The sequence below is a fragment of the Pseudomonas sp. B14(2017) genome, from assembly GCF_002113255.1.
Taxonomy (GTDB): domain Bacteria; phylum Pseudomonadota; class Gammaproteobacteria; order Pseudomonadales; family Pseudomonadaceae; genus Aquipseudomonas; species Aquipseudomonas putida_Z.
Genome location: NZ_NEJY01000007.1, coordinates 1 through 230,686, shown reverse-complemented (window position 1 = coordinate 230,686; position 230,686 = coordinate 1). Strand labels below are relative to the sequence as shown.

Here is a 230,686-nt window from a genome sequence, read left to right as displayed (position 1 = left end):
AGCATCCCGACCAACATGCCCATGGTTTTTTTCTTGGTACCTGCGATCTTTTGCTCACGGATGGTATGCAGCCGATCCACAGGGCCGCTCAACTCAGCATGCGCGACTATGACTTTCAGCAGCTGTTCGTATTGTTGCAAACGCAACAGACAGCGTCCGAGCTTGCGCTGCACCACAGGTTGAAGTTCAGGTACATCATCCGCGGGCATGGTAGTGACTTCATCCATGATCAACGACTCACCTAAAAGTGGCAGGGCTGGAGCAATTCACGGCAATGCGCTTGCCCTGCAAGGAGGGCCTGCAATGCGTATATCGGGCGCTTTTCAAGCGTCAGTATAGGTTGAGGATTTTTACCCGCATCGGTCGACAGCTACCCCTGGCACTCAGGACCATTCAATGGCGACGAGCCTGTTCTGCAGGTGTCGTAACGGCCTGGATCAATACTCGTGTTGAAGCTATACCCAAAGGGTTCACAGTAACGATGGACCATCCGCCCTGTTATCGACCGGGGGAACTTCGCGGTGTCAAATCAGCTGGTCATACGCAACATGACCCGTCCCGAACTGGACGAGCTCGTCGATTGGGCTGCCCGTGAGGGTTGGAATCCCGGCGTTCACGATGCCGAGCTGTTCTGGGCCACGGACCCTGCCGCCTTCATTGCAGCGTCCCGGGGCGGCGAATTGATTGGTGGCGGTGCAATCACTTCCTACAACGGCGAATTCGGTTTCATGGGTTTTTTCATCGTCCGGCCTGAGTATCGCGGTCAAGGCCTGGGCAATACCCTCTGGCACGCACGCCGCGAGCGACTCCTCGCCCGCCTGTGCCCAGGCGCGAGCATTGGCATGGATGGCGTGTTCGCAATGCAGGACTACTACGCCAAGGGTGGGTTCGTCTTCTCCCATCGCAACATGCGTTTTCGTGCCAAGGCCACCGAACGCCCGGCACCTTCGCAGGTAGACAACCAGGACATCGTCCCGTTGGCCACCTTCCCGTTCGATGAGGTGGTCGATTACGACCGCACCTGCTTCCCTGCCGCGCGCGCAGCCTTCCTGAGCGGGTGGATAGCCCAGGCCGATGCACTTGCCGTGGGTTGCCGCCGCGAGGGCAGGCTTAGCGGCTATGGCGTGGCAAGGCGCTGCCGGGAAGGCTACAAGATCGGCCCCTTGTTCGCCGATGACGCCCTGGCAGCCAATGCCCTCTACGCGCGCCTGGCAGAATTTGCGCAAGGTTGCCCGCTGTTTCTGGATGCCCCCGAGAATAACCCCGCCGCCATGGCGCTTGTGCGCCAACAGGGCATGATCGAGGTTTTCGGCTGCGCACGCATGTACCTCGGCCCACCTCCGGCGATCGCACACGAACGTGTGTTCGCCGTCACGACCTTCGAGCTGGGCTGATGTCCGCTCGCAACCTGATCGGTTATGGCGGCAACCCACCCCACCCGCGATGGCCCGGTGGGGCGCGCGTTGCGGTCCAGTTCGTACTCAACATCGAAGAGGGTGCGGAGTCATGCATGCTCAATGGTGACGCACAGTCGGAGGCCTGGCTTCATGAGCTACCGGGCCGCCCGCCGCGTGTGGGGGAACCGGACCTGAGCGTCGAGGGCATGTACGAATACGGATCGCGCGCAGGTGTATGGCGCATTCTGGAGCTGTTCGGCGCCAGGGGCCTGCCGCTGACCGCCTTTGCCGTTGGCCGAGCACTGGAACTGACCCCGGCGATTGGCCATGCGCTATGCGCCGCCGGGCATGAGATTGCCGGGCATGGCTACCGTTGGCTGGATTATCGCGACATGCCTGAAGACCAGGAGCGGCGCCATATCCGCCTCACCATCGACGTGATCGAGCAGATCTGCGGTAAACGCCCCGTAGGTTGGTATACAGGAAGGGTCAGCCAGAACACCCGCCGCCTGTTGCGTGAGGAAGGTGGGTTTCTCTATAGCTCGGATGCCTACAACGATGATCTGCCCTATTGGCTCCCAGGCTCACCCGCCCACCTGGTGATCCCGTACACACTGGTCAACAACGACGCCCGCTATCTGCTGCCCAATGGCTTCGCCTGCGGTGAAGACTTCTTCCGGCTGCTAAAGGATGCTTTCGACCTGTTGTGGCAGGAGGGCGCGCACCACCCGAAGATGATGAGCGTGGGCCTGCATGGGCGGATCAGTGGCCATCCTGGTCGTGCGATGGCGCTGGCGCGCTTTCTCGATTACGTGCAAGGCCACGACGGGGTGTGGGTCTGCCGGCGCGAAGAGATTGCCAGGCACTGGATAGCCCAGTTCCCCGCCTGAGCGGTCAGTTGTTCGCAACAAACACGGGATCAGCTAACGGCCTGCCCTGCCGGACGCGCCGAGCACAGCCTTGCGCTGGCATTTCACCAGGACCTTGCGGCCTGTTTCGACAAAGGGCGTGACGATCAGGCTATAGACCGTCAGGTAACGCTGGTGGTCTTGCTCGCCGGTGCCGAAGCGGATGCTTTCAGGCGTTGATGTGGTGACATAGAGCGTGCCGAACATCCAGTCCCAGAGGGACAGGTTGGTGCCGAAGTTACGGTTGAAATGGCGCGGGGCGTCACTGTGATGGATCTGGTGCTGGGCCGGGCTGTTCAACACATGTTCCAGCTGCGGGCCGAACGACAGCCAGACATGGCTATGCCGCAGGTTGGCCGCCAGGCTGTTGAAGATGAACACCAGGTAGGTCACGCCGAACAGGGTGTAGCGGCTGACTTCACCGCCGCAAAGGTACCAGAAGCATCCGGCGTAGAAGCCGATGCAAATGCCGGTGCTCAGTTTCTCGACGATCTTTTCCACGAAATGCACCCGGCTCGCCGTCGCCGGCACCAGCACGGGCGCCGAATGATGGACCTTGTGAAAGGCCCAGAGCCAGCGGGAGTGAAAGGCCCGGTGCGCCCAGTAATGGATGAAGTCCTTGAGCAGGAACACCCCCAACCCGTAGAGCAGGGACAGTGCGAGGTTCTCGCCCAGGCGCGGGCGCGCGCCCCAGAGGTTGCTGAAAAAGGCCAGGTAATCGCCGGAGCGCAGGATGTAGGGGTCGACCAGATGGACGACGGGCAGCACCAGCGCAACCTTGAGGATGGCCCGCACGAAGTAGTAGCGGTAGTCCAGCAGCGCCGAGGGATGCAGATGTACCCGGGCGCCACCGATGAATTGCCAGAACGACTGGGCGTCGCTCAGGCCGCGCCGCTTCCTGAAGCGGAACAGACCATAGGCTGCGCCATAGGAGATGCAAAGGAACAAGGCCCCGAAACGGCCGTTCAAATTGAAAATGCCGAGAAACTGGTCGGTAACGGGCGTGATCACCCAATCGGTCAGGTGCTCATAGGCAAGCGACAGGGCATCCACGAAACGTCAGCCTCGGCAAAAGGGACGCAATTGTAAATCAGATTGATTTACTCGAGTGGCTTTCTGCATGAAGTGCTGCTTCAAGCACCGGGTAATCGCTTGCCCCCACCCGCAAAAACACAACACACCGATTGACAACTGCAGGAGGAAGGACAACTATCCGGCCGCCTTTATGCGAAGCTTTATCATTATCAATACGCTTCTCATCATTGCGCCCGCATAGTCCATCGAAAGGAGCCAATGGATGTCCGCCTGTTTTTCTCCCCCCGCCTTCAGCATTCGCCAAGCCGCACTGGTAGCAAGCCTTTCGGGCTCGCTGCTGGCCAGTGCCAATGCCTGGGCCGTGCCTGTCAGCTACAGCATCCCGGCCGGGCTGCTGGGGGCCGCAATCAATCAGTTCGCCACGGCAAGCGGGGTGACTGTCAGCGTCAGCAACGAAGAAATCGCTGGCCTGCGCAGTGAGGGACTGCAGGGCAGTTACGAGCTGGAGCAAGGCCTTGCGCAACTGCTGCAAGGCAGTGACCTGCAGGTGCTGCAAGCGGGAGACAAGCACTACATGTTGGCCCGCCCGAGCCAGGATGGCACGATGGAACTCGCTGCAACGACGGTCTCCAGCGTGGGGCTGGGTGCCACCACCGAAGGCACCGGCAGCTACACCACAGGTTCGGCCAATACGGCAACCGGGCTGCGCCTCTCGGCACGCGAGACACCGCAGTCGATCAGCGTGGTGACCCGCCAGCAGATCGAAGACCAGAACCTGAACGATGTTGCCCAGGTACTGGAACAAACCCCAGGCGTGGTCGTCGACAGCATGGGGCCGGCCGGCAGCGACGCCAATCATATCTACGTACGTGGTTTCGAGGTCGGCACCATCCAGGTCGACGGGCTCAACCGGCCTGACAGCTTTGGCTTTCGCGATGACCTTGCCGACATGGTGTCGTATGACCGGATCGAGGTGGTACGCGGGGCCACGGGGCTGATGTCCGGCACCGGTGACCCCGGTGCGACCGTCAACCTGATCCGCAAGAAGCCGACCTTTGAAACGCAACGCAAGCTGACCCTGAAAGCAGGCTCGTGGGACACCTACCGCACCGAGCTGGACGTGTCTGGCAAGCTGTCGGAAAGCGGCAATGTACGCGGGCGCCTCGTGGCCTCGAACACCGACAGCCAGAGCTACGTCGACCGCCAGTCCCTGGAACGGCAGGTGGGCTATGGGGTGCTGGAATGGGACATCACCGACAGCACGATGCTGACCGTGGGGGCGGAATATCAGGAAATGGACAACGACGGCGCCGGTAACCACGGCTTCCCGATGTTCAACTCCGATGGCAGCCACTTCAGCCCTTCCCGCTCGTTCAACTCGGCCTCGGACTGGAGCTACCACAAGCGTCGCACCAAGACCCTGTTCACCACCCTGGATCACGACCTGGCCAACGGCTGGCACCTGAAATTCAATGCTGAGCACAGTCGCCGAAGCTATGACGACGTATTTGCCACCGCCGCCAGCGGCACCGTCAAACCTGATGGCAGCGGCATCCAGACCTGGACTGGCCGTTGGGCAGGCGAACCTCGGCAGACCTCGTTCGACCTGTCGGCTACGGGCCCGTTCGAAGTGCTGTCGCGCGAGCACCAGGCGTACGTCGGGCTCAGCCACTACCGGGCCTACTACCGCAACGACGGCTACGATCTGTGGACGTATCAGGATATCGACAACATCCATGACTGGGATGGCTCGTTGCCAATACCCGACGCCATCTACAACAAGACGACGGAGGATGCGCTGGATGAAACCCAGGACGGCCTGGTGGCTTCGGTGCGCTGGAGCCTGGCCGATGACCTGTCGCTGATTACCGGCGCTCGGGTGATCGACTGGCGACGTGACGAAACCCACGAGACACTGGCGAGCGGTGAAACCGATCGCACCTCGCGCAGCGAAACCGGGGTCGTCACCCCTTACATCGGGCTGGTTTACGACATCGACAACAACTGGTCGGCCTATGCCAGCTACACCACCATCTTCAACCCGCAAGACAAACAGACTGCATCGGGCAGCTACATCGACCCGTTGGAGGGCGTGAACTACGAGCTGGGCCTGAAGAGCGAGTTCTGGGACAAGCGCCTGACTGCTGCACTCAGCGTGTTCGAAGTGCACCAGGACAACCTGGCCGTGAAGGACGGTGCCAACAAGGCGCCAGACGGCAACCAGGCCTACCGGGCCGAGTCCGGCACCAAGACCCGCGGTTTCGAAATGGAAATGGCGGGCGAGATCCTGCCTGACTGGCAAGTATCGGCCAGCTACACCTATGCCGTGAGCAAGAACTCGGATGGCGAGCGCCTGCTCACCGAGGTGCCCCGCGACACCCTCAAACTGTTCACCAGCTACCGCCTGCAGTCACTGCCGCAACTGAAAGTGGGCGGCGGTGTGCGCTGGCAAGGATCGGAGTACGAGAAAAACGCAGGCCCCAACAAGGAGACCTTCACCCAGGGTGCCTACAGCGTGGTCAACCTGATGGCGCAATATGCCTTCACGCCGCAAACCAGCGTCTCGCTGAACCTCGACAACCTGTTTGACAAGACCTACTACACGGCGATCGGCTCGCGTGGCTGGTACGGCAGCCCACGTAGCGCCACGGCCACGTTGGTGTACGCGTTCTGAACCAGGCGGCGTTCGCTGCCGATGCCCGGCAGCGGCGCCGAACAAGTATCCATATTTGGCGCAGCCAGTAACACATGCGCACAATATGTGTGTACAAATTTCCCATCTCCAGGCTCGCACCAGAGGTGACGGCGACCAATAAAGAGGATACAAAAGCCCGAGAACCGCCAACTCCAACTGCTCGCTGGGTTGGTACGAATCTTGTTTGTATACAAAACCAAAAATAAAAGTACACAATAGTTACGGAGTCCCGATGGCGTCAATTTCACGTTCCGGTGTCAGCCAGCTTGATGTTCTCCCTGCCGAAACGGCTGGGCCCACTCAGTTGGAGTTGAGCCCGCGCCTTTACAGTGCCGACCTTGCACCGACCCGCGCGGCAAATCGCACCTGGGGCCGCTACAGCCTGTTTGCACTGTGGACCAACGATGTGCACAACATCGCCAACTACTCCTTCGCCATCGGCCTCTTCGCCCTGGGCATGAGCGGCGCACAGATCCTCGCAGCCTTCGCGCTCGGCGCACTGGTGATCTATGGCCTCATGAACCTGTCCGGCTACATGGGGCAGAAGACCGGCCTGCCCTACCCCGTCATGTGCCGGATCAGCTTCGGCATCCATGGTGCGCAGATCCCGGCACTGATCCGCGCGGTAATCGCCATCGCCTGGTTCGGCATCCAGACCTACCTCGCTTCGGTAGTGCTGCGCGTGCTGCTTACCGCCATCGCTCCCGACCTCAAGCCCTACGACCAGAACTCGATCCTCGGCCTGTCGACCCTGGGCTGGATCACCTTCCTCGGCATCTGGTGCGTGCAGGTGGCGATCTTCGCCTATGGCATGGAGATGGTGCGCCGTTACGAATCCTTCGCCGGGCCGATCATCCTGGTCGCCTTCGCAGGCCTGGCGGGCTGGATGTACTGGCGCAGCGGCCTGTCGATTTCCTGGTCCAGCGGCAACGCGCCGACCGGCTCCACGATGTGGCTGAAGGTGCTGGGTGCCGCCGCGCTGTGGGTCTCGCTGTACGGCACCATGATCCTCAACTTCTGCGACTTTACCCGCAACTGCCCGGACCGGCGTACCATCAGCGTGGGCAACTTCTGGGGCCTGCCGGTGAACATGCTCGGTTTCGCACTGATCGCCGTGGTGCTCGCCGGTGCGCAGTTCAGCATCGACGGCAAGCTGGTGCAGGGCCCGACCGAGATCGTTGCAGCCATCCCGAACACCGCCGGCCTGGTGCTGGCCTGCCTGGCCTTCCTGATCGTCACCGTGGCGGTGAACATCATGGCCAACTTCGTCGCCCCGGCCTACGTACTCACCAACCTGGCCCCGAACCTGCTGAACTTCCGCCGCGCCGGCTTGCTCAGCGCCGCCATCGCCGTACTGATCCTGCCCTGGCACCTGTACAACAGCCCGTCCGTGATCGTGTATTTCCTTGGCGGCCTGGGCGCCCTGCTCGGCCCACTGTACGGAATCATCGTCACCGACTATTACCTGGTTCGCCGCAGCCGGGTGAACCTGCCGGAGCTGTATAGCGAAAGCAGCGAGGCCGCCTATCACTATCGCGGCGGGGTCAACCTGCGCGCCGTAGCGGCCTTCATCCCGGCGTCGCTGATCGCCATCGTGCTGGCGCTGGTGCCGGCGTTCGAAACGCTGTCGCAGTTCTCCTGGTTCTTCGGCGCGGGCCTGGGCGGGCTGATCCACTATGCCCTCGCCAACCGCAGCGCCAGATACCTTGAGGTTTCCGGCGAAAGCATCGCAGTGGATAGCACGCACCACTGACCGGGGCTGCCAGCGCGGCCCCCTGTAGGAGCGGCCTTGTGTCGCGAAAGGGCTGCGCAGCAGCCCCAGCAATATGTGCCTCTGCGCTGAACCCCTGGGGCTGCTGCGCAGCCCTTTCGCGACACAAGGCCGCTCCCACAAGGGTCCCACCAGCCATCTGAGATGCCCGCTCGCTCGGCAGAACCATCCGACCTGTTTCCAGACGCATGCCCTGCTCTCTTGGTAAACTAGCCGCCTGCCCTGGCAATCACCGATCTCCTGCCGCCGACTTTTGCTACGTCGCGCCCTCGGTTTGCTACAAACACCCTCGAAATTGCTGAATTTGGTACAAGACACGTTGAACGATATGACCACAAACCCAGGCTCTAACCCAGCAACCACGCGCCCTGAGCCTTCCCGTCGCTTCAGCGTTGCACCCATGATGGACTGGACAGACCGCCACTGCCGCTTCTTCCTGCGCCTGCTTTCCAAAAACACCCTGCTGTACACCGAAATGGTCACCACCGGTGCCCTGCTGCACAACGACGCCCACCGTTTCCTGCGCCACGACGTCTCCGAGCACCCGCTGGCCCTGCAACTGGGCGGCAGCGTGCCGGCCGACCTGGCCGCCTGTGCCCGCCTGGCCGAGGAGGCTGGCTACGACGAGGTCAACCTCAACGTTGGCTGCCCGAGTGACCGGGTGCAGAACAACATGATCGGCGCCTGCCTGATGGCCCACCCGGCGCTGGTGGCCGACTGCGTGAAAGCCATGCGTGACGCGGTGTCGACCCCGGTGACGGTCAAGCACCGCATCGGCATCAATGGCCGCGACAGCTACGCCGAGCTGTGCGACTTCGTCGGCCAGGTGCGCGAGGCAGGTTGCCGGAGCTTTACCGTGCATGCGCGCATCGCGATCCTGGAAGGTTTGTCGCCGAAGGAGAACCGTGAGATTCCGCCGCTGCGCTATGACGTGGCGGCGCAGTTGAAGGCGGACTTCCCCGACCTGGAGATCGTGCTCAACGGCGGGATCAAGACCCTGGACGAGTGCCAGACACACCTTGAAACCTTCGATGGGGTGATGCTGGGGCGCGAGGCGTACCACAACCCTTACCTGTTGGCCGAGGTGGACCAGCAGCTATTCGGCAGCGAGGCGGCGGTGGTCAGCCGCAGCGAGGCACTGGCGCAGTTGCGGCCATATATCGTCGCGCACATGGAAAGTGGTGGCGCGATGCACCACGTTACCCGGCATATCCTGGGGCTGGCCCAAGGGTTCAAGGGGGCGCGGCGCTTCCGCCAGCTGCTGTCGGCGGATATTCACAAGGCGGCGGAGCCGCTGGCGGTGTTCGACCAGGCGGTGGAGTTGTTGCAGGGGCGGTAACCTGACAAGCGCCGCAGTATCTGTGGGAGCGGGCGTGCCCGCGAACACCGGCGCAGCCGGTGCCAGCCACCGCGTTGGATTCTTCGCGGGCTCGCCCGCTCCCACAGAAGCCGCGTCGCGCTTACGAACCTAGTCCTCTTCATGACAGCGCAACCCAAGGGCTGAGTGATCGCCGTTTTTGTGCATACGGAACCTCGGGGCCGCTTGCGACTCGAATCCTCACCTTTCGCACCGCGCTTCGCGAGCCCTTGAGTGGCCGTCGGGGCTCGGGTAATGTCGAGTCATTGCACAGGACAGAGCACGCCCATGACCTCCAAGCTGGAACAACTCAAGCAGTTCACCACCGTGGTCGCCGACACCGGGGACCTGGACGCCATCACCCGCCTGAAACCGGTCGATGCCACCACCAACCCGTCGCTGCTGCTCAAGGCTGCGGCCATCCCGGGTTACGCCGATCTGCTCAAGCAGGTAAAGGCCGATGCAAAGGGTAATGTCGACCTGGCCTGCGACAAGTTCGCGGTGGCCGTGGGCTCGGGCATCCTCAAGGTCATCCCGGGGCGTATCTCCACCGAGGTCGATGCCCGCCTGTCGTTCGATGAACCCGCGCTGCTGGCCAAGGCGCGCAAGCTGATCGAGCTGTACGAAGCCGCTGGCATTGGCCGCGACCGCGTGCTGATCAAGCTGGCCTCCACCTGGGAAGGCATCCGCGCCGCCGAAAAGCTGGAGAAGGAAGGCATCCAGACCAACCTCACCCTGCTGTTCTCCTTCGCCCAGGCCCAGGCCTGCGCCGATGCCGGGGTGTTCCTGATTTCGCCGTTCGTGGGCCGTATCTACGACTGGTACAAGAAGAGCACCGGCAAGGAATACGTGGGCGCCGAAGACCCGGGCGTGCAGTCGGTCACTCGCATCTACAACTACTACAAGGCCAACGGCTACAACACGGTGGTCATGGGTGCCAGCTTCCGCAATATCGGCCAGATCGAGCAGCTGGCCGGCTGCGACCGCCTGACCATCAGCCCAGAGCTGCTGCAGCAGCTCAGCGATGACCAGGGCAGCCTGCCGCAAGTGCTGAAGCCGGGCAATGCCGGCGAGCCCAAGCAACAGCTGAACGAAAGCCAGTTCCGCTGGGCCATGAACGAAGATGCCATGGGTACCGAGAAACTGGCCGAGGGCATTCGCCAGTTCGCGCGGGACCAGGAGAAGCTGGAGAAGTTGATGGCTGAAAAGGCCTGATACATTTCGGGATTGCCTGACGGGCGGGAAGTGTTCAGCATTTTCCGCCCGTTTTTCGTCTGGCCCCCATCAAGTGCCGGGCTTTAGCAGTTTGTTGAATTCAATGGCCCTATCGCCGGCAAGCCAGCTCCCACAGTTACTGCACAGCCTTCGAGATCAGCGCTGTACCTGTGGGAGCTGGCTTGCCGGCGATAGGGCCGGTTAGCCCTCAGAGCTGTCGATGACCTCCTCTACCCCTTTGCCCCTCGTACTCGCCGGCCCGGTACTGCGCCGTCTGGAACCTCAGCGCCTGGCCATCTGGCTGGTCGCCACGCAACCGCTGCAACCCGAACTCATCTTCCCGGCAGGCGAGGCCCAGGTCGATTGCCAGGTGGTCGCGGTGGGCCAGCACGCCTTCATCCACCTGCTGGACATCCACTTCGCCCAGCCGCTGCCCTGCAACCAGCTGCTCGACTATGACCTGCTCATCAACGGCCAGGGCATCGCCGGCTGGGCGCCGCACCTGCTCTACCCCGGCGCCCGGCGCCCAAGCCTGGTGCTGCGCGATCGGCTCGACCACCTGCTGCACGGTTCCTGCCGCAAGCCGCATTTTCCGGCCGCCGATGGCCTGCTCTGCGCCGACCGCCTGCTGCAGGCCTGCGAAAGCCCCGCGGACCGCCCCGCCGTGCTGCTGATGACCGGCGACCAGGTCTATGCCGACGACGTCGCCGGCCCGATGCTGCGCGCCATCCACAGCCTGATTGCGCGCCTGGGCCTGTTCGACGAGCAACTGGAGGGCGCGGTGGTGCCCGACAGCCAGGCGCTGTACCAGCACCCGGCCTGCTATTACCACCGCGCCGACCTGCTGCCGGCCCAGGAACGCAACGAAACCCTGCGCGAACGCTTTTTCGGCGGCAAGCGCAAGCCGATCTTCTCCTCCAGCAACGCCGACAATCATCTGGTGACCTTCGCCGAGGTTATGGCCATGTACCTGCTGGTGTGGTCACCGGTGCCCTGGCAGCTGGTGAACCTGGACATGCCCAACGGGCTCACCGCCCCGCGCCAGGCCCGTTACCGGCAGGAGCTGCCGCTGATCCAGGCGTTTGCCGACAACCTCGGCCAGGTAGCGCGAGTGATGGCCCACCTGCCGTGCCTGATGATCTTCGACGACCACGACATCACCGACGACTGGAACCTCTCGGCGCTGTGGGAAGAAACCGCCTACGGCCACCCCTTCTCGCGGCGGATCATCGGCAATGCCCTGCTCGGCTACCTGCTGTGCCAGGCCTGGGGTAACGACCCGCAGAGTTGCAAGCCCCTGGTCGGGCAATGCCAGGCGTTGAACAGCCAGACCCAGGATGAGCTGATCGGCGCACTGCTGCGCTTCCAGGGCTGGCAGTTCAACCTGCCCACCAACCCACCCTTGCTGGTGCTGGACACCCGCACCCGCCGCTGGCGCAGCGAAAGCAGCCTGGCCAAGCCGTCCGGCCTGCTCGACTGGGAGGCGCTGAGCGAGTTGCAGCAAGCATTGCTGGACCACCCATCGGCGATCATCGTGTCACCTGCGCCAATTTTTGGCGTGAAGCTGATCGAGACGGTGCAAAAGCTGTTCAGCTGGCTGGGCTACCCGCTGCTGGTGGATGCCGAGAACTGGATGGCCCATCGCGGTGCAGCGCAGGTCATCCTCAACATCTTCCGCCACTCGCGCACGCCGGGGCACTACGTGGTGCTGTCCGGCGATGTGCATTACTCGTTCGTCTATGAAGTGCTGATACGCCACCGCCAGCGCAGCCCGCACTTGTGGCAGGTGACCAGCAGCGGGATCAAGAACGAATTCCCGCGGCGCCTGCTGGATGTGCTCGACCGGCTCAACCGCTGGCTGTATGCGCCGCGCTCGCCGCTCAACTGGTTTACCAAGCGGCGGGAAATGGAGGTGGTGCCGCGTACGCCCAGCCATAGCAAGGCTGGCGAGCGGTTGTGGAATGGCGCGGGGTTGGGGCAGGTGTTCTTCGATGAACAGGGGCGGCCGGCGCGGGTGTATCAGCTGGATGCGGGTGGGGGTGAGGCTACCGAGTTTGCGCGGCGGGGGTGATCAGGCAGGTAATGCTTGTGCTGGCCTTCCCGGCCTTTTCGCGGGCATGCCCGCTCCCACAGGATCACCACAGGTTTCGAATGCAGCGCAGTACCTGTAGGAGCGGGCGCGCCCGCGAAGAGGCCGGTACAGGCTGAAGATCAGGTCCGCTCCAGCGCATTTACCAGGTCATGGAAGGCTTCGCGGTTGGAGTCGTTCAGGCCCATGAGGATCTTGTGCGCCTCCAGCACCTTGGAGCGCACCACGTCTTCGTTCTGGTCCTGAGACGGCAGGTCGGTCAGGCATTCCGGGCACGGGATCGGCCGATCGACGATGTTGAACACCTGATCGAAGCCCATCGACTGCAACAACCGGGAAATGTCCGGGTTGGTGGTGACCACGGTCGGCAACAGGCCCACCTTCTGGCGCGACAGGATCGACAGCTTGGCCAGCAGGCCCAGGGTAGTGCTGTCGATGCTCTCGGTTTCGGTCAGGTCGATGACAATCGCCGAGAAGTTCAACGCGGTGAAAATCTTCTCGATCGTCGCATCCAGCGCCGAACACAGGGTCAGGCGCACTTCACCGACGAATTTCAGGACGAAGGTACCGCTCTGCTCGGCGAACTGGATTCTACCGGTACTCATTGAAGGTTCCTGCTCAACACCAATAGGGCGATATCATCCGGCATCTCCCCAAGCGTAGCCAATCCAAATCGTTGACGCAGCCCATCCAGGCTGCCACCTGCTGCCCTGACGATTTCCGGCAGGGCGGTTTCTTTATCTTTGAGCGTGTCACCCGGCAAAAGGTCCAGAATGCCATCGGACATCAGGCTGAGGCTGAACTGCGGCGGTAGCTCCACCACCAGGTCCTGGTAGGTGGCCTCGTCGAACAGCCCCACCGGCAGGCCGCGGCCTTCCAGGTAGCGGGTATGCTCGGGAGTGTGCAGCACCGGCAGCGGCAGATGGCCGCCAACGGCGTAGGTCAGCAGGCCGGTGTCTTCATCGATCACCCCGCCAACCATGGTCACGTGCTTGCCCAGCTTGCAGTTGATCAGCCCGCGGTTGATGTGGCTGAGCACCTGCGAGGGTTTGAACTCGCGCATCTTGCTGCCGCGCTTGAATTCGAACAACAGCCGCGTGGTCATGAACTTCAGCAGCACGGTGACGAACGCTGACGACGCGCCATGCCCGGAGACGTCGGCGAGATAGAAAGCGATGCGCCGTTCGTCCACCCGGAAGTAATCGGCAAAATCACCCGACAGGTATAGCGACGGGATGATCTGGTGCTCGAAGGCGAACTCGCCGGCCACCCAAGGGCTTTCCGGCAGCATGTTCATCTGCACCTGGCGACCGGCGGTCTGGTCCTCCTGCAGCAGGTGCAGGCTGGCCTCCAGTTCGCGGTTGGCGGCTTCGAGCTTGTCGCGGTAGCGCTGGTTTTCCAGCACCAGGCGCGAGCGGTCGAGGGCGCGGCGCACCGAATGCTCGAGCACGGCCAGGTCTTCCAGCGGCTTGATCAGGTAGTCGGCAGCGCCCAGGCGCAACGCTTCCACCGCATCGCTCATGACGCCGGCACCGGACACCACGATCACCGGCAACTGCGGGGCGCGCTCGCTGACCTGGCGGATCAGTTCGAGGCCGCCCATCTGCGGCATGCGCAGATCGCAGATCACGAGGTCGGGCTGGTGTTCTTCGAAGACCTGAAGCCCCTGCTGGCCATTGCCGGCCTGGAGGACGCTGAAGCCACTGTCTTCAAGATAGGCGGCGAGGCTTGCACGGACCACGTCGTCGTCATCGATGATCAGCAGCGTTGCACTGGTTTTCTGCATGTGGGCGAACGGCGCCGATTTAGGTTGGTGCAGCGGTGTCGGCAAGGCAGACGGCCAGCTACGGGAATTCTTTGTGGTCACACTCTACTTTGAGTTGTAGGACAAGATCACCTGCCCGGCAACTGTCCGGCAACTGTGAGAGCTACCTTGTAAGGCGCAGACGGTACTCCCATCCGGCAGGCGTTTCAAGCATGCAAGGGTCGACCCCGCCGCACTTTACAGGGCAAATCACCGGGAGTTATAAGAAAGTCGACCAGCGCAACCCGATGGGAAGGATGCAGCATGCCCCACACGCCCTCCAGCCATGGCGAGAAACGCGATTTCATCCGCATGCGCATCGACACCGAGGTCAGCCTGCTGCACGAAGGCCAGGTGATCGCGGCAGTGTGCCTGGACCTGTCCAGCGGCGGCATGCAGGTGCAGGCACCGCAGCGCTTCCACGTGGGAGACCATATCGAGGTACGGATCGAGTCCGACCACCCGGCGCTGAAGGGGCTGCACGCCAGCACCGAAGTGGTGTGGATTGCCGACCAGCCGGGCGGGCAGCAGAAGTTCGGGTTGCGGATTCTGGCGATGCATTGATGGGCCTGCTGGGCCCCCCTGCAGGAGCGGCCTTGTGTCGCCATGGGCTGCGCAGCACCCCCGGATTCAGCTTCGCCGCATGAATTGCCGGGGCCGCTTTGCGGCCCTATCGCGACACAAGGCCGCTCCTACACGGGGACTGCGCAGGACCAAGCACGCGCAGGATCAGAAGTCGTCTTCGACCTCGCCATCCTTGACCTTGAACTCGCGGTTCTGCAGGTAGGCATTGCGAATGAAGATGTACTTGTCACCCTGGATCAGCTTCTCTGCCGACAGCAGGTCGGCGCGGGTGTCGATGATGTCCAGGGCGAAGATCGAATTGCGCGTCGGCACATGGTCGATGTAGCGGTAGGGCTTGGTGTAGGTATCCGGGTACTTGGCCACGCCGTCACGCACGGTGCTCGGGCCCAGCAGCGGGATGACCACGTACGGGCCGCTCGGCACGCCCCAGTAGCCTAGGGTCTGGCCGAAGTCCTCGTCGTTGCGCTGCAGGCCCATCTTGGTACCCACGTCGAAGAAGCCGCCCAGGCCGAAGGTGGTGTTGACGATCAGCCGCGCCGTGTCCACGCCCGCAGCATGGGGCTTGAACTGCAGCAGGTCGTTGGCCAGGTTGGTCACGTCACCCAGGTTGCGGAAGATGTTGTGGATGCCATCTTCGAGGAACTGCGGGGTGACCGCCTGGTAGCCCTTGGCCAATGGCTTGAGGGCATAGGTGTCGAGGGTATCGTTGAAACGGAAGATCGGGCGGTTGACCGCTTCCCAGGGATCTTCCTCGGTGGCGGCCTGGGTGGCTGCCACGGGCGCCAGCAGCAAGCTGGCGCAGACACAGGCCTGGGTGACTCGTTCGATCACACTGGCACCGATCCTACGCATAGGTGTTTCTCCATCGAATTTCTCGGCCGCAAGCGCAAACGGGTGCGCTGCTGTACGGCGGCAGTATAGAGGCTTGCGGGCTGATAAACAGCTTTACACATCTCTGCTCAATATTTTGTGAACAACTGTTGCGCGGTGCCCGCTGTCACAGGGCGGTAACAATCGCCGAATAGCCTGCGGACTATTTGAGGGAAGTTGCCATGGACGCTGCACCCGCCTTCACCGCTGTGCTGTTCGGCTTGCGCGGCTGCCTGGTGCAAGCCGCCAATGGCGCCCCCTCGCCCGCCCCCGGCGCCCTGGCCACCCTCGCCAGCCTGCGTCAGCGCCAGGTGCCGTGCATCTGGCTGGACGACCTCGACGCCACCCAGAGCAAGCGCCTGGCGCACGTACTGCCCGCCTGGCTGCCGGGGCATTCGGTGAACGGCGCGCGCTGGCCGGCGCCGAATGCCTGCTGGCAGGCCCTGATGACGCTGGACAGCCAACGCCTGGACGGCTGCGTGCTGGTCAGCGGCGACCCACGCCTGCTGCAATCTGGCCTGAACGCGGGGTTGTGGACCGTAGGGCTGGCAGCCTGCAGCCCGTTCTGCGACCGCAGCTCGCGGCAATGGCAAGCCATGACTGCGCAGGAACAGGACCTGGCCCGTGGCAAGGCGACGCTGGAACTGTTCAGCCTGGGCGTGCACTCGGTGATCGACCACCTGGAAGCGCTGGACACCTGCCTGCAGGACATCGCCCAGCGCCGGCGCAAGGGCGAAAAACCCTGATACAGCACCTTTGACGCGGATCATGCAAAGCAACGGCAGGTGGATTACGCTGAAGACAGGCCAGAACCTTTGCCGCTTCGCTGAGGTCCATGGCTTGCCAAGCCATTGATGGAGAACTGCCAATGCCTGCCCGCGAATTGCAAGAGCGCCTGAACAGCTTGCGCGAGCAACTGGACCGCAACGTGCCGCTTTCGGACGAGGAACTGGCCGCGCTGCACGAAGAAGCGCGCCAGATCGAGGCGCAACTGAAGCTTGAGGAAGCCACGCCAGACCATAACCTGGTGGACGGCGTGAACCTGGCGATCGAACGCTTCGAGGCCGACCACCCCGACCTCACCGCCACCCTGCGCAGCATTGCCAACTCGCTGCACAGCATGGGGATCTAGAAATACTGGGGCCGCTTTGCGGCCCTATCGCGACACAAGGCCGCTCCTACAGGTACAGCGCAAGATTTGAGGCTTGCGCTGTACCTGTAGGAGCGGCCTTGTGTCGCGATAGGGGCGCGAAGCGCCCCCGGTGTACTTGCGAACCTTACTGCCGAACCAGGCGCTTGTTGTCCGGGCTGATCGCCCCAGTGCTGCGGTAAGGGTTGATATCCAGCCCACCCCGGCGCACATAGCGCGCATACACCGTCAAATGCTCCGGCTGCAGCAGGTTCTTCAAGTCCAGGTAGATCCGCTCCACACACTGCTCGTGGAAGTCGGCATGCTGGCGGAAGCTGATCAGGTAGGTCAGCAGGCTGGCATGGTCCAGCGCCCTGCCCTTGTACTCGACCACCACGCTGCCCCAGTCCGGCTGGCCAGTGACCGGGCAGTTGGACTTCAGCAGGTGGCTGTGCAGGGTTTCTTCCACCTGCCGCTCCGGGTTGCAGTGCAGCAGATCTGGCTGTGGCTGTTCGTAGTTGCTGATGGCAACGTCCAGCGCATCGATGCACTGCCCCGGCAACGCCACCACGCCTTGGGCCTCGACCTCGCCCAGGGTGCGCACCTTCACGCCGACCGGCTTGCCGGCGGCCGCGGACAGGTCTTTCTCCAGGCACGCCTGCAGTTCGCCAAGCGAGGCGAACACCGTCTGGTTCAATGAGTTCAGGTACAGCTTGAACGACTTGGACTCGATGATGTTCGGCGAATCGGCGGGGATGGCGAACTCGCCGATCGCCACCACCGGCTTGCCCGACGGCAGCAGCCAGCTCAGCTCGAAGCAGTTCCAGTAGTCCACACCCTGCCACGGCAAGGTCTGGGCGGTAACGCCCAGTTCGGCCCACTTGGCGGTACGCGGAATCGGGAACAGCAGCTCCGGAGAATAGGTGGCAATGTATTCGCTGGACTTGCCCAGCGGGGAATGTTCGGCAGCGGGATGCATGGAAACTGACCTGAAGGTTCGAAATTGCTTCTAGTCTACCGGTTTTGCACCCCGCCTTGGAGCGCAAGTCAGCGGGATTACATCTTCGTCAGTTTGGGGCGAGCGGGTGAATCGTCACGTATCATCTCAGCATCACCCGGTCCCTGTAGGAGCGGGCTTGCCCGCGAACACCGGCGAAGCCGGTGCCATATAGCGCGTTGCATGCTTCGCGGGCACGCCCGCTCCCACAGGTTCCCACGCTGCCATCTGGAGTCCTGCCGCTTAATGAAACTGCTGATCGTCGAAGACCAGGCCCGTACCGGCCAGTACCTGAGCCAGGGCCTGAACGAGGCTGGCTTCGCCACCGAACTGGCCACCGACGGCGAGACCGGCCAGTTCCTCGCCCTGACCGGCGACCACGACCTGCTGATTCTCGACGTGATGCTGCCCGGCCGTGACGGCTGGCAGATCCTCCAGGCCGTGCGCCAGGCCGGCCTGGACACCCCGGTGCTGTTTCTCACAGCCCGCGATGCCGTGGAGGACCGGGTGCACGGCCTGGAGCTGGGCGCCGATGATTACCTGGTCAAGCCGTTCGCCTTCTCCGAACTGCTGGCGCGGGTGCGCAGCCTGCTGCGCCGGGGCACCAGCCCCAGCCAGGACACCACCCTGGGCCTGGCCGACCTGCGCCTGGACCTGATCCGCCGCCGCGCCGAGCGCGCCGGCCAGCGCATCGACCTGACCGCCAAGGAGTTCGCCCTGCTTGAACTGCTGCTGCGCCGCCAGGGCGAGGTGCTGCCCAAATCGCTGATCGCCTCGCAGGTGTGGGACATGAATTTCGACAGCGACACCAATGTGATCGAAGTGGCGATCCGCCGCCTGCGCCTGAAGATCGACGACCCACACCCCAACAAGCTGATCCATACCGTGCGCGGCATGGGCTATGTACTCGAAGAGCGCGCGGAGTGATGCGTCGGGTCTCCCTCGGCAGCCGCCTGGCCCTGCTGTTCGCCGCCTGCACCGCCGCTGTCTCGCTCGGTGCCGGCCTGATATTCAGCCGGGCCAGCGAGCAGCACTTCGTCGAACTGGACCAGCAACTGCTGGACTCGCGCCTGTCGCTGTTCCGCACCCAGCTGGCCGGCATCACCACGCCGGCCGAGCTGCAGGCGCGCCTGCCCGCCTTGCGCGATGAACTGGGCCACCAGGCCGACCTGGCCCTGCGCATCAACGGCAGCGACGGCGCCACCTGGTTCGAAAGCCGCACAGGCCTGCCGCGGACGCCACTGCCCGACGGGCTGGCAACCCTGCATGCGCAAGGCACCGACTACCGCAGCCTGGCCGTGCACCTGGCGCAAGGCGCCCCGCAGTCGCCACAACTGACCCTGTACCTCGACATCACCCATCACCAGCACTTCCTGCTGGGCATGCAACGGCTGATCTGGCTGACGGTGGGCCTGTCGGCGCTGGCCACGGCACTGCTCGGTGCCTGGGCTGCACGCCGCGGGCTGCGACCGTTGCGGCAGATGGGCCAGGTGGCTGCCAGCGTATCGGCGCGCTCGCTCACCACACGCCTGCCGGTCGCACAGATGCCCGAAGAGCTGGCCGAGCTGGCGACGGCCATGAACGCCATGCTGCAGCGCCTGGACGACGCCTTCCAGCGCCTGTCGGCATTCTCCGCCGACATCGCCCACGAGCTGCGCACGCCGCTGTCCAACCTCCTGACCCACACCCAGGTCACCCTCACCCGCCCGCGCAGCCTCGAAGAGTACCGCGAAGCCCTGCACGGCAACCTCGAGGAGCTGCAATGGATGGCGCAGATGATCAACGACATGCTGTTCCTGGCCAAGGCCGACCATGGCCTGCTGGTGCCGGGGCAAGCACCGCTGGTGCTGCATGAGGAGGTGGATGCGCTGCTGGAGTACTACGCGCCGCTGGCAGAGGACAGCGGCGTGCAGATGCTGCGCGAGGGTGAGGCGCTGCTGCAAGGCGACCGGCATATGCTGCGCCGGGCACTGTCCAACTTGCTGGACAATGCCTTACGCTTCACCCCGTCGGGTGGGCAGATAAAGGTGACATTGGGGCCAGGGCCGAGGATTGGCGTGGCCAATACCGGGGCGGCTATCGAGCCGGCAGTGTTACCACGGTTGTTCGACCGCTTCTACCGGGTGGACCCGGCGCGGCGGGAAGGCAGTAGCGAGCATGCCGGGTTGGGGTTGGCGATTACCCGGTCGATCGTGCAGGCCCATGGTGGGCGCATTCAGGCGGAGTGTGCGGACGGTTGGACACGATTCGTGATCGATTTCACTGAAGGCCGGTGACATCAGGGCTGCTTTTGCAGCCCATCGCCGGCAAGCCAGCTCCCACAGGTACAGCGCATGCCTTGGGCTTGATGCAATCCTGTGGGACCGACCGTCTTGTACTGCCTGCACTGGCCTCATCGCTGGCAAGCCAGGCTCCTACAGGGACTGCGCAGGGCTTGAGGCCGATGCGGTCGGGGTGGGAGCTGGCTTGCCGGCGATGAGGCCCTCAACAGTTACTCAAACTGCCAGGCCAATCGCCGGCTGCACCTGCGATGCCCGATAAGCCGGATAAATGGTCGCCAGGAAGCTCATCACCAACCCGGCAGTGCAGATGATCGCCACATCGCCCCACTGCAACTGCGACGGCAAGCTGCTGACGAAGTACACATCCGAAGTAAAGATGTGCTGCCCGCTCACCCGCTCCAGCCAACCGACGATCTGGCTGACGTTGAACGCCGCAATCACCCCAAGCACGCCACCGATCAGCGTCCCGACAATGCCGATCAGGCTGCCCTGGACCATGAACGTGCCCATGATCTGCGCCGGCGTGGCGCCCAGGGTGCGCAGGATGGCGATGTCCGGGCCCTTGTCGTTCACCACCATCACCAGGGTGGCGATGATGTTGAACGCTGCCACCGCGATGATCATCAGCAACAGCAGGCCGATCATGGTCTTTTCCATCTTCATGGCACTGAACAGGCTGCCCTGGGTATGCGACCAGTCATCGGCCCGGTAGGCATCGCCCAGCCCGGCAGCGATGGCCTTGGACACCTGCGGTGCGGCATACAGGTCGTGCAGTTTCAGGCGCACGCCCTGCACCTGGCCCGGCGCCCAGCGCTGCATGGCGCCGGCATCGTCCACGTGGATGTAAGCCTGCGAGCCGTCCAGCTCGGCGCCGACCTTGAAGATGCCGACCACGGTCAGGCGCTGCATGCGCGGGGTGATGCCGCCCGGTTCCTTGCTGATTTCCGGCACGATAAGGGTCAGTTTGTCGCCGGTATTCAGGCGGAAGCGCCGCGCAGTCAGCTCACCGATGACCACGCCGAACTCACCCGGCTGCAGGTCCTGCAGGCGGCCCTGGACGATATGCTGGCCGACGATCGAGACCTTGCCCTCTTCGGCCGGGTCGATACCGCCTACCTGGATCGGCTGCATCGCGCCCTTGTACGACAGCATGCCTTCCATTTCGGTAATCGGCGCCGCCGCCATCACCGCCGGGTCGCGCATGGCCGCGTCGGCCACCTTGTGCCAGTCGTCCAGCGGCTGCACGCCGAGGATGGCGGCATGCGGCACCAGGCCGAGGATGCGCGAACTCATTTCGCGCTGGAAGCCGTTCATCACCGACAGCACCACGATCATCGCCAGCACGCCCAGCGACAGGCCGATCATCGAGGTCATCGAGATGAACGAGATGAAGTGGTTGCGGCGCTTGGCTCGGGTGTAGCGCGCGCCGATGAAGATGGGCAAGGGTCTGAACATGTACGAAATCACCCAATGAAAACAGGAAAACGGGGCAGCACCGGCCACCCCGTACAGTCGATCAGATCGCCACCAGGTGGCCGTCGTCGAGCTTCAATACACGGTCCATCTGGCGCGCCAGGTTGAGGTCGTGGGTGACCACCAGGAACGCCGTGCGCGACGCGCTGGACAGTTCCTGCATCAACTCCTGGATGCCCTGGGCGGTGTGGTGGTCGAGGTTGCCGGTCGGCTCGTCGAGCATTACCAGGCCGGGGCGGTTGACCAGTGCCCGGGCGATCGCCACCCGCTGGCGCTCACCACCGGACAGCTCGGCCGGCTTGTGGTTGAAGCGGTGGGCCAGGCCCACGCGCTTGAGCAGCGCCTCGGCACGCTCACGGGCCTCGGGGATGGGCGTGCGGCCGATCAGCAATGGCATGCACACGTTCTCGATGGCAGTGAATTCCGGCAGCAGGTGGTGGAACTGGTAGACAAAGCCCAGCTCGCGGTTGCGCAGCAGGCCACGGGCACGCTCGCCCAGCGCAGACAACTCCTCGCCGGCCAGCCAGACGCTGCCCTGGGTCGGCCGGTCGAGGCCGCCCAGCAGGTTGAGCAAGGTACTCTTGCCCGAGCCGGAGCTACCCACGATGGCTACCCGCTCACCGGCGTGCAGCTCGAGGTTGAGCCCGGACAGCACCTGCACCGATTCCGGGCCCTCGTCGTAGGACTTGCCCAGGTTGCGGCAACTCAGAACGGCTTTATCACTCATGCGCGACTCACTCATAACGTAGCGCCTCTGCAGGCTGGGTGCGGGCCGCACGCCAGGCCGGGTACAGGGTGGCGAAGAAACTCAGGACCAGTGCCGCACCACAGACCATGTACACGTCCTGGGCCTGGATCTGCGACGGCAGGTAATCGATGAAATACACGTCGGCGTTGAGGAACTTGTGCCCGATCAGTTTCTCGATGCCGGCGATCACCGCGCTCACGTTCAGCGCGGCGACGATCCCGACCACGGCGCCGATCAGGGTACCGATCACCCCGATCACCGTGCCCTGGACCATGAAGATGAGCATGATCTGCCCGGGCGTGGCGCCCAGGGTACGCAGGATGGCGATGTCGCCACGCTTGTCGTTGACCACCATCACCAGGGTGGAAATGATGTTGAACGCCGCCACCGCCACGATCAGCAGCAACAGCAGGCCGATCATGGCCTTTTCCATGCGGATCGCCTGGTACAGGTTGCCGTGGGTACGGGTCCAGTCACGGCTGTAGAACTCCTGGTCACCCAGGCGCTGGGCGATGTCCCAGGCCACCCGTGGCGCCTGGAACAGGTCATCGAACTTCAGGCGCAGGCCCTGGACCTGGTCGGGCTTCCAGCGGTGCAGGCGGGACAGGTCGCTGATGTTGGTCAGGCCCAGGTAGCCGTCGATCTCGCCCGCGCCCACGTGGAAGGTGCCGACCACGGTGAAGCGCTTCATGCGCGGGAACATGCCGGCCGGGGTCACGCTGACCTCAGGGGCGACGAAGGTGAGCTTGTCGCCGATGCCTACGCCCAGCTTGGCCGCGGCCTTGTCGCCGATCATGATGCCCCACTCGCCCGGCGCCAGCTGGTCGAGGCGGCCTTGCAGGACGAACTTGTCGATGATCGACACTTCGCGCTCGCGGGCCGGGTCGATGCCGTTGAGCAGCACCTTCTGCACCTTGCCTTCATGGGTCAGCAGGCCCTGCATCTGGGTGAAGGGCGCAACCGCCACCACCTGCGGATTCTGCTTTACTTGTTGGGCAAGGGCCGGCCAGTCGGCAATGGGCTGGCCGCTCTCCAGCGTGGCATGCGGGATCATGCCCAACACGCGGGTGCGCATCTCGTGGTCGAAACCGTTCATCACCGAGAGCACCACGATCATCACCACCACGCCCAGGGCGAGGCCGATCATCGAGGTCAGGGAAATGAACGAGACGAAGTGATTGCGACGTTTGGCACGGGTATAACGCGTGCCGATGAATGCGAAAAGAGGTCTGAACATGTCGGGGCTTGTTCGGATGAAAGGGAACGTCCTTGTGGCGAGGCGCCTACGGCGGCTTTACACTCGGACCACCGCCGCTACCTTGGGTTCGCCATGACGACATTAGACGAAGAAGATCGCCGCGAATACTACCGCATCGAAGATCGGATCGCACTTCAAATAAGCCCCCTCAGCGCGGCCGAAGCCCTTGACCCAGATGTGTTGCAAGATGATTCGCCACTATTCAACCTGCTCAGCGAACTGCACCTGTCCGACTTCGAGTCGCAGCACCTGCTGCGCCAGCTGAGCGAAAAGGACCGCACCCTCGCCGCCTTCCTGCGCGCGCAGAACAAACGCCTCGACCTGCTTAGCGCGGTGGTTGCCCAGACCCTGATCGGCGAAGTTGGCCAGCCCCAGCCGGTGGTCATTTCCGAGGGCGGCATCGAATTCGCGCAAGCCACAGCGGTGGCCCCCGGCACCCGAGTGAAGGTGAAGATGGTGCTGATGCCGCGCGCCCATGGCCTGCTGCTGCGCGGCAAGATCACCCATTGCGACCCGCGCCCGGAGGGCGGCTTCGAGGTCGGCACCGAATTCACCGACATGACCGACGCCCAACGGCAACTGCTGGCTCGCTACATCCTGCAGCGCCAGCAACAACAACGGCGCCAGCAGCTGGAACAGAACGACCCCGCCTCCTGAGCCCATTTTTCTCTGATTTGAAGGAACGAACGTGACCCTGATCTACGGCCACCGCGGCGCCAAGGGCGAAGCGCCCGAGAACACCCTGAAGAGCTTCCAGCAATGCCTCGCCCATGGCGTGACCCGCTGCGAGCTGGACCTGCACCTGTCGGCCGACAACGAGCTGATGGTGATCCATGACCCCACCCTCAAGCGCACCACCGGCAAACGCGGCAAGGTGGTCGAGCACCCGGCCGCCGAGCTGGTCAAGATCGATGCCCGCAAAGGCGGCCCGGGCCACGTCCAGCCCTGCCCGATCCCGAAACTGGAAGAACTGTTCGAGAAATGCCCGTTCGAGCACTGGCAGCTGGAGGTGAAAAGCGCCTCGCGCACCCGTGCCGCCACCACCGTGCTGGCAATCCGCGAACTGGCCCAGCAGTACGGCCTGCTGGACAAGGTGACCATCACCTCCAGCTCACGCGAAGTGCTGGGTGCCGCCCTGGAGCTGGTGCCGGACGTCAAGCGCGGGCTGGTGGCCGAATACGCCTGGCTCGACCCGCTGAAGGTGGCACAGAACTATGGCTGCGAGCTGCTGGCATTGAACTGGACACTGTGCACCCCCGAGCGCCTGATCAAAGCCCAGGGCCAGGGTTTGCACGTGTCGGTGTGGACGGTCAACGAACCGGCACTGATGCGCCGGCTCGCTGATTTTGGCGTGGACAGCCTGATTACAGACTTTCCCGGTTTGGCCAAGACCACCCTCGGGCAGGGTTGAAATCGGTCTCTCCGACCGGCTCAGGCCACCGGTCGGAGCCGCTCAAAAAAGCCGGTTCAGGCCGTCGTAGGCAGCTACCCGATAGGCTTCGGCCATGGTCGGGTAGTTGAACGTGGTGTTGACGAAGTACTTCAGGTTGTTCTGCTCACCCGGCTGGTTCATGATCGCCTGGCCGATGTGGACGATCTCCGAAGCCTGGTAGCCGAAGCAGTGCACGCCAAGGATTTCCAGGGTTTCGCGGTGGAACAGGATCTTCAGCATGCCCTGCGGCTCACCGGCGATCTGCGCGCGCGCCATGCCCTTGAAGAAGGCCTTGCCCACCTCGTACGGCACCTTGGCCTGGGTCAGTTCCTGTTCGTTGCGGCCGATCGAGCTGATCTCCGGAATGGTGTAGATGCCGGTCGGCACGTCGTTGACGAAGCGCCAGCTGCCATTATCCACGATGCTGCCAGCGGCAGAGCGGCCCTGGTCATGAGCGGCACTTGCCAGGCTTGGCCAGCCAATCACGTCGCCGGCACCGTAGATGTTCGGCACGCTGGTGCGGTAGGCCTCGTCGACCTCGATCTGGCCGCGGCTGTTGACCTTGATACCGATGTTTTCCAGGCCCAGCTTGTCGGTGTTGCCGGTACGGCCGTTGCACCACAGCAAGGCGTCGGCCTTGATCTTCTTGCCCGACTTCAGGTGCAGGATCACCCCGTTGTCCAGGCCTTCGACGCGCTCATACTCTTCGTTGTGGCGCACGGTGATGTTGTTGTTGCTGAAGTGGTAGCTCAGCGCCTGGGAAATTTCCGAGTCGAGGAAGCTCAGCAACTGGCCACGGTTGTCCACCAGCTCTACCAATACACCCAGGCCGCTGAAGATCGAGGCGTATTCGCAACCGATCACACCGGCACCGTACACGATCAGCTTGCGTGGGGTGTGGCTGAGGCTGAGGATGGTGTCGCTGTCGTAGACGCGCGGGTGGTGGAAGTCGATGTCGGCCGGGCGGTACGGGCGCGAGCCGGTGGCGATGATGATGTGCTTGGCGTTGAGCTTTTCCACCACGCCGTTCGGGCAGACCACTTCGACGGTCTGCTCGTCGGCGAAGCTGCCGGTGCCGAAGAACACGTCCACGCGGTTACGCGCGTAGTAGCCGGTGCGCGACGCTACCTGCTTGGCGATGACCTTCTCGGCGCTTTTCAGCACGTCCGGGAACGAGAACCAGCGCGGCTCACCGATGGCACGGAACATCGGGTTGGTGTTGAACTGCATGATCTGCCGCACCGAGTGACGCAGTGCCTTGGACGGGATGGTGCCCAGGTGGGTGCAGTTGCCCCCGACCTGGCGACGGCTATCGACCATCGCCACCTTGCGCCCTGCTTTGGCGGCGTTCATTGCCGCACCTTCTCCGGCCGGGCCGGAACCCAGCACCACTACGTCGTAGTTGTAGACAGCCATGCGTACTCCTTCAGAACTGGCCCGCAAGCCACGGTCGCTCGCGGGGCGCGATCATGCCGCCGGGGCGTCATGAGAAAATTCGGGTGCAGTCTAATCAAGCGTGAACGCCGCGCACATTAACCCTTGGTCGCGTCGTAGGCCAATTTTGCCCGCACTACATGTGTGAACCATTCCCTGGCGGCGATCATCCCTGCTTGTGCTTTCATTCGCCTTTCACTGCCCGTTCGAATGCGGGCGTAGCTCGGGAGACGAAGCCACCCTCGGCCCGAGTCACCAATACCGCGGCCAGGTCATGCGCCACGGCAAAATCCCAGCCACGTTCCGGGCCCAGGATCAACAGCAGCGTCGAATAGCCGTCGGCCCGCAGCGCCGAGGCATCGAGCACGGTGACCGCGGCCAGGTCGTGCTGCACCGGGCGCCCGAGGCGGGCATCGAAGGTGTGCGAATAGCGCCGGCCATTCTCCTCGAAATAGTGCCGATAGTCACCCGAGGTTGATACTGAAAGGCCATTGACCGGGATGATCTGGCGGGCTATCTGGCGATCTTCGCGGGGCAGCTCCAGGGCGATGCGCCAGGGGCTGCCATCGGGCTTGCGGCCGGCGGCCTTGAGCTCGCCGGTGGCTTCGGCGACAAAGCTGGCCACGCCCATGGCCTGCAGGCGCGCGGCGATCAGGTCGACGGCATGGCCGGCGGCGATGCTGTTGAAGTCGAGTTGCACCGGGGCGTCCTTGCACAGGGCCTGGCCGTCGATGTGCAAGTGCCGGTAGCCCACACGCTGGCGCACCTGGGCCAGGGCCAGCGGGTCGGGCACCTGCTCGTGACGGGCCTGGGGGCCGAAGCCCCACAGGTCGAGCAAGGGTTCGACGGTAAGGTCGAAGGCGCCGCTGCTCTGCTCGGCCAGGTGCTGACCAAGGCTGACCAGTTCGAGCATGTCGGGCGGCAGGACCTGGCACTGGTTGGCGGGCAACCGGTTGAAACGGCTGACGGTGGAGTCGCCGCGGTAGGTCGAGTAGTGCTGGTCGATGTCGTGCAGGATGGTTTCGACTGCCGCCTGCACCTGGACCGGGGCCGGGCCGCCGGGTTCGCGCACGTACTGGATGCTGTAGCTGCTGCCCATGGTCGGGCCGCCCAGGCGCTCCAGGGTGGAGCCCTGGTTGCAGGCGGTGAGCAGCATCAGCAAGAAACAAAGAAATGCGCGCAATATCGAGATCTCGAATGCCTGTACTGGCCCTTTCGCGGGCACGCCCGCTCCCACAGGAACCCCACTGCCCTCCAGCCCTGTGATATCCCTGTGGGAGCGGGCGTGCCCGCGAAAGGGCCAGTACAGGCACAGTAAATGCCCGATCAGTTAATCAGGCGAAAAAAAACGGGAACCCGAAGGTTCCCGTTTTTTCATTGCCTTACAAGCGTATCAGTGCGGAAACGCTGGCGGGTTCACACCGGCCATCTCTTCCATCACACGAACCACCTGGCAGCTGTAACCGAATTCGTTGTCGTACCAGACGTACAGAACAACGCGGTTGTCATTGCAGATGGTCGCTTCGGCGTCAACCACACCGGCGTGGCGCGAACCGACGAAGTCGGTCGAAACCACTTCCTGCGAGCTGACGTAATCGATCTGCTTGTGCAGTTCCGAGTGCATGGCGGTCTGGCGCAGGTACTCGTTGATCTCGTCGCGGCTGGTGGCCTTCTCGAGGTTCAGGTTGAGGATGGCCATCGAAACGTTCGGCGTCGGTACGCGAATGGCGTTGCCGGTCAGCTTGCCCTTCAGCACTGGCAGTGCCTTGGCGGCAGCAGTGGCGGCGCCGGTTTCGGTGATGACCATGTTCAGCGGCGCGGCACGGCCACGGCGGCTGCCCTTGTGGAAGTTGTCGATCAGGTTCTGGTCGTTGGTGAACGAGTGAACGGTTTCGACGTGGCCGTTGACGATGCCGTACTGGTCGTTGATGGCCTTGAGCACCGGCACGATGGCGTTGGTGGTGCAGGAAGCGGCCGAGATGATCTTGTCATCGGCAGCGATGTCACCGTGGTTGATGCCGTGCACGATGTTCTTCAGCGCGCCCTTGCCAGGTGCGGTGAGGATCACGCGGGCAGCGCCCGGGCAGGCCAGGTGCTGGCCCAGGCCGTCGGCATCACGCCATACGCCGGTGTTGTCGACGATCAGCGCGTTTTCGATGCCGTACTGGGTGTAGTCGACTTCGCTCGGGCTCTTGGCGTAGATAACCTGGATCAGGTTGCCGTTGGCGGTGATGGTGTTGTTGGCTTCGTCGATGGTGATGGTGCCATCGAACGGGCCGTGCACCGAGTCACGGCGCAGCAGGCTGGCACGCTTGACCAGGTCGTTCTCGGCGCCCTTGCGCACGACGATGGCGCGCAGGCGCAGGCCGTCGCCGCCACCGGTCTTCTCGATCAGGATGCGCGCCAGCAGGCGGCCGATGCGGCCGAAGCCGTACAGGACAACGTCGGTGCCCTTGCGCGCCGAAGCGTTCTGCTGGCCAACCACCTCGGCCAGTTCTTCACGGACGAACTGCTCGGCAGTGCGGCCATTGCCTTCCTGCTTGAACTTGTTGGCCAGCTTGCCCAGGTCGACCGAAGCGGCGCCCAGTTTCAGCTCGCTCATGGCCTTGAGCAGGGGGAATGTCTCGTGGACGGACAGTTCGGTTTCGTCGGCTTGACGATGACGCGCAAAGCGGTGCGCCTTGAGGATCGAGATAACCGAACGGTTGATCAGGCTACGGCCATAAATCGAGCTCACCACGTTGTTGTTGCGGTAGAGCTGACCGATAAGCGGGATCATCGCTTCAGCCAGGGCTTCACGATCGATCCACTCACCAAGACACTGGTCGGGCTTCTGAGTCACGGGAACCTTCCACATGTAGGGACAGAAAAAAGGGGCTACATTATGACGCCCCAACGCGTTACGGGCAATGAGCGCCTGTCGCGGCCACGCAAGCCAGCGTTCACGCCCTTTCGAACCTGACAGCCGGCACCGTCACCGGTACAATTGATCTCTTTGCCGCAACGCTTGGAGTGCAATCTCCCGTGTCAGTTCTGCGCCTACCGCAAATGTCGGCCACGGCCGGCAAACAAACCTGGGGCAATCTACCCGGTGCCACCCTCAGCCTGGCCATCGCCGAGGCCGCCAGCAGCGCGGGCCGCTTCACTTTGCTGCTGACTGCCGACAGCCAGGCTGCCGATCGTCTGGAACAGGAACTTCGCTTCTTTGCCCCGGACCTGCCGGTGCTGCCGTTCCCCGATTGGGAAACCCTGCCCTACGACCTGTTCTCGCCGCACCAGGACATCATTTCCCAGCGCATCGCCAGCCTCTACCGCCTGCCGGAGCTGAGCCACGGCATCCTCGTGGTGCCGATCACCACCGCCCTGCACCGCCTGGCGCCGACCCGTTTCCTGCTGGGCAGCAGCCTGGTGCTGGACGTGGGCCAGACCATCGACGTGGAGCAGATGCGCCTGCGCCTGGAGGCCAGTGGCTATCGCTGCGTCGACACCGTCTACGAGCATGGCGAGTTCGCCGTGCGCGGCGCGTTGATCGACCTGTTCCCGATGGGCAGCAAGCTGCCCTACCGCATCGACCTGTTCGATGACGAGATCGAGACGCTGCGCACCTTCGACCCCGAGACCCAGCGCTCGATCGACAAGGTGGATTCGGTGCGCCTGCTGCCGGCGCGCGAGTTCCCGATGCAGAAAGAGGAAGTGACCCGCTTCAAGGCGCGCTTCCGCGAACGCTTCGATGTCGATTTCCGCCGCAGCGCGATCTTCCAGGACCTGGCCAGCGGCATCATCCCCGCCGGCATCGAGTACTACCTGCCGCTGTTCTTCGAAGAAACCTCGACCCTGTTCGACTACCTGCCGGCCGACACCCAGGTGTTCTCGCTGCCCGGCGTGGAACAGGCCGCCGAACATTTCTGGAACGACGTGCGCGGGCGTTATGAAGACCGCCGTGGCGACCTGAGCCGGCCGCTGCTGCCACCGGCCGAACTGTTCCTGCCGGTGGAAGACTGCTTCGCCCGGCTCAAGCAATGGCCACGGGTAGTGGTCAGCACCGAAGACCTCGACCCGGGCGTGGGCCGCGAGCGCTTCCCGGCGCGCGCCCTGCCCAACCTGGCAATCGAGGCCAAGGCCAACCAGCCCCTGGCCGAACTGGCCAATTTCCTCGACCAGTTCCCTGGCCGGGTGTTGTTCACCGCCGAATCGGCAGGGCGGCGCGAAGTGCTGTTGGAGCTGCTCGAGCGGCTGAAACTGCGCCCGCATACCGTCGACGGCTGGGCCGACTTCATCACCGGCAGCGAACGCCTGGCAATCACCATCGCCCCGCTGGACGAAGGCCTGCTGCTGGACGACCCAGCCATCGCCCTGGTCGCCGAAAGCCCGCTGTTCGGCCAACGGGTCATGCAGCGCCGGCGCCGCGACAAGCGTGGCGAAACCGCCAACGACGCGGTGATCAAGAACCTGACCGAGCTGCGCGAAGGCGCGCCGGTGGTGCACATCGACCATGGCGTGGGCCGCTACCTGGGCCTGGCCACCCTGGAAATCGACGGCCAGGCCGCCGAATTCCTCACCCTGGAATACGCCGAGGGCGCCAAGCTGTACGTGCCGGTGGCCAACCTGCACCTGATCGCCCGCTACACCGGCAGCGACGATGCCCTGGCACCGCTGCACCGGCTCGGCTCGGAGGCCTGGCAGAAGGCCAAGCGCAAGGCCGCCGAACAGGTGCGCGACGTGGCCGCCGAACTGCTCGACATCTATGCCCGCCGCGCCGCGCGCAAGGGCTATGCATTTGCCGACCCGTCCGCCGACTACGCCACCTTCAGCGCCGGCTTCCCGTTCGAGGAAACCCCGGACCAGCAGGCTGCCATCGAAGCGGTGCGCGCCGACATGCTGGCGCCCAAGCCGATGGACCGCCTGGTATGCGGCGACGTCGGCTTCGGCAAGACCGAAGTGGCCATGCGCGCGGCATTCATTGCCGTGCACAGCGGCCGCCAGGTGGCCGTGCTGGTGCCCACCACCCTGCTCGCCCAGCAGCACTACAACAGCTTCCGCGACCGCTTTGCCGACTGGCCGGTGACCGTGGAGGTGATGAGCCGCTTCAAGTCGGCCAAGGAAGTGGCCAACGCCGCCGCCGATCTGGCCGAAGGCAAGATCGACATCCTCATCGGCACCCACAAGCTGCTGCAGGACGATGTACGCTTCAAGGACCTGGGCCTGGCCATCATCGACGAAGAGCACCGCTTTGGCGTGCGCCAGAAGGAACAGCTCAAGGCCCTGCGCAGCGAGGTGGACATCCTCACCCTCACCGCCACGCCGATCCCGCGTACGCTGAACATGGCGGTGGCGGGCATGCGCGACCTGTCGATCATCGCCACGCCACCGGCGCGCCGCCTGTCGGTACGCACCTTCGTCATGGAGCAGAACAAGAGCACGGTCAAGGAGGCGCTGCTGCGCGAGCTGCTGCGCGGTGGCCAGGTGTACTACCTGCACAACGATGTGAAAACCATCGAGAAATGCGCCGCCGACCTTGCCGAACTGGTGCCAGAGGCGCGCATCGGCATCGGCCACGGGCAGATGCGCGAGCGCGAGCTGGAACAGGTGATGAGCGACTTCTACCACAAGCGCTTCAACGTGCTGGTGGCCTCGACCATCATCGAAACCGGTATCGACGTGCCCAGCGCCAACACCATCGTCATCGAGCGTGCCGACAAATTCGGCCTGGCCCAGCTGCACCAGCTGCGCGGCCGTGTTGGCCGCAGCCACCACCAGGCCTACGCCTACCTGCTGACGCCAACCCGGCAGAAGGTCAGCGCCGACGCCGAAAAACGCCTGGAGGCGATCGCCAACACCCAGGACCTCGGCGCCGGCTTCGTGCTGGCCACCAACGACCTGGAGATTCGCGGCGCTGGCGAGCTGCTGGGCGAAGGCCAGAGCGGGCAGATCCAGGCGGTGGGCTTTACCCTGTACATGGAAATGCTCGAGCGCGCGGTCAAGGCGATCCGCAAGGGCACCCAGCCCAACCTTGAGCAGCCGCTGGGCGGCGGCCCGGAAATCAACCTGCGCCTGCCGGCACTGATCCCCGAGGACTACCTGCCCGACGTGCATGCGCGGCTGATCCTGTACAAGCGCATTGCCTCGGCTGCCGACGAAGAAGGCCTCAAGGACCTGCAGGTGGAAATGATCGACCGCTTCGGCCTGCTGCCCGAGCCGACCAAGAACCTGATGCGCCTGACCTCGCTCAAGCTGCACGCGGAAAAGCTCGGCATCAAGAAAGTCGACGCCGGCCCCAACGGCGGCAAGATCGAGTTCGAGGCCGAGACCCCGGTCGACCCGCTGACCCTGATCAAGCTGATCCAGGGCCAGCCCAAACGCTACAAGTTCGAAGGCGCCACCCAGTTCCGCTTCCTGGTACCCATGGAACGCCCCGACGAACGCTTCAATAACCTGGAGGCGCTGTTCGAGCGCCTGACCCCACAGCCTGCCTAAGGAAGACCCATGCGTGCCATCCGTTGCCTGACCCTGCTGCTGGCGCTGTTCGCCCCAGCCGCCTTCGCCGAAGGCCTGTATCAGGTAGAAATGATCCTGGTGCGGCAGAACAGCGTGCCCGCCTTCACCAGCCCGTTCGCCCCCGAAGACTGGAGCGCCGGCGCTCCACGCCTGGAAAAGGACGCCGAGCGCCGCCTGGCGCTGGAAGATGAAGCCACCCGCCTGGAAGCTACCGCCGACTACACCGTGCTGCTGCACAAGGCCTGGCAGCAGCAAGTGGGCAGCGAACCCAGCCGCATCGCCCTGGGCGAAGGCACCGAGCAGTTCGGCCACTTCCCCATCGAAGGCAACCTGAGCATCGCCGAGGGCCGTTTCATTGCGGTCGAGGCCAACTTCTGGGTCAACCAGCTGGACGGCAACGGCAGCGTGCTGCAAAGCGAGCAGTTCAAGCAGAGCAACAGCAACGTCAAGGGCAGCCAGCTGACCTTCCTCGACGGTGGGCACCTGGCGGTGCTGCTGAAGGTGACACCACCAGGTACGCCTAAAATGCCGGTGATGGACCCGGAGATGATGGAGCAGTGATGTGAGCGACGGTGATGCGCAGCAACTGCTGAGAGCCTATCCGGACTGGGTCGACTTCTTCGAGGCCGGTGCACTGGCACGAGGCCGCAATTATGCGGCGCAAGAGCGGACGCGCATCCTGTCGAAGCATGGCCCGAAGGTCGAGGCAACCTGCAAGGGCTCGGCAGGCCAGACTTACCAGCAGAACATCCAGCTGGTGGTCAACCACGGTGACTTGCGCGTGTTCGGACGCTGCACCTGCCCGGTCGCGCTCAACTGCAAGCACTGCGTCGCGGCGCTGCTGCAACTGCAGGACGGTAACGATGGCCTTGACGCCGCGGCCCCGCCGGAGCAAGCCGCGCTGTCGCTGCCACCGGACCTCAACTTGTGGGTCCAGGCACTCGAGTCACCGTCGCAACCCGCAGCCCCCCACGAGCCCGCGCGCAAAGGCCCGGCAATCTATTACCGTATCCACATGGATCATGAGCACTGTCGGCTCGAACCGATCAAAGGCACCCGGCAAACAGACGGCAGCCTGAAGATCGGTCGCATCACCTCGATGCCCGAGATGATCTACTACACACCCCGTTACGTCACCGAGGACGATGCGCGGCTGTTGCGCCTGATCGATGCCCGCAGCAAGACGATGACACCCATGGTGCAACTGGAAGGCAAACAGGGCGCGGAGCTTTACGGCTACGCCCTGGCCACTGGTCGCCTTCTGTTCGAAGACGATGCTGCGCCACTGTCCCCCGGGCCGGAGCTGCATGCCGAGTTCCGCTGGGTCAGGCTGGACAATGGCAGCTACCGAGGCGCCTGGTACCACGATGGTCACCAGCAGCTACAGGTGCTGCCCATCGAGCCCATGCACTATGTCGACAGGCATTCGCACCAGACCGGCAAGCTGCGCCATGACCTCGACCCTTTCATTGCCAGCCAGCTCGCGCGCGCGCCTATTGTTCCCGAGCACCTGGTCGTCCCCTTGAGTCATCGATTGAACGCCTTGAACCGCCAGGTTCCCACCCCCACAGCCGTGAGCACCAAGCAAATCGACGACCTCGCACCAAGAGGCAGACTGACCCTGGGCAGTCTCGAATTCAGCGCCTACATGCCCAAGACCGGTCGCATGCAACGGCAGATGCAACACCGTGCAGCGCTGGCATTCGACTACGACGGCCTGCGCGCCACCGGCAGCGACGACAAGCCGCTGACCCGCCTGGTCGACGACACCAGCCAGCGCATCCGTCGCCAGCCCCAGGCCGAGCAGGCGCTGCGCAAGGCCCTGCGCGACCTCGGCTTCAAGGCGGCCACCCGACAGAGCAAGGCGCTACCCGACAGCGCCGGCGAAATGTACCAATTGCCCGACGACGAAGCCTGGCTGCGCTTTGCCCGCGAAGGCCTGCCGCGCCTGCGCGAGGCCGGCTGGGAAATCGACATCCATCGCGACTTCGCCTTCAACCTGCAGGAGGTGGACGACTGGTACGCCACCATCGACGAAGCGCCCGGCCATGAATGGTTCGACCTGGAGCTGGGCATCGTGGTCGATGGCCAGCGCCACAGCCTGCTGCCGATCGTGCTGCAACTGCTGCGCAGCAACCCGGAACTGCTGCGCCCCAGCGAACTGGCCCGGCGCAGTGACGACGAGCACCTGCTGATCGACCTCAACCGTGGCCGCCTCGATGCCCCGGCCCTGCGCGTTGCCTTGCCCTATGGCCGCATCAAGGCAGTGATGGGCACCCTGGGCGAACTGTACCTGCACGAAGACGCCGCAGGCCCGTCCCTGCGCCTGGACCGTGCCGATGCCTCACGCCTGAACGACATCGACGGCCTGCCCCTGCATTGGGAGGGTGGCGAGCATGTGCGCGACCTGGGCCGTCGCCTGCGCGATGCCCGTGACTTGCAGGTAGAACCGCCGACCGGGCTGCAGGCCAGCCTGCGCCCTTACCAGCAACAAGGCCTGAACTGGCTGCAGGCGCTGCGCGAGATGGGTACCGGCGGCATCCTCGGCGACGACATGGGGCTGGGCAAGACCCTGCAGGCCCTGGCACACCTGCTACTGGAAAAACAGTCCGGGCGCCTGAGCGCACCGGCGCTGGCGGTGATGCCGACCAGCCTGGTGCCCAACTGGCTGGACGAAGCCCAGCGCTTCGCACCCGGGCTGCGCGTGCTGGCCCTGCAAGGCCCGGGGCGCAGCAAGCATTTCGCCAAACTGCACGAATACGACCTGGTCCTGACCACCTATGCCCTGGTGCCGCGCGACCTCGAGCACCTGCGCGCCCAGGCCTGGCATGTGCTGGTGCTGGACGAGGCGCAGAACATCAAGAGCAGCACCAGCAAGGCCGCCCTCGCGGTTTGCGAGCTGCGGGCCAATCAGCGCGTCTGCCTGACCGGCACGCCAATGGAAAACAACCTGGGCGAGCTGTGGTCGATTTTCCACTTCCTCATGCCTGGCTGGCTGGGTGACCTGAAGCGCTTCAACCAGGACTACCGCACACCGATCGAGCGCCACGGCGACAGCGAGCGCATGGCCCACCTGGCCAGCCGCATCCGCCCGTTCCTGCTGCGCCGCACCAAGGAGCAGGTGGCCACCGAGCTGCCGGCCAAGACCGAGATGGTGCACTGGGTCGAGCTTAGCGATGCCCAGCGCGACACCTACGAAGCCGTGCGGGTGGCCATGGACAAGAAAGTCCGCGATGAGATCGCCCGCAATGGCGCCGCGCGCAGCCAGATCATCATCCTCGACGCCCTGCTCAAGCTACGCCAGGTATGCTGCGACCTGCGCCTGGTCAAAGGGGTGGAAAGCAAAGGCAACCAGGCCGACAAGGGCAAACTGGGCGCGCTGCTGGAAATGCTCGAAGAGCTGCTGAGCGAAGGGCGCCGGGTGCTGCTGTTCTCACAGTTCACCTCGATGCTGGCGTTGATCGAGCAGGAGCTGGAGAAGCGCAAGATCCGCTACAGCCTGCTGACCGGCGACACCCGCGACCGACGCACGCCGGTGCAGCAGTTCCAGCAGGGTGATAGCGAAGTGTTCCTGATCAGCCTCAAGGCGGGTGGCGTGGGCTTGAACCTGACGGCCGCGGACACGGTGATCCACTTCGACCCCTGGTGGAACCCGGCCAGCGAAAACCAGGCCACCGACCGCGCCTACCGCATCGGCCAGGACAAGCCGGTGTTCGTGTTCAAGCTGATCACCCGGGGGACAGTGGAAGAAAAGATCCAGCTGTTGCAGCAGGAGAAGGCGGCGCTGGCGGCGAGCCTGCTGGATGGCGGGCAGGGCGGGCAATGGCGGCTGGGGGATGAAGAGATCGAAGCGCTGTTTGCGCCGCTGCCCGGGAAGCGCGGGCGGTAGCCCAGAATCCCCCACTGCCTGTACCGGCCTCTTCGCGGGCACGCCCGCTCCCACAGGGATATCAGTGCCCTCAAGGGCGGTGCTGTACCTGTGGGAGCGGGTTCACCCGCGAAGAGGCCGGCACAGCTACAACACCAATTTCGAAACCGGCGCCGCACCTGTGGGAGCGGGTTCACCCGCGAAGAGGCCGGCACAGGTACAACACTAATTTCGAAACCAGCACAGCACCTGTGGGAGCGGGCATGCCCGCGAAGGGGCCGACGCGGTCAATCGACCAGCTGCGCCTCCCGCAACGCCCCCAACGCCTCCAGCCACCGCGGCTGCTGGCGATAATCCGTCCGCGCAAACCCTTGCCCACGCATCCGCGCAATCCGTGGCGAGGGCTTGACCTTCATCCGCTGCGCCGCACTCAACGCCAGCTCCGCCGCCGCCCGGTCATTGCACACCAGGCCCATGTCGCAGCCAGCACTCAACGCCGCCTCGATCCGACTGGCCGCGTCCCCGACCACATGCGCACCCGCCATCGACAGGTCATCACTGAAGATCACCCCGTCAAAGCCCAGCTCGCCACGCAGGATGTCCTGCAACCAGCGCCGCGAGAAGCCAGCCGGCTGGTTGTCGACCTGCGGATAGATGACATGCGCCGGCATCACTGCCGCCAATTGCCCGCTCAGGCGGGTGAACGGCACCAGGTCGGCCTGGCGCAGCTGTTCGAGGCTGCGCTCATCGGTGGGAATGGCCACATGCGAGTCCGCTTCGGCCCAGCCATGCCCCGGGAAGTGCTTGCCACAGGCCGCCATGCCCGCCGCATTCATGCCACGGATGAACGCCCCGGCCAGTTGCGTGGCACGCAGCGGGTCACCCTCGAAGGCGCGGCTGCCCACCACGGCGCTGCGCTGGTGGTCCAGGTCGAGTACCGGGGCAAAGCTGAGGTCCAGGCCAACCGCCAGCACCTCGGTCGCCATCAACCAACCGCACTGCTCGGCCAGGTACTCGGCGTTGTCATTGTCCGCTATCGCCCGCATGGCCGGCAGGCGCACAAAGCCCTGGCGCAGGCGCTGCACCCTGCCGCCCTCCTGGTCCACCGCCAGGATCAGGTCGGGGCGGATGGCGCGGATCGACGCGCACAGTTCACGCACCTGGCGCGGGCTGTCGATGTTGCGGGCAAAGATGATCAGGCCGGCCACTTCAGGCTGGCGCAGCAGGTGACGGTCTTCGGCGGTCAGCCATTTACCGGCGATATCCACCATCAGGGAGCCTTGCAGGCTGACAGTCATGGGTAATCCTTCATTGAAGACTGAGAGAAGCCCACTGGGGGCAGGCGGCCTGCTCGATGCGTACCGGGCAATGGGCCGGCACCTGCTCGAACAGGCTTAGCAAATCGGTGTTGCGCAGGCGTATGCAACCATGGGACAGCGCTACGCCCATGGGTTCCGTATCCGGGGTGCCGTGCAAGTAGATATAACGGCGGAAGGTGTCGACCGCACCCAGGCGGTTGACACCCGGCTCGCAGCCACTGAGCCAGAGAATGCGGGTAAGGATCCAGTCCCGGCCGGGGCATTGCGCATGCAAGGCCGGCGACCACACCTCGCCGGTCCAGCGCCGCCCGGCCAATACCGCATTCAGCGGCAAGCCCGCACCAATCTTCGCTCGCACCTGGTGCAGGCCACACGGCGTGCAACCCGAGCCGTTGCGCTCGCCGGCGCCGTTGCGCGCCGTGGAAACCGGCACGCGCAGGCGCAGCTGGCCATCGGCAAAGCCATAAAGGCACTGGTCAGCGAGGGAAATGTGCAGGAAGTCGAGGTCGGGCATGGGCGCTAGCTTAGCCGAAGCGCCCTGCCCCGCCCAGCCTTCAGGCCTTGGCGGTGGAGGCGCCTGCGCTGGTCTTGGTGCGCGGGCGCAGCTGCGCGGTGGCCATGGCGTCGTCGGTAACACCGCTATCGGCACGCATGCCCGCAGCCAGGAACGGCACCATCAGGCGCATTACCTGCTCGATCGAGGTGTTGATGCCGAAATCGGTCTCGGCAATCGCCCGCAGGGCCTTGATGCCAGACATACTGAAGGCGGCGGCGCCAAGCATGAAGTGCACGCGCCAGAACAGCTCCAGCGGCGGGATGCGCGGTGCGGCCTCGTTGACCAGCAGCATGTAGCGGCGGAACACCTTGCCGTACATGTCTTCCAGGTAACGCCGCAGGTGGCCCTGGCTCTGGCTGAAGGCCAGGCCCAGCAGGCGCATGAAGATCGACAGGTCGTTGTTGCTGCGCGGCTGCACGGCCAAAGCCTGCTCGACCAGCATTTCCAGCAGCTCTTCGAGGCTCGGCTTGTGCTCCGGCTTGGCCTGGCGCCGCTCCAGCTCACGTTCGAGGCTGGCGCAGAACGGCCCGAGGAAGCGCGAGAACACTGCCTGGATCAGGGCCTTCTTGGAGCCGAAGTGATAGTTGACCGCCGCCAGGTTGACCCCGGCCTTGCTGGTAATCAGCCGCAACGAGGTTTCTGCGAACCCCCTTTCCGCGAACAGCTGCTCGGCAGCATCGAGAATGCGTTCAACGGTTTCCGATTGGGCCATGACTACTCCGACTACTCCGCCAGACAAACAGGTGTTTGAAACATACGTTTCAGCCCTGCTTCTGTCAAGGCTCGGTGACCGGCCGGTCGCCATTTAAAAGCGCCAGACGGGCGGCTGCAAGCGCCATTGCTGCTGTTTATTGCAGGTTTTGGCTTGCAGCGCATCCAGTACTGTATATAATCCCAGTCACTGTACAAAAAGACAGAGCGCTCACCATGTTGAAACTGACGCCACGCCAAGCCGAAATTCTCGCGTTCATCAAGCGTTGCCTGGAAGACAACGGCTTCCCGCCGACGCGCGCCGAGATCGCTCAGGAGCTGGGCTTCAAGTCGCCCAACGCCGCCGAGGAGCACCTCAAGGCCCTTGCCCGCAAAGGCGCGATCGAGATGACCCCGGGCGCCTCCCGTGGTATTCGCATCCCTGGTCTGGAAGCCAAGGCCGAAGAAAGCGGCCTGCCAATCATCGGCCGGGTTGCCGCCGGTGCGCCGATCCTTGCCGAACAGCACATCGAGCAATCCTGCAACATCAACCCCGACTTCTTCCACCCCCAGGCCGACTATTTGCTGCGCGTACACGGCATGAGCATGAAGGATGTCGGCATCTTCGATGGCGACCTGCTGGCGGTACACACCTGCCGCGAAGCCCGCAACGGCCAGATCGTCGTGGCCCGCATCGGCGACGAAGTCACCGTCAAGCGCTTCAAGCGCGAGGGCAGCAAGGTCTGGCTGCTTGCCGAAAACCCCGAATTCGCCCCCATCGAAGTCGACCTGAAAGAACAGGAGCTGGTGATCGAGGGCTTGAGCGTCGGCGTCATTCGCCGCTGATCCAGGAGGCGTCATGCAGCAGTTCATTCACGCACCCGAGCAAGTCCAGTTGCCATTGTTCGAAGCATTCCTCGCCCAGCCCGTACTGCCTGGCCTGAAAACCAGCGAAGTGGCGCGCAAGAGCAGCCAGCCCGAGCTGTTCAGCGAACTGTCGCTGCGCGGAGCCCCCGGGCACTGCCAAAGCCTGCTGGCACCCGTGCTGCGCGAACTGAGCGAAGAGGACGAGACCCGCTGGCTGACCCTGATCGCCCCGCCGTCAAGCCTGACCCAGGCCTGGCTGCGCGATGCCGGGCTCAACCGTGAACGCATCCTGCTGCTGCAACCTCGCGGCAATCAGAGCCCGCTTCAACTGGCCTGCGAAGCCTTGCGCCTGGGCCGCAGCCACACCGTGGTCAGCTGGCTGGGCAACGTCAACGCCACTGCACGCCAGCAATTGCTGCGCGCTGCCGGTGCCGGAAACGCACAAAGCCTGAACATCCGCCTCGGCTGATGTTCAGGCTTTGCCTGTCATTGCATGAAACCTGATGCCCTGCTGCACCTCAGTGCAGCACACGCGTCCCTTCATCACGTTCAAGCTCGCCATCCATCAGGCGACCGGCCATCTGCACGCCCACGCTGAGCATGGCCTTGGCCACTTCCACATGCTGACCCTGCAGGAACGCCTTGGCGTCTTCCGAGAAATCCAGGGTTACCAGAGAGCCCTCATCCTCGGCGCGACGCAGTTCGATGCGGCCATCAGGCAACTCGACAATTTCCAGAAACGACGTAGACATAAATGGCAGTTCTCCGCGAAAGGCCAGTATTGTACCAGCCGTAGCAGCTATCAGCACTCACTCAACGCGTCGCGGAAACGTCTCACCAGGCCCTTGAGGTTGCTGCGCCAGCTTTCCAGTTCGGCACGCGACAGCGCCGGATGCTCGGGCTCATCGAGATTGACCGCCTGGATCAATGGCTGGGTAACGTCGGTTTTTGGCGCTTTTTTCGCGACCGGTGGTCGGAACAAATCGGCATAAGCACTGAGCATATGCGCCAGCCAGGTTTCGCGCTGGCGGGCCAGCTCCAGCAGTTCGGCCACTTCCGGGATTGCGATGCCGTTCAGGGCATCGTCGGCCAGTGCCTGCTCGACCGTTGCAACAACTGGCAGGCGGTAGAAGCCACCAATTTCATGACACAGGCCCAGCAGTGCGCCGTAGAGATGGAACAGCGCCGACTCGCGCTCGGCCTGGACCAGGCCCTGGGCATTCATGGCCTGGCTTTGTTCGGCCTTGGCCATGGACTCCAGGGCCAGGCCGGCAAAGAACAGTTTCTGATTGGTGCGGGTGTAGAGTTCCTGGGCCATTTCAGTGCCCTCCCTAAGGCTGCAAGGCGGATAGCTGCATCATAAATGATTGGGGCCGCTTTGCGCCCCTTCGCGGGCTTGCCCACTCCCACAGGAACTCCATCAAGCCCAAGGCCTGCGCTGTACCTGTAGGAGCGGGCAAGCCCGCGAAGGGGCTCGAAGCGGCCCCAATTACAGCACTGACAGATCAGCGCTTGTCTTCAACCTTCCACGCATTGCCGTCGTAGAACGCCTTCCAGCCGGTCGGCTTGCCATCAACCTCGGACTGCACGTACTGCTCCTTGGTCTTGCGGCTGTAGCGGATCACCGCCGGGCGGCCTTCCGGGTCTTTCTGCGGCGCATCGCACAGGAAGTGGTACTTCGGATCGATCTCATGCTTGTGCGGCACGATCTCCAGCACCAGCGGTGCGCGGGTTTCGCGGTTCTTGGGGAACTGGCTGGCGGCCAGGAACAGCCCCGAAGCGCCATCACGCAGCACGTAGGTATCGTCGACCTTCTCGCACTTGAGTTCTGGCATGTCCACCTTGTCCATCTTCGGTGGCGCCGCCTCGCCGCTCTTGAGCAGCTTGCGGGTGTTCTTGCACGCCGGGTTGGTGCAACCGAAGAACTTGCCGAAGCGGCCAGTCTTCAACTGCATCTCGCTGCCGCACTTGTCGCACTCCAGGCTCGGCCCTTCGTAACCCTTGATGCGGTAGTTGCCTTCCTCGATCTCGTAGCCAGCGCAATCCGGGTTGTTACCGCAGATGTGCAGCTTGTGCTTCTCGTCCAGCAGGTAGGCATCCATCGCCGTGGCGCAGATCGGGCAACGGTGCTTGCCCAGCAACACGCGGGATTCCGATTCGCCCTCGTCGTCGGCGGCAATCTCGTCGCCCGGCACCAGGTTGACGGTGGCCTTGCAACGCTCTTTCGGCGGCAGGCTGTAGCCCGAGCAACCGAGGAACACGCCGGTGGAGGCAGTGCGGATCATCATCGGCCGGCCACATTCCTTGCACGGAATGTTGGTCATGGTCGGTTGGTTGGCGCGCATGCCGTCTTCGCTGGACTCGGCGGTCTGCAGTTTCTTGCTGAAGTCGCCGTAGAACTCGTCGAGCACGTTCTTCCAGTCACGCTCGCCCTGGGCCACGTCATCGAGGTTCTCTTCCATGTCGGCGGTAAAGCCGTAGTCCATCAGGTTGGAGAAGCTCTCGGACAGGCGCTCGGTGACGATGTCGCCCATCTTCTCGGAATAGAAGCGGCGGTTGTGCAGGGTCACATAGCCACGGTCCTGAATGGTCGAGATGATCGCCGCATAGGTCGACGGGCGGCCGATGCCGCGCTTTTCCATTTCCTTGACCAGGCTGGCTTCGGTGAAGCGCGCCGGTGGCTTGGTGAAGTGCTGGCTCGGGTCGATCTGGATCAGCTTCAGCGCTTCGCCCTGGACCATTTCCGGCAACACGTCGTCTTCGCCAGGCTTGCTCTGCTGCGGCAGCACACGGGTGTAACCGTCAAACTTGAGGATACGGCCCTTGGCACGCAGCTCGAAGTCGCCCGCAGCCACGGTGACGCTGGTGGACAGGTACTGCGCTGGCGGCATCTGGCAGGCCAGGAACTGGCGCCAGATCAGCTCGTACAGGCGCTCGGCGTCGCGCTCCATGCCAGTGAGCTTGCTCGGGTGGGTATTCACGTCGGAAGGACGAATCGCTTCGTGCGCCTCCTGGGCGCCTTCCTTGCTGCCGTACACCAGCGGTGCCTCGGGCAGGTACTGCTTGCCGAACTCGCGCTCGATGTAGCTGCGCGCCATGTCCAGGGCGTCGGCCGACAGGTTGGTGGAGTCGGTACGCATGTAGGTGATGTAGCCGGCTTCGTACAAGCGCTGGGCCATCATCATGGTTTTCTTCACACCGAAGCCCAGGCGGTTGCTGGCGGCCTGCTGCAAGGTGGAAGTAATGAACGGTGCCGACGGCTTGCTGCTGGTCGGGCGGTCTTCGCGCTTGACCACGCTGTAGCTGGAAGCCTTGAGCTTCTCCAGCGCGGCCATGGCCTGGGCTTCGTTCAGCGGCTTGAAGGCCTCACCCTTCTCGCGTGCCACTTCGAAACGCACCTTGGCGTTCTTGGCGGTGCCGAGGTCGGCGTGGATTTCCCAGTACTCTTCCGGGATGAACGCGCGGATTTCGCGCTCGCGCTCCACCACCAGCTTCACCGCCACCGACTGTACACGACCGGCGGACAGGCCACGGGCGATCTTGGCCCACAGCAGCGGCGAAACCATGTAGCCGACCACGCGGTCGAGGAAACGCCGCGCCTGCTGCGCGTTGACCCGGTCGATATCCAGCTCGCCCGGCTGCGAGAAGGCTTCCTGGATGGCCTTCTTGGTGATTTCGTTGAACACCACGCGCTTGTAGCGGGTGTCGTCGCCGCCGATGGCCTCGCGCAGGTGCCAGGCAATGGCTTCCCCTTCGCGGTCCAAGTCGGTTGCGAGATAGATGGTGTCGGCGTCCTTCGCCAGGCGGCGCAGCTCTTCGATCACCTTTTCCTTGCCAGGCAGGATCTCGTACTTGGCCTTCCAGCCGTGGTCGGGGTCCACGCCCATGCGTGCCACCAGCTGGCGGCGGGCCTTTTCCTTCGGCGACAGGGCCGGAGCCTCACCCGCGGCCTTGCCACGCTTGGCGGCTGGCTCTTTGCTGGCGCTGGCCGAACCGCTGGTGGGGAGGTCTCGGATATGGCCGATACTCGACTTCACCACGTACTGGTTGCCCAGGTACTTGTTGATGGTCTTGGCCTTGGCCGGGGATTCCACAATGACCAGCGATTTGCCCATGGATCGGAGTATTCCTGAATCTGAAGATGAAAAACGCGTCAGGTGCCAGACGCGGCACCGCTATATATAGTGGCAAAAGTGTGAGGTCAAGTTCGGACTATCACTCGTGCGACTTGCCCAGCAACCCAGGCAGCCCCTCTTCGGCCTTGACCAAAGCAAAACGTGGCACCTGCTCGCCGTCAACCTCGACGGACTCCTGGAACATCGAAAGTGGCCGTACCCAGAAGCTGTAATCACCATACAGGCATTGGTAGAACACCATCCACTCTTCGCTCTCGGAGTGCCGCGCAACACTGAAGACACGGTACTCAGGCCCTTTGTAATGCCGGTATACGCCTGGTTGTATCTGCATGTTGCCCACCCTCTTGAATAAAACCTGTAAAAAACAAAACCGGGGCACAAGGCCCCGGTCGCTGTCCCGCTACGCGATCAGACGCGTTCGAAGACAGTGGTGATACCTTGGCCGAGGCCGACACACATGGTCGCCACCCCCAGGGTACCGCCATTCTGCTTCATGACATTGAGCAGGGTGCCGGAAATCCGCGCCCCGGAGCAACCGAACGGGTGGCCCAAGGCAATGGCGCCGCCGTGCAGGTTAACCTTCTCATCCATCTTGTCGAGTACTTTCAAGTCTTTCAGCACTGGCAGGGCCTGTGCAGCGAAGGCTTCGTTGAGCTCGATGAAGTCGATGTCGGCCATGGTCAGGCCAGCACGCTTGAGGGCTTTCTGGGTCGACGGCACCGGGCCATAGCCCATGATCGCCGGGTCGACGCCAGCCACCGCCATGGAGCGGATGACCGCCAATGGCTGGATACCCAGGTCCATGGCGCGCTGGCCGGACATGACGATCATGCACGACGCACCGTCGGTGATCTGCGACGAGGTACCGGCAGTGACGGTACCGCCTTTCGGGTTGAACGCCGGCTTCAGCGACGCCAGGCCTTCGAGGGTGGTTTCCGGGCGAATGGTTTCGTCGAAATCGAACACCTTCAGGAAGCCGTTCTCGTCATAGCCCTGCATCGGGATGATTTCGTCCTTGAACTTGCCTTCGACCGTGGCCTTGTGCGCCAGCTGGTGCGAACGCAGGCCGAACAGGTCCTGCTGCTCACGGGTGATGCCGTGCATCTTGCCGAGCATTTCCGCGGTCAGGCCCATCATCCCGGAAGCCTTGGCGGCATGCAAGGACAGGTGCGGGTTGGGGTCGACGCCATGCATCATGCTGACGTGGCCCATGTGCTCCACGCCACCGACCACGAATACATCACCGTTGCCGGTCATGATCGCCTGGGCGGCGGTGTGCAGCGCGCTCATCGACGAGCCGCACAGGCGGCTGACGGTCTGCGCCGCGGAGGTGTGCGGGATCGGGGTCATCAGCGAGGCCATGCGGGCGATGTTCCAGCCCTGCTCGAGGGTCTGGTTGACGCAGCCCCAGATCACGTCCTCGACTTCTTTCGGGTCGACCTTGTCGTTGCGTTCCAGCAGCTTGCTGATCAGGTGCGCCGACATGTCTTCGGCGCGGGTATTGCGGTGCATGCCACCCTTGGAGCGGCCCATCGGCGTGCGACCGAAGTCGACAATCACCACGTCTCTTGGATTCAGGCTCATATCAAATCTCTCGCTCTAGCTCGTTGACCGCTCAGTTGAAGAAGCGCTGGCCGTTCTTGGCCATTTCACGCAGCTTGGCGGTCGGGTGGTACAGCGGCCCCAGGTCGGCGTACTGATCGGCCAGGGCAACGAATTCGGCCACACCGATCGAGTCGATGTAGCGCAGCGCACCACCGCGGAAGGGAGGGAAACCAATGCCGTAGACCAGGCCCATGTCGGCTTCAGCGGCGGTTTCGACGATGCCGTCTTCCAGGCAGCGCACGGTCTCCAGGCACAGCGGGATCATCATCCAGTTGATGATGTCTTCGTCGGTGACTTCACGCTGCTCGAAGACGATCGGCTTGAGCACGTCGAGCACGCTGGCGTCGGCGACCTTCTTCGGCTTGCCACGCTTGTCGGTTTCGTAGGCGTAGAAGCCCTTGCCGTTCTTCTGGCCCAGGCGGTTGGCCTCGTACAGTGCGTCAACGGCCGAGCGGCGCTCGTCCTTCATGCGGTCCGGGAAGCCTTCGGCCATCACGTCGCGGCCGTGGTGGCCGGTGTCGATGCCGACCACGTCCATCAGGTACGCCGGGCCCATCGGCCAGCCGAACTTTTCCATGACCTTGTCGATTCGCACGAAGTCGACACCGGCGCTTACCAGCTTGGCGAAGCCGCCGAAGTACGGGAACAGCACGCGGTTGACCAGGAAGCCCGGGCAGTCGTTGACCACGATCGGGTTCTTGCCCATTTTCTTGGCGTAGGCCACGGTGGTGGCGACCGCCACTTCACTGGACTTCTCGCCACGGATGACTTCCACCAGCGGCATCATGTGCACCGGGTTGAAGAAGTGCATGCCGACGAAGTTTTCCGGGCGCTTGAGCGCCTTGGCCAGCAGGTTGATGGAAATGGTCGAGGTGTTGGAAGCGAGGATCGCATCGTCCTTCACCTGGGTTTCCACTTCAGCCAGCACGGCCTGCTTGACTTTCGGGTTCTCGACCACGGCCTCGACGACGATGTCGACATTGGCGAAATCGCCATAGGACAGGGTCGGGCGAATGGCGTTGAGTGCCTCGGCCATCTTGGCCGGGGTCAGGCGGCCCTTCTCGACGCGGTTGCCGAGCAGCTTGGAGGCCTCGTTCAGGCCCAGCTGGATGGCTTCCTCGCGGATATCCTTCATCAGGATCGGGGTGCCCTTGACCGCCGACTGGTAGGCGATGCCGCCACCCATGATGCCAGCGCCGAGCACGGCGGCCTGCTTCACGTCGTGGGCGATTTCGTCATGCGCCTTGGCCTTGCGCTTGAGTTCCTGGTCGTTGAGGAACAGGCCGATCAGGCTCTCGGCAACCGAGGTCTTGGCCAGCTTGGCGAAGCCTGCGGCTTCGACTTCCAGGGCCTTGTCACGGCCGAAGTTGGCAGCCTTCTGGATGGTCTTGATGGCTTCGACCGGGGCTGGGTAGTTCGGGCCGGCCTGGCCGGCGACGAAGCCCTTGGCAGTCTCGAAGGCCATCATCTGTTCGATGGCGTTGAGCTTGAGCTTTTCCAGCTTGGGCTGGCGCTTGGCCTTGTAGTCCAGCTCGCCACTGATGGCGCGCTTGACCAGATCAAGGGCACCGGCCATCAGCAGTTCAGGCGCGACCACGGCGTCGACGGCACCCACTTTCAGGGCGTCTTCGGCACGGTTTTCCTTGCCGGCGGCGATCCACTCGATGGCGTTGTCCGAACCGATCAGGCGCGGCAGGCGCACGGTGCCGCCGAAGCCCGGGTAGATACCCAGCTTGACTTCCGGCAGGCCGATCTTGGCGCTGGTGGACATGACCCGGTAGTCGGCGGCCAGGCACATTTCCAGGCCGCCGCCCAGGGCGATGCCGTTGATGGCGGCGACGGTCGGCACTTCGAGGTCTTCGAAGGCGTTGAAGATGCGGTTGGCTTCCAGGTTGCCGGCGACCAGTTCGGCCTCGGGCAGCTTGAAGTTGTCGACGAACTCGGTGATGTCGGCGCCGACGATGAACACGTCCTTGCCACTGCTGACGATCACGCCCTTGACCGAGGCGTCGGCCTGGATGGCATCGACGGCCTGGCGCAGTTCGTTCAGGGTCAGGCGGTTGAACTTGTTGACGGACTCACCCTTGAGGTCGAACTTGAGCTCGACGATGCCACTTTCAAGAGCCTTAACCGTGATGGCTTTACCTTCGTAAATCATCAACTGATCTCCACGATATGGAAGCTGAACAGTACACGCCGATCGCTGCAGCAAAAGCAGGCCTAGCTGCCCTGCCCCAGGCACACCCGTCAGCGCGCTAGTCGGAAGTATGGCTTGGCGTCATGACATACAAACGCTCAATTCATACGCCCGTTTGATTTGGGTGTGCACACATTCTCCGAAAAGATCGGCGTTGTCAAATGCTCGCGAGCAAGGTGAAAACACGACTTTCCAGTCATTTTGTAGCGTCTTGGTACAAAACATGATGACAGTGATTGCTGACCATTCATGTCGGCGATTGACCATGAGCCGCAGGAGAATGCTGCAGCTTTTGCCTTGCGCGGTGACCTCGAACGGCTACACTGGCACTTGCTTGAATGCATACCCGGCCTGCCTGGCCTTTTCTGCGCAGCAGAACGCAAAGCGGCGACTTGGCACCCCACCCCTTCAGGGGATCGGCCAAGCCGCCGCTTTGTCGTTCATAGCTATTGAAACCTCCGCATTCCCTGTGGGAGCGGGCGTGCCCGCGAAGAATTCAACGCGGTGGCTGGCACCGGCTGCGCCGGTGTTCGCGGGCATGCCCGCTCCCACAATGACCGTGCCAGACAGGTATCAGGCGAGTGCTTCGAGGACGTGGGCAATATCCTGCAACACAGCCGTATCGCCCCGCTCGGTCCAGTACAGCGCGATCATCCGGGCATCGGCCTCGACCTTGTAGACACTCGCCGGCAAGCGCGCCAGGGCCTCCATGAAGCGTGGGTCATCGCAGGGTTCACGCCACTGGTTCCACCACACCCCCGGGGTGATCTGCCAGAAGCTGAAGCTGTCCTCATGCCCGCGGCGACGTGCCCGGTGGTATTGCGGGCACGGGCTTGGCGGCTCCTTTTCCAGCCAGTGCGGCCACTGCTGCGGCGCCAGCTGCATGGCCAGACCCATGCGCCGAGCCTCCAGGCGCAGCTTCATCTGCTCGCTCTGCTTGCGCGAGGTGCGCAACCAGGAAAGCGGGCTGAGAATCAGCGCAAGGATTGACACCACCAGCAATACCGTCATATCTGTAGTTCCCATAAAGCGTTGCAAATGAGCTGGTTAGCCATTTTTCACGGAAGACCCGCCCGAAAGCGACCATACTTCTTCTATCGCGATTGTCAGGAGTTCCGCTCATGTCCTACGAACATCTTCTGGTCGCCGTCGACCTGACCGAAGAATGCGACCCGGTGATCAAACGTGCCATGGCGCTGGCTGCACCTTCGAATGCCAAGGTTTCGCTGGTACACATCGTCGAGCCGATGGCCATGGCGTTCGGCGGTGACGTGCCGATGGACCTGTCGCAGTTGCAACAGCAGCAGTTCGACCAGGCCAAGGAACGCATGGACCGCCTGTTCAACAAATACCCGGACATCCACCGCGGCGACTCGCACCTGACCTATGGCCAGCCGCGCCAGGAAATCCACCAGTTGGCCAAGGACCAGAAGTGCGACCTGATCGTGGTCGGCAGCCATGGCCGTCACGGCCTGGCGTTGCTGCTGGGGTCCACGGCCAATGACGTGCTGCATGGTGCGCCGTGCGATGTACTGGCGGTGCGGTTGCAGAAGAAGGAATGATTCAACCTGTGCCGGCCATTTCGCGGGCTTGCCCGCTCCCACAGGTACTGCACCGCGTTCAACAGCGGTGCGGTCCTTGTGGGAGCGGGTTCACCCGCGAAGGGGCTGGGCCAGGCTAACGCCGATCAGCCTTCCAGTTCGGCCCAGCGCTCCACCAGCACATCCAGCTCACCCTGCAGCTTCTCGATCTTGGCCAGCACTGCCGAGGTTTCCGCAATCGGCCGCTGATAGAAGCCCGCCGCATTCACTTCTTCCTGGGCCTCGGCCATGCGCTGCTCCAGTTCGTCGATCTGCCCTGGCAGCATTTCCAGCTCACGTTGCAGCTTGTAGCTGAGCTTCTTCTTCGAACCATCGGCCACCTCTGCAACAGGCGCAGGCGCCGGTTTGGCCTCGACCTTCTCCACCACCGCGCTGTTGAGCTCGGACTTGCCGCCCTTGCTCTCGGTCACGCCCAGCAGCTTCGGCGAGCCACCCTGGCGAATCCAGTCCTCGTAACCACCGACGTATTCGCGCACCTTGCCCTCGCCTTCGAACACCAGGGTGCTGGTGACGACGTTGTCGAGGAAGGCCCGGTCGTGGCTGACCATCAGCACGGTGCCCTTGTAGTTGGACAGCACCTCCTCGAGCAACTCGAGGGTTTCCACGTCCAGGTCGTTGGTCGGTTCGTCAAGCACCAGCAGGTTGGCCGGCTTGCTGAACAGCTTGGCCAGCAACAGCCGTGCACGCTCGCCACCCGAAAGCGCCTTGACCGGCGTACGGGCACGCTGAGGGCTGAACAGGAAATCGCCCAGGTAGCTCAGCACATGGCGGTTCTGGCCGTCGATCTCGATGAAGTCGCGGCCTTCGGCCAGGTTGTCGATAACGGTCTTTTCCAGGTCGAGCTGGTGGCGCATCTGATCGAAATAGGCCACTTCCAGCTTGGTGCCGCGCTCGACCTTGCCGGTGGTCGGCTCCAGGTCGCCGAGCATCAGCTTGAGCAGGGTGGTCTTGCCGGTACCGTTGGCGCCCAGCAGGCCGATGCGGTCCTCACGCTGCAGGACCATGGAGAAGTCCTTGACCAGCACAGGCCCGTCGGGGTGATGGAAGCTGACGTTTTCCAGCACCATCACCTGCTTGCCGGACTTTTCCGCCGCCTCGATCTGGATATTGGCCTTGCCCTGGCGCTCGCGGCGTTCGCTGCGCTCCACGCGCAGGGCCTTCAGCGCACGTACGCGGCCTTCGTTGCGGGTGCGGCGAGCCTTGATGCCCTGGCGGATCCACACTTCTTCCTGAGCCAGGCGCTTGTCGAACAATGCGTTGGCGGTTTCCTCGGCGGCCAGCGCGGCCTCCTTGTGCACCAGGAAGCTGGCATAGTCGCCGTTCCAGTCGATCAGGCCGCCGCGGTCCAGTTCGAGGATGCGGGTGGCCAGGTTCTGCAAGAAGGAACGGTCGTGGGTGATGAACAGCACCGCGCCGTTGAAGCCGCGCAGGGCCTCTTCGAGCCAGGCGATGGCACCGATGTCCAGGTGGTTGGTCGGTTCGTCGAGCAGCAGCAGGTCGGGCTCCGACACCAGCGCCTGGGCCAGCAGCACGCGGCGGCGCCAGCCACCGGACAGTTCGGCCAGGGTCTTGTCGGCCGGCAGCTGCAGGCGGCTGAGGGTGCTTTCCACCACCTGCTGCAGGCGCCAGCCGTCACGGGCTTCCAGCTCGTGCTGGACGTGCATGAGTTTTTCCAGGTCTTCATCGCCCTGGATGTTCAGGCTCAGGTGGTGGAACTGCGCCAGCAACTCGCCCACGCCATCCAGGCCTGCGGCCACCACATCGAACACCGTGCGCTCGTCGGCCACCGGCAGTTCCTGCGGCAGCTCGCCGATCTTCAGGGCCGGGGCACGCCAGATTTCGCCGTCGTCGCCCTTCTGCTCGCCCTTGACCAGGCGCAGCATGCTCGACTTGCCGGTGCCGTTGCGGCCGATGATGCACACCCGCTCGCCACGAGCGATCTGCCAGGACACTTTGTCCAGCAGCGGCATGGCGCCGAATGCGAGGGACACATCGCTGAATTTGAGCAGGGTCATGTTGGTCTCCATAAATCGGGCGCGCATTCTACCTGACTTGGCCCTCGACGGCATCCGCCTGGCCAACCGGCGAGGCCTTTGCGACATCTGGTCGAACTTAATATCCCGATACAAGCACAGTGCTTTCACCCGCCGCCGGCAAACAGCTAAGCTAAGGCAATAGCTTCCAACAGTGCTGGCTCCGCCGTCACTTCCCCATGGTTCAACTGCCCGGACGTATCATGCGCAGCCGCCTGTTACATATTGCATCCTGCCTGCTGCTCACCGCCGCCACCTGCGCGGCGCAGGCCGCCGACCTTACCCTGCAACGCCAATACTATGACGAGGCCAAGCGCGCGCTGGCCAAAGGCGACAAAGGCCCGTACCTGCGCTATGCCCAGGCCCTCAGCGACTACCCGCTGACGCCCTACCTGGCCTACGACGAACTCACCGCCCGCCTGAAAACCGCCAGCAACCAGGAAATCGAAGGCTTCCTCGCCAAGCATGGCGACCTGCCCCAGGCCAACTGGATGAAACTGCGCTGGTTGCGCTGGCTGGCCGAACGCGGCGAATGGAACACCTTCGCCAAGTACTACGACCCCAAGCTCAACTTCACCGAACTGGACTGCCTCAACGGCCAGTACCAGCTCAGCCACGGCCTGCGCGCCGAAGGTTTTGCCACGGCCGACAAACTGTGGAACGTCGGCAAGTCGCAGCCGGCCACCTGCGACACGCTGTTCGGCATGTGGGCGGCCGAGGGCCAGCTGACCGAGGCCAAGCGCTGGCAACGCACCAAGCTGGCGGCCCAGGCGCGCAACTACGGCCTGGCCAACAACCTGGTCAAGACCCTGACCACCCTCGCCCCGCAGGGGCGCCTGCTGGTCGATGTGGCGCAGAAACCCGAGCTGCTCAACCAGCCGTCGCGCTTCACCCCAGTCAACGAAGCCATGTCCGACGTGGTCAGCCTCGGCCTGCGCCGCCTGGCCCGGCAGGACCCGGAGCGGGCCATGGCACTGCTCGACGACTACGCCCAGCGCATGCACTTTTCCCGTGACGAGAAGGTGGCCATCGCCCGTGAGATCGGCCTGACCCTGGCGCGCCGCTACGACCCGCGCGCACTCGACCTGATGACCCGCTACGACCCCGAACTGCGTGACAACACCGTCAGCGAATGGCGCCTGCGCCTGCTGCTGCGCCTGGGCCGTTGGGAAGACGCCTACGAACTGACCCGCCGCCTGCCCCAGGACCTGGCCAGCAGCAGCCGCTGGAAGTACTGGCAGGCGCGCAGTTTGGAGCTGGCGCAGCCGAACAACCCACAGATCCCACTGCTGTACAAGACCGTGGCGCGTGAGCGTGACTTCTACGGCTTCCTCGCCGCCGACCGGGCACAGACTCCTTACCAGCTGAACAACAAGCCGCTGGTGCTCAGCCCGCAGCTGGTCAACAAGGTACGCAACACTCCGGGTATCCGCCGTGCCCTGGAGTTCCACGCCCGCGGCCAGATCGTCGAAGGCCGCCGCGAGTGGTACCACGTCAGCCGCCACTTCACCCGCGACGAAATGGTCGCCCAGGCGCGCCTGGGCTACGACCTGCGCTGGTACTTCCCGGCCATTCGCACCATCAGCCAGGCGCAGTACTGGGACGACCTGGACATTCGCTTCCCGATGGCCCACCGCGACACCCTGGTGCGCGAGGCCAAGGTCCGCGGCCTGCATTCAAGCTGGGTATTCGCCATTACCCGCCAGGAAAGCGCGTTCATGGAGGATGCCCGCTCCCCGGTGGGTGCCAGCGGCCTGATGCAGTTGATGCCGGCCACGGCCAAGGAAACCGCGCGCAAGTTCAGCATCCCGCTGGCATCACCGGCGCAGGTGCTCAACCCGGACAAGAACATCCAGCTGGGTGCGGCCTACCTGAGCCAGGTACACAGCCAGTTCAACGGCAACCGGGTACTTGCTTCGGCAGCCTACAACGCCGGGCCCGGGCGCGTGCGGCAGTGGCTCAAAGGCGCCAAGCATCTGAGCTTCGATGTGTGGGTGGAGTCGATCCCGTTCGACGAAACGCGCCAGTATGTGCAGAACGTGCTGTCGTATTCGGTGATCTACGGGCAGAAGCTGAACTCGCCGCAGCCGCTGGTGGATTGGCATGAGCGGTATTTCGATGACATGTGATTGCTACTGAGCCTGTGCCGGCCCTTTCGCGGGCTTGCCCGCTCCCACAGGTTCTTCACAAGCCTTGAAAGCTGTGGTGATCCTGTGGGAGCGGGCAAGCCCGCGAAGAGGCCGGAACAGGCAACACAGCTACTCCAGGACTTCGACCTTCATCCCTGCCTCCAACCACCCACTGCCGTCCACCGCCAGGTTCTGCCCGAACAGCACATCCCCCTCCTTCTCACGGAAGGTCCTGAGCGTGGCCATCGGCTCGCGGTCCTCGCTGCGCTCGCCGGTAGCCGGGTCGATGGTGGTAAAGATGCAGCGCACACTGGGCTTGAGCACGCGAAACTCCAGGCTGCCGATACGAATCCGCTTCCAGCCATCTTCGGCAAACGGTTCAGCCCCCTGCACCACCAGGTTGGGCCGAAAGCGCAGCATCTCCATGGGCCGTCCGATACGCCGGTCGAGTTCGTCCAGCGAACCCTGGCCGATCAGCAATAACGGGAAACCGTCCGGGAACGCCGCCCGGTCACTGTTGAAGCCATAACCATTGGGCAGGTAACGCGCGCGCTGCTCCGGGCAATGCACCAGGCGCACGGCCTTGCCCAGCAGCTGGCTCAGCCAGGCCGCCGCCGCATCGCCCGCATCCGGCACGCGCAGGGTATCGCGCCAGATGGTCACGCCGCGCAGGGCGTCATCGGCAGGCGGCACAGGCACCCGCAACGGTGCCTGCCCAGGTGCTTCCAGCAGCAATTGGCCGCTGTCATCATCACTAGCCTTGATCTGGCCTAGCTGAGGCCAGGCGCGCTGGGTAAGGAAGCGTCCGTTTTCTTCCTCCACCACCATCCAGCGCCGGTCACCCTGCAACCCCAGCAATCCCACCGGTGAAGCCTGCAGGCGTTGCGCCTGCCCCGACTTCACCGGGTACCGATACAGCTCACTGAGAAACATCCCTGCCGCCTCGCGTCATGCCAAAACGCCAAGCTTATACCCGGCAGGGGCCGGGATCACGCGGTAGCGGCATCCAGCAACAGGCGTTGCTTGACCACGTCGACCAGGCGATCGGGCTGGAACTTGGACAGGAAGTTGTCGCAGCCCACCTTCTTCACCATGGATTCGTTGAAACTACCCGACAGCGAGGTGTGCAACACCACGTACAGCTGGCGCAAACGGGCATCACCACGGATCTCGGTGGTCAACCGGTAGCCGTCCATTTCCGGCATCTCGGCGTCGGTGAACACCATCAGCAGCTTCTCGCACACGTCCTCACCAGCGTCAGCCCAGCCCTTGAGCATGCGCAGCGCCTTCAGGCCATCACTGGCCACGTGCAGCTTCACGCCCAGCTGGGACAAGGTGTCGCGCAATTGCGCCAGGGCCACGCTGGAGTCGTCCACCAGCAGCACTTCGCGGCCACGGGCCCGGGCCAGCACCGGGTCGGCGAGCTTGTCGCCGGAAACCCGGGCGTTGTACGGCACGATCTCGGCCAGCACCTTCTCCACGTCGATCACTTCCACCAGCTTGTCATCGACCTTGGTGATGGCGGTCAGGTAATGCTGGCGGCCGGCACTGGATGGCGGCGGCATGATCGCTTCCCAGTTCATGTTGACGATGCGGTCGACACCGCCTACCAGGAAGGCCTGTACCGAGCGGTTGTATTCGGTGACGATGATGGTGCTGTCCGGCCCCGGTTGCAGCGGGCGCATGCCGATCGCCTGGGACAGGTCGATCACCGGCAGGGTCTGGCCGCGCAGGTTGACCACACCGCAGACGAAAGCGTGGCGCTGGGGCATCAGGGTCAGCTTGGGCAGTTGCAGCACTTCCTGCACCTTGAACACGTTGATCGCGAACAGCTGGCGGCCGGCCAGGCGAAACATCAGGATTTCCAGGCGGTTCTCACCCACCAGTTGCGTGCGTTGGTCTACCGTGTCGAGAATGCCAGCCATTGGAAAGCCCCCAGGCTTGAGTCGGAAAAAGTGAAATCATCCACCCTGTATCGGCGGCTTCACGCACACCTTGACCCTTGCGGGAAAATGCCGTGAAGGCAATTGATATCACTTTACCATCATGCTTTACTGCGGGAAGCGCGGGTGATTCAGCGGGACGGTAAAAGTTCCCCACCTGAGGCCCTTATCAGGGAAACCCTTAGCCACAATCGGGTGCAACCTGATGTTCGCGATATCCTTTAGCCATTAATGTGACGCCATTCTCATTGCATGAATGGAGTCAGGCTTTTGCTAGCTATCGTTTTGGCGTGCCCGTCCCCTGCGCCTGCCCCACGCGCGGGGGCATCATGATGGACAGCGCCTTGTCGTTCGATAACGCCCTGCAGGGGTTCCTGCTGGATGCCCAGGTACTGCTGACCCAGGCCCAGGAATGCCTGCAGCATCTGGAGCTGATCGACAACGACCCGGATGCCTGCCATTGCCTGGACAACGCCCTCGACAACCTTGCTCGACAGGCCACACACCTGGGCCTGCGCGAAGTCGCCCATTACACCACCGCCCTGCAGCAGTTGCTGGCACCGGCCTGCCAGGTCGGTCGCCTGCAGCGCGAAGCCCTGCCCGCGGTAGGGGCCTGCCTGACCCTGCTGGCCTGGCAGCTGGAGCTGGTCGACCCTTGCACCGGGCGGCTCAACCTGGACATCGGCGAGCAGTTGGTACTGCTGGGTGAACTGGCCAAGGCCGTGCAGCAAACGTTTGCACAACCCTGCACCTCCTGCGACGAGCAAGGCAGCGTGTGCATCCACCCGCATACCGAGACGGCAGGCAGCACGCACTCCGGCCGCTCATCTGCCACATATTGAACTGGCTTGAAATGCAGCCGGGCACGTTTATTCAGGCCCACCCAGGCCGAACTTGGAAAGTTCTCGAAGTTTTCCAGGTTGCCGGGGGCCAAGTTGAATCAACAGCGCGCAAGTTCAATGGCAAGTGCCTGTTGTGCGATCAAGCCAAGTGGCACTTTGCTACCCTCCAGCGCCCGCCCCGCAGGCGTTTCATAGCGTTACCCGATCGCGACCAATGCACTGCGAAGTGGTAATATGCGGCCCCACAAACGCTTGCGACCTGCAGCAAGGTCGCAAGATCACGCGTTCGAAAGAAAATATAAAGTACTGCTCCAAAGCCTCTGACATGGATTGTGCAAGGCCTCCATCAGCAATACTTCAGTGGCTTCCCTACCTATGTTTCCACGCTTGAAGACTTCTTTGCGGTGCTGCTCCCGCACTACCCTGCTGCGCTGGGCGACGGTCGGGCTGTGCGTGGCCTCGCTGGTCGCCACCCTGTCGCTGTACCTGACCGACCAGGCGATCCCGGCCAGCCTGCTGCTGCTGCAGCTGGCCGCCACGCTGGGCGCTGCCGTGCACCTGGCCCTGGGCGCCAGGTCGATCAACCTGCGCCCGGCGGAACTGGCCGAGCGCATGCTCAAGGTCCAGGAAGACGAGCGCCAGCACCTGAGCCGGGAATTGCACGATGACATCGGCCAGCTGCTCACCGCCGCCAAGCTGCAGCTGCAGTGGCTGCAGAAGCGCATGCCCGATGACCTGCAAGGCCACTGCGACGCCCTGCGCAGCACGCTGGATGACACCCTGGGCAACGTGCGCGATGTCTCCGCCCTTCTCAACCCGCGGCAGCTGGCCAGCCTGGGCCTGGAGGCCAGCCTGCGCGCACACTTGGTGCGCACCCTGGGCAACAGCGGCGTGCACTGGAGCCTGGCGTGCAACCAGCGCCTGGGCGGCATCGACGAGGCCGTGGCCATGGCGGTGTTCCGCATTACCCAGGAAGCCGTGACCAACATGCTGCGCCACGCCCAGGCACGCAACCTGGTCGTCCGCCTGCAGCGCACCCCCGAGGGGTTGGCGTTATCGATCCACGACGATGGCCGCGGCTTCGTGCCAGCCAGGCAACCGGCCGAAGCAGGCCAGCGGGGCTTGGCCGGCATGCAGGAGCGGGTAACCGCGTTGCAGGGCAGCCTGGACATCACCAGCCAGCTCGGCCTGGGCACGCGCATCGAGGCAATGTTCCCATGGCCACCGCGCACCCAGGAACGCGCCAGGAGTACTGCAACCCATGACCTGTAGACTGCTGCTGGTAGACGACCACTCGCTGATCCGCGCCGGGGTGCGCGCACTGGTCTGCGACATCCCCGGCTATGACGTGATCGGTGAAGCCGACGACGGCAGCCAGTTGCTCGAACAGGTGCGCACGCTGGCGCCGGACATCGTCTTGCTGGACATCTCCATGCGCTCGACCAGCGGCCTGGACGCCCTCACCCAACTGCGCGCCAGCGGCAACACCTGCAAGGTGCTGATCCTGTCGATGCACACCGACCCGGACCTGATCATGCGGGCCCTGGAAAGCGGCGCCCACGGCTACCTGCTCAAGGACACAAGCGCCACCGAACTGGAACAGGCCCTGGCCGCGGTGCGCAACGGCGAGCACTACCTCAGCCCAGCCATCGCCCATACGGTCATCAACCAGGCGCTGCAGCACGCCAGGCAGGGCAAGCAACCCGCGGGCGAGCGGCATAACCTCACGGCGCGACAGCTGGAAATCCTGCGCCTGATCGTGCGTGGCAAGTCCACACGGGAAATCGCCACCGGCCTGGGCCTGTCGATCAAGACCGTGGAAACCCACCGCTCGCAAATCATGAAACGCCTGCAGATTCATGACGTGGCCGGCCTGGTGCTGTTCGCCGTGCGCGAGAAAATCATCAGCCTGGACGACTGAGCAACGGCGACCCCTCCGGCAGATGCAGGCGCAGTGCAGCGGGCCTGGCCTGGAAGCGCAACTTGTCGGCCTGCACCGGCTCGCCATCGAGGTTGATGTCCAGGCCCTGCGAGCACTTGATCTCGACCCAGGGCAACCTGGCCCTGACTAACAACCCGTTGCCAGCCAACAGCTCACGCAGCGCCCCGACCATCTCCTGTGGTGCCGGCAGGATGGCGATATCGAGCAAGCCGTCGTCCACCAGGGCCTCGGGGCACAGCACTTGCCCCCCCCCGGCCTGGCGGCCATTGCCGATCCCCAGCGCCAGCAGGTCACCCTGCCAGTCGAAGCCCGGCCCTTGCAGCTCCACCGAGGCTGCCTGCAGTTCGCTGAAGCGCGACAAGCCGGTGAACAGGTAGGCGGCCGCGCCCAGCACTTTCTTCAGGTCTTCGGAGGTGTTGGCCGTGACCTGGCTGCCAAAACCGCCCGTGGCCATGTTGAGGAACAACTGATCGCCGGCCTGGCCCAGGTCTATTGGCCGTGCGGGTATGTTCAGCAGTGCCAGGGCGGTGGCAGGCTCCAGGGGTATGCCGGCGGCCTTGGCAAAATCGTTGGCCGTGCCCAGCGGCAACAACGCCAGGGTGGCCTCGGTACCTGCCTGCCCCATGGCCTCGGCGACATCACGCAGCGTGCCATCGCCGCCTCCGGCGACGATATGGCCGTAGCCGGCGGCCAGCGCCTCGGTGACCAGGCGCTGCGCGTCGCCGGCCTCCCAGGTGACCCGCACATCCAGTACCCAGCCGCTGTCGCGCAGGCCATGCACGGCGCTGCGCACGTCTTCGTTCATGGCCTGCTTGCCGTGCAGGATCAGCATTGCCTTGCGCCCTTGCATGTGCGCGCCTCCGTGAAGTGATCAACCCAGATCTCGACCCTTTGCAATTGCGGATCGTTGCATGCGCCCGAAAAAATAGCAGGCCAACGCGATCGTTTGTGGGGCATCAACCGACAAGCGTCGGCCGGTCTTTTCCCACACGCCTGGCAATGCACGGCTATGCTCAGCAGATACACTTTATTGCCACGGACGCGCCCCCGGCAGTGGTTCTACCACTGCTGCCCACGGGCGCGTCTTGCTATCCGCGGCCTTTAGCGAGGATACCGGGTCATGCGCATTCTCTGGACACTGCCGTACCTGCCCTGGCCAACCACCAGCGGCAGCAAGACCCGGCAATACCACCTGATACGCGCACTGGCACAGCGGGGCCACCGGATTACCCTGCTGGTGCAATCGAAGATCCCGCTCGGCGATGCCGCCCGCGAAGCCCTGGAACCGCTGCTCGAGCGCCTGATCGTGCTGCCCCGTCGGCCCCTGCACAGCCCACTCAACCTGCTGGCCTCACCGATCATCGCCTACCCCATGCGGGCAATCATCAATGGCCTGGCCCCTTGCCTGCGGCACCGCTTCGAGCAATTGCTGGACGAGCCCTGGGACGTGATCCAGATCGAACACAGCTACAGTTTCCAGCCCTTCGAAAAGGCCCTGCAGGCACGCGGGCTGCCGTACATGCTCAGCGAGCACACCCTGGAGTCGGTGATGGGTGGCGCCAGCCACGATCGCCTGCCGCTATGGCTGCGCCCGCTCAACGCCTTCGATCGCTGGCGCTATCGACGCTGGGAACAGCGGGTATTGCGCCAACCCACCGAACTGGTGGCAGTCAGCGCCCACGATGCCGAATTGATCGCGCAGATCAGCGGGCGCCCGGTGAACGTGGTGGTCAATGGCGTGGACTGTGATTTCTACCAGCACGTGCAACCCGCGCTGCACAGCCAGCGCCTGCTGTTCGTTGGCAACTTCGAGTATGGCGCCAACCTGGAGGCCATCGAATGGGCGCTGGAAGACATCATGCCGCAGGTCTGGATGAGCAACCCGGCGGTGCGCCTGGCGATTGCCGGGCATGCCATGCCGGCCAGCTGGAAACTGCACTGGAACGACCCGCGCATCGAATGGTTCGGCTACCGCCCCGACCTGCGTGAACTGCAACGGCGTTCGGCATTGTTCTTCGCACCGCTGCGCTATGCCGGTGGCTCCAAGGTGAAAATCCTCGAAGCGATGGCCGCTGGCTTGCCGGTGATCACCACCGGCAAAGGTGTTTCAGGCCTGGCCGCGAACAATGGTGAGCACTACCTGGGCAGTGAGGATGGCGACCAGCTGGCCCTGCTGATCACCCAGTTGCTCAACCAGCCCTGGCGCATGAGCCAGTTGAGCGACGCCGGGCGCCAGTTCGCCCGCCAGCGCCACGACTGGAGCGTGGCCGCCCAGCAACTGGAGAACGTGCACATGCGCCTGGCACTGGCGGCACCGGCCGAGGCCACGCCGCTGGCCAGTGCCTGACGGGGCCGCTCAGCCAAGTAGTTCGCTGAAGGGGATGAACGGCACGCTGTCACCCTGCTTCGGCGTACTGCCTTCGCGCACCTCCACCAACCCTTCGGCCCAGGCCGCACTGCGCAACACGCCAGAGCTCTGGTTCTTGTAGATGCGCACCTGGCCCTGTTCGATGCGGGCGCGCAGGTACTCGCGGCGCGTGCCGGCCTTGGGCCAGTCAAAGCCGGCCGGCATGTCGAAGCGCAACGGCGTGACATCGGCCACGCCCTGACGCCGCAACAGGTAGGGCCGGGTCAGCAGGCCGAAGGTGACCAGGGTCGAGGCCGGGTTACCCGGCAGGCCGATTACCGGCACGCCCTGGAAGTGGCCGAAGGTCAGCGGCTTGCCCGGTTTGATCGCCAGCTTCCACAAGGCCAGCTCGCCAGCTTCGCGCAGGGCGGCGCCGAGGTAGTCGGCCTCCCCCACCGAGACACCGCCGGTGGACAGGATCAGGTCGACATCGCCCAGCTCGGCCAGGCAGCTGCGGGTGCGCGCCAGGTCGTCCGGCAGAATGCCCGCATCGACCACGTCGCAGCCCAGCCTCTGCAGCCAGCTGACCAGCAGCCGGCGATTACTGTTGTAGATCTGCCCCGGCCCCAGCGGCAGGCCGGGTTCGACCAGTTCGTCACCGGTGGACAACACCGCCACCCGCACCTTGCGCACCACGTCCAGCCGGCCATGGCCCAGGGTCGCGGCCAGGCCCAGCTCGATCGGCCCCAGCCGGGTGCCGGCGCTCATCACCTGTTCGCCCTTGCGGGTTTCCTGGCCCTGGGGACGAATGTTCTGCCCGGTCTTCAGCGCTTCGAGAAAGCGTACCCGGCCATCCTCCGCCACTTCGGTGTTTTCCTGCATCTCGACGCAGTCGGCACCTTCGGGCAGCGGTGCCCCGGTGAAGATGCGCGCGCAGGTGCCCGGTTGCAGCGGCTGCGGCGCATGGCCGGCGAAAATCCGCTGGCTGACCGGCAGTGGTTCGCCCTGCCAGTCGGCCATGCGCAGGGCGTAACCGTCCATGGCACTGTTCGGCCAAGGCGGCAGGTCGAGCGAGGCCACCAGGTCGGTGGCCAGCACACGGCCCTCGGCCTCGGCCAGCGGCAGGTTCTCGGTGTCGCGGATCGGTGCCGCTTCGGCCAAAGCCAGCAGCTGCTCCAGGGCCTGTTCTACCGGCATCAGCGGCCGGGCCTGGCGGACCTCAGCCACGGCTGTCGCAGGCCGCTGCCTGCTTCAGGTGCGGCACGAAGTTGCACGGGCGATGGCGGGCATCCAGCTGCTCGGCGAGGATACCGTCCCAACCGGTGCGCACCGCGTTGGTCGAACCCGGCAGGCAGCACACCAGGGTACCGTTGGCCAGCCCGGCCAGGGCGCGCGACTGCACGGTGGAAGTGCCGATGTCAGCCACGGAAATCTGCCGGAACAGCTCACCAAAGCCTTCTACCTGCTTGTCCAGCAGGCAGGCCACGGCCTCGGGCGTGCTGTCGCGGCCGGTGAAGCCGGTGCCGCCGGTGATCAGCACTACCTGCACGCTGTCATCGGCAATCCAGGTGGCGACCTGGGCGCGAATCTTGTACAAGTCATCTTTCAGCAGCACGCGCTCGGCCAGGCGATGGCCAGCCGCGCTCAGCCGGTCGACGAACAGCTGGCCGGAGGTATCGGTGTCGAAAGTACGGGTGTCGCTGACCGTGAGCACGGCGATGTTCAGCGGCACGAAGGGGGTATCTGCCTTGGCTTTCATGGGGGTCCGTCACAAGAAGATGGGATGGCCGCAGTTATAACACAGCACGCGCCCATCACAGCGTGACGCCCGTGGCCCTTGCCCTCGATCAATGCCCCGGGTTTGCCGCTATGCTGCACTGTAGACGGAACTTGCGTGGACGCCCTGCGTCTTAATGTCATCTAGCACCATCGCACTGGAGAAACACGATGATTCAACGGACCCTACCCGCCTTCCTGCTCGCCTTGGGCCTGGGCGCCCTCGCTGGCTGCGCATCGCCAACCGTCATTACCCTGAACGACGGTCGCGAAATCCAGGCCACCGACACACCGAAGTTCGATGAAGACTCCGGTTTCTACGAATTCGAGCAGCTGGACGGCAAGCGCACACGCCTGAACAAGGACCAGATCCGCACCGTCAAAGAGCTCTGATCGCAGCCTGTTTTTTGCAAAGGCCCTTTTAACAACAAGGGCTTGCGTGCAAAAAAAGTATGCAGTAGGATTTCCTTCATCGGAGTGTAGCGCAGCCAGGTAGCGCGTCTCGTTCGGGACGAGAAGGCCGCAGGTTCGAATCCTGTCTCTCCGACCAAATCCTCGTCAAAAAGCCCGCCTAGTGCGGGCTTTTTGTTGTGCCTTGAAAAGTGCCCTGCCCCAGCGCGCGCCCCCCTTGTGGGAGCGGCCTTGTGTCGCGAAAGGGCTGCAAGGCAGCCCCCAGCAACTTGTGCAGCCTGGCTGAAATCCTGGGGCCGCGTTGCGACCCTTTCGCGACACAAGGCCGCTCCCACATGTGTCAGTGCGACACCTCAGCCTCCACCGGCACATACAGCAACTGCAGGCGCTCACTGCTCCAGGCCCGGGTCTGGTTGGTCAGCGCCAGGTTGTTGTTCAGCTTCTGTCCATAGCTTGGCACGATTTCCTTGAGCCTGGCCTGCCAGGCTGGCGACTGGATACGGTCCTTGAAGGTCTTTTCCAGCACGGTCAGCATGATCGGCGCCGCGGTCGAGGCACCCGGCGATGCCCCCAGCAATGCAGCGATGCTGCCGTCCTGGGCCGCCACCACTTCAGTACCGAACTGCAGCACACCGCCCAGTACCGGGTCCTTCTTGATCACCTGCACCCGCTGGCCGGCCTGCAGCAGCTTCCAGTCTTCGTTCTTGGCGTTGGGGAAGTACTCGCGCAGCGCGTTCATGCGGTCATCGAAACTGAGCATCAACTGCCCCATCAGGTAGGTGCTGAGGTCGATGTTGTCGATACCGGCTTTGACCATCGGCAGCACGTTGTGGCTGTTCAGCGAGGCGAACATGTCCAGCAGCGAGCCGTGCTTGAGGTACTTGGTGGAGAAGGTGGCGAACGGGCCGAACAGCAGCACCTGCTTGCCATCGATCATCCGCGTGTCCAGGTGCGGTACCGACATCGGCGGCGCGCCGACCGAGGCCTTGCCGTACAGCTTGGCCTGGTGGCGGGCGACCAGGTCGGGGTTGTCGGTCATCAGGAACTGGCCACCGACCGGGAAGCCGGCATAGCCTTCGGCTTCAGCGATGCCCGACTTCTGCAGCAGCTTCAGCGCGCCACCACCAGCACCGATGAACACGAAGCGGGCGTTGACGGCCTTTTCCTCGCCGCCGTTGGCAAGGTCAGCCACCCGCACATGCCAGGTGCCGTCGTCGTTGCGCACGATGTCGCGCACTTCATGACGCAGGTTCAACGACACATTGGGGTTGCGGGTCATCGCCGCGAACAACTGGCGGGTGATTTCGCCAAAGTTCACGTCGGTGCCGATGGCCATGCGCGTGGCGGCGATTTTCTGCTCCGGGTCACGGCCTTCCATCACCAGCGGTGCCCACTTGCGGATCTGCTCGTGGTCTTCGGAGATTTCCATGCCGCGGAACAGCGAGCTGTGCTGCAGGGCGTCGACGCGCTTGTGCAGGAAGGCGACGTTGTCGTCACCCCAGACAAAGCTCATGTGCGGCACGTTGTTGATGAACGACTTCGGGTTGCTGAGCACGCCCTGCTCGACCTGGTAGGCCCAGAACTGCTTGGACACCTCGAACTGCTCGTTGACCCCAACGGCCTTGCTGATGTCGATGCTGCCGTCTTTGCCGACGCTGGTGTAGTTCAGCTCGCAGAACGCGGAGTGACCGGTACCGGCGTTGTTCCAGGCGTTGGAGCTTTCTTCGGCCACCTGGTCCAGGCGTTCGTAGACGTCGACCTTCCAGGAAGGCTCCAGCTCGGTGAGGTAGGTGCCCAGGCTGGCACTCATGATGCCACCGCCAATCAGCAGCACATCGACGGTCTTTTCCGGCTCCGCGGGTTTGGAGCAGCCGATGACGCCCAGGCAGAGGAACGTCAGCAGGAATTTCTTCATTGATGTTATCCAGTTGTTGTGTACACGCGCGCCGCCTTGAGCAGGGAACGTGCCAACTGGGTCTGGAGCAGTGAATACAGGGGGCGGGCGATGGGGTAGATGGCGACAATCCGCCAATGGGGAACAGCTTGCCCTTGTCAGATGGCGGGTTTCCCCCTAGGGGTCGCTACGCGCCCCCTTGAAAGATCAGGCGCTCAGGCGGGAGGTGACTTCACCCAGCTGCCCCGACAACCCATGCAGGCGCTGCCCCGCCTGTTCGGTATGCTGCACCGCCTGCTGGTTGGCCGTGGCGATGCGGGTGATTTCGATCAGGTTGCACGAGATGTCCTCGGCCACGCTGGTCTGCTCTTCGGCCGCCGTGGCGATCTGCCGGTTCATGTCGCGGATCGCTTCCACTGCCAGAGTGATGCGCTGAAGCATCTGCCCGGCCTGCTGCACCTGCTCGGCACCCTCCTCGCTGCGCTGCTGGCCGCTTTCGATGGCCTTGACCGCCTCCACCGCCCCAGACTGCACCGCTTCGATGATCTGGTGGATCTCGGCGATCGACGCCGCCGTGCGCTGGGCCAGGCTGCGCACTTCATCGGCGACGACCGCAAAACCTCGCCCGGCCTCGCCGGCACGGGCCGCTTCGATGGCCGCGTTGAGCGCCAGCAGGTTGGTCTGCTCGGCAATGCCACGGATCACTTCGAGCACTTTGCCAATGCGCGTGCTGTCATGCTCCAGGTCGCGAATCACCGCCGCCGTGCCGGCAATTTCGCGGTTGACCGCGCCGATGATGTCGATGGTCTGCTGCATCACCTGCTCGCCCGCCTGGGCACTGTGGTCGGCGTCGTCCGCCGCGCGGGCGGCCTCGGCGGCGTGGCGCGCGACTTCCTGGGCGGTGGCGGACATTTCGTGCATGGCCGTGGCCACCTGGTCGGTGCGCTGGAACTGGTCGTGGGTACCACGGGCCATGTCGCCGGCGATGCTGCGCAGCTGGCCGCTGGCACCTTCCAGCTCCTGGGCGTTGTCCTGCAGCCGGCCGACCGTGTCGGCGAGGAAATCGCGCAGGGTGTTGGCAGCCCGCGCCAGGCGCCCCAGTTCGTCCTCGCGGCGGCTGTCTACCCGGGCGGCAAAGCGGCCCTGGCTAAGCTGCGCGACATATTCGATCAACTGGCGGATCGGTTCGACCAGGCTGCGGTTGACCAACCACAGGCTGAGCAGCCCCACCAGCACGGCCGAAGCCAGCATCACCAGCAAGCCCAGCCATACCGTGCGCTCGGCGCCGGCACTCAGGCTGGCGGCGTGCTGACGGGCTTCGGCACGCAGTTGCTCGACCAGTTCGCTCATCTGCTCGCTGACGGCGCGGTCCACGCCCTTGACCGCCTGGTCGCCGGCCACCGGGTCGCCGCCCGCCGCCAGGAATGCCTGGCGCCCCTGAGCATAGGCCTGGCCCAGCTGCCGGTGGCTGTCACGCAGTTGCTGCAGCGGCGCCTTGAGCCTCGCGTCGCTGCTGTCGATCAATTGCCCGAGCAGTTGCTGCACCTGCTGCTCGCGAGCCTGGAACTGCTGCCAGTACTTGTCCATGTCAGCCGGCTGGCGCCCGCGCAACAGCACATTCTTCCATTCCTGCACCTGGATCTTGAACTGCAGGTTGGCTTCGTCGATCAACTGCGAGGCCCGCAGCGGCCCGTCGACCAGCTCGGCGTAGCCGCGCACGCTGGACGAGAGGAACTGGAAGCACACCAGGGCGATCAGCAACATCGCCACCAGACTGCCGCCGAGCAGGGAGAGGATTTGCACTCTGAGGGATTTACGCAACATCTTGGATCTCGGAAAGCAGGAGGAAGACCGGGGGCCGCGCGAGTTGGCAATGGGGTGCAACGCAGCCCGGTTACTGGCAGGCCAAAAAAAGGCTGCCATCAAGCAATGGCAGCCAGGTCGAGCACTTACGCAACAGTTGAGCTAGATACTCTCAGGCAAATACTACAGAAATGTTACAACGCCACTACAAGCTACCCCGTGGTGAACTGCAAGGCCGCCAGCCGGGCATACAGCGGGCTCTCTTCGATCAGCTGGCGATGCGTCCCCACCGCCACCAGCCTGCCCTTGTCGATGACCGCGATACGGTCGGCATGCTGGACAGTAGCCAGGCGATGGGCGATCACCAGGGTGGTGCGCCCGGCCATCAGGCTGGGCAGCGCCTGCTGGATCAGGAATTCGCTTTGCGCGTCGAGTGCGCTGGTGGCTTCGTCCAGCAACAGGATCGGCGCATCGACCAGCAACGCACGGGCGATGGCCAGGCGCTGCCGCTGCCCGCCGGACAGGCCGATGCCGCCCTCGCCCAGCAGTGTCTGGTAGCCCTGCGGCAATTGCCGGATGAATGCGTCGGCATGGGCACCCCGGGCGGCTGCCTCGACCTCGGCCAGGGTCGCCTCGGGCCGGCCATAGCGGATGTTGGCCTCGACCGTGCCGCGAAACAGCGAGGGGTTCTGTGCCACCAGGGCGAACTGCTGGCGCAGGTGATCGGGGTCGAGTTCGGTGATCGCCCGGCCATCAAGCAGGATGCGCCCCTGCTGGGGGTCGTAGAAGCGCAGCAACAAATCGAACAAGGTCGACTTGCCCGCCCCCGACGGGCCCACCAGCGCCACGGTCTGCCCCGGCTCGATGGCCAGGCTCAGGCCATCGACAGCCGCCACCGAGGGCCGTGACGGGTAGGCGAACACCAACTGCTGCAGCTCGATACGCCCACTGGCCCGCTGCTGTGGCAGCTCCTGCGCCACGGCGGGCGGCAGGATTGCACTGCGCGCCGCCAGCAGTTCGGCAATGCGCTCGGCGGCGCCCGCCGCCCGCTGCAACTCGCCGATCACCTCGCTGAGGGTGCCGAAGGCGCTACCGACGATCAGGCTGTAGAACACGAAGGCGGCCAGTTCGCCCGCGGAAATGCGCCCGGCGATCACGTCCATGCCGCCAACCCACAACATCACCCCCACCGCTCCCAGAACCAGCACGATCACCAGGGTGATAAGCCAGGCACGCTGGGCAATCCGCTGCCGGGCCACGGCAAACGCCGCTTCCACCGTGCCGGCGAACAGCTGGCGGTCATGCGCCTGGTGGTTGTAGGCCTGCACGGTCTTGATCTGCCCGAGGGTCTCGGCCACATAGCTGCCCACATCCGCCACCCGGTCCTGGCTCTGCCGCGACAGGCTGCGTACCCGGCGGCCGAACAGCAGGATCGGCGCCAGCACCAGCGGCAGGGCCACCACCACGATACTGGTGAGCTTGGGGTTGGTGATGAACAGCAACACCACGCCACCGATGACCATCAGCGCGTTGCGCAGGAACATCGACAGCGAAGAGCCGATTACCGATTGCAGCAAGGTGGTGTCGGCGGTCAGCCGCGACTGGATCTCGGAGCTGCGGTTGTCTTCGAAAAACCCGGGATGCAGGCCGATCAGGTGGTCGAACACGGCCCGACGGATATCGGCCACGCAGCGCTCGCCGATCCACGACACCAGGTAGAAGCGGCTGAAGGTACCCACCGCCAGGGCCACCACCAGCAGCAGGAACAGGCCGATGGTCTGGTTGAGCTGATGTGCGGAGCGGGTCATGAAGCCCTGGTCCACCAGCAGGCGGATGCCCTGCCCCATGGACAGGGTGATGGCGGCGGTGACTACCAGGGCCAGCAAGGCCAGCAGCACCTGGCGACGGTACGGACGGACAAACTGCCAACCCAGGCGCAAGGCGCGGCGTTGACGCGGGGAAACCGATTCGGGCATGGCGCTGACCACATTGGCGGGGAAACCGCAGCCTACCACTCATCCACGCCTGTGGAACCCTTGCAGGGTTGCTATAGCCTATCGGTCTAACCAGGCTATGGAGCTTTACTGCCGTTTCTGTTCGACTGTGCCTGCCGTGACCCTGCAGGTACTGTCACAGGCCAGTCACGGCACAGGGTTAACCTGCGCTTGAACCTGATGAGGAGACAATACATGAGCTTGCAGCATGGCAGCGACAACCAGAAGCCCCGAACTACCCCTCAGCCGCAGGTGTGCGGTTCGATCATCGATGCCCAGGGGCGCGAAGTACCGATCACCGAGCAGATGATCCAGAAGGCCTGCAAGGCCCTGGAAGAAAGCCGGGTAGAGCGCGTACGCAAAGGTTGATCGGCGAATTCTTGCAACCCGGCGCTTGCGCCGGGTTTTTATTTGCCTTGGATAATCCTGACAGATCAGCTCAACCTTCTTCGCGGGCTTGCCCGCTCCCACAGGTCCCCCATTGACCTCAGGGCCTGTGTGGTCCCTGTAGGAGCGGGCAAGCCCGCGAAGAGGCCGGCACAGCTTTCAAATGGCTATCAGACCAACACCCCACCCAAGGCACTGACCAGCTGCGCCAACTGCGGCGACTCCCCGCGCAAGCGCACCGCCAGCCCCTCGATCTCGCGCCGTGGCGGGTACTGCTTGCGCAACTGGTCGAACGCTGCACGCTGCTGCTGCGGGTCGTCGCTGAGGCTGCGGCGGAAATCGGCATCGTCGCGGCGTGGGTCGTACACCGCGCGGCACAGGGTGGCCAAGGCCCAGGCCGGGTCGGTGCTGGCATCCAGCTCGATCTGCGCCAGCGGCGGCCGGGGCAGCAGGTCGGCCAGTTGCACCTGTTCATCCACACCGAGGAAGCGGCACAGCGCCTGGTAGATCTGCGCCGTACCACGCTGGCGGCCGTCGAGGCTGTAGCCGGCAATGTGCGGCGAAGCCAATGTGCACAGGTCGGCCAGTTGCAGGTCGACCTGCGGCTCCCCCTCCCACACATCCAGCACCGCATGCAGGTCTTCGCGGTCAAGCAGCAGTTCGCGCAGGGCGGCGTTGTCCACTACAGGGCCACGGCTGGCGTTGACCAGCCAGGCACCGGGGCGCAACTGCGCCAGCTGCGCCTGGCCCAGCAGGTGCCAGGTCGGGTGCTCGCCGCCACGCTGCAAGGGGGTGTGCAGGCTGATCACATCGCACTGTTGCAGGATGGTCTCGAGGCTGACGTAGTCACCGCCCTCGGCGGCCTGGCGCAGCGGGTCGCATACCAGTACCTTCCAGCCCAGGCCGTGCAGCACCCGCACCAGGCGGCCACCCACCTCACCCGCGCCCACCACGCCATACACGCGCTCGGGCAGTGCCACGCCATCCAGTTCCGCCAGGGTCAGCAGGCTGCCCAGCACGTAATCGACCACGCCGCGGGCATTGCAGCCCGGCGCGCTGCTCCAGTGGATGCCGGCTTCGGCAAAGTAGTTCAGGTCGAGGTGGTCGGTGCCGATGGTGCAGGTGCCGACAAAGCGCACGCGGCTGCCTTCGAGCAACTGGCGGTCGACCTTGGTCACCGAGCGCACCAGCAGGATGTCGGCGTCCTTTACGCTGGCGGCATCGAGGCTTCGGCCCGGGTAACGACGGATTTCGCCGAAACCCTGGAAGAAGGCATCGAGCAGCGGGATGTTCTCGTCGGCAACTATCAGCATGGCGCTCTCCTGTCTGGGGAACGCAGTGTAGGCGCAACGCCGGGCGTGTTCCAGAGCGGCTCAGTCGGCTTTCTTGCGGATCCAGTACAGGAAGGTACCGGCGTCTTCCTGCTGCTGCAGCAGTTCGTGGCCGAGGAAGTTGCAGAACTTGGGGATGTCGCGGCGGGTCGAGGGGTCGGTGGCGATGACCTTGAGCAGGCCGCCAGCGGCCAGGTTGCGCACGTGCTGGTGCAGCATCATCACCGGTTCCGGGCAGTTCAGGCCGGTGGCGTCGAGGATGGCGTCGGGGGTGAAATCGGTCATGGGGGACTCCGCAAATGATCGCTATTGTCGCGCATAGTACCGCGTGGACCAAGGGGCCGCTGTGCGGCCCAATCGCCGGCAAGCCAGCTCCCACAGGATTGCAGCAAGCCTGAAACAATTGCACTCCCTGCAGGAGCTAGTTTGCCTGAGGCAAGTGCAGTCCCTGTGGGAGCTGGCTTGCCTGAGGCAGGTGCAGTCCCTGTGGGAGCTGGCTTGCCGGCGATTGGGCTGCAAAGCAGCCCCCGAAATCAACGCGGTTTCAGATCGAGCCGGCGCAGATGGCAGGTCACTTCCTCGCGGTCGTGATACAGCTGCTTGCAAGCAATCGACACCTTGATCTTGCGCGCCTTGAAGGTCGCCTCCATGCGGTCGAGCAGCCGGCGTACTTCGGCATAGCGCTGTTTCATCGGCAGCTTCAGGTTGACCACAGCTTCACGGCACAACCCCTCGCCCAGCCAGGTCTCGATCAGCGAGGTAGTACGCGCCGGTTTCTCGACGATATCGCACACCATCCAGTCCACCGGCTGCTTCGGTTGCCAGGTGAAACCATCGGCCATCAGGTGCTGAACCAACCCGGTGTCCATCAGGCTTTCGGCCATCGGCCCGTTGTCGATGGCGGTCACCAGCATGCCCCGGCGCACCAGCTGGTAGGTCCAGCCACCCGGCGAGGCCCCCAGGTCGACACCGGTCATGTCATCGCCCAAGCGCTGCTCCCACTGCTCGCGCGGGATGAACTGGTGCCAGGCCTCTTCCAGCTTGAGCGTCGAGCGGCTGGGTGCCTCGCGGGGGAATTTCAGGCGCGGGATGCCCATGGGCCACAGCGCACTGTTGTTGGCCGGGGCAACACCGGCAAATACCCGGCGGCCGCTGATGAAGGTGAGCAGCAGGCGTGGGCGGCTGGGGTCGTCGACCAGGCGGCCGGCCTTTTCCAAAGCCTTGCGCAGCGGCACCTCGAACTTGCGGCAGAAGGTGGACAGTTCCTTGCCTTCGTTGCTGTCCAGCACCTCCAGCCACAGGCTACCGAATACCGGGAACCCGGCCAGGTGCGCCAGCAGCACACTGATGCGGTCGCTTTCCGGCAGTTCGACATAACCGCCACGGGCCCACTGCCGCGGGAAAATCAGCTGGTTGAAGCGCAGTTCCCCCATCAACCGCTCGGCACCGCCCTCCTCGCTACAGACAAACTCGGCACTGGCACTTTGCGGCTTGCCTTTGGCATAGCCGGCAACACCCAGGCGGGCGGCATGTTCGCTGATTTCGGCGCACACCTCACCCTCGAAACCGGGCCGGCAATGCATGAACAGGGTATTCATCTCTCACTCCACTTCGGCTGGCGCGCCACAGGCGCCGGCAGGGCGGCGATGATAAAGGAAGATCGGAACCTGCGACACGCCCCGCCGGTCCAGAAAAGGGTCAGGTGGCGCAAAGCGGTCTAACCTGACCTTTCAGCCAGGTCCGTGCCGTGCGGATCGATACAGAGCGGTGCCACCGGCAGATCTTGCCAGGCACCGGCGCAGAAGGAGTTGGCAATGCCCTCGCTCGATAGCCTGAATACCCTCAAATCCCTACAGGTCGGCGACAAGACCTACCACTACTTCAGCCTCACCGAAGCCGCCCGCCAACTGGGCGACCTGCAGCGCCTGCCCATGTCGCTGAAGGTGCTGCTGGAAAACCTGCTGCGCTGGGAAGACGGCAAGACCGTCACCGGCGACGACCTGCGCGCCCTCGCCCAATGGCTGGGCGAGCGACGCTCCGACCGCGAGATCCAGTACCGCCCGGCGCGGGTGCTGATGCAGGACTTTACCGGTGTGCCGGCCGTGGTCGACCTGGCCGCCATGCGCGCAGCCATGGCCAAGGCCGGCGGCGACCCGCAGCGGATCAACCCGCTGTCACCCGTGGACCTGGTGATCGACCATTCGGTGATGGTCGACCGCTACGGCACGCCGCAGGCCTTCAGCGAGAACGTCGACATCGAAATGCAGCGCAACGGCGAGCGTTACGCCTTCCTGCGCTGGGGCCAGAGCGCCTTCGACAACTTCCGCGTGGTACCGCCGGGCACCGGCATCTGCCACCAGGTCAACCTCGAATACCTCGGCCGCACCGTCTGGACCCGTGAGGCCGATGGCCGCACCTACGCCTTCCCCGACACCCTGGTCGGTACCGATTCGCACACCACCATGATCAATGGCCTGGGCGTGCTCGGCTGGGGCGTGGGCGGCATCGAAGCGGAGGCAGCCATGCTCGGCCAGCCGGTGTCGATGCTGATCCCCGAAGTGATCGGCTTCAAGCTGACCGGCAAACTGCGCGAAGGCATCACCGCCACCGACCTGGTGCTGACTGTGACGCAGATGCTGCGCAAGAAGGGCGTGGTGGGCAAGTTCGTCGAGTTTTATGGTGATGGCCTGGCCGAGCTGCCCTTGGCCGACCGGGCGACCATCGCCAACATGGCCCCGGAATACGGCGCCACCTGCGGCTTCTTCCCGGTCGACCAGGTGACCCTGGACTATCTGCGCCTGTCCGGCCGCCCCGAAGCGACCGTGCAACTGGTCGAGCAATACTGCAAAGCCCAAGGCCTGTGGCGGCAGCCCGGCCAGGAGCCACTGTTCAGCGACAGCCTGGCGCTGGACATGCACGAGGTCGAGGCCAGCCTGGCAGGGCCCAAGCGGCCGCAGGACCGGGTAGCCCTGGGCCAGGTCAGCCAGGCCTTCGACCACTTCATCGAACTGCAACCCAAGCCGCTGGCCAAAGAGGTCAGCCGCCTGGAAAGCGAAGGTGGCGGCGGCGTGGCGGTAGGCAACGCCGACCAGGCGGGGGAGATCGACTACAGCCATCAAGGCCAGACGCACACACTGCGCGATGGCGCCGTGGTGATTGCCGCGATCACCTCGTGTACCAACACCTCCAACCCCAGCGTGATGATGGCCGCCGGGCTGGTGGCGAAAAAGGCCCTGGAAAAAGGCCTGCAACGCAAACCCTGGGTCAAGAGCTCGCTGGCGCCGGGTTCCAAGGTGGTCACCGACTACTTCAAGGCCGCCGGGCTCACCACCTATCTGGACCAATTGGGGTTCGACCTGGTCGGCTATGGCTGCACCACCTGCATCGGCAACTCCGGCCCGCTGGATGAAGCGATCGAAAAAGCCATCGGCAGCGCCGACCTCACGGTGGCTTCGGTGTTGTCGGGCAACCGCAACTTCGAAGGCCGCGTGCACCCGCTGGTCAAGACCAACTGGCTGGCCTCGCCGCCGCTGGTGGTGGCCTATGCCCTGGCCGGCAGCGTGCGCCTGGACCTGACCCGCGACCCGTTGGGCACCGGCAAGGATGGCCAGCCGGTGTACCTGCGCGATATCTGGCCCAGCCAACAGGAAATCGCCGCTGCCGTGGCCAAGGTCGACACGGCGATGTTCCACAAGGAATATGCCGAGGTGTTCGCCGGCGATGCACAGTGGCAGGCCATCGAGGTACCGCAGGCGGCCACCTACGTGTGGCAGGCCGACTCCACCTATATCCAGCACCCGCCGTTCTTCGACGACATCGGCGGACCACCCCCGCAGATCACCGACATCCAGGGTGCGCGAATTCTGGCGCTGCTGGGTGACTCGGTGACCACCGACCACATTTCCCCGGCCGGCAACATCAAGGCCGACAGCCCGGCCGGGCGCTACCTGCGTGAGCAGGGCGTGGAGCCCCGCGACTTCAACTCCTACGGCTCGCGGCGTGGCAACCATGAAGTGATGATGCGCGGCACCTTCGCCAACATCCGCATCCGCAACGAAATGCTGGCGGGCGAAGAAGGTGGCAACACCCTGCACGTGCCCAGTGGCGAGAAGCTGTCGATCTACGACGCGGCCATGCGCTACCAGCAGGAAGGCACTCCGCTGGTGGTGATCGCCGGCCAGGAATACGGCACCGGCTCGAGCCGCGACTGGGCGGCCAAGGGCACCAACCTGCTGGGGGTCAAGGCGGTACTGGCGGAAAGCTTCGAGCGCATTCACCGCTCCAACCTGGTAGGCATGGGCGTACTGCCTCTGCAATTCAAGGCCGGGCACAACCGCAAGCAACTGGGGCTGACCGGCAAGGAGAAGATCGATGTGCTTGGCTTGAACGGCGCACAGATCCGCCCGGGCATGAGCCTGCCCTTGCGCATCACCCGCGAGGACGGGCAGCAGGAGCAGATCGAGGTGCTGTGCCGGATCGATACCGTGAATGAGGTGGAGTACTTCAAGGCGGGGGGGATATTACATTATGTGTTGCGCCAGCTGATTGCGGGCTGAGGCGGGTATGCTTGGGGCTGCTGTGCAGCCCATCGCCGGCAAGCCAGCTCCCACAGGTAAGTACAGCCCTCAGCCTTGATGCTATCCCTGTGGGAGCTGGCTTGCCGGCGATGGGCCGCGCAGCGGCCCCAATATTGTTCAACGAGAAGGACCACTCGTGCCTCGCTTCCACCTGATCGCACTTTTACTCCTGGCACTCGGCTACACCCTCGCCCTGAGCCAGGGCAACCTCGGCATCACCACCCTGCCCACCTTTCTCGCCCTGCTTGCCAGCGCCTTGCTCGCTCGCCGCCCCCAGCGCTGGCAACAAGCCCTCGGCCACACGTTGTTCATCCTCCTGGCCATCGCCCTGGCATTGCACTGGCTGCCCGGCTTCAACGCAGCCAAGGTGATCGACGGCGTCATCCTCAGCCCCGGCGCCCTGCCCTTCACGATGTACCTGAACCTGGACAAACCGCTGATCGGCGCCTGGCTGCTGCTGGCCTGCCCTTGGCTGTTCCTGTGGCGCAGCCAGGGCCTGGCGACCAGCCTGCTGTACGCCCTGCCCCTCACCCTGCTCGCCTGCCTGGGCGGCGCCTGGGCACTGGGCATGCTGGCCTGGGCCCCGAAATGGCCCGACCAGGCCTGGCTGTGGCTGCTGAACAACCTGCTGCTGGTAAGCCTGACCGAAGAACTGTTGTTCCGCGGTTACATCCAGGCCGGCCTGCAACGGCTGCTGCGCCACCAAGGGTTGGCATTGTTCGCCGCCGCCTTGCTGTTCGGCCTGGCCCACCTGGGGGCCGGCTGGCAATGGGTGTACCTGGCCACCCTTGCCGGTGTCGGCTACGGCCTGGCGTACCGCTGGGGCGGCGTGGCGGCGGCGGTGCTCTGCCATTTCGGCCTGAACCTGGTGCACTTCACTCTGTTCAGCTATCCGATGCTGGCTCTTGGCTAGCTAATCGGTCATCATTCGACTTATACGTCATGAAACAGCAGTAAAAACGCAATAATGGCGCCAACTTGCTTGAACGTGCTCGCTGGCTAACCCAGTTCAGCTGATGGCTTATTGCCACAGATCAAGCACATTAATTATTCATTCAATAAAACCAGCGGCTTGCCGATACCTGTCGAAAGCCCTGCGGACTATCAACCCATGCGTAACAACCAGCCGATTACCCAGAGAGAACGGACTTTCCCTGCCCAGCAGCGGTTGATCTCCACCACCAATGCCAAAGGGGTGATCACTTACTGCAACGATGCCTTCATCGAGATCAGTGGTTTCACCCGCGAAGAGCTGACCGGTGCGCCGCACAACCTGGTGCGCCACCCCGACGTGCCGCCAGCGGTGTTTGCCCACATGTGGCAAACCCTCAAGCAGGGCCAGCCGTGGATGGGTATCGTCAAGAACCGCTGCAAGTCCGGCGACCACTACTGGGTCAACGCCTATGTCACGCCGATCTTCGACAACAACCAGGTGGTCGGCTTCGAGTCGGTACGGGTCAAGCCTACCGCCGAGCAGGTCCGCCGCGCCGAGGCGCTGTACCAGCGCATCAACCAGGGCAAGCCGCCGGTACCACGCCGGGACAAGTGGCTGCCGGTGCTGCAGGACTGGTTGCCGTTCATCCTGATCAGCCAGGTGGGCTTCCTGATCGGCAACTGGCTGGGCCATTCCTGGGGCTTCGCCCTGGCTGCCGGGCTTTCCGTACCGCTGGGCCTGCTGGGCCTGAGCTGGCAGCAGCGCGGCCTCAAGCGCCTGCTGCGCCTGGCCGAACAGACCACTTCCGACCCGCTGATCGCGCAGATGTACACCGACAGCCGTGGCGTGCAGGCGCGCCTGGAAATGGCCATGCTCAGCCAGGACGCGCGCATGAAAACCTGCCTGACCCGCCTGCAGGACAGCGCCGAACACCTCAGCGAACAGGCGCGCCAGTCCGACGAGCTGGCGCACAAGAGTTCTTCGGGCCTGGAGCGCCAGCGGGTGGAGACCGAGCAGGTTGCCGCTGCGGTCAACCAGATGGCCGCCACCACCCAGGAAGTGGCCAACCACGTGCAGCGCACCGCCGATGCCACCCAGGAAGCCAACCGCCTGACCAGCCAGGGCCGGCAGATTGCCGGTGAAACCCGCGAGGCCATCGAGCGCCTGTCGGCGGCGGTGGGCGAGACCGGCCAGACGGTGACGCAACTGGCCAAGGACAGCGACGAGATTGGTGGCGTGGTCGATGTGATCAAGGGCATCGCCGACCAGACCAACCTGCTGGCGCTGAACGCGGCCATTGAAGCGGCACGTGCCGGTGAAATGGGCCGAGGCTTTGCCGTGGTGGCCGACGAAGTACGCCAGCTGGCCCAGCGCACCGCCGAATCCACCGGGCAGATCCACGGCCTGATCGCCAAGCTGCAGCAAACCGCCAGCAATGCCGTGCTGACCATGGAAACCGGCCATCGCCAGGCGCAGGAAGGCGTCGACCGTGTGATGCAGGCCGACGAGGCGCTGGTGGGCATCAGTGAAGCGGTGGCCAACATTACCGACATGGCCACCCAGATAGCTGCGGCGACCGAGGAGCAGACTGCCGTGGCTGACGAGATCAGCCGCAACATCAGCACCATCGCCGACCTGGCCGACCAGACTGCCGAACAGGCCCAGCACTCGGCGCTGCTCAGCGAAGAGCTGACCAGCACGGCGGGTACCCAGTACTCGCTGGTGGAGCGGTTCAACCGCTAGGGCCCTGTAGGAGCGGCCTTGTGTCGCGATGGGCCGCGAAGCGGCCCCAGGAGTTCAGCGGTGATGCAAAGAATGCCGGGGCCGCTTCGCGGCCCATCGCGACACAAGGCCGCTCCTACAACGACCCCGTCCAGACTACCAATCCAGCTGCAAGCAGCTCTCGAAGTAGCGCTCTTCCCCGCTCAGCGGGTCTGCAAAGCGCAGGCTCTGCGCCAGCAACTTCAGCGGCCGCTGGTAGTCATCCTCTTCGTTGACCAACTGCGGATAGAACGGGTCATTGCAGATCCCTGCCCCCAATGCCGCCATGTGCACACGCAACTGATGGGTCTTGCCAGTCACCGGCGACAGCCCGTAACGCCACAGCTCGCCATTCTTCTCCAGCACTTCGGCCAGGGTTTCGCTGTTGGCCTCCCCCGCTACCTCATGCATGCGGAAAAACGGCTCGCCATGAACCAGGCGGCTTTTGTGCACCAGCGGAAAGTCGTGCTGCGGCATGGCCGCGGCAATGGCCTGGTAGCGCTTGTCGATACGTCGTTCGGGGAACAGCCGTTGGTAGGCACTGCGGCTCTGCGGGTTGGCGGAAAACAGCACAAGCCCGGCGGTATGCCGGTCGATACGGTGCAACGGCACCAGGTGCGGGTTGCCCAGGCGGCGGATCAGGCGGCGCAGCAAGGTCTGTTCGACGTATTCGCCAGTCGGCGTCACTGGCAGGAAATGCGGCTTGTCGGCTACCACCAAGTGCTCATCCACATGCAGTACAGTCTCCTGCACCGGGATCGGGCGCTCGTTCGGCACCTCACGGAAGTAGTGCAAACGCATACCGCGCTTGTAAGGCAGTTCGGCAGAAACCGCCCGCCCCTCGGCATCCAGCACCCGGCCACGGGCAAAGCGGTCGAGCCACTGGGCGCGGTCGATGGCCTTGAAATGGTCACACAGGCAGTCGAGCACCGTCGCCCAGTTACCGGGGGGCAGGCACACCGTGCTGGCTTGCTGGCGGGCGGGGTCGAAAGGCGTGGTCATGGCAGGGCTCGAAACGTTCACGGCCGCGCATTATCCCCCAAGCCCGCGCCCTCAACCAGCCTGGGCAATGGCCTCGCAGCGCTCCTTCAGCCAGCGCAACACCTGCACCGGCTCCCAGCGCCCAGGGTCGTAGAGGGCATACAGCAACCCCTGGTACCCAACCACGTCCAGCCCACGGTGGTAGCCGGCACGCTGGAACAGGGCCTCGATCTCGGCGAAGCAGGTATTGAAGTGGACCTTGCCGAACGGCGTACGGTCGTCGGTCACCAGGCCTTCGAGGCGCAGTTCCAGAACAGCGTCGGCCACCCGCTCGACGGGCATGCGGTTGACGCTGTACTTGAGTTGCTCGACATTGAGCATGGCTTCACCTCGATACTGTATTTATATACAGCATACGAATATCCCCTTGGCGCCGTCAATGCGCTTCATTGCAGCCCCGGCAGATAGCCGGTGCCTTTGCGGATGGTCAGCACCTGGCGCCGGGGGGCGCTACGCGACACGGCCAGGTGCACCCAGTCATCGAATTCGAGGATCAACTGGTCAAAGGGGATGGCGCTTTCGCTGATCCGGCGCACCACCTCGCGCGGGCTCACTTCAATCACCGTGAAGTCAGCTGCCAGCCCCTGCAGATGCTTGCTCGTCAGCGCCCCGCCAATGCGCTGGTTGACTGCGGGGCTGCGATAGCCGCTGCTGACGATGACTGGTGCACCGAACAGCGCGCGCACCTGCTCCAGTGCATTGCACAGCAACTGCAGGTTGGCACGCGCTTCGGCTGGAGGATTGTTGTCGAGCCCTTCCCTGGCGGCGAGCTGCGAAATGGTCATTTCATCGAGGGTGAAATGGGGGGAAATACGCATGGCTGGGTTCCTGATGACCGGTGAAGGATGCCGGCCTCAACGTGCCGGCAGCGGATCATCACAACGCACCACACCGCATGGAGCAGGGATAGACCTCCCCTGGCGCGATTACTGCGCGAGAAACGCCACCACCTGTTCGGCATCGAACGGCCAGTGCAGCTCGGCGCCATTGTCACAGCGGCGCAGCACCGGAATGATCAGGCCATAGCGTTCGAACAGGGCTTCGTTCTCAGCAATGTCGACCAGCTCCACCAGTAGGCCATGGTCGACGAAGGGCATCAGCACGGCCTCGGCCACTTCACACAGGTGGCAGCCGAGGGTGCCGAACAGTTGGCATTCAGGCAGCATGGGGGCAAGTCCGGTTTGGCAGGGAGAAACCTATTCTAGGTCCGTCCTGCCGTCCGTGCACCTGACCTGGCTCAATCCTGGCTGGTGGCGCCGATACGGTGCAGCGACAGGTCCGCGCCCTGGAACTCCTGCTCATGGCTCAAGCGCAGCCCGTGCAGCGCGCGGATTGCGCCGTACACGGCAAAACCGCCGGCCAATGCCACCACCACGCCCATCAGGCTGCCCAGCAACTGGCTGACCAGGCTGACACCGCCCATGCCACCCAGCACCTCCTGGCCGAAGATGCCGCAGGCCATGCCACCCCAGACACCGCACAGGCCATGCAATGGCCACACACCCAGCACATCGTCGATCTTCCAGCGGTTCTGCGCCGCGGTGAAGGTCCAGACGAACAGCGCGCCCGCCACCAGGCCGGTGGCCAGCGCACCAATCGGGTGCATCAGGTCGGAACCGGCACAAACCGCTACCAGCCCGGCCAGCGGCCCGTTATGCAGGAAGCCCGGGTCGTTACGCCCGGCCAGCAAGGCCGACAGGGTGCCACCGACCATGGCCATCAGCGAGTTGATCGCCACCAGGCCGCTGACACCCTGCAAGGTCTGGGCACTCATGACGTTGAAGCCGAACCAGCCGATGATCAGGATCCACGACCCCAATGCCAGGAAAGGAATGCTCGACGGCGCAAACGCCACCAGCCGGCCATCGCGGTAGCGCCCGCGGCGCGCGCCCAGCAGCAGCACCGCCGCCAGCGCCAGCCAACCACCCATGGCATGCACCACCACCGAGCCGGCAAAGTCATGGAACGGCGCGCCGAAGCGTGCCTGCAACCAGGCCTGAACGCCCAGGTTGCCGTTCCACACCACACCCTCGAAGAACGGGTAGATGAACGCCACGATCAACGCCGTGGCACACAGTTGCGGCACGAAGCGCGCCCGCTCGGCGATGCCCCCGGAGATGATCGCAGGGATCGCCGCGGCAAAGGTCAGCAGGAAGAAGCACTTGACCAGCGCATAGCCATGGTCGGCCGCCAGCGCCGCCGCTGGCTGGAAGAAGTTGACGCCGTAGGCGATCCAGTAGCCGATGAAGAAGTACACCAATGCCGAGATAGCGAAGTCGCTGAGAATTTTCGACAAGGCGTTGACCTGGTTCTTGTGGCGCACCGTGCCCACTTCGAGAAACGCGAAGCCGGCGTGCATGGCCAGCACCAGAATGGCGCCCATGAGAATGAACAGGGTGTTGGAACCATGGACCAGGGAGTCCATCGCGCTGTGCATGTTTTCCATGAAATAGGCAGACCTGCTGAAAAAGGCACCAGGACAGTTCAAGAACCTGCATCCCTGCACCGAATCGGTGCCAGCCCCCTGCCCTGTTTCGGTGATACGGGCGGAGCCTGCGTGGTTTTTTCTTGGGTTTGTCGTGGATTGGGTTAAGGTTTATCGGTATCCGCTGCGCTGGCGCCCCTAATCGGCGCAATATCTGCCTGGAGCGCCCCGCAACGTGGCAAAGCCTTAGCAAGGCCCATACCAGCGCCGGCACTTGAACCTTCCGCGCGTGCTATCACTCGAACTACCAACATTCATCGACAGGGAGACACCCATGGCCAGCAAATCGGCAAAGACTGCACAAGAGATATTGATGGCTGACTTCCAGGCACTGGTCCGCGACACCGAGAAGCTGCTGGCCGACACCGCCAACCTGGCCGGCGACCAGGCTGACGAATTGCGTGAACAGATCCACGAACGCCTGGCCCAGGCCCGCGAAAGCCTGCAGCTGACCCAGGACTCGGTGCGCGAGCGCGGCCAGGCAGCACTGGGCAGTGCCGAACAGTACGTGCAGGAAAAACCATGGCAGGCGATCGGCATTGCCGCTGGCGTCGGCCTGTTGATCGGCCTGCTGGCCAACCGGCGCTAAGGGGTTCCCATGGAGAACGACGCCAACGGCGCCAGCGCCTCGGGCAGGCGCCTGGGCGCTGCTGCCCTGGGGCTGCTGCACAGCCATATCGAACTGTTTGGCATCGAGTTGCAGGAGCAGAAGGGCCGCACCTTGAGCCTGCTGCTGTTCGCCGGCCTGGCCCTGGTATTCGCCCTGCTGCTGCTGACGGCGCTGTCCGGGCTGTTGCTGGTGTTGCTGTGGGACAGCTATCGCCTGGCCGGCATCATCGGTCTGTGCGTGTTCTACGGCATCGCCGCGCTGTATTGCGGCCTGCGCCTGAAGGCAGCGGTGTTCGACCAGTCGTCGCCCTTCGGCGCCACCCTCGAGGAACTTGCCAAGGACCGGGAGCGCCTGTTGCCATGAGCCTGCCAGAACTGCCAAACACCCGAAACCCGCGCGAACTGCGCAAGGCGCTGCTGCGCCTGCGCATGGAAATGCACCGCCAGGAAATCCGCCACGAGTCCGCGCAGTTGCTTGAGCCACTGCGCCGTGTGCGCGGCATGGGCAGCTCGCTGCACGACGGGCTGGGCATCAAGCATGCGCCGCTGTGGGGGATTGGCGCCGTGGTGGCGCTGGGTTTCCTCACCGGCAAGGGCGTGCGCAGCGGCAACCTGGCGCGGCTGTTGCGCCTGGGCACCAGCCTGCTGCCGCTGCTGCGCCTGTACCTGCAAGGCAGCCGCCGCCCCTGAGCGTTTTCCGTCGACTGCACCGGCCCTATCGCCGGCAAGCCGGCTCCCACCTCGACCGCATCGGCCTCAAGCCATGTGCAATCCCTGTGGGAGCCGGCTTGCCGGCGATAAGGCATTACAGGCTTACCCCTTGCGCTGCCCTTCCGGACACCGGAAGCTATACCCCTCGATCCACAGGAGACCGCGCCTTGGACTGGCACACCCTGCTCACCCGCGAACGCCTGGGCAAAGCCCTGTACAGCGCCGATGAACTCGGGCGCAGCCCCTTCCACAAGGACCACGACCGCATCATCTTCTCCGGTGCCTTCCGCCGCCTCGGGCGCAAGACCCAGGTGCACCCGGTTTCCAGCAACGACCATATCCACACACGCTTGACCCACTCGCTGGAAGTCAGCTGCGTCGGCCGCTCGCTGGGCATGCGCGTCGGCGAAACCCTGCGCGACAGCCTGCCGGACTGGTGCGCCCCCAGCGACCTGGGGATGATCGTGCAGTCGGCCTGCCTGGCCCATGACATCGGCAACCCACCGTTCGGCCACTCCGGCGAAGACGCCATCCGCCACTGGTTCCAGCAGGCCGCGGGGCGTGGCTGGCTGGACGACATGAGCGACGACGAGCGCGCCGACTTCCTCAACTTCGAAGGCAACGCCCAAGGCTTTCGCGTACTCACCCAGCTGGAGTACCACCAGTTCGACGGCGGTACCCGGCTGACCTATGCCACCCTCGGCACTTACCTGAAGTACCCGTGGAGCGCACGCCACGCCGACGCCCTGGGCTACAAGAAGCACAAGTTCGGCAGTTACCAGAGCGAACTGCCGCTGCTCGAACAGATCGCCCGCAAGCTCGGCCTGCCGCAACTGGAACACCAGCGCTGGGCGCGCCACCCGCTGGTATACCTGATGGAGGCTGCGGATGACATCTGCTACGCGCTGATCGACCTGGAAGACGGCCTGGAAATGGAGTTGCTGCAGTACGCCGAAGTCGAAGCGCTGCTGCTCGACCTGGTCGGCGATGACCTGCCGGAAACCTACCGCCAGCTCGGCCCAGGCGACTCCCGGCGGCGCAAGCTGGCGATCCTGCGTGGCAAGGCCATCGAGCACCTGACCAACGCTGCCGCCCGCGCCTTCGTCGAACAGCAGCAAGCCTTGCTGGCCGGCCAGCTGGCGGGCGACCTGGTCGAACACATGCACGGCCCGGCCAAGCGCTGCGTGCTGCAGGCCAAGGACATGGCACGCAACAAGATCTTCCAGGACAAGCGCAAGACCCTGCATGAGATCGGCGCCTACACCACGCTGGAGATTCTGCTGAACACCTTCTGCGGCGCCGCCCTCGAACAGCACGGCGGACGTACGCCGTCGTTCAAGAGCCGCCGGGTACTGGACCTTATCGGCAACAATGCCCCCGACCCACACGGCTCGCTGCACAGCGCCTTCCTGCGCATGATCGACTTCATCGCCGGGATGACCGACAGCTATGCCAGCGAAATGGCCCGGGAAATGACCGGGCGCTCCAGCCCGACCTGAGCCCTGCCGGTGCAGCCCGGGCATTGCCCGAAGCTGCACCGTGTATTGTGGGAAACTTCCTACATATACTGGCGACAAGTTAAACAGCACGAATAAAAATAAATGAAAAGTTACCAATCACGCTTTGACATCGAGTTAAACGCGCCTGTCTCGTAGCCCGTTTTGTTTTATCTTGTAAGCCATTTCCCATATAGGGCTAATAGCCCTTCCTCGCATGCCTGACGACTTCCAACTGCGATAAGGTGCCGCCTGTCACCCTCAATAGCCCGCTGGGAAGTTGAACATGCATTCCATATTTATCGTCGACGACCATCCCGTCATCCGCCTGGCCGTTCGTATGTTGCTGGAAAACCAGAATTACAAGGTTGTCGGCGAGTCGGACAACGGCGTTGACGCCATGCAGATGATTCGCGAAACCGCGCCCGACCTGGTCATCCTCGACATCAGCATCCCCAAGCTGGATGGGCTGGAGGTGCTTGCCCGGTTCCAGGCCATGGCCCTGCCCATGAAGGTGCTGGTACTGACCGCGCAGTCTCCCGCATTGTTTGCCGTACGCTGCATGCACTCGGGTGCTGCAGGCTACGTGTGCAAGCAGGAAGACCTGAGCGAACTGCTCAGTGCAATCAAGGCCGTGCTGGCCGGTTACAACTACTTCCCCAGCCAGGCAATCAAGCATAACCAGGCGACAGATGCCGACTTGCAACTTTTCCGCCAGGTAAATGACCGCGAACTGATGGTACTGCAACTATTCGCCCAAGGCCGCAGCAACAAGGAAATTGCCAAGGGCATGTTCCTCAGCAGCAAGACCGTCAGTACCTACAAGAAGCGCCTCATGCACAAACTTCAGGTCAATACGCTGGTCGACCTGATTGAAATGGCCAAACGCAACGCGCTGGTCTGAGGGTAGTCATGGCGCACCTTATCGTTCGCCTGCTGCTCACCCTGCTCCTGTTCAGCGGCGCGGCACAGGCTACCCATCACGAAGCTTCGTCCTATACCTTGCTGGCACGCTCATCGGCCAGGCCGGCACTGCCTGCCCTCACCAGCGAACAACGGCAATGGCTCGAAGGCCGTCAGGAACTGGTGCTGGGTACCTCGGCACCAGACTACCCGCCGTTCGACATCACCAGTGGGGGCCGCGACTACCAGGGCCTTACCGCCGAGTACGCGAGCCTGATCGGCAAGGCCCTGCAGTTGCCCGTGCGAGTGCTGCGCTTTACCAGCCGGCAAGCGGCGGTGGAGGCGCTCCGGCAGGGCGACATCGACCTGCTTGGCAGCTCCAATGGCTACGAAGCGGCCAGCGATGGCCTGGCCCTGTCGCACCCCTATGCCATCGACCAACCGGTGCTGGTAACGCGCGAGGACGAAAGCCGGGCGCTGGACATGGGCCTGGCCGGCATGCGCCTGGGCATGCTCTACCACTACCTGCCCCGGCAGGAGGTGAAAAGCGCCTACCCCAAGGCCGAGCTGCTGGCCTTCGGCTCGTCCAGCCAGGCCCTGAGTGCCGTGGCGTTCGGCCAGGCCGACGTGTTCATCGGCGATACCATTTCCACCCACTACCAGCTCAATCGCGGCCACCTGCCGCGCCTGCGCATGGCCAGTTTCGGCAAGCACGAAGCCATCGGCTTCGGTTTTGCCCTGCGCCACGAGGACAGGGTGCTGATGGAGATGGTGAACGCCACCCTGGACAGACAGACCTCGGCCATACGCGCCAGTATCTTCAAGCGCTGGAGCGCCGGTAGCGACCTGCTGCTGACCGACCGCAAGCTGCAACTGACCGACACCGAAGAACAATGGCTGAAGGACCACCCGGTGATGCGCGTGGCAATCGATGACACCGCTGCACCGGTCTCCTACTTCGATGGTTCGGGGCATTTTCGCGGCATCACCGCCGACCTGCTCGAGCTCCTTCGCCTGCGCACCGGTTTGCGTTTCGAAGTGCAGCGCGCCAGCGGCCTTGCCGACATGATTGCCCGCCTCAAGGATGGCCGCGCCGATGTCATCGCCGCACTGGCCACCGGCGGGGTGAACGAAGACGACCTGCAAATCAGCCAGCCCTACCTGGAAAGCGCCTATGTGCTGGTCAGCCGCAAGGACAAGCAACCCTTCACCTCGCTGGAACAGCTGCAGGGTCATCGCATCGCCATTACCCGCTACAGTGCCATGGACGCCATGCTGTCGCGGCACTATCCGCAAATCGGCTGGGTCGAGACCGAAAGTTCGTTCTATTCCATGGCGTTGCTCAACAGCGGTGCCGTCGATGCGGTGATCACCACCCTGATCGACGCCAACCACGCGCTGGCCGGCAACCCCGAACTGGTCATCAGGGCCACCGTCGGCAGCGAACCCGCCAACTTCGCCATGGCCACCAGTGCCCCGTCACAGGCGCTGGTGTCGATCCTCGACAAGGCGCTGCTGAGCATCTCGCCGGAAGAACTGGGGGTCATCAACAACCGCTGGCGCGGCTTCAGCCTGCACGAGGATGGCAACGACCAGGGCTACCGCCGGCTGGCGATACAGGTGGTACTGGGTACCGCCGTGCTGTTGCTGCTGGCCTTGCTATGGAACGCCCGCCTACGCCTGCAGATTCGCCAGCGGCAACGCGCCGAACGGGCGCTGAACGACCAGTTGGCGTTCATGCGCGCCCTGCTCAACGGCACGCCCCACCCCATGTACGTGCGTGACCGCGAGGGCCGCCTGCAAAGCTGCAACTACAGCTATCTGGAAGCCGTGCAAGCCCGCTCCGAAGAGGTCATCGGCAAGAACCTGGAGGGGAGCCTGTTCGCCGATTTCGAGCAGACCCGGCAGATCCATGCCGACTACCTGAAGGTGATGGCCGAAGGCTCGCCACTGATCATGGACCGGCCACTACGGATCCAGGGCCGGGAGATGACCATCTACCACTGGATCCTGCCGTACCGCGACTCACTGGGTGAGGTGCAAGGCATCATCGGTGGCTGGATCGACATCAGCGAGCGCCGCCATCTGGTCATGGAGCTGCGCCAGGCCAAGCAGCAGGCCGACGATGCGAACCGCGCCAAAAGCACGTTCCTGGCCACCATCAGCCACGAAATCCGCACCCCGATGAATGCGGTCATCGGCATGCTCGAACTGGCAGTCAAGCGTGCCGACCAAGGCCGGGTAGACCGTTGCGCGCTGGAGCTGGCCCACCACTCGGCCAAGGACCTGCTGGGCCTGATCGGCGATATCCTCGACATCGTGCGCATCGAGTCGGGGCACTTGTCCCTCGCCCCGGAGGCCGTCGACCTGGCGGCCCTGGTCGAATCGGTGGGGCGCATTTTCGAAGGCCAGGCGCGGCAGAAAGGCCTGGCCCTGGAGGTGATGATCGCACCGGCCGCACGCTGCCATGCCCTGCTCGACCCCCTGCGTTTCAAGCAGGTCCTGTCCAACCTGGTGAGCAACGCCATCAAGTTCACCGAGCATGGCCAGGTGCGCATCTGCGTCGGCCTGGTGGACGACGGCAGCACTACCCCCGCCGTGCTGGAGCTGGAAGTGCGCGACAGTGGCATCGGTATCCATGCCGACGACCTGCAACGCCTGTTCAACCCGTTCATCCAGGCCAACCCGCATAGCCAGAGCGCCCGCGCGGGTACCGGGCTGGGCCTGGCCATCTGTCGCAACCTGTGCGAAATGATGGGCGGCAGCCTGACCATCAAGAGCCTGGAGGATGTCGGCACCCAGGTGCGCCTGAAAATGCCGCTGCAGCGGGTTGACGCTGCGGCGCAGCCGGCCCCGCTGATAGAGAACCTAGACGTGCCCGACCCACGGCTGAACGTGCTGGTGATCGACGACCACCCGGCCAACCTGCAACTGATGGCACAGCAGCTTGGCTACCTGGGGCTGGAGCACACCAGCGCCCACGACGGTCGCGAAGGCCTGGCCACCTGGCGGGCGGGCGACTTCGATGTGCTGGTACTCGACTGCAACATGCCGCACATGAACGGCTACCAGCTGGCCACCGCCGTGCGTACCGAGGAACGCCATGGCAAGCGGCCGCGCTGCACCATTCTCGGCTACACCGCCAACGCACAGCCGGAGGTACGCCGAAAGTGCCTGAGCGCCGGCATGGACGACTGCCTGCTCAAGCCCATCAGCCTGGGCACGCTCAGCCAGCGCCTGGCCGGCATCCGCCCACGCCGCCAGCACAAACCGCGGCGCAAGCTGTACCACCTGGACGGCCTGGCCACAGTGGTCGGGCATGACCCGAACGACCGCCAGCGCTTCCTGCAGGCGTTGCAGCAGAGCCTGCAGGCCGACCTCGCCACCTTGATGGCATTGCATCCGCAGCACGACAGCGATGCCATTGCCGAACAGGCGCACAAGGTACTCAGCGCCGCGCGGATGCTGGAAGCCCCCGCGCTGATGAAGGCCTGCGAAGCCCTGGAGGCAAGCGGCTTGCCTCCCGACCAGTTACGCCTGCGGCGCCAGGCACTGGCGCGGCATATGTGCCGGGTAGAACGTGCCCTGGCCAAGGAACTGGCCACAGGCACCTGCACACAGGCAGGCAGCCAGGCGTGTTAACTGGTAGACTGCGCGGCGTTATTACCTAAGAGGATTGTTTCATGGCCACAAACCGCTCCCGTCGTCTGCGCAAGAAGCTGTGTGTCGACGAGTTTCAGGAATTGGGCTTCGAGCTGAACCTGGAATTCAAGGAAGATCTGGATGACCAGGCAATCGATGCTTTCCTCGACGCGTTCCTGGCAGAAGCCATGGACGCCAACGGCCTGGACTATGTAGGCGGTGACGATTTCGGCCTGGTGTGCTCGGTCAAACGTGGCTCGGTCAGCGAAGAACAGCGTGCAGCCGTTGAAGCCTGGCTCAAAGGCCGTAGCGAACTGACCAAGATCGAAGTCAGCCCGCTGCTGGACGCCTGGTACCCGGAAAAGCCGATCAACAAGGCCGAGTAATACCGGCCCGGCTCGATCGCTGAAAAGGCCACCCCAAGGGTAATGCCTGTCAGATAGCGTTAATGGGGCTGCTACGCAGCCCATCGCCGGCAAGCCAGCTCCCACAGGTATGCGCAGAACTCAGGAATTGCGCAATCCCTGTGGGAGCTGGCTTGCCGGCGATGGGCCGCAAAGCGGCCCCAATTACTAAACTGACAGGCATTACCCTCAGGGGTGGCCTTTTTTATTGGGGGTGCTTTTCCGTCGAACGTGGCGCATCGTCGCTGCGCTTGGGGCATAATGCGTATTCTTTCACCCTGGGGCCATCATCCCTTACAGCCCCAATGCCCTTTTCCCTCGCCGTAGGGTATTTATCGATCATGATCAAAACGCTTCGTCCCCTCGTTCTTGCCGGCCTGCTGTTGCCACTCGCCCTGCCCAGCCAGGCCGCCGCCGTCAACACCACGCTGCCTGCCAAGGTGCAGCAGGCCCTCAAGGCCAACAAGCTGCAGGATTCTGCCCTGTCGCTGGTGATGCTGCCGCTGGACGGCCCCGGCACACCGACCGTGTTCAATGCCGATGTCTCGGTCAACCCGGCCTCGACCATGAAACTGGTCACCACCTACGCCGCCCTCGAACTGCTCGGCCCGACCTTCCAGTGGAAAACCGAGTTCTACACCGATGGCACCCTGAGCAACGGTGTACTCAACGGCAACCTGTACCTCAAAGGTGGCGGCGACCCGAAACTGAACATGGAGAAGCTGTGGCTGCTGATGCGTGACCTGCGCGCCAATGGCGTGCGCACCATCACCGGCGACCTGGTGCTGGACCGCAGCCACTTCGTGCAGCCCAACCTGCCGCAGTTCAACGACGACGGCGGTGATGAGAACAAGCCGTTCCTGGTCAAGCCCGACTCGCTGCTGGTCAACCTCAAGGCCCTGCGCTTCGTGGCCCGCAACGATGGCGGCAAGGTCACCATCGCGGTCGAACCGCCGATTGCCAGTATCCGCATCGACAACCAGGTCAAGGCGGTTGCCTCCAAACAGTGCTCGGGTGATGTGCGCTACAACCCGGTGCAGCAGGCCGATGGCATCAGCGTAACGGTCAGCGGCCAGCTGGGTGACGGCTGCAACTCGCAGACCTACCTGTCGCTGCTCGACCACCAAACCTACGCCGCCGGTGCCGTGCGCGCGATCTGGAACGAGCTGGGTGGCAGCATCCAGGGTGGCGACCGCTTCGAGAACGTGCCCAAGGGCGCTCGCCTGCTGGCCCGCGCCTTCTCACCAGACCTGGTGGAAGTGATCCGCGACATCAACAAGTACAGCAACAACACCATGGCCCAGCAGCTGTTCCTGAGCCTTGGCGCGCAGTTCCGCACCGATGCCGACGGTGACGACGCCCGCGCCGCCCAGCGCGTGGTGCGCCAGTGGCTGGCGAAGAAGGGCATTACCGCGCCGCACCTGGTGATGGAAAACGGATCCGGCCTGTCGCGTGCCGAACGGGTCAGCACCCGGGAGATGGCCGCGATGCTGCAGGCCGCCTGGAAGAGCCCCTATGCCGCCGAGTTCATGAGCTCGATGCCGCTGGTGGGTATGGACGGCACCATGCGCAAGCGCCTGAAGCGTACCGCCATGACCGGCGAAGGGCACATCAAGACCGGCACGCTGAACACCGTGCGGGCAATTGCCGGCTTCAGCCGCGACAGCAACGGCCATACCTGGGCGGTGGCGGCGATCCTCAACGACCCGAAACCGTGGGGCGCCTCGCAGGTGCTCGACCAGGTGCTGCTGGACCTTTACCGTCAGCCGAAACTGGCCGGCAGCACAGCGGCCAACTGATAGGTATAGGTTGCCAGTACCGGCCTCTTCGCGGGCTTGCCCGCTCCCACAGGTATTGCACCAAGTTCAATAACGGTGCAGTACCTGTGGGAGCGGGCAAGCCCGCGAAGGGCCGGTACCGACAACCAAAAACGATCAGGCCAACTCCCCCTCCACCCGGTCCCGCCCGGCCTGCTTGGCCGCATACACGCCTGCATCAGCCCGCAACAGCAAGGCATCGGCCCCTTCCCCCGGTCGCCAGCCCGCCACACCAAAACTCGCGGTCACCCTGCCCACGCCTTCCACCGGCACATTGCGCACTCCTTGCCACAGCTCCAGCGCCAGCAGCCGCGCCTGCTCGGCATCGCTGCCCGGGCACAGCACCATGAATTCCTCGCCGCCCAGCCGGCAGAACACATCGGTACGCCGCAAACGCTGGCCGATACGCAGGCACAGGCTGCGCAGCACGCGGTCGCCGACGGCATGGCCGAAATGGTCGTTGATGCGCTTGAAGTGATCAATATCGAGCATGATCACCGCCAGTGCCTGGCCATCGCGCTGGGCCCGTTCCAGTTCGAGCTTGAGCCGCTCCTGGAAGTAACGGCGGTTATGGATGCCGGTCAGCGAATCGGTCACCGACAGCGCACGCAACTCTTCCTCCACGCCCTTGAGGTCGGAGATGTCGGTCAGGTAGCCATGCCACAAGGTGCAGCCCTGCTCGCCCACCTCCGGTGTCGCCTCGCCACGCACCCAGCGCAGCCCGGCACGCGGCAGGCAGACCCGGTATTCCTCGCGCCAGGGCGACAGGTGTTCGGCCGAGTAACGCACCGAGCGGCGCACGCGCTCCAGGTCATCCGGGTGGATGCGCTCGAACACCGCCGTTGCATCCTCGCGCAACTGCTGCAGGTCGACTTCGTAGATGTCGTACAGGCCCATGCTGGCGTACGGAAAACAGGAATGGCCGTTGCCATCCAGGCGGTACTGGTAGATGCCGCCCGGTACCTCGGCACTGAGCTTTTCCAGAAGGCGGTCACGCGCCGCCAGCGCCTCATGCACCCGACGCCGTTCAGTGACATCGATGCAGATCGCCAGGTAACCGATCCACAACCCCTGTTCATCGAGCATGGCGGTGACCAGCATGTTGGCCACCAGTTGGCTGCCATCGGCGCGCAGCAAGGTCCATTCCCCCGGCTCGGCGCCATGCTCCTGCACCGTTTCGGCGAACATGGCCTGGCCACCTTCAATCGGCCGGCCGTAACGCAGGCTCAAGGCATGGGCACGCAGGCTCAACTCCTCGGGCAGCACCAGGTCCTCCAGGCGCAGCTGGCCGATCGCCTCGCTGGCGGGGTAACCGAGCATGCGCTCGGCGCCGGCGTTGAAGGTGCTGACCACGCCCTTGAGGTTGGTGGCGATGATCGCCACCTGGGTTGCTGCATCCAGCACGCTGCGCAGCTGGTTGTGGGTGCCCCGCAGGGATTGCTCGCTGACCCGCAGCTCGGCGGTGCGCTGCTCGACCAGGGCCAAGGCGCGCTGGCGCTGGCTGAACAAGCTGTAGAGCAAGACACTGAGCAGCAGGCTCAACAAGCCGCCCAGCAGGCTCACCGCCAGCACCGCGGAGGAACGGTTGGCACGCACGAAGGCCAGGCTCGGCCGGATACTCAGCTGGAAGTGGTGGTCAGCCAGGTGCAACAGCTGGTTGGTGGCCAGCGGCAGGGGTGCGACCGGGTTCTGCGAATCGAACATCACCTCGGGGCCATGCAGCCCGGTGGGGTCGACGATACGCACCACCAGGTTATCGTCTGCCGAAACCGGGCGCCCGTCACTGACCAGCTCACGCATGCTCAGCAAGGCCATCACATAGCCCACTGCCGCGCCGTGGGGGTTGGCATCGGAAAACACCGGCGCCACCATCAGCAGGCCACGCGCATCCGAGCTGGTATCGAACATGGGCAGTGGCTCGGACACCGCCATGCTGCCCGGTCCCAGCGCCCGCGCCAGTGCCGCCAGGGGCACTTCCTGGCCGGCGAGGTCCAGCCCATAGGGCAACCCGGGCAATTCACCCGACTGGGTATAGAGCACCGGGAAGTAATGGTCGCGCTGGGGGGATGGCCGCCACTGGCCTTGCTCATCCTGGTCGCGGATCACATAGCCCGGGCCGGAATGCGCACTGGCCTGGCGCTCGAACTCGGCGCGTTGCGCGGCTTCGACACGCGGCGCCCAGGCGTAGGCCAGGGTCCGCTGCAGCAATGGCCTGGCGTAGCCGTCGAACTCGTGTGGGGTGATTTCGTTGGAAAAGCTGAAAAACCGCCGCAGCCCGTCCAGGCGCTGCTGCTGTTCGTCAAACCGCTCGGCGATACGGCTGAAACGCTCGCTGGCCAGCAGCTCGAAGCGCTGGCGCAGCTGCTGCTTGTAGAAGGTTTGCGTGGCTAACGCCAGGACGGCCGTCAACAGGCCGCCCACGACCAGGGCGACCAGAGCCACCGCCCAGGCGGACACCGCCTCTGTGCACAGGCCAAGCAACCGCGCACGCACGCCACCCTTTGACATACACCCATCTCGTCACGTCAGCGTCCTGCGGATTATCTTGCCCTGCCCTCAGTTATAGCTATTGGCCATTAGCCGCGCAATGTACCTCGTCGCCTCAACGAAGCTGCAGACGCCAGGCGCGATGGATACGGTTATTGCGGGCGAAGTCCGGGTCCAGGGTCTGGGCCGTGATTTCCTCCACCGCGTAACGCGCCATCAGGTGCTCGTCCAGCTGGAACTTGCGGAAGTTGTTGGAGAAATACAGCACGCCACCCGGCGCCAGGCGGGCCATGGCCAGGTCCAGCAGCTGCACGTGGTCACGCTGCACGTCGAACACGCCTTCCATGCGCTTGGAGTTGGAGAAGGTCGGCGGGTCGATGAAGATCAGGTCGTAGCTGTCGCGGTTGCCTTCCAGCCAGGCCATCACATCGCCCTGCTCCAGGCGGTTGCGCTCGGAGAAGCCATTGAGCGCCAGGTTGCGCCGCGCCCAGTCCAGGTAGGTTTTCGACAGGTCGACGCTGGTGGTGCTGCGCGCCCCGCCCTTGGCCGCATGCGCGGTGGCCGTGGCGGTGTAGCAGAACAGGTTGAGGAAGCGCTTGCCGGCTGCTTCGCGCTGGATGCGCATGCGCATCGGGCGATGGTCGAGGAACAGGCCGGTGTCGAGGTAGTCGGTGAGGTTGACCAGCAGCTTGACGCCGCCTTCGTTCACTTCCTGGAAGCGGCCTTCGGTTGCCTGGCGCTCGTACTGGCGCGTGCCGCTCTGCCGCTCGCGACGCTTGAGCACCACACGCTGCGGCGAAATGCCCAGGGCCTGCGGGATGGCTGCCAGCGCGTCGAGCAGGCGTGCCTGGGCCTTGTCCGGGTCGACCGAACGTGGCGCGGCGTATTCCTGCACGTGCACCCAATCCTGGTACAGGTCGACCGCCAGGGCGTACTCGGGCATGTCGGCATCGTACAGGCGGTAGCAATCGACCTGCTCGCGGCGGGCCCACTTGCCCAGTTGCCTGAGGTTTTTCTGCAGGCGGTTGGCGAACATCTGCGCCCCTTCCGACAGGCGCGCCGGCTCGCTGGCCGGTGCTGCCTGCTGGCGGCTTTCCGCGCCTTCAGGCTGCGCTTCGCGGCGCTCGCCGGTAACGAACTGGTCGGGCTGCACCTTGAACAGCAGCAGCTTGCACGGCAAGGCGCCGTTCCAGAACGCGTACTGCTTGTGGCTGCGAATGCCCATGCGCTTGCCCAGCTGCGGCGCGCCAGTGAATACCGCCGCCTCCCAGCCCATGCAGGCCTGGCGCAGGCGCTCGCCGAGGTTCTGGTAGAGGTACAGCAGGCTGGCTTCGTCACCCAGGCGCTCGCCATAGGGCGGGTTGCTGATGACCAGGCCTTTCTGGTTCTGGTCCGGGCGCGGCTCGAAGGTGCTGACTTCGCCCTGGTAGATCTTCACCCAGTCGCCCAGGCCGGCACGCTCGACGTTGTTGCGGCCTGGCTGGATCAGCCGCGGGTCGGCCTCGTAGCCACGGATCCACAGTGGTGGCCTGGCCAGGCCGGCCTGTGCCCGCGCCTGCGCCTCGTCATGCACCTTGCGCCACAGCGCCGGTACATGGCCGAGCCAGGCACTGAAGCCCCAGCGTTCACGCTTGAGGTTGGGCGCGATATCGGCGGCGATCATCGCCGCTTCGACCAGGAAGGTACCCACACCGCACATCGGGTCGGCCAGCGCGCCACCTTCGGCGGCAATGCGCGGCCAGCCGGCGCGGATCAGCACCGCCGCCGCCAGGTTTTCCTTCAGCGGCGCGGCACCTTGCTGCAGGCGGTAGCCACGCTGGTGCAGGCTGTGCCCGGAAAGGTCGAGGGAGAGAATGGCTTCGCCACGGTCCAGGCGCAGGTGCACGCGCACATCAGGGTCGATCTTTTCCACCGACGGGCGCAGGCCTTCGCGGTTGCGCAGCTTGTCGACGATCGCGTCCTTGACCTTCAGCGCACCGAAGTGAGTGTTGTCGATGCCCGAGCCATGGCCGCTGAACTCCACCGCCAGGGTGCCGTCGGCTGCCAGGTGATCGGCCCAGTCGACCGCGTGCACGCCGTCGTAGAGGTCGTCGGCGTTCTTCATGGAGAAGCGCTTGAGTACCAGCAGCACCCGGTTGGCCAGACGTGACCACAGGCACAGGCGGTAGGCGGTTTCCATGTCGGCGGCGCCGCGAATGGCCGAGGTGTGCTCGCGCACGTCATCCAGGCCGAGGCCCCGCGCCTCTTCGGCAAGCAGGCCTTCCAGGCCTTTAGGGCAGGTGAGGTAAAGTTCGAAACGGTCCGACATGAGTAATCCAGCGCCTTGGGCTATTTGACTGACGGGGCGACGCATCGCCCCGCGATGTTTGCCCGCACACCTTTCCAGCAGGCGTGCGGGTGGCCTTTCCCGGCACGCGAGCGTGCGGTGAAAGGCCGGGCCGCCTGACCGATCTGTGCTTGGCCCAGTGGCAAAGACAGCTTAGATCATCAGGCAGTACGAAAAATTCTGGCGATACCGGGGCCGATGTGACCCTTCGTCGCATTTCAAATTATTACTGTCATCCGCGAGCAACGCTGGCGAAATGGCGTCAATGATCGGCAAACCCTGATCATAGCGGGCTCAACGCTAAACAAGGTTGAGTCGCATTTATTTACTTATCCCCTCACCCTTGGAAAGGTTACGTGCTTATGACAAATCGATCATTCACACGGTGACTCGCATTCGATAGAACTGGTCTCAGGCCACTTCGCAACGAGGTGGCACTTTCAGCTCGCCACGCCGGCAGCGAGCGCACACCGGCAGAAAGACTCTGCCCGGCCTCGGAGAGGCCGACGGGACATTACAGTCAACAAGTGAGGGCAACACCCTATGAGAAGACTTAAGCGTGATCCGTTGGAAAGAGCATATTCACGTGGCTACCAATACGGGGTCACCGGCAAATCCCGCGAACTTTGCCCCTTCAATCTTCCTTCTGTTCGCCAAGCCTGGATCAACGGCTGGCGTGAAGGTCGCGGTGATAACTGGGACGGAATGACTGGCACCGCTGGCATCCATAGACTCAACGAAAATCACGCCGTTGGCTGAACGAGGACACTGAATTCGATTTACCATGCACGCCCTATCCGGGCGGCGGGCGAAGGCCCAGGGGCCCCTTGATGGGGCCCTTTTTTATGACTTCGAATCCATATCCGCGCTGGCTTCTTCGCGGGCTCGCCCGCTCCCACAGGCTTCAGCAGTGCGCTGGACCCTGTGGGAGCGGGCGAGCCCGCGAATGGGCCGGCCAGGTCACCGCGGCATCGCAGCGATAGCGTCCACCGCCTCGCGAATCAACGCTGGCCCTCTGTAAATGAAGCCCGAATAAATCTGCACCAGGCTCGCCCCGGCAGCGATCTTCTCGGCGGCATGGCGGCCTTCGGTAATGCCGCCAGCGGCAATGATCGGCAGCTTGCCGCCCAGCTCGCCCGCCAGCACCTTGACGATATGGGTGCTCTTCTCCAGCACCGGCGCGCCCGACAGGCCGCCCGCCTCGCCACCGTACGGCAACCCTTCGACACCTTCACGCCCCAGCGTGGTGTTGGTGGCGATCACCGCATCCATGCCCGACTCCATCAGCGCGGCGGCCACCAGGGCGGTTTCTTCGTCGCTCATGTCCGGGGCAATCTTGATTGCCAGAGGTACGCGCTTGCCATGCGTGCCGGCCAATTGCTCGCGGCGCTCGGCCAGGGCATCGAGCAGCTGCTTGAGCGAATCGCCGAACTGCAGGCTGCGCAGGCCCGGGGTGTTTGGCGAACTGACGTTGACCGTGATGTAACTGGCGTCGGTGTACACCTTGTCCAGGCAGATCAGGTAGTCATCGACGGCACGCTCCACCGGGGTGTCGAAATTCTTGCCGATGTTGATGCCCAGCACCCCGTTGTAACGCGCAGCCCGCACCCGGCCGAGCAGGTGATCAACGCCCAGGTTGTTGAAACCCATGCGATTGATGATGGCCGTTGCCTCCGGCAGGCGGAACAGCCGCGGCTTGGGGTTGCCCGGCTGCGGGCGCGGGGTGACGGTGCCGATTTCGACGAAGCCGAAGCCCAGCTGGGCGAAACCGTCGATGGCCGCTCCGTTCTTGTCCAGGCCGGCCGCCAGGCCCACCGGGTTGGCGAAGTTCAAGCCCATGACCGTAACCGGCAAAGCCGCCGGCTGCTTGCACAGCATGCCGTTGAGGCCAAGACGGCCACCGGCGCCGATCAGGTCCAGGGACAGGTCGTGGGAGGTTTCCGGAGAAAGCTTGAACAGCAGCTGGCGGGCCAGGGTATACATGGGCGGGCAAGGCTCGGGGTGAATGAGGGGGCGATTATAGCCAGCGCGAGGCCGGCATGACAGCAAATCGTGGGGCTGCCGCGCAGCCCATCGCCGGCAAGCCAGCTCCCACAGGTACAACACAAGGGCTGAAACCTGTGCTGTATCTGTAGGAGCTGGCTTGCCGGCGATGAGGCCAATGCAGGCGGCACAAGGCAGTTGCTCCACAGGGATGCTCCCACAGGTACAACACAAGGGCTGAAACCTGTGCTGTATCTGTGGGAGCTGGCTTGCCGGCGATGAGGCCAATGCAGGCGGCACAGGGCAGTTGCTCCACAGGGATGCTCCCACAGGTACAACACAAGGGCTGAAACCTGTGCTGTATCTGTGGGAGCTGGCTTGCCGGCGATGAGGCCAATGCAGGCGGCACAGGGCAGTTGCTCCACAGGGATGCTCCCACAGGTACAACACAAGGGCTGAAACCTGTGCTGTATCTGTGGGAGCTGGCTTGCCGGCGATGAGGCCAATGCAGGCGGCACAGGGCAGTTGCTCCACAGGGATGCTGCCAGATGGCACATCGGTTGCACCGGAAAAGCCCACAGCCTTATCAGTACGGGCGAGGAACCTTGTGAACACTGTACCCCGAGCAACGCCCCTGGCCTGGGTCAACGGCAGCGACGCGCCGGAAAAGCCCAGCCTGAACATCGGCTACATGGCCCTGACCGACTGCGCCTCGGTGGTAGTCGCCGCCACCCAGGGCTTCGCCCAGCAGCACGGCCTTACCCTCAACCTCAAGCGCCAGGGCTCCTGGGCCGGGCTGCGCGACAAGCTGGTCAGCGGCGAGCTGGATGCCGCGCACTGCCTGTATGGCCTGGTGTACGCCGTGCACCTGGGCATCGGCGGTGTACCGGCCAGCGCCATGGCCGTGCTCATGGGGCTGAACCAGAACGCCCAGGCCATAAACCTGTCCCCGGCCCTGCAGCGCAAAGGCGTGACCAACCCTGAAGCATTGGCACGCCTGGTGCACCAGCATGGCGCACGCCTCACCTTCGCCCAGACCTTCCCCACCGGCACCCACGCCATGTGGCTGTATTACTGGCTGGCCAGCCAGGGCATCCACCCATTGCGCGACGTCGACAGCGTGGTGGTGCCACCAGCGCAGATGGCCGCGCATATCCAGGCCGGGCGCATCGACGGTTTCTGCGTGGGCGAACCCTGGGCTGCCGATGCCGTAGCCACGGGCCAGGGCTTCACCCTGGCCACCAGCCAGTCGATCTGGCCGGACCACCCGGAAAAGGTCCTGGCCTGCGCCCGCGCCTTTGCCGAGCAATACCCCAACAGCGCCCGCGCGCTGATCAAGGCGGTCCTCGCCGCCAGCCGCTTCATCGAGCAAAGCCCGGAGAACCGCCGCAGCACTGCGCAACTGCTCAGCGGCAGCGCCTACCTGGACACCCCGCTGACAAGTATCGAACCACGCCTGCTCGGCAGCTACCACGATGGCCTGGGCAACCACTGGCAAGACCCGCATGCCCTGCGCCTGCACGACCATGGCCGGGCCAACCTGCCGTACCTGTCCGACGGCATGTGGTTCATGACCCAGTTCCGCCGCTGGGGCCTGCTGCGCGACGACCCCGACTACCTCGGCGTGGCCCGCCAGGTCCAGCAGCTGGCACTGTATGGCGAGGCGGCACAAAGCCTCGGCGTGGCCTGCCCCGAGCAGCCGATGCGCAGCAGCCTGCTGATCGATGGCAGCCGCTGGGACGGCAGTGACCCCTACGGTTATGCCCGCAGTTTCAGCCTGCATGCACTGGGCGACCTGCCTGATGCCCGTGTCGGCGCGTGAGGGGGACCATTCATGTTGCGCATCCTGCTGATCGACGACACCCAGAGCAAACTCGGCCGCCTCAAGGCGGCCTTGAGCGAGGCCGGCTTCGAGGTCATCGAAGCCCCGGACCTGACCATCGACCTGCCCGCCTGCGTCGAAACGGTGCGCCCGGACGTGGTGCTGATCGATACCGACTCACCGGACCGCGATGTGATGGAACAGGTGGTCCTGGTCAGCCGTGACCAGCCGCGACCGATCGTGCTGTTCACCGACGAGCACGACCCCGGGGTGATGCGCCAGGCGATCCAGGCAGGGGTCAGCGCCTACATCGTCGAAGGCATCCATGCCGCGCGGCTGCAACCGATCCTGGACGTGGCCATGGCCCGCTTCGAAAGCGACCAGGCGCTGAAGGCGCAGCTGCTTGCGCGCGACCAGCAACTGGCCGAGCGCAAGCGCATCGAGCAGGCCAAGGGTTTGCTGATGAAGATGAAGGACTGCAACGAAGAACAGGCCTACACCCTGATGCGCCGCCAGGCCATGAGCCGGCAGCAGAAGCTGATCCAGGTGGCCGAGCAGATCATTGCCATGCACGAGATGCTGGGGTGACGCCTCGTTCAAAACCTCACGCGATCCATGTGGGAGCGGCCTTGTGTCGCGAAAGGGGCGCGTAGCGCCCCCCGAATTTTTCAGCTTCTCCGCAGATATTGCCGGGGCTGCTGCGCAGCCCATCGCGACACAAGGCCGCTCCTACAAGGGGACTGCAACTTCTCAGAGTTGGCCCATCTCTTGCTGAACAAATATCACCGGTAGCCAACGGCGGTTGCCCACTTGATCCCGACAAAGACGTCGCTCTCCCCTCCACCCACGTGGAACGGGTAGCGGCGTCTTTTTCGTTCCGTTGCATTGCCGAGTGAGGTGTTCGATGAGTACCAGCTTCTGGAAATCCGGGCATGTGCCCACGCTGTTCGCCGCGTTCCTGTACTTCGACCTCAGCTTCATGGTCTGGTACCTGCTTGGCCCACTGGCGGTGCAGATTGCCGCCGATCTGCAGCTGAGTGCACAACAACGGGGCCTGATGGTGGCCACGCCGATCCTGGCCGGGGCGATCCTGCGCTTTGCCATGGGCGTGCTGGTCGACCGCCTGTCGCCCAAGACCGCCGGGCTGATCGGCCAGGTGGTGGTCATCATCGCCCTCGCCGCTGCCTGGCACCTGGGCGTGCACAGCTATGAGCAAGCGCTGCTGCTGGGCGTGTTCCTCGGCTTTGCCGGTGCCTCGTTCGCCGTGTCACTGCCGCTGGCCTCGCAGTGGTACCCGCCACAGCACCAAGGCAAAGCCATGGGCATTGCCGGTGCCGGCAACTCCGGCACGGTGTTCGCCGCCCTGCTGGCCCCGGCGCTGGCTGCGGGCTTTGGCTGGAACAATGTGTTCGGCTTCGCGCTGGTCCCGCTGTCGCTGGCCCTGTTGGTGTTCGCCCTGCTGGCACGCAATGCTCCGCAGCGGCCCAAGCCAAAAGCCATGGCCGACTACCTCAAGGCCTTGGGCGACCGTGACAGCTGGTGGTTCATGTTCTTTTACAGCGTCACCTTCGGCGGCTTCATCGGCCTGGCCAGCGCCCTGCCCGGCTATTTCAGCGACCAGTATGGCCTGAGCCCGGTCACCGCTGGCTACTACACCGCTGCCTGCGTGTTCGCCGGCAGCCTGATGCGCCCGCTCGGCGGCGCCCTGGCCGACCGCTTCGGCGGCATCCGCACCCTGCTGGGCATGTACAGCGTGGCGGCCATCTGCATCGCTGCAGTCGGCTTCAACCTGCCTAGCGCCGCCGCCGCACTTGCCCTGTTCGTCAGCGCCATGCTCGGCCTGGGGGCCGGCAATGGCGCGGTGTTCCAGCTTGTGCCGCAACGCTTCCGCCAGGAGATCGGCGTGATGACCGGGCTGATCGGCATGGCCGGCGGCATCGGAGGCTTCCTGCTGGCCGCCGGGCTTGGCACCATCAAGCAGCACACCGGTGACTACCAGCTGGGGCTGTGGCTGTTCGCCAGCCTGGGCTTGCTGGCCTGGTTCGGCCTGCACGGCGTGAAACAGCGCTGGCGCACCACCTGGGGCTCGGCTGCGGTTACCGCGGCACGGGTCTGAGGCACAGCCATGAGCCTGCAACTGAACTTTGCCCAGGCCAGCGCCACCGGGCCGCGCGAGGAAAACCAGGACGCCCTGCGCCTGGTTACCCCGGCGCCAGAGCTGGCCGCCAGCAAAGGCTACCTGTTCGCCCTCGCCGACGGCGTCAGCCAATGTGCCGATGGCGGCCTGGCAGCCCGTGCCAGCCTGCAGGCGCTGGCCTTGGACTACTACGCCACCCCCGCGACCTGGAGCGTGGCCCAGGCCCTCGACCGCCTGCTGCTGGCGCAGAACCGCTGGTTGCGCGCCCAAGGCAGTGGCCAGCCACTGCTGACCACCCTCAGCGCGCTGGTGCTGCGTGGCCGGCGCTTTACCCTGGCCCACGTGGGTGACTGCCGCGTGTACCGCTGGCACGCTGGGCGCCTGCAATGCCTGAGCGAAGACCATGTATGGGACCAGCCAGGCATGCAGCATGTACTGAAGCGCGCACTGGGCCTGGACCAGCACCTGCTGGTGGATTATCTGGAAGGTGAGCTGCAGCCGGGCGAGAGCTTCCTGCTGTTGAGCGATGGCGTATGGGCCAGCCTGGGCGACCAGCACATCCAGGCGGTGCTGCGCGAGCAACCCGACCTGCAACTGGCCGTCGACACCCTGGTCGCCAGCGCGCACCTGAACGGCAGCCAGGACAACGCCAGTGCCTTGCTGGTGCAGGTCGAGCAACTGGGCACGGCCAACCTGGGCGACACCTTGGCGCAACTGCAGCAATGGCCAGTGCCCGGCCCGCTGCGTGAAGGCCAGGTGATCGATGGCTGGCAAGCCGAAAAGCTGCTTTCGCAAAGCCGCCAGTCGCTGCTGTACCGGGTGCGCGATGGCCAGGGCCAAGCCTGGCTGCTGAAGACCCTGCCCGCCGCACGCGAGCAGGAGCCCGGCGCGGCGCAAGGGCTGTTGCTGGAAGAATGGTTCCTGCGCCGGGTCGCTGGCCGGCACTTCCCCGAACTGCACACCGCCAGCCAGCGCCAGCACCTGTACTACGTGATGCGCGAATACCCCGGCCAGAGCCTGGCAGCGCTGCTGGCCGAGCACGGCCCGCTACCCATGCCGCAGTGGCTGGAGCTGGCCCGGCAGCTGCTGCAAGCGGTCGGCGTACTGCACCGGCGCAACCTGCTGCACCGCGACATCAAGCCAGAGAACCTGCACCTGGGCAGCGATGGCCAGCTGCGCCTGCTGGACTTCGGCCTGGCCTACTGCCCGGGCCTGTCCGAAGACCCGCTGCACGAGTTGCCGGGCACGCCGTCATACATTGCCCCGGAAGCGTTCGACGGCCAGCCGCCCAACCCACGCCAGGACCTGTATGCCGTGGGCGTGACGCTGTATCACCTGCTGACCGGGCATTACCCCTACGGCGAAGTGGAGGCTTTCCAGCGCCCGCGCTTCGGCCAACCGGTCAACGCCGCGCGCTACCGCCCCGACCTGCCGGAATGGCTGCAGCACAACCTGCAGCAGGCACTGGCAGCCGACCCTGCGCAGCGCTTCGAAACCGCCGAACACTGGTTGCTGCTGCTCGAACGTGGCGACCGCCAGGAACTGCCCAGCCGGCCACGGCCGTTGCTGGAGCGCGAACCGTTGAAGGTCTGGCGCACCCTGGCCCTGCTGTCCTTACTGTTCAACCTGATACTGCTGCTCACCCTGCTCAAGGGCTGAACGCACCTTGCCGATGAGGAAACCCTGATGAATGCGAAAGTCTGGCTGGTTGGTGCTGGCCCTGGCGACCCCGAACTGCTCACCCTCAAGGCTGTACGCGCCTTGCAGCAAGCCGCTGTGGTGATGATCGACGACCTGGTCAACCCGGCGGTGCTGGAGCATTGCCCGCAGGCCCGGGTGATTGCCGTGGGCAAGCGCGGCGGCTGCCGCTCCACCCCGCAGGCGTTCATCCAGCGCCTGATGCTGCGCCATGCGCGGCAAGGGCGCTGCGTGGTCCGGCTCAAGGGCGGCGACCCGTGCATCTTCGGCCGAGGTGGTGAAGAGGCGCTGTGGTTGCAGGGGCATGGCATCGAGGTGGAAGTGGTCAACGGCATCACCGCCGGCCTGGCTGGCGCCACGCAATGCGGGATTTCCCTGACCTCACGGGGTGTGAGCCGGGGCGTGACGCTGGTCACGGCACATACTCAGGACGACAGCGAACTGAACTGGGCGGCCTTGGCCCAGGGCGGGACGACGCTGGTGGTGTACATGGGCGTGGCCCGGCTGGAGCAGGTGCGCCAAGGGTTGCTGGACGGGGGCATGGCACCGGCGACGCCGGTGGCGATGATCGAGAATGCCTCGTTGCCGCAGCAGCGGGAGTGCAGGAGCGATGTGCGGGGGATGGTCGAGGATGCGCGGGGGTTTGGCTTGCGTAGCCCGGCGATTTTGGTGATTGGGGAGGTGGTTGGGGAACAGGTGGTTCAGGAATTGGTGGCAATTGCAGGATGATGCAGTGCCTGTAAAGGCCCCTTCGCGGGCTTGCCCGCTCCCACAGAGATTGCACACAGCCTGCGGCATACGACGAGCCTGTGGGAGCGGGCAAGCCCGCGAAGGGGCCGGCACACGCCACACAAATCCCAGGCAAAGAAAAACCCGGCCGAGGCCGGGTTTTTCATGAAGCTTCAAACCAATTACTTGGCCTGGGCTTCTACCTGAGCTTCAACGCGACGGTTGACAGCACGGCCTTCTTCGGTGGCGTTGTCGGCAACCGGACGGGTTTCGCCGTAGCCAACCGAGTCAACACGGCTGGATTCCACGCCGTACTGCTGGGTCAGGACCTGCTTGACAGCGTTGGCACGACGCTCGGACAGCTTCTGGTTGTAAGCGTCTGGGCCGACGGAGTCAGTGTGACCTTCCACGGTGGTGGTGGTCTGTGGGTACTGCTTCATGAAGTCAGCCAGGTTCTTGATGTCGCCATAGCTGTTTGGCTTGACGACCGACTTGTCGAAGTCGAACTTGACGTCCAGCTCAACGCGAACGACTTCGGCAACAGCCGGGCAGCCATCAGCGTCAACGGTAACGTTGGCCGGGGTGTCTGGGCACTTGTCGACGTTGTCGCAAACGCCGTCGTTGTCGGAGTCGGAGCACACTTCGGCAACTGGAGCCGGAGCGACTTCAGCTTGCTTCGGGCTACCGCCGAAGTTCAGACCAACACCAACGGTCGGGCCCCACTCGGTGTTGCCGTTGTCGATGTTGTACATGGCTTCTACGCCAGCACGGGCGAAGAACATGTCGGTGATGTACCACTTGGCGCCAGCGCCAACGTTGGCGAAGGTGGAGTGGTCGCGGCCGCTACGAGTGGCCTGGCCCAGGCTCTCGTGAGCGAAACCGGCGGAAACGTACGGACGCAGAGCGTCGCCCACGGTACCGAAGTGGTAGGTGGCGTCGAGCTTGGCCTTGGAACCTTTGATGTCTTTGTTGAAGACTTCACCACGAGCGTTGTGGGTCTCGTTGTAGCCGAGGTCCAGGGAAACGTCGTCGGTCAGGAAGTAGCCCAGGCGAACACCAGGATTGGTGCCGTCGTTCTTGAAGTTACGTTCGCTGTCGTAGTACTGCTTGGTAACGTTGCCTTCGATTTCCACAGCGCCTTGGCCTTGAGCCAGAACGCCGAACGAAGTAGCAGCGACGAGCGAGCCAATGGCCAAGCCCAAGGTGTTTTTCAATTTCATCCGTTAAATCCCCATCTGGTGATAGTTAAGCAGTCCCACCACAAACAAGGGGGACAACTCGACGGCAAGTCTAGCAGAACTCGCCGGTTCGTTAGAGATATTTGCACGCCACTAAGTTTCATCGAGGCCGGCAAATTTCTCCCGAAGCTTGTCTAGCGCGCGCTTGTAGCGCATTTTTGTCGCGCTCAGGCCCATGTGCATGATGTCGGCAATTTCCTGAAACTCCAGCTCTGCGACAAAACGCAGCACCAGGATTTCCCGGTCAATCGGGTTCACATGCACCAGCCACTTGTCCAGCCCGCCTTTTTCTTCCGGCTTCGGAGCCTTGTCTTCGGACGCCTCTTCAACAGGGTCCAGACTCAAGGCATCCATCAACCGACGTTTACGGCGCTCCTTGCGGTACTGGGTAATGCATTCGTTGTAGGTGATGCTGTAGAGCCAGGTCTTGAACTTGGACTTACCCTCGAAGTTCTTCAGCCCGTACAGCACTTTCAACATGACTTCCTGACAGACATCGTCCGCGTCACGGTCGTTCCCCAGATAACGCGCACAGACGTTGAACAGGGTCCGTTGGTAGCGCCGCATGAGCTCTTCATAGGCGCGGGTAACGTGGTACAGCTCCTCATGCGAACGCGCCACCAACTCTTCGTCGGTGAGCTCGCGGGGGTCATAACGCATGGGCGGCGAATGAACTTTATTCAAAACGGATCTGGCCGACAGTCAGGTCAATGTCGCCGCGCGACCCCGTGGGTCGATTTTCGCGGCGGCATACATTAACAGCTTTGTGCGGTTAGCGGCTATTGACTCGCTGTTCAAGCAGCTCACGATTGGACAGCGACACCAGTTCGCCATCATCGGTCAGCAGCGTCGTCTTGACCGTACCGATCTCCTCGATATGCCCTTCGACCTCGCCAATCCGCACCTGCTGGCCCACCTGGTACAGCTCGCGCACGTAGATGCCGGCCAGGATCTGCCCGGCGATTTCGCGGCTGCCCAGGCCCATTGCCAGCGCAACGGCCAGACCAACGGTAATCAGCCCGATCACGATCACATGGTTCAGCAGGTCGGTTTTCACCTCCAGCTGGCTGATGGCCACCGAGATGCTGATGATGATCACCAGGCCCTGGGTGATACGCCCCAGGCCTGCCGAGTATTCCAGGCCGATGCCTTCGGCAGCGCCACGTACCAGGCCGTTGGCCACCTGGGCCAGCAGCACGCCGGCCAGCAGCACCAGGGCTGCGCCGAACACCTTCGGCAGGTACAGGGCAAGCATGTCGAGGGTTGCCGAGACCCGCTCCAGGCCCAGCGACTCTGCGGCCGAGACCAGGAAGATGAGCAGCACGAACCAGTAGACGATCTTGCCGATCAGGGTGGAGATGGGTACCTGGATGCCGACCCGGCCAAGCATCTTGGTCAGGCCGGTGCCGGCCATCAGGCGGTCCAGGCCGAACTTGGCCAGCAGTTTGGACAGCAACGTGTCGAGCAGCTTGGCCACCACGAAACCGAGCAGCACCACGACCAGCGCGCCGAACAGGTTGGGGATGAAGTTCGCTACCTTGGTCCAAAGGGCAGTCATGGCGGTGACCAGGCTCTGGGTCCAGAGATCGAGTTCCATATTCAATCGGCCTTATCTGCTTTGCTGCCGTTGGCAGCGTTGCGGGAAGAGTGTCGACGCACCGGCGCAACATGCGCCGCGCCATTGTTCACGGCGATCAGCAGCGCCTGGCTCCAGCGGCCAAGCAGGCTGAACAGATCGCCCGCGCCAACCTGGCGGTTGGCGGTTTTCAGTACGCGACCCAGGCAAGCGGCGTCGTCCCGGTCGTCCCGGTCATTGCCGGAGGGTGACGCCTTGAGCAGGTCGCGCAGGGATTCTTCAAACGGATCGTGCATGGGCACCTCGCGCAGTGTCAGTCAGAGACGAGATGGCCGGTCGATGGGTCACACATCGCATTGGGACGAGTGTTTCAAAATGAATGGCGCTTGCCTGCACTGGCCCTATCGCCGGCAAGCCAGCTCCCACAGGGGTACCACAAGCCTTGAAACCTGTGGTGTACCTGTGGGAGCTGGCTTGCCGGCGATAGGGCCGGTGCAGGTCAATGAGCATCTATACCCACCGCAACCGCCGGAACAGCCACCACTGCCCCACCGCCAGCCCCAGCACGACGATGCAGGCAAACAGGAAGCCATAGGGGTTTTCCGCCCCGGGGATGCCGCCGACATTGATGCCCAGCAGCCCGGTGATGAAGCTCATGGGCAGGAAGATGCAGGTGATGATGCCGAAGCGGTACATGGTGCGGTTCATGCGCTCGCTGCGCCGGCGATCCTGGCTTTCCAGCACCAGGGCGGCCCGTTCGCGGGTCAGTTCCAGCTCTTCGAGGTAGCGGATCAGGCTGTTGTTCAGCTCGTTCCAGTAATCGGCGTCGGCATCGACGAACCAACTCCATTTGCTACGCGACAGCTGGGCGTAGATCTCTCGCTGCGGCGCCAGGAAACGCCGCAGACCGGCGGCACGCCGGCGGATCTGCTGCAGGCAGCCATTCTCTGGGGTATACCGTTCGTCGGATTCGACCTTTTCTTCTTCCAGGTCGACCAGTTCGGACAGGTCGCTGACCAGGCCCTGGACCTTTTCGGTCAGCAGTTCGCCCATCAGCAGCAACAGCTCGGAAGCCGATTTCGGGCCCCTGCCCTCTTCGAGCTGCTGGAGAATCTCGTCACTGGCGCGCAACGGCCGCAGGCGCAGCGAGATGACCCGCTGCGCCTCGGCGAAGATGCGCACCGAGACCATGTCTTCAGGCTCTGCACCCGGGTTGAGGTTGACCCCACGCAGGAACAGCAACAACTGTTCATCGGCCATGGGCAGCAGGCGCGGCCGGGTATTTTCTTCCAGCAGCAGCTCGCAGGCGAATGCGCTCAGGCCGCTGTCGTGCAGCAGCCAGGTGCGGGTTTGCGGATGGCTGCGGTCCCAGTGCAGCCACAGGCTCTGCTCGGGTTGCAGCTGCAGGTCGTCCAGCTCGGTACGGGCAATCGAGCGCGCGCCGCCTTTGCCATCGAGCACCAGGGCGTGTACCAGCCCCCACTGCGCGTTGTCTTCCTCGAACATCAAAGCTCCATCAGCGCGGGCGGCGCATTACTCCGGCATTTTCAGCGGGCTTGGCGAGACCAGCACGCCGTTGTTGTCGGCATACACGTACTCGCCCGGGCGGAAGGTCACCCCGGCGAAGGTCACTGCCACGTTGAGGTCGCCGATGCCGCGCTTGTCGGTTTTCATCGGGTGACTGGCCAGGGCCTGCACGCCGACGTCGGTCTGGATCAGCACGTCGACGTCACGCACGCAGCCGTAGATCACCAGGCCTTCCCAACCGTTCTTGGCAGCCTTCTCGGCGAGCATGTCGCCGAGCAGTGCGCGGCGCAGCGAGCCACCACCATCGACGACCAGGACCTTGCCCTTGCCATCGAGTTCGACCTGCTCCTTGACCAGCGAGTTGTCTTCGAAGCACTTGATGGTGACGATCTGGCCGCCGAACGAATCGCGGCCGCCGAAATTGCTGAACATCGGTTCCAGCACCTGCACCAGGTCCGGGTAGGCATCACACAGGTCGGGCGTAACGTAATGCTGCATGGGAAGCTCCTGTCAGTCACAACGAAAGCGGGTATCGGCCAAGGCTACACCGTAGAGCCCATTGCAGTCATCCGGGACCAAGCAGTCAGTTGTGTTTTACCTGTACCGGCCCTATCGCCGGCAAGCCAGCTCCCACAGGCCCCCGCTGGCTTCAGGCTAGTGGTACTCCTGTGGGAGCTGGCTTGCCGGCGATAGGGCCAGTACAGACACAGCAGAATCAACTGGCGGGCACAGGCTCCGCCGCCACCGTGGATTCATGCACCGGCACCAGCGGATCCCGCAGCCAACGCTCCACCAGCGGCCACACCTGCACCTGCGCGGCCTTGCTCACCAGCATGTCGACATGCCCGAAAGCCTCGAAGCCTTCCTCGAGCCCCAGCCGCAAAAACTGCTTGCGCTCACCGCCCAATTGCTCGAACAGCTTGCGGCAGGCCCACACCGGGTCCTGGAAGTCCCCCGCACCAGCCACCGCCAGCAGCGGCACATCCACCTCGGCCAGCCCCGCCCACCAGTCGCTCTGCCTGTCGCCAAAGCGCCCGAACAGGCCATGCCAGCGCATGCTCTCCAGGGCCAGGCCGATCGGCTCATCCTCCGGCCCACGCTTGAAACGCGGCCCGGAAATCTGCCCCCAGCGCTTGAGCAGCAGCTTCGCCCCCCAGGCCAGCGGCGGCACCTTCAACGGCCAGTACACGCGGCTGATCTGGGTACCGAACAGCGCCACGCTGGCCACCTGCTCGGCAGGCAGAAAACCACCGCCCAGCGCTGCCGCCAGGGTCGTACCACCCAGGGAATGGCCGACCCAGTGCGGCGCCTGGCCCGATTGCTCGCGCACGAACGCGGCAATCAGCGGCAGGTCATCGCGGGCATAGGCGGCGACGCTGTTGTGCTTCCAGTCATGGTTACGCGGCGACAGGCCGTGGCCGCGCATTTCCGGGATCCACACATCGAAGCCGGCGCGGGCGAGATAGGCCCCCAGGCCAACCCCTTTGGGCGAGTACCAGAAGCGGCGGTTGGAGAAGCTGCCGTGCAGGAGAATGACCGGCACGCCCTGGGCCTGGCCCTGATCGGCCAGCCCCAGGCGGGTGACAGCCAGCTCGACGCTGGGGTCAGGGCTGTTGCCGGCCTTGATCCGGTACACGTCTTCGCTGAGGTCGCCGCGGCGCTCGGCACTGAGCAGGGCCACGGGGAATAGAGTGCTGCTGCTTTGCATAAGGTTGCTTGGTGCACAAAAAAGGGCGGGATCCATTGCTGGAGCTCGCCCTGGAAAAAACCAGGCGGGGGTACGCCAGACGTACCCCCGCGTTTTACTGCATCAGACCGCGCCCTGCCCTTCGGCCAGGTAGAACCAGGTTTCGAGTACCGAGTCCGGGTTCAACGACACGCTGTCGATGCCTTGTTCCATCAGCCACTTGGCCAGGTCCGGGTGGTCCGACGGGCCCTGGCCGCAGATGCCGATGTACTTGCCAGCCTTGTTGCACGCGGCAATGGCGTTGGCCAGCAGCTTCTTCACCGCAGGGTTACGCTCGTCGAACAGGTGGGCGATGATGCCCGAGTCACGGTCCAGGCCCAGGGTCAGCTGGGTCAGGTCGTTGGAGCCGATCGAGAAGCCGTCGAAGTATTCCAGGAACTCTTCGGCGAGGATGGCGTTGGACGGCAGTTCGCACATCATGATCACGCGCAGGCCGTTTTCGCCGCGGGCCAGGCCGTTTTCGGCAAGCAGGTCGACGACCTGGCTGGCTTCACCCAGGGTACGCACGAACGGCACCATGATCTCGACGTTGGTCAGGCCCATCTCGTTGCGCACGCGCTTGAGCGCACGGCACTCGAGCTCGAAGCAGTCACGGAACGATTCGCTGATGTAACGCGAAGCGCCACGGAAGCCCAGCATCGGGTTTTCTTCTTCCGGCTCGTACAGCTTGCCGCCGATCAGGTTGGCGTACTCGTTGGACTTGAAGTCCGACAGGCGCACGATGACCTTTTTCGGGTAGAAGGCCGCAGCCAGGGTGCTGATGCCTTCGACCAGCTTCTCGACGTAGAAGCCGACCGGGTCGTTGTAGCCGGCGATGCGCTTGTCGACGCTGTCCTTCAGGTCGGCTGGCAGGCCTGCGTAGTTCAGCAGTGCCTTGGGGTGCACGCCGATCATGCGGTTGATGATGAACTCCAGGCGCGCCAGGCCGACACCGGCGTTGGGCAACTGGGCGAAATCGAACGCACGGTCCGGGTTGCCGACGTTCATCATGATCTTGAACGGCAGGTCAGGCATGGCGTCGACCGAGTTCTGCTTGACGTCGAAGCCCAGCTCGCCCTCGAAGATGAAGCCGGTATCGCCTTCGGCGCAGGATACGGTCACGCCCTGGCCGTCTTTCAGCACCTGGGTGGCGTTGCCGCAGCCGACCACAGCCGGAATGCCCAGCTCACGGGCGATGATCGCCGCGTGGCAGGTACGCCCACCACGGTTGGTGACGATGGCGCTGGCGCGCTTCATCACCGGTTCCCAGTCCGGGTCGGTCATGTCGGAGACCAGCACGTCGCCCGGCTGGACCTTGTCCATTTCCGATACGTCGTTGATCACGCGGACCTTGCCGGCGCCGATGCGCTGGCCAATGGCGCGGCCTTCGACCAGAACGGTGCCCTTCTCTTTGAGCAGGTAGCGCTCCATGACGTTGGCGCTGGAGCGGCTCTTCACCGTCTCGGGGCGCGCCTGGACGATGTACAGCTTGCCGTCGTCACCGTCCTTGGCCCATTCGATGTCCATCGGGCGCTGGTAGTGCTTCTCGATGATCATGGCCTGCTTGGCCAGCTCGCTGACCTCGGCATCGGTCAGGCAGAAGCGCGCGCGCTCGGCGCGGTCCACTTCGACGGTCTTGACCGAACGGCCGGCCTTGGCTTCTTCGCCGTAGACCATCTTGATCGCCTTGCTGCCCAGGTTGCGGCGCAGGATGGCCGGGCGGCCGGCCTCCAGGGTTTGTTTGTGCACGTAGAATTCGTCAGGGTTGACCGCACCCTGCACCACGGTTTCGCCCAGGCCGTAGGCGCCGGTGATGAACACCACGTCGCGGAAGCCCGACTCGGTGTCGAGGGTGAACATGACGCCGGCGGTGCCGGTTTCGGAGCGGACCATGCGCTGCACGCCGGCGGACAGGGCCACCAGCTTGTGGTCGAAGCCCTGGTGCACGCGGTAGGCGATGGCACGGTCGTTGAACAGCGAGGCGAACACTTCCTTGGCCGCGCGGATCACGTTGTCGACGCCGCGGATGTTGAGGAAGGTTTCCTGCTGGCCGGCGAACGAGGCGTCCGGCAGGTCTTCGGCGGTGGCCGAGGAACGCACGGCAACTGCCATGTTGTCGTTGCCGGCAGCCATTTCGGCGAAGGCCGTACGGATTTCCGAATCCAGGCGGGCCGGGAAGTCGGCTTCCATGACCCACTGGCGAATCTGCGCGCCGGTCTTGGTCAGGGCGTTGATGTCATCCACGTCGAGTGCGTCGAGCGCGGCGTGGATACGGTCGTTGAGACCACTCTGTTCGAGAAAATCGCGGTACGCCTGCGCCGTAGTGGCAAAGCCGCCCGGCACCGATACACCAGCACCTGCGAGGTTGCTGATCATCTCGCCCAGGGATGCGTTCTTGCCCCCCACATGCTCCACATCATGGACGCCGAGCTTATCGAGGGAAACTACGTACTCTACCAAGGTGATCTCTCCGGTTACTGGCGCAAACCCTTGTCTTTATTGAGGTTGGCGCTAATGAGTCTGTTGTCGAACGAAGCGGATGTTAAACTGCTGTTAGAAAACTGTCACAAGGTATCGTGCCCACTGGCGGACGCTTGGGTCTACCGGAGGACTGGCGGAGTCTACTACCTCCGTGTGCGTCCTGCTGGGACCTCGAAGCAAACCATGACCATCTCCCTCAAGACACGGAGCCGTGAAACTGCAATGCGCTACAGCCGCCGTATCGAAGCTGCACTCAAGGTCTTCCATCTGGAGCGGCCAGAAGACACCTGGAGTCAGCTTGTGGTTCCCCTTCGCAACCTCGCCGAGTCCCTCCTATGGGAACTGGTGCAGAGTGATGATCGGGTAGCACTGTCCTTAGAATACTCTGAGTTACTGGAGGATCTGCAAGCTATTCAAGGCGGTAGCCCGATGACCGTTGATAGGGTCAAGGCTATTAATACTGGTGTCCGCATCGTGAAGGCTGCTCAGGAACGACTCCACAAGGGTGACCCTACGCCACTCAGCACGATCATCGAGGAACTCCAAGGCCAAGAGGACACAGTGGTTCCTGAGGCACCTGTAGTGGATCCGGAGTGCGTCACTCTGTCGCGCTTGGGCGCTGAGTATCTTGAGGAGCAGCAGGACTCCTTGGCACCTGCCTCAGTGCGGGACATGAAGTCGGCCATCAAGACACTGGCAGAGGCCCTCACTGTAGACGGCTCTGAGATCAACTTGAAGACTCACACCCGGCAGGACATGGTGCGGCTCAAGGCGAATCTGATGGAGGGCCGCAAGCCCCTCACGGTGAACAAGCTGCTCACTCGCCTCGGGACCCTACTGTCTTGGGCGGAGAACAACGGGTATATCGAGAAGTCGTTCAACAAGGGCCTCAAGATCGCTAAGGGCGCTGAGAGTGGCCGTAAGGCGTTCACAGAGGCGCAGACGCGAGACTTGATGAAAGCCATGGGTGAACTCCCGGTCACCTCTTGGAAGCGCTGGGCGATGTCCCTCGGTGCCATCACAGGGGCACGTATCGGTGAGATCTACCAGCTGAATAAAGAGGATGTCCGGAAGGTCGGGAATGAGTGGGTCATTGATTTGAATACCAATCATGGTAAGACCCTAAAGAACAAGCACAGCGAACGTGTAGTGCCGCTGGTAGATGGTGCCTACGGCTTCGACCTCCAAGGGTTCCTTGAGTACGTGAATGGCGTTGAGGGTGACAAGCTGTTCGACCGGGTAGCTCATAACTTCACTCGGGTTCTCAATGAGACTCTGCGTGATGTCCTACAGCATGACTCCGGTGAAGGCTTGACGTACCACTCGCTGCGCCACACGTTGGCCGGTGTGATGAAGCAGCAGGGAATCCAAGTGAGCACCGTGCAAGCGATCCTCGGGCACAGTTCGCAGACCATCACCTTTGATCTGTATGGCGGTGACGCTCGACTGGCCGTAGGTAAGCTGGCAGATGCTCTACGTGAATCCCTGATGGTGTAGGTCTTGAATTGATATAACAAAGGTGAGGAAACCGGGAGGAACCTAAGTGTTAACTTTAGGAACACCCCCGGTCCCCCACTACGAGTGAGGACTTCTGGACCCCGCATGGAACGGGGCCTCCAGAGGTGCTACAGAATGAAGTTCTGATAGCCTCCATCGTCCTCCCACATGATCGTCACGTCCCCACCGAGATCGAGCATCCGGTGATCCTCGAAGCCAGCCAGATCGGATTCCATGTGCTTCTCAAGGAACTCCAAGATCATCTCGCTGGATCCCTTGGCGCTGTCGCGCTCCATGGACTCCACGAAGTACTGCACACCGATAGCCAGGGCATCGAGACGGTCATCGTGCTTCAAGGCCCCACGGTCACGGGTGAGCCGGGTGAGCTGGTAGAAGCCGCAATATGAGATGTCGAAGTTGCCTTCGTGGTTCCGGGCGGTGCGGTAGTCTTCCTCCACGACCTGCTCGTTCACCACCAGCTTGTGGCTGCCCAGGACAGGCTCCAGAACGTCCGCTATGCGCTGTTCTTTCTGACCCTTGGACTTCACCTCGGTAATCGTGCAAGGCCACACACGGGTCATCACAGGGCTGAATAGCTTGAGGTACATACCGTCACCGAAGTTACCCTCAATGATCACCTCGTTCACCTTCCACTTCTTACCGATCTTGGCGAGGCCCTCAAGGGTCGCATCGTCGTACCCGCCACGGTAGCCGCCCCACTCCATCAGGAACAGGTAGCCGTTCAGCTGATACAGGACCGCATAACCTGTCTCATCCTTACCACGGCCCGAGGGGTCGATCACGAGGACCTTCGACTGGTAGGCCGAGTAGCTCCCGTCTACGTTCTGGTAGCGGTGGAAGCGGTCACCGTTGAGGCCCACGTTAGGCAGCGTATCCAGCTGGTTAGAGGCGTTCGGGAGCCACTGGAAGCCCAATGGTGCCTTCTCGGGTTCGAGAGCCGCTACGATGAAATCTCGCAGCCTCAGAGGGTATCGCTGGGCATCGCTGAGGTTGGGGTTGAGCATGAACTGCAACTCGAAGCCACCAGCACCGTACGACAACTCACGCTCACGCAGATCACCGTCATCGAAGCGCACAGGGTCCGTAGGCATCCAATGCAGCGACGAGTCTGCCTCCAGATCCGCGAGGAGCATAGGGGCGAGCCGGTGGCCGTACAGGGACAGCGCCTTGTCGTCCTTGGGATAACGGGCAGGCCAGATGGTTGTCGTGTAGCCGCGACCTTCCAGTTCCTTGTAGAGCGTCATCTCGGTTTGTGGTGTGCCGAGGTAGATGATCGTTCCGTCAGGCTTGAGGATCGCATCGAACTCCTTCACGAGTTCCGACAGTCGCTCACGGGCAAGCTGAGTGGCCGAGTTGTTCGGGACCTCAACGTCATCCGCCAAGATGATGTCGGCACGGGAACCGGTAAGCTGCCCGGTGATACCTACGGACTTCACGGACGGCGAGTGGTCAGGCAGTGCAGGCCCCACGTCGAACGCGATGGTAGAGTCCCGCTGGCCGTTCCGTGGCTTGAGTTCGTGCAGGAATGGAAGCAGGTCGATGATGCGCTTGATGAATACGCTGTTGGCGTCCGCTCGTTCCTTGGAGGCCGAGACGATCATCACCTTCGTGTCAGGGCTATTCCACAGCAGCCACACCACGTAGGCGCACAGGATGAACGACTTCCCGATCCCTCGGAATGCCTGGAGGATGAACCGGCGCTCGTCGGCCTTGGACACCTTGCGGGCCATGTCCACCTGACACCGGGTCGGCTTCGGGAGCTTCAAGGCCATCCACAGGACGAATAGGAAGGCCACGAAGTCTTTCTTCATGCGTTGCAGTTGTTGAGCGTCCTTGCTCATAAATCACCTCCTATTGGGTAGGCGTGTTCTCCTCTTGAAGTACGCGAATGGTTTGTTGAAGGGCTGTCACTTGGTCGTCGGCTTTGCGGGCTTGTCCGATAAGAAATTCAGCAGATCGGTCTGATAGCTCGGCGTAGCCATCAGGCTCGCATCGACCACTACCTGTGACTGCGGACTCTTTGGCGTCTGCAAGCTCGATGCGCAGCCGGATACCGTCAGAATGAAGCTGAGCAATAGTGCTGGCCGACTGAGCGTCAGCGTTCGCCTGAGAGGCCGTGTAGCGCTCTGAGATGGCATACAGTTCTCCTTGCATGTCTTGGCGCATCCGGTCGGTCTGCTCGAATGCGGTTACTTGATGTTCGAGGGCTTCCCTGTTAGCCGTCCCGTCCCGGTAGAGGTATCCACCGAGAAACGAGAGGCCCACTAACAAAGAAACCCCCACGGCTTTCGCTATGAGGGTCTGTAGGAACTCCATGGGTCAGTGCCTTGTGAGTTCTTCGTCGAGGTCGGGTACAGCGTCCAGCGCATGAGCCAGTTCGCCCAGCAGACCTTCGTCGGGCTGGAGCTTGGCGATGGTGAACTTGTGACGTTCGAGGTACTTGCCGACAGCGTTGTACAGCTGCGGTGTGCGCCGCTCAGGGTCGCGAAGGTCTGCCAGAAGGTTACGACCGGTTTCCGTGTCGATGGCCTCCAGCAGCTGTTCGAGGATGGATTGAGACATAGGGACCTCCTTGTCTTAGGTCTTGGTGAGTGGCTCCTTCTTGAAAGCCTTGTAGACGGCCAAGCCGGTCATCACGAGGGAGTACAGGATGGCGGAGGCATAGAACCATTCATTCATGGTCATGCCCCAAATGAGGCGGCTCGCAGCGTCTGCGGCAGCAGCCCCAGCAACGGGAGTGGCTTGCACCACCCCATTGTTGAAGTCGATCTGGATCATGCGGTCATCTCCTTAATAGTGCGTCTCAGGTTCTTGGCGAGAGACAGTTCGTCGTCCGTGGCGAGGCCGAGGATCACGTCAGGCATCAGCTTGTCGAGGTCCGCTTGGAGATCATCGACAGTGACATCAGGACGCTCGTAGTCGGCCACAGGACCGAAGGCCCCAGCATTAGCTTGTTCGTACAGCCACCGCCCGTGATCCATCGTGTCCTTGGGATGCGCCGTGAACGGCACCTCACCGAGATTCTCGAAGTAGACCTTGAGGTCGATACCTGTGCCGTCCTTGGTTCTTACGGGCGCAGAGGCCCTCAGGACAGCCAAGTGACTGCCCTTGAATAATGGTTCCATGTGTTCTCCTTACGCTACGCGCTGGAATAGAGTGTGGTTACCGCCACCGGCCCAGCCACGGGAGCGCCATGTGCCGAAGCCCAAGGCGGAACCATTGGCACCGGTAGAGCCGTATTGGAGGTTCGCTCCGGAAACGTCAGTGCCGTAGGTGGCCGTAACGTCCGACCGGCAGAAGACCCAGGCGCCCACGTTCGGCCCATCGCCGTAGTTGACCAGCCAACTCGCGAGGTTCTCGTTGTTGAGCACCTCTCGGTTCGCCCCTGCGGAGTCCATCAGGAACAGACTGGAGCCCGACAGGTACAGAGCGACCGCGTACTGGCCGCCTCGGTGGAACGAGATAGCTGGGGCACCACCATCGTCGGTCTGGAGCATGATGTGCGCAGTGGAGTAAGCGCTCGAATTGAGAACTGCCCCAGCCTTCTCGACAACGATCTGCCCAGCTGAGTGCATCGAGTTGATGTTCACCCCATTGAGGGAAGTTGTACCGTCACCGGCGAAGGTTGCCGCGAGGACATTACCCGCTTGGATGTGAACTGCGTCCGCGTTGTCCGCGTAGATGATCGCTCTGGTTGTCTCGTCGTTGTGGTAGAACCAGAGGTGTGCATTACCGGCGCCGCTTGGTGCAATCGCCTTGAACATACCGGTCCGAGAGATGACCTCGGCGTGACCGTCCAGAGGACCATTAACAACGGTTTTCGATGCAGCCAGGGTGAGTAGGTCCTGCGAGTAACCGTAGATCTCGTCAGCCCACAACCGGGTCTGCCGGATCGACCACCCGTCTTTGTACTTCACGTACATATTCGTCGGGTCTACTACGTCCAGAGATTCAGCGAAGTCGTTGATGTTCTCCAGCTTCTCAGCGGCCACCTCAGCACGGTCAGCGTAACCCGAAGCCTCCGAAGCGGAACCAGCGGATGCACTCGCAGACCCTGCGGCAGCAGTGGCACTTGCAGCGCTCGAATTGGCGCTCTTGGCGGACTTGTTGGCCCAGTGGTACGAGGAGTATTGCCCCGAGTTGACCACCGTATCCTCGGGGTTGTTCGCCCACTTGTAGGCCGTCTGGTTGGACGACTCGGACGCCGAAGCGCTGTTCGCTGAGTTGGTCGCAGAGGTTGCAGCCGAACTTGCAGATCCTGCGGCATTCTGAGCGCTCGTTAGGGAGCTTGCAGCCGAAGCCGCCGACTCGCTTGCAGACTGCTTGGATGCAGCCGCCGAAGCCGCCGAAGCATTCGCCGAGCTCAGAGCCGATTGGTCCCACTGCTCCATCATCCGGAGGTTGATCGCATCGCCCTCCTCGACCGCATCAGCAACGTTCACGATCCGCCGTGCCCGAGCGTCAAGGTTCCCGTTGGTGTCCGTCCCGATGGTATCGGTGACAGCGTTCCGGGCCTCTTCGGCTACGTGCATCGTCTGGATCTGAGCGAGGTTCAGGTCTGTTGCCCGGAGGATCGAACCGTCCGAGAAGGTGACCACACGATCCGTCGCTGAGGTAACCCGCTTGATCTCGATGTAGGTGTAGTCATCAGCCTCACCCCAAGCCTTGGTCGTCTTGATCGACGTAGCGGTGATGAAGCGATAGTCACTGTTGAGAACCAGTTCCTTACGGTCCTGACCGATTAGCGTAACGACAACGAAGCGTCTCGCGAGATACTCGAAGTTGATCGGCCATTCGGTAGTGGTTCCGTCCAGTGGGTAGGTGTAAACGGTCGTGACTGTAGTAGCCATTATTACCTCCCATCCTTGGGTTAAAAGAAAGGGAGCCTAAAGAGACTCCCGTACTACGAGTGAGGACTTCTATCGAGTCCTGTTTGTGCCTGCATCCATGGCCGCACGGGTCAGCAAGTTCTGAGTTAACGGGTCGTTAGGGACCAAGTTACGCAGCGCTTGGAACAGTGCAGTCTTGTGTCCTTGGATGTCATCGCCCCGCTTACCGCGAGCTACGTGGTACGCCGAACGGGCACCATTGGCGATCCCGAAGGCCACACCAGCAGCCGGCCACTGGTCGAGCACGTTGGACGCAAAGTCCTGTGCCCAAATCGAGTGGGTCGGACGACCGAAAGATGGACGGTCGGCATTGCGCCGGTCCACAGGATCCCGAGGAAGCACAGAGGTCCGGGCGTAGTTCGCCCAGTCGAACCCAGCGACACCGCCCAGCAGGTTAGCGACACCGAGAGGAGCACCGAGGATCGAGCTACGGGACACGCCCTGATAGGCGACCATGGCAGGACTCAGTGCATCCTTGAGGTACTTCTCGCGGGCACGAGGCTCCAGCCCGAGGGCCTTGGTGTGAGCCGTGGCGTAGTAGAACGCAGTGGACAAGCCTACCCCGATTAGCAGAGACATAGCCTCATCGAGAGCCGCACCGTTCCGCTTGGCCTCCCAGTAGGATCGCATCATGCGGCCATTGAGGGTCCGGACCATGAACATCTTGAATTGCATCACGGAGCCGATGAGCGGGTGATACACCTTCGATGCTTGGCTCGATACCTTGTGAGGCCGCAAGATCGCCTCGTCCGCCACACGATCTCCCAGGCGCCACAGGTGAGTGGACCGTGGATCCTTGGCGAACCCTTCACGGTTCCTCAAGCGCCACTTGCCGGAAGCATCTCGTGCGAAGTGACTGCTGATCAAGTCGCTGATGTCCGCGAACTGCTCGGGCGTGATTGAGGCCGCACGGAGACGCTCAGGGCGCAGCAGGCGGGACTCCCGGCCATTGAGCACCTGATGAGCGATGTCCATGATAATGCCCTGCCGCCCTGCATCTGCGATGAGGTTGGAAGTCTCACGGAGGACCCACGTCAGAGGCGACCTACTCGCAAGCTCACCAGTGGCGAACTCCAAGGTCCCCGCTACGTTGGCCGCACGATCACCGACACCTTGAGCACGCAGACGATCCACGATGTCCGCACGAGACGGACGGATAATCTCGTCGATCTCCCGACCGAACAGCATGTCGTGCATCGCATTGAGATCGTCCGGGTGCAGGTCGGTGCCCTTGGTGCTCCAGCGCTTGAGGATCGGGACGTTCTTCAATAGGAGCTTGGTGTGCCCGTTCCAGATCACGCGAGCAGCCTCGGTGAAGTTCTGGATGCCCATGTAGGCGTTCTTGGCGAAGAAGGCCATGTTATTAGCAGTCCGGATCCACGAACCAATCTGACCATCAGGGTTACGACGAGCACGCCCAGTGAACAGCTTGAGGGAATCGCCGAGTAGGCCGATCTCCTTGTGCTCCTTGGAACCCGGCTCGTGCTTAGCAGCCATCTCTTCGATCTGGTCGCGAAGCTCACCAACGGTCCGCCCAGTGGACGCCATGATCGCTACGTCACCATTGGTCCGCCGGTCGTAAGCCGGGATCACCCGGAGGATGTCGAACTCACGGAGGTCATTGAGCGAGAACGTCGAGCCGTCCGGCAGAGTCGTCGGAACGTCGCTGTCGAACAGGTTACGGGCTTCGAGGTAGTTGTTCGCCTCGATACCACGCAGACCATCGACGTGATCCTCGAAGACACTCGGGCGGTTGAACTGGTCGCTGTGCGAGATACCGTAAGCCTTCCTGCGGGCGTAAGCCTCAGCGAAGTCACGATAGGCCCGCTCCTCGGCCAAGTCGTCCACGTTACCGGTGCCGTCCGGAGTCGTCAGGCGCTCCAAGACATCGTTCTCGTGCAGGGCGTCCACACGGGCACGAACCTCAGGCCGCGCATGGTAGCTCTCCATCATCGAGTTGGCGATGGCGTCTTGCAGACCATCACGGCCCAGTCGGTCGATCATCAGGTCCTTGGCGGTCTTGCTGTACCGCTGAGGGAAGTAGCTGTCGGTGTGCCGTGAGCCTTCCAGAAGAGGCCGAGCGTCTGCCCTGCCGAACTGTGCTGGATTGGTGATACGGTCGTACTTCTCGCGCAGGTGCGCATGGAGACGATCTGCGAGAGCACGCTCAGGCGCTGTCAGTCCCTCACGGGTGCCGCCCTCGATAGCCTCAGCGACTCGACGGGAGATGGCCGACACTCGACCGGCACGGCTCAGGTCCTGTTGCTGCCAGAAGGGTTCGTTCAAGGCGTCTCGGATGTGGCCGTGGAAGTCACGGTAAGCTGCCTTGTCGAGCCACCCGAAGCGGTCGTGCAGGTCCGAAGCGGTCACGCCGAACTTGCCGTTCGATCCGTCCTGATAGCCAGTCGTGGACCGGAACAGGTCGTAGCCCAGCGAGCGGACCTCAGGGTTCTCAGAGCTTGCCATGGTGTAGCCGATCTCGTTCAAGCCACCGATCAAGTCGGTAGCCCCTGCGTTCGCCTTATCGTTGAACGGGTCGAGGTTCGAGAAGTCCCGAACGGTCCGAGGGTTGATGATCGAGCCAGCCGAGTGAATGGAGCCATCCGGAGTACGAACAGCGCCCTCCTCGAACGGCACGTCAGTGAACGGCACAGGACCATCGGTGTGAGTCTCCTCGCCGGTATGCGGGAGGTCCGTAGGATCAACCTCGGAACCCTGCTGGCGGGCACGCTCACGGCGCAGCAGCCGATTGAGCAGACCAGAATCATCACCACCTTCGACCGGAGCCTGTCGAGCCGCTTGGAGTCCGCGAGCCGCTTCCTGTACCGGAGCACGCCCAAGGACACCATGAGCAGCCGCGCCGAACGCAGCACCGCCGAGGATGGCCGAGGTGTAGTCAGCCTGACGCCCGGTGATCCCAGCGTTCAAGCCTTCCGAGGCCAGCCCAGCGGCACCACCAGTCACCGCACCGCCCAGCATCCGGACACCGAGAGAAGCCTCAGCGCCGACACCCGGAACGATGTAGGTCATGGGGTCGCCGATCATGCCGACTGCACCGCTCACCAGCTGGGCACCGAAGCCCGCCTGCTGGATACGCCCTTCGTTCTTCTGGCTCTCCAAGGCGATCTGAATGTTCGCGTCGAGGTCCTTGCGCTGCCCACGGAGCGGGATGTCCATAAAGGACGGACTCAGGCCAGCCGCTTGGATCTTGGCGTAGTCAGCCTCGGTCCAGTCCGCAAGAGTACCTCCGGTGAACGGATCGTTGAAGGTATCGTGCAGGCGCTGGTAGAAAGGACTGATGTCATGATCACCGTTGTCCTGCATCGCTGTGCGGAGCAAGGTGCCAATCGTCGAGTTCTCCAAGGTGGCCTTAGTGGCGTCACCAAGTCCCTCGAAGGTGCCCGGACCCTCACTCTCCTCGATCAACTTGGATAGCGGGGTCTGGACTGCTGGATCATCCGAGGCACCTTTCAGGCTCACGTCAGGACTCAGCGGCTGTTCCGGTTGAGCCTTGACGGGCGGTTGCAGGTAGCTCGGGAGATCGAGCGAGGCACTGCCGGTAGAGTCGATGGATGCCTCAGTTCCATCCTCGGGCTTTGCGAGATCGGCCAGAGCCTGCGAACGGTCACTCTTGGCTACGTCCGCCATCTGCGCCATGTACTTGAGGCCCTCTTGCGAGATCGACCCGAAGTCGCCACGGTCGTACGCTTCGACCTGAGGACGGCCAGCTGGGCCAGCGCCTTGGTTGTACAGCAGCAGAGCTTTCAGTTCATCACCACCGGCCATCCGAACGTTGTCTCGCATGTGTCGAGCAGCTGCGTCGATGGACTTGGCGGGGTTGTGGAAGTCAGCGTCAGTGATCAGACCGTAGGCTGCACCGGTCGCCTTGGTGAACTGGGCGATGCCACGAGGGCCTGTAGGACTCTGAGCGTCCGGGTTGAACCGGGACTCCATGAACAGCTGCTTGTGCAGCAAGGGGTAGGACACCCCGTACTGCTTAGCGGACGCACGGATCAGGTCGTCATACGGGGAACCGTTGGCCTGCACCTGTGCGTATTCTTGATTCAAGCTCATAAAACCTCCTTGTTAGTTGAGTCCGAAGTCACCTCCTCCGATCAACGGACCGGCTGGGCGCTTCTTGTTGTAGAACGGGTCCATCTCTCGACGGCCAGCCTCTTGCCGGTACAGGTCGATCTTGTCGGCAGACGCCTTGCGGGTCTGGTCGGCTGCTTCCTGCTGGAGCATCTGAGTGGTAATCGGCTGCGTCATGTTGATGGTGTGCCACGGGTCAGTGATGAAGATTCCCCGAGGAGTCTCGACGACCTCCAAGTCCTCTTTGTTCATGTGCGGATGTTCCGCCGCCAGGGCATCCATGTGCTGGCTCAGAAGCTCCCGGCCCGCTTGCCAGCTGGTAGGGTCCTGAGGGTCCAGCATCAAGGCGCGCTTGGTCACCGTGCCGAGGGTCTTGGTGTCGCTCCCGAAGGTCGTGGTCGTCTTCCCGAGGAAATCGTTCACCACAGCCTTCGCCCTACCCTCGTCACCAGTCCGGTACATTTCAGCGTTGAAGAGGGTTCGAGCGGCTGCATCCAGAGGCGCAGGCACGAAAGGAACCGAGGAGTCGCTACCGGTCTTCAAGTCGTTCCACTTCTGGTCGGCAAGTTGCTGCTGCTCCTTGGTGGCTGCTCGTGCGGTACGGTCATCCTCGACAGCTACGTCCAAGCCGAGGCCGGAGGACTGGAGGTTCATCAGGCGCTCATAGAAAGCTGCCTGCTCCGGGTAGACTGCCGCCATGGTCGCCGGGTCGGCCTTGTAGACCGCCATGCCTTGGTTGATCTTGTCAGTCGTGGCGTCCGAGATCTGAGTGGACGGCGATACGACCAAGCCTTGGTACTGGCGCTGGGCATCGTCCCCGAGTTGCTGGAAGAACTTGCGGAACCCGCCGTTCGACGAATCGTTGCGCAGGTACTTGAGCTTCTCGGTGTTCTTCTGCTCGTCGGACAGCTGGCTATTCCCGTCGATCTGAGCGAGCTTCTGGACCGCGAAGTTAACCGAGTCCTGCTCACTCCAAGTCCCGGTGTTCTCGTCCGAGGGCATGGTGCTGATGTCCGTGGAGGCACTCTCACCATTGAACCGCTGGTCGAACCGGGCCTGCAATGCGGCCATCTTGTTGCTGTGCTGCTGGAGCTTCACCTGTTGCGACTGGCGCTGCCCCTGCTGAGCCTTCTGGTTCGAGAGGATCGTGGCACGCATCTGGAGGATCTGTTGGGCCTCCGGGGTCTGCATGTCAGTCCCTTGGATCTTCTGGCGCTGTATCTCCAGCTGGTTGAGCGTAGCGATCCCTGCGGCTGTGTCCGGGTTCGCCCCTGCGTTCTGCAAGGCTACGCCGAACTTGGTCGAGAGATCGTGATTATGAGTGAAGGTAGCGTGTGCAGCCCTCGACTCGAACTCATCCATCTGGTCTGCGCCAAGAGCATCACTGACCTTCACCGGTTTGCCGTAGAGGTTCACCGTCTTGTCGCGAAGACCCTTGACGAACGCAGCAGCACCGGGGCGACCTGCGGCTCCCTGTAGGGATCGCTGGAGGATCGAGACGGCCATCTGCTCGTCACCAATGCCACCGGTTTCAAGCTGGTGATTCAGGTAGTCGGCGACCTGCTGCGGACCGTGCTCGCTCTGTAGGATACTCGGGTCTTCAAGAAGCGAGTTGAGTTCCGTGGTGCCCTGCATGACCATCGAGGCTTGGTACTGCTTCGACAGGTGCTGAGCCATGGTGTCAGCAAGGGCATTGTTCCGGTGCGAGATGTCCGAGTTGAAACCGAGGTTGAAGTCCTTGTCCTGCGGGTCGATCCCGTTGGCCTCAGCGTACGTCTTCGAGGCGTCGATACGGCGCTGCACGGCATACGTCTGGAGGTCCTCTTGGGTCTTGAACTTACCCTCGTTGATCTTCTGCTGGAGTTCCAAGTCGAGGTCATAGGCCCCGTTCCGACCGACCTTGCGAGCCAGAGCGGCCATGGTGTCCGAGTCGTCTTGATAGAGCAAGGTGCCGTTCGCTCGGGCATCCCGGCGCTGCTGAGGGGTCAGCTTCGAGAGGATCTCATCGGATCGCGCATCGGCTCGTTTGACCTGAGCCTGACGATACCCAGCGTACGCCCGGACACCCTGCTGGGCGAACTGGGCGAGGCTCGACAGGGCACTCGGGGCGACCGGTGCGGCCTGCACATTGACAGCCCGGTAGCCGATCCTGCCGGTGTTCCGGAGGGCCTCGACACCTGTACGCTCTTGGTTCTGTAGCGCTTCATTGATTGTATTAGCCATGATCCCTCCTTACTTGGCTGCTGCGGCTGCGTTCGCTTGATCGACACCGTAGCCTTGAGCTGCTGCACCTGCGGTCGATCCGATGACACCGAGAGCCTTCGAGAGTCCTGAGGTCCGGAGCGTAGGCGCTGCGCCCTCAATGGCCGACTTGGTGTTCTCGACGTTGCCGACCTCGTTGGCGAAGATCGACTGGTAGTCGCGTTGGTAGTTCTCGATCACGGAGTCAGACTCGCGGGCACTGTCGGCTGCGGTGACTCGCTTGATGCGGTTCAGGGAGTTGCCCGATAGGCCGGACTCGCCGATAGCCGCGTTGAGCATCCCTTGGTTCCTCAGGGACTTGAGGTTGATGTCGGTGAGCTTCTGACGCGCCTGCTCGCTCTTGTCTTGCAGGTCCATCTTGAGGTCAGCATTTGCGTAGTTCATCTGCTTAATCATCTGGATCTGCGACTTGCGCTTGGCGTCCTCAGCTGCACCTTCTGCCTTCGCTTGGTCGTGCGCACCGGACAAACCGCCGATGAGCGCTACGGCTGCGAGGCCGATACTTACGGGTTCACACATACGGCCTCCTCATAGAAAGAATTGACGGAATCGGGTGTCATCACAGAACGCCCGCTTGTAGTTGCCCCACGTACACCCGAGGGCGTTGAGGAGCTTGATGTGCTTGGTGTTCTCCAAGGACACGATGTTGGTCCGTGTCACACCTTCGCCCTGGACGACTCGCAGGTAGTCCCGAAGCATGAAGAACATTCGCATCTTGTCCCGAGGGCTCAGGGCATCCGCATGGGTCGTGTGGACGAACCAGATGCAGTCACCGGGCGTGCCACCAACGGCGAGGACATTGCCCCGGTCGTCGGTGATCGCTTTGATGCTCGGCTCACTTGAGGAGGCCGTGAGGACTCGCACAGGGCAACGTCCGGGCTTCACTCGGTCCATCTCGGCACGGTCGCTTGGGGCGAGGTTGATAGCCGCTTGGTAGAGGTGGCCGTAGTTGGCCTTGTGTAGTCGCATAGAGCCTCCTTGCTCAAGGTGAGTGGTTAGATGCCGGAAGACCGGCGCAGGTAGTTCGCCTCCCAGCCGCACCCGATGATGTTCACAGGGACAGGCGAATCAGAGGTGAGAACGAGGGTTTGATTCTGAGCATTGCCAGACACAGGGAAGCGGAACTGTCCGGTCCCGAGGGCCTGTTGGCCGACCTCACGATCCCCAAGGCGGGCACCGGACATCGTGTAGACGTACTCGGTGTATCCGTTGTCCACGGAGATGTCGAAGGCCCCGGAGTTCTCGTAGTTGACCCAAGCCCTGCGCAGCTGGAGCCGCCCGATGTCCTCGGTAGTCGAGGAGCCATCGTCAGCCGTTTGCTTGATGAGGAGCTTGGAGAACCCGTACAGGAACTCGTAGCGCATCCCGAGAACGAAGGTCCGACCGGTCACGTCACCGTCAAGGAAGATCTGCCCGGAGACAGACGCCCAGCCACCGACCGGCTCCTCGTGAAGCTGGAAGACTCCATCGTCACTCAGGGTCCAGAAGTCGCCTGAGGTCGGAATGAACCCGTAGGCGTCCGAGAGGTTGATGACCGAACGGTAGTCGTCATCGTAGTAAGCAGCCGGGGTCACCGGAGCTTTCATGTCCATGTAGGCACGGTACGGCTCACCGGTCACGTCGATAGAGTTCCGGGTGAAGTCCAAGCGCTCCAAGGTGATGCCACCGGGACGCCTCAGGATCATCCACATGAACGACCCGATGCACTGCGCCGAGAGGACCTCGACACCCTCGCCCATATCCCAATGGCTCCACGACTGTTCGGCGATCTCTTGGTCGAGGTACAGGAACTTGTAGATGAAGACGACCTGCTTAGCAGAATCGCTCAGCACCGTAATGAAGTTCTCCGTGCCTGACCCGTGGATCGCGTACACGTTGTTCGGGACATAGTTCGGTACGTGAGCCGAGATGTCCTCAGCGTCTTTCACGTCCGATACGTCCTGCACTGCGTAGTACCGCTTGATGCTCGCGTAGCTGGCACGAGGAGCCGCGAAGTACACACCTCGGCCCACACCGAACGGACGGGCGTTATCGCTCACGTCGAACTCGGTCGTTAGGTCAAGCTGAATGTTCTTCGCCGAGAGGACGCCTGAGGCGGTCAAGACGAACTGCGCTTGGTCACTCCAGAGGAGCAGCTGTTCAGAGAACGGTACGGCGTATTTGAGGATCGAGATGCGGTTGTGCGAGATCGCTACGTCGATTGGGTCGTCATCACTCAGCGCAGCCACGGAGGCCGGGAAGAAGTCGAAGTACTTGGCAGTCCTCGACATGATGACGTTCTCGCCCGACAGGAAGCCGAGACGGTTCCGGAAGAAGAAGACATCGTTAATCGTCCCATCAAGGAACGAGGGGAACGGGTTCGTGTCGTCATCACCAGAGGTCCGGGTGCCCCAGCTGAGCGGGGTCCAGTCGAATTGACCATCAGCGGCCCGCACGAGCGCGTGAGGCATCGTCAGGTTGTTGAGGTCGGTGATGACTCCCGGCGCTACGGTTTCCTTCCAGACCATGCCGACTCCATCGTACATGACCCAGTAGTTGTCCCCGGCTGCTGTGTTCTCCCCGGTGATCTCGACGATGTACCCAGGCACGCACTGAGCGGGCAACTTGGAGAACGTCTGGACCTGATAGGTGAACCCGTTGATCAGCTGCCCAGCGTAGCCGTCCGCCGTAGAGATCGAGGTGATGTCCTCGGGTGTGGTGATCATCACGTACCCTGCCCCGGCCACAGCCCCGTAGCCCGCATGGGTCACGATCTGAGTTGCCAGTTGCTGAGCGATCCACTGGGCATCCGTTTGACTCACGTCAGTAGCGACAGAGCCGTTCGCGATGGTCAAGGAGGCCAGCTGGACACCGTTGATGGTGACGGTCAGGGTTCGCCCATATTGACCGCCCCGGACGTTGATGATCGCTCGACGGTTCAGCGCGGGGTAGCCCGACTGAGACACCGTAGGCCCCAGTCCGACGACAGCCTTCCGGTTCGTGATGAACGTGTAGTCCGCCACGGTGACCATCCGGAGGTCTTCGCGAGGGTTCGAGCAGTTGGCATAGCCATTGTAATTACGAACCGTATAGGCATTCCCCAGCAGGTCCACCACGGAGATTCCAGCGCCATCGCAGATCACGAGGTACTGCTCTTGGGCGTCCCGGTTGATGAGGTGGACATACGGGTTGTTCGTCCAGTGATCCACGGGATTGAGGTACTTGACGAACTTGGTCGGCGGTCGCTTCTGGAGGCCCTCGGTTTCGGAGGACCACCCGTTCACCTGCGCTACGCCTTGGTTGGCATAACGGAGGATGTCCGGTTGTTGGCTGATACCGCCTTTCAGATTCTTGATTGATTGGCTTACGAGGCCCATTGTCACCTCCCTATCAGCGGCTGATTCGCCCGGAGGTCCACGAGTCACCGTCCAGCATGTTGTTGACACCGTAGTCAAGCTCGTACTCTTGAACGGCTACCCAAGCATCGTTCTCTTCCTCTTGAAGAGTCGCTTCGATCTCAGAGGCCCCGAAGAACCTGATGTTGAAGCGCCGCGATGCCTTGGCGATGATGTAGGACCGGAACGGCACAGGCATCTCGGAGAAGCTCTTGAGCCGGATGAGACTCACGGTGATCGGGTCGTCGAACTCGTCGGTCTTGTTGGTGCGGTCATAGACGTAGCCGCCACGGTTCGTGTAGGTCCCTGCGGATCCATCGACCATCACCCGTAGGAAGCTGTCCTCCCAAGTGATGAGCTTCGAGAAGACATCAGGGGTCAGGGTCGCGTCAGTCTCGATGTTGAACGTCCAGCCCCGCGCTTGGACCTCTTGGTTCACCTTGGCGAGTAGTCGTCGGCAGTTCGCTACGTCAGCGTTTGAGCCGTCCTCCAAGGTGTTCACTGGGGACTCGCCGATAGCAGCGAGCATGTCGTTCACAGCCTCCAGTTCATCGGCGCTGTACAGTGTTGCTTCATCGTATGCAGAAGCCATTGGCACCTCCTTGTGCGCTGGTGTTAACGAAAAAACCCCTCAAGCCAAAAGAGGACATGAGGGGTTCATAGGGTTAGGCGGTTACCTTGGCCTTGGATGCAGCTTTCGCTACGTCGAAGACCACAGCGCCTACGGCTTCCGGACGCAGGCCACCGTGACCCATTGCGTACTTACCAACGATCTGGTCAGCTTGCAGGGAGGTACGGCGGTCGCGCTCCAGGGCCATGTCACGCAGCTTCACGGTGCCCACAGCAGTGCGGTGAGACAGCAGGCCGACAACGTTGTCCAGAGCAACAGGAACGGTCGAGGACGAAGTAGCCGGGAAGGCGTGTTTCTGGTTGGTGCCATCACGATCATCACCAGCACCACCTACGGTCAGGTGAGGCACTTCGAGGATCTCCCAGCCCATCACGTTGCGGATCGCACCGGTTTCCGGGTTGATCAGCGCTTGGTAGTTGGCTGCGTTCGGCATCAGAGCCGCGAGGATCGCCGAGTAGTACTCAGGCTTGGTGTAGAAGGTACGGTCACCGGTTGGCACGTACTTCTGAGTGAAGTCTGCACGAGCAGTGGTCAGCGCCTTGATGATCGCAGTACCGAGGGCCGCTTGGTCGGACAGAGCCGATTGGGAACCGATGGACTGGATGGTCGGAGAACCCAAGCCTTCGATGTTCTCGTTCGAGGTCGATGGCAGGTTGTTCAGGTTCGCGATCTCGGCCAGTACTGCACCGTCAGCCGCGATAGCCAGAGCCTCACCGATCTGCGAGGAGTACTCGGAACGCACGTCATAGTGGTTCATCGCATCTTCGATGTCGTAGATCAGAACATCGGTAGCCAGCAGGCCGTCGATGGCGATCACTTTCTCGGTGTGCTTGATGTCACCGCGCTTGTCATCGAGGTTCTCACCGGCTTTCAGGTAGTAACCCTTGGTGCGACCCATGACTGGGAAGCTGGCCGATTTACCGTTCTGAATGGTGCGGACCATATGTCGAGTGACGACTACGGCACGACGAGCGAATGCGGCCAGAGCCTCACCGCCGAAGACCTTTAGGAAGCCGCCCAGCAAATCCGTGCTGGTGCTGCCCTTACCTTGATCCAAACCAATCTGTTGACCGCCTTGTGCATTTGCCATGTGTTCATCTCCTTATGCTTGCCCTCGCATTCCTTGCGGGGCTTCCTTGAACGGCAGGCACGACGAATCCTCGGGATATACCCGAAGAGTCGAAGTGTCTTTTCTGCCTACGAGTGAGGGCTTTTAGTCCTGCCCTCGGGTGCTGCTGGCTCCTTAGAAGCTCGACACCATGACGCGCTGCTCAACCTTGCGGCGGAACTGCTCGTCCAGTCGGTATTCCTTGGAGTTCATTGCGGCGATCATCTCGCCACGGGAAGCGAACGGCTCGACGGCGACCTGCGGCTTAGCGCGTCCCTGAGGAGCGGTAGCGGCCTTGGTCATCACGTTACGCTCAGGGGACTTCCCGAACTTCTTGCCACGGCTTGCAGCGCCGAGGTTGATGATCGAACGGACGGTCGCCAGATCCTTGCGCTCCATGGCAGCTTGCAGAGACTCAAGGGACTCCGGGCTGTTGGTGCGCATGTGGGCGACGATGGCGTCGAACTTCTCTTGACCACCGGCATACTTGATGATGCCCGAGGCGTAGCTCTCAGCGAGGGCCTCTTGGCCGCGCAGGTAGCTATCGACGAATGCCTTCGAGTAGCCTGCTTTCGCGAGGGCCTCGTAGGTCTTATCGGACAGCTTGCCGGTACGCTCGTACTCATCCTCAGCCGCATTCGCAGCCTCTTCGGACAAGCCATTCGCCACGGCATGAGCACGCATGGTGTCGAAGCCTTCGGCGTACTCGTCGAGCGCTTGGACGTTCTGTTTCAGTTCGTCGCTTGGCTCGGCCAGAGGCTCGAAGTCCTGCTCACCAGCATCATCACCGGCCTCACTGACATCGGAGGTTTCCGGCTCATTGGCCTCAGGCTCTTTGTTGTCAGTGGTTTCTACACCGTTGAAGCCCTCTTCCTGAGGTTGCTCCAAGCGGATCTCATCGTCGCCATCACGGACAGCTACGTCCATAGCCAGCATGTTCTGCTCGTGTTCACGAGGATCATTCGACGAGATAACAGCATTACGAACGCCGAACTCGGCATAAACATCTGCGGACATTGTGTCTCCTTGTTTTCAGAAGTGATGGATGCAGTGACACAACGAGGACCGTTATGCCACTACCAGTGAGGGTTTTAGCCGACCTGTCCGACCGGAGATGCTTGAACGCCCATGGAGTCCATCGCAGCGGACATAGCGTCCGGACTTGCGGTAGCCTGAGCGGCTGCACCTGCGCCGATGCCTTGGGCACCTGCGGAGACACCATCCTGCATAGCCGACTGAGCCAATTGCTTGGCCTTGTCTGCATCGGTGAGGATCAAGCCTGCGGTATCGAGGCCCAAGGCGTTCGCAATGCGGACCTTGAGATTCCCGATGTTCAGATCCGGGTCCTGTACCTGCGACAGCGGGATCACCAAGTTCGTGAACTGAGTGAGCTTGTCGAGATCCTGACCACGGCCCAGTGCTTCCATACCGGTGCTTACGGTCGGCTCTACGGCTTCCTTCGGCATGTCCGGAATCAGTTGGGTAGCTTGAAGCTGAGTCATCAGGTTGCGGACGATTGGAAGCTGTAGCTCCCGAGCGAGGATCGAGTAGACGCCACCGAGGGTGTCTTCCAGTTCCTTGGCGACATACCGAATCTCTTCGGCTGTCACTCGTTCGCCCTGGCGCTGCACTGCGCTGTTGAGCATGAAGGCATACGACAGACGACCTTCGATGTTCTCAGCGACTGTACGAGCCACCGAGAAGTCGGCGGTCTTGTCCAGCTGGAGGAACTCGATGTCCTGCACACGGCCCGGAACGAAGTCGCCAGTCTGTGCCTTGACCAATCGGCGCACCTGAGTGATGCCATTGGGATTGACCAGACCGACCACCTTCGAGGCGATCATGGAGAACTTGACGATTGACTCGGTGAGGTTCTCAAGCGACTGGAGGTCGCCCATGTACTCCTCGACGTGCGAACGTCCGTAGTTCTCGCCATCCATCTTCACGTAGCGCACAGGGATCCACGGGCAGCTATCCAAGGGATACTGACCATCGGAACCATCGACCTCGTTGCCGCCAACTTCCTGATAGCTCAGGTACTGGTCACCGGACTCATCGTCGAGGTAGATGTGCGTGTGAACGTCGATCAACTCATCAGGATCGTGGTCACCCTCAAGGGTGTTCCGTACGTCCTCCGGTAGAGCCGCGAAGGCTACCCGGTCGTAGGTGATCATCTGGAGGATGGTGCCGAAGGGATCTCGTTGCACCACATAGCTGTGTAGCTTGTAGAGCTTCGGCGGTTTGAACTGGTCGCCCTCCGGAGGAGGCAGGTACAGCAGCCCATTGCCAGCCACGAGCAGCTGCTTGAGCAACTCGAAGAGGGTCGGGTGATAGCTGTTGGCATCCATGAAAGACATCAAGATCCGCTCGACCATCGAGAGGCTTGCGTCGATCTGCGACAGTTGCTGAGGATCCGTGAGGACCTCTTTTGCTTGGAACTCCGACAGCTGCAAGCGCATCCACGGAGTACTCGGGAACAGCGCAAGCATGAGCTTGGCCGCGATGTTGTTTAGACCTCGGGCACCTACGGACTGCCACGGTTGCGTGTAGTCGGTGGAGGCACCGTCAGATGACTTCGGGAACAGCGAAGGGATGGTGAGCGCTGCGGCATTCTCTGCGCGAGTCTCGTACGATGATCTGTCATTGACTAACCTGTCGTAAGTTTCCTTGGCACCGTTGGCCCCGAAGCCCGTGCGAGCTTCTGCCATACGATACCTCCGTTAGATATTCAGACCGGTGCCACTGGAACGGGCGATGGACAGGCCGCGCTTGCCTCGCGCTCGGGCAGCTTTGCGTGCAGCCTCGGTGTCGCTGTCGTCATCGTTCGCGGTGTCCGTGGTCGGAGCTTCCACCTGTGCGGCTGCTGGTGCTGGTTGCTCTGCCGGGGCGTCATTCTTTGGAGGCTTAGCGTCACCGCCGATGAGGCCACCAGTTGCAGAGCCGACAGCGCCGGTCACCTTCTTAACGATCTTCTTTACTTTCTTGCCCATCCTTGGGTCCTCCTAATTTCCTGTAGTTGATCTCGTAGCGTCCCTCTGCCCTTCGGTGAGTGAACGCCATGACTCGATAGCCGGTTCTCTCGGCCAACTCCCACGCAAGTTTGATCATCTTGATGCCCACGCGGCCCCGATAGCCGGGCGACACGTAGCACCATTGGACAGAGATCAGTTCACCCACCTGACAATCGTCATCGGCTGTAATAACAGCGCCTGCGACAACTCGGCCCTCGGAGTTAATCGCTTGGATCTCGTAACGATCATTCGCTTCGACATCCCCGGTGATTCGCTCAATGGCTTCCTCGGGTGTCGATGTCCAGGTGAACTCTGTGATCTCGGCGACCGCATCAGAGATAGGAGTCCCGACGAGTGTCGGTTCGCCCTCCTCCAAGTACGTGACCTCGTACCTCATCGGGTCTTGGTCCGAGCGCCGAGGCTCTTTTTGATTGCGCTGGTGGAGTAGCTGGTGGAGTTCTTGATGGTGCCTTTCGGCTTATCGAGAGCAGAACCTACGGAACCGGAAGTTGTATCATCCAGATCCACACGAGCCGGGTTATCGGTATCGTTCTCGTCACCACTGGCAGACCCATCGCCATACTCGACACCTTTCGGAGTTTCGAGCAGTACGGGTTCTGGTGCTGGAATGTCGGAACTTACCTTCGGTGTCTTGACCTTACTTGAAAAGCACATGGCACCTCCTATGCCTGCATGTCCTCCATACGCTGCTGTTGAGCAGAGTCCATTAACTCGATCAACTCAGTGACCAAGTTGGCACCCTCGACGAATCCGTAGATTGCCGCCTCGGTCCAGCCAGCCTTCCGTAGTTCGTCAATCGCACCTACACGGGTGAGATATGAGAAGTTGGTACGTGCCTGGAGGAACTGAGCGGCCCCTGCTGGAATCGCCGGGATGTCGTCTGGACTGTCGAAGTGATGCTGAATGGCGGATAACATATGATTAATAAACCTCCATATCTGAAAGAGTCCCTAAGAGAATCTCTAAGATATGAAACTCTCAGAGGGACAGAGGGATCTCCCACTACGAGTGAGGGTCTTTAATCGCGGCCCGGATCGAAGGGTTCGTGAGGAGGATTCCACGGGATCGGCTTCATGGTTTCCCAGTCGAAGTCGGAGGAGCGGCAGATGCGAGCCACGCGCGCCTGAGTGATCAGGTCGTCGTACGCCATGCCCTGCTTGCGAGCCAGAGAGGCCACGCAGTCCCAGTAGGTGATCGGATGCTCGAAGGCACACTCGGCCTCGTCGCCCGGAAGGCTCGTCCACGACCACACGGTTTCACCCTTGCGAGGACCAGACTTCATCACACGGCTGGCCTCGAAGAAGAACGAAGGCTTGTCCAGCCAGTCCCACAGGTCCTGAGTGCCGACCTTCTCGCCTACACCCGGAATGCCACCGTAGCCGTCCGTGGTGTCGCCCTTGATGGTCTGGTACAGGTGATACTTGTCAGCATCGGCCTCGGTGTTCGACACGACCTTGTTGTTCGTCAGCCAGTAGAACCGACCGGGAATCGTGTTGAAGTCCTTGTCGCAGGACACAGGGATCGCCTCGTCCACGTCCAGATACTCCGGGTGAGTCGCGAGAATGCCCATGACATCATCGCCCTCCAGGCCGTGCCACTGGAACGTGTGGGAGTACGTTTCGAGGTTAGCGAGTTCCTTCGCCACGAAGTCCGGGTAACCCACAGGCTTGCGGGTCCCCTTGCGGTTGGCCTTGTAGGTCGGCAGGACGAACTTACGCCAGTTGTCATCACCGTTCTTCGTGGAGAAGACCATTACCAACTTGGCATTGTGGAACTCACGGAGGCGCTCGCGGATACCGTTGATGGAGTTCTCCAGAGTTTGCCGAGCCTGAGCGTGATCGCATTGAAGCGACCACACGTCATCACCCCAGTCCACTTCCTGTTCTGCACCTTTCATAGCGTGCATCACGAGGTAGTCACCATCTAACAACAATGCAATCCGTTTGCTCATTGAATCCTCCCGTGTTTCTTTAACAGCCGAACGCCACTTGCAGTAAGTGTCCAATAGCCAGAGACAATGCCAGCACCGTTAAGAGCAGTAATATGCCCTCGGCTGGCGGCTTCGGCGATTGAGACTGCAAGTTCCCTTGCGAAGTTGGACTTATAGGTTCGTGGCTCCATCTTGATGTAGTAGAGGAACTTGAGGTACTCATCCATCAGAGCACCACAGTTTGAACCGGCGAGACACGGGTGATGTTCAGGTGCTCGAAGGTGTCACCCATGTCCTTGCGGAGATTGAAGCGGACACCATGTTGCACGAGATCAATCACGAAGTTCTCGTCGTCTTTCATCAAGGCACGCTCAGAGCGCTCGATGGAAACCTTGACGGCAGCCACTTGCTTCGGACTCAGGTGCTGTTCAACTTCGTTCTTGTCCAAGGCAGCTTGCAACTTGCCAACGAGAACTTCCATCTCCTTGCGGACACTTTCCAGTTCCGCCGAAGTGAATACCACACGGGTATCGAAGGTGTGACGAAGTTTGACGGTAATAGCCATGAAAGTTACTCCTTATATATTAGTGGCAATCTTTCCAAGTTGCGCCGAACTTCGCCTCGGTATCTAACGGACACCGGAAGTTGAACATTACTTGAACATTACGCATTGCAGTTTGTGCAGCCTCAGCAACTATCTGTGCAGTCTCTTGATCTTTAGCTGCGATTTGAAGTTCATCATGAACCCACGCCATGAAGGCGAAGTCCCCGTCCCATCCATGGACGAGGCCGTACTCTTCCATGAGTACCCGCTCTGTCTCGGCGACCCACGCCTTGCACACAAGAGCACCTGCCGATTGCAGCAGGGAGTTGAGCGCACTGTGAGGCGACCGAACGTGGACCTTGCGGCCATCCAAGCCACGGATCCAACGGCGCTTCCACTTGATGTCGAAGCGCTTGAGCGCTTGGTTCCACTTCTGCGACTCCACCAGCTGCGCTTCGAGAGCGTCACGCAGCGAGGAGATCGCCGGGGTGTTGTCCAAGAAGTCTTTCTTGAGCGCCTTGCCCTCGGCCTTACCGCCACCGACAAAGCTACCCACCAGACCATCACCGGCTCCGTACAGGAACGCATAGATGAACGTCTTGGCAATCGACCGGCGCTCCTCGTGGTAAGCATCGTGCTTGTCCCGAGGTACGTCCGGGCAGATCCCGGCAGCGACACCGTTAGTCCAGTGAATGTCACCGTGCATAACGATGTTCATGTAACGACCTTCGTCGAATGGAGCACCGAAGTGACCCAAGCAGCGAAGCTCAAGGCCGCTCGCATCGACACCGACTTGAACCCATCCCTTGAGTCCAGCGCCGAACAGAGCGCGGCATTGAGGCCCGAACGGAGCAGTACCAGAAGGCACCTGAGCCATGTTCGGGAACGAGTGGGTAGCACGTCCTGTTACTGCCCCATTCGAGTTCACGTAGCCGTGCATACAGCCATCCTTGGCTACGAGACGCATCCATGCGTTCTCACCTTCGGCTAACTGACCGATCCGCTTCTGGATCATCAGGTACTCACGTACGAGGTCGATGCAAGCCTGAGCCTGCGGGTCCTTGACCTTGACGTGTTCGAGCACCTCATCATCGACCTTCGGAGCACCCGTAGGGGTGAACTCCATCGGTTCCCATCCCGCATCCTTGAGGACCTTGATGATGTGATCCCGGCTCGCGGGGTTGAACGTGATGTGCTTCACGGGCGTGTACGGGGCACCTTCCATGGTTTCCGTCTTCGCCAATCGCCGGGACTTCCCTGTCCCTGTCCAGATCGCGCCCTTGAGTGGGTACTTGACCCGTGGGTACTTCGCCAGCGGTTTACCCGTCCGTGGGTGTAGGAAGGCTTCCTTGCCTCCGTGCGGCTGATACCACGACCCGAAGGTCTTGATGAGTTGCATGAGGAGATCCGAGCGGCGTCCTGCCAGCTCCATGTACAGCCTCTCAGCTGCAACCTCATCGAAAGGAAATCCGTTCCTCTCCATCTGAGCCAGCGTCCATGCGGCTTGATGCTCCAGGCGAATCGAGTTGACCCATTGTCCGCATCCTTGCGGGAAGTAGTACGAATCGCCGAGGAGTCGGTCGAGCAGTGCCCAAGTGACCTGTACGTCCTGTACGCAGTACTCAAGCATCTCTTCCGTGAAGATCGCCCATGCGTCTTCCTGTTCACCGTAGGACCCCTTGAGAATCCCGAGGCGATAACCCCACGCAGCCAGCTTGTGCGACCCCATGAGCTTTCCGGGCAACTTGCCGGATTTCACAAGGGCGCTGTCTCGTTCCTTGATGTTCGAGTAGACCAATCGCGATGCGGTCAGTGTGTCGAACAGCTTCTGCCGTGGGATGTTCAGGCGTTTGCCGAGGTGCATCCGCTTGAGCTTGTCGAGTGCCGGATGGTCGTAAGCGATCCCGTTGTGGGCGATTAGCAGACCATCTTCCTTGGCGGCTTCAAGCTCCAGTGAAAGGATGAACTCAGCAAATTGATGCGGTCGGTATCGTAGTACTGTGCCGCTGATAGGGTCAATAGTGACCCCACAGTGGAACTTAGACACTTCGGCCAGAAGGCCGTCAGTCTCAACGTCAAAGATGAGCATGTGGCCCTCCTATAGCGATGTGTTTTCAGTTGGTTGCGGTCAGTTCCTTGAGCTTCGCAGCCTCGGCACGCAAGGTCGCTTCGACCTCATCAGCAGCCTTTGCGGCAGCTACCAGCTTCTCGACGGTCGCACGGGCCAGAGCCGCTTCCTTGCGGTTGACCTCTGCGGCTTTCTCCAGCGCCTTGACCAGTTGAGCCACTACAGCGCGATAGAATTTGATGATGAACATAGGGTTTCCCTCCTTAGAAATCGCCTTCCTCCGAAGTATCAGGCATCGACGAATAGTCCGGCCCCCACTCTTCCGAGACAGGATCAAGCCAGCCAGTTTGCTTGTTGTATTTCATGAAGCCTGCCTCGCCGGTTTCACCCGTGAAGCGGCACTTGAGGACGCGGAACAGGACCAAGTTCGGGTTCTCACCCTGCTGGTTTCGTTCTGCTGCAATGATGGTGTCGCTCAGCTGTCGCAGAGATCCGGAGCCGCGCAGATCGGTGACCTTGATCACTCGACCCTCTTCGTGAGGCGTGCCCTTCTCCGGGTTCTTGAGGTGGCAGATGACGACCATCAGGATGTCGTTCGACTTAGCGAAGGCTTTCAGCTTCGTCATGAGTCGGTCGATGGTCTTGCGCTCGTCGCTGTTGTCGTCCATGCCGGACACGACGATAGAGATGTGGTCGAGCACGATGACCTTGCAGTCCCGCGCCTTGACCATGTAGTGCAGCTTGGCGATCAACCGGTCCTCGACGGACTCAGCGAACGAGTCGTACAGGAACAGCTTGTCGCTCTCGAACAGAAGGTCGAACGCTTCGTCGAACTGCTCCTCAGTGGTCGCTTCCGGGTTCTGCCGAAGGCGAGTCTTGAGGTGAAGACCCACGATGTCCTGCACCGTCTCCTCGACGGCCTCCTCCAGCATCGCTACGCCAACGTTGATACCCTGCCGGTGGAACCAGTTGTAGGTATTCTGGCGAACGAAGGTGGACTTGCCGCTGCCCGAACCCGAGGTCACCAAGAGAAGCTCACCGCCCCGTGCATCCTTGGTCATGTCACGCAGCTTCTGCGGAGCATCCAACGGGATCGACGGAACGACCTTCTTGTTCTTGATGCGCTCTTTCAGCGACTTCGCGGACACCACACCGTCCGGAATGAACGGCCCAGCGTTCCAGATCGCATCCATGAGTTCCTTGCCGCGACCGGCCAAGAGACACTCGTTCGCATCCTTGAGCGGAAGCACCGCGACCTTCACCTTGCCAGCCGGAAGAACCTCGGCGGCTTCCTGAGAAGCTAATCGCCCTGGCTCGTCCATATCGAACATGAGAATGATCTCGTCGAACTGGTCGAGGTACTCATAGTTCGCAGCACACGCAGCCTTGGCAGACTTCGAGCCAGCCGGGATGGAGACTACCGGGTACTTGCAGCCTTGCAGCTGAGCTACCGAGAGACAGTCGATCTCACCTTCGGTGATAACGATCTTCCGTCCACTGTTCCAGAGGTGAGCGCCCCACAGTTGAGTCTTCGAGAACTTGCCGCGAGTTTTGAACTCTTTGTCCTTGTCCCGAAGTTTCTGTGATACGAGCGAGCCATCTGGACTGTAGTAGTTGGCGATCTGGTAGTTGACACCGTAATGCTTACCGACCCAGTACCCGAACTTACGACAGGTTTCCTCTTGGATACCCCGAGCCGGAAGTCCTTGGTAACGACCACTCGCATCGCCCATTTCCAGACAGCCCGCAACGCTCTTAGTAGGAGCACGTACGGCGCTATCGGATCCGTCACCAGCAACGTAATGTTCACATGAGTGGCAAAACGTGTGACCGTCAGTATACAGTGCATTTGCATCTGACGAGCCACAATTATCACAGGGCATGTGGTGGAGGAACTGACTATCTTCCGCATCAGAATGGCGCATCTTGACCACCCACCGGGCATGTCACAGGAAGTTCTTCGCCAGTTGCTCTTCGCGGAATCAGGTCGATGTACTTGTCGCGCATCTTCTGGTATCGCGCTGCTGCACGAGACTCAGGGTAAATCCTGCGGACGACCTCCAGCTTGCCCCAGTGTTTCTCACCGAGGAACCGAACGTACGCGCCCTCTACCCCGTGGTGCGCTTCAACTACCGCGAACTGGTTGAGGTTGTAGTCGAAGTTATCGACAGCCTCGGTCACACAGTCGTAGTCATACACGATGACATCGACAGGCAAGTTCTGGATCTTGAAGCAGCCCTTAACGCGGTCCGACTCGTTCGTATCGTAGAACGGCTGGATCGTGAACGGGACATTGAAGTGGTCGAGTGCGATCATCACTTTCGTGAAGTCTGCACCTGCGGTGATGATGTCGATGTCCTTCGGTTTAACCCCGAAGAAGATGTCACGGGCACAACCACCAGCGATGATGCAACGAACCCCTCGACTCTGTAGGTTTCCCAAGAGATCGAAGGCCGCTTCAAGTGCAGCACGAGTAACCATGAAGTTACCTCCTATGTCAAGTTTGATGCGCAACTACCCCGCGCTCTTTCGGAGGCAGGGTGTGCAACTACGTGTGAGGGGTTTTGTTACAGCGGATTAGCAGCAAGCCACTCTTGGACGTTGAAGCTCGGGCAAGCCTTGCCATCGTCAAGTTCGTTGTGACCGACTACACGAGCCTCAGGGTAAGTACGTTCGAGGTCGCGCAGCTGTTCGCGCAGAGTTGCGAACTGTGCATCCGTGAAGTTGTTCTGAGGTTCCATGGCATCATCGACACCACCGACCATGCAGATGCCGACCGAAGTCGAGTTGTGGCCTTTGACATGCGCACCGATCACGCCGATGTCTCGACCATGTTCTACGGTGCCGTCTCGGCGAATGATGAGGTGATAACCAACATCAAGGAAACCGCGCTGGCGATGCCACATGCGGATCTCTCGCAGCCCAATGTCCATACCGGGCTTAGTTGCAGCGCAATGCACCACGATTAGATCGGTGCGCACTCGCGGCTTGAACTGTACACGAGCCATTATTGCCCTCCTTTGCTGATGAGGATTCCATCAGGAACCTCCTTACGCGCCTCCTTGAGCCATTCTTTCGGGATCAACTTGTCAGCGAACTTAATGCCGTGCTTGTCGCAATACTCTGCGTACGAAGTCGGCGACCCTTTGTAGAGCTTCGAGCGACTCGAAGAGAAGACCATGCGGATGTCGAGGTCCGGGTACTGCTCACGAATCAGCAAGTGTTTCTTGCGGTCGTCAGCGTCCCACAGCCCTTTCGTCTCCACTATGATTCCATTCGACAGTACGAAGTCCGGGGTGTACTTGGCGTTCCTTGCGGGCACCAGATACACCAGATGGAACCGTTCGTAGTCGTAAGGAACCCCCAGCCCATCCAAGAGCTGAGAGTTCTTCTCTTCCAGTCCGGAGCGATATGCCCCCGCTCGGGCGTTCCGTGCCCCAGCGTAGCGAGCCATCAGAAGTCCCCGGCGTCGTCTTGATCGAACGGAACCTCATCGGACTCATCGCCACCTACGGAGCCTTCCGAGCGAGCCGGAGCGTCCTCGGCCACGAAGCCATCTTCCTCGACTTCATCGCCCCAATCTTCCTCACCACCGCCGAACTCAACGAGTTTCAGCAGCATCACAGCGTCGATCTGGAGCTTCACGGAGGCACCGGTAGTCGGGGTCCAGCCGTAGTCCAGCAGGGTCAGCTTGACCTTCACCTCGGAGCCACCGGAGATGTTCGGGACCTCGGCCAGAGCCTTGCCGCGAGAGTCGGAGACTTTCAGCGGCTTCATGACAGTCTTGCCGGTCTTGCGGTCCTCGAAGCGATCGTACGAGGACATGCGGAAGGTCACTGTGCCATCGTCGTTCTCAACGAACGGCAGGTCGCCTTCGTACGGCAGCAGGGGCTTCTTGCCGCGCTGGACCTGAGGAGGGTTCTTCTTGTGCTCGGCCAGTCGGCGGGCATAGGACTCCTCGTGCCACTTGACGATCTTGTCGATGAGGGGTTGAGCCTCATCGGTCGGGATGGTCAGAGCCAGCTTGTACTTGCCACGCTCGGTAGCGAAGTGATCACGACCGAAGTCGGGTTTCGAGATGTAGGCGTACGGCTCCACAGTGCCGCGAGGGGTGATGACTTGTGGACGTTTAACGAAGTTGCTCATTGGTATAGACCTCCTTGTCTATGGGTTTCAGTTGAACTTGAGTCGAGCGACCTGAGTCGCCAGATACTCGCGGTTGATCTCGATAGCCATAAGCTCGCTCGCATTCCTGCGGAACAGCTTGAAGGCCCCGTAGACCACCGACTTGAAGTGCTCCCGTAGGAACGCTTTGTGGAACCGCCACACCTCGTGCTTGAAGTGCGCGAAGTTGCGGTCAGGATCCTTCTCAGCGATCTCCAGCAGCGAAGCCTCAACGATGTCCTTCTGCCGTGAGGTCATCACGTAGTTGAACAAGGCACCGGCGAGGCCCGAGCTTTTGGTGACCGCGAAGTTCTGGAGATGCAGATAGCCGTCAGGCTTGGAGCGGTAGCCGCCCTGTGCGTAGTTCATGGGGTCACCTGCGGACGCACACGTAGGACCGTGCCGTATTCAGCCTCGGCCTTAGCATGGGCATCGCCGAGATCCAAGGCCCACACAGGGACCTCCTCAACCAAGCCGAGGTGAATCACCGTGACCTTGAACAGTCGCTTCTCAGTGGCTTCGGGCATGGCTGGCCTCCTTGCGTTGCTTCGCTTGGACGACCATGCGGCCACCGAAGAACTCGACCTTCTGAGAGTCGTACAGGCCCTCGTCACCCTCTTGCCCTGGCTTAACCAGTTCGAGGGCTGCGGCTGCACACTGACGCCAGATGGCCTTAAAGGCATTGCCTTGGGCGTAGTTCATCTTGAGCGCTTCGATGATGTCGTTGCACTCAGCGGTGTACGGCAGGGAGTACTTGTTGGTCGGCTTCTCGATGCGGACCGTGTAGTAGTCCACGGAGCCACCGGTAAGCTCTCGGGCAGGTGTCGCCTTCGGAGCTTCGAGGACCTTGCAGCGGCACGGGATGTCGTTGCAGATCTTGCAGCACTCGTAATCAATCATTGATCACCTCCTTGAATCGTTGCCAGATGAGAGCCAGTCGTGGGAAGCGTCCGGTGTACGGATGCAGTCGCAGTCGGCCCAGCTTCATGGCCTGCTCGCAGCGGCCTTTGGTCACGAGGTAGAGGTGCTCGTGGTCCTCGTCATGAGCCACGGTGTTGAACGGTTGGGTCTTCACCAAGCGGATCTCGCGATCAACTCGGACGGTGAAGCGCAGCGCTGGAACTCCACGGTTGTGGTGCAGGTAAACAGCAGGCACGGTTGGCCCTCCTTGGCAGGTGGATGTTGTGGTACTACGGGTGAGGATTTTTACGGACGACAGAAACGACAAAGCCGCCCGAAGGCGGCCATGTGAGGTCAGGTAGGGATCAGCAGATCACGATGCTTTAGCGCTGCGCTCCAGAGACTCAAGGAACCGCTGGTGGCGGTGCCGGCTGAACTCCTCGACGTACTCCCACACGAGGTGACCGTACGGGTAGCGGTGGACGTAGTGGCGGTGTGCCGGATGGTCCTCGTTCAAGAAAATCTCCAGCGCCTCACGGAACCACTTGCGAGTCTCAGGGGACGGGCTGTAGACGGTTCCGGCGTGCTTGCAGATCTCCTCAATCGCCTTCCAGCGCTTAACGTCATCGTCCAGCCCGAGCACGCACTTGAGGAGCGTCCACACGATGATGAAGGGAGATGCGATGATGACGAGCGGCAGGGTGATAAGGCGATTCATGATGCTTGATCCTACAGGTACAGGGTGAGCTTAGTGTATCAGGGTGATGATCGCGGCGACAACGAGGACCACCAGAGACACCCCGGCGAGCGCCTGTGATACTCGGTGAATCCCGGTCTTGAACCAGAAGCGCTTACGGTAGGCCCACTCGCGGCTCGTGGTGCTCCAGTAGGACATATTGTCGTCGTACCGGGTCAGGGCGCAGTAGGCCCATATGCAGAGCCACACGAGGGTCAGGAAGACCGCTGCGGTGATCTGTGCGTCATGTGGACCCGGAGGCCCGGAGGCCACCGAGTGAGTCGCGTTGCTGGCGTTCATGGCACCAATGAGTGCAGCCGTGGTTGCGATGTGAACAGCAGTCATAACCATAGGGTGTCTCCAGATCAGGACAGTATGATAACAACGATGAGGACGATGAGTAGAGTTTCCATCACTCTTTCACCATCGGATCGCTGATACCACGGAACCGGGAGAAGCTCGGGTGACGCAATGAGCCGTCCTCGAAGCGCTCCATGAAGACCACCTCAGCGCTCCAGCCCTTGAACGGGTTGCAGTCGTTGGCGTACTTCGGGCAGATCCGGTTGGCGTAGCCTTCGGCGTTCTGGTAGAGGAACCCGCCGTCACCGAGGAACTTAGCCTTAGCGGCCATGTAGACGGCATTGGTGAACTCGGCCTTCTGGTCCTCAGTGAGTCCACAGGCGTTCACCACGAACCCATCTTCCAAGGTCACCTCGAAGCCGATCACCTTGCCTTCGTTGGCGAGGCCCTCGGTGCCCCACACGAGGCCGCTCACGGTCCCGTCGATGGTGTCATCTGGCTTCATCTTCCATTGGCCGACCTTCTTGCCTCGGCGCCAAGTGGCGTTCGGATCCTTGACGACCAAGCCTTCCTTGCCTTCCTCGCGGCGCTTCTGGAACAGGCCCTCAAGCTCCTCGTACGAGAAGACATCGAGCGACTCCATGACCACCCACTTGATCTGCGGAACGTGCTTCTTGAGTAGGGCAACCATCAGTTCGGTGTGGTACTTCATGATCCCGTGAGTGACTTCGAGGTCCTCACCGGAGCGGATCTTGTCGAGAGGAGCCACGCCGAAGACATGCACTTCGATGTCGTCGAGTTCGAGCAGGCGCTCACCCTTCTTCGGGTCGGCCTTGATGCGCTGGAGGTAACCGGCAGTCACTTCGGCGGGTTGACCGGGCATCACAATCTCGCCCTGGAGCATGAAGCCCTGCGGGTAGATCATCTGGTCATCGTGCAGCAGCTGGGCGAACAGGGTATCGGCGCAGCGGGTGTATGCGGCTTGCAGGCCCGGCAGGTGCTTACCGGCACGGCTCAGGAAGTCCACATGGATCTCGGGGCTGTTATCGACCGCAAGGTTCAGCTGTACGCCGTCCTCTTTGGTGTCTGCGATGACCCATCCGGTAGTCGCGAAGACTTTGCGAACAGCGTTCTCGGAGAAGTCCACTGGACCTGCTGGCTTGGTGTTCAGAATCACAGGCTTGACTGCCATTACTTAGCTTCCTTTATGAATTCGATGGTCTGGATTGCGATGTCATAGGAGATCGTCGGGATGTCCTTTAGGGCCGTGCTGGCGAGTGCCGGACAGCCGAGGTATTCAACGAGTAACTTGAGGTCCTCGTAGTGCAGCCTTTGGTCGAAGTCGATGCGGTCGATGACGAGCGCCAATGAGTGCAGCGAGGCACGCACGGTCCACTGTCTGCGCATCTGGCAGAACTCAGCCCAATACGAGATCGCAAAGGGCCGAGTGCCGACTATTGGTGCAGGGATTTCGGGTTCACGCTTCCAACTCAGGAAGCCCATTCGTGGCGCTCCTCTCGAGTGGTCTTGTTGCGCTTGCCCTTACGCTGGCGGAACGCTTCGAGATCCTCGGGGGAACGGTTGCGAGTGGACTTGTTGAGACGTTGAACGGGTTGGCCTTGCATCGTGGGATACCTCATTTGCAGTTGATGGATTTCGTAACTACAAGTGAGGTTTTTTGTGGTGGCCTCAGGCGAACGCGAAGTCCGACTCAAGGATCTGGCGGATGTCGAGAGTTCCCATCTCAGGGATCGGCGGGAGTTCCTGCGATTCGTCCAGCTGCTCAATGAACTGGTCGGCGAAGTCTTGAAGTACGTTGTTGTTCTCGTACGTCTCGACCATCGTTTCTCTGACTGCCCGGAACATGAACCCTGCGTGAGCCGGGATGGTGCCGAAAGAGTCATGAATCAATGCGAAGAACTTCACCCCGTAAACATCGTGGGAATGAACGACAGTCTTTCTCAGGTGACTTCCGTCCATCGAGTGAACGAAGTTAGGGCTGATACTCGACTCCATCTTGCGCCCGTCGATGTCGCTGGAGTCCTTGACGATCACGGTAGCCTGAATGCGCTGCTGCCCGTGGAACATGAGGTCTACCCGTCTCTTCACAGGGACGAAGTATTCCTGCCACACCGGGAAGCCGTCTGGTGTCGTCCAGTGGACGGCCATACGAGGCTTGAGGATGTCGCCGGTCTTCTTGTCCTTCACCTCAGCGGCGAGGAGCTTCGCAGCAGCCTTGAGCCAGCCCATTGCGCTTACAGAGGCCCGGACGACCGAACCCATGGAAGCGTAAATGTGCCCCGCCAGATACCGGGCGAACAGCTGAGGATCGACCTCGAACATGCTGCCCTTGCCTGCCTCGATTGAGGGACGCACGGTGTCCTTGAGGATCTGGTCGCCGAAGCCGTAGACCTCGGAGCCATACGGCAGGGTCATCACGCAGCGCTTCGTTACCTTCCGATCAACCTTAAAAGCGAGCCAACCTTCTGCCAGATCTCGGGTTCCGAGCTTGAGCACGTCCCGAATCTCACCGGTCTTTTTATCAACTTCGGTATCTCGGGTTGTGTCCGTACCATCCGCCCGGTCGGCGAGAAGCCGCTTAACGACTGCTTCGGCCACCAATCGGTAAATGTCCTGTACTTCGGCGGAAGGCACGAGGTTAACGGCGCGGCCCCCACGTTCATCTCGAAGCATTGCCGAGAAATGCTGAATGCCAGAACAGCTACCGTCGAACGCAATCGGAAGGGCGGAAACCCATTGCTCACCATGTTCAACCACTCCAGCCCACTCAAAGCAGAAGGCAAGGAAGCAGAACGGTGAATCCATCTGCTGCCATCTTGTGTCCTGTAGCGGGTCATTGGCGACCGAGAGGATGAGTTCTTCATTGTCCATCACCCATTGTTTGCGTTGATCGAAAGGAACCTTGTCATGTCCTGCGGTGTTCGCCCCGTGGACCATGAGCCACTCGATGCCTTCGGCCCCGATAGGTGCGCCCTCGGATGCCATGAGCAAGCCTTTCGTGAGGTCGGTGCCCTGCGGGTTGAACGAAGGGACCGGGTAGACCCGACCGCGCCAATCCATCGTGTACGGGAACCAGATGGCAGCGTACCCGGCGAACTTGTTGGCTTGGTTGAGCGTGAACGTCAGGCTGTTGCGCTTGGCCTTCCACGAGCGGACCCGGCGATGGTAGTCCTTGAGAACGCGCTTGTTGGCCTTGAGGCCCTCTTCGTCGTCACCCTCGTACTTCGCTGGCGACTCTTCCTTGGCCTTGCCAGGAAACCCGTCGAGGTCTACGTGCTGCCAATCGAACAGCGCATTAGCGACTTCGAGTGTCTTCGGGTTGATCCGCCATGCAGTCTCTTGGGCGATGTTGAGCGCCTTGTAGACCTCGGGCATATGGACATCCCGGTAACGCTCCAGGGCTTTGCGATTGCGTACCTTGATCAACGTCTGAGGACGACGACCACGAGCCCAGTACCCACCACCACGAACGCCCGTCCAGCGCTTCGGCGGGACGACACACGGTTGATACAGCGGGTGAGCCTCAGCGAGCGAGAAGTTCCGGTCATTGATCATCGCGGCGAACTGGTCATGAACGACAATGATTTGCTTATCGTCCTTCTTGTTCCCAGCGCCTACCCGCTCGATCACGATGAGTTGCGCAGCGGCTGCGTAGTGCAGCAGTTGGAAACCGACCTGAAACCGCATGTCGTTCTCGAAGTTCTTCTCGTCGCGCTCCCACTGTGCCCAGTGCGAAGACAACTCGCCCTGTTCGAGCATGGAAGCCTCGACAGCCTGCATGTATTGCATCTTGTAGGTGTGTCCGTGGCGCTTCGCCAAGTTCGGCTCAATGAACCGTTTGAACTTCTTGGCCTCTTCGTCGCGGATCCGACCGTAGCGCATCTCCTCCTCGACAGACTTCCCGATCCGGATGGCGACCATCTGAATCGTGAGTTCCTCGGGCTTGATCGCCGCGAGCAGCGAGATGAGCCGTTTGAGCAGGATCGTCGCGGCCATCTCAGGCGGCAACTTGCGGAAGATGTCGATTGCCACGTTCTTTCGGCGAACCTTCTCTTGCGCCTTGAGCCAGTCCACATGAGCCTGAGCGATCTGCGGGATGAGCGCAGCGACCACGTTACGGACACCGAGGGTATCGGCGTACTCTCCGTTCTTCGCGGCCTCTTCCAATGACTCCCGGTAGCGTTCCTCCCCGAGTACATACGCCTCGTGTTCAAGCCGCAATTGTTCAGCGGCCATTGTTTCACCGAATAACCGCGAGAGCAGTGTGAATGCCTCGGGCGACTCTTTTACGTCATCGAAATTGTGTCTTTCGGGTACGACTTGCATTCGGCGTTGATTCCCTATTTCTGTTCTATTCTCTTTTGGTCTTTAAGTACTACCTGTTAGATCTATGTAGTTATTATTAGAGTTATTAAGATTATTATTATTATAAGAATCTATTGAAGAACTATAAGAATCTTAAAGATCCCTCCGACTCACTTCGTCACTACGTGTGAGGACTTTTGAGAATCGAGCACTTTCGGCAGGCAGCAGCGAGCCGCTCGACAGAGTTGTCAGGCGGTCACTACGTGTGAGGGTTTCTGGTGCGGGAGGGTGTTACTCGGCCACTTCGATGCGACCGTTGATGTCTTCGAGCTTGTACAGGTACTGCTTGAATTCGCCTGCGGCACTGCCCTGACGGATCACGAAGAACTGCTCGTACCACGTCACGTACAACTCAGGCGCGGTGCCTCCAGTCCACGCAGGGACCGAGAAGAACATCGGTTTGACCTCGAATGTCCCGTCCTGCTGAGGGATCCGGGCGTAGAACTTGATGCTTTTGATCTGGTGTTGGGTCGGCAAGGTGGCTCCTTTGGTTTGCGCGATAAGGGATCTCGGTCTATCCTATCGTTTGGCCGCGAGGCCGTGTGATGATTAACCGAAAACTTTAGGTACAAGATGATTCGAGACGAACAGAACCACTCCTACGCCGACCTCGGGAGCCTTGCGGCCTTCACGGTTGAGCGAGGCCAGCCGCACCCACCGCTCGGCCCTAAGGGTCTGGAAGCGATGGCAGCGGTCAAGGCTGAGATGGCTCGTCAGGACGAAGAACTGGGCCTATTTGATCTCGGACCAGAAGACTAAGAGGTTCCGTGCGCCTTCCGTCACCGGGAGGCCCATGTGCAGCGTTCGCGACCCTTGAAACAGCATCCCGTGGCCGACTGGCAGCTGCGGGACCTCGAAGGGTTCGCCTAAGCCTTGGGGCTTGACCAGTGTCCCGCCGCCCTTGTGGAAGTCACTCAAGGCCACCACCAGCGTAATGTCCGAGTCCCGGTCGTGGTGCCAGTGGCCTTTCGCTGTGTTGTCCGGGCGATACTGAGCGAACTGAATGCTCGACATCCGCTCTTGTTCAAGCTGGTAGAGAACTTGAGTGAGGGGATTAACCGCCTTGTTGAACAGGCCGTGAAGGCAGCTATGCAGGCTTGGGCAGTTGTCGGCAAGGGTGATCTCGGGAATCTGCACCTCGGCCTCTTCGTCCTCATTGACCGCGAAGCTCATCGCCGCGATCTCTGTCAGCAGGTCGTCGCAGTACTTCGGATGCAGGAACGGGATCGAGTAGACGCCTGAGGTAAACGGGACGCCACCGCGAGTCGGGCCGTATTCCTTGATGGCACTGAGGGCATCACACCACTCCTTACGCACCGGGCGGAAGTCGGTATGGTTGAGGCCGTTGCGTTCCTGCGCGAGATCGCCGAGGACCTTGTAGGTGTCCAGGTGAGGCAAGAGGTCCGGGTGATACTTATCAAGAGCGGGAATCGCTACGGCTGCTCTCGTTAGAACGTGCATTGGTGCTCCTTTCTGTTTCCATTGCTATTGCTCGGTGCCCTCCTCGTGCGCCTGAGGGCTAACCGCGTTGTACATGCGTTGCAGCTGCTCAAGTTCGCCCTCGCGAATCTCAAGCTCCCGGCGCAGCCGCTCAATCTCGCCTTGTACGAAAGTCGTATTACTGCGGATCTCGGCGAGTGTCGAAGCGATCACACTTCCGCCGCTATTGGCATTTAGTATGACGTCCGAGCGGCTGGCGCTTGGCTTCCTAACGAATTTCCTGCCTCGCACCCCAGTAGTCAGCCTGTGTTTACTGCGGAAGTTCTCGACGTGCTTCGGTTCGAGTCCGAGGTCTATGAGGCCCTGTCGAGGCCACCCGGCGAACCACAAGCGAACAGCGAGCTTCGAGCGGTCTGAGGTCTTCTCGCCCCACGGCTGGCCGTTGGTGTCCCGGTAGATCGCTCGGTACTCCTCAGCGAACGGGACATCCGGATCAATCGGGATCTGCTCTTGAATCTCTATGAGTTCTTCGAGGGTCCCGGCGAACGGGTAAGGGAATGCTGGCACGATAACTCTCCTTGAGTTCTTCGATGTGTGTATGTGAGTGGGTCGCCTCCTGATGGCGCTGAGACATCATCAGACCGTTAAGCCTAAGTCAGTCCCAGCTTGATACTATACGTCAATACGATGATTGTGTGCTTGTGATGCTTAGTTCGTGAAGACGTAGGTAGTACCACCGTACTCTACGAACACATAGTGACCGTTCAGTTCCTGATCCCGTGCATACCCTGCGAAATCGAAGTAACCACGCAGATGCTGAGGGATCTCGCGAAGTTCGCCGGACTCTTCGAGTTGCTCCGTGAAGTACGCCTCAGCGTTCTCACAGTCGCCCAGGTGGCAATCCTCGAAGTTCTCTTCGCTGGCGTTGTTCTCGCCGATCCACTCGACATAGGCCAGCCATGCGTCACCGTGCTCCTCGACCAACCGGACGTGTTCCAAGAGCTTCTCAAGGTTCGGGTACTCGCCGAACTGGTTCAGGCCCTCACCGTCGTAGTCGTGTGCTGCCCACTCCTCGGAGCTTGGCACCGTACCGCGACCGAGGCACTGCCCGCAGTCGTCCAGCTTGAAGCCACCTTCGGTGATCGCCCCGGAACCTTCGCAGCAAGGGCACTCAACGAAGACGTTAGGGAACTTGGAGGTCACGAGGACCTGTCTTGCGATGTCCGCTTGAAGCTCCTCAGCGTCATCGTAGGCGGTCAGGTCGAACCACTCACCGTGATGACGACCGTTGTTGTAGGAGGCGAGGCAGGCAGCATACATTTTCATGATTTGTCGTTTCCGTTTCTATTGGCTTTGGCGTTGTGTTACTATCAGAGTGGGAAAGTGTACCCAGCGGAGCCTACGGACATTTAGCTGTAGGCTCGACTTGGCGCACTCTTTAGGAGGCTGGCATCTCAAACTTTCGAGGGCGGCGCGGTGCAAGCTCCCATCTTCTTACAGCGATCCGGGCAAGCTCGATGTCGTTCATGTCGTGCCAGATCGGAGAGGTTGAGTCGATGGCGAACCATCCGGTGTTGCCCATGGCTGGCAGGTAGCGCTTGATGCGTTCCCCTGCGTTGAGTCTTCTCGCCACCTCACAGGCTTCGCTGTAGGCCAAACCGTGTTCTTCCTGAGGTGCGTACTGTTGCTGAGCTTTGTTTATTGTGAAGCACATTGTGTTATTCCCGTTTCAGTTGTCGTTGATGTTTAGCGTTGTTGCCCTGGAGGTGAATCAGTAGCCCAGCCAGCCGAGCACTTCGTCACTCGTGTAGACCTCTTTGTCGCCTACGTCCGCATAGAACTCAGTCAGATCGGCGCTGTGTCTTCTCAACTCGCGCAGTGCTTCGCGCTTTGTGACCTCTTCCGGCCAGCTTTCTGAGTACGTCATGCTGCGTCCTCAAGCTGGCACATAGTGCAGATCTGGATGAGTTCCTTGATGTAGGTCAGCGAGCCACGGAAGATCATTCCTGTCGCCTCCTCGACCATCCAGAAGTCGCCCTGCCAGTCGTTCCAGTGCCCTACAGCGAACGCACAGCCCTTGTGCTCTACGTGTACCCGCTGTGCTGCCCAGTAGCTCGACTGCTTAGCGTTGACCGCTGGTGCCGCTGGATCCTTGCCTTGTGCCGCCAGTCTTCTCAGGTCAGCCGCTTTGAGTTCTTTCAGTTTCAGTTTCATGCTGCGTACACCTCTTCGTTATCACCCAAGTAAAGATCCACACACCCGAAGGTCTTAGCGGCTGCGCTGAGCCGGTCGCCCAGTTCGCCTAAGCCTCGATCCCAGTAGCCAACTCCGTGACCATTGCGTGTCAGCCAGAAGTCATGCCCTGCGCATTCCCATGCGTCCTCATTCGGGCACTGTCTTCTCTGTGCGTACTCCTCAAGATCCTCAGCGGCGTACGCCATGAAGCTCTCAATGTCTGCGCAGGCTTTGTCGGCCTCACCGTCTGCCCATTCGTAGTCGTCCAGGCTCACATGCTCACCGTTCTCGGGATGCGTGTCGGAGGATGACCACAGGGCCGCTTCAAGGTATCCGGCAGTGAATCTTCTCGCCTTCTCCGTGGTGATGCTTAGCGTTGTCATTTACGTGTTGCTCCGTTTCCGTTGAACTCATTGGGCTGCGCTCTCAGTCCCTACCCATGACCTCTGTTCAGGCCCAAGAGCGCAGCACCTAATGCTTCATCTTTACGTTGCATTGTGTTGCTAATCCGAATTGTTAAAGAGCGGCGAAGCTATTCGCTTCTGTCTGTAGCGTGAGTGTTTCTGTGTTTCTTGGCGCTCATCATACCGATTTGCTGTAGTGTGTCAAGCGTTCATCCTACGGTGATACTTTCTGATTCGCTGCGGCCCCGCCTGACGGTCTTATGGGCTGCTCTGTCGGCTTCGCAGTATGTCAGCGCTGTAGTGGTCCGAAGACCCAGCGCCAAGGCCCTGTGAGGCTCTAAGCGATGTTGCTTGTAGGATGATGCTTATCACGGCATCGGTATTGATTGTTAAAGAGCGTTGAATCTGGTGTTGCTCAGTGGCTCAGTGCCGCTGTGTGGTTGCCATGATATAGAATTCTCATCCTACGTCAATAGTATGATCGAAGATATTTTCCTTTCGTCATCCTTTGATCGGACCTAATGAGCCTGTAAGCCTTACTGGCCGTGGTCTGTAGGCGTCTGAGAGCGCACCTAATGAGGTGTGAGAGGTCCTAATGATGTCCTGATGTCATCCCGTGGTCATCCTATGGTCGTGCGCCTGTAGAGGCGTAGGGACGGTCTGATGAGTCCTGAGGAGGCTTAGAGGGTCATACAGATAGGGACACGAGGACACACGAAGATCAATAGGCCAACTCAATGACCAATTACCACTCGATAGGTCATCCCTATGATCCCAGGCGTCACACTGAGAGTTCCCCAAGGTCTACCCAGTGTTAGAACTGTTAGAACCCCAGTGTTTCCGGGGCCTGTAGGCTACCTGATGAGTCCTGAGGAGGGCCGAGGGAGGCCATAAGGACCCCACCGTGTGCGCACGATAAGGACCCCATGCGGGGGTGTGTGCGTATGCGTGTGTATGAGGTGACCTCTCAGATTTTTCTCTCAGATTCTTAAAGGCTCCTATGGCCTCCGGAAGCCTCGTAGCGACGACCTACGGCTTCACCAAGGCGAGACTACCTAAGGTGACCTATCGCTTCTGAGGAGGGCTGAGAGTGGCGCACAGCTGGCCTAAGTGGTGGAGTGCCAACGAACCACTTAGGCGTGCGTCGAGAGGTGTTAGAAGGATGTTAGAATCATGTCACAATTACCTTGCACCATCATCCTATGACCCTATATAATAAGGCCCTGCGCTGATACTGGAGAGTACAAGGTGATCTCTCCACTAACTGTATTGGAAAAGCTCAAGGGCGCCCGCCTGCCTTCGTTGACTTGGCCGGACGCTTGTGGCCTGTACCTGGAAAATAAGTGAGAATGCCGACAGCCGCATTCGGCAAACCGAACTTATCATATCCAAGAAACGTCATCAGCTTAAGGCCCAGATCGCAAATGAAACGAACCGCGTTCTTCATCTCCGACGGCACCGGCATCACTGCCGAAACCCTGGGCCAGAGTCTGCTCGCTCAATTCGAGAGCATTCCGTTCAATAAATTCACCCGTCCCTACATCGATTCGCCGGAAAAGGCGCGGACCATGGTCCAGCAGATCAACGCCGCGGCCGAGCGCGATGGTGTACGCCCGATCATCTTCGACACCATCGTCAATCAGGACATCCGTGAGATCCTGGCTACCTCGAATGGCTTCATGATCGACATCTTTTCTTCGTTTTTGTCCCCGCTTGAACAAGAATTGACTGCCCATTCGTCGTATTCCGTCGGCAAGTCGCACTCGATCGGCGGCAATTCCAACTACATGGAACGCATCGAGGCGGTGAATTTCGCCCTGGACAACGACGATGGCGCGCGCACCCACTACTACGACAAGGCCGACCTGATCCTGGTAGGCGTATCGCGCTGCGGCAAGACCCCCACCTGCCTGTACATGGCCATGCAGTTCGGCATCCGCGCCGCCAACTACCCGCTGACCGAGGACGACATGGAGCGCCTGCAGCTGCCGCCGGTGCTGAAAAAGCACCACAACAAGCTGTTCGGCCTGACCATCGACCCCGACCGCCTCACCGCCATCCGCCACGAGCGCAAGCCCAACAGCCGCTATTCCAGCTTTGCCCAGTGCGAGTTCGAAGTGCGCGAGGTGGAAAACCTGTTCCGCCGGGAAAACATTCCCAACATCAATTCCACGCATTTTTCGGTGGAGGAGATTTCGGCGAAGATTCTGGTGGAAAAAGGGGTGGAGCGCAGGTTCAAGTAAGCCTGTACCGGCCTCTTCGCGGGCACGCCCGCTCCCACAGGGACCTCACTACACTCAAGTCTTGTGATATCCCTGTGGGAGCGGGTTCACCCGCGAAAGGGCCAGCACAGGAATAAAAAAGCCCCGGCATCACTGCCGGGGCTTTTCATTTCAGCTCATGGCTCAGGACGGCACCACTGCCGCCTGCCCGCTCATGGCCAGGTCGACCAGCTCGCGGTTGGCTACCGCGTACATCGCATAGTCGGTACCGGTGGCATTGCGCAGGTCATCCAGCATGGCGCGCCAGCGCTCCACCATCACCCGGTGCTGCTCGGCCCACAGCGCCACGCGGGCGTCCATGTCTTCCGGCGCATCGGCCATCTGCAGTACCGAAATGGTGATCGCCCGCTGCTGCAGGTCGATGTCGTCGCGGAACGCCTCGCGGGCCAGCGCCTGCCAGTTGTTCTCCACCGGCAGGTTGCTGATTTCCTGCAGGTACCAGGTCAGGTCCAGTGCGCTGCCCACGGCGAAGAACGCCTTGGCCACCTGCGCCGGGTCATGGCCGGTAACATCCGAGGCCTCGATGATCGGCAACAGGGTGTACAGGTGGGTAGTGCCAGCCACCATGCGCGCCAGCAACTCCGGCACACCAGCCTCGACGAAGCCCTGGTAGCGCACCATCCAGCGCTCGCGGGTCGGGCCTTCGAGCAACTCGTCGAGCTTGAGCCCCAGTTGCGCGATCTTCGGCCCGAAGTGCGCGGTGTCGCGCCCGGCGTCCTGCTCGTTGCGGCGGCTGCGCAGGAACCAGCGGGTGGCACGGCGGCCCAGGCGCATCAGCTCGTCCATCAGGGTCAGCTGGATTTCCGCCGGCACCTGGTAGTCGAGTGCCTCGATCTGGCGGAACCAGTGCGGCAGGTGGAAGATGTCGCGCACGATCACATAGGCCCCGGCCACGTTGGCCGGGCTCATGCCGGTCGACTCCTTCAGGCGCTGGACGAAGGTGATGCCCATGTTGTTGACCAGGTCGTTGGCGATCTGGGTGCTGACGATTTCGCGCTTCAGGCGGTGGCGGCGCATGGACTCGGCGAATTTGCTGACCAGCGACGGCGGGAAGGCGGTTTCCATGTCGCGGGTCAGGTAGTCGTCGTCCGGCACCAGCGACTTGAGCAGCTGTTCCTTGAGGTCGATCTTGCTGTACGAGATCAGCACCGAAAGCTCGGCGCGGGTCAGGCCCTGGCCGGCGGCCAGGCGCTCGGCCAACTGCTCTTCGGACGGCAGGAACTCGATGGCACGGTCCAGCTTGCCACGGGCTTCCAGGTCGGCCATCAGGCGCTTGTACTCGGCAATCCGCTCGCGGGCACGGCGGGCCGCCAGCGACAACGCCTGGGTCTGCTTGTAGTTATTGCCCAGCACCAGGCCGGCCACTTCGTCGGTCATGCTGCCCAGCAGCTGGTTGCGCTGCTTCTCGGTCATGTCGCCACCCTGCACCACTTCGTTGAGCAGGATCTTGATGTTGACCTCGTGGTCGGAGCAGTCCACGCCGCCGGCGTTGTCGATGAAGTCGGTGTTGGTGGCGCCGCCATGCAGGCCGAACTCGACCCGGCCAAGCTGGGTCATGCCCAGGTTGCCGCCCTCGCCCACCACCTTGCAGCGCAGTTCATTGCCATTGACCCGCAGCGCGTCGTTGGCCTTGTCACCGACGTCGGCGTGGCTCTCGGTGCTGGCCTTGACGTAGGTACCGATGCCACCGTTCCACAGCAGGTCTACCGGTGCCTTGAGCAGCGCATTGAGCAGCTCGGTCGGGGTCAGGCGGTCGGCTTCGATGGCGAAGCGCTCTTTCATCTGCGGGCTGATGGCGATGCTCTTGGCACTGCGCGGGAAGATCCCGCCGCCTTCGGACATGATGCTGGTGTCGTAGTCGCTCCAGGCCGAGCGCGGCAGGTCGAACAGGCGCTTGCGTTCGGCAAAGCTTGCGGCCGGCTCCGGGTTCGGGTCGATGAAGATGTGCAGGTGGTTGAACGCCGCCACCAGTTGCAGCTTGTCGGACATCAGCAGGCCGTTGCCGAACACGTCGCCGGCCATGTCGCCGACGCCAATGACGGTGATCGGGTCTTCCTGCACATTGATGCCGCGCTCGCGGAAGTGGCGCTGCACGCCCACCCAGGCGCCGCGCGCGGTAATACCCATCTTCTTGTGGTCGTAACCGGCCGAGCCGCCCGAGGCGAAGGCGTCGCCCAGCCAGAAGCCGTAGTCGATGGCGATGCCGTTGGCGATGTCCGAGAAGGTTGCGGTGCCCTTGTCGGCCGCCACCACCAGGTACGGGTCGTCATCGTCATGGCGCACCACGTTGGCCGGCGGTACCACGCCACCGTCCTTGAGGTTGTCGGTGATGTCGAGCAGGCCGGAAATGAAGATGCGGTAGCACGCCACGCCTTCGGCGGCGATCTCGTCACGGCTGCCGCCCAGCGGCAGGCGGCGCGGCAGGAAGCCGCCCTTGGCACCGACCGGCACGATGACCGAGTTCTTCACCTGCTGGGCTTTCACCAGGCCCAGCACCTCGGTGCGGAAGTCTTCCTCGCGGTCGGACCAGCGCAGGCCGCCGCGGGCGACGTTGCCAAAGCGCAGGTGCACGCCTTCGACCCGTGGCGAGTAGACGAAGATCTCGAACTTGGGCACTGGTTTAGGCAGTTCGGGGATCAGCTTGGGGTTGAACTTGAAGCTGAAATACGACTTGTTGTGGCCGTTGGCGTCCGGCTGGTAGAAGTTGGTGCGCAGGGTGGCCTTGATCAGGTCCAGGTAGCGACGCAGGATGCGGTCTTCGTTGAGCACCTGCACGTCATCCAGCGCGGTCAGGATGGCTTGCTCCAGGCGCAGTTGCTTGTCATCCAGATCTTCCTGGGTGAGCTTGCGCGCCAGGTAGAAGCGGGTCTTGAACAACCGGGTCAGCTCGCGGGCGATGTCGGTGTGGTTGTTCAGGGTGCTGGCGATGTAGCCCAGGTCGAAGCCCAGGCGAATCTGCTTCAGGTAACGGGCGTAGGCGCGCAGCAGCGCCACGTCGCGCCATGGCAGGCCGGCGGTCAGCACCAGGCGGTTGAAGGCGTCGTTCTCGGCATCGCCGCGGACGATGTGGATGAAGGCATCCTGCAGGGTGTCGTTGAGCTGCTGGATGTCCAGGCTCAGGCCTTCGCTGTAGGTGAAGGCGAAGTCGTGGATCCAGTAGCCGCGGCCACTGGCATGGCGCAGGCGGTACGGGAACTCGCCGAGCACGCGCAGGCCAAGGTTCTCCAGGATCGGCAGCACGTCGGACAGCGCCAGTGGCGTGTCGGCGTGGTACAGCTTGCAGTGCAGGGTGCGCTCGCCGACCTGGGTCAGCGGCTGGTAGAAGCTCATCGCCAGCGGCTTGCTTTCCGACAGGTTCAGCACGTGCTGCAGGTCGACCACCGCGGAGTGCGCGGCGAAGCGCTCGCGGTAGCCAGCCGGGAAACCTTTGGGGAAGTCGGCGAGGATGTTGGTGCCCTGGGCTTCGCCGAAGTTCTCGATCACCAGTGCCGAGTAGTCGTCATGCCACGAGCGGCAGGCCTGGATCACTTCGCGTTCCAGCTGCTGCGGGTCGATGTCGATGCGGTTTTTCGGGTCTACCCGCAGAATCAGCTGCACACGGGCCAGCACCGATTCGGAGAAGAAGGTCCAGAACTCGCAGTCGCTGGCCTTCAGGCGCTCCATCAGCACCTGCTGGATCTTCTGCCGCACTTCGGTGGAGTAGATTTCCCGCGGTACATAGGCCAGGCAGTAGCAGAAGCGGCCGTACGGGTCCTTGCGCAGGAACACGCGGATCTTGTTGCGTTCCTGGATCTGCACGATCGACATGACGGTGCTGAACAGCTCGTCGACCGGGGTCTGGAACAGGTCGTCGCGCGGCAGCACTTCCAGCACCTGGGCCAGTTCCTTGCCCAGGTGGGCCTTGGGATCGAAGCCCGAGCGACGCTCGACTTCGGTGACCTTCTGCCGGATATAAGGGATGGCATGCACGCTTTCGCCGTACACCGACGAGGTGTACAGGCCCATGAAGCGGTGTTCCTTGATCACCTTGCCATCGGCGTCCAGCTGGCGGATCGACACGTAGTCCGGGTAGGCCGGGCGGTGTACGCGGCTTGGCAGCGCAGCCTTGGCGAACGACAGCAGCAACGGTTCGTTGAGGTAGGCCACGGCATAGTCTTCGATGCGCAGCTCGTCGCTTGTCAGGCCCACGCGCAGGCGGCGCGGCAGGCCGAGGAACGACTGCTCGTCGTAGACCATCTGGCCGCCATCGGCGTCGCCCTTGACGGTGAATTCTTCATAGCCCAGGAAGGTGAAGTGGTTGTCCAGCAGCCACTCGAGAAAAGCCTTCACCTCGCCCTTTTCGTGCTGCGCCGGGCCAAAGGCGGTCTGCTCCACCTCCGCCACCACTTCACGCAGCTTGGCCTTCATCGGTTCGAAGTCGGCAACCACCACCCGCACCTCGGCCAGCACCTGCTCGATCTCGCGGGCCAGGACCGTCAGCTCGGCGGCGTTGGCGCAACGGTCGATCTCCAGGTACATCAGCGACTCATGGCGTACGCCCTCGCCCTGGGTGCCCTTGGGCAGCAGTTCAAGCAGCTCGCCCTTGGCGCCGCGGCGCACGCTGAGCACGGTGGTCTGCAAGGTGTGGATGCTGTAGCCGCGGCGGTTGAGCTCGGTGCGTACCGAGTCGACCAGGAACGGCAGGTCGTGGTGCAGCACTTCGACCACGCTGTGGGTCGATTGCCAGCCATTGCGTTCGTAATCGGGGTTGTACACCCGTACTTGCGGGTATTCGGGGTCGAAACGCTCGATGATGCGCCAGGCTGACAGGGTGCAGCCGGCCAGGTCGGAAAGCCTGCGTTGGGTGAGTTCGTCCAGAGAGATGATGCCGAAGAACTGCTCGGCGAACAGCGCGACTTGTGGCAGGGACTGTTCGCTGATGTGCTGCGCCAGGGCCGCTTGCAGTTGATGCTGGAAGTCGGCTTTGCTGGCTGCGGTGAAGAACGCCATCTGTGGTACTCCGCTTGGGCTTTGTAATAATTGAAGCGTCGCTGCGTGCGCCGTGTACGGATCAACGATAGCCAACCCGTGGCAAGGCGGACGGTAAAACCAGGCGTTGAACGTGCGCAGGCACGCCCAGGGCTCGCCGAAGCTTAACGACTGATCGGTCATCAAGGCTTGCAGCGCTGCGACAATTTCGGTCAAGGGGGGGTAACTTTACGTTTATGCCTGTCGGCAAGACTGTCAGAATTCCCTTCCGTTTCCTTTGATCCGAGCCTTGTCCATGCAAATCAATACTGCCCTGCTGTTCGCCACCCCTTGCGATGACGAGGAAGACAACATGGCGACCCTGTGCTGCCACAGCGACAAGGGTCAGATGTTCCTGCTGACCCGCTACCCGGACGAAGACACCGTCGACCTGACCCTGGATGACGAGCCGTCGACGCTGGATGGCCTGAAAGTGACCCTGAGCGCCAAGCGCCTGCTGATCGAAGTGGCGGCCGGCGACCGGGATGCGCTGAAGGGGGATGAAGTGCTGGAGATCAACCTGACCAGCGAGTTGAGTGACATGGATGAAGTGAAGGAAACCCTGGAGAACATCCTGGCCGGGACCGGCACCTTCGTCTGCGAGCTGTGACGGACTGAATACCGGCGCTGCCCCTGTGGGAGCGGGCATGCCCGCGAACACCGGCACAGCCGGTGCCATCCATCGCGTCGCCTGCTTCGCGGGCTTGCCCGCTCCCACAGTGATCGCGCCAGTTTTTAGGTTTTGTGCAAGGCAGTTCCCCCACAACGATCATGCCAGCGCCTGCTGCATCTCCCGAGCCTGCACCCGCAACGCCTGGCAAAACGGCTCCACTGCCGCCGACGCCGGCCGGTGGTCCGGCCTGATCAGCATCACCTGGTACGGCACCGACACCCGCAACCGCCGGATCGGCAACCCGCCCTGCGCCGCTTCCAGCCCGCTCAGCGGGTTGATGATCGCCACCCCCAGGCCCTGCCTGACCATGGCGCACACCGAGGCAGCACTGGTGGTCTCGATAACCGTGCGGCGGTTCACCCCTGCCGCGCGAAAGTGCTGGTCCAGGCGCTGCCGGTAGGTGTCCAGGCTGGCCAGGTTGATGAAGTCGACCTCGTGGAAATCGCTCAGCTCCAGCTCGGCCCTGGCCTGCAACGGGTGCCCGTCGGGCAGCACGCACACCATGTTGGCGCTGAACAGCAATTCGCCGTAGGCGCCACGCGGTATCTGTTCTACCTCGGTCAGGCCCAGGTCATGCTGCTGGGCAACCAGCGACTCCTCCAGCAACGGCGACTCCTGTGCCAGGATACTCACGCTCACGCCCCGGTGCTGCTGGTGAAAGCGCTGGCAAGCCTTGGGCAGCAAGGTCTGGGAAAACAGCGGCAGGCAGGTAATGGCCAGCCGGCCCTGCTCGAAATTGCGGATGGCCTGGGCAAAGCGGTCGATGCGCTCCAGCCCTACGTAGGCCCGCTCAACCTCCTCGATCAACAGCAGCGCCTGGGCCGTCGCCACCAGGCGGCCACCTTCGCGCTCGAACAGGTTCAGCCCGGTTACCTGCTCCAGCCGCGCCAGTTCGCGGCTGACGGTGGGCTGCGAGGTAAACAGCAGGCGCGCAGCACCGGTGACGCTGCCAGCGGCCATGATGGCGCGGAACACTTCGATATGGCGGACGGACAGTTTCACGGGCAACACCTGGCAAATCGGCAATGGTCATATCAGATATGAATGACTGACAGAAAAATAGCTATTTTTCTGAATTCCTGCTTTGGCTCATCCTCGTGGCCTTCCTTATATGAGTAGCGCCGCCATGACTGCACCCTTCACTCTTCTGGCCGAGGCTGTCCGCCAGCACGGCTCGCCGCTGTGGGCCTACGACGCCGGCACCATCGCCGAGCGTGTCGAACAGCTGAAGGTGTTCGACACCGTGCGCTTCGCCCAGAAGGCCAACCCCAACCTGCATGTGCTGCGCCTGATGCGCGCCCACGGCCTGGTGCTGGACGCAGTGTCGCTGGGCGAAATGGAACGGGCCTTTGCCGCGGGCGCCAGCGTGGATGGCGACCCTGCCGGCGTGGTGCTGACCTGCGACGCGCTGGACCGGCCGACCCTGGAGCGGGTGGTGGCCTCGAAGATCGAAGTCAACGCCGGTTCCATCGACATGCTGCGCCAACTGGGTGAACGCTCGCCCGGCCACCGCGTGTGGATCCGCATCAACCCCGGCTTCGGCCATGGCCACAGCCGCAAGACCAACACTGGCGGCGAGAACAGCAAGCACGGCATCTGGCACGAAGAGCTGGGCGAAGCACTGGCCTGCGTGAAAACCCATGGCCTGCACCTGGTAGGGGTGCACATGCACATCGGCTCGGGGGTGGACTACCAGCATCTGGAGCAAGTGGCGCGCTCGATGATCGAGCTGATCGGCCGCCTGGGCGTGGACATCGAGGCGTTCTCCATTGGCGGCGGGCTTTCCACCCCGTACCGCAGCAGCGACAAGCCGGTCGACCTGCAACGCTACGCCCGGACCTGGGCCGTGGCCCGCAAGGAAATCGAAGCGATGCTGGGCCACCCCGTGCGCATGGAGATCGAGCCAGGGCGCTTCCTGGTGGCAGAATCGGGCTACCTGGTGGCCGAGGTACGCGCCGTGAAGCAGGTGGGCCGCAATACCTTCGTCATGATCGACGCCGGTTTCAACGACCTGATGCGCCCGGCGATGTACGGGGCCTACCACCGCATGACCCTGCTCGACGCCGACGGCCAGCCGGTTGACCGCCCACGGCAGCCGACCGTGGTGGCCGGGCCGCTGTGCGAGTCGGGTGATGTGTTTACCCAGGATGACCAGGAACTGACCCCGCACGACCTGCCCCAGGCGCAGGTGGGTGACCTGCTGGTGATCCACGACGCCGGGGCCTATGGCGCGTCGATGTCGTCGAACTACAACAGCCGGCCGTTGCTGCCGGAGTTCCTGATCGAGGATGGAGCGCTACGGATGATTCGCCGCAGGCAGACGGTGCAGGACCTGCTGGGCCTGGAGGCAGGCTTCTAACTATCGACGTGGATTGCAGTCGAGCCCATCGATGGCACGGGCTTCGCCCATGTTCGCGGGTAAACCCGCTCCCACAGGTACGGCGCCGGGCTCGAGGGCAGTGCCGTACTTGTGGGAGCGGGTTTACCCGCGAAAGGGCCGGCCCGGGCAACACATCAGCTGATGCCCTGCCCCACCGTCCATTGCCCCGCCCCACACAATCCGGGTACCCTTTTTTCCTCCCGGTCTCCCCAGGCATGACTCCATGATCATTCGCCAAAGCATCGCTGCAGACCACCCGCAACTGCTCGATATCTGGCTGCGCGCCGTGCGCGCCACGCACCACTTTCTGCAAGCGTCCGACATCGACGCGCTGCTGCCGCAATTGCGCGATGTCTACTTCCAGGCCGTCGAGCTCTGGGTCGCGGTTGACACCGAAGACCGCCCGCTGGGCTTCATCGGCTTCAATGGCAACCACGTGGAAATGCTCTTCGTCGCCCCTGAGCGCCATGGCCAGGGCATAGGCCGCGCGTTGCTGGATTTCGGCCGCCAGAAGCACAGCGTGATGAGCGTCGATGTCAACGAGCAGAACCCGCAGGCGGTGGGGTTCTACCGGCACTACGGTTTCATCCAGACCGGCCGTTCACCGCTGGATGGCGAAGGCCGGCCGTTCCCCTTGCTGCATATGAGCCTGCCTGCACAGGTTTGATATGCCTGCTCAGAGCGCTGCCCCGGGAGCCCGCCCCAGCACTCGCGAATACTCCTCACGCGCCGTCTGCTCGGTAAACTCCCCCGCCCACTTGGCCACCACCACTGTCGCCACGCTATTACCAATAGTGTTGCAAGTAGCCATGGCCATGGACATGAAGCGGTACACGCCAAACAGTAACGCGAGCCCTTCCACCGGCAGCACGCCGATGGCGGTCACGGTGGCGGCGAATACCACGAAACTGCCCCCCGATACTGCCGCCGCCCCCTTGGAGGTCACCAGCATGATCGCCAGAATCCCCAACTGCTGTTCCCAACCCAGCGGCACACCGTAGGCATTGGCAATGAACAGCACACACATCGACATGTAGATCGAGGTGCCATCCAGGTTGAAGGCATAACCGGTCGGCAACACCAGGCCCACGCTCTGCTTCGAGCAGCCAAAGCGCTCGAGCTTCTGAAGCAGCCGTGGCAACGCACTTTCGGACGAGGCCGTACCAAGCACGATGAAGATCTCGTCCTTGATGTACTTCAGGAAGCGCCACAGGCTGAAACCAGACAACCGGCACACGGCACCCAGCACCACGAACAGAAAGAAGGCGATCGCCACATAGAACATCAGCACCAGGTTGGCCAGCGATATCAGCACAGCCGAACCATTGCTGCCCACCGCGTAGGCTACCGAGCCGAACGCCCCCAGCGGGGCGAACTTCATGATCAGGTTGATGAACTCGAAGAAGCACTCCGATACCCGGTTCAAGCCGTCCTCGATCACCGCCCGGCGCTCATGCTTCAAGGCCAGCAGGGCGAAGCCGAACAGCACGGCGATCACCAGCACCTGCAGCAACTGGCCACCGGCGAAGGCACCGACGAAGTTGTCGGGGAAGATGCCATAGATGAAGTCCATGGTCGAACTCGGCGCATGGCCTTTGGCAACCGCAGCGCTGGCTGCCGCCGAGGCGGCACTGCTGGCGTGTGCACCATGCATGCCCGAGCCGATGCCGATCAGGTTGCCCCAGAGCAGACCCAGAGCCAGGGCAAAGGTAGACAGCAGTTCGAAGTACACCAGCGCGCGCCAGCCTACCTTGCCGACCCGTTTGATATCACCGGCCGAGGCAATGCCGTGGACCACGGTGAAGAACACCAGCGGCGCGACGGCAGTCTTGATCAGCTTGAGAAAGATGTCCCCGAGTATCTTGAACTTGGCAGCGAGTTCGGGGGCAAGGAAACCGAAGGCGATGCCCAGCAGCATCGCGGCGAGCACCTGGAAGGTCAGGTCCTTGTACAGCGGCTTTTTCGACGTGGAAACCATGGTAGCGTTCTCATTGTTCTTGTACGGGGTCTCAGGTCGGAGCCCAGGCAGGCCGGGCCCCAGGCGTATCAGCGGGCGACTGCGCCCTGGCGAGCCAGGGCCTGGTCGACCATCTGAGGTGCCAGGCCCAGGTAGTTGGCCGGGTTGCACAGCTGCTCGAGGGTTGCCAGGTCCAGGCGAGCGGCGGCCTGCCCCTGGGCCTTCAACGCTTCCAGCAGGCTTATGCCTTGGTCATTGGCCATGCGGCAGGCGGCATAGACCACGTCGTGCGCCACCTGGCGGCCCAGCGCCGGTGCCAGGCCCATCATCACCGCTTCGGCCACGATCAGGCCCTGGGTCATGTCGAGGTTCTTGCGCATGCGCTCAGTACGCACGTCCAGGCCAGCCAGCATGAAGCACGCCTGGCCCAGCGAGGCGCCGGTCAGGGCGAAGGCTTCGGGGATGGCGATCCACTCGGCCTGCCACGGGCCAGTGGAGCGCTCGAAGTCCTGGATCATGGCGTCGAGCATCAGCCCGGCCTGCTGACGCACACCCTTGGCGGCGGCGTACATCAACTCGCAGGAAATCGGGTTACGCTTCTGCGGCATGGTGCTGCTGGCGCCCCGCCCTTTGACGAACGGCTCGTAAGCTTCACCCAACTCGCTGGTCATCATCATCATGATATCCAGTGCCACCTTGCCCAAAGAGGCGCTGACCAGGCCGAGGAAGTTCAGGGTTTCGGCCAGGCCATCCCGGGCCACGTGCCAGGTAGCCTGCGGCACGCCCAGGCCCAGTTCGTCCATCAGTGCGGCCTGCACTTCCAGGCCCTTGTCACCCAGCGACGCCAGGGTACCGGCAGCACCGGCAAACTGCCCCACTTCCACTCGCGGGCGCAGCTGCGCCAAGCGCTCGGCGTGACGGTCGAACATGCTCAGCCACACCGCGCACTTGTAGCCGAAAGTGATGGGCAGCGCGTGCTGCAGGTGGGTGCGGCCGGCCATCGGCGTGTCACGGTAGCGCTGCGCCAGTTCGGCCAGCAGGCCGCGCACGGTCTGGATGTCACGCGCGACGATGGCCAGGGCTGCGCGCACCTGCAGGACCACGGCGGTGTCCATGATGTCCTGGGTGGTGGCGCCCCAATGAACGTAGCGGCCGGCCTCGCCACACAGCTTCGACAGCTGCTCGACCAGCGGCAGGATCGGATAGCCGACGATTTCGGTTTCGTGCTGCATCAATGCCAGATCCAGCGCCTCGTAGCGCGACAACTCGGCAATTTGCGCTGCGGCTTCGGCAGGGATGACGCCGCAGCGCGCTTCGGCCTTGGCCAGGGCCACTTCGACTTCGATGTAACGCTCGATCACCGATTTGTCGGAGAACACCGCGCGCATTTCGGCAGTGCCGAACATGTCACGGAACAGGGTGGAATCGAAAACGGTGGTGGACATGGGCAGGGATCCTGAAATGTTGTTTTTGACCGTACATATTTGTTATGTACGTACATAATTCTTGCCCTGCCGCTGTTACACTGTCAACCGATGAAATTTGCGAGACAGACCAAAGGCATGAACCCGACGCGCTATACCACCGTGGCAAAGGACTTGATGGAAGGCATCGCCAGTGGCCGCTACCCGGTGGGCAGCCTGCTGCCGACCGAGTTCGAGCTGTGCGACCTGTACGATGTGAGCCGACACACGGTGCGCGCGGCGATCAACCAGTTGCTCAACCAAGGGCTGGTATCGCGTCGCAAGCGCGTGGGTACCCGGGTGGAGGCCAGCAGCCCGCGCGGTGGCTACTCGCAGTCACTGGCCAGCGTGGCGGACCTGGCGCACCTGGCGGAAACCCAGCAACGGGAAATCCAGGACGTGCGCCACTTCGTCGCCGACCTGAGCGAGGCGGCGCGGCTGGGGCTGGTTCCGGGCGAGCACTACTTCTGCGTGTCGAGCATCCGTGTCGACCGCGTGCACAACGCGGCGCCGCTGTGCTGGACCGATGTGTACGCGCAGCGCGACTATGCCGAGGTCATCGAGTTGGCCCGCGAGCACCCCGACCAACTGATTGCGGGGCTGATCGAGCAGCACTATGGCCGGGCGATCGCGGTGGTCGACCAGCAGGTGCGGGCAGTGTTGCTGAGCGCGGAAATGGCCCGGGTGCTGAAGGCCGAGGCAGGCGCGCCGGGGCTGAAGATCATTCGCCATTACCGCGAGGAAAACGGCGACCTGATGGCGGTGTCCGAGACGGTGCACCCGGATGATCGCTTTACCCTGGTTACCCAGATGCGCCGCGATCGATCGCCGTCCTGATCGGGCAATCGGGGCCGCTATGCGGCCCATCGCCGGCAAGCCAGCTCCCACAGAGATAGCGCATGGCTTGAGGTCAATGCGATCGAGGTGGGAGCTGGCTTGCCGGCGATGGGCTGCGCAGCAGCCCCGATGGCCCTGTTTCCTCCTCACACGCCCAACACCCGCTCAGCCTCCGCCAACTGCTGCCCCCGCACCGTGGTCACCCGATGATCGCGCGCCAGCAAGGCATAGATCGTCGGCAGCACAAACAGGGTAAACAACGTCCCCACCAGCATCCCGCACACGATCACCACCCCCAGGCCAAAGCGGCTGTTGGCCCCGGCGCCGCTGGCAAACAGCAGCGGCAGCACGCCGAAGGTCATCGCCGCCGTGGTCATCAGCACCGGCCGCAGGCGTATCTGCGCGGCGCGGACGATGGCGGCGGCACGGTCGAGGTTGTCACGCACCTGGATCTCGTTGGCGAACTCCACCATCAGGATGCCGTGCTTGCTGATCAGGCCGATCAGGGTCACCAGGCCGATCTGCGTGTAGATGTTCAGCGTGGCCCAGCCCAGCGCCAGCGGCAGCAGCGCACCGCAGATCGACAGCGGCACGGTCACCAGGATGATCAGCGGGTCCACCAGGCTCTCGTACTGCGCGGCCAGCACCAGGTAGATCACCACCAGGGCGGCGAGAAACGCCCACATCAGGGCAAAGCCCTCTTGCACATACTGACGCGACTCCGATTGCCAGTCATGGCTGAAGCCAGGTGGCAGTTCGGCGGCAAGCTGTTCGAGAAATGCCACGGCATTCCCCATCGACACACCGGGCGCCGGGATCGCCTGCAGGGTACTGGCGTTCTGCTGGTCGAACTGCAGCAAGCGGTTGGGCGCCACTTCGATGTCCAGGTGCACCACCGTGGCCAGCGGCACCAGGCTGCCGTTTTCGGCGCGCACGTACTGGCGGTTCAGCGCCGCCGGCGTCAGGCGCTGGTCCTGGATGCTTTGCGGGATCACGTCGTAGGAGCGCCCGAACAGGGCGAAGCGGTTGAGGTACTGTTCGCCCACCAGCACACCCAGCGACTCGCCGATGGCCTGCATGCTGATGCCCAGGCTGGCCGCCTTGGCGCGGTCGATGCGCACCTTGACCACCGGGTTGTTGTAGTCGAGGTCGCTGTCCACCACGCTGAACAGGCCGCTGTCGCGGGCGCGCTGCTTGATCATTTCCATGGTCTGGTACAGCTCGGGGTAGTCCTGTGCGCTGCGCAACACCATCTGCACCGGCAAGCCACCGCTGGAACCCGGCAGCGAGGCCACCTGGAAGGCGAAGATGCTGCTGCCCTCGATGTCCGCCACGGCCTGCTGCAACTGCGCCTGCACCTGCGCGGCGGAACGCTCGCGGGCCTGCCAGGCGCTGAGGTTGATGCCGCCGAAACTGGCGGCCGGGCCGTCGGTGCCGTTGATGATCCAGGTGTCGGTGGTTTCGGCGAGGGACTTCATCACCTGGTCCAGCTTCAGGGCAAAGCGCTCCACATAATCCAGGCTGGCATGCTGCGGCGACTTGATGGCCGTCAGCACCGCCGCCTGGTCCTCGGGCGGGGCCAGTTCGCGCTGCGGCAGCAGGTACAGCCAAGGCAGGCTCAGGCACACCAGAAGCGCCACACCACCACTGATCCAGCGATGCGACAGGGTGTAGGCAAGTACTCGCCCATAGGCCCCGGTCAGCATGCCGAACAGGCGGTCGGCCATGTTGGCCATGGCGCCATGCTGCTGGCCGGGTTGCAACAACAGCGAACTCATCACCGGCGACAGGGTGAGCGCGACGATGCCGGACACGATCACCGCCCCCGCCAGGGTCAGGGCAAACTCACGGAACAGCGTGCCGGTCAGCCCGCCCATCAAGCCGATCGGCGCGTATACGGCGGCCAGGGTCAGGGTCATGGCGATCACCGGCCCGGCGATTTCCCGCGCCCCGGCCAGTGCCGCGGCAACCGGCGACTTGCCCTCTTCGATATGGCGGTGCACGTTCTCCACCACCACGATGGCATCGTCCACCACCAGGCCGATGGCCAGCACCATCGCCAGCAAGGTCAGCAGGTTCAGGCTGAAGCCGAACAGCAGCATCAGGCCCGCCGCACCGAGCATCGACAGCGGGATGGCCACCACCGCGATCACCACGCTGCGCAGCGAACCCAGGCACAGCCAGATGACCAGCACCACGATCAGCATGGCCTCCACCAGGGTGCGCAGCACCTCGTCGATCGAGGCATCGATGAAGCGTGCGGTCTCATAGGCCAGCGCCACCTCCACCCCGGGTGGCAGGGTCTGACGGATCTGCGGCAGCAGCTGGCGAATACCCTCGACGATCACCAGCGGGTTGCCGGTCGGGGTGGGGAACAGCCCCAGGTGCACGGCGGGCTTGCCGTTCATGGTGGCGCTGGTCTGGGTGGCCGCCGCGCTCAGCTCGACAGTGCCGACATCGCGCAGGCGCACCAGGTCGGTGCCATCGTTGCGGATGATCAACTCGCGGAAGTCCTCGACCCGGGTCAGGTCGGTGTCCACCTGGATATCGGCCAGCACGTACTGCCCACGCACCTGCCCCGGCGTCGCCTGGTAGTTGTTGGCACGCACCGCCTGCGCCACGTCAGCGGCCGTCACCCCGCGCCCGGCCATCTGTTCGCTGTCCAGCCACAGGCGCATGGCCAGGCGCTGCCCGCCGAACGACTGCACCTTGGCCACACCGTCGATGCCGGAGAACTGCGGTTCCACCACCCGCGACAGGTAATCGCTCAGTTCGGGTATCGACAAGGTTTCGCTGGCAAAGCCCACGTAGGCCACCGCCGTGGAGTCACCTGCCGACAGCTCCACCACCGGGTCGTAGGCCTTTTCCGGCAGGCGATAGCGCACCTGGTTGACCTTGGCCATGGTCTCGGCAAGCGCCTGGGTCGAATCGCGGTTGAGCACCATGCGCAAGGTGATCAGGCTGCGCCCCTGCTGCGACGACGAGGACAGGTAGTCGATGCCCTCGACCGACGACACCGCCTGGGTGATCGGCTGGGTCACGAAGCCTTGCATCAGCTCGGCAGAGGCGCCCGGGTACTCGGTGCTGATGGTGATGGTGGAGGTTTCCAGCAGCGGGTACTGGCGGATCGGCAGCTTGCCCATGGCAAACAGCCCCAGCAGGATGATCAGGCTGCTGACCACCAGCGCCAGCACCGGGCGGCGGACAAAGAGGTCGGTGAACTTCACGATTGCCGCCCTCCCTGGCTGGCTTGCAGGCTGTCCTGCGCCACAGGCTCGACCGGCATGCCGTCGCTCAGTTTCAACTGGCCGGAAACCACCACCTGGTCACCGGGCGCCAGGCCTGAGGTGATCTCCACCCGCCCCTGCCAGCGCTCACCGGTAGTCACCCGCACCCGGCTGACCCGGGTGCCCTGTTCAGGGTCCCGGGTAGCGACGAACACCGTCTGCCCGTAGGCGGTGTAGGTGATCGCGGTTTCCGGCACGGCCAGCACGCTTGACGGCTGCGCGGCATCCAGGCGCACGCCGGCGTACATGCCCGGCTGCAACTGCCCGCCCGGGTTCGGCAAGGCCGCCTGCACCTGCACCAGGCGCGCCTTGCTCACCACCGGGTCCACCGCGACCACCCGGGCCTGAAAGTCCTGCCCGCGCACCGCATCCACCGTCAGCGCCAGCAGTTGCCCCACGTGCACTTCGGGGGCGGCTTGTTCGCCCAGGGAAAAATTGACGTGCAGCTGGCTGATGTCGGCCAGACTGGCGATGGTCTCACCGGCGCTCAGGTACTGGCCCTGATGCACCCGGCGAATGCCGAGCTTGCCGGCAAACGGCGCGCGTATCGCCTTCTGCGCGATCAGCGCCTCGACATGCTGCAACTCACCGCTGGCCACGTCCACGGCGGTGGCCGCATTGTCGAGCAGCTCCTGTGACACAGCGTTCACCGCGCGCAGCTTGCGGCTGCGCTGCAGCACCACTTCGGCATTGCGCAGCCTGGCGCGCAACTGCACGCGCAGGGCCTGCTCCGGGGCATCGTTCAGCTGTACCAGCAATTGCCCTGCACTCACCCATTGCCCCGACTCGAAGGCGATGCGGGTGATGCGCCCCGCCGTCTCGGCCGCCACCTGTACCTGGTTGACCGCCTCCAGCTCCCCCGAGGCAAAGTTCTGCCGTGCCAGCTGCACTTGCTCGGCCGTGGCCAGCGCCACCTTGGTCGCCGGCCATGCCGCCGCAGCCGGCGGCGCCGAGCCACTGCCGACCAATGCATAGGCAGCGGCCAGCACACCTGCAACAGCGCCAGCCCAGGCCAGTAACGTCCTTTTGTTCATGCAGTGCTCCGATCATCAGGGAAAGCGGTTGCGGGGAAGATCGGGCAGGACTATAAGAGCTCGAGTTAACTTGAGGTCAACAGGCATGGCAGCGGACAACACACGGATGCTAACGGTAGGGGAAGTGGCCAAACGCAGCGGCGTGGCGGTTTCTGCGCTGCACTTCTACGAGACCAAGGGGCTGATCGCCAGCGTCCGTACGGCGGGTAACCAGCGCCGCTATCCTTCACTGGTTCTGCGCACGCTGGCCATCATCAAGGTGGCGCAGCGCACGGGTATTCCGCTTGAGGAGATCAAGCAGGCTTTCAGCCGCTATGCGCCCAACAGCAAGCTCACGGCAGCGCAATGGGGCGAGATGTCGACCGCCTGGCGCGAAGACCTGAACGCCCGCATTCGTACTCTGGAAGCGTTGCGCGACAGCCTGGACAACTGCATTGGTTGCGGCTGCCTGTCGCTGGAAGATTGCCCGCTGCGCAACCCCGAGGATGTGCTGGGCAAGGAAGGTACCGGGGCGCGGATTCTGGAGAAGAAGACCCGATGAGGCTGCGCTGGCGGGTAGAGGACTGAATTCGCAAGCGGTCCGCGTACCCTGTGGGAGCGGGTTTACCCGCGAAGAATCCAACGCGGTGCATGGCACCGGCTGCGCCGGTGTTCGCGGCTAAAGCCGCTCCCACAGGGTCCCTGCTAACTCAATGAGCCTTGTGCAGTTCCATGAGATCGCGCCCCCATGGTTCAGTCGCCTTTGCCCAACACATACCGGTCAAAATGCTCGATGTGCTCGTCCAGGTTGTCCTCGAGCATCATCCGGTACTGCTCGCAGAAATACTTCAACAGCTCCTCCCGCGCGGCAGCCAGTTCGGCACTGGTCTTGAAACTGCGGGCACTCATCCAGGCATTGAAGCGCGAGGCGCCGAAGGTCAGTGAGGCACTGACCTTGCCCAGGTCTTCGATTTTCTCGATCTGCTGGTTCGCCAGTTCGATATGCGCATCCGCGCGGTCGTAAAAAGCCTGATCGGTAGCTTGTGTCATTGCGGTTTACCTTGTTGCTGCATTCAAATTAGGCACAGCGCCGTTTTACAGCGAAAGCTCACGATGTGAAACCGGCAATTCGCCCTCATGAGAGCCCGGCGTCCTGTTTCCCGGCCATGCGCGCCAACATCAATTTGATGCACACCAGCAGCGGCGCTGCCACGGCAAACAGCAACGCCACAGCCATGAACGCCGTATCGAAGGCGATCACCGCCCCTTGCCCCGTCACTGCCTGCGACAACAGGCTCATGGCCACTCGTCCAGCAGCCGGCGGGTCAATACCCTCAAGCCGCAACATCGACGTCACCGAATCAAGCCGTTCATTCACCGCCGTCGCGCCTGTGCTCACATGCGCACCAAGCGTCTGGGCATTGAGCACGCCATGCTGGTCGAGCAGCGTCTGCAACCCTGCCACCCCCAAAAGCCCACCCACCTGCCGCCCGGTATTGAAAAGGCCGATACCACTGGCCAAGCTGTGCCGGCCCAGCCTGCCAAAGGCAATCAGAGTCAGCGACAGAAACAGCAACCCCAGCCCGGCACCGCGCAGCATGACCGCGGCCATCATGTCGTGCATGCCACTCTCGCGGGTCGAGCCCGAAAGCATCCACATCGCCGCCATGATTGCCAGGATGCCAAACGGCACAGTGGTAAAAGGCGCGATACCACGCACCTGGATCAGGTACGCCACCCCCAGCAGCACGGCGATGAACACCACGCCACTGGGTAGAAGCAAAAGGCCGGCGTCGGTGGCAGTGAAACCCAGCACGGACAAGGCAAAAGCCGGTATCACAAAGGCGCTGCCGAACAATGCCGCGCCAGCAACGAAGCTGACAATGAAGGCGAAGGTGAAATCACTCGACCGGAACAGACTGAAGTCCAGCAACCCCTGCCCATTACCCGTCAGTTGCCGGCCAAGCAGCAGCAATAACGCCGCGACACCGACCACCCCCGCCCAGCGCAGGTGTGCTGCCTCGAACCAATCCCAGCGGCTGCCCTGGGTCAGGAGGTAGGTCAGGCACAGCAACGCGGTGGCCGCCAGTACCCAGCCCAGCCAATCGAAGCAGCGCCGGCCTGGCAGGCCATGGGCAGGCAGCTCGACCAGCAGCAACAGGCCGGTCGCCGCCAAGGTCAGCGGCGCAACGCTGAGAAATATCCAGGTCCAATCCTGGCTATCGATCAACCACCCCTGCATCGACGGCGTAAGTGCCGCTGGCGCGACCACCGCGCCAATGGCGAACAACCCTTGCAAGACCGGCTGCTGCCGCCGCGGGCAGACAAGAAAGATCAGTGTCTGCCCCGCCACCAGCAATACACCGCCTGCCAGGCCTTGGCAGGCGCGCAAGGCCACCAGTAGCTCGATGCTCACCAATTGCGCCGCACCGACACAGGCCAACCCCATGGCCAGGGTCGCACCGATGATCACCGTGCGCGGTGGCAGCCTGCCCAGCAGCCAGGGCGCGAACAGGAACCCTGCCAATTTGCAGGCGGTGTAAGCAACGTCCAGCCAGGCGAATTCATCCGGCGTGGCATGGGTATCACCCATGATGTCGTTGCGCCCTATTGCCAGCACGCTGCTGGCGATGGCGTCGGTGAGCGCAGCCAGTACGATGCCAGCCACCAGCAGCCACCCTTCGAGCCACCTGACGCCCACCTTCCGGGTGCTCACGAGCCACCTCCGACCTCGATCCGCACTCGCGCCGACAGCCCCGGCACGATGCGCCCGGGCAATGGGTTGTGGGCCAGGCGAATCTTCACCGGCACCCGCTGCACTACACGCACGAAATTGCCCGTTGCGTTGTCCGGCGGCAACAGGCTGAACGCCGCGCCGCTGCCAGGTGCGAAGCTGTCTACCACGCCTTCGAGGCTGTCCTGCGGGTAGCCATCCAGGGTGACCCGTGCCCGCTGCCCAGGCTGGATTTGCTCCAGTTGGGTTTCCTTGAAGTTGGCCACAATCCACACCCCGTCGACCGGGACCAGGTCGAGCAAGGCACCACCCGGCGTAACGAATCGTCCGACCCGTACCTGGCGATTACCAATCACGCCAGCAATCGGCGCCCGCACCACGGTATGCTCAAGCTCGATCAGCGCCAGGTCGCGCGCGGCCCTGGCCTGGGCGATAGCCGCCACGGCCGCCTCACGCTGGGCATCCAGCACGGCGATACGTTGACGCTGAGCATCGAGTGTCGCCGCCGCAGCCATCAGCGCGGCCTCGGCGCTGCTGCGGGCGGCGTCGGTCTGATCGACCAAGGCCTGGCTGATTGCACTGTACTGAATCAGCTTGCGGCTGCGCTCGTGGGTTTTGCTGGCCAGCTGCCGCTCGGCCTGGGCCGACTGGCGTTGCGCCTCGGCCTGGCGGACCTGCGCCTGCTGCAGGCGTGTCTGGGCGTCGACATCGCCAAGACGCGCCTCGGCAGCCTTCAGGTTGGCCTCCGCCTGGGCCAGGTGCGCGCGGTAGTCGCGGTCATCGATACGGAACAACACGTCACCGGCCCTGACCTGCTGATTGTCCCCGACCTCCACCGCCGTCACGTAACCCGACACCTTGGCCGCCAGCGACGTGACATCACCACGCACATAGGCGTTGTCGGTAAAGGCGGCGTCAGCAGTGCGCAACGTCAGCCAGCCCACAGCCAGCACCAGTATGGCTGCCGCGCACAGCACGACGCCCACTATCTTCATCCGTGCAGGCTGCGGCATCACCGCCGCGCGGGCCTGCTCAGGTTCATGTGTGTTCATGATGCGTTGTCCTGTATTCGGCCCTGGTGGCATGGCACTGCCAACAGGGCCGAAGGCCTACTTCTCGCTCGGCGTGACCAGTACCGTCTCATTGCTGTCGAGCACGAATACCGCCATCAGCTTGGCAGGCTTGCTGTCGCTGGCGTTGGCACTGACGCCATGGAAAGCGCCCGGTGCCTCGTACCAGTTTTCGCCAGGCTTGTAGACCTTGGCTGGCTCGCCATTGACGCTGCTGCGCACTTCGCCTTCCAGCACCGTGGCGTAGATGAATGCGGATTTCGGGTGCCGATGCGCGGGCGACGCGGCGCCCGGGGCGTAGTCGACGATCACTCCGCGCATGCTTTTGCCTGGCACGTTGGGCAGTGGTCTGTCGAAGACCACGGTGACTTTGCTGACCGGGCGCTCGGCGGCGATAACCGGGGTCATGGCCAGCACGGTGAACGCGGCGGCCAGGAGGGGGCGGCTGAACATGGTGATGCTCCTTCGGTTCGGGATAGGGGTTGAATCGCTCATTGGCGAGCCAGCCAGTCTTCGAAACGGGTATTGCCAAGCCGCGCGCCACTTGCGGGAGTCAGCGACTTGTCATCGAGTTCGGCACCGAAGTATCGGGCATGCACATCCGCCACCACCTTGCGTGTATCTCCACGCAGGCGCAGGAAGCGGCGCACCAGTTCATCCAGTGGCGCGGCCTCTGGCCCGGCAACCTCCAGCATGCCGAGCGCTGGTGGCGCCAACGCCACATCGATCAGCGCCGCCACCACGTCATCCGAGGCCAAAGGCTGGAACAGCGCCGGCGACAGGCGAATCTCCTCTCCCACCACCCCTGCCTGGGCAATGCCTTCGACGAACTCGAAGAACTGCGTGGCGCGCAGAATGGTGTACGGCAGTGCGGACTGCCTGATCAGCGCCTCCTGGGCGACCTTGGCCCGGAAGTAGCCATTTTCCGGCAACCGCTCGCTACCCACGATAGACAACGCGACATGATGCTTGACCCCTGCAGCCTTCTCGGCTGCCAGCAGGTTGCGGGTGGACGTCTCGAAAAAATCGAGCACCGCCTGGTCCTCCCAGGACGGGGCATTCGCCACATCCACTACCACATCCGCACCGTTCATCGCCTCTGCCAGGCCCTCGCGGGTGATGCTGTTCACCCCCGTGCTCGGCGCTGCCGCGACGGCATCGTGGCCGCGCTCGCGCAGGCCGCCGACAAGCTTCGAACCAATGAGGCCAGTGCCTCCGATCACCACGATTTTCATTGGGGCTGTCTCCACGTTCACGACTGCAACCATTGCCGTCGTGGTGGTTCAAGCATGCGCCGCTGACCTGTGCAGAGTCCTTGCGTACCGGCTGGATTTGCCTCCAGGCTTGCTTGAATTTCCGTCCAAACTGTTCAATCCACGCCCTGGCATGTGCAGCCAGCTTTGCGCTGCCGTATCATCGGCCCATACCAGTGAACAGTCGCCTCGGACACGAAGCCTAGGGCGTGCGAGGGGATGCCACGTGCCATTCGAGTTTGACGACTATGTGCTCGACGAACAGCGCAGGGAGCTGACCCTGTGCGGGAAGGCCGTGGCCATCGGCCCGCAGGTGTTCGACCTGCTGTTGCAACTGGTCAGTCACCACGACCGTGTGCTGGGGCGTGACGAGTTGTTGGCACGCGTGTGGAACGGCAAGATCGTCTCCGAGTCGACCATCACCAGCCATATCAATGCCGTGCGCAAAGCCATCGGCGATTCCGGTGAAGAGCAGCGGCTGGTACGCACGGTAGCGCGCAAGGGCTACCGCTTCGTAGGCCTGGTCCGCGAGCCCTCCAGCAGCGCAACGCAGGCCCCATCCGAATTTGCTCCCGTCGCCTGCGGGCCTGCCCTGCCAGATAAACCATCGATCACCGTGCTGCCCTTCCAGAACCTCAGCGGTGACCCTGAGCAGGACTATTTCGCCGACGGCATGGTCGAGGACATCATCGCCGCCCTGTCCCGCATTCGCTGGCTGTTCGTCATCGCCCGCAACTCGAGCTTCACCTTCAAAGGCCAGCGCATCGATGTGCAGCAGGTTGGCCAGGCACTGGGCGTGCGCTATGTGCTCGAAGGCAGCGTGCGCAAGGCTGGCAAGCGGCTACGCATTACCGGCCAGCTGATCGACGCCACCAGCGGCGAGCATCTGTGGGCCGAGCGTTTCGAGGGGCGGCTCGACGATCTGTTCGAGTTGCAGGACCAGGTGACCGAAAGCGTGGTGGGCGCCATCGCCCCGCAGCTGGAACGGGCGGAGATCGAACGGGCCAAGCGCAAGCCCACCGACAACCTGTGCGCCTACGATTACTACCTGCGCGGCACGGCCAAGCTGCATAACGGCACGCGCGACGCCATCGCCCAGGCTCTACCGCTGTACTACCACGCCATCGAACTGGACCCTGAGTTCGCTTCGGCCTATGGCATGGCGGCGTGGTGCTACTTCTGGCGCAAGCTCAATGGCTGGATGGATGATCGCGCCCAGGAAATTACCGAGGGTGCCCGGCTTGCGCGCCTGGCAGTGGAGCTGGGGCGTGACGATGCCGTGGCGCTAACCCGCGGCGGCCATGCCCTGGGGCACCTGACGGGTGACCTGGACGGCGCGATAGCGCTGCTTGACCGGGCGCGCCTGCTCAATTCCAACCTGGCGCCGGCCTGGTATCTGGGCGGAATACTCAGGGCGTTACGCGGCGAGACACAGACCGCCATCGACAATCTCAAGCACGCCACACGGCTGAGCCCACTGGACCCGGAGATGTTTCGCATGCAGGTGGGCATGGCGTTGGCGCATTTCTTTGCCGGCCGGCTGGATGAGGCTGTGGAGTGGGCGGAAAAGTCGCTGGGTAATCTGCCCAGCCTGCTGGCGGCGGTGGCCCTGCTAGCGGCCAGCCACGCACTGAGCGGGCGGATGGACAGCGCGCACCGGGCGATGGAGCGCTTGCGAGCACAAGACCCAGGCTTGCGGGTGTCAACCTTGCGCCAGTGGCTGCCGATTTACCGCGATGAGGATCTGGCCCGATTTGCCGAAGGGTTGAGTTTGGCGGGGTTACCGGCTTGATCGGGGGGGCATGAAACCTTGGCCTGGATTGCCTTCGTTGGAGTACCGAAACTCCAACTACAAATTTGTACCCCCCTAGTGAACCTGGATTGAGGCGCACAGTCTTAGCCGAGCCCTTAATTCGGCCTTGCCGCCGTCATTCACCAGAGCCACTAACCCCATGCGCCAAGCAGTCCGTCGCTCCCCCGTTGTCTCGCTCTGCTTCATTCCTTTTCTTCCCCTGTTCGCCAACCCCGCCCATGCCAGCGGGGAAAGGCAACTCATGGCAGCCATCAACGACTATCGCACCCAGCCACAACGCTGCGAGCGGCGCATTGTCCGGGGCTCGACACCGCTGGTGCTGAAACCGAAACTGGCGTTGCCGGTCGGCTACGGCGGGGGTTTGCGGGAAGGATTGAAGGCTGCGGGTTATCAGGCGGTGAAGGTGCGGGCCATCCGCCTGGTCGGCGCGCGAGATGCCGAGGAGGCCTTTGACATGCTCCGCAGCGACTACTGCACGGCCCTGCTCGATAGCCAATATGCCGATATCGGCATCAGTCGCTCCCGCAACGAGTGGCGGGTGCTGCTGGCTCGGCCCCTGCTCGATGCCCAGCTTGGCGATGGGCGATCGGCAAGCAACGCGTTGCTGGCACAGGTAAACGCTGCACGGGCGAAGTCGCGCCTGTGTGGTCGCAAGCGCTTTGCCGCTGCACGCCCACTGACCTGGAACACCGCCCTGGGAACGGCGGCGCAGCGCCACAGCCGGGCGATGGCCAACGACAATTTCTTCGCGCACCGCGACCTCGACGGTGATCTACCCGCGGATCGGGCATGGGATGCCGGCTACCGTGGGCGACAGATCGGCGAGAACATTGCCGCAGGCCAGGGCTCGCCGAGCAAGGCGATGGCCGGCTGGCTGGCCAGCCCCGGGCATTGCGCCAACCTGATGAACCCGATGTTTACCCAGGTGGGTGCGGCCTTTGCCGAGAACTCGCGTAGCGATAACGGCGTTTACTGGACGATGCTGTTCGGCGCGCCTTGAAGGGCACGTGCCAGCCCTGTGACCAGGGCTGGCCTGCCGATCGTTGCCTGCACCACCTCTGACAACCCCGCCATACCTCCCCCTCGCAGTCTCAGTGACTGGCGCTGGCGATGACACATCGCTTGTATATGACACTTTGTGTCATTAATATCGCGATTGTGTCCTGACGGCGTCCTCGCCGATCAGCAATCCATCGCCCTTCCCCATGCAGGTACCGCCCATGACGACCACCATGCAGACCCCCAAGGACCAACTCGTCAAACTCGCCCAGCAGCAGATGCTGACGGCGCTGGCCGACAACACCTACACCCCTCGACAAAAACTCGCCCTCACCTGCCGCATCCTGTTTGACGGCGGCCACGATTCGGGCCTCGCCGGGCAGATCACCGCCCGCGCCGAGCAGCCTGGCACCTACTACACGCAACAACTCGGCCTGGGCTTCGACGAGATCGCCGCTTCCAACCTGCTGGTGGTCGACGAAGACCTCACCGTGCTGCAAGGCGGCGGCATGGCCAACCCGGCCAACCGCTTCCATAGCTGGCTGTACCGCGCACGCCCCGACGTCAACTGCATCATCCACACCCACCCACTGCACAGCGCCGCCCTGTCGATGCTTGAAGTGCCACTGGCCATCTCGCACATGGACCTGTGCCCGCTGTTCGACGACTGCGCGTTCCTCAAGGAATGGCCTGGCGTACCGGTGGGCAATGAAGAAGGTGAAATCATCTCCAGGGCGATCGGCGACAAGCGCGCGATCCTGCTTTCCCACCACGGTTTGCTGATCGCCGGCCGCTCGATCGAGGAAGCCTGCGTCCTTGCCATGCTGTTCGAGCGCGCGGCAAAGATGCAGCTGCTGGCCATGGGCGCCGGTGAAATTCGCCCCATCCCGGATGCCCTGGGCAAGGAAGCCCACGACTGGATCTCCACCCCCAAACGTCATGGTGCCGCGTTCAGCTACTACGCGCGCCGTGCCTTGCGTGCCCATGGCGACTGCCTGGGCTGACTGAAGCTGTACTCTTTCCCCAACAACGGCAGAGGTGCCTGGTTATGTCTACACCTGTAATTCGCGGCGTTATCGGCTACACCATCACTCCCTTCACGGCAGACGGCGCGCTCGACCTGGATGCCCTGGGCCTGTCCATCGACCGCCTGATAGAAGACGGCGTGCACGCCATCGCACCGCTGGGCAGCACTGGCGAAGGCGCCTACCTGTCCGACAGCGAATGGGAAATGGTGGTGCGCTTCAGCCTGGCACGCATTGCCGGCCGCGTGCCCAGCGTGGTCAGCGTCTCCGACCTGACTACCGCACGCACCGTGCAGCGCGCCCGCCTGGCACAGGCCTGCGGCGCCACGGCGGTGATGGTGCTGCCCATCTCCTACTGGAAGCTCACCGAAGCCGAAGTGGTCGCCCACTACAAGGCGGTGGGCGCGGCCATCGACATTCCGATCATGCTCTACAACAACCCGGGCACCAGCGGCACCGACCTGTCGGTGGAGCTGATCCTGCGCATCCTCGGCGAAGTGCCCAATGTGACCATGGTCAAGGAAAGCACCGGCGACATCCAGCGCATGCACCGCCTGTTCAAGGCCACCGATGGCCAGGTGGCCTTCTACAACGGTTGCAACCCGCTCACCCTGGAAGCCCTGGTGGCCGGCGCCACCGGCTGGTGCACCGCCGCGCCCAACCTGATCCCGGCGCTGAACCTGGCGCTGTGGGACGCGGTGCAGCAAGGCGACCTGGCTGAAGCTCGCGCGCTGTTCTACCGCCAGTACGAACTGCTGGAATACATCACCCGCCGTGGCCTGCCCACCACCATCAAGGCCGGCTTGAAGATGCTCGGCCAGGATGTCGGCGCTCCACGCCTGCCCCTGCAACCGCTGGATGCGCAAGGCAGCGCCTACCTGAAGAGCCTGCTGGACGCCCTGGGCGCGGCTGACTGACCCATCGCAGCCGCAAGACCGCTCCCACAGGTATCGCGCCGCTCTCAGGGTTGACGCAGGACCTGTGGGAGCGGGTTCACCCGCGAACACCGGCGCAGCCGGTGCCATGCAAACCCACGCCCACAGACGACTCAAGCGACCGGGTTGGCATGCATCACCCGCCCTGCTGCCCCCGGCCGATCGACGAACAGCACATCCAGCACACTGTTACGCAACCCCTTCAACGCATTCCAGTTCGCGGACGCATGCACATACCTGTCGCGCAACAAACGCAGCTCATCCTCGGTCAAGCCAGGCTGCTCACTCTCACCCAAGGCAAACCCGTGCAACTTGCGGCTGATGCCCAGCAACTCCTCCGGCAACCGATGCTCAGCCTGCCCGCCCAACGGCGCAAACGGCACACCCGCCCGCACCGCCAACTCACGCATGATGCTCAGGTACACCCGGGAAAGCTGCCCCGCCACTTCCCGCTCGCGGTACACCGCCGCATAAACCTGCTTTTGCGCCTCGCTAGGCAGGCCACCGGCAATCGGCTCCTCCCAGGCCAGCACACGCGGCCTGGGCGCGCCCATTTCACCAAACGACGACGCCAGCAACGCACTGACTGTTGCATGCACACGCGTGTGCTCGACGCGCATTCTCAGCGGCACCCGCTGAGAATGCGGTTTGCACAGCAGCACCTGCTCCTGCGTGGTAGCCGGGTAACCACCGCCAATGTTCGAGTGCACGCCCGGCAACACGATGTCATGGCCGCTGCGCACCAGCGGGAAGTTGTGCCGCTGCTCGTCCCCCGCCACCAGCTGCACCATTTGCCGGGCAATGCCCGTACCCAGGCCCAGGCGCAAGCCACCATGGCGGTCGTCGGCGGGGTCGAAGTCGCCCTGAAGCGGCGCGATAATCGCAGCAACCGTGTCGAACAGGCCGATGAAGTTGATCACGATGCCACAGGGCGCAGCCAACAGGCTGCCGCCGCCATCATGCAACAGGTTGGCCAGATGACGCACAGCCGCAGCGCCGCGGCTGAAACCGAACAAGTCGAACTCGACCCGCTCGAGCCTTGCCTTTGGGTGCGCCTGGCACCAGTCCCGCAATTGCCCGGCAATCCCCGCCAAGGCCTCGGTGACACGCGCCTCGGCCCCTCTACGCCCACACCCGGTGGCCGAGGCATAGGCATGATCCGCCTCCCCCGCCAGGGTGCCCACGCCCTCGACATAGCGCTTCAGAAACGCCATGGTCCCATCAGCATTGGCCCCCTGCGTCGGGTACAGTGCATGCAACAGGGCCACATTGCTCAAGGCATTGGCATAACTGCCCCCCTTGTTCCCCGGTGCATCCACCGGCATCACATTGCTCAGGTTGTTACCGGTGCCATCGAAGAACACGCCAAAACGCAGAGTGACCGGCGTGATGCGTGCAGTGCTACAGCTGTTCAGGTCCATTGTCCTGCCTCCTGCTTGTACAAAAAGCACAAGCAGGCGTCAGCACACCGCCGCGGAACATCAGCCAATGGCCAGCCATATGCAGGACATTTCCGGACCTGCATGGCCCCCGGCAAGGATAAATTTCCCTGCCGCCATTGGTCGCCACCCCCCCGGATGGATTAAAGTATCACCCCTTGCCAGGGCTGCTGCTTCCAGCCGCCTGCGGCCCCATACCAGGAACCGTCACCGATGGAACACCGTGAAGCGCTGATCGCGCTGCGCACCTTTCTTTCTTCCCAGATCCTAGGCCAGGAGAAACTGGTCGAGCGGCTGTTGATCGTGCTCCTGGCAGACGGCCACATGCTGGTCGAAGGCGCGCCGGGCCTGGCCAAGACCAAGGCCATCAAAGAGCTCGCCGAAGGCATCGAGGCGCAGTTCCATCGCATCCAGTTCACCCCCGACCTGCTCCCGGCCGACATCACCGGCACCGAAATCTACCGCCCGGAAACCGGCAGCTTCGTGTTCCAGCAGGGGCCGATCTTCCACAACCTGGTGCTGGCCGACGAAATCAACCGCGCCCCGGCCAAGGTGCAGTCCGCACTGCTCGAGGCCATGGCCGAACGCCAGGTCAGCGTGGGCCGCAGCACCTACGACCTGTCGCCGCTGTTCCTGGTGATGGCAACGCAGAACCCGATCGAGCAGGAAGGCACCTACCCGCTGCCCGAAGCCCAGCTCGACCGCTTCCTGATGCACGTGAAAATCGGCTTCCCCGACGCTGCGGTAGAGCGGCGCATCCTGTTACAGGCCCGTGGTGAAGCCCTGGGCGGCGAGACCAAGCCCGAGCGCCGGGTCAGCCAGCAGGCGATCTTCGCCGCCCGCAAGGAAATCCTCGGCCTGTACATGGCCGACGCGGTGGAGGAATACCTGGTGCAACTGGTGATGGCCACCCGCACCCCAGCCAAGTTCGACGCCGAACTGGCCGACTGGATCGCCTACGGCGCCAGCCCGCGTGGTTCCATTTCGCTGGACCGCTGCGCGCGCGCCCACGCCTGGCTGGCCGGGCGCGATTTCGTCAGCCCCGAAGACATCCAGGCGGTGCTGTTCGACGTACTGCGCCACCGCATCATCCTCTCGTTCGAGGCCGAGGCGGCAGGGATCGACCAGGACCGCGTGGTCCAGCGCATCCTCGACGTCGTCGCCGTTGCCTGAGCCCATGCCCACCGCGTCGCTGGCCGAACCCGGCATCCGCATCGGCCTTGCCGAGCTGATCGACATGCGCCACCGCGTGCGCGAAATCCAGCTGTTTTCCCGGCCCGGCCAGCGCAGCCCGCTGGTGGGCCTGCACCACTCCAAGCTGCGTGGGCGCGGCGTGGACTTCGACCAGGTGCGCGTCTACCAGGCTGGCGACGATGTGCGCAACATCGACTGGCGGGTTACCGCGCGTACCCAGGAGCCGCATACCAAGCTGTTCCACGAAGAGCGCGAACGGCCCATCTTCATTCTTGTCGAGCAGAGCCAACGGCTGTTCTTCGGCTCGGGGCTGATGTTCAAGTCGGTGCTGGCCGCCCAGGCTGCAGCGCTGTTCGGCTGGGCCGCGCTGGGCCATAACGACCGCATCGGCGGGTTGGTGTTCGGCGACAACGAGCACCACGAAATCAAGCCCCGGCGCAGCAAGCAGAGCCTGCTGCAACTGCTCAACCGCCTGGCCAAGGTCAACCAGGCGCTGCACACCGAGGCCACGCCCGGGGCCGACAGCCTGGGCCTGGCCCTGCGCCGCGCCCGCGAAGTGCTGCGCCCCGGCAGCCTGGCCATCGTGATCTGCGATGAGCGCTCGCTCACTGCCCAGGTGGAGCAGCACCTGGCCATGCTCTCGCGCCATTGCGACCTGCTGCTGATGCCGGTGTCCGACCCGCTCGACCACGCCCTGCCCGCCGCCGGCCTGCTGCGCTTCGCCCAGCGCAGCGCGCAGCTGGAGCTCGACACCCTGGACGCCAACCTGCGCCAGGCCTACCGCCAGCAGGCCGAAGCGCGCATCGAGCGCTGGGAGCTGATGGCGCAAAAGCTGCGCGTGCTGCTGATGCCACTGAGCACCCAAAGCGAGATGATCGAGCAACTGCGCGAGTACCTGAACGCCCAGCGGCCACGGAGCGCGTCATGAAGAGCAGCGGCCAATGAACCCGCTTGACCAACTGCAGCCGCTGATCGCCCCCGCGCCGATCGGCCTGTGGCCACCGGCACCCGGCTGGTGGCTGCTGCTGGCCGTGCTGCCGCTGCTGGCCTGGGGCCTGTGGCGGGTGCGCCACTGGCGCCCGGGCAAACGCCGCATCGTGCGTGCCGAACAACCCTTGGACCCGGTGCGCGTGGAAGCGCTGGCCGAACTGGCCCGGCTGCCGCGCCCCTACGACGGCGCCCCGGCCGGGGCCTGGCTGCAACAGATCAACGCCCTGCTCAAGCGCCTGTGCCGCAGCCACTACCCGGGCGCCAACAGCCATACCCTCAACGGCCGCCAGTGGCTGGCGTTTCTCGACAACCGCTGCCCGGCCGCCGGCCTGACCCGCTGGATGGTACTGGTCGAAGGCGCCTACAAACCCGAGTGCAAGCTCGACGACAAGGCCATCGCCGGGCTCAGCCAAGCCGTCGAAACCTGGATTCGCAAGCATGTTTGAACTGGCCTGGCCGTGGGTCTTCGCCCTGTTGCCGCTGCCGTGGCTGGCGCGCCTGGTGCTGCCGGCCGCCGACAGCGGCGAACCGGTGCTCAAGGTGGGCTTCCTCGACGAACTGGAAGGCCTGGCCGGGCGCCGCGCGCGGCTCAACCTGCCGACCTGGCGCCAGCAGGCGCCCTTTGTCGTCATCTGGGTGTTGCTGCTGTGCGCCGCCGCCCGCCCGCAATGGTTGGGCGAGCCGGTGCCAGTGGCTGCCAGCGGCCGCGACCTGCTGGTGGCGGTGGATGTGTCCGGGTCGATGGATTTCCCCGACATGCAGTGGCAGAACGAAGAAATCAGCCGCCTCGACCTGGTCAAGGCGCTGCTCGGTGACTTCCTGCAGGACCGCGAGGGCGACCGCGTGGGCCTGATCCTGTTCGGCAGCCAGGCCTACCTGCAGGCGCCGCTCACTTTCGACCGGCGCACCGTGCGCACCTTCCTCGACGAGGCGCAGATCGGCATCGCCGGCAAGAACACCGCCATCGGCGATGCCATTGGCCTGGCGGTCAAGCGCCTGCGCCAACGCCCGGCACAAAGCCGGGTGCTGGTGCTGATCACCGACGGCGCCAACAACGGCGGGCAGATCCACCCGCTGACCGCCGCCCGCCTGGCCGCCCAGGAAGGCGTGCGCATCTACACCATCGGCATCGGCGCCAACCCCGAAGCCAGTGGCACCCCCGGCCTGCTCGGCCTGAACCCGAGCCTGGACCTGGACGAAGCCTCGCTCAAGGAAATTGCCGACATCACCCACGGCACCTACTTCCGCGCCCATGACGGTGCCGAACTGGACGCCATCGGCGACACCCTCGACCAGCTCGAACCGGTGGCCCAGCAACCGACCCAGGCGCGCACGGCCAAGGCCCTGTATGCCTGGCCCCTGGCCCTGGCCTTGCTGCTGAGCGTGCTGCTGGTGCTGGCCGTGCAATGGCCCGACAACCTGCTGCACCGCCTGCTGCGCAAGCCGCGCTTCCTGCAACCGCACCCGGAATGGCGCCAGCGCCTGAAGCGCCTGCGCCTGAGGAGGCGGCGATGATCGAACTGTGGCCCGAATGGTTGCGCCCGCTCTGGCTGCTGGCCGTGCCCCTGCTCGCCTGGCTGCTGTACAAACTGTGGCACCGGCGCAAGCGCGCCGGGCGCTGGCAGATGATTCTGCCGCCGGCGTTCCATGGCGTACTGCTCGGCGGTGGCAGCGGCAGCACCAGCAAGCTGCCGTGGGTGGCGCTGGGCCTGGCCTGGGTGCTGGTGATCCTGGCGCTGCTCGGGCCCAGTTGGCAGCGCATGGAAGAAAGCCGCCAGCGCCCGGCCGACCCGCTGGTGATCCTGCTCGAACTGACCCCGCAGATGCTCGCCGAGGACAGCCCGCCCAACCGCCTGGAGCAGGCGCGGCGCAAGATCCTCGACCTGCTGGAGCACCGCCGCGACAGCCAGACCGCGCTGGTGGTCTACGCTGGCTCCGCGCACACCCTGGTGCCACTGTCCGATGACCTGGCCACCAGCCGCAACCTGCTCGAGGCGATCGACCCGTCGATCATGCCCAAACCCGGCCAGCGCGCCGACCTGGCCGTGCAAAAAGGCCTGGCCCTGCTGGCCCAGAGCGGCCTGGGCCAGGGCCGCCTGCTGCTGGTCGGCTCGTCGCTCAGCGCCCCGGAGCGCCAAGGCATCGCCCAGGCCCTCGGCCGCCAGGGCCCGAGCCTGCTGATGCTGGGCATCGGCAGCCGCGAAGGCGCACCGGTGCGCCAGGCCAATGGCGAATACCTCAAGGACGACCAAGGCGGCATCCTGTTGCCACGCCTGGACAGCGCCAGCCTCAAGGGCTTCATCAGCGGCACCGGCGGGCGCTACCGGCATGCCCGCATCGACGACCTCGACCTGCGTGGCCTAGGCCTTTTCGACAACCCGCGCGCCGGGCGCAATGACGGCCAGACCCTGCAACTGGACAGCTGGGCCGACCAGGGTTACTGGCTGCTGCTGCCGCTGTTGCTGCTGGCCGCCTGTGCAGGCCGACGCGGCTGGCTGTTCTGCCTGCCGCTGCTGCTGGCCCTGCCCCAGCCCAGCCAGGCCTTCGAGTTCAACGACCTGTGGCTGCGCCCCGACCAGCAAGGCCAGCGCCTGCTGGAGCAGAACCGCCCGGCCAGCGCTGCGCGCCAGTTCCAGGACCCGCAATGGCGCGGCATGGCCCTGTACCAGGCGGGCGACTATGCTGGCGCCGCCGAAGCCTTTTCCCAAGGCGACACTGCCGCCGCCCACTACAATCGAGGCAATGCCCTGGCCCATAGCGGTGAACTGGAAGCCGCCCTGGACGCCTACGAACAAGCCCTGGAACGCCAGCCCGACCTGCAAGCGGCGCTGGACAACCAGGCACTGGTGCAGCAACTGCTGCAACAGCGCGAAGCCAAGGCCGAGGAACAACCAGCCGGCAGCGATGCCCAAGGCACGCCCGGCAGCGAAACCGAAGGCAACAGCAGCTCGGCCAGCAGCCCGGCCCAGGGTACGCCCGGCAACGACGAACAAGCCAGCGCCGAACAGCCCGGCGAAGGCAGCAGCAACAGCCAGGTAGCGCCCGGCAACCAGGCGGGCGCGGATGACAGCGTCATCCAGCCGCCGCAGCGCCCGGTATCGACCAGCCTCGATGCCGAACAGCGCCAGGCCCTGGAACAATGGCTGCGGGAGATCCCCGACAACCCGGCGGAGCTGCTGCGGCGCAAATTCTGGTATGAACAGCAATTGCATCAGGAAACCCCACGATGAGTCGCTTCGGCGTCTTTCTCCTCAGTCTGCTGTGGGCCGTGCTGGCCCAGGCCGAACCGTTGCTGCGAGCCAGCGTCGACCGTACCCGCCTGGAAGCCGGCGAAAGCCTGGAGCTGACCCTGGAAAGCCAGGACGTCACCCAGTTCGGCAAGCCCGACCTGCGCGCGCTGGAGGGTGACTTCGAAGTGCGCGGCACGCGCCAGCTGAACAGCCTGCACAGCCTCGACGGCGAAACCCGCGCCAGCACCCGCTGGATCATCACCCTGCTGCCGCGGCGCAGCGGCAGCCTGCGCATCCCCGAACTGCAACTGGGCCAGTCGCACAGCCAGGCCATCGAACTGCAAGTGCTGCAGGCCGATGCCAGCCGCCAGGACAGTGCCTCGCAGGTGTTCATCGAAGCTACGCTCGACAGCAGCGAGGTCTACGTCCAGGCCCAGGCCGTACTCACCCTGCGCATCTACCATTCGGTGGCACTGTACGACGACAGCAGCCTCAGCCCGCTGCAACTGGAGAACGCCAAAGTCGAACCGCTGGGTGAATCGCGCACCTATGAAAAGGAAATCAACGGCGTCCGCCACGGCGTGATCGAAACCCGCTATGCCGTGTATGCCCAGCAAAGCGGCACCCTCGAAATCCCGCCACTGACCTTCACCGCCACCGCCGCCGCCAGCCCAGACCAAGCCCCACAAGCCAACGGCACGGCCCGGGCCGGCCACCAGGTGCAGGTCAGCTCGCTGCCATTGCGCCTGGCCGTACGGCCGATTCCGGCGGCCTGGCCTGCTGGCGTGCCGTGGCTACCGGCCCGCAGCCTGACCCTGGAAGAGCACTGGAACCCCGACCCTGGCAACCAGCAGGTGCAGATTGGCGACTCGCTGACCCGCAACATCACCTTGCGTGCCGAAGGCTTGTCCAGCACCCAGCTGCCGCCGCTGCCAGCCACCGAAATCACCGGCCTGCGCCGCTATCCCGACCAGCCGTTGCTGCGCAACGAAATCAGCGACCGTGGCATGACCGCCAACCGCGAAGAGCGCGAAGCCCTGGTGCCGACCCACAGCGGTACGCTGGCCCTGCCGGCGCTGGAAGTGGCCTGGTGGAACACCCGCGAAGACCACCTGGAGCACAGCAGCCTGCCGGCGCGCACGCTGAACGTGCAGGACAACCCGGCGCTGAGTGCCGACACCCCGGTTGGCGACAACAGCAGTGCCAGCAGCTTGCTGTGGCCCTGGCAGCTGGCCACCCTGGTGTTCGCCCTCACCACCTTGCTGGGCTTTGCCCTGTGGTGGCGCGCCCGCTCGCAGCCAGCGGTGCTGCGCGCCGCGCAGGCCGGGCCGAGCCCGCGTACCTTGCTGGATGATCTCAAGCGCGCGTGCCAGGCCAACGACCCACAGGCAACCCGCCAGGCGCTGGACGCCTGGGCCCGCCAGCAGCCGGAGACCCTGGCCGAGATGGCGGCGCGGTTCGTGCCGTTGTCGGATGCACTGGATGGGTTGAACGGGGCGCTGTATAGCGAGAGCGGGCAGTATTGGCAGGGTGAGGACTTGTGGCGGGCGATCGGTACGATTCCGCCGGCTGAGCAGGTATTGCTGCCGACCGGCGAGAACGGCAGCCTGCCGCCGCTATATCCTAAGTAAGTGGTTGCTGTGCCGGCCTCTTCGCGGGCATGCCCGCGAACACCGGCGCAGCCGGTGCCACCGTAAGATATTTCTGAACCTGCACCCCAATGCTTCAGAATCAACCCGCTTAGGACACAGCCCCAAGACAAGCGCGGCCCCTGTAGGAGCGGCCTTGTGTCGCGAAAGGGGCGCAAAGCGCCCCCAGGATCTTCATCACCGCAAAATCGCCGGGGCCGCCATGCGGCCCTTTCGCGACACAAGGCCGCTCCTACAGAAAGCGTGATCACATCAAGGCTGCCAGGTGTTCGCCGACACACTTTCAGGCGAGCACCTGTTAGCCCCATGCTTGGGTTACCATACCGCCCTTTCCCCGCTTGCTCGACTCGACACCAACAGGTCATCCATGCGTCTGTTTCATACCTCCGACTGGCACCTGGGCCAAAGCCTGCACGGCCAGGAACGCGACTTCGAACACGCCTGCTTCCTCGACTGGCTGCTCGGCCAGCTGCGCCTGCGCCAGCCGGATGCGCTGCTGATCGCCGGCGATATCTTCGACACGGTCAACCCGCCGGTCAAAGCCCAGGAACGTCTCTACGACTTCATCGTCCAGGCCCACGAACAACAGCCGAAGCTGGACATCGTGATGATCGCCGGCAACCACGACTCCGGCTCGCGCATCGAGCTGCCCGCGGCACTGATGCGCCGCCTGCGCACCCATGCCCTGGGCCGTGTGCACTGGCTGGACGAGGGCCAGCTGGACGCCGAGCGCCTGCTGATTCCGCTGACCAACGGCCGTGGCAAGGTCGCCGCCTGGTGCCTGGCCTTGCCCTTCCTGCGCCCGGCCGAGGTGACCGGCCCGCAATTGGGCGACGACTACCTGCAAGGCATCACCCAGGTGCACCAGCAGCTGATCGCCGCCGCGCAAAAGAAGCGCAAGAAGGACCAGGCGCTGATCGCCATCAGCCACGCGCACATGGCCGGTGGCGCGGTGTCGGAGGACTCCGAGCGCAGCCTGATCATCGGCAACGCCGAGGCGCTGCCGGCCAAGCTGTTCGACAAGGCCATCAGCTACGTCGCCCTGGGCCACCTGCACAAGCCGCAGAAGGTCAACCGCGAAGAACGCATCCGCTACAGCGGCTCGCCGATCCCGCTGTCGTTCGCCGAAATCAACTACCCGCACCAGGTGCTGGAAGTGGAGCTGGACGGCACTGGCCTGATCAGCGTCGAACCGCGCCCGGTACCGCGCGCCGTGGCCCTGCAACGGGTCGGCCCGGCACCACTGGGCGAACTGCTGGAGCAGTTGGCCGAGCTGCCAGTGATCGACCTGCTCGAAGACCCCAACCGCCAGCCCTGGCTGGAGGTGCGGGTGATACTGGATGAGCCGCAACCCGACCTGCGCCAGCAGATCGAAACCGCACTGGAAGGCAAGGCCGTGCGCTTGATCCGCATCAGCGCCGAATACGCCGGCCGCAACAATGCCGAAGACGATGACCTGGCCTTTGTCGAACTGGCCCAGATGACCCCGCAGGACCTGTTCAGCCGCGCCTGGGAGCAGGCCTATGGCAACCCCGCCGACGAACAGGCGCTGGCCGACTTCGCCCTGCTGTTGCAGGACGTGCAGCAGGAAGAGGAACAGCCATGAAGATTCTTGCCATCCGCCTGAAGAACCTGGCATCCCTGGCCGGCCCGGTCGATATCGACTTCACCGCCGAACCGCTGGCCAGCGCCGGCCTGTTCGCCATCACCGGGCCTACCGGGGCGGGCAAAAGTACCCTGCTCGACGCCCTGTGCCTGGCGTTGTTCGGCACCGTGCCACGGCTGAACGACATTGGCCGCGAGGCCAAGGTGCCGGATGCAGACGGCGAGATCCCTACCTCCGACCCGCGCAACCTGCTGCGCCGCGGCACCGGCAGCGGCTTTGCCGAAGTCGATTTCGTCGGCATCGATGGCCGCCGCTACCGCGCCCGCTGGGAAGCCAACCGCGCCCGCGACAAGGCCAACGGCAAGCTGCAGCACAGCCGCCAGAGCTTCTATGACCTGGACAGCGAGCAGGTACTGGGCAGCGGCAAGAACGAATACAAGCAACTGGTCGAAGCCCGCCTGGGCCTGAACTTCGAACAGTTCACCCGCGCGGTGATGCTGGCCCAGAGCGAATTCGGCGCCTTCCTCAAGGCCGACGACAAAGAACGCAGCGAGCTGCTGGAAAAGCTCACCAACACCGCCATCTACACCCGCCTGGGCCAGCGGGCCTTCAGCAAGGCACGCGAAGCCGGCGAGGCCCACAATGCCCTGAAGGACCGTGCCAGCCACCTGCTGCCGATGGCCGCCGAAGCCCGCGCCGAGCTCGACCAGCGCCTGGAACAGGCGCAACAGCAGTTCAAGGCCGACCAGGCCGGCGAGCGCCAGCTGGAGCAGCAACGCAACTGGCTGAACGAGCAGCGCCAGCTGCAGGCCCAGCACGCCGAAGCCGGCACCGCGCTGCAGGCCGCCGAGCAGGGCTGGCAACAACTGGCTGACCAGCGCCTGGACCTTGTGCGCCTGGAGCGTCTGGCCCCGCAGCGTCACCAGTTCCACCGCCAGCAGGCACTGACCGCGCAACTGGCACCGCTGGCAGCGAAGATCGCCGAACAACAGCAGCAGCAAGCCGAGCTGCAAGTGCGCACCAGCGAGCTCGAACAGGCGCTGGACGCCGCGCGTCAGGCGCTTGCCGATAGCCAGGCCCAACACAGCGAGAACGCCCCTCGCCTGCGCCAGGCCTTCGCCGCCCAGGACAACCTGGCCCGTCTGGAGCAGGAGCTGGCAGCACAGCGCAGCGCCGGCCAGCAGGCCGAGCAGCAGGTCGCCGAAGGCCAGCAGCACCTGCAGCAGCTGGAAGACAACCAGCAGCGCAGCCTGCAGCAACTGGCGCAGATCGACACCGCGCTCGCCGACAGCCAGCACCTGGCAGGCCTGGCCAATGCCTGGCACGCCTACCTGCCGCAACTGAAGCAAGTGATGCTGATCGGGGGCCGCCTGGCCAAGGGCCGTGAAGAGCTGCCCGGCCTGCAAGCCCAGGCCAGCCAGGCCAATGCGCACTTGCAGGCCGAGCGCGATGCCTTCGAGCTGCTGTTCCGCGAAGCCAAGGCCGAACCCCAGGCCCTGGCAGAACAGATCGACCTGCTGGGTGGCATGCTGCAGGACAACCGCAAGCAGCAGCGCGCCGTGGAAGAGCTGTCACGCCTGCATGGCCGTGAACTGGAACTGCGCCAGCAGCTGGAGGCCGTGCGCGTGCGTCAGCAGCAGGCCATGCAGCAGCGCCAGCAACTGATTACCGAAGGCACCGCCGCCAAGGCCGAGCTGGAAGCCGCCGAGCAAGCGCTCAACCTCACCCGCCAGTTGCTGGAACGCCAGCGCCTGGCACGCAACACCAGCGTCGAAGAGTTGCGCGGCCAGTTGCGCGCCGGCGAACCCTGCCCGGTGTGCGGCAGCGCCGAACACCCGTTCCACCAGCCTGAAGCGCTGCTGCAAAGCCTGGGTCGCCATGACCAGGCCGAAGAAGATGCCGCGCAGAAACAGGTCGAAACCCTCAACAGCAAGCTGGTGGAGCTGCGCACCCAGCTGGGCGTGGTCAACGCCCAGCTCAAGGATTTCCAGCAGCAACAGCAGTACCTGGACGAACAGCTGCAACCGCTGGTGGCCCAGGTGCAGGCGCACAGCCTGTGGCCGGCCCTGGCCCCGCAGGACGACAAGGCCCGCAGTGCCTGGCTCGACAGCCAGCTGCGGCGCCTGGACGAAGAAATCGGCCAGGACGAGAAACGCCAGAGCGCCCTGCTCGCCCTGCAAAAAGATGCAGCCCGTCTCAACCAGCAACTGCAGGCCGCCCAGCAGGCGCAACAGCAAGCCCAGCGCCACCTGGAGCAACAGCACCAGGCCCTGGCCAGCGACGAGCAGCAGTTGCAGCAAGGCCTCGCGGACCTTGCCGGCGTATTGCCCGAAGAGGCCCTCAAGGCCTTGAACGACGACCCGGCCAATGCCTTCCTCGCCCTGGATCAGCAGATCGCCCAACGCCTGCAGCAACTGGAGCAGCGCAAGGACGAACAGGAAGAACAGCAAGCCCGCCAGGCCCAGCTGGACAAGCTGCGCGACCAGCAGCAGGCACGCGTGCAGACCCATCAGCAGCTGCAGCAGAAACTTGCCGCCCTCGACGAGCAGCGCCAACAGGCCCAGGCTTCGCTTGGCGAACTGCTTGGCGGGCACGCAAGCGCCGAAGCCTGGCAACAGCACATGGACGCCGCGCTGGAGCAGGCCCGCGCCCTCGACGCCGACACTGCCCAGCGCCTGCAGGAGCTGCGTACCCAAGGCGTGCAACTGGCCAGCGAACTCAAGGCCAACACCCAGCAGCAGCAGGCGCTGGACGCCGAGTGCCAGCAGTTGCAGGGCCAGATCGCCCAGTGGCGCGCAGAACACCCGGAACTGGACGACGCCGGCCTGGATCGCCTGCTGGGCATGGAGGACGTACAAGTCAATGAGCTGCGCCAGCGCCTGCAAGGCGCCGAAAAGGCCATCGAACAGGGCCGCGTGCTGCTGCAGGAGCGTGAACAACGCCTGCAGCAACATGCCGCGCAAATGACCGTGGACACCTCGGCCGACGCCTTGGAACAGGCCCTGACCGAACTGCGTGAACGCCTGGCCGGCCATGAGCAGCAATGCGCCGAACTGCGTGCACAGCAGGCCGATGACCAGCGTCGCCAACAGGCGCACCAGGCGCTGGCGGCGGAAATCGAACAGGCCCACCAGCAGTGGCAACGCTGGGCTCGCCTGAACGCCCTGATCGGTTCGGCCTCGGGCGATGTGTTCCGCAAGATCGCCCAGGGCTACAACCTCGACCTGCTGCTGCACCATGCCAACGCCCAGCTGCGCCAGCTGGCCCGCCGCTACCGCCTCAAGCGCGGCGGCAGCGCCCTCGGCCTGCTGGTGCTGGACACCGAGATGGGTGACGAACTGCGTTCGGTGCACTCGCTGTCTGGCGGGGAAACCTTCCTGGTGTCGCTGGCCCTGGCCCTGGGCCTGGCCTCGATGGCCTCCAGCACACTGCGCATCGAATCGCTGTTCATCGATGAAGGCTTCGGCAGCCTCGACCCCGAGTCGCTGCAACTGGCTATGGACGCCCTCGACGGCTTGCAGGCCCAGGGCCGCAAGGTGGCGGTGATTTCCCACGTGCAGGAAATGCACGAACGCATCCCGGTGCAGATCCAGGTACGCCGCCAAGGCAATGGCCTGAGTGACGTGGAGGTGTGCGGGTGATCCTCTACTCGTTCCGCCGCTGCCCCTGGGCCATGCGCGCGCGCCTGGCCCTGCGCTATGCGGGGTGCGAGGTGGAGATTCGCGAGGTAGCGATGAAGAACAAGCCGGCAGAACTGCTGGCCTTGTCACCCAAGGGCACGGTGCCGGTACTGGATACCGGTGCCGGGGTGCTCGAAGAAAGCCTGGACATCATGCGCTGGGCGCTGGAGCAAAACGACCCACAGGACTGGCGGCTGCAGGCCGACCCTGTGGCGGCGCAGCAGGCTGAAACACTGATTGCGCGCAACGACAGCACGTTCAAGGCGCAGGTGAACCTGTACAAGTATGCCGAGCGCTACCCCGAGCATACCCGCGAGCATTACCGCCAGCAGGCCGAGGCCTGGCTGGCGGAGCTCGAAGGCCTGCTGGCAGGCAGGCCCTACTTGCTGGCCACGCACCCGAGCATTGCCGATGCCGCGTTGCTGCCCCTGATGCGCCAGTTTGCCGGGGTCGAACCGCAGTGGTTCGCCGAGGCGGCTTATCCGCGGGTGCGGAGCTGGCTGGAGGGGTGGTTGGCTTCGGAGCTGTTCAAGGCCGTAATGGCCAAATGAACCCTGTTTCCTGTACTGGCCCTATCGCCGGCAAGCCGGCTCCCACAGGGACGGCGCTGGACCTGAGGCCTGCTCAACCCCTGTGGGAGCTGGCTTGCCGGCGATAGGGCCAGTACAACATTCAGTGGGTGTGCTTGCCACTCAATGCCGCATGGAAGTTGGCACTCTGGCGCAGGTACTGTTCGGTGTAGCTATGGGTAGTAGACGCCTTGCCGCTGCTGTCGGCATGGGCATGCGTCGGCAATACGACCGAAGCGGAAATGGCGGATGCGGCAATGACCGGGAAGAGATTGAAGTTCATCTGGGCTGACCTCGACGGCGGTGGTTTGACGTTGGCCCGTTTGGGCCTTGGGTCAAACTTACGCCGCCGAAGCCGCAGGCAAAAATTCATTGCGCCAGTATCGATTATCACGCCGATCGATATCACTCGATGAATTTCAGGTCCGACGGCGCATCCTGCTTCAGCGTCTGCACCGTCTCCAACAGCTTGCCGCTGCGCGGATCGCGGCGTATCACCACGATCTGGTTGCTCTTCTGGTTGGCCACCAGCAGGAAGTTGTCACTCGGATCGAGGGCGAACTCGCGGGGATGATCCCCCTCCACCGAACGGCGCTGCAGGAATGTCAGCTGGCCATCCTGCTTGCCCACGCTGAACACCACGATCTCGTTGGCCGTGCCTCGGTTGCTCACATACAGGAAGCGCCCGTCTGCCGACAAGTGCAAGCCACCTGCCGCTTTCGCCGCAGCTTCCTTGCTCTCGGTCAGGGGCAGGCGCTGGCGTTCGACCAGGTTGCCCTCCTGCACATCGAACATGACCACGTCGGCACTCATTTCCAAGGTCAGGTAGGCGTGCCGGCCCTTGGCGTCGAACAACAGGTGGCGCGGCCCGCTGCCCGGCGGCAGATCCACCGACGCGGGGATCGCCGGCGTCAACGGGTGGTCTGCGCTGGCACCGTCGTAGCGGTAGATGAACACCTTGTCGGCACCCAGGTCGCTGGCATACAGGTGGCGGCCGTCCGGTGACAGCACCAGCGAATGCACATGGGCGCCAGCCTGGCGCTCGGGGTTGACCCCGCTCGCCTTGTGCCGGGCCTGTTGCACCACCGGCTTGAGCTTGCCGTCCTTGGCCACCGGGATTACCACCAGGCTGCCGCCAGGGTCGGGCTTGACCGCGTAGTTGGCCACGAACAGATAACGCTGGTCCTGGCTGAGGCTGGCGTGAGTCGGCTCGTCACCTTGGCTGGCCACCTGGTTGATGGGCTTGATCTCGCCTTTTGCACTGACGCTGAAGCTGCTGGCATGGCCGTTCGGGGTTTCATTGACCGCGAACAGCTGGCGTTGATCGGCCGACAATACCAGCCACGAAGGGCTGACACTCTTCACCACCTGCTGCGGCGCAGGGTCGATATGGCCGGTCTTTTCGTCAAACTGATAGCGGTAGATGCCCTGGCTGGCGCCATCGGTGTAACTGCCCACCAGCAAGGTGGCGGCGTGGGCGTGGAGGGTCACGCTCATCAGGCTAGCGGTCAGCAGGCTCGTCCAGATCCGATTCATCTTCGTCATCATCCGGGGCACGAAAGGCACTCATACAGACTAGTCGATGCTCGCCGTTGGCATCGTCGAGTTGCCACTCGTCACCCACGGCGATGGCGGCAGTGATCTGCTCGGGGGTGAAGGACCAGCGGCGGAGCTGGCGGCCGTCCATGCATTCGATGGTGAGGCCGGATTCATCGGAGGTGAAGTCGAAGGCGTGCAGGCCGTCGATCAGGAGCATGTCGCAGGACTGCAGGGCGGTGGCGAGGGGGGACATGGGGGTACCAATCTGAAATGAGTTGGCATTATAGCCTTGGGGCTGCTTTGCAGCCCATCGCGACACAAGGCCGCTCCTACAGGGATCGCATCAACCTGCCGATACGCGTTCCCCTGTAGGAGCGGCCTTGTGTCGCGATGGGCCGCATAGCGGCCCCTTGCGGTCAATGAGCGAAAATGGAGCCCCCCTCCTTGCCCACCATCTTCTCAGGCTTGATCAGGAACCTTGCCAGCGCCGGCAACAGCCACAGCGCACCGAACATGTTCCACAGCAGCATGAAGGTCAGCATCAGCCCCATGTCCGCCTGGAACTTGATCGCCGAGAAAATCCAGGTGCACACGCCGATGGCCAGGCACAACCCGGTGAACAGCACCGCCTTGCCAGTCGAGCGCAGGGTCTCGTAATAAGCCTCCTGCAACGGCAACCCGGCGCGCAGGAAGCTTTCCAGCCGGCTGTAGATGTAGATGCCATAGTCCACGCCAATGCCCACACCCAGCGCCACCACCGGCAAGGTCGCCACCTTGACCCCGATGCCCATGTAGGCCATCAGCGCGTTGCCCAGCACCGAGGTCAGCACCAGCGGCAGGACGATGCACAGGGTGGCGGCGAACGAGCGGAAGGTAATCAGGCACATCACCGCCACGCAGATGTACACCAGGATCAGGATGGTCAGCTCGGCCGACTTGATCACCTCGTTGGTCGCCGCTTCGATCCCGGCATTGCCCGCCGCCAGCAGGAACTGCAGGCCTTCCTTGTTGTGGCTGTCGGCAAACGCCTTGGCCACGGCAGTGACCCGCTCCAGGGTTTCGGCCTTGTGGTCGTTGAGGAACACCAGCACCGGCGCCAGCGAGCAGTCGCCGTTGTACAGGCCATCGGCGCGGGCGATGGAGTTGTTGAGGATGTCCGGGTTGCGCGACAGGGTTTCCCATTTCAGGCTGCCCTCGTTCATGCCCTTGATCACCTGCTTGGACACGGTCACGAGGGAAATTGCCGACTGCACGCCCGGGGTGTTCTGCATGGTCCACATCAGCTCGTCGATCGGCGCCATGGTCGAGTGGATCGAGCAGCTTTCCGGCGGGGTCTTGACCATGATCACCAGCACATCGGAACTGGTCGAGTAGTTGCTGATGATGAAGTTGTTGTCCTGGTTGTAGCGCGAGTCGGGGCGCAGTTCTGGCGCGCCCTGGTCGAGGTCGCCGATCTTCAGGTTCTGGCTGTACCACAGGCCACCGGCGAAGGCGACCAGCGCCAGGGCCACCGACACCGGCGCCACCTTGGCGCTGGCGAAGTTCGACAGCAGGCGCCAGAACGGGTGCTCGCGGGTGGCGTCCTGCTTGCTGCGCTCGACGGCCTTCTTGCTGATGCCGACATAGGAGATGGCCACCGGCAGCAGGATGAGGTTGGTGAACACGATCACCGCCACACCGATGGAAGCACCGATGGCCAGTTCACGAATCACCCCGATGTCGATGATCAGCAAGGTGATGAAGCCCACGGCGTCGGCAAGGATGGCGATCATCCCCGGCAGGAACAGCTGGCGGAACGTGCGTCGTGCAGCGGTCAGGGCGTTGTCGGCGTCACTCGACTGCAGGGCGATACCGTTGATCTTCTGCACCCCGTGGGAAATGCCGATGGCGAAGATCAGGAACGGCACCAGCATCGAGTACGGGTCCAGGCCAAAGCCCACCGCATGCATCAGGCCCAGCTGCCAGACCACCGCCACCAGGGTGGTGATGAGCACGGCGATGGTGCTGCGGATGCACCAGGTGAACCAGTACAGCAGCACCCAGGTGATGGCCAGGGCGACGCCAAAGAACATCGCCACCATCACCAGGCCGTCGATCAGGTCGCCGACCTTCTTGGCGAAGCCGACGATGTGCACCTTGACGTTGGGGTTCTGTGCCTGGAACTTGTCGCGGATTTTTTCTTCCAGCTGGTGCGAGAACTGCTGGTAGTCCAGCTTCACCTGCTTGCCCGGGTCCTGCGGGTCTGGGTAGCTCTCCAGCAGCGGCACGTCAACGATGCTGGATTTGAAGTTGTTGCCCACCAGGCGCCCCACCTGGCCCGACTTGAGCACGTTGTCGCGCAGGGTGTCGAGGCTGTCCTGCGAGCCGTTATAGGTGTTGGGGATCACCTCGCCACCGGAAAAGCCTTCCTCGGTGACCTCGCTCCAGCGCACGCTGGGGCTCCACAGCGACTTCAGCCCGGCACGGTCGACGCCAGGGATGTAGAACACTTCGTCATGGATCTGCCGCAGGGTCTCCATGTAGTCCTTGTCGAAGATGTCGCCATTCACGGCCTCCACCGAAATGCGCACGGTGTTGCCGAGGTTGGCCAGGTCGTTGCGGTGCTCCATCATCTGCTCGATGAACGGGTGCTGCAGCGGGATCATCTTCTCGAAGCTGGTGGATGGGCGAATCTGCGTGGCCTGCCAGAACAGGAAGATGCTGACCAGTACGCACAGGGCGATGACCACGGGGCGATTGTTGAAGATCAGGCGTTCGAGCAGCGTGGCCTTGTCCTGGTGATGCGGGTGCATGGTGATGCTCTCCCTGCTGGTCATGGACGCACCTCCTGGTCAGCACCCTGCGGGTCAGCCAGGTGCACGCCACCCTGCCCTACCAGCAGCAGGCCGCCATCGGCCAGGCCGCTGACGCCGGCCAGGGCAATGCGGTCGGCGCGGTTGTAGACACTGAAGGTCTGGCCATCATCGGTACTGCGCAGCACGCTGCCGCCATTGCCGACCAGCACCAGGCTACCGTCCTCGACAAGCGTAGCGCCTGCCAGGCCGAATTCGAGATTGCCACGTGCGGCCTTGAGCTCGATCGGCTGCCAGCTGTCACCGAAATCGGCGGAACGGAACAGGTTGCCGCGCAGGCCGTAGGCCAGCAGGGTATGCGGCTGGGCAGTGCCGATCACGCCGAACAGCGAGCCCTCGTAAGGGCCCTCGACCTTGGCCCAGGTCTGGCCGTTGTCGGCGGAGCGGAACATGCCACCCTGCTCGCCGACGATGAACAGGCCCGCGTCACGCACCTGGGCGATACCGTTCAGGTGCAGCTGGTCGGGGTTGTCCAGGCGCTCGGCCACGTCCTGCCAGTGCTGGCCGCCGTCGGTGGTTTCCAGCAAGGCGCCGTAGGCACCTACGGCAAAGCCGTGCCGGGCGTCGAGGAAGGCGACATCGAGCAAGGGTGCTTCGCGGGACAGGTCTTCGAACTGCTTGCTCCAGGTGGCACCACCATCGCTGCTGGCGAGCACCAGCGCATCGTGGCCGACGGCCCAGCCGCGCTTGTCGTCGAGGAAGAACACCGCGGTCAGCAGTTGCCGGGTGGGCACCCGCGCCTGGGTCCAGGTGCTGCCCTGGTCGTCGGAGAACAGGATATGACCGCGATCGCCCACCACCACCAGGCGCTTGCCGGCATGGGTGGCGTCGATCAGCAGGCTTTGGCTGGCCTTGACCGATTCGGTGGAATACTCGTCGGCGGCAGCGGCTTGCACGCTGTCAGCCCACACGCCAAGCCCCAGCGCCAGTACCGCGCCGGCTGCCAATGGCCAGGCAAAGCGCCTGTTCTGTTCCCTCATGACTGTCCCCCTGTTGTGTTCTTGTCTGGTGGGTCAATGCACTGCAGGTACTGCGAAAAGCCTGATCTAGAGGCCTGCAATAGCTTGAGGGGATCGTAGCGGGGATATTTGCGGGAACACAACGGGCGGGGTGTTATGTTTTGTTGTCGGCCTTGTAAAGCCGGGGCCGCTGTGCGGCCCTTCGCGGGCACGCCCGCTCCCACAGGGATATCACAGGCCTTGAAAGCAGTGATATCCCTGTGGGAGCGGGCGTGCCCGCGAAGGGCTGCAAAGCAGCCCCCTTGGCCCTTAAGCCAGGCTCTTGCTCACAACCTCGTACACATCACTGGACAGCTCACCAGAAGCCAGAATCCGCTCCAGCTCGCCCTTCATCAGGGCCTGACGCCCGTCGTCATACTTGCGCCAGCGGGTCAGCGGTGCCAGTTGCCGAGAGGCGATCTGCGGGTTCAGCGCATTCAGCTCGATCACCAGGTCCGCCAGGAAGCGGTAGCCGGAGCCATCCGCCGCATGGAAGTTGACCAGGTTCTGCCCGGCAAAGGCGCCGACCAGCGCACGTACCTTATTCGGGTTCTTCAGGGTGAACGCCGGGTGCTGCATCAGCGCCTTGACCCGCGCCAGCCCGCCCGGCAGCGTACTGGCCGCCTGCACGCTGAACCACTGGTCCATGACCAGCGGGTTGTCCTTGAAGTGCTCGGCAAAGGCTTCCAGCGCCTTGGCCCGCTCGGCCTCGAACGGCGAGTTGACCAGCACGGCCAGTGCGGTCAGGCGCTCGGTCATGTTGTCGCAGTGCTCGAACTGCTCCAGGGTCGCCTGCAGCACCTGCGGCTTGCCGCTCTGCATCAGGTACGACAGCGCGATGTTCTGCAGGCTGCGGCGGGCGAAGTGCTCGGCCGAGGCCACGTAGGCGGTGCTGCGCGACACTTCGCGGTTGGCCTGGTAGCGCGCCCACAGGGCGTCGAACAGCTGCTCGGCGATCTGCTGGCGGGCGAACTCGCGGGCGGCGTGGATGGCGTCCACGTCGGCCACCTGGCTGATTTCGGTGAGGTAGGCCTCACCCGGCAGCGAGAGCATTTCGGCAACCATGGCCGGGTCCAGCGACTCGTTGCCGAGCACGGTGCCCAGGGCGTTGATCAGGCGCTGGTCGAGCTTGAGTGCTTCGCCGCGCTGATGCTGGCCGATCAGCTCCTGCAGCACCTGCACCGACAACTGCTGCCCCGCCTCCCAGCGGTTGAAGCCGTCGCTGTCGTGCTGCATCAGGAACATCAGCTGGTCGCGGTCGTAGGGGAAGCTCAGCTTGACCGGTGCGCTGAAGCCACGCAGCAGCGACGGCAGCGGCTTGGCCTGGATGCCCTGGAAGGTGAAGGTCTGCTCGGCCTCGGTCACCGACAGCACGCGGCTGGTGCCCTGCGCCGTCGCTTCACCGGCCAGTTGCAGCGGCAGGTCGTTGCCTGCGGCATCCAGCAGGCCAAGCTCCACCGGGATCACGAACGGCAGTTTTTCGGCCTTGTCCGGGGTCTGCGGGCAGCTTTGGCGGAAGGTCAGGCTGTAGGTCTGCGCGGCCGCGTCATAGGCCTCGCTGACTTCCAGGCGCGGGGTGCCGGCCTGGTTGTACCAGCGCTTGAACTGGGTGAAGTCGACGCCGTTGGCGTCTTCCATGGCCTTGATGAAATCGTCGGTGGTCACCGCCTGGCCATCGTGGCGTTCGAAGTACAGGTCGCTGCCCTTGCGGAAGCCGTCTGCGCCCAGCAGGGTACGAACCATGCGGACCACTTCGGCGCCCTTCTCGTACACGGTCAGGGTGTAGAAGTTGGAGATCTCGATGAAGCTGTCCGGGCGCACCGGGTGGGCCATGGGGCCAGCGTCTTCGGCGAACTGGTGAGTACGCAGGTAGGCCACGTCTTCGATGCGCTTGACCGTGCGCGAGTTCATGTCGGCGCTGAATTCGGCATCGCGGAACACCGTGAAGCCTTCCTTCAGCGACAGCTGGAACCAGTCACGGCAGGTGACGCGGTTGCCCGACCAGTTGTGGAAATACTCGTGGGCGACCACGCCTTCGACGCGCTGGTGTGCGGCATCGGTGGCCGTTTCGGCACGGGCCAGCACACAGCTGGAGTTGAAGATGTTCAGGCCCTTGTTTTCCATGGCGCCCATGTTGAAGTCGTTGACCGCGACGATCATGAAGATGTCCAGGTCGTACTCGCGGCCATAGACTTCTTCGTCCCAGCGCATGGACTTCTTCAGGCTGACCATGGCGTGGTCGCACTTGTCGATGTTCTCGGGCTCGACGTAGATGCGCAGGGTCACGTCACGGCCGGACTGGCGGGTGAAGCTGTCCTCGACGCACCACAGGTCACCGGCCACCAGGGCGAACAGGTAGGCCGGCTTCATGAACGGGTCTTCCCAGGTCGCCCAGTGGCGGCCGTCTTCTCCCTGGCCTTTCTCGAAGGTCCCGCTGCCGATCGGGTTGCCGTTCGACAGCAATACCGGGTAGCGATGCTGCTCGGCGATGACCGTGGTGGTGAAGGTGCTCATCACGTCCGGGCGGTCGAGGTAGTAGGTGATCTTGCGGAAGCCTTCGGCCTCGCACTGGGTGCAGAACATCTTGCCCGACTTGTACAGGCCTTCCAGTGCGGTGTTGCTTTCGGGGTGGATCTTCACGCTGGTGTCGAGGGTGAAGCGCTCGGCCTTGGGCTGCACGGTCAGGCTGTCGGCGTCGAGCTGGTAGTCGCCCGGCTGCAGCTCCTGGTCATCCAGCGAGGCGCGCAGCAGTTCCAGCTGCTGGCCATCGAGCTCCAGTGGCGGCAGGCCGTCACCGCGTGCCGGGTTGCGGCGCATGACCAGTTGCGCGTGAACCAGGGTGTGGTCCTCGAACAGCTCGAAGGTCAGGTGCGTCTCGTCGATCAGGTACTCGGGCGCCTGGTAATCCTCGAGGTAGATCACTTGCGGTTGTTCGGTACGCATGTGCAGGTCCTTTTTACTGGAGCACGGCCAACTGGTAGGCCGTGTACTTGCGAATATTGATCACACCGGTGTCGAAGATCAGGTACTGGCCCTTGATGCCCAGCAGCGTGCCTTCCACTACCGGGTCCTTGTCGAGGTTGAAGCTGACGATCTTCGATGGGTAGGCCTCGACCGGGTACTTCATCTGCACCACTTCGGCGTCGGCCAGCGGCTGGATCGCCTGCAGGCCGAAGCGCCCCTGCAGCTCGCGCAGGCCATCGGCACAGGCGTCGAAGACCTGTTCACGAATGGCGACCAGGTCGAGCTCCTCGGCATCGCCCTTGAGCAGGGCGCGCCAGTTGGTGCGGTCCGGCACCTGGCTGCGCAGCAAGTCTTCGACCAGGCCGGACTGCTGGCGGGTGGCCACGCGCACGATCGGCAGGGCCTGGCTGGCACCCTGGTCGAGCCAGCGGGTGGGCAGCTGGGTGGCGCGGGTGATACCGACCTTGATCCCCGACGAGTTGGCCAGGTAGACCACATGGTCGGTCATGCAGAACTGTTCGCCCCACGACGGTTCGCGGCAGGTGCCAGCGTCGTAGTGGCACTTTTCCGGGGCCATGATGCACACATCGCACTGGGCCAGTTTGGTCATGCACGGGTAGCAGTAACCCTGGCTGAAGCTGGTCTTGGTGCGCTTGCCACAATGGCTGCAGTGAATGGCGCCGAGGTATTCGAGGCGCAGGCGCTGGCCGATCAGCGGGTTGACCGGCACCTGCGTGTCATCCAGACGGAAGCTGTACTGCACCACTGGCGCCTGCAGGCTTACCGCCATCTTGCTCAACGAGCCACGAGCGAGTTCGATCAATGTACCGAGTCCGACTTGAACAGAATGTTGGCGATCGGCGCGGACTTCGAGGCGCATTCCTGCGGGCCCATGTAGCCGGTACGCTGGTCTTCGGGCAGGTTTTTCATCTCCCAGGCGATTACCGCCTGCAGCGACAGCTCTTTCTGCTCGGCAGTGAGCTTGCGGCCATCCGACCATTTGCCGATTTCCACGGCCAGTTTCAGGCTCTCGTAGATTTCCGGGGTGATGTTTTCAATCATTTGCGCGAAAGTGGACATAGTGTCTCCTGATTCAAGCCGACAGTTTACGCCGGGCCAGCGCCCCACCCAAGAGCCCGGTCAGGCATCCGATGAGCAGCCCGCCGACGTGGGCGGCATTGGCGATCTGGCCAAGGCCCAGGGTGTCGATCACGCCGCTCAGGCACACCACCAGCCAGATGAGCATCATCACCAGCACGCCCTTGGGCAGGTTGAAGTAACGGTCGGGTGCCAGCCACTGGTACAGCCAGATGTGCCCGAGCAGGCCGTACAGCACGCCGGAAAGGCCGCCGAACAGGCTCGGCCCGCTGCTGTAGTGCTGGGCCAGGTTGGACACCAGGCTGAACAGCAGGGTCAGGCCCAGCAGCGCCCACGGGCCCTGGCGCAATTCGATGCGTTTGCCCAGTTCCCAGTACCACAGGCTGTTCATGGCCAGGTGCAGCACGCCGAAATGCAGCAGCATGGGCGATACCAGGCGCCACCACTGGCCTTCGTCCAGGCTTTGCGCCAGCGGGCTGAAGTACAGGTAGTCGCCCTGGACGCGGAAATCGAGGAAGGTGAACCAGCTGATGGTGGTGAAGTTGTCGCCCAGGCCGGTGAGGCCGGCAACGATGAAGCACAGCAGCAGGGTCAGGGTGGTGATCTTGCAGGCGCGGGCCTGTTCCGCCAGGGAGGGCCCTTTCGCGGGCTCGCCCGCTCCCACAGGATCGGTGGTGGCTGGCAGGTCGGCGTTGCCGTCGGGGTAGCGCTGGTAGAGTTCGCGGACGTCTGCGGCCAGGGTGTCGGGGGCCCAGAGCACCTGGGCATCGCCCTCCTCGCTGACCCGGTGCGGCACCTGCAGGCGCTGCAGCAGGTGAACGAAGCCGCTGAGGTCGACCGACAGCGGCAGGCGCATCACTTCGATAATGTTCATTGGTTGGCCTGTGGGCGGTCGACATCGACCCAGACGAACTTGTGCGGGTCGATGCGGGTTTCATCATCCAGCCGGTAGGCTGCCAGCTTGCCATAGAGCACGGCGCTGTAGTCCAGGCAGGCCAGGTTGGCGCGGATCGGCGCCGGGCGACCGCTGCGCCAGTAATGGCCGACGAACAGCATGGGCTCGTCTTCGGCATAGCGCAGCAAGGCGTTCTTCTGGCTGTGACTGAGCGGGGTGCTGGCCACTTCCGCGGGCAGGGCGTCTGGCTGGAACACGATGTCGCCGTAGGTTTGCGGGTCTTCTTCCCAGAACTTGGTACGGAAGAAGGCACGGGTCAGGCCGTCGCCACCGGTGAGGGTCAGGCCGTCCGGCAGGCGCATGTCGGTACCGCGCAGCAGGCGGTTGCACACGGTGGCGGCAAAGCTGCCGCTCACCGCCGAGGCCTGGATGAAGTGCTCGTCGATACGCCCGTCGGGGTACTGCTGGCGCAGCGGCTCGATCAGCCGCGGGTCCCAGCAGGCATGCACCAGGCGGAAGCGCCCGGCGTCGACGAACAGCGGCAATTCGTAGAACCAGTTGACGAAGTCGTGCCAGTCAGCAGGGTGGTGGGCAAACTGGGTCAGGGTTTCGTCGATCAACCGGGCGTGGCGCGGCGTATGCTCGCGCACGAAGGCCTTGCCGCTGCCGGGCAGTGCCGGGGTAACCCAGCCCAGCGCGTTGTATTCGTGGTTGCCCATGATGCAGAACGCCTGGCCGGCCTCGACCATGTCGTGGACGATGTGCAGCGCCTCGCGAATGCGTGGCCCGCGGTCGACGATGTCGCCAAGGAACAGCGCCTGGCGCCGCGGGTGGCGCCACACGCCTGCCACACGCTTGTAACCGAGGGCGTCGAGCAGGCGTTCAAGGGTCAGCGCACAACCGTGCACGTCACCGATGATGTCGAAACTACGCGCCGGATCGAGCATCAGTCGTCCCTGCTTCCCAGGCGGCTGCCCCAGCCGAGCTTGGTGCGGCAGACCTCGTAGTAATTGTGGTCCAGCGGGTGGATCAGGCGCAGCTTCTGCGGTTTCTTGCTCACCGTGATGGTGTCGCCGGGGGCACAAGTGAAGTGGTTCTGGCCGTCACAGGATACTTGCGGGTAGATCTGCAGGTCCTTGGACACCACGATCTTCAGCTCGCTGTTGCCGTCGACCACGATCGGCCTGCCCGACAGCGTGTGCGGGTACATTGGCACGATGACGATGGCGTCGAGCTTGGGGTGCATGATCGGGCCGCCGGCCGACAGCGCGTAGGCGGTGGAGCCGGTGGGGGTGGCGACGATCAGGCCGTCGGCCTTCTGGCTGCAGACGAACTGGCCATCGATGTAGATCTCGAACTCGATCATGCGCGTCGACTTGCCCGGGTGCAGCACCACGTCGTTCAGCGCATCACCCTGGCCGATGGCTTCGTTGTGGCGGCGTACCTCGGCCTGCAGCAGGAAGCGGTTTTCCACCAGATAGTGGCCGTCGAGCACTTCGGCGACCTTCTCTTCCAGCTCGTCGGGGCGGATGTCGGTGAGGAAGCCCAGGTTGCCACGGTTGATGCCCAGCACCGGAATGTTGTGCCGGGCCAGGGCGCGGGCGGCGCCCAGCAGGCTGCCGTCGCCGCCGACCACGATGACCAGGTCGCAGACCTCGCCCAGCAGCTTGCGGGTAGAGGTTTGCAGGCCATGGCCGGGCAGCACTTCGGCGATGGTGTCCTCAAGGATCACGTGCAGGTGGCGCTCGAGGAGGAATTTTTTCAGTCGGCGAATGGTGTCGAGCACCTGCGAGCTGCCAAGGCGGCCGATGATACCGATATTGCGAAATTGCTCCATGGGGCTCCTGCGAGGCTCTGCGGCGGGTGACTATGCCGCGATTATGGGCGAAACCACCGGGTAGCGGCAAACCGGCTATGCTCGCAGGATGATGCCATTCGCCCTGCTCCACGACCTGCCCCGGCAGCTACGCCGCCCCAACGTGCGCGACCTGGCCTGGGCCCTGCTGTCGCCCCCGTTGCTCAGCGCCCCGCCCTGCCCCCAGCGCCATCCGCTGGCGGGTAGCCTGTGGGCGGACCAGCCACAGCGCCTGGCAGACTGGCTGCGGGCGCTGGATGACGATGACCGCCCATTGCGCGACTGGCTGGCGCAGCTGGGAAGCCGGCGCCTGGGGCACTACTACGAACGGCTGTGGCAATTCGCCCTGGGCCAGGCCCCGGGCATCGAACTGCTGGCGGCAAACCTGGCGATTCGCGAAGGCGGGCGCACCCTGGGCGAGCTGGATGTGGTGCTGCGCGACCGCGACGGTGTGCACCACCTGGAACTGGCCATCAAGCTGTACCTGGGCCCGGAGCATTCCGGGCACGACCCCACCGCCTGGCTGGGGCCGGGCTGCCATGACCGACTGGGAAGCAAACTGGCGCACCTGGCGCGACACCAGCTGCCCATGTCGGCGGGGGCGCACAGCCGCGAGGTGCTGGCCCGGCTGGGGGTGGAGCAGGTGCAGGCGCATGTGTGGCTGGGTGGCTATCTGTTCTACCCGTGGCCTGGGCATGCGCAGCCACCACAGGGCGCCAACCCGCAGCACCTGCGCGGGCGCTGGCTGCGGCGGCGGGACTGGGTCATGGGCGAAGGTGAGCGATGGCAGCCGCTGCAACGGCATGCCTGGCTGGCGCCGGCGCGGGTCGAGGCGCAGGAGTGCTGGGCGGTGGAGCAGTTTGCGGCGTGGCTGCACGTGTTGGAGCGGCAGGCTCCGGCGCAGTTGCTGGTGAGGTTGGAACAAGAGGCTGACGGGGCGTGGCAGGAGGCCGAGCGGGTGTTTCTGGTGGCTGACAATTGGCCATTTACACCCGAGGCATGATGCCGGCTGTTCCGGCCTCTTCGCGGGCTTGCCCGCTCCCACAGGTACTGCACAGGTCTCTGGCTCTGCGCTATGCCTGTGGGAGCGGGCAAGCCCGCGAAGAGGCCGGTGCAGACAACACAATTTTCACAGACCTGGCGCAAAGATTTGTTCCCCCGTAGCCATTACAGTACTTCCTGAGCGCCGGCAAGAGCGCCATTCCGACCTGATGACGAGGACCGATCATGGTTTCATCCACCCCCGCGACCCATTACGCGCGCCTGTCCATCGCCCTGCACTGGCTGATGCTGGTGCTGCTGGCCGCTGTCTATGCCCTTATCGAACTGCGTGGCCTGTTCCCCAAGGACAGCGTCGAACGCAACCTGATGAAGGACCTGCACTTCATGCTCGGGCTCAGCGTGTTCGTGCTGGTCTGGTTGCGCCTGGCCATCCGCCTGAGCCGCCCGACTCCACCCATCGTGCCCAAACCTGCGGCCTGGCAGACCGGCCTCGCGCACCTGATGCACCTGGCGTTGTACCTGCTGATGATCATCCTGCCACTGGCCGGCTGGCTGATCCTCAGCGCCGCCGACAAACCAGTGCCGTTCTTCGGCCTGGAGCTGCCGCACCTGATCGGCCCGAACCCGGACCAGGCCAAGTTCATCAAAGGCTGGCATGAGCGCATCGGCAGCTGGGGCTACTGGCTGATCGGCCTGCACGCTCTGGCCGGGCTGTATCACCACTATGTACAGCGCGACAACACGCTGCTGCGCATGCTGCCCTACAAGTAACCGCGCCGGCCCTGCAGGCCGCCGGTGTGCACCACGATCAGGCGGGTGCCGGGCGCGAACAGCCCGGCCTCGACCTGCTCACGCAGGGCCAGCAGGGCCTTGCCGGTGTAGAGGGCTTCGAGCGGCACGCCGGTGTGCCGCTCGCAATCGGCGATGAACGCCAGCAGCTCAGCGTCGAATTTGCCGAAACCGCCACGGCAGGCGTCGTGCAGCTGGTAGCCATGCGCGCCGGCCAGTGTCGCTACCACCTCCGGCACACCATGGTCCCTGGGTACCGCCAATGCACCATGCACCACATGTGCGCCCGCCTCGGCCATTACCAGGCCGGCCAGGGTAGTCCCCGTTCCGGCAGCCAGCCACCAGGCGTCGTAGCCCGACCAGCCCAGTGCCGCGATTTGCGCGCGCGCCTGCTGCATGATCAGCACGCAGCCCTGTGCACCGGCCTGCCCGCCGCCCCCTTCGGGGATACAGTGCCAGTCCGGGTAGCGTGCCTGCCAGGGTTCCCAGAAACCCGCTTGGTTTCGTGCGCGATAGCCGCCATAGCCCAGCCAGTGCAATTCCATGCCCAGCGCGTGCAAGTCTCGCACGGTTGGCGTGTCCTGGGCGTGGCCACGCAGCAGGCCGGCGGTGGCGAAGCCGAAGCGCTTGCCGGCAGCGGCCAGGGCGTGCAGGTGGTTGGAATGGTTGCCGCCGAGGCTGATCAGGCCCGGGGCGTTGCTGGCGCTGGCCTGTTGCAGGTGGTGGCGTAGCTTGAACCATTTGTTGCCGCTGATCAGCGGGTCGATCAGGTCCAGGCGCAGGATGGCGGCTTCTACCTGGGCTTGTTGGAGCCAGGGCAGGAGCAGGGGCTGCAGGGGGGGTTGGGGGAGGTCAAATTGCATCGCGCGAGTTTACCAGTGATATCCCGGGGCTGCCTTGCAGCCCTTCGCGGGCTTGCCCGCTCCCACAGTCAGGAGTGCGTTATCCCTGTGGGAGCGGGCAAGCCCGCGAAGGGCCGCAAAGCGGCCCCGGCGATCTCAGAGCTCAGCCGCCAATCTCGAACCCTGGTTGATCGCCCGCTTGGCATCCAGCTCGGCCGCCACATCGGCCCCACCAATCAGGTGCACCGACTGCCCCGCCGCCACCAGCCCGTCCTGCAGCTCGCGCAGCGGCTCCTGCCCGGCACAGATCACCACGTTGTCCACTGCCAGCACCTGCGGCTCGCCATCGGCCACGCGAATATGCAGGCCGGCATCGTCAATACCCAGGTACTCGACGCTGTTGAGCATCTGCACCCGCTTGTTCTTCAACCCGGTACGGTGAATCCAGCCGGTGGTCTTGCCCAGGCCGTCACCCACCTTGGATTTCTTGCGCTGCAACAGGTACACCTGCCGCGCCGGGGCATGCGGCTCGGCCTTGATCCCGGCCACGCCACCGCGTGCCTGCAGATGGGTATCGATGCCCCACTCCCTCCAGAACGCCTCACGGTCCTGGCTGGTAGCCACGCCCTGGTGCACCAGGTACTCGGAAACGTCGAAACCGATGCCGCCCGCACCAATCACCGCGACAGCCTTGCCCACCGGCTTGCGCTCGAGCAGCACGTCCAGGTAGCTGAGCACCTTGGCATGCTCGACACCGGGGATGGCCGGCGTGCGCGGGGCGATGCCGGTGGCCAGGATGATCTCGTCGTAGCCACCGTCCACCAGGGCCTGCACATCGACCCGGGTGTTCAGGCGCAGGTCCACGCCCGTGCTTTTGACCTTGTTGCGGAAGTAACGCAGGGTTTCATGGAACTCTTCCTTTCCCGGCACCCGCTTGGCCACATTGAACTGCCCGCCGATCTCGCTGGCGCCATCGAACAGGGTTACCGCGTGGCCGCGCTCGGCCGCCACCGTGGCTGCCGCCAGGCCGGCCGGGCCAGCGCCGACCACGGCAATGCGCTTCACGGTGCGCACGGGCAGGTAGTTGAGCTCGGTCTCGTGGCAGGCACGCGGGTTGACCAGGCAACTGGTCAGCTTGCCGCCGAAGGTATGGTCCAGGCAGGCCTGGTTGCAGCCGATGCAGGTATTGATCTCGTCGCCGCGGCCGGCAGCGGCCTTGTTGACGAAGTCCGGGTCGGCCAGGAACGGCCGTGCCATCGAGACCATGTCGGCATCGCCCTCGGCCAGCACCGCCTCGGCCACCTCCGGAGTATTGATGCGGTTGGTGGTGATCAGCGGAATGTTCACCACGCCACGAAGCTTGGCGGTGACCTTGCTGAATGCCGCACGCGGCACCTTGGTGGCAATGGTCGGGATACGCGCTTCGTGCCAACCGATGCCAGTATTGATCAAGGTCGCGCCAGCCTGCTCGATGGCCTTGGCCAGCAGCTCGATTTCGTCCCAGGTGCTGCCGCCCTCGATGAGGTCGAGCATCGACAGGCGGAAGATGATGATGAAGTTCGGCCCGACCGCGCCGCGCACCCGACTGACGATTTCCACCGCCAGGCGCATGCGGTTTTCATAGCTGCCACCCCAGCGGTCGGTGCGGTGGTTGGTGTGGGCGGCGAGGAACTGGTTGATGAAGTAGCCTTCCGAACCCATGATCTCGACGCCGTCGTAACCGGCGCGCTGGGCCAGCACCGCGCAATTGACGAAGTCGGCGATCTGCTTCTCGATACCCGCCTCGTCCAGTTCCTTGGGCTTGAACGGGTTGATTGGCGCCTGGATCGCGCTGGGCGCCACCTGGCGCGGGCTGTAGGCGTAGCGCCCGGCATGCAGGATCTGCAGGCAGATCTTGCCGCCGGCAGCGTGTACCGCCTCGGTGACGATGCGGTGCTTGTCGGCTTCTTCCTCGGTGCTGAGCTTGGCCGCCCCGGAATACACCCCACCCTCATCGTTGGGCGCGATGCCGCCGGTGACCATCAGGCCGACGCCACCGCCGGCGCGCTCGGCAAAGTACGCCGCCATGCGCTCGAAGCCGCCCGGGCGCTCTTCGAGGCCGGTGTGCATCGAGCCCATCAGGGTGCGGTTGCGCAAGGTGGTGAAGCCCAGGTCCAGCGGGGCGAGCAGGTGCGGGTAGCGGTCGGCGGCCATGGAAAGGTCCCCATGTGGCGTGATCACGGAATGCGGATGCCGCACCGGTTGGCGGGCCCCGTCGTTTGTCTGCCTGCGACATTAAACAGCCGTTTGAACGGGCTCAATGATCGAAACTGACAAGTTATTGATCCTCGCGCACAGCACGACTACCCTAGGAAACTCTCGTTTCCAAGGCGCTGTCCTGCTTCATGCGAAAACTCCTGGCAAGCGCCCTGGCGCTGGTGATGATCGCCGCCCTCTGCGGCTACGGTTTCTGGACCCAGCAGCGCCCGGAAGGCCACTACCTGTCCGACCTGCGCATCGAACTGGCGCTGAACCACGGGGTGCCGGGCGAGCACGGCAACCTGCTCGGCGTCGAACCGCTGCTCTACCCGGGCGACTACCAGAACCTGCAACGCCTGCACCGCAAACTCGCGGCCTACCTGGAGCAGGCACGTACCCAAGGGCTTGTCGGCCCGCGTACGGTGGTGGTGCTGCCAGAGCACATCGGTACCTGGCTGTGGGCACGCGGCGAAAAGAACGAGCTGTACCAGGTCACGCAAAGCCGCGAAGCCCTGCAATGGCTGGAACTGAGCAACCCGCTGCGCTATGGCCTGGCCATGCTCCGTGCCGACGGGGACGACTGGCGCGCCGACGCGCACCTGCGCATGAAAGCAGAGCAGATGGCTGCGGACTACCAGCAACTGTTCGGTGGCCTGGCCAAGGAATTCAACGTCACCTTGGTGGCCGGATCCATCGTGCTGCCCGCCCCCTACGTGAAACAGGGTGTGCTGCATGCCGGCAGCGGCCCGCTGTTCAACAGCAGCGTGGTGTTCGCCGGTGACGGCTCGCTGCTGGGCCAACCGCAACGCCAGCAGTTCCCCGACAGCGAAATGCGCCGCTATGTGCACGATGGCCGCCAGCACCCGCTGCAGGTATTGCAAACCCCTGCCGGGCGCCTGGGCGTGCTGGTGGGCAGTGACAGCTGGTACCCGGAAAACCACCAGCAACTGGCACGGCAGGCGGTACAACTGATCGCCAACCCGGTATTCCTCAGCGGCAAGGGCAGCTGGCAAGCGCCCTGGCGCGGCAATCGCCACCAGGATGCCAGCGCCGGGCTGGCCTTGCAGCGCGGCGAAGTCAGCGAACAGGCGGCCTGGCAGCGCCTGACCGAAGCGGCCGGGGCCGGCGTCAGCAGCATGAGCGTGTTCATGCGTGGGCAGTTCTGGGAACAGGGCAGCGACGGCCAGGGCTTTGCCCACCAGGCGGGTGAATTGCTGGCGGGCACCCCCAGCCCTGGCGCCCGCTTGCTGAACCTGTGGTTGTAAGCCCATGGCCCGCCCCCGCGTGCGCCTGGGCGACCTGTCGGTTGGTTTTGTCCAGCCGCTGACCGAAGCCCTGCGCGAACTGGGCCACGACCCCGAGCCACTGCTGCGCCGATATGGCCTGGATGCCGCGCGCCTGAGCGAAGCTGGTGCGCGCTTGTCGATCCCGCGCTACATGCACCTGGGGCACGCCGCCATCGAACTGTGCGGCGAGGCCGCGCTGGGCCTGCACATGGGGCGCCTGAGCCGCCTGGCCCATGCCGGCCTGGCCGGGGTCACCGCTGCCCAGGCACCGAACCTGGGCGAGGCGGCACGCACCCTGTTGCGCTTCGAGCCGCTGTACGCCGCCAACTACCGCGGCCACTCCAGTTTTCAGGAAGATGCCCAGGGCGCCTGGCTACGCTTCTACTCCATCAGCCCCTACAACGCCTATAACCGTTTCGTGGTCGATTCGCTACTCGCCGGCTGGCTCGCCCAGCTTGCCGACCTGGCCGGTACGGCAGTGCAGGCCGAACATATGGACATCGAGTTTGCCGCACCCGCCTATGCCGCGCGCTACCAGCCGCTGTGCAGCGCGCCCGTGCAGTTCGCGGCCGACGGCAACCAGCTGCGCCTGAGCCGCGCCACGCTGCAGCTGGCCAACCCCAGGCACTGCCCGAGCACCTGGCAGCACCTGCTGCAGCTGTGCGAGGCGGAAATGCTGCAGCGTACGCGGGTGCGCAGCCTGGGTGAACGCATCACCCACCTGCTGGGCCCGTTGCTCAATGGTGGCCGTGAACCGGACCTGGAAGAAGTGGCGCTGCACCTGCAACTGCCGACCTGGACGTTGCGCCGCAAACTGGCCGAGGAAGGCACGCGCTTTCGCGACCTGCTCAGCGAAACACGGCGCGACCTTGCCGAAACCTACATCCGCGATACGGAGCTGGCCTTTGGCGAGATTGCCTATCTGCTGGGGTTTGCGTCGGCCGAGGCCTTCCAGCGCGCCTTCAAGCGCTGGACGGGCCTTACACCGGGGGAGTTTCGCCGCAGCCAGCGGCGGGCGGGCTAGAGCTCGGTAGCGTCGTCGGCCGGTTCCGGGGTGTCCAGTTCATAAGCCTGGAATTCGAGAAGTTCTTCCTGGTATTCGTCCATAGCCCTGCGTCCTCTCATCTCATGATCTTTATCGGTGTCGCCTTCAACCTAAGCAGATGGCGTGAAGGAATGATGACAAGCTTATGAGTGGTAAACGTAGCAGGTGTTCAGGAAGTTATCGCGGTGCGTCTGTAACAGGGGATGGACTGCCTGCACCGGCCTCTTCGCGGGTAAACCCGCGAAGAGGCCGGTACAGGCAAGCTATCAAAGGGCGGGGGAAGCGGTCTCGGCGGCCTCGGCAGGCTGGGCTTCCTGCTGCACCTCGATCGGTGCCGCCTCCGCCGGCGGGGCCACCGGTTGCGAGCCTTGGCTGTCATCCACCACCGGCGCGGCTACCGCCTCGCTGGCCGGGGCAACAGCGGCCGGGGCTGGCGCCGCTTCAACCAAAGGCACCGCCACCGGGGCCGGTGCCACCGGCGCTGCCGCGGCCTGCTCCGGCAGCCCCAGGGCAGCCGCGGGCGCTTCGACCTTCGGCGCGGGCTCCTCGACCTTGGCCTTGCTCTCCTGCTTAGGCTTGGGCTTTGGCAGGTAGCTCTCCACCAGGGCGAAATAGCGGTCATAGAACTGCGCCGCCGTCACCGTCTCGCTGGCCACCTTGACCATCGAGTCGTCGCTGGAGCCGATCGGCATCGACACCGACCCCAGTACACCAACGCCCAGGCTGGCGGAGGTGTTGGACTTTTTCAGGGCGTAGCGGTCCTGCAGGGCGTTGGCGAACATGGTCGAACGCTGCTCGTCGCTCACATCCGGCGCACAGGTGACGTTGAAACTGATCTGCAGGTGGTTCTCGCTGTTCTGCTGGAAGCTCTTGTTGCCCACCACCTGGTTGGCGCCGCTGCTGGTGATGATGTAACCCTGGCTGAGCAAGGCGCGCCGGGCGGCCTCGCAGGAGCCGGCATCACTCACCGGGAAGCTGCGCGAGAAGGTGCCCGAGTCATCGAAGTTCTCGTGCTCGTAGACGGCGGCTTTTTTCGAGGAACAACCGGTCACGCCCGCCAGCACCAGGGCCAGCCCGAGCGCACCAAAGACGGAAGATCTGGTCATTGCGAATCCGGGTAAGTCGAGAAGGTGCCTATTGTGCAACACAGCAGGCAGGCAAAGGAACCGCTGATCGGTGAAGAGTCTGTCAGGTTCGTGTAAATCTGGGTCAAAGGCGGCGATTGCCAGGCGTAAAAACGAAAAAAGCGACCCGAAGGTCGCTTTATCGTGGCTTCGAGGCGTTCAAGGGGCCTCGAGGCGAAGATGGCGCAGCGGACGGGACTCGAACCCGCGACCCCCGGCGTGACAGGCCGGTATTCTAACCGACTGAACTACCGCTGCGTATCATTCAGGCTTGCGCCCGATTGAAACCTGGGTCTACCCTTCCGGCGCGATGGCCTCAGGGCAGGCACAAAAAAAGCGATAACGTGATCGCTTCTCTTGTGTTTGCTTCAAGGTGTTCAAGGGACCTTGAAACGAAGATGGCGCAGCGGACGGGACTCGAACCCGCGACCCCCGGCGTGACAGGCCGGTATTCTAACCGACTGAACTACCGCTGCGTATCGTTCAGGCTTTCGCCCGATTGAAACTGGGATCAGCCCAAGGCGTTTGCCTTGTGGCTTCAGACCGGTGCCAGGCACCCATCTGTTACTGAAAAATGGCGCAGCGGACGGGACTCGAACCCGCGACCCCCGGCGTGACAGGCCGGTATTCTAACCGACTGAACTACCGCTGCGCAGTGCGTTCCTCTCTGGCTATCGGCTTCTTGCGAAACCCGAAGCACCAGGAACATCTCAGGAAGTGGTGGGTGATGACGGGATCGAACCGCCGACCCTCTGCTTGTAAGGCAGATGCTCTCCCGGCTGAGCTAATCACCCTCGCGATGTTGCTTGTTGCGTTTGCTTCGCTGAGGCCGCGAAATTTACGCAGGTGGCGAAGCTAAGTCAATAGCCCCATTGAATTTTTTTCAGAAAAGCGCAAAAGCGGTGCGGTTGCCTGTGGCGGCCTCTTCGCGGGTAAACCCGCTCCCACAGGTACTGCACAGGCCTTGAGAACTGCGCAGTACCTGTGGGAGCGGGTTTACCCGCGAAAAGGCCGGTACAGGATATGCAAAAGGCTCAGGTATAGATCATCTTGCGGGTCATGCCGCCATCGACCACGAACTCCTGGCCGGTGACGAACGCCGCTTGCCGAGACAACAGCCAGGCAACCATGGCCGCCACGTCCTCCACCGTCCCTACCCTGCCCGTCGGGTGCTGGGCATGGTCCGCTTCGGTCAACGGCTCGGCACGGCGCTGCGACGGGTCACGGGCATCGATCCAGCCCGGGCTCACCGCATTGACGCGGATCTCCGGGCCCAGGCTCATGGCCAGGGCATGGGTCAAGGCCACCAGGCCACCCTTGCTCGCCGCGTAGGCCTCGGTATCGGGCTCGGACTGCCGCGCCCGGGTGGAGGTGAGGTTGACGATCGCCCCGTTGTGCGCACGCAGGTACGGCGCACAATGCTTGGCCAGCAACATCGGGCCGTTGAGGTTGACCGCAAGCACCCGGTTCCACTGCGCCAGGCTCAGGCTTTCGAGGGTCTGGTTGTGCGGATTGGCGATGGCCGCATTGCACACCAGCGCGTCCAGGCGGCCAAACTGCCCCAGCACCTCGGACACCCCGGCGCTGACCTGGGCCTCGTCGGCAACATCCATGGTGATGAACCAGGCATTGTCACCCAGGGCCTTGGCCGCCTTGGCGCCACGCTGGCGGTCGAGATCGCTGAGCACCACCTGCCAGCCTTCGCAGATCAACCAGGCGGCAATGCCCAGGCCGATGCCGCGCGCGGCACCGGTCACCAGGGCTACCCGGCCGTTATGGCCGGGCGTACCGCCACGGATTTCGATCACAGTGCCGCCAACCCACGCGCCAGGTCGGCCTGCAGGTCGGCCACATCTTCCAGGCCCACGGCAACGCGGATCAGGCTGTCGCGGATGCCGGCGGCTTCACGTTCCTGCGGCGTCAGACGACCGTGGGAGGTGGTGGCCGGGTGGGCGATGGTGGTCTTGCTGTCACCCAGGTTGGTGGTGATGGAAATCACCCGGGTAGCGTCGATGAAGCGCCAGGCGCCCTCTTTGCCACCCTTGACCTCGAAGCTGACCACCGCACCGAAGCCACTCATCTGGCGCTTGGCCAGTTCGTGCTGCGGGTGGCTCGGCAGGCCGGCGTAATGCACCTTCTCCACGCCCTCCTGCTGCTCCAGCCATTCGGCCAGTACCTGGGCGCTTTCGCAGTGCGCACGCATGCGCAGGCGCAGGGTTTCCAGGCCCTTGGTGAAGATCCAGGCGTTGAACGGGCTGAGGGTGGGGCCTGCGGTACGCAGGAAGCCCACCACTTCTTTCATCTGCTCGGCACGGCCGGCAACCACGCCACCCATGCAGCGGCCCTGGCCGTCGATGAACTTGGTGGCCGAGTGGAACACGATGTCGGCACCCAGCTTCAGCGGCTGCTGCAGCGCCGGAGTGCTGAAGCAGTTGTCCACCACCAGCATGGCACCGTGGGCATGGGCGATTTCGCTGAGGGCGGTGATATCGACCAGCTCGGCCAGCGGATTGGACGGCGATTCGACGATCAGCAGCTTGGTATTGGCCTTGATGGCATTTTCCCAGCCGGCGAGGTCGACCAGTGGCACGTAGTCCACCTGCACGCCAAAGCGCTTGAAGTACTTCTCGAACAGGCTGATGGTCGAGCCGAACACGCTCTGCGACACCAGCACATGGTCACCGGCACTGCACAGCGACATCACCACGGCGAGGATCGCCGCCATGCCGGTGGAGGTGCCCACGGCCTGCTCGGCGCCCTCCATGGCCGCCAGGCGCTCCTCGAAGGCACGCACAGACGGGTTGGTGTAGCGCGAATAGACGTTGCCCGGCGTTTCGCCGGCAAAGCGCGCGGCGGCATCGGCAGCCGTGCGGAACACATAGCTGGAAGTCAGGAACAGCGCTTCGCTGTGCTCGGCCTCCGGTGTACGGTTTTGACCGGCGCGCACCGCCAGGGTGTCGAAACCGACACCCTCGAGGTCACTGTCCAGTCGTCCGGCATCCCATTGATCCGTCATGCCGTCGCTCCCGAAATCAGTTGTTGTAGAGGTCGATGATCGCGCTGACCGCCTGGTTCTTGACCTTGGCCAGGTCGTTACGAGCCTGCTCGATACGGTCGAGGTAGGCTTCGTCGATATCGCCGGTGACGTACTCACCGTTGAATACCGCGCAATCGAAGTGGTCGATCTTGATCTTGCCGCCACCGACCGAGTCGATCAGGTCCGGCAGGTCCTGGTAGACCAGCCAGTCGGCGCCAATCAACTCGGCCACTTGTTCGGTGGTACGGTTGTGGGCGATCAGTTCGTGAACACTCGGCATGTCGATGCCGTAGACGTTGGGGTAGCGCACCGCAGGGGCTGCGGAGCAGAAGTAGACGTTCTTGGCGCCGGCTTCGCGGGCCATCTGGATGATCTGCTTGCAGGTGGTGCCGCGCACGATCGAGTCGTCCACCAGCATCACGTTCTTGCCGCGGAACTCCAGCTCGATGGCATTGAGCTTCTGGCGTACCGATTTCTTGCGCGCGGCCTGGCCGGGCATGATGAAGGTACGGCCGATATAGCGGTTCTTGACGAAGCCTTCGCGGAACTTGACGCCCAGGCGGTTGGCCAGTTCCAGGGCCGCGGTGCGGCTGGTGTCCGGGATCGGGATGACCACGTCGATGTCGTGCTCGGGGCGCTCGCGCATGATCTTGTCGGCCAGTTTTTCACCCATGCGCAGACGGGCCTTGTACACCGACACGCCATCCATGATCGAGTCCGGGCGGGCCAGGTAGACATGCTCGAAGATGCACGGTTGCAGCTTCGGTGCTTCGGCGCACTGCTTGGTGTACAGCTGGCCTTCTTCGGTGATGTATACCGCTTCGCCCGGCGCCAGGTCGCGGATCAGGGTGAAGCCGAGCACGTCCAGGGCCACGCTTTCCGAGGCGATCATGTATTCCACGCCTTCGTCGGTGTGACGCTGGCCGAACACCACCGGGCGGATGCCGTTGGGGTCACGGAAGCCGACGATGCCGTAGCCGGTGATCATCGCCACCACGGCGTAACCGCCGACGCAGCGGCTGTGCACGTGGGAAACCGCGGCGAACACGTCTTCTTCGGTCGGCTGCAGCTTGCCACGCACCGCCAGCTCATGGGCGAACACGTTCAGCAGTACTTCCGAGTCGGAGTTGGTGTTGACGTGGCGCAGGTCGGACTCGTAGATCTCCTTGGCCAGCTGCTCGACGTTGGTCAGGTTGCCGTTGTGTGCCAGGGTGATGCCGTATGGCGAGTTGACGTAGAACGGCTGGGCCTCGGCCGAGGTCGAGCTGCCCGCAGTCGGGTAGCGCACGTGGCCGATGCCGATGTTGCCGACCAGGCGCTGCATGTGGCGCTGCTGGAACACGTCGCGCACCAGGCCATTATCCTTGCGCAGGAACAACCGGCCGTCATGGCTGGTCACGATACCGGCAGCGTCCTGGCCGCGGTGCTGGAGGACCGTAAGCGCGTCATACAGCGCCTGATTGACGTTCGACTTACCGACGATACCGACGATGCCACACATGCGACGCAACCCCTACTTTGACGAAACTTGAGTGAATAGCGCTCAGGGCTTTGCCGGCCCGAGCAACTGTTCCTTGAACGGAAGATCAGCTGGAGTGCCGATCAGCCCACTGGGTGTCCACTGGCCGGTAAAACCCAGGATCAGGTTTTTCGACCAGTCGGCGACCAAGAGAAATTGTGGTATCAGGCGTGATTCCTGCCACCAGGTGTCCTGTTGAACCGGCCCCAGGCTGATCAGCCCGATGGCCACCACCACCAGCAAGGCCCCGCGCGCGGCGCCGAAGGCCATGCCCAGGAAACGATCGGTACCGGACAGCCCGGTCACGCGGATCAGCTCGCCGATGAGGAAGTTGATCATGGCCCCCACCAGCAAGGTGGCGACGAAAAGAATGGCGCAGCCGGCGATGACGCGCATCGACGGCGTCTGGATGTAGCTTTCAAGATACACCGAGAGCGAACCGCCGAACATCCAGGCAACCGCACCGGCAATGATCCAGATGAGCAAGGACAAGGCTTCCTTGACGAAGCCGCGCTTGAGACTGATCAGTGTGGAGACGGCGATGATCGCGATGATCGCCCAATCAACCAAGGTAAATGCCACGGTGCTGCCTGCAGACGTTTGAGGCGGCGCATTTTAACAGAGCGGCGGGGGCTTGGGTAAGCGGAATGTCAGGTGATTAGCGCCACCCGGGCTTACGCGATCTTTGTGGGAGCGGCCTTGTGTCGCGAAAGGGCCGCAAAGCGGCCCCGGCGATTCTGGCTGTGTCGTTGAGATCCTGGGGCCGCTTCGCGGCCCTTTCGCGACACAAGGCCGCTCCCACATGGACCGCGCCGCTGCAAGACCTATACAGAACCCGCGAATGAGCGGCAAAGCCGACCCCGGGTTTATCAGCTGCGCTCAGGCTGGAAGCGCACCACGAAGCCCTTGAGGCTGTTCTGGCGGTTGATGGCGTCGCGCACGCGCTCGGCCTCGGCCCGCTCGATCAGCGGCCCCACGTACACCCGGTTCATGCCACCCGCCGAGCGGATATAGGCGTTGTAACCCTGGCTACGCAAGGTTTGCTGCAGCTTTTCGGCCCCGGCACGGTTGGACAGGCTGGCCAACTGGATCGACCAGCTGACCGGCAGGCCATTGACGTCGATCTTCGATGGCGCCGCCGGCGCGGCCGGCTTGGCTGCCGGCTGAGGCTCGACCTTGGCCACGGGCGCCTGCGGCTTGGCGGGCTGAGGCTGAGGCTGCACCTGCGCCTGAGGCTGGGTCTGCGGTGACGGGGTAATCGGCTGGCTGGGCGCGCTCGCCGGCGCGGTGGACTCGTCCACCACCACCGGTGGCTGTTGCGGCTCTTGCGCAATGGCCTGCGGCTCCGGCACGGCGACCGGTTCCACCTTCACTTCCGGCAGGCTTGGCATGGCCGGCGCCTGCGGGGCCTCGACGCGCACCTGACGCATCTCGTCCTCGCGGGTGAACAGCATCGGCAGGAAAATCACCGCCAGCGCCACCAGCACCAACGCACCCACCATGCGCTGTTTCATCCCTTTATCCAGCACTGCCATCTACTCCACCCTCCTGGGCGTGCCGCTCCAGCCATTCCAGTGCCTGGGCAACACAGAAAAACGAACCGAACAGCAAGATCTGGTCATCCGCCGTTGCCTGCGCGCATTGCCCTTCAAGGGCAGCATCGACGCTGGCATAAGACTTCACCGCGGCGCCGACGTTCGTCAAGGCCGTGGCCAGCTCCGCAGCCGGGCGGCTGCGCGGGGTATCCAGTGGCGCCACTGCCCAGTCGTCGACCAGCCCCTGCAGCGGCGCGACAACACCGTCCAGGTCCTTGTCGGCGAGCAGGCCGAACACCGCCAGGCGGCGCCCCTTCAGCGGCCGGGCCGCCAGGCGCCGGGCCAGGTACTCCGCGGCGTGCGGGTTGTGCCCGACATCCAGCAACAGTTCCACCGGCTTGCCCTGCCAGCTCAGCAGGCGACGGTCGAGGCGACCCGTGATGCGGGTATCCAGCAGCGCCTGGCGAATCTGCCCGGCGTCCCAGGGCAGGCCCATCAGCAGGTAGGCCTGCAGGGCCAGCGTGGCGTTTTCCATGGGCAGGTCGAGCAAAGGCAGGCCACGCAGCTCTACCGGCGCACCATCAGCCGCAGTACCCCGCCAGTTCCAACTGCCATCGGCACTGGCCAGGTCGAAGTCACGACCACGCAGGAACAGCGGCGCAGCCAGTTCGGCGGCCTTGTCCAGCAGCGGCCGAGGCGGATCCAGGTCACCGCACAGTGCCGGCTTGCCCTGACGGAAGATGCCGGCCTTCTCGAAGGCCACCAGCTCGCGGGTATCACCCAGGTAATCGACATGGTCGACGCCGATGCTGGTCACCAGGGCCAGGTCGGCATCCACCACGTTCACGGTATCCAGGCGGCCACCAAGGCCCACTTCCAGTACCACGGCATCCAGCTGCGACTGGTAGAACAACCAGAACGCGGCCAGGGTGCCCATCTCGAAGTAGGTCAGGGAAATATCGCCCCGCGCCGCCTCGACGGCGGCGAAGGCTTCGCACAGGCGCTCATCGCTGGCCTCTTGGCCATCGATCAGCACCCGCTCGTTGTAACGCAACAGGTGAGGCGAGCTGTACACGCCGACCTTGAGCCCCTGGGCACGCAGCAGCGAGGCCACGAAGGCGCAGGTCGAGCCCTTGCCGTTGGTGCCGGTCACCGTCACCACGCGTGGCGCCAGCTTGCCCAGCGCCAGCCGGGCAAGCACCTTCTGCGAACGCTCCAGGCCCATGTCGATGGCCGAGGGGTGCAACTGCTCGAGGTAGGCGAGCCATTCGCCCAGGGATCGTTGTTTCATCACGCGACGGCAGCCGCCTCACGCGCTTGCTCCGGGGTTTCCTGGCCGGTCATCTGCGCCAGCAGGCGGGCCAGACGCGGGCGCAGTTCGCCACGGGAGATGATCAGGTCGATGGCGCCGTGCTCCAGCAGGAACTCGCTGCGCTGGAAGCCTTCCGGCAGCTTCTCGCGCACGGTCTGCTCGATCACGCGCGGGCCGGCGAAGCCGATCAGTGCCTTCGGCTCACCGACGATCACGTCACCGAGCATGGCCAGGCTGGCGGAAACACCACCGTATACAGGGTCGGTCAGTACCGAGATGAACGGGATGCCTTCTTCACGCAGGCGCGCCAGCACGGCCGAGGTCTTGGCCATCTGCATCAGCGAGATCAGCGCTTCCTGCATGCGTGCACCGCCCGAAGCGGAGAAGCAGACCATCGGGCAGCGGTGCTCCAGGGCATAGTTGGCCGCGCGCACGAAGCGCTCGCCGACGATGGCACCCATGGAGCCGCCCATGAACGAGAACTCGAAGGCGCTGACCACGATCGGCATGCCCATCAGGGTGCCGCTCATGGAGATCAGGGCGTCCTTCTCGCCAGTCTGCTTCTGCGCCCCGGTCAGGCGGTCCTTGTACTTCTTGCCATCACGGAACTTCAGGCGGTCGACCGGCTCCAGGTCGGCGCCCAGTTCGGCACGGCCATCGGCGTCGAGGAAGATGTCGATGCGCGCACGTGCGCCGATGCGCATGTGGTGGTTGCACTTGGGGCAGACATCCAGGGTCTTTTCCAGCTCCGGACGATACAGCACGGCCTCGCAGGCCGGGCACTTGTGCCACAGGCCTTCAGGCACCGAGCTCTTCTTCACCTCGGAACGCATGATCGAAGGGATCAGTTTGTCGACTAACCAGTTGCTCATGCTTTCTTTCTCCAGTATTGGCAGGCGTGGGCCGGTGTCGCCGGCCCTGCCCTGCCCTTGAGCTCAAAATCTTTTATGAAACGATGATGGACCGGCCGCCGGGACTTCCAGCGCGCCACCCCACCGCTAATGTGTTGTCTTGCCGCCACAGGCGCAGGCGGCTGCCCCGCAGGGCTGCGAAAGCTATGGACGATGGCGCGCAGCCAGCCGTCACATCTGCCATCACGCCTGTTTCACCGCACGCATGAATGCCTCGATCTTCGCCGCGTCCTTGATGCCCTTGGCTTGTTCCACGCCGCCACTGACATCCACCGCGTACGGCCGCACCTGGGCGATGGCCTGGCCGACATTGTCGGCAGACAACCCGCCCGCCAGTATGATCGGCTTGCTCAGGCGCGCCGGCACCAGCGACCAGTCGAACGCTTCACCGGTGCCTCCGGGTACGCCTGGCACATAGGTGTCCAGCAGAATGCCGCGGGCACCGGCGTAAAGCTGGCAGGCCGCCTCCAGGTCGTCGCCCGGGCGCACGCGCAGGGCCTTGATCCAGGGGCGGTGGTAGCCTTCGCAGTCCTGCGGGGTTTCATCGCCGTGGAACTGTAGCAGGTCCAGCGGAACCACTTCGAGGATCTCGTTCAGCTCGCAGCGCGAAGCGTTGACGAACAGCCCGACCGTGGTCACGAACGGCGGCAGCTCGGCGATGATCGCCCGCGCCTGGCGCACGTCCACGGCGCGCGGGCTCTTGGCATAGAAGACGAGGCCGATGGCATCGGCGCCCGCTTCGGCAGCGGCCAGTGCGTCTTCGATGCGGGTAATCCCGCAGATCTTGCTGCGAACATTGCTCATGGACAGCGAACCCTGCTTGTTACGGTGAAAGGCCGGATGTTAGCAAATGACTTTTCGCCCGTCAGTCTGCCAATGCCTCGTAGCCGGTCAAAAAGTGTGGGCCGATGTAACGCTTGGGCAGCGCGTATTCCTCGGGGTACTCCACCTGCACCAGGTAGAGCCCGTACGGGTGCGCCGTGACCCCGCCTTCGCGGCGGTTGCGCCCCTCCAGCACCTCACGCGCCCAGGTGACCGGGCGCTCTCCCGCGCCGATGGCCATCAGTACACCGGCAATGTTACGCACCATGTGGTGCAGGAAGGCCGTGGCGCGCACATCCAGCACGATCATCTGGCCATGGCGGGTGACGCGCAGGTGGTAGATGTGCTTGATCGGCGACTTGGCCTGGCACTGGCTGGCGCGGAAGGCACTGAAGTCATGGGTGCCGAGCAGGTACTGCGCGGCTTCGGCCATGCGTTCGACATCCAGCGGGCGGTGGTTCCATGTGACTTCCTCGGCCAGGTGCGCCGGGCGGATCGGGTCGTTGTAGATGACGTAGCGGTAACGCCGGGCGCAGGCCTTGAAGCGGGCATGGAAGTCGGCCGGCATCGGCCGCGACCAGACCACGCTGATGTCATGGGGCAGATTGAAGTTGGTGCCCATGGTCCAGGCGCGTTCGTCGCGCACGGCGCGGGTGTCGAAGTGCACGATCTGCCCGCAGCCATGCACGCCGGCGTCGGTGCGCCCGGCGCAGATCACCGAGATCGGCTCGTTGGCCACCTTGGACAGGGCCTGCTCCAGGGCCTGCTGGACACTGGGCACGCCACTGGCCTGGCGCTGCCAGCCACGATAGCGCGCGCCTTTGTATTCCACGCCCAGGGCGATGCGGGAGTAGCCTTCGGCCGCGGACTCGGCGGCGGTGTCGATGATGTCCAAGAGCATGAAACCTGTGGGGTGTACGGAATGGCGGGGATTATAACGACAACGGCAGCCGTGTAGGGCTGCCGTTGAACGTGTGTCGCGCTTGAGGGCCTCTTCGCGGGCATGCCCGCTCCTACAGGTTACTCACAAGGTCGAAAATGTGTGGAGATCCTGTGGGAGCGGGCAAGCCCGCGAAGAGGCCGGCCCTGCTTACATCAGACCAGCCGGGAGAGCATGTCCTCGGCTTCCTGACGCTGGCTGTCGTCGCCATCCTTGACCACTTCATCGAGGATGTCGCGCGCGCCCTGGTTGTCGCCCATGTCGATATAGGCGCGGGCCAGGTCAAGCTTGGTGGCCACTTCGTCGCTACCGGAGAAGAAGTCGAAGTCCAGGTCGTCCAGTGGCTCGGGCTCTGGCTGGGCAACTGCGTCTTCACTGGTGAAGTGCGGCTCCAGCGACGGCGATTCGAGGCTCTGCGACAGCTTGTCCAGCTCGGCGTTGACGTCGTTCAGCTCCGAGGCAAAGCTCTTGGCTGCCGGCGAATCGTCTTCCAGCGACAGCGAAAGATCGAAGTCGGACGGCAGGTCGAACTCGGAAAGCGGGTCGAACGCTGGCTCGCTGTCGAAGGCAGCCAACTCGGCGGCGACATCCACCGGGGCTTCGTCCACCGCTGCCGGGGCGACCGGGGCAACCGGCTCGCTGATGTCGAGGTCGAAATCGGACAGGTCCACAGCGGGCTGTGGCTCAGCCTGGGCCAGCATGGCCTCGAACTCGGCGTCGGCGTCGGCCTGCAGTTCGGCATCCACGGCAAACGGCTCGTCTTCCGGCTGAGCCGTTTCCAGCACCGGCTCATCCAGTACCGGCTCGTCGACGACAGGTTGCTGGGCCACCGATTCGTCCAGCAGCGGCGCCGCCAGCGGGTCTTGCTCGGGCAGGTCGTCACCCAGGCTCAGGTCGAAGGCACTGTCCAGGTCCTGCTCGTCCAGGCCCGGCGCATCGAGAGTCGGCACTTCATCGAAGGCATCCAGCTCAGCATCCAGATCAACTTCGGGCTCGAGCACTGCCTCAGGTTCCACCTGGGCAACGGCCTCTGGTTCAACCGCCACCTCTGGCTCGAACGCCGGCTCTTCCTCGGGTGCCACGTCGGCAACCACTGGCGTTTCAGGCTGATCCTGCAGCAGTTCCTGCACGTACTGCTCATCCATCTCGGCAGCCAGGGCCGCCGCGCCCAGGCCGGCAGCGGCCAGGCCGAGCATGGCCGGGTAGCGCTCCTTCAGCCCGGCAACAGCTGCACTGTTCTGCTCGCTGGCCGGCAGCTTGCGTTCCTGCTCGACGAACGCGCTCTGGTCACCCTGGCGGGCGTACACATCCATCAGTTTCAGGCGCAGGTCGTCACGCTGCGGCGCGGCGGCCACGGCAGGCTCCAGCAGGTCGGTAGCGCGGTTCAGGCGGCCTTCGGCCACGCATTGCTCGACCTCCGCCAGCAGCGCGGCGTGGGGGTCGGCTTGCGGTTCAGGTTGCGCCTCGACGGCGGGTGCCGATGTTTTTTCCGCGGCGGTGGCGGCGGCAGCCGAAGCAGCGACCACGGCCGGCGACAGGGTCACGCTCGGGGCCGAGACCTCGACGCCATCGAAGCTTGCGCTATCGCTGTCGAAGCCTGCGCCCTGCTCTTCTTCCAGCGCCCGCGCCATGCGCAGGTGCTTTTCAGCCTCCTGCTGGGCCTTGCGCTTGCGCGCCAGCAGCAACAGCAGAAGCAGCAGTACGAGGAAGGCACTACCGGCAATCAGCCCAAGCAGCAGCGGGTTGCCCATGATTTCGTCGACCATGCTGCCAGGCTGGCCGGCAGGTGCGGCCTCGGCGGCGGGCGCCGGCTTGGGTGCGGTATCGACGGCGGCAGGCGCAGGCTTGGCGACCGGTTGGGCCGGCGCCGCCGCACCCTGGGCTTCAAGGCGGGCCAACTGGTTGTTCTTCAGCTCGATCAGACGCTGCAGCTTGTCCAGCTGGCTCTGCAGGTCGGCCATGCGGCTCTTGAGTTCTTCGTTGTCGCGACGGCTGGTGTCCAGGCTTTCCTGGGCCACCGCCAGCTTGTCGTTGAGGGCCTTGGCCTGGTCGGCACCGGCCTGGTTGCCCGGGCTGACCAGGCGCAGGTTGTCGCCCTGGGCGATACGCGCCGGCGCTGCCTCGGCGGCACCGCGACGGGTGGCGTCCAGCTGGCGGGCACGCGGGCCCAGGCGACGGCCTTCACGCCAGGCAGCATACTGCTCGGCCACCTCGGCGGTCGCCTCTCCCTGCGGGATATTCTGGATCTGCTGCTGGTCGGGCAGGCGCAGCACCTGGCCAACCTTCAGCTGGTTGATGTTGTTGCCGATGAAGGCGTCCGGGTTCAGCGCCTGGATCGCGATCATGGTCTGCTGGATCGAACCACCCTGGGTGTTGCGCGCGGCAATCTGCCACAAGGTGTCGCGGCGTTGGGTGGTGTAGCTGCCGGCAGCGGTCACCGCTGGTGCTACATTGCCTGCCGCCGGCTTTTCGCCCTGGGCCTTGGCCTGGTCGAGCAGCACGCTGTAGTCACGCAGCAGGCGGCCCTGCGGCCACATCACCTGGACCAGGAACTTTACCACCGGTTCAGGCAGCGGCTGGCTGGAGGTAACCCGCAGCACGCTCTTGCCGTTGGGGTTGATCACCGGCGTGAAGGTGAGGTCTTCGAGGTACGTCGGCAGCGCCACCCCGGCCTTGCTGAACTCTTCCGGCGGCGCCAGGCTCGGCGCCACTTCGGCGGCGGTGAGGTCGCGCACGTCGAGCAGCTCGATCTCGGCGTCCAGGGGCTGGTTCTGTGCCGACTTGAGGGTCAGCTCCCCCAGGCCCAGGGCATTCGCCATGCCCGACGACAGCGCCGATGCTGCAGCCATGGCCAGAACCAGTTTGCGAATTCGAAGCATGACCTCTTCCCTTGTATAAAGCGTCCTGAAACCTGCATGCGGAGCAGGACAATAGTGCTCGCCAGTATCTTTTACGGCATGTGTTTAATCAACAATTGCGCCACTTGCACGGCATTGAGCGCGGCGCCTTTGCGCACGTTGTCGGTGGTCAGCCAGAGGTTGAGTTGCTGGTCTTCATCAACACCGTGCCGTACACGACCAACATAGACCACGTCCTGGCCCACTGCGTCGCCTACCGGGGTCGGATAATCATCGCGCTCCACCAGTTCGACGCTGTCGGCCGCCTCGAGGGCCTGGTTGACAGCGTCCAGGTCTACCGGGCGACAGCTCTGCACCGCCACACTGAAGCTATCGCCGAAAAACACCGGGACTTGAACGCAGCTCACGGAAATCTTCAGTTCCGGCAGGCCCAGCAGCACGCGCAGCTCGCTGACCAGGCGGTGCTCCAGGGCCGTGTGGCCTTGCTCATCGGCGGCTCCGACCTGGGCCAGCATGTTGAACGCCACCTGGCGATCGAAGAAGCGCGGCTCCAGGGGGCGGGCATTGAGCAGCTCGGCGGTTTGCCGGGCGAGTTCGTTGACCGCTTCACGGCCTTGTGCGGACACCGCCAGCGCGGCCATTACCTGCACCCGCTCGATATCCAGCAGGCCTTTGAGCGGTGCCAGTGCAACGGCCAGGGCAACCGCGGCCGAGCACGGGCTGACGATGCGGGCGGGCAATGCCAGGCTGGCCAGGCGTTCGGCGTTGGCTTCTGGCACCAGGGCGAGGGCGTCGTCCAGGCCAGCGGACAGGTCGATGACCGTGCAGCCTGCCTGCAGCGCCTTGCTGGCAAAGCTGCGGCTGACGGCGGCGCCTGCGGCGAAGAAGGCCAACTTGACCTGGGCGAAGTCGAAGCTGTCCACTTCACGCACCTTCAGCTTCTTGCCGGCGAACATCACGCTGCTGCCCGCCGATTCCATGCTGGCCAGCAGGTGCAGGGTGGCGACCGGGAAATCCAGCTCTTCGAGGATCTGCACCAGGGCTTCACCGACGCTGCCGGTGGCGCCGACGACGGCGATGTCCAAAGGGTGTGTCATGGAAGGGATCCTTTTGCTGAAAACGGCGGGGGCGGCACTTTACTCGGATTGTAGAGTTTTGTCTGTGCTGGCCCAAACCTAGAGCTGCGCTGCGCAGCTCTTGCTCTTGCTCTTGCTCTTGCTCTTGCTCTTGCTCTTGCTCTTGCTCTTGCTCTTGCTCTTGCTCTTGCTCTTGCTCTTGATCTTGATCTTGATCTTGATCTTCGCGACTTCAGGAGGCCGAGCAGAGGTCTTGCGGAGGGAGGTGACGGGCATGGATGCCCGTCAAGCGCTGA

Annotated in this window: 201 protein-coding genes, 5 tRNA genes and 2 pseudogenes (1 of these 208 cut by a window edge); 69 read left to right on the top strand and 139 right to left on the bottom strand. The window is 63.4% G+C overall.

All coding sequences use genetic code 11. From position 1 onward, the window contains the following. A protein-coding gene (locus CAG34_RS09490; RefSeq protein ID WP_256573541.1) for a hypothetical protein crosses the window boundary here: on the bottom strand, positions 1-227 show its start. It extends 673 nt beyond the left edge of the window; the window shows 227 of its 900 coding nt (coding positions 1-227); it begins with the start codon at positions 225-227; its stop codon lies beyond the left edge, outside the window. A 294-nt stretch (positions 228-521) separates the two neighbouring features. On the opposite strand from CAG34_RS09490, the gene CAG34_RS09485 reads away from it, so the two are divergent. Both CAG34_RS09485 and puuE read left to right on the top strand, forming a co-directional pair. Continuing rightward, entirely contained in the window at positions 522-1,394 is an 873-nt protein-coding gene (locus CAG34_RS09485; protein WP_085589478.1) for a GNAT family N-acetyltransferase, read from the top strand. Further along, positions 1,394-2,287 (top strand): allantoinase PuuE, encoded by an 894-nt coding sequence (gene puuE, locus CAG34_RS09480; protein WP_061302810.1) that lies wholly within the window; start codon positions 1,394-1,396, stop codon positions 2,285-2,287. Before CAG34_RS09485 ends, puuE begins: the two co-directional genes overlap by 1 nt. A gap of 33 nt (positions 2,288-2,320) precedes the next feature. On the opposite strand, the gene CAG34_RS09475 is transcribed toward puuE, so the two are convergent. After that, on the bottom strand, positions 2,321-3,358 hold the full coding sequence (locus CAG34_RS09475; RefSeq protein WP_085589475.1) for a sterol desaturase family protein: 1,038 nt from the start codon (positions 3,356-3,358) through the stop codon (positions 2,321-2,323). Between the two features lie 244 nt (positions 3,359-3,602). Between CAG34_RS09475 and CAG34_RS09470 the strand changes: the two genes are divergently transcribed. The 5 genes from CAG34_RS09470 (at position 3,603) to CAG34_RS09450 (ending at position 12,449) form a co-directional block, all read left to right on the top strand. Next, on the top strand, positions 3,603-6,014 hold the full coding sequence (locus CAG34_RS09470) for a TonB-dependent receptor (protein ID WP_085589473.1): 2,412 nt from the start codon (positions 3,603-3,605) through the stop codon (positions 6,012-6,014). 253 nt (positions 6,015-6,267) lie between these two features. Then, complete coding sequence (locus tag CAG34_RS09465; RefSeq protein WP_085589471.1) at positions 6,268-7,788, top strand: NCS1 family nucleobase:cation symporter-1; 1,521 nt, start codon at positions 6,268-6,270, stop codon at positions 7,786-7,788. Positions 7,789-8,134: 346 nt separating this feature from the next. Next, positions 8,135-9,145 (top strand): tRNA dihydrouridine(20/20a) synthase DusA, encoded by a 1,011-nt coding sequence (gene dusA, locus CAG34_RS09460; RefSeq protein WP_085589469.1) that lies wholly within the window; start codon positions 8,135-8,137, stop codon positions 9,143-9,145. A gap of 306 nt (positions 9,146-9,451) precedes the next feature. Then, on the top strand, positions 9,452-10,378 hold the full coding sequence (tal, locus tag CAG34_RS09455) for a transaldolase (RefSeq protein ID WP_085589466.1): 927 nt from the start codon (positions 9,452-9,454) through the stop codon (positions 10,376-10,378). 220 nt (positions 10,379-10,598) lie between these two features. Beyond that, complete coding sequence (locus CAG34_RS09450) at positions 10,599-12,449, top strand: alkaline phosphatase D family protein (protein WP_085589463.1); 1,851 nt, start codon at positions 10,599-10,601, stop codon at positions 12,447-12,449. A 140-nt stretch (positions 12,450-12,589) separates the two neighbouring features. On the opposite strand, the gene rssC is transcribed toward CAG34_RS09450, so the two are convergent. After that, the gene (gene rssC / locus CAG34_RS09445) at positions 12,590-13,072 is read right to left on the bottom strand and encodes an anti-sigma factor antagonist RssC (protein ID WP_013971741.1); all 483 of its coding nucleotides are present in this window, start codon (positions 13,070-13,072) and stop codon (positions 12,590-12,592) included. Then, a complete protein-coding gene (gene rssB, locus CAG34_RS09440) occupies positions 13,069-14,253 on the bottom strand; it encodes a two-component system response regulator RssB (RefSeq protein ID WP_015269551.1) in 1,185 nt (394 codons plus the stop codon). Before rssB ends, rssC begins: the two co-directional genes overlap by 4 nt. Before the next feature lie 282 nt (positions 14,254-14,535). Here rssB and CAG34_RS09435 point away from each other — a divergent pair, with 282 nt between their 5' ends. Then, positions 14,536-14,835 (top strand): PilZ domain-containing protein, encoded by a 300-nt coding sequence (locus tag CAG34_RS09435; RefSeq protein WP_025338339.1) that lies wholly within the window; start codon positions 14,536-14,538, stop codon positions 14,833-14,835. 165 nt (positions 14,836-15,000) lie between these two features. Here CAG34_RS09435 and CAG34_RS09430 read toward each other — a convergent pair whose 3' ends face one another. Then, positions 15,001-15,708 carry a VacJ family lipoprotein gene (locus CAG34_RS09430; RefSeq protein WP_085589461.1) on the bottom strand — a complete coding sequence of 236 codons (708 nt, stop codon included), beginning with the start codon at positions 15,706-15,708 and terminating at the stop codon, positions 15,001-15,003. A gap of 200 nt (positions 15,709-15,908) precedes the next feature. On the opposite strand from CAG34_RS09430, the gene CAG34_RS09425 reads away from it, so the two are divergent. Both CAG34_RS09425 and CAG34_RS09420 read left to right on the top strand, forming a co-directional pair. After that, entirely contained in the window at positions 15,909-16,472 is a 564-nt protein-coding gene (locus CAG34_RS09425; protein ID WP_085589458.1) for a phosphonoacetaldehyde phosphonohydrolase-related protein, read from the top strand. 122 nt (positions 16,473-16,594) lie between these two features. After that, a complete protein-coding gene (locus CAG34_RS09420) occupies positions 16,595-16,858 on the top strand; it encodes a DUF4404 family protein (protein WP_015269548.1) in 264 nt (87 codons plus the stop codon). 145 nt (positions 16,859-17,003) lie between these two features. Here CAG34_RS09420 and queF read toward each other — a convergent pair whose 3' ends face one another. Next, on the bottom strand, positions 17,004-17,834 hold the full coding sequence (gene queF, locus CAG34_RS09415; protein WP_085589457.1) for an NADPH-dependent 7-cyano-7-deazaguanine reductase QueF: 831 nt from the start codon (positions 17,832-17,834) through the stop codon (positions 17,004-17,006). Between the two features lie 264 nt (positions 17,835-18,098). Between queF and cinR the strand changes: the two genes are divergently transcribed. Further along, complete coding sequence (cinR, locus tag CAG34_RS09410; protein ID WP_015269546.1) at positions 18,099-18,779, top strand: two-component system response regulator CinR; 681 nt, start codon at positions 18,099-18,101, stop codon at positions 18,777-18,779. Further along, entirely contained in the window at positions 18,776-20,128 is a 1,353-nt protein-coding gene (locus CAG34_RS09405; protein ID WP_085589455.1) for a heavy metal sensor histidine kinase, read from the top strand. The genes cinR and CAG34_RS09405 overlap by 4 nt, the downstream gene beginning before the upstream one ends. Before the next feature lie 219 nt (positions 20,129-20,347). Here the strand turns inward: CAG34_RS09405 and CAG34_RS09400 are convergent, their stop codons facing one another. The 3 genes from CAG34_RS09400 to CAG34_RS09390 form a co-directional block, all read right to left on the bottom strand. Then, positions 20,348-21,589: a lipoprotein-releasing ABC transporter permease subunit gene (locus CAG34_RS09400; RefSeq protein ID WP_085589453.1), complete on the bottom strand. Its 1,242-nt coding sequence runs from the start codon at positions 21,587-21,589 to the stop codon at positions 20,348-20,350. 61 nt (positions 21,590-21,650) lie between these two features. Continuing rightward, complete coding sequence (gene lolD, locus CAG34_RS09395; RefSeq protein WP_169774647.1) at positions 21,651-22,334, bottom strand: lipoprotein-releasing ABC transporter ATP-binding protein LolD; 684 nt, start codon at positions 22,332-22,334, stop codon at positions 21,651-21,653. Between the two features lie 7 nt (positions 22,335-22,341). Beyond that, positions 22,342-23,592 carry a lipoprotein-releasing ABC transporter permease subunit gene (locus CAG34_RS09390; RefSeq protein ID WP_015269543.1) on the bottom strand — a complete coding sequence of 417 codons (1,251 nt, stop codon included), beginning with the start codon at positions 23,590-23,592 and terminating at the stop codon, positions 22,342-22,344. Between the two features lie 93 nt (positions 23,593-23,685). On the opposite strand from CAG34_RS09390, the gene CAG34_RS09385 reads away from it, so the two are divergent. Both CAG34_RS09385 and CAG34_RS09380 read left to right on the top strand, forming a co-directional pair. Further along, a complete protein-coding gene (locus tag CAG34_RS09385; protein ID WP_025338333.1) occupies positions 23,686-24,270 on the top strand; it encodes a PilZ domain-containing protein in 585 nt (194 codons plus the stop codon). A 31-nt stretch (positions 24,271-24,301) separates the two neighbouring features. After that, complete coding sequence (locus CAG34_RS09380) at positions 24,302-25,024, top strand: glycerophosphodiester phosphodiesterase family protein (RefSeq protein ID WP_085589451.1); 723 nt, start codon at positions 24,302-24,304, stop codon at positions 25,022-25,024. A gap of 42 nt (positions 25,025-25,066) precedes the next feature. Here the strand turns inward: CAG34_RS09380 and sthA are convergent, their stop codons facing one another. The 3 genes from sthA to CAG34_RS09365 all read right to left on the bottom strand — a co-directional run bounded on the left by sthA (position 25,067) and on the right by CAG34_RS09365 (position 29,336). Then, positions 25,067-26,461: a Si-specific NAD(P)(+) transhydrogenase gene (gene sthA / locus CAG34_RS09375; protein ID WP_015269541.1), complete on the bottom strand. Its 1,395-nt coding sequence runs from the start codon at positions 26,459-26,461 to the stop codon at positions 25,067-25,069. Positions 26,462-26,663: 202 nt separating this feature from the next. Further along, positions 26,664-27,662, bottom strand: a complete 999-nt coding sequence (locus CAG34_RS09370) for an FAD:protein FMN transferase (protein ID WP_085589523.1) — start codon at positions 27,660-27,662, stop codon at positions 26,664-26,666. Between the two features lie 210 nt (positions 27,663-27,872). Beyond that, a complete protein-coding gene (locus CAG34_RS09365; protein ID WP_031324543.1) occupies positions 27,873-29,336 on the bottom strand; it encodes a glyceraldehyde-3-phosphate dehydrogenase in 1,464 nt (487 codons plus the stop codon). A 167-nt stretch (positions 29,337-29,503) separates the two neighbouring features. Between CAG34_RS09365 and mfd the strand changes: the two genes are divergently transcribed. Genes mfd through CAG34_RS09350 form a run of 3 tightly spaced genes read left to right on the top strand, consistent with a single transcriptional unit; the run spans position 29,504 to position 36,863 of the window. Beyond that, entirely contained in the window at positions 29,504-32,953 is a 3,450-nt protein-coding gene (gene mfd / locus CAG34_RS09360) for a transcription-repair coupling factor (protein ID WP_085589449.1), read from the top strand. A gap of 9 nt (positions 32,954-32,962) precedes the next feature. Next, positions 32,963-33,535: a CsiV family protein gene (locus tag CAG34_RS09355; protein ID WP_085589446.1), complete on the top strand. Its 573-nt coding sequence runs from the start codon at positions 32,963-32,965 to the stop codon at positions 33,533-33,535. Position 33,536: 1 nt separating this feature from the next. Beyond that, the gene (locus CAG34_RS09350; RefSeq protein ID WP_085589444.1) at positions 33,537-36,863 is read left to right on the top strand and encodes a DEAD/DEAH box helicase; all 3,327 of its coding nucleotides are present in this window, start codon (positions 33,537-33,539) and stop codon (positions 36,861-36,863) included. Between the two features lie 266 nt (positions 36,864-37,129). On the opposite strand, the gene nagZ is transcribed toward CAG34_RS09350, so the two are convergent. Genes nagZ through CAG34_RS09335 form a run of 3 tightly spaced genes read right to left on the bottom strand, consistent with a single transcriptional unit; the run spans position 37,130 to position 39,429 of the window. Then, positions 37,130-38,128, bottom strand: coding sequence for a beta-N-acetylhexosaminidase (gene nagZ / locus CAG34_RS09345; protein ID WP_176240913.1), 999 nt, complete (start codon positions 38,126-38,128; stop codon positions 37,130-37,132). Between the two features lie 22 nt (positions 38,129-38,150). Continuing rightward, the gene (locus tag CAG34_RS09340; protein WP_025338328.1) at positions 38,151-38,675 is read right to left on the bottom strand and encodes a L,D-transpeptidase; all 525 of its coding nucleotides are present in this window, start codon (positions 38,673-38,675) and stop codon (positions 38,151-38,153) included. 40 nt (positions 38,676-38,715) lie between these two features. Beyond that, positions 38,716-39,429, bottom strand: coding sequence for a TetR/AcrR family transcriptional regulator (locus CAG34_RS09335; RefSeq protein ID WP_025338327.1), 714 nt, complete (start codon positions 39,427-39,429; stop codon positions 38,716-38,718). A gap of 215 nt (positions 39,430-39,644) precedes the next feature. Between CAG34_RS09335 and lexA the strand changes: the two genes are divergently transcribed. Both lexA and sulA read left to right on the top strand, forming a co-directional pair. After that, the gene (gene lexA / locus CAG34_RS09330; RefSeq protein ID WP_004376420.1) at positions 39,645-40,253 is read left to right on the top strand and encodes a transcriptional repressor LexA; all 609 of its coding nucleotides are present in this window, start codon (positions 39,645-39,647) and stop codon (positions 40,251-40,253) included. A 13-nt stretch (positions 40,254-40,266) separates the two neighbouring features. Continuing rightward, positions 40,267-40,743: an SOS-induced cell division inhibitor SulA gene (gene sulA / locus CAG34_RS09325; protein WP_085589440.1), complete on the top strand. Its 477-nt coding sequence runs from the start codon at positions 40,267-40,269 to the stop codon at positions 40,741-40,743. Positions 40,744-40,792: 49 nt separating this feature from the next. On the opposite strand, the gene CAG34_RS09320 is transcribed toward sulA, so the two are convergent. The 7 genes from CAG34_RS09320 to CAG34_RS09285 all read right to left on the bottom strand — a co-directional run bounded on the left by CAG34_RS09320 (position 40,793) and on the right by CAG34_RS09285 (position 49,223). Further along, the gene (locus tag CAG34_RS09320) at positions 40,793-41,026 is read right to left on the bottom strand and encodes a hypothetical protein (protein ID WP_085589438.1); all 234 of its coding nucleotides are present in this window, start codon (positions 41,024-41,026) and stop codon (positions 40,793-40,795) included. A gap of 50 nt (positions 41,027-41,076) precedes the next feature. Then, on the bottom strand, positions 41,077-41,592 hold the full coding sequence (locus CAG34_RS09315) for a DUF6586 family protein (protein WP_085589435.1): 516 nt from the start codon (positions 41,590-41,592) through the stop codon (positions 41,077-41,079). A gap of 187 nt (positions 41,593-41,779) precedes the next feature. Next, complete coding sequence (gene topA / locus CAG34_RS09310) at positions 41,780-44,389, bottom strand: type I DNA topoisomerase (protein WP_025338324.1); 2,610 nt, start codon at positions 44,387-44,389, stop codon at positions 41,780-41,782. Between the two features lie 100 nt (positions 44,390-44,489). Further along, positions 44,490-44,741, bottom strand: a complete 252-nt coding sequence (locus CAG34_RS09305; protein WP_023661154.1) for a DUF1653 domain-containing protein — start codon at positions 44,739-44,741, stop codon at positions 44,490-44,492. 77 nt (positions 44,742-44,818) lie between these two features. Beyond that, on the bottom strand, positions 44,819-45,994 hold the full coding sequence (gene fadA, locus CAG34_RS09300; RefSeq protein WP_085589433.1) for an acetyl-CoA C-acyltransferase FadA: 1,176 nt from the start codon (positions 45,992-45,994) through the stop codon (positions 44,819-44,821). A gap of 31 nt (positions 45,995-46,025) precedes the next feature. Beyond that, the gene (fadB, locus tag CAG34_RS09295) at positions 46,026-48,173 is read right to left on the bottom strand and encodes a fatty acid oxidation complex subunit alpha FadB (protein ID WP_025338323.1); all 2,148 of its coding nucleotides are present in this window, start codon (positions 48,171-48,173) and stop codon (positions 46,026-46,028) included. 612 nt (positions 48,174-48,785) lie between these two features. Further along, complete coding sequence (locus CAG34_RS09285) at positions 48,786-49,223, bottom strand: hypothetical protein (RefSeq protein ID WP_085589427.1); 438 nt, start codon at positions 49,221-49,223, stop codon at positions 48,786-48,788. 110 nt (positions 49,224-49,333) lie between these two features. Here CAG34_RS09285 and CAG34_RS09280 point away from each other — a divergent pair, with 110 nt between their 5' ends. Continuing rightward, the gene (locus CAG34_RS09280) at positions 49,334-49,774 is read left to right on the top strand and encodes a universal stress protein (RefSeq protein ID WP_013971709.1); all 441 of its coding nucleotides are present in this window, start codon (positions 49,334-49,336) and stop codon (positions 49,772-49,774) included. Between the two features lie 125 nt (positions 49,775-49,899). On the opposite strand, the gene CAG34_RS09275 is transcribed toward CAG34_RS09280, so the two are convergent. Next, positions 49,900-51,828 (bottom strand): ATP-binding cassette domain-containing protein, encoded by a 1,929-nt coding sequence (locus CAG34_RS09275; protein ID WP_025338322.1) that lies wholly within the window; start codon positions 51,826-51,828, stop codon positions 49,900-49,902. A gap of 221 nt (positions 51,829-52,049) precedes the next feature. On the opposite strand from CAG34_RS09275, the gene CAG34_RS09270 reads away from it, so the two are divergent. After that, positions 52,050-53,975 (top strand): transglycosylase SLT domain-containing protein, encoded by a 1,926-nt coding sequence (locus CAG34_RS09270; protein ID WP_075044214.1) that lies wholly within the window; start codon positions 52,050-52,052, stop codon positions 53,973-53,975. 129 nt (positions 53,976-54,104) lie between these two features. On the opposite strand, the gene CAG34_RS09260 is transcribed toward CAG34_RS09270, so the two are convergent. Together CAG34_RS09260 and CAG34_RS09255 are read right to left on the bottom strand one after the other, a co-directional pair. Continuing rightward, positions 54,105-54,908 (bottom strand): MOSC domain-containing protein, encoded by an 804-nt coding sequence (locus CAG34_RS09260; RefSeq protein ID WP_085589425.1) that lies wholly within the window; start codon positions 54,906-54,908, stop codon positions 54,105-54,107. A 56-nt stretch (positions 54,909-54,964) separates the two neighbouring features. Next, positions 54,965-55,900: a chemotaxis protein CheV gene (locus tag CAG34_RS09255; protein ID WP_015269524.1), complete on the bottom strand. Its 936-nt coding sequence runs from the start codon at positions 55,898-55,900 to the stop codon at positions 54,965-54,967. 350 nt (positions 55,901-56,250) lie between these two features. Between CAG34_RS09255 and CAG34_RS09250 the strand changes: the two genes are divergently transcribed. From CAG34_RS09250 to CAG34_RS09240, 3 genes are all read left to right on the top strand, one after another. Further along, on the top strand, positions 56,251-56,760 hold the full coding sequence (locus CAG34_RS09250) for a hypothetical protein (RefSeq protein WP_025338319.1): 510 nt from the start codon (positions 56,251-56,253) through the stop codon (positions 56,758-56,760). Positions 56,761-57,135: 375 nt separating this feature from the next. Next, entirely contained in the window at positions 57,136-58,032 is an 897-nt protein-coding gene (locus CAG34_RS09245) for a sensor histidine kinase (protein ID WP_085589423.1), read from the top strand. Then, entirely contained in the window at positions 58,022-58,681 is a 660-nt protein-coding gene (locus CAG34_RS09240; RefSeq protein ID WP_085589421.1) for a response regulator transcription factor, read from the top strand. Before CAG34_RS09245 ends, CAG34_RS09240 begins: the two co-directional genes overlap by 11 nt. Here the strand turns inward: CAG34_RS09240 and yegS are convergent. Continuing rightward, complete coding sequence (yegS, locus tag CAG34_RS09235) at positions 58,665-59,552, bottom strand: lipid kinase YegS (protein WP_085589419.1); 888 nt, start codon at positions 59,550-59,552, stop codon at positions 58,665-58,667. The genes CAG34_RS09240 and yegS overlap by 17 nt on opposite strands. A gap of 270 nt (positions 59,553-59,822) precedes the next feature. On the opposite strand from yegS, the gene CAG34_RS09230 reads away from it, so the two are divergent. Beyond that, positions 59,823-61,049 carry a glycosyltransferase family 4 protein gene (locus CAG34_RS09230; protein WP_075044210.1) on the top strand — a complete coding sequence of 409 codons (1,227 nt, stop codon included), beginning with the start codon at positions 59,823-59,825 and terminating at the stop codon, positions 61,047-61,049. 9 nt (positions 61,050-61,058) lie between these two features. Here CAG34_RS09230 and glp read toward each other — a convergent pair whose 3' ends face one another. Continuing rightward, complete coding sequence (gene glp / locus CAG34_RS09225; protein ID WP_085589521.1) at positions 61,059-62,246, bottom strand: gephyrin-like molybdotransferase Glp; 1,188 nt, start codon at positions 62,244-62,246, stop codon at positions 61,059-61,061. Positions 62,247-62,268: 22 nt separating this feature from the next. Further along, the gene (moaB, locus tag CAG34_RS09220; protein ID WP_025338313.1) at positions 62,269-62,808 is read right to left on the bottom strand and encodes a molybdenum cofactor biosynthesis protein B; all 540 of its coding nucleotides are present in this window, start codon (positions 62,806-62,808) and stop codon (positions 62,269-62,271) included. Between the two features lie 188 nt (positions 62,809-62,996). Between moaB and CAG34_RS09215 the strand changes: the two genes are divergently transcribed. Both CAG34_RS09215 and CAG34_RS09210 read left to right on the top strand, forming a co-directional pair. Then, entirely contained in the window at positions 62,997-63,218 is a 222-nt protein-coding gene (locus tag CAG34_RS09215) for a YgdI/YgdR family lipoprotein (RefSeq protein ID WP_025338312.1), read from the top strand. Between the two features lie 80 nt (positions 63,219-63,298). After that, positions 63,299-63,375, top strand: a tRNA-Pro gene (locus CAG34_RS09210). Positions 63,376-63,576: 201 nt separating this feature from the next. On the opposite strand, the gene mqo is transcribed toward CAG34_RS09210, so the two are convergent. From mqo to CAG34_RS09195, 4 genes and pseudogenes are all read right to left on the bottom strand, one after another. Continuing rightward, on the bottom strand, positions 63,577-65,151 hold the full coding sequence (gene mqo / locus CAG34_RS09205) for a malate dehydrogenase (quinone) (RefSeq protein ID WP_085589417.1): 1,575 nt from the start codon (positions 65,149-65,151) through the stop codon (positions 63,577-63,579). Positions 65,152-65,337: 186 nt separating this feature from the next. Continuing rightward, on the bottom strand, positions 65,338-66,042 hold the full coding sequence (locus CAG34_RS29425) for a methyl-accepting chemotaxis protein (protein WP_371257960.1): 705 nt from the start codon (positions 66,040-66,042) through the stop codon (positions 65,338-65,340). A 228-nt stretch (positions 66,043-66,270) separates the two neighbouring features. After that, positions 66,271-66,381: pseudogene (locus CAG34_RS29420) on the bottom strand (hypothetical protein); the annotation flags it as partial. A gap of 764 nt (positions 66,382-67,145) precedes the next feature. Then, complete coding sequence (locus CAG34_RS09195) at positions 67,146-68,909, bottom strand: ABC transporter transmembrane domain-containing protein (protein ID WP_085589519.1); 1,764 nt, start codon at positions 68,907-68,909, stop codon at positions 67,146-67,148. A 213-nt stretch (positions 68,910-69,122) separates the two neighbouring features. On the opposite strand from CAG34_RS09195, the gene CAG34_RS28970 reads away from it, so the two are divergent. Beyond that, positions 69,123-69,296 carry a PA1571 family protein gene (locus CAG34_RS28970; RefSeq protein ID WP_170978823.1) on the top strand — a complete coding sequence of 58 codons (174 nt, stop codon included), beginning with the start codon at positions 69,123-69,125 and terminating at the stop codon, positions 69,294-69,296. A 188-nt stretch (positions 69,297-69,484) separates the two neighbouring features. Here CAG34_RS28970 and pdxB read toward each other — a convergent pair whose 3' ends face one another. From pdxB to rlmM, 3 genes are all read right to left on the bottom strand, one after another. Further along, complete coding sequence (gene pdxB, locus CAG34_RS09190; protein ID WP_025338308.1) at positions 69,485-70,627, bottom strand: 4-phosphoerythronate dehydrogenase PdxB; 1,143 nt, start codon at positions 70,625-70,627, stop codon at positions 69,485-69,487. 60 nt (positions 70,628-70,687) lie between these two features. After that, positions 70,688-70,930, bottom strand: coding sequence for a sulfurtransferase TusA (tusA, locus tag CAG34_RS09185; RefSeq protein ID WP_003248727.1), 243 nt, complete (start codon positions 70,928-70,930; stop codon positions 70,688-70,690). Positions 70,931-71,178: 248 nt separating this feature from the next. Next, positions 71,179-72,243, bottom strand: a complete 1,065-nt coding sequence (rlmM, locus tag CAG34_RS09180) for a 23S rRNA (cytidine(2498)-2'-O)-methyltransferase RlmM (RefSeq protein WP_085589413.1) — start codon at positions 72,241-72,243, stop codon at positions 71,179-71,181. Between the two features lie 216 nt (positions 72,244-72,459). On the opposite strand from rlmM, the gene acnA reads away from it, so the two are divergent. The 3 genes from acnA (at position 72,460) to CAG34_RS09165 (ending at position 77,899) form a co-directional block, all read left to right on the top strand. Then, complete coding sequence (gene acnA / locus CAG34_RS09175) at positions 72,460-75,201, top strand: aconitate hydratase AcnA (RefSeq protein ID WP_085589411.1); 2,742 nt, start codon at positions 72,460-72,462, stop codon at positions 75,199-75,201. 157 nt (positions 75,202-75,358) lie between these two features. Next, entirely contained in the window at positions 75,359-76,135 is a 777-nt protein-coding gene (locus CAG34_RS09170; protein WP_085589409.1) for a CPBP family intramembrane glutamic endopeptidase, read from the top strand. A 198-nt stretch (positions 76,136-76,333) separates the two neighbouring features. Next, complete coding sequence (locus tag CAG34_RS09165; RefSeq protein ID WP_025338303.1) at positions 76,334-77,899, top strand: PAS domain-containing methyl-accepting chemotaxis protein; 1,566 nt, start codon at positions 76,334-76,336, stop codon at positions 77,897-77,899. 135 nt (positions 77,900-78,034) lie between these two features. On the opposite strand, the gene CAG34_RS09160 is transcribed toward CAG34_RS09165, so the two are convergent. From CAG34_RS09160 to CAG34_RS09140, 5 genes are all read right to left on the bottom strand, one after another. Next, positions 78,035-78,919: a pseudouridine synthase gene (locus tag CAG34_RS09160; protein ID WP_085589406.1), complete on the bottom strand. Its 885-nt coding sequence runs from the start codon at positions 78,917-78,919 to the stop codon at positions 78,035-78,037. Between the two features lie 51 nt (positions 78,920-78,970). Continuing rightward, complete coding sequence (locus CAG34_RS09155) at positions 78,971-79,279, bottom strand: hypothetical protein (RefSeq protein WP_004376097.1); 309 nt, start codon at positions 79,277-79,279, stop codon at positions 78,971-78,973. Between the two features lie 65 nt (positions 79,280-79,344). Then, complete coding sequence (locus tag CAG34_RS09150; protein WP_085589404.1) at positions 79,345-79,776, bottom strand: D-Ala-D-Ala carboxypeptidase family metallohydrolase; 432 nt, start codon at positions 79,774-79,776, stop codon at positions 79,345-79,347. A gap of 108 nt (positions 79,777-79,884) precedes the next feature. Then, positions 79,885-80,124, bottom strand: a complete 240-nt coding sequence (locus CAG34_RS09145; protein WP_063913871.1) for a glutaredoxin family protein — start codon at positions 80,122-80,124, stop codon at positions 79,885-79,887. A 71-nt stretch (positions 80,125-80,195) separates the two neighbouring features. Further along, positions 80,196-81,404 (bottom strand): ammonium transporter, encoded by a 1,209-nt coding sequence (locus CAG34_RS09140; RefSeq protein WP_025338299.1) that lies wholly within the window; start codon positions 81,402-81,404, stop codon positions 80,196-80,198. 313 nt (positions 81,405-81,717) lie between these two features. Here CAG34_RS09140 and CAG34_RS09135 point away from each other — a divergent pair, with 313 nt between their 5' ends. The 8 genes from CAG34_RS09135 (at position 81,718) to dacB (ending at position 91,007) form a co-directional block, all read left to right on the top strand. Then, positions 81,718-82,032 (top strand): YqjD family protein, encoded by a 315-nt coding sequence (locus tag CAG34_RS09135; RefSeq protein WP_075044200.1) that lies wholly within the window; start codon positions 81,718-81,720, stop codon positions 82,030-82,032. A gap of 9 nt (positions 82,033-82,041) precedes the next feature. Beyond that, positions 82,042-82,416: a phage holin family protein gene (locus CAG34_RS09130; RefSeq protein ID WP_085589401.1), complete on the top strand. Its 375-nt coding sequence runs from the start codon at positions 82,042-82,044 to the stop codon at positions 82,414-82,416. Next, positions 82,413-82,742 carry a hypothetical protein gene (locus CAG34_RS09125; protein WP_013971682.1) on the top strand — a complete coding sequence of 110 codons (330 nt, stop codon included), beginning with the start codon at positions 82,413-82,415 and terminating at the stop codon, positions 82,740-82,742. The genes CAG34_RS09130 and CAG34_RS09125 overlap by 4 nt, the downstream gene beginning before the upstream one ends. A 188-nt stretch (positions 82,743-82,930) precedes the next feature. Continuing rightward, positions 82,931-84,262 (top strand): deoxyguanosinetriphosphate triphosphohydrolase, encoded by a 1,332-nt coding sequence (locus CAG34_RS09120; RefSeq protein ID WP_013971681.1) that lies wholly within the window; start codon positions 82,931-82,933, stop codon positions 84,260-84,262. A gap of 283 nt (positions 84,263-84,545) precedes the next feature. Beyond that, positions 84,546-85,163: a response regulator transcription factor gene (locus CAG34_RS09115; protein ID WP_085589399.1), complete on the top strand. Its 618-nt coding sequence runs from the start codon at positions 84,546-84,548 to the stop codon at positions 85,161-85,163. 8 nt (positions 85,164-85,171) lie between these two features. Next, positions 85,172-88,804 (top strand): ATP-binding protein, encoded by a 3,633-nt coding sequence (locus tag CAG34_RS09110; RefSeq protein ID WP_085589397.1) that lies wholly within the window; start codon positions 85,172-85,174, stop codon positions 88,802-88,804. A 41-nt stretch (positions 88,805-88,845) separates the two neighbouring features. Then, entirely contained in the window at positions 88,846-89,190 is a 345-nt protein-coding gene (locus tag CAG34_RS09105) for a YggL family protein (RefSeq protein WP_004376110.1), read from the top strand. 359 nt (positions 89,191-89,549) lie between these two features. Beyond that, positions 89,550-91,007, top strand: coding sequence for a D-alanyl-D-alanine carboxypeptidase/D-alanyl-D-alanine-endopeptidase (gene dacB, locus CAG34_RS09100; RefSeq protein WP_025338294.1), 1,458 nt, complete (start codon positions 89,550-89,552; stop codon positions 91,005-91,007). A 135-nt stretch (positions 91,008-91,142) separates the two neighbouring features. On the opposite strand, the gene CAG34_RS09095 is transcribed toward dacB, so the two are convergent. Next, positions 91,143-93,533, bottom strand: coding sequence for a diguanylate cyclase (locus CAG34_RS09095; RefSeq protein WP_085589395.1), 2,391 nt, complete (start codon positions 93,531-93,533; stop codon positions 91,143-91,145). Between the two features lie 94 nt (positions 93,534-93,627). Next, positions 93,628-95,820 carry a bifunctional 23S rRNA (guanine(2069)-N(7))-methyltransferase RlmK/23S rRNA (guanine(2445)-N(2))-methyltransferase RlmL gene (rlmKL, locus tag CAG34_RS09090; protein WP_085589393.1) on the bottom strand — a complete coding sequence of 731 codons (2,193 nt, stop codon included), beginning with the start codon at positions 95,818-95,820 and terminating at the stop codon, positions 93,628-93,630. A 561-nt stretch (positions 95,821-96,381) separates the two neighbouring features. On the opposite strand from rlmKL, the gene rmf reads away from it, so the two are divergent. Further along, a complete protein-coding gene (rmf, locus tag CAG34_RS09085; protein ID WP_003248687.1) occupies positions 96,382-96,597 on the top strand; it encodes a ribosome modulation factor in 216 nt (71 codons plus the stop codon). A 201-nt stretch (positions 96,598-96,798) separates the two neighbouring features. Here the strand turns inward: rmf and CAG34_RS09080 are convergent, their stop codons facing one another. Then, positions 96,799-97,821 carry a quinone-dependent dihydroorotate dehydrogenase gene (locus tag CAG34_RS09080; RefSeq protein ID WP_025338291.1) on the bottom strand — a complete coding sequence of 341 codons (1,023 nt, stop codon included), beginning with the start codon at positions 97,819-97,821 and terminating at the stop codon, positions 96,799-96,801. A gap of 607 nt (positions 97,822-98,428) precedes the next feature. Here CAG34_RS09080 and CAG34_RS09075 point away from each other — a divergent pair. From CAG34_RS09075 to cobA, 5 genes are all read left to right on the top strand, one after another. Further along, complete coding sequence (locus tag CAG34_RS09075) at positions 98,429-99,643, top strand: CmpA/NrtA family ABC transporter substrate-binding protein (RefSeq protein WP_085589391.1); 1,215 nt, start codon at positions 98,429-98,431, stop codon at positions 99,641-99,643. Positions 99,644-99,655: 12 nt separating this feature from the next. Next, the gene (locus CAG34_RS09070) at positions 99,656-100,231 is read left to right on the top strand and encodes an ANTAR domain-containing response regulator (RefSeq protein WP_025338289.1); all 576 of its coding nucleotides are present in this window, start codon (positions 99,656-99,658) and stop codon (positions 100,229-100,231) included. Between the two features lie 316 nt (positions 100,232-100,547). Continuing rightward, a complete protein-coding gene (locus CAG34_RS09065) occupies positions 100,548-101,759 on the top strand; it encodes a NarK/NasA family nitrate transporter (RefSeq protein ID WP_085589389.1) in 1,212 nt (403 codons plus the stop codon). Positions 101,760-101,768: 9 nt separating this feature from the next. Next, positions 101,769-103,439, top strand: a complete 1,671-nt coding sequence (locus CAG34_RS09060) for a bifunctional protein-serine/threonine kinase/phosphatase (RefSeq protein WP_085589387.1) — start codon at positions 101,769-101,771, stop codon at positions 103,437-103,439. Between the two features lie 27 nt (positions 103,440-103,466). Next, on the top strand, positions 103,467-104,207 hold the full coding sequence (cobA, locus tag CAG34_RS09055; RefSeq protein ID WP_085589385.1) for a uroporphyrinogen-III C-methyltransferase: 741 nt from the start codon (positions 103,467-103,469) through the stop codon (positions 104,205-104,207). A gap of 182 nt (positions 104,208-104,389) precedes the next feature. Here cobA and CAG34_RS09050 read toward each other — a convergent pair whose 3' ends face one another. The 8 genes from CAG34_RS09050 to ppsA all read right to left on the bottom strand — a co-directional run bounded on the left by CAG34_RS09050 (position 104,390) and on the right by ppsA (position 112,689). Beyond that, the gene (locus CAG34_RS09050) at positions 104,390-105,427 is read right to left on the bottom strand and encodes an OmpA family protein (RefSeq protein WP_004376136.1); all 1,038 of its coding nucleotides are present in this window, start codon (positions 105,425-105,427) and stop codon (positions 104,390-104,392) included. 111 nt (positions 105,428-105,538) lie between these two features. Beyond that, positions 105,539-106,105: an RNA polymerase sigma factor SigX gene (sigX, locus tag CAG34_RS09045; RefSeq protein ID WP_003248665.1), complete on the bottom strand. Its 567-nt coding sequence runs from the start codon at positions 106,103-106,105 to the stop codon at positions 105,539-105,541. 112 nt (positions 106,106-106,217) lie between these two features. Next, complete coding sequence (locus CAG34_RS09040; RefSeq protein ID WP_004376138.1) at positions 106,218-107,042, bottom strand: mechanosensitive ion channel domain-containing protein; 825 nt, start codon at positions 107,040-107,042, stop codon at positions 106,218-106,220. Positions 107,043-107,044: 2 nt separating this feature from the next. Further along, the gene (locus CAG34_RS09035; protein WP_004376140.1) at positions 107,045-107,317 is read right to left on the bottom strand and encodes a hypothetical protein; all 273 of its coding nucleotides are present in this window, start codon (positions 107,315-107,317) and stop codon (positions 107,045-107,047) included. A 214-nt stretch (positions 107,318-107,531) separates the two neighbouring features. Next, positions 107,532-108,527 (bottom strand): zinc transporter ZntB, encoded by a 996-nt coding sequence (locus CAG34_RS09030; protein ID WP_063913854.1) that lies wholly within the window; start codon positions 108,525-108,527, stop codon positions 107,532-107,534. Positions 108,528-108,554: 27 nt separating this feature from the next. After that, positions 108,555-109,046, bottom strand: coding sequence for a ribonuclease E activity regulator RraA (gene rraA / locus CAG34_RS09025; protein WP_021785500.1), 492 nt, complete (start codon positions 109,044-109,046; stop codon positions 108,555-108,557). Positions 109,047-109,263: 217 nt separating this feature from the next. After that, positions 109,264-110,256, bottom strand: a complete 993-nt coding sequence (locus CAG34_RS09020; protein WP_256573539.1) for an alpha/beta fold hydrolase — start codon at positions 110,254-110,256, stop codon at positions 109,264-109,266. A 102-nt stretch (positions 110,257-110,358) separates the two neighbouring features. Further along, positions 110,359-112,689 carry a phosphoenolpyruvate synthase gene (gene ppsA / locus CAG34_RS09015; RefSeq protein ID WP_371858038.1) on the bottom strand — a complete coding sequence of 777 codons (2,331 nt, stop codon included), beginning with the start codon at positions 112,687-112,689 and terminating at the stop codon, positions 110,359-110,361. 249 nt (positions 112,690-112,938) lie between these two features. Between ppsA and CAG34_RS09010 the strand changes: the two genes are divergently transcribed. Then, on the top strand, positions 112,939-114,252 hold the full coding sequence (locus CAG34_RS09010; protein ID WP_158091094.1) for a tyrosine-type recombinase/integrase: 1,314 nt from the start codon (positions 112,939-112,941) through the stop codon (positions 114,250-114,252). A gap of 128 nt (positions 114,253-114,380) precedes the next feature. On the opposite strand, the gene terL is transcribed toward CAG34_RS09010, so the two are convergent. From terL to CAG34_RS08800, 46 genes and pseudogenes are all read right to left on the bottom strand, one after another. Continuing rightward, on the bottom strand, positions 114,381-116,114 hold the full coding sequence (gene terL, locus CAG34_RS09005) for a phage terminase large subunit (RefSeq protein WP_085589378.1): 1,734 nt from the start codon (positions 116,112-116,114) through the stop codon (positions 114,381-114,383). Between the two features lie 66 nt (positions 116,115-116,180). Beyond that, positions 116,181-116,411: an Rz1-like spanin outer membrane subunit gene (locus CAG34_RS29415; RefSeq protein WP_371858037.1), complete on the bottom strand. Its 231-nt coding sequence runs from the start codon at positions 116,409-116,411 to the stop codon at positions 116,181-116,183. A 181-nt stretch (positions 116,412-116,592) separates the two neighbouring features. After that, the gene (locus CAG34_RS08995) at positions 116,593-116,835 is read right to left on the bottom strand and encodes a DNA packaging protein (protein ID WP_085589373.1); all 243 of its coding nucleotides are present in this window, start codon (positions 116,833-116,835) and stop codon (positions 116,593-116,595) included. Positions 116,836-116,850: 15 nt separating this feature from the next. Next, a complete protein-coding gene (locus tag CAG34_RS08990; RefSeq protein ID WP_085589371.1) occupies positions 116,851-117,051 on the bottom strand; it encodes a type II holin in 201 nt (66 codons plus the stop codon). Next, entirely contained in the window at positions 117,048-117,398 is a 351-nt protein-coding gene (locus tag CAG34_RS08985; protein WP_085589369.1) for a hypothetical protein, read from the bottom strand. The genes CAG34_RS08990 and CAG34_RS08985 overlap by 4 nt, the downstream gene beginning before the upstream one ends. A gap of 9 nt (positions 117,399-117,407) precedes the next feature. After that, entirely contained in the window at positions 117,408-119,123 is a 1,716-nt protein-coding gene (locus CAG34_RS08980; protein ID WP_085589366.1) for a phage tail fiber protein, read from the bottom strand. 69 nt (positions 119,124-119,192) lie between these two features. After that, the gene (locus tag CAG34_RS08975) at positions 119,193-123,236 is read right to left on the bottom strand and encodes a transglycosylase SLT domain-containing protein (RefSeq protein WP_085589364.1); all 4,044 of its coding nucleotides are present in this window, start codon (positions 123,234-123,236) and stop codon (positions 119,193-119,195) included. Positions 123,237-123,248: 12 nt separating this feature from the next. After that, complete coding sequence (locus tag CAG34_RS08970; RefSeq protein WP_085589362.1) at positions 123,249-125,477, bottom strand: hypothetical protein; 2,229 nt, start codon at positions 125,475-125,477, stop codon at positions 123,249-123,251. Positions 125,478-125,486: 9 nt separating this feature from the next. Next, positions 125,487-126,035 carry a hypothetical protein gene (locus tag CAG34_RS08965; protein ID WP_085589359.1) on the bottom strand — a complete coding sequence of 183 codons (549 nt, stop codon included), beginning with the start codon at positions 126,033-126,035 and terminating at the stop codon, positions 125,487-125,489. Positions 126,036-126,044: 9 nt separating this feature from the next. After that, positions 126,045-126,485, bottom strand: coding sequence for a phage protein Gp13 family protein (locus tag CAG34_RS08960; protein WP_085589357.1), 441 nt, complete (start codon positions 126,483-126,485; stop codon positions 126,045-126,047). A 26-nt stretch (positions 126,486-126,511) separates the two neighbouring features. After that, positions 126,512-128,872, bottom strand: coding sequence for a hypothetical protein (locus tag CAG34_RS08955; RefSeq protein ID WP_085589356.1), 2,361 nt, complete (start codon positions 128,870-128,872; stop codon positions 126,512-126,514). 13 nt (positions 128,873-128,885) lie between these two features. Then, positions 128,886-129,482, bottom strand: a complete 597-nt coding sequence (locus CAG34_RS08950) for a phage tail protein (RefSeq protein WP_085589354.1) — start codon at positions 129,480-129,482, stop codon at positions 128,886-128,888. A gap of 73 nt (positions 129,483-129,555) precedes the next feature. Continuing rightward, entirely contained in the window at positions 129,556-130,611 is a 1,056-nt protein-coding gene (locus CAG34_RS08945; RefSeq protein WP_085589352.1) for a phage capsid protein, read from the bottom strand. A gap of 153 nt (positions 130,612-130,764) precedes the next feature. Continuing rightward, on the bottom strand, positions 130,765-131,646 hold the full coding sequence (locus CAG34_RS08940; RefSeq protein WP_085589350.1) for a hypothetical protein: 882 nt from the start codon (positions 131,644-131,646) through the stop codon (positions 130,765-130,767). Positions 131,647-131,720: 74 nt separating this feature from the next. After that, positions 131,721-133,337: a portal protein gene (locus CAG34_RS08935; protein WP_085589348.1), complete on the bottom strand. Its 1,617-nt coding sequence runs from the start codon at positions 133,335-133,337 to the stop codon at positions 131,721-131,723. A 12-nt stretch (positions 133,338-133,349) separates the two neighbouring features. Continuing rightward, the gene (locus tag CAG34_RS08930) at positions 133,350-133,619 is read right to left on the bottom strand and encodes a hypothetical protein (RefSeq protein ID WP_085589345.1); all 270 of its coding nucleotides are present in this window, start codon (positions 133,617-133,619) and stop codon (positions 133,350-133,352) included. Further along, positions 133,591-134,016, bottom strand: coding sequence for a GNAT family N-acetyltransferase (locus CAG34_RS27820; protein ID WP_143516439.1), 426 nt, complete (start codon positions 134,014-134,016; stop codon positions 133,591-133,593). Before CAG34_RS27820 ends, CAG34_RS08930 begins: the two co-directional genes overlap by 29 nt. 17 nt (positions 134,017-134,033) lie before the next feature. Next, positions 134,034-134,315, bottom strand: coding sequence for a putative phage head protein (locus tag CAG34_RS27815; protein WP_143516437.1), 282 nt, complete (start codon positions 134,313-134,315; stop codon positions 134,034-134,036). An 8-nt stretch (positions 134,316-134,323) separates the two neighbouring features. Beyond that, positions 134,324-134,578, bottom strand: coding sequence for a phage protein (locus tag CAG34_RS29410; RefSeq protein ID WP_085589343.1), 255 nt, complete (start codon positions 134,576-134,578; stop codon positions 134,324-134,326). 101 nt (positions 134,579-134,679) lie between these two features. Further along, positions 134,680-135,612 (bottom strand): hypothetical protein, encoded by a 933-nt coding sequence (locus CAG34_RS08920; RefSeq protein ID WP_085589341.1) that lies wholly within the window; start codon positions 135,610-135,612, stop codon positions 134,680-134,682. A 205-nt stretch (positions 135,613-135,817) separates the two neighbouring features. Beyond that, on the bottom strand, positions 135,818-136,156 hold the full coding sequence (locus tag CAG34_RS08910; RefSeq protein WP_085589337.1) for a hypothetical protein: 339 nt from the start codon (positions 136,154-136,156) through the stop codon (positions 135,818-135,820). 19 nt (positions 136,157-136,175) lie between these two features. Beyond that, positions 136,176-138,224, bottom strand: coding sequence for a DNA polymerase (locus CAG34_RS08905; RefSeq protein ID WP_085589335.1), 2,049 nt, complete (start codon positions 138,222-138,224; stop codon positions 136,176-136,178). Between the two features lie 25 nt (positions 138,225-138,249). Further along, positions 138,250-138,453, bottom strand: coding sequence for a hypothetical protein (locus tag CAG34_RS08900; RefSeq protein ID WP_085589333.1), 204 nt, complete (start codon positions 138,451-138,453; stop codon positions 138,250-138,252). A gap of 13 nt (positions 138,454-138,466) precedes the next feature. Next, positions 138,467-139,936 carry a DnaB-like helicase C-terminal domain-containing protein gene (locus CAG34_RS08895; protein ID WP_256573538.1) on the bottom strand — a complete coding sequence of 490 codons (1,470 nt, stop codon included), beginning with the start codon at positions 139,934-139,936 and terminating at the stop codon, positions 138,467-138,469. A gap of 63 nt (positions 139,937-139,999) precedes the next feature. Further along, positions 140,000-140,086: pseudogene (locus CAG34_RS29405) on the bottom strand (primase-helicase zinc-binding domain-containing protein); the annotation flags it as partial. A 28-nt stretch (positions 140,087-140,114) separates the two neighbouring features. After that, entirely contained in the window at positions 140,115-140,684 is a 570-nt protein-coding gene (locus tag CAG34_RS08890; RefSeq protein WP_085589329.1) for a hypothetical protein, read from the bottom strand. A gap of 86 nt (positions 140,685-140,770) precedes the next feature. Next, on the bottom strand, positions 140,771-141,211 hold the full coding sequence (locus CAG34_RS08885; RefSeq protein ID WP_085589327.1) for an N-acetylmuramoyl-L-alanine amidase: 441 nt from the start codon (positions 141,209-141,211) through the stop codon (positions 140,771-140,773). Then, positions 141,211-141,657: an endonuclease I gene (locus CAG34_RS08880; RefSeq protein WP_085589325.1), complete on the bottom strand. Its 447-nt coding sequence runs from the start codon at positions 141,655-141,657 to the stop codon at positions 141,211-141,213. The genes CAG34_RS08885 and CAG34_RS08880 overlap by 1 nt, the downstream gene beginning before the upstream one ends. Next, complete coding sequence (locus CAG34_RS08875; RefSeq protein WP_085589323.1) at positions 141,657-142,349, bottom strand: DUF2815 family protein; 693 nt, start codon at positions 142,347-142,349, stop codon at positions 141,657-141,659. Before CAG34_RS08875 ends, CAG34_RS08880 begins: the two co-directional genes overlap by 1 nt. Before the next feature lie 27 nt (positions 142,350-142,376). Then, positions 142,377-142,736 (bottom strand): hypothetical protein, encoded by a 360-nt coding sequence (locus CAG34_RS08870; protein WP_085589321.1) that lies wholly within the window; start codon positions 142,734-142,736, stop codon positions 142,377-142,379. Next, positions 142,733-142,894 (bottom strand): host cell RNA polymerase inhibitor, encoded by a 162-nt coding sequence (locus CAG34_RS27810; protein ID WP_143516435.1) that lies wholly within the window; start codon positions 142,892-142,894, stop codon positions 142,733-142,735. Before CAG34_RS27810 ends, CAG34_RS08870 begins: the two co-directional genes overlap by 4 nt. Continuing rightward, positions 142,878-143,267, bottom strand: coding sequence for a hypothetical protein (locus CAG34_RS08865; RefSeq protein WP_218191901.1), 390 nt, complete (start codon positions 143,265-143,267; stop codon positions 142,878-142,880). Before CAG34_RS08865 ends, CAG34_RS27810 begins: the two co-directional genes overlap by 17 nt. Next, complete coding sequence (locus CAG34_RS08860; protein WP_085589319.1) at positions 143,260-143,523, bottom strand: hypothetical protein; 264 nt, start codon at positions 143,521-143,523, stop codon at positions 143,260-143,262. Before CAG34_RS08860 ends, CAG34_RS08865 begins: the two co-directional genes overlap by 8 nt. 117 nt (positions 143,524-143,640) lie before the next feature. Then, the gene (locus tag CAG34_RS08855) at positions 143,641-143,985 is read right to left on the bottom strand and encodes a hypothetical protein (RefSeq protein WP_085589317.1); all 345 of its coding nucleotides are present in this window, start codon (positions 143,983-143,985) and stop codon (positions 143,641-143,643) included. 30 nt (positions 143,986-144,015) lie between these two features. Then, positions 144,016-144,354, bottom strand: a complete 339-nt coding sequence (locus CAG34_RS08850) for a hypothetical protein (protein ID WP_085589315.1) — start codon at positions 144,352-144,354, stop codon at positions 144,016-144,018. Positions 144,355-144,415: 61 nt separating this feature from the next. Next, positions 144,416-145,495 carry a hypothetical protein gene (locus CAG34_RS08845; protein ID WP_085589313.1) on the bottom strand — a complete coding sequence of 360 codons (1,080 nt, stop codon included), beginning with the start codon at positions 145,493-145,495 and terminating at the stop codon, positions 144,416-144,418. Further along, positions 145,495-145,806 (bottom strand): hypothetical protein, encoded by a 312-nt coding sequence (locus CAG34_RS08840; protein WP_085589311.1) that lies wholly within the window; start codon positions 145,804-145,806, stop codon positions 145,495-145,497. The genes CAG34_RS08845 and CAG34_RS08840 overlap by 1 nt, the downstream gene beginning before the upstream one ends. A 186-nt stretch (positions 145,807-145,992) precedes the next feature. Continuing rightward, positions 145,993-148,650 (bottom strand): DNA-directed RNA polymerase, encoded by a 2,658-nt coding sequence (locus CAG34_RS08835; protein ID WP_085589309.1) that lies wholly within the window; start codon positions 148,648-148,650, stop codon positions 145,993-145,995. 270 nt (positions 148,651-148,920) lie between these two features. Beyond that, complete coding sequence (locus CAG34_RS08830; RefSeq protein ID WP_085589307.1) at positions 148,921-149,166, bottom strand: hypothetical protein; 246 nt, start codon at positions 149,164-149,166, stop codon at positions 148,921-148,923. 255 nt (positions 149,167-149,421) lie between these two features. After that, positions 149,422-150,150 (bottom strand): hypothetical protein, encoded by a 729-nt coding sequence (locus CAG34_RS08825; RefSeq protein WP_085589305.1) that lies wholly within the window; start codon positions 150,148-150,150, stop codon positions 149,422-149,424. Between the two features lie 24 nt (positions 150,151-150,174). Beyond that, on the bottom strand, positions 150,175-150,696 hold the full coding sequence (locus CAG34_RS08820; protein ID WP_085589304.1) for a hypothetical protein: 522 nt from the start codon (positions 150,694-150,696) through the stop codon (positions 150,175-150,177). Positions 150,697-150,837: 141 nt separating this feature from the next. Beyond that, positions 150,838-151,455, bottom strand: a complete 618-nt coding sequence (locus tag CAG34_RS08815; RefSeq protein WP_085589302.1) for an antirestriction protein ArdA — start codon at positions 151,453-151,455, stop codon at positions 150,838-150,840. A gap of 112 nt (positions 151,456-151,567) precedes the next feature. Beyond that, complete coding sequence (locus tag CAG34_RS08810; protein ID WP_143516433.1) at positions 151,568-151,786, bottom strand: hypothetical protein; 219 nt, start codon at positions 151,784-151,786, stop codon at positions 151,568-151,570. Positions 151,787-151,900: 114 nt separating this feature from the next. Then, on the bottom strand, positions 151,901-152,056 hold the full coding sequence (locus tag CAG34_RS28965) for a hypothetical protein (RefSeq protein ID WP_178080875.1): 156 nt from the start codon (positions 152,054-152,056) through the stop codon (positions 151,901-151,903). Next, positions 152,053-152,343: a hypothetical protein gene (locus CAG34_RS08805; protein ID WP_085589298.1), complete on the bottom strand. Its 291-nt coding sequence runs from the start codon at positions 152,341-152,343 to the stop codon at positions 152,053-152,055. The genes CAG34_RS28965 and CAG34_RS08805 overlap by 4 nt, the downstream gene beginning before the upstream one ends. Continuing rightward, complete coding sequence (locus tag CAG34_RS08800) at positions 152,340-152,747, bottom strand: hypothetical protein (RefSeq protein WP_085589296.1); 408 nt, start codon at positions 152,745-152,747, stop codon at positions 152,340-152,342. Before CAG34_RS08800 ends, CAG34_RS08805 begins: the two co-directional genes overlap by 4 nt. Positions 152,748-154,192: 1,445 nt before the next feature. On the opposite strand from CAG34_RS08800, the gene CAG34_RS08795 reads away from it, so the two are divergent. After that, a complete protein-coding gene (locus tag CAG34_RS08795; protein WP_085589294.1) occupies positions 154,193-155,011 on the top strand; it encodes a pyruvate, water dikinase regulatory protein in 819 nt (272 codons plus the stop codon). Positions 155,012-155,173: 162 nt separating this feature from the next. Here CAG34_RS08795 and CAG34_RS08790 read toward each other — a convergent pair whose 3' ends face one another. Further along, a complete protein-coding gene (locus tag CAG34_RS08790) occupies positions 155,174-160,039 on the bottom strand; it encodes an NAD-glutamate dehydrogenase (protein WP_085589292.1) in 4,866 nt (1,621 codons plus the stop codon). 274 nt (positions 160,040-160,313) lie between these two features. Between CAG34_RS08790 and CAG34_RS08785 the strand changes: the two genes are divergently transcribed. Next, positions 160,314-160,667: a hypothetical protein gene (locus tag CAG34_RS08785; RefSeq protein WP_013971664.1), complete on the top strand. Its 354-nt coding sequence runs from the start codon at positions 160,314-160,316 to the stop codon at positions 160,665-160,667. A 159-nt stretch (positions 160,668-160,826) separates the two neighbouring features. Here CAG34_RS08785 and CAG34_RS08780 read toward each other — a convergent pair whose 3' ends face one another. Continuing rightward, complete coding sequence (locus CAG34_RS08780) at positions 160,827-161,732, bottom strand: LysR family transcriptional regulator (protein WP_015269490.1); 906 nt, start codon at positions 161,730-161,732, stop codon at positions 160,827-160,829. A gap of 124 nt (positions 161,733-161,856) precedes the next feature. Here CAG34_RS08780 and lysA point away from each other — a divergent pair, with 124 nt between their 5' ends. Both lysA and CAG34_RS08770 read left to right on the top strand, forming a co-directional pair. Beyond that, entirely contained in the window at positions 161,857-163,089 is a 1,233-nt protein-coding gene (gene lysA, locus CAG34_RS08775) for a diaminopimelate decarboxylase (protein WP_085589290.1), read from the top strand. Positions 163,090-163,333: 244 nt separating this feature from the next. Beyond that, on the top strand, positions 163,334-163,777 hold the full coding sequence (locus tag CAG34_RS08770) for an acetyltransferase (RefSeq protein WP_085589288.1): 444 nt from the start codon (positions 163,334-163,336) through the stop codon (positions 163,775-163,777). A gap of 9 nt (positions 163,778-163,786) precedes the next feature. On the opposite strand, the gene CAG34_RS08765 is transcribed toward CAG34_RS08770, so the two are convergent. Continuing rightward, positions 163,787-165,088 (bottom strand): cation:dicarboxylate symporter family transporter, encoded by a 1,302-nt coding sequence (locus tag CAG34_RS08765; RefSeq protein ID WP_085589286.1) that lies wholly within the window; start codon positions 165,086-165,088, stop codon positions 163,787-163,789. Positions 165,089-165,156: 68 nt separating this feature from the next. Beyond that, positions 165,157-166,512 carry an adenylosuccinate lyase family protein gene (locus CAG34_RS08760; RefSeq protein WP_085589284.1) on the bottom strand — a complete coding sequence of 452 codons (1,356 nt, stop codon included), beginning with the start codon at positions 166,510-166,512 and terminating at the stop codon, positions 165,157-165,159. A 117-nt stretch (positions 166,513-166,629) separates the two neighbouring features. Here CAG34_RS08760 and CAG34_RS08755 point away from each other — a divergent pair, with 117 nt between their 5' ends. Further along, a complete protein-coding gene (locus CAG34_RS08755; protein WP_085589282.1) occupies positions 166,630-167,367 on the top strand; it encodes a GntR family transcriptional regulator in 738 nt (245 codons plus the stop codon). A 146-nt stretch (positions 167,368-167,513) separates the two neighbouring features. Here the strand turns inward: CAG34_RS08755 and CAG34_RS08750 are convergent, their stop codons facing one another. After that, positions 167,514-170,594: a MexW/MexI family multidrug efflux RND transporter permease subunit gene (locus CAG34_RS08750; RefSeq protein ID WP_085589280.1), complete on the bottom strand. Its 3,081-nt coding sequence runs from the start codon at positions 170,592-170,594 to the stop codon at positions 167,514-167,516. Then, complete coding sequence (locus tag CAG34_RS08745) at positions 170,591-171,688, bottom strand: efflux RND transporter periplasmic adaptor subunit (protein WP_085589278.1); 1,098 nt, start codon at positions 171,686-171,688, stop codon at positions 170,591-170,593. Before CAG34_RS08745 ends, CAG34_RS08750 begins: the two co-directional genes overlap by 4 nt. Positions 171,689-171,773: 85 nt before the next feature. Here CAG34_RS08745 and soxR point away from each other — a divergent pair, with 85 nt between their 5' ends. Beyond that, the gene (gene soxR, locus CAG34_RS08740) at positions 171,774-172,229 is read left to right on the top strand and encodes a redox-sensitive transcriptional activator SoxR (protein WP_085589276.1); all 456 of its coding nucleotides are present in this window, start codon (positions 171,774-171,776) and stop codon (positions 172,227-172,229) included. 191 nt (positions 172,230-172,420) lie between these two features. Here the strand turns inward: soxR and CAG34_RS08735 are convergent, their stop codons facing one another. The 5 genes from CAG34_RS08735 to CAG34_RS08715 form a co-directional block, all read right to left on the bottom strand. Further along, positions 172,421-172,717, bottom strand: a complete 297-nt coding sequence (locus CAG34_RS08735; protein ID WP_015269483.1) for a DUF3144 domain-containing protein — start codon at positions 172,715-172,717, stop codon at positions 172,421-172,423. 85 nt (positions 172,718-172,802) lie between these two features. After that, positions 172,803-174,383 carry an MFS transporter gene (locus CAG34_RS08730; protein WP_085589274.1) on the bottom strand — a complete coding sequence of 527 codons (1,581 nt, stop codon included), beginning with the start codon at positions 174,381-174,383 and terminating at the stop codon, positions 172,803-172,805. After that, positions 174,380-175,453, bottom strand: coding sequence for an HlyD family secretion protein (locus tag CAG34_RS08725; protein WP_085589272.1), 1,074 nt, complete (start codon positions 175,451-175,453; stop codon positions 174,380-174,382). The genes CAG34_RS08730 and CAG34_RS08725 overlap by 4 nt, the downstream gene beginning before the upstream one ends. Positions 175,454-175,510: 57 nt before the next feature. Then, on the bottom strand, positions 175,511-175,924 hold the full coding sequence (locus tag CAG34_RS08720) for a cupin domain-containing protein (RefSeq protein WP_085589270.1): 414 nt from the start codon (positions 175,922-175,924) through the stop codon (positions 175,511-175,513). 38 nt (positions 175,925-175,962) lie between these two features. After that, positions 175,963-176,706, bottom strand: coding sequence for an SDR family oxidoreductase (locus tag CAG34_RS08715; protein ID WP_085589268.1), 744 nt, complete (start codon positions 176,704-176,706; stop codon positions 175,963-175,965). Between the two features lie 244 nt (positions 176,707-176,950). Here CAG34_RS08715 and CAG34_RS08710 point away from each other — a divergent pair, with 244 nt between their 5' ends. From CAG34_RS08710 to CAG34_RS08695, 4 genes are all read left to right on the top strand, one after another. Then, the gene (locus CAG34_RS08710) at positions 176,951-178,516 is read left to right on the top strand and encodes a winged helix-turn-helix domain-containing tetratricopeptide repeat protein (protein ID WP_085589266.1); all 1,566 of its coding nucleotides are present in this window, start codon (positions 176,951-176,953) and stop codon (positions 178,514-178,516) included. 160 nt (positions 178,517-178,676) lie between these two features. Then, a complete protein-coding gene (locus CAG34_RS08705) occupies positions 178,677-179,537 on the top strand; it encodes a CAP domain-containing protein (RefSeq protein WP_085589264.1) in 861 nt (286 codons plus the stop codon). A gap of 220 nt (positions 179,538-179,757) precedes the next feature. Then, positions 179,758-180,540 (top strand): aldolase, encoded by a 783-nt coding sequence (locus CAG34_RS08700; protein WP_085589262.1) that lies wholly within the window; start codon positions 179,758-179,760, stop codon positions 180,538-180,540. A gap of 44 nt (positions 180,541-180,584) precedes the next feature. Continuing rightward, entirely contained in the window at positions 180,585-181,478 is an 894-nt protein-coding gene (locus CAG34_RS08695) for a dihydrodipicolinate synthase family protein (RefSeq protein WP_085589260.1), read from the top strand. A gap of 131 nt (positions 181,479-181,609) precedes the next feature. On the opposite strand, the gene CAG34_RS08690 is transcribed toward CAG34_RS08695, so the two are convergent. After that, complete coding sequence (locus CAG34_RS08690) at positions 181,610-182,917, bottom strand: DUF2235 domain-containing protein (protein ID WP_085589258.1); 1,308 nt, start codon at positions 182,915-182,917, stop codon at positions 181,610-181,612. Between the two features lie 231 nt (positions 182,918-183,148). Between CAG34_RS08690 and CAG34_RS08685 the strand changes: the two genes are divergently transcribed. The 9 genes from CAG34_RS08685 (at position 183,149) to CAG34_RS08645 (ending at position 195,835) form a co-directional block, all read left to right on the top strand. Next, a complete protein-coding gene (locus tag CAG34_RS08685) occupies positions 183,149-184,108 on the top strand; it encodes a MoxR family ATPase (RefSeq protein WP_013971644.1) in 960 nt (319 codons plus the stop codon). A gap of 4 nt (positions 184,109-184,112) precedes the next feature. Then, positions 184,113-185,057 carry a DUF58 domain-containing protein gene (locus CAG34_RS08680; protein ID WP_041506176.1) on the top strand — a complete coding sequence of 315 codons (945 nt, stop codon included), beginning with the start codon at positions 184,113-184,115 and terminating at the stop codon, positions 185,055-185,057. Between the two features lie 13 nt (positions 185,058-185,070). Continuing rightward, entirely contained in the window at positions 185,071-185,565 is a 495-nt protein-coding gene (locus CAG34_RS08675; protein WP_015269461.1) for a DUF4381 domain-containing protein, read from the top strand. Further along, on the top strand, positions 185,558-186,634 hold the full coding sequence (locus CAG34_RS08670; RefSeq protein WP_085589256.1) for a VWA domain-containing protein: 1,077 nt from the start codon (positions 185,558-185,560) through the stop codon (positions 186,632-186,634). Before CAG34_RS08675 ends, CAG34_RS08670 begins: the two co-directional genes overlap by 8 nt. Further along, the gene (locus CAG34_RS08665) at positions 186,631-188,349 is read left to right on the top strand and encodes a tetratricopeptide repeat protein (RefSeq protein ID WP_085589254.1); all 1,719 of its coding nucleotides are present in this window, start codon (positions 186,631-186,633) and stop codon (positions 188,347-188,349) included. The genes CAG34_RS08670 and CAG34_RS08665 overlap by 4 nt, the downstream gene beginning before the upstream one ends. Continuing rightward, entirely contained in the window at positions 188,346-189,980 is a 1,635-nt protein-coding gene (locus CAG34_RS08660; protein WP_085589253.1) for a BatD family protein, read from the top strand. Before CAG34_RS08665 ends, CAG34_RS08660 begins: the two co-directional genes overlap by 4 nt. 385 nt (positions 189,981-190,365) lie before the next feature. Continuing rightward, positions 190,366-191,604 carry an exonuclease SbcCD subunit D C-terminal domain-containing protein gene (locus CAG34_RS08655; RefSeq protein WP_085589251.1) on the top strand — a complete coding sequence of 413 codons (1,239 nt, stop codon included), beginning with the start codon at positions 190,366-190,368 and terminating at the stop codon, positions 191,602-191,604. After that, positions 191,601-195,245 carry an AAA family ATPase gene (locus CAG34_RS08650; RefSeq protein ID WP_085589249.1) on the top strand — a complete coding sequence of 1,215 codons (3,645 nt, stop codon included), beginning with the start codon at positions 191,601-191,603 and terminating at the stop codon, positions 195,243-195,245. Before CAG34_RS08655 ends, CAG34_RS08650 begins: the two co-directional genes overlap by 4 nt. Beyond that, a complete protein-coding gene (locus CAG34_RS08645; protein ID WP_085589247.1) occupies positions 195,242-195,835 on the top strand; it encodes a glutathione S-transferase in 594 nt (197 codons plus the stop codon). The genes CAG34_RS08650 and CAG34_RS08645 overlap by 4 nt, the downstream gene beginning before the upstream one ends. A gap of 121 nt (positions 195,836-195,956) precedes the next feature. Here the strand turns inward: CAG34_RS08645 and CAG34_RS08640 are convergent, their stop codons facing one another. From CAG34_RS08640 to CAG34_RS08585, 11 genes are all read right to left on the bottom strand, one after another. Next, on the bottom strand, positions 195,957-196,136 hold the full coding sequence (locus CAG34_RS08640) for a hypothetical protein (protein WP_085589245.1): 180 nt from the start codon (positions 196,134-196,136) through the stop codon (positions 195,957-195,959). A gap of 122 nt (positions 196,137-196,258) precedes the next feature. Next, complete coding sequence (locus tag CAG34_RS08635; RefSeq protein WP_025338262.1) at positions 196,259-197,389, bottom strand: lactonase family protein; 1,131 nt, start codon at positions 197,387-197,389, stop codon at positions 196,259-196,261. Beyond that, positions 197,355-197,645 (bottom strand): DUF5629 family protein, encoded by a 291-nt coding sequence (locus CAG34_RS08630; protein WP_025338261.1) that lies wholly within the window; start codon positions 197,643-197,645, stop codon positions 197,355-197,357. Before CAG34_RS08630 ends, CAG34_RS08635 begins: the two co-directional genes overlap by 35 nt. Before the next feature lie 163 nt (positions 197,646-197,808). Further along, positions 197,809-200,184 carry an RND family transporter gene (locus CAG34_RS08625; protein ID WP_024086538.1) on the bottom strand — a complete coding sequence of 792 codons (2,376 nt, stop codon included), beginning with the start codon at positions 200,182-200,184 and terminating at the stop codon, positions 197,809-197,811. Between the two features lie 20 nt (positions 200,185-200,204). Further along, complete coding sequence (locus tag CAG34_RS08620) at positions 200,205-201,224, bottom strand: YCF48-related protein (RefSeq protein WP_085589243.1); 1,020 nt, start codon at positions 201,222-201,224, stop codon at positions 200,205-200,207. 288 nt (positions 201,225-201,512) lie between these two features. Continuing rightward, the gene (pepN, locus tag CAG34_RS08610) at positions 201,513-204,185 is read right to left on the bottom strand and encodes an aminopeptidase N (protein ID WP_085589239.1); all 2,673 of its coding nucleotides are present in this window, start codon (positions 204,183-204,185) and stop codon (positions 201,513-201,515) included. Positions 204,186-204,198: 13 nt separating this feature from the next. Further along, positions 204,199-205,029, bottom strand: coding sequence for a DUF2797 domain-containing protein (locus CAG34_RS08605; protein WP_075044170.1), 831 nt, complete (start codon positions 205,027-205,029; stop codon positions 204,199-204,201). After that, the gene (locus CAG34_RS08600) at positions 205,026-205,286 is read right to left on the bottom strand and encodes a YeaC family protein (RefSeq protein WP_003260154.1); all 261 of its coding nucleotides are present in this window, start codon (positions 205,284-205,286) and stop codon (positions 205,026-205,028) included. Before CAG34_RS08600 ends, CAG34_RS08605 begins: the two co-directional genes overlap by 4 nt. Positions 205,287-205,299: 13 nt before the next feature. Next, positions 205,300-206,178 carry a rhomboid family intramembrane serine protease gene (locus tag CAG34_RS08595; RefSeq protein ID WP_025338257.1) on the bottom strand — a complete coding sequence of 293 codons (879 nt, stop codon included), beginning with the start codon at positions 206,176-206,178 and terminating at the stop codon, positions 205,300-205,302. After that, a complete protein-coding gene (locus CAG34_RS08590; RefSeq protein WP_075044167.1) occupies positions 206,175-207,146 on the bottom strand; it encodes a metallophosphoesterase in 972 nt (323 codons plus the stop codon). The genes CAG34_RS08595 and CAG34_RS08590 overlap by 4 nt, the downstream gene beginning before the upstream one ends. After that, entirely contained in the window at positions 207,146-208,036 is an 891-nt protein-coding gene (locus CAG34_RS08585) for an NAD(+) kinase (RefSeq protein ID WP_025338255.1), read from the bottom strand. The genes CAG34_RS08590 and CAG34_RS08585 overlap by 1 nt, the downstream gene beginning before the upstream one ends. 88 nt (positions 208,037-208,124) lie before the next feature. Here CAG34_RS08585 and CAG34_RS08580 point away from each other — a divergent pair, with 88 nt between their 5' ends. Further along, positions 208,125-209,057 (top strand): DUF1853 family protein, encoded by a 933-nt coding sequence (locus CAG34_RS08580; protein WP_085589237.1) that lies wholly within the window; start codon positions 208,125-208,127, stop codon positions 209,055-209,057. 224 nt (positions 209,058-209,281) lie between these two features. Next, positions 209,282-209,827, top strand: a complete 546-nt coding sequence (locus CAG34_RS08575; protein ID WP_003260150.1) for a cytochrome b — start codon at positions 209,282-209,284, stop codon at positions 209,825-209,827. On the opposite strand, the gene CAG34_RS08570 is transcribed toward CAG34_RS08575, so the two are convergent. Both CAG34_RS08570 and CAG34_RS08565 read right to left on the bottom strand, forming a co-directional pair. Beyond that, positions 209,818-210,708: a 1-aminocyclopropane-1-carboxylate deaminase/D-cysteine desulfhydrase gene (locus CAG34_RS08570; protein ID WP_085589235.1), complete on the bottom strand. Its 891-nt coding sequence runs from the start codon at positions 210,706-210,708 to the stop codon at positions 209,818-209,820. The two genes, CAG34_RS08575 and CAG34_RS08570, sit on opposite strands and share 10 nt — an antisense overlap. A gap of 135 nt (positions 210,709-210,843) precedes the next feature. After that, a complete protein-coding gene (locus CAG34_RS08565) occupies positions 210,844-212,880 on the bottom strand; it encodes an NADPH-dependent 2,4-dienoyl-CoA reductase (protein WP_085589233.1) in 2,037 nt (678 codons plus the stop codon). 191 nt (positions 212,881-213,071) lie between these two features. On the opposite strand from CAG34_RS08565, the gene CAG34_RS08560 reads away from it, so the two are divergent. Both CAG34_RS08560 and CAG34_RS08555 read left to right on the top strand, forming a co-directional pair. Then, positions 213,072-214,190 (top strand): nitrilase-related carbon-nitrogen hydrolase, encoded by a 1,119-nt coding sequence (locus CAG34_RS08560; protein ID WP_085589231.1) that lies wholly within the window; start codon positions 213,072-213,074, stop codon positions 214,188-214,190. A gap of 4 nt (positions 214,191-214,194) precedes the next feature. Continuing rightward, on the top strand, positions 214,195-215,235 hold the full coding sequence (locus CAG34_RS08555) for an AraC family transcriptional regulator (protein ID WP_085589229.1): 1,041 nt from the start codon (positions 214,195-214,197) through the stop codon (positions 215,233-215,235). 287 nt (positions 215,236-215,522) lie between these two features. Here the strand turns inward: CAG34_RS08555 and CAG34_RS08550 are convergent, their stop codons facing one another. The 17 genes from CAG34_RS08550 to CAG34_RS28960 all read right to left on the bottom strand — a co-directional run bounded on the left by CAG34_RS08550 (position 215,523) and on the right by CAG34_RS28960 (position 230,666). Continuing rightward, positions 215,523-216,362: a DUF2242 domain-containing protein gene (locus CAG34_RS08550; RefSeq protein WP_085589227.1), complete on the bottom strand. Its 840-nt coding sequence runs from the start codon at positions 216,360-216,362 to the stop codon at positions 215,523-215,525. 199 nt (positions 216,363-216,561) lie between these two features. Beyond that, positions 216,562-216,638: transfer RNA gene (locus CAG34_RS08545), tRNA-Asp, on the bottom strand. Between the two features lie 141 nt (positions 216,639-216,779). Further along, positions 216,780-216,856 (bottom strand) — tRNA-Asp (locus tag CAG34_RS08540). 99 nt (positions 216,857-216,955) lie between these two features. Continuing rightward, a tRNA-Asp gene (locus tag CAG34_RS08535) sits at positions 216,956-217,032 on the bottom strand. A gap of 66 nt (positions 217,033-217,098) precedes the next feature. Beyond that, a tRNA-Val gene (locus CAG34_RS08530) sits at positions 217,099-217,174 on the bottom strand. A 240-nt stretch (positions 217,175-217,414) separates the two neighbouring features. Continuing rightward, positions 217,415-218,188: an SDR family oxidoreductase gene (locus tag CAG34_RS08525; protein ID WP_013971614.1), complete on the bottom strand. Its 774-nt coding sequence runs from the start codon at positions 218,186-218,188 to the stop codon at positions 217,415-217,417. Then, entirely contained in the window at positions 218,185-219,396 is a 1,212-nt protein-coding gene (locus CAG34_RS08520; protein ID WP_085589225.1) for an O-succinylhomoserine sulfhydrylase, read from the bottom strand. Before CAG34_RS08520 ends, CAG34_RS08525 begins: the two co-directional genes overlap by 4 nt. Before the next feature lie 16 nt (positions 219,397-219,412). Next, a complete protein-coding gene (purF, locus tag CAG34_RS08515) occupies positions 219,413-220,918 on the bottom strand; it encodes an amidophosphoribosyltransferase (RefSeq protein WP_025338246.1) in 1,506 nt (501 codons plus the stop codon). Between the two features lie 42 nt (positions 220,919-220,960). After that, entirely contained in the window at positions 220,961-221,518 is a 558-nt protein-coding gene (locus CAG34_RS08510; RefSeq protein ID WP_013971612.1) for a CvpA family protein, read from the bottom strand. A 287-nt stretch (positions 221,519-221,805) separates the two neighbouring features. Then, positions 221,806-222,471, bottom strand: a complete 666-nt coding sequence (locus tag CAG34_RS08505; RefSeq protein WP_085589223.1) for an SPOR domain-containing protein — start codon at positions 222,469-222,471, stop codon at positions 221,806-221,808. Next, positions 222,455-223,762 (bottom strand): bifunctional tetrahydrofolate synthase/dihydrofolate synthase, encoded by a 1,308-nt coding sequence (gene folC / locus CAG34_RS08500; protein WP_085589221.1) that lies wholly within the window; start codon positions 223,760-223,762, stop codon positions 222,455-222,457. Before folC ends, CAG34_RS08505 begins: the two co-directional genes overlap by 17 nt. After that, complete coding sequence (accD, locus tag CAG34_RS08495; RefSeq protein WP_025338243.1) at positions 223,762-224,655, bottom strand: acetyl-CoA carboxylase, carboxyltransferase subunit beta; 894 nt, start codon at positions 224,653-224,655, stop codon at positions 223,762-223,764. The genes folC and accD overlap by 1 nt, the downstream gene beginning before the upstream one ends. A 222-nt stretch (positions 224,656-224,877) precedes the next feature. Continuing rightward, positions 224,878-225,498, bottom strand: coding sequence for a phosphoribosylanthranilate isomerase (locus CAG34_RS08490; RefSeq protein WP_025338242.1), 621 nt, complete (start codon positions 225,496-225,498; stop codon positions 224,878-224,880). A gap of 61 nt (positions 225,499-225,559) precedes the next feature. After that, positions 225,560-226,417, bottom strand: coding sequence for a tRNA pseudouridine(38-40) synthase TruA (truA, locus tag CAG34_RS08485; protein WP_085589219.1), 858 nt, complete (start codon positions 226,415-226,417; stop codon positions 225,560-225,562). Between the two features lie 194 nt (positions 226,418-226,611). Continuing rightward, on the bottom strand, positions 226,612-229,335 hold the full coding sequence (locus tag CAG34_RS08480; RefSeq protein WP_085589217.1) for a FimV/HubP family polar landmark protein: 2,724 nt from the start codon (positions 229,333-229,335) through the stop codon (positions 226,612-226,614). 71 nt (positions 229,336-229,406) lie between these two features. After that, a complete protein-coding gene (locus CAG34_RS08475) occupies positions 229,407-230,411 on the bottom strand; it encodes an aspartate-semialdehyde dehydrogenase (protein WP_085589215.1) in 1,005 nt (334 codons plus the stop codon). A 78-nt stretch (positions 230,412-230,489) separates the two neighbouring features. After that, positions 230,490-230,666, bottom strand: a complete 177-nt coding sequence (locus tag CAG34_RS28960; protein WP_178080874.1) for a hypothetical protein — start codon at positions 230,664-230,666, stop codon at positions 230,490-230,492. Positions 230,667-230,686: the final 20 nt, after the last annotated feature.

Bases quoted from the DNA above. Each gene is read 5' to 3' on its own strand.
- puuE (WP_061302810.1), top strand. From the start codon at position 1,394: ATGTCCGCTCGCAACCTGATCGGTTATGGCGGCAACCCACCCCACCCG.
- CAG34_RS09470 (WP_085589473.1), top strand. From the start codon at position 3,603: ATGTCCGCCTGTTTTTCTCCCCCCGCCTTCAGCATTCGCCAAGCCGCA.
- CAG34_RS09465 (WP_085589471.1), top strand. From the start codon at position 6,268: ATGGCGTCAATTTCACGTTCCGGTGTCAGCCAGCTTGATGTTCTCCCT.
- dusA (WP_085589469.1), top strand. From the start codon at position 8,135: ATGACCACAAACCCAGGCTCTAACCCAGCAACCACGCGCCCTGAGCCT.
- tal (WP_085589466.1), top strand. From the start codon at position 9,452: ATGACCTCCAAGCTGGAACAACTCAAGCAGTTCACCACCGTGGTCGCC.
- CAG34_RS09450 (WP_085589463.1), top strand. From the start codon at position 10,599: ATGACCTCCTCTACCCCTTTGCCCCTCGTACTCGCCGGCCCGGTACTG.
- rssC (WP_013971741.1), bottom strand. From the start codon at position 13,072: ATGAGTACCGGTAGAATCCAGTTCGCCGAGCAGAGCGGTACCTTCGTC.
- rssB (WP_015269551.1), bottom strand. From the start codon at position 14,253: ATGCAGAAAACCAGTGCAACGCTGCTGATCATCGATGACGACGACGTG.
- CAG34_RS09435 (WP_025338339.1), top strand. From the start codon at position 14,536: ATGCCCCACACGCCCTCCAGCCATGGCGAGAAACGCGATTTCATCCGC.
- CAG34_RS09430 (WP_085589461.1), bottom strand. From the start codon at position 15,708: ATGCGTAGGATCGGTGCCAGTGTGATCGAACGAGTCACCCAGGCCTGT.
- CAG34_RS09425 (WP_085589458.1), top strand. From the start codon at position 15,909: ATGGACGCTGCACCCGCCTTCACCGCTGTGCTGTTCGGCTTGCGCGGC.
- CAG34_RS09420 (WP_015269548.1), top strand. From the start codon at position 16,595: ATGCCTGCCCGCGAATTGCAAGAGCGCCTGAACAGCTTGCGCGAGCAA.
- queF (WP_085589457.1), bottom strand. From the start codon at position 17,834: ATGCATCCCGCTGCCGAACATTCCCCGCTGGGCAAGTCCAGCGAATAC.
- cinR (WP_015269546.1), top strand. From the start codon at position 18,099: ATGAAACTGCTGATCGTCGAAGACCAGGCCCGTACCGGCCAGTACCTG.
- CAG34_RS09400 (WP_085589453.1), bottom strand. From the start codon at position 21,589: ATGTTCAGACCCTTGCCCATCTTCATCGGCGCGCGCTACACCCGAGCC.
- lolD (WP_169774647.1), bottom strand. From the start codon at position 22,334: ATGAGTGATAAAGCCGTTCTGAGTTGCCGCAACCTGGGCAAGTCCTAC.
- CAG34_RS09390 (WP_015269543.1), bottom strand. From the start codon at position 23,592: ATGTTCAGACCTCTTTTCGCATTCATCGGCACGCGTTATACCCGTGCC.
- CAG34_RS09385 (WP_025338333.1), top strand. From the start codon at position 23,686: ATGACGACATTAGACGAAGAAGATCGCCGCGAATACTACCGCATCGAA.
- sthA (WP_015269541.1), bottom strand. From the start codon at position 26,461: ATGGCTGTCTACAACTACGACGTAGTGGTGCTGGGTTCCGGCCCGGCC.
- CAG34_RS09365 (WP_031324543.1), bottom strand. From the start codon at position 29,336: ATGTGGAAGGTTCCCGTGACTCAGAAGCCCGACCAGTGTCTTGGTGAG.
- CAG34_RS09355 (WP_085589446.1), top strand. From the start codon at position 32,963: ATGCGTGCCATCCGTTGCCTGACCCTGCTGCTGGCGCTGTTCGCCCCA.
- CAG34_RS09340 (WP_025338328.1), bottom strand. From the start codon at position 38,675: ATGCCCGACCTCGACTTCCTGCACATTTCCCTCGCTGACCAGTGCCTT.
- CAG34_RS09335 (WP_025338327.1), bottom strand. From the start codon at position 39,429: ATGGCCCAATCGGAAACCGTTGAACGCATTCTCGATGCTGCCGAGCAG.
- lexA (WP_004376420.1), top strand. From the start codon at position 39,645: ATGTTGAAACTGACGCCACGCCAAGCCGAAATTCTCGCGTTCATCAAG.
- sulA (WP_085589440.1), top strand. From the start codon at position 40,267: ATGCAGCAGTTCATTCACGCACCCGAGCAAGTCCAGTTGCCATTGTTC.
- CAG34_RS09320 (WP_085589438.1), bottom strand. From the start codon at position 41,026: ATGTCTACGTCGTTTCTGGAAATTGTCGAGTTGCCTGATGGCCGCATC.
- CAG34_RS09315 (WP_085589435.1), bottom strand. From the start codon at position 41,592: ATGGCCCAGGAACTCTACACCCGCACCAATCAGAAACTGTTCTTTGCC.
- topA (WP_025338324.1), bottom strand. From the start codon at position 44,389: ATGGGCAAATCGCTGGTCATTGTGGAATCCCCGGCCAAGGCCAAGACC.
- CAG34_RS09305 (WP_023661154.1), bottom strand. From the start codon at position 44,741: ATGCAGATACAACCAGGCGTATACCGGCATTACAAAGGGCCTGAGTAC.
- fadA (WP_085589433.1), bottom strand. From the start codon at position 45,994: ATGAGCCTGAATCCAAGAGACGTGGTGATTGTCGACTTCGGTCGCACG.
- fadB (WP_025338323.1), bottom strand. From the start codon at position 48,173: ATGATTTACGAAGGTAAAGCCATCACGGTTAAGGCTCTTGAAAGTGGC.
- CAG34_RS09285 (WP_085589427.1), bottom strand. From the start codon at position 49,223: ATGACGGTATTGCTGGTGGTGTCAATCCTTGCGCTGATTCTCAGCCCG.
- CAG34_RS09280 (WP_013971709.1), top strand. From the start codon at position 49,334: ATGTCCTACGAACATCTTCTGGTCGCCGTCGACCTGACCGAAGAATGC.
- CAG34_RS09275 (WP_025338322.1), bottom strand. From the start codon at position 51,828: ATGACCCTGCTCAAATTCAGCGATGTGTCCCTCGCATTCGGCGCCATG.
- CAG34_RS09270 (WP_075044214.1), top strand. From the start codon at position 52,050: ATGCGCAGCCGCCTGTTACATATTGCATCCTGCCTGCTGCTCACCGCC.
- CAG34_RS09260 (WP_085589425.1), bottom strand. From the start codon at position 54,908: ATGTTTCTCAGTGAGCTGTATCGGTACCCGGTGAAGTCGGGGCAGGCG.
- CAG34_RS09255 (WP_015269524.1), bottom strand. From the start codon at position 55,900: ATGGCTGGCATTCTCGACACGGTAGACCAACGCACGCAACTGGTGGGT.
- CAG34_RS09250 (WP_025338319.1), top strand. From the start codon at position 56,251: ATGGACAGCGCCTTGTCGTTCGATAACGCCCTGCAGGGGTTCCTGCTG.
- CAG34_RS09245 (WP_085589423.1), top strand. From the start codon at position 57,136: ATGTTTCCACGCTTGAAGACTTCTTTGCGGTGCTGCTCCCGCACTACC.
- CAG34_RS09240 (WP_085589421.1), top strand. From the start codon at position 58,022: ATGACCTGTAGACTGCTGCTGGTAGACGACCACTCGCTGATCCGCGCC.
- yegS (WP_085589419.1), bottom strand. From the start codon at position 59,552: ATGCAAGGGCGCAAGGCAATGCTGATCCTGCACGGCAAGCAGGCCATG.
- CAG34_RS09230 (WP_075044210.1), top strand. From the start codon at position 59,823: ATGCGCATTCTCTGGACACTGCCGTACCTGCCCTGGCCAACCACCAGC.
- glp (WP_085589521.1), bottom strand. From the start codon at position 62,246: ATGCCGGTAGAACAGGCCCTGGAGCAGCTGCTGGCTTTGGCCGAAGCG.
- moaB (WP_025338313.1), bottom strand. From the start codon at position 62,808: ATGAAAGCCAAGGCAGATACCCCCTTCGTGCCGCTGAACATCGCCGTG.
- CAG34_RS09215 (WP_025338312.1), top strand. From the start codon at position 62,997: ATGATTCAACGGACCCTACCCGCCTTCCTGCTCGCCTTGGGCCTGGGC.
- mqo (WP_085589417.1), bottom strand. From the start codon at position 65,151: ATGAAGAAATTCCTGCTGACGTTCCTCTGCCTGGGCGTCATCGGCTGC.
- CAG34_RS29425 (WP_371257960.1), bottom strand. From the start codon at position 66,042: ATGTCCGCCACCGCCCAGGAAGTCGCGCGCCACGCCGCCGAGGCCGCC.
- CAG34_RS09195 (WP_085589519.1), bottom strand. From the start codon at position 68,909: ATGCCCGAATCGGTTTCCCCGCGTCAACGCCGCGCCTTGCGCCTGGGT.
- CAG34_RS28970 (WP_170978823.1), top strand. From the start codon at position 69,123: ATGAGCTTGCAGCATGGCAGCGACAACCAGAAGCCCCGAACTACCCCT.
- pdxB (WP_025338308.1), bottom strand. From the start codon at position 70,627: ATGCTGATAGTTGCCGACGAGAACATCCCGCTGCTCGATGCCTTCTTC.
- tusA (WP_003248727.1), bottom strand. From the start codon at position 70,930: ATGACCGATTTCACCCCCGACGCCATCCTCGACGCCACCGGCCTGAAC.
- rlmM (WP_085589413.1), bottom strand. From the start codon at position 72,243: ATGAATACCCTGTTCATGCATTGCCGGCCCGGTTTCGAGGGTGAGGTG.
- acnA (WP_085589411.1), top strand. From the start codon at position 72,460: ATGCCCTCGCTCGATAGCCTGAATACCCTCAAATCCCTACAGGTCGGC.
- CAG34_RS09165 (WP_025338303.1), top strand. From the start codon at position 76,334: ATGCGTAACAACCAGCCGATTACCCAGAGAGAACGGACTTTCCCTGCC.
- CAG34_RS09160 (WP_085589406.1), bottom strand. From the start codon at position 78,919: ATGACCACGCCTTTCGACCCCGCCCGCCAGCAAGCCAGCACGGTGTGC.
- CAG34_RS09155 (WP_004376097.1), bottom strand. From the start codon at position 79,279: ATGCTCAATGTCGAGCAACTCAAGTACAGCGTCAACCGCATGCCCGTC.
- CAG34_RS09150 (WP_085589404.1), bottom strand. From the start codon at position 79,776: ATGCGTATTTCCCCCCATTTCACCCTCGATGAAATGACCATTTCGCAG.
- CAG34_RS09145 (WP_063913871.1), bottom strand. From the start codon at position 80,124: ATGCTGCCTGAATGCCAACTGTTCGGCACCCTCGGCTGCCACCTGTGT.
- CAG34_RS09140 (WP_025338299.1), bottom strand. From the start codon at position 81,404: ATGGAAAACATGCACAGCGCGATGGACTCCCTGGTCCATGGTTCCAAC.
- CAG34_RS09135 (WP_075044200.1), top strand. From the start codon at position 81,718: ATGGCCAGCAAATCGGCAAAGACTGCACAAGAGATATTGATGGCTGAC.
- CAG34_RS09130 (WP_085589401.1), top strand. From the start codon at position 82,042: ATGGAGAACGACGCCAACGGCGCCAGCGCCTCGGGCAGGCGCCTGGGC.
- CAG34_RS09125 (WP_013971682.1), top strand. From the start codon at position 82,413: ATGAGCCTGCCAGAACTGCCAAACACCCGAAACCCGCGCGAACTGCGC.
- CAG34_RS09115 (WP_085589399.1), top strand. From the start codon at position 84,546: ATGCATTCCATATTTATCGTCGACGACCATCCCGTCATCCGCCTGGCC.
- CAG34_RS09110 (WP_085589397.1), top strand. From the start codon at position 85,172: ATGGCGCACCTTATCGTTCGCCTGCTGCTCACCCTGCTCCTGTTCAGC.
- CAG34_RS09105 (WP_004376110.1), top strand. From the start codon at position 88,846: ATGGCCACAAACCGCTCCCGTCGTCTGCGCAAGAAGCTGTGTGTCGAC.
- dacB (WP_025338294.1), top strand. From the start codon at position 89,550: ATGATCAAAACGCTTCGTCCCCTCGTTCTTGCCGGCCTGCTGTTGCCA.
- CAG34_RS09095 (WP_085589395.1), bottom strand. From the start codon at position 93,533: ATGTCAAAGGGTGGCGTGCGTGCGCGGTTGCTTGGCCTGTGCACAGAG.
- rlmKL (WP_085589393.1), bottom strand. From the start codon at position 95,820: ATGTCGGACCGTTTCGAACTTTACCTCACCTGCCCTAAAGGCCTGGAA.
- rmf (WP_003248687.1), top strand. From the start codon at position 96,382: ATGAGAAGACTTAAGCGTGATCCGTTGGAAAGAGCATATTCACGTGGC.
- CAG34_RS09080 (WP_025338291.1), bottom strand. From the start codon at position 97,821: ATGTATACCCTGGCCCGCCAGCTGCTGTTCAAGCTTTCTCCGGAAACC.
- CAG34_RS09070 (WP_025338289.1), top strand. From the start codon at position 99,656: ATGTTGCGCATCCTGCTGATCGACGACACCCAGAGCAAACTCGGCCGC.
- CAG34_RS09065 (WP_085589389.1), top strand. From the start codon at position 100,548: ATGAGTACCAGCTTCTGGAAATCCGGGCATGTGCCCACGCTGTTCGCC.
- CAG34_RS09060 (WP_085589387.1), top strand. From the start codon at position 101,769: ATGAGCCTGCAACTGAACTTTGCCCAGGCCAGCGCCACCGGGCCGCGC.
- cobA (WP_085589385.1), top strand. From the start codon at position 103,467: ATGAATGCGAAAGTCTGGCTGGTTGGTGCTGGCCCTGGCGACCCCGAA.
- CAG34_RS09050 (WP_004376136.1), bottom strand. From the start codon at position 105,427: ATGAAATTGAAAAACACCTTGGGCTTGGCCATTGGCTCGCTCGTCGCT.
- sigX (WP_003248665.1), bottom strand. From the start codon at position 106,105: ATGCGTTATGACCCCCGCGAGCTCACCGACGAAGAGTTGGTGGCGCGT.
- CAG34_RS09040 (WP_004376138.1), bottom strand. From the start codon at position 107,042: ATGGAACTCGATCTCTGGACCCAGAGCCTGGTCACCGCCATGACTGCC.
- CAG34_RS09035 (WP_004376140.1), bottom strand. From the start codon at position 107,317: ATGCACGATCCGTTTGAAGAATCCCTGCGCGACCTGCTCAAGGCGTCA.
- CAG34_RS09030 (WP_063913854.1), bottom strand. From the start codon at position 108,527: ATGTTCGAGGAAGACAACGCGCAGTGGGGGCTGGTACACGCCCTGGTG.
- rraA (WP_021785500.1), bottom strand. From the start codon at position 109,046: ATGCAGCATTACGTTACGCCCGACCTGTGTGATGCCTACCCGGACCTG.
- CAG34_RS09020 (WP_256573539.1), bottom strand. From the start codon at position 110,256: ATGCAAAGCAGCAGCACTCTATTCCCCGTGGCCCTGCTCAGTGCCGAG.
- CAG34_RS09010 (WP_158091094.1), top strand. From the start codon at position 112,939: ATGACCATCTCCCTCAAGACACGGAGCCGTGAAACTGCAATGCGCTAC.
- terL (WP_085589378.1), bottom strand. From the start codon at position 116,114: ATGAGCAAGGACGCTCAACAACTGCAACGCATGAAGAAAGACTTCGTG.
- CAG34_RS29415 (WP_371858037.1), bottom strand. From the start codon at position 116,411: ATGCCATCTCAGAGCGCTACACGGCCTCTCAGGCGAACGCTGACGCTC.
- CAG34_RS08995 (WP_085589373.1), bottom strand. From the start codon at position 116,835: ATGTCTCAATCCATCCTCGAACAGCTGCTGGAGGCCATCGACACGGAA.
- CAG34_RS08990 (WP_085589371.1), bottom strand. From the start codon at position 117,051: ATGATCCAGATCGACTTCAACAATGGGGTGGTGCAAGCCACTCCCGTT.
- CAG34_RS08985 (WP_085589369.1), bottom strand. From the start codon at position 117,398: ATGGAACCATTATTCAAGGGCAGTCACTTGGCTGTCCTGAGGGCCTCT.
- CAG34_RS08980 (WP_085589366.1), bottom strand. From the start codon at position 119,123: ATGGCTACTACAGTCACGACCGTTTACACCTACCCACTGGACGGAACC.
- CAG34_RS08975 (WP_085589364.1), bottom strand. From the start codon at position 123,236: ATGAGCTTGAATCAAGAATACGCACAGGTGCAGGCCAACGGTTCCCCG.
- CAG34_RS08970 (WP_085589362.1), bottom strand. From the start codon at position 125,477: ATGGCTAATACAATCAATGAAGCGCTACAGAACCAAGAGCGTACAGGT.
- CAG34_RS08965 (WP_085589359.1), bottom strand. From the start codon at position 126,035: ATGTGTGAACCCGTAAGTATCGGCCTCGCAGCCGTAGCGCTCATCGGC.
- CAG34_RS08960 (WP_085589357.1), bottom strand. From the start codon at position 126,485: ATGCGACTACACAAGGCCAACTACGGCCACCTCTACCAAGCGGCTATC.
- CAG34_RS08955 (WP_085589356.1), bottom strand. From the start codon at position 128,872: ATGGGCCTCGTAAGCCAATCAATCAAGAATCTGAAAGGCGGTATCAGC.
- CAG34_RS08950 (WP_085589354.1), bottom strand. From the start codon at position 129,482: ATGGCTTCTGCATACGATGAAGCAACACTGTACAGCGCCGATGAACTG.
- CAG34_RS08945 (WP_085589352.1), bottom strand. From the start codon at position 130,611: ATGGCAAATGCACAAGGCGGTCAACAGATTGGTTTGGATCAAGGTAAG.
- CAG34_RS08940 (WP_085589350.1), bottom strand. From the start codon at position 131,646: ATGTCCGCAGATGTTTATGCCGAGTTCGGCGTTCGTAATGCTGTTATC.
- CAG34_RS08935 (WP_085589348.1), bottom strand. From the start codon at position 133,337: ATGGCAGAAGCTCGCACGGGCTTCGGGGCCAACGGTGCCAAGGAAACT.
- CAG34_RS08930 (WP_085589345.1), bottom strand. From the start codon at position 133,619: ATGGGCAAGAAAGTAAAGAAGATCGTTAAGAAGGTGACCGGCGCTGTC.
- CAG34_RS27815 (WP_143516437.1), bottom strand. From the start codon at position 134,315: ATGTGCTTTTCAAGTAAGGTCAAGACACCGAAGGTAAGTTCCGACATT.
- CAG34_RS29410 (WP_085589343.1), bottom strand. From the start codon at position 134,578: ATGTTATCCGCCATTCAGCATCACTTCGACAGTCCAGACGACATCCCG.
- CAG34_RS08920 (WP_085589341.1), bottom strand. From the start codon at position 135,612: ATGAGCAAACGGATTGCATTGTTGTTAGATGGTGACTACCTCGTGATG.
- CAG34_RS08910 (WP_085589337.1), bottom strand. From the start codon at position 136,156: ATGGCTATTACCGTCAAACTTCGTCACACCTTCGATACCCGTGTGGTA.
- CAG34_RS08905 (WP_085589335.1), bottom strand. From the start codon at position 138,224: ATGCTCATCTTTGACGTTGAGACTGACGGCCTTCTGGCCGAAGTGTCT.
- CAG34_RS08900 (WP_085589333.1), bottom strand. From the start codon at position 138,453: ATGTTCATCATCAAATTCTATCGCGCTGTAGTGGCTCAACTGGTCAAG.
- CAG34_RS08895 (WP_256573538.1), bottom strand. From the start codon at position 139,936: ATGGGCGATGCGAGTGGTCGTTACCAAGGACTTCCGGCTCGGGGTATC.
- CAG34_RS08890 (WP_085589329.1), bottom strand. From the start codon at position 140,684: ATGGTTACTCGTGCTGCACTTGAAGCGGCCTTCGATCTCTTGGGAAAC.
- CAG34_RS08885 (WP_085589327.1), bottom strand. From the start codon at position 141,211: ATGGCTCGTGTACAGTTCAAGCCGCGAGTGCGCACCGATCTAATCGTG.
- CAG34_RS08880 (WP_085589325.1), bottom strand. From the start codon at position 141,657: ATGGCTCGCTACGCTGGGGCACGGAACGCCCGAGCGGGGGCATATCGC.
- CAG34_RS08875 (WP_085589323.1), bottom strand. From the start codon at position 142,349: ATGAGCAACTTCGTTAAACGTCCACAAGTCATCACCCCTCGCGGCACT.
- CAG34_RS08870 (WP_085589321.1), bottom strand. From the start codon at position 142,736: ATGAACTACGCACAGGGCGGCTACCGCTCCAAGCCTGACGGCTATCTG.
- CAG34_RS27810 (WP_143516435.1), bottom strand. From the start codon at position 142,894: ATGCCCGAAGCCACTGAGAAGCGACTGTTCAAGGTCACGGTGATTCAC.
- CAG34_RS08865 (WP_218191901.1), bottom strand. From the start codon at position 143,267: ATGATTGATTACGAGTGCTGCAAGATCTGCAACGACATCCCGTGCCGC.
- CAG34_RS08855 (WP_085589317.1), bottom strand. From the start codon at position 143,985: ATGAATCGCCTTATCACCCTGCCGCTCGTCATCATCGCATCTCCCTTC.
- CAG34_RS08850 (WP_085589315.1), bottom strand. From the start codon at position 144,354: ATGGTTATGACTGCTGTTCACATCGCAACCACGGCTGCACTCATTGGT.
- CAG34_RS08845 (WP_085589313.1), bottom strand. From the start codon at position 145,495: ATGGCAGTCAAGCCTGTGATTCTGAACACCAAGCCAGCAGGTCCAGTG.
- CAG34_RS08840 (WP_085589311.1), bottom strand. From the start codon at position 145,806: ATGGGCTTCCTGAGTTGGAAGCGTGAACCCGAAATCCCTGCACCAATA.
- CAG34_RS08835 (WP_085589309.1), bottom strand. From the start codon at position 148,650: ATGCAAGTCGTACCCGAAAGACACAATTTCGATGACGTAAAAGAGTCG.
- CAG34_RS08825 (WP_085589305.1), bottom strand. From the start codon at position 150,150: ATGCACGTTCTAACGAGAGCAGCCGTAGCGATTCCCGCTCTTGATAAG.
- CAG34_RS08815 (WP_085589302.1), bottom strand. From the start codon at position 151,455: ATGAAAATGTATGCTGCCTGCCTCGCCTCCTACAACAACGGTCGTCAT.
- CAG34_RS28965 (WP_178080875.1), bottom strand. From the start codon at position 152,056: ATGACGTACTCAGAAAGCTGGCCGGAAGAGGTCACAAAGCGCGAAGCA.
- CAG34_RS08805 (WP_085589298.1), bottom strand. From the start codon at position 152,343: ATGAAACTGAAACTGAAAGAACTCAAAGCGGCTGACCTGAGAAGACTG.
- CAG34_RS08800 (WP_085589296.1), bottom strand. From the start codon at position 152,747: ATGACAACGCTAAGCATCACCACGGAGAAGGCGAGAAGATTCACTGCC.
- CAG34_RS08795 (WP_085589294.1), top strand. From the start codon at position 154,193: ATGAAACGAACCGCGTTCTTCATCTCCGACGGCACCGGCATCACTGCC.
- CAG34_RS08790 (WP_085589292.1), bottom strand. From the start codon at position 160,039: ATGGCGTTCTTCACCGCAGCCAGCAAAGCCGACTTCCAGCATCAACTG.
- CAG34_RS08785 (WP_013971664.1), top strand. From the start codon at position 160,314: ATGCAAATCAATACTGCCCTGCTGTTCGCCACCCCTTGCGATGACGAG.
- lysA (WP_085589290.1), top strand. From the start codon at position 161,857: ATGACTGCACCCTTCACTCTTCTGGCCGAGGCTGTCCGCCAGCACGGC.
- CAG34_RS08770 (WP_085589288.1), top strand. From the start codon at position 163,334: ATGATCATTCGCCAAAGCATCGCTGCAGACCACCCGCAACTGCTCGAT.
- CAG34_RS08765 (WP_085589286.1), bottom strand. From the start codon at position 165,088: ATGGTTTCCACGTCGAAAAAGCCGCTGTACAAGGACCTGACCTTCCAG.
- CAG34_RS08760 (WP_085589284.1), bottom strand. From the start codon at position 166,512: ATGTCCACCACCGTTTTCGATTCCACCCTGTTCCGTGACATGTTCGGC.
- CAG34_RS08755 (WP_085589282.1), top strand. From the start codon at position 166,630: ATGAACCCGACGCGCTATACCACCGTGGCAAAGGACTTGATGGAAGGC.
- CAG34_RS08745 (WP_085589278.1), bottom strand. From the start codon at position 171,688: ATGAACAAAAGGACGTTACTGGCCTGGGCTGGCGCTGTTGCAGGTGTG.
- soxR (WP_085589276.1), top strand. From the start codon at position 171,774: ATGGCAGCGGACAACACACGGATGCTAACGGTAGGGGAAGTGGCCAAA.
- CAG34_RS08735 (WP_015269483.1), bottom strand. From the start codon at position 172,717: ATGACACAAGCTACCGATCAGGCTTTTTACGACCGCGCGGATGCGCAT.
- CAG34_RS08725 (WP_085589272.1), bottom strand. From the start codon at position 175,453: ATGAACACACATGAACCTGAGCAGGCCCGCGCGGCGGTGATGCCGCAG.
- CAG34_RS08720 (WP_085589270.1), bottom strand. From the start codon at position 175,924: ATGTTCAGCCGCCCCCTCCTGGCCGCCGCGTTCACCGTGCTGGCCATG.
- CAG34_RS08715 (WP_085589268.1), bottom strand. From the start codon at position 176,706: ATGAAAATCGTGGTGATCGGAGGCACTGGCCTCATTGGTTCGAAGCTT.
- CAG34_RS08705 (WP_085589264.1), top strand. From the start codon at position 178,677: ATGCGCCAAGCAGTCCGTCGCTCCCCCGTTGTCTCGCTCTGCTTCATT.
- CAG34_RS08700 (WP_085589262.1), top strand. From the start codon at position 179,758: ATGACGACCACCATGCAGACCCCCAAGGACCAACTCGTCAAACTCGCC.
- CAG34_RS08695 (WP_085589260.1), top strand. From the start codon at position 180,585: ATGTCTACACCTGTAATTCGCGGCGTTATCGGCTACACCATCACTCCC.
- CAG34_RS08690 (WP_085589258.1), bottom strand. From the start codon at position 182,917: ATGGACCTGAACAGCTGTAGCACTGCACGCATCACGCCGGTCACTCTG.
- CAG34_RS08685 (WP_013971644.1), top strand. From the start codon at position 183,149: ATGGAACACCGTGAAGCGCTGATCGCGCTGCGCACCTTTCTTTCTTCC.
- CAG34_RS08680 (WP_041506176.1), top strand. From the start codon at position 184,113: ATGCCCACCGCGTCGCTGGCCGAACCCGGCATCCGCATCGGCCTTGCC.
- CAG34_RS08675 (WP_015269461.1), top strand. From the start codon at position 185,071: ATGAACCCGCTTGACCAACTGCAGCCGCTGATCGCCCCCGCGCCGATC.
- CAG34_RS08670 (WP_085589256.1), top strand. From the start codon at position 185,558: ATGTTTGAACTGGCCTGGCCGTGGGTCTTCGCCCTGTTGCCGCTGCCG.
- CAG34_RS08665 (WP_085589254.1), top strand. From the start codon at position 186,631: ATGATCGAACTGTGGCCCGAATGGTTGCGCCCGCTCTGGCTGCTGGCC.
- CAG34_RS08660 (WP_085589253.1), top strand. From the start codon at position 188,346: ATGAGTCGCTTCGGCGTCTTTCTCCTCAGTCTGCTGTGGGCCGTGCTG.
- CAG34_RS08655 (WP_085589251.1), top strand. From the start codon at position 190,366: ATGCGTCTGTTTCATACCTCCGACTGGCACCTGGGCCAAAGCCTGCAC.
- CAG34_RS08650 (WP_085589249.1), top strand. From the start codon at position 191,601: ATGAAGATTCTTGCCATCCGCCTGAAGAACCTGGCATCCCTGGCCGGC.
- CAG34_RS08640 (WP_085589245.1), bottom strand. From the start codon at position 196,136: ATGAACTTCAATCTCTTCCCGGTCATTGCCGCATCCGCCATTTCCGCT.
- CAG34_RS08635 (WP_025338262.1), bottom strand. From the start codon at position 197,389: ATGAATCGGATCTGGACGAGCCTGCTGACCGCTAGCCTGATGAGCGTG.
- CAG34_RS08630 (WP_025338261.1), bottom strand. From the start codon at position 197,645: ATGTCCCCCCTCGCCACCGCCCTGCAGTCCTGCGACATGCTCCTGATC.
- CAG34_RS08625 (WP_024086538.1), bottom strand. From the start codon at position 200,184: ATGCACCCGCATCACCAGGACAAGGCCACGCTGCTCGAACGCCTGATC.
- CAG34_RS08620 (WP_085589243.1), bottom strand. From the start codon at position 201,224: ATGAGGGAACAGAACAGGCGCTTTGCCTGGCCATTGGCAGCCGGCGCG.
- pepN (WP_085589239.1), bottom strand. From the start codon at position 204,185: ATGCGTACCGAACAACCGCAAGTGATCTACCTCGAGGATTACCAGGCG.
- CAG34_RS08600 (WP_003260154.1), bottom strand. From the start codon at position 205,286: ATGTCCACTTTCGCGCAAATGATTGAAAACATCACCCCGGAAATCTAC.
- CAG34_RS08595 (WP_025338257.1), bottom strand. From the start codon at position 206,178: ATGAACATTATCGAAGTGATGCGCCTGCCGCTGTCGGTCGACCTCAGC.
- CAG34_RS08590 (WP_075044167.1), bottom strand. From the start codon at position 207,146: ATGCTCGATCCGGCGCGTAGTTTCGACATCATCGGTGACGTGCACGGT.
- CAG34_RS08585 (WP_025338255.1), bottom strand. From the start codon at position 208,036: ATGGAGCAATTTCGCAATATCGGTATCATCGGCCGCCTTGGCAGCTCG.
- CAG34_RS08580 (WP_085589237.1), top strand. From the start codon at position 208,125: ATGATGCCATTCGCCCTGCTCCACGACCTGCCCCGGCAGCTACGCCGC.
- CAG34_RS08575 (WP_003260150.1), top strand. From the start codon at position 209,282: ATGGTTTCATCCACCCCCGCGACCCATTACGCGCGCCTGTCCATCGCC.
- CAG34_RS08570 (WP_085589235.1), bottom strand. From the start codon at position 210,708: ATGCAATTTGACCTCCCCCAACCCCCCCTGCAGCCCCTGCTCCTGCCC.
- CAG34_RS08565 (WP_085589233.1), bottom strand. From the start codon at position 212,880: ATGGCCGCCGACCGCTACCCGCACCTGCTCGCCCCGCTGGACCTGGGC.
- CAG34_RS08560 (WP_085589231.1), top strand. From the start codon at position 213,072: ATGCGAAAACTCCTGGCAAGCGCCCTGGCGCTGGTGATGATCGCCGCC.
- CAG34_RS08555 (WP_085589229.1), top strand. From the start codon at position 214,195: ATGGCCCGCCCCCGCGTGCGCCTGGGCGACCTGTCGGTTGGTTTTGTC.
- CAG34_RS08550 (WP_085589227.1), bottom strand. From the start codon at position 216,362: ATGACCAGATCTTCCGTCTTTGGTGCGCTCGGGCTGGCCCTGGTGCTG.
- CAG34_RS08520 (WP_085589225.1), bottom strand. From the start codon at position 219,396: ATGACGGATCAATGGGATGCCGGACGACTGGACAGTGACCTCGAGGGT.
- purF (WP_025338246.1), bottom strand. From the start codon at position 220,918: ATGTGTGGCATCGTCGGTATCGTCGGTAAGTCGAACGTCAATCAGGCG.
- CAG34_RS08505 (WP_085589223.1), bottom strand. From the start codon at position 222,471: ATGGCAGTGCTGGATAAAGGGATGAAACAGCGCATGGTGGGTGCGTTG.
- folC (WP_085589221.1), bottom strand. From the start codon at position 223,762: ATGAAACAACGATCCCTGGGCGAATGGCTCGCCTACCTCGAGCAGTTG.
- accD (WP_025338243.1), bottom strand. From the start codon at position 224,655: ATGAGCAACTGGTTAGTCGACAAACTGATCCCTTCGATCATGCGTTCC.
- CAG34_RS08490 (WP_025338242.1), bottom strand. From the start codon at position 225,498: ATGAGCAATGTTCGCAGCAAGATCTGCGGGATTACCCGCATCGAAGAC.
- truA (WP_085589219.1), bottom strand. From the start codon at position 226,417: ATGCTCTTGGACATCATCGACACCGCCGCCGAGTCCGCGGCCGAAGGC.
- CAG34_RS08480 (WP_085589217.1), bottom strand. From the start codon at position 229,335: ATGCTTCGAATTCGCAAACTGGTTCTGGCCATGGCTGCAGCATCGGCG.
- CAG34_RS08475 (WP_085589215.1), bottom strand. From the start codon at position 230,411: ATGACACACCCTTTGGACATCGCCGTCGTCGGCGCCACCGGCAGCGTC.
- CAG34_RS28960 (WP_178080874.1), bottom strand. From the start codon at position 230,666: ATGCCCGTCACCTCCCTCCGCAAGACCTCTGCTCGGCCTCCTGAAGTC.